The organism is Luteibacter sp. OK325, from assembly GCF_003050935.1.
Taxonomy (GTDB): Bacteria; Pseudomonadota; Gammaproteobacteria; order Xanthomonadales; family Rhodanobacteraceae; genus Luteibacter.
In genome coordinates, this window is sequence record NZ_QAOX01000001.1 from 345317 (window position 1) to 576002 (window position 230686).

General features: G+C 64.3%; 205 protein-coding genes, 1 tRNA gene, 1 pseudogene and 1 riboswitch (2 of these 208 cut by a window edge). Of the genes and pseudogenes, 75 read left to right on the forward strand and 132 right to left on the reverse strand.

What is annotated here, in order from left to right:
- Together C8J98_RS01480 and C8J98_RS01485 are read left to right on the forward strand one after the other, a co-directional pair.
- Nucleotides 1-588 carry the 3' portion of a LysR family transcriptional regulator gene (locus tag C8J98_RS01480; protein WP_233260068.1) on the forward strand. 291 nt of this gene lie to the left of the window's left edge, so the window shows 588 of its 879 coding nt (coding positions 292-879); the start codon falls outside the window, past its left edge; its stop codon occupies nt 586-588.
- A 44-nt stretch (nt 589-632) separates the two neighbouring features.
- Nucleotides 633-1331 carry a glutathione S-transferase gene (locus C8J98_RS01485; protein WP_107910229.1) on the forward strand — a complete coding sequence of 233 codons (699 nt, stop codon included), beginning with the start codon at nt 633-635 and terminating at the stop codon, nt 1329-1331.
- A gap of 17 nt (nt 1332-1348) precedes the next feature.
- On the opposite strand, the gene C8J98_RS01490 is transcribed toward C8J98_RS01485, so the two are convergent.
- The gene (locus tag C8J98_RS01490; protein ID WP_107910231.1) at nt 1349-1879 is read right to left on the reverse strand and encodes a DUF2782 domain-containing protein; all 531 of its coding nucleotides are present in this window, start codon (nt 1877-1879) and stop codon (nt 1349-1351) included.
- A 95-nt stretch (nt 1880-1974) separates the two neighbouring features.
- Between C8J98_RS01490 and polA the strand changes: the two genes are divergently transcribed.
- The 5 genes from polA (at nt 1975) to C8J98_RS01515 (ending at nt 10791) form a co-directional block, all read left to right on the forward strand.
- Entirely contained in the window at nt 1975-4698 is a 2724-nt protein-coding gene (gene polA / locus C8J98_RS01495; RefSeq protein WP_107910233.1) for a DNA polymerase I, read from the forward strand.
- Nucleotides 4699-5059: 361 nt separating this feature from the next.
- Complete coding sequence (locus C8J98_RS01500; protein ID WP_107910235.1) at nt 5060-5278, forward strand: hypothetical protein; 219 nt, start codon at nt 5060-5062, stop codon at nt 5276-5278.
- A 23-nt stretch (nt 5279-5301) separates the two neighbouring features.
- Nucleotides 5302-7518 carry a DNA helicase II gene (gene uvrD / locus C8J98_RS01505; protein WP_107910236.1) on the forward strand — a complete coding sequence of 739 codons (2217 nt, stop codon included), beginning with the start codon at nt 5302-5304 and terminating at the stop codon, nt 7516-7518.
- 90 nt (nt 7519-7608) lie between these two features.
- Nucleotides 7609-9324: an Hsp70 family protein gene (locus C8J98_RS01510; RefSeq protein ID WP_107910238.1), complete on the forward strand. Its 1716-nt coding sequence runs from the start codon at nt 7609-7611 to the stop codon at nt 9322-9324.
- Nucleotides 9325-9336: 12 nt separating this feature from the next.
- On the forward strand, nt 9337-10791 hold the full coding sequence (locus C8J98_RS01515) for a hypothetical protein (protein ID WP_107910240.1): 1455 nt from the start codon (nt 9337-9339) through the stop codon (nt 10789-10791).
- Here C8J98_RS01515 and C8J98_RS01520 read toward each other — a convergent pair.
- Genes C8J98_RS01520 through C8J98_RS01530 form a run of 3 tightly spaced genes read right to left on the reverse strand, consistent with a single transcriptional unit; the run spans nt 10739 to nt 13984 of the window.
- Nucleotides 10739-11992 (reverse strand): heme biosynthesis HemY N-terminal domain-containing protein, encoded by a 1254-nt coding sequence (locus C8J98_RS01520; protein WP_107910241.1) that lies wholly within the window; start codon nt 11990-11992, stop codon nt 10739-10741. The genes C8J98_RS01515 and C8J98_RS01520 overlap by 53 nt on opposite strands.
- The gene (locus C8J98_RS01525) at nt 11989-13167 is read right to left on the reverse strand and encodes a uroporphyrinogen-III C-methyltransferase (RefSeq protein ID WP_158272561.1); all 1179 of its coding nucleotides are present in this window, start codon (nt 13165-13167) and stop codon (nt 11989-11991) included. Before C8J98_RS01525 ends, C8J98_RS01520 begins: the two co-directional genes overlap by 4 nt.
- A gap of 46 nt (nt 13168-13213) precedes the next feature.
- On the reverse strand, nt 13214-13984 hold the full coding sequence (locus C8J98_RS01530) for a uroporphyrinogen-III synthase (RefSeq protein ID WP_107910245.1): 771 nt from the start codon (nt 13982-13984) through the stop codon (nt 13214-13216).
- A gap of 122 nt (nt 13985-14106) precedes the next feature.
- On the opposite strand from C8J98_RS01530, the gene C8J98_RS01535 reads away from it, so the two are divergent.
- From C8J98_RS01535 to C8J98_RS01545, 3 genes are read left to right on the forward strand one after another with little or no spacing between them, the layout of a single operon-like run.
- Entirely contained in the window at nt 14107-14571 is a 465-nt protein-coding gene (locus C8J98_RS01535) for a YiiD C-terminal domain-containing protein (protein WP_107910247.1), read from the forward strand.
- A gap of 29 nt (nt 14572-14600) precedes the next feature.
- Complete coding sequence (locus C8J98_RS01540) at nt 14601-15014, forward strand: hypothetical protein (protein WP_107911103.1); 414 nt, start codon at nt 14601-14603, stop codon at nt 15012-15014.
- Nucleotides 15015-15062: 48 nt separating this feature from the next.
- Nucleotides 15063-15509: a rhodanese-like domain-containing protein gene (locus C8J98_RS01545; RefSeq protein ID WP_107910249.1), complete on the forward strand. Its 447-nt coding sequence runs from the start codon at nt 15063-15065 to the stop codon at nt 15507-15509.
- 579 nt (nt 15510-16088) lie between these two features.
- On the opposite strand, the gene C8J98_RS01550 is transcribed toward C8J98_RS01545, so the two are convergent.
- The gene (locus C8J98_RS01550) at nt 16089-17144 is read right to left on the reverse strand and encodes a 2Fe-2S iron-sulfur cluster-binding protein (RefSeq protein ID WP_107911105.1); all 1056 of its coding nucleotides are present in this window, start codon (nt 17142-17144) and stop codon (nt 16089-16091) included.
- A gap of 48 nt (nt 17145-17192) precedes the next feature.
- Here C8J98_RS01550 and C8J98_RS01555 point away from each other — a divergent pair, with 48 nt between their 5' ends.
- The 6 genes from C8J98_RS01555 to C8J98_RS01580 all read left to right on the forward strand — a co-directional run bounded on the left by C8J98_RS01555 (nt 17193) and on the right by C8J98_RS01580 (nt 22350).
- Nucleotides 17193-17645, forward strand: a complete 453-nt coding sequence (locus C8J98_RS01555; RefSeq protein ID WP_107910251.1) for a hotdog fold thioesterase — start codon at nt 17193-17195, stop codon at nt 17643-17645.
- A complete protein-coding gene (locus C8J98_RS01560; RefSeq protein WP_107910253.1) occupies nt 17642-18586 on the forward strand; it encodes a serine/threonine protein kinase in 945 nt (314 codons plus the stop codon). The genes C8J98_RS01555 and C8J98_RS01560 overlap by 4 nt, the downstream gene beginning before the upstream one ends.
- Before the next feature lie 14 nt (nt 18587-18600).
- Complete coding sequence (locus C8J98_RS01565; protein WP_107910255.1) at nt 18601-19044, forward strand: hypothetical protein; 444 nt, start codon at nt 18601-18603, stop codon at nt 19042-19044.
- Between the two features lie 19 nt (nt 19045-19063).
- Entirely contained in the window at nt 19064-20233 is a 1170-nt protein-coding gene (locus C8J98_RS01570; RefSeq protein ID WP_107910257.1) for a class I SAM-dependent rRNA methyltransferase, read from the forward strand.
- 48 nt (nt 20234-20281) lie between these two features.
- Complete coding sequence (locus C8J98_RS01575) at nt 20282-21364, forward strand: DNA topoisomerase IB (protein WP_107911106.1); 1083 nt, start codon at nt 20282-20284, stop codon at nt 21362-21364.
- A gap of 65 nt (nt 21365-21429) precedes the next feature.
- The gene (locus C8J98_RS01580; RefSeq protein ID WP_107910259.1) at nt 21430-22350 is read left to right on the forward strand and encodes a hypothetical protein; all 921 of its coding nucleotides are present in this window, start codon (nt 21430-21432) and stop codon (nt 22348-22350) included.
- 125 nt (nt 22351-22475) lie between these two features.
- Here the strand turns inward: C8J98_RS01580 and C8J98_RS01585 are convergent, their stop codons facing one another.
- The gene (locus tag C8J98_RS01585; RefSeq protein ID WP_158272562.1) at nt 22476-24251 is read right to left on the reverse strand and encodes an aspartyl protease family protein; all 1776 of its coding nucleotides are present in this window, start codon (nt 24249-24251) and stop codon (nt 22476-22478) included.
- 335 nt (nt 24252-24586) lie between these two features.
- Here C8J98_RS01585 and C8J98_RS01590 point away from each other — a divergent pair, with 335 nt between their 5' ends.
- Nucleotides 24587-25342: a hypothetical protein gene (locus C8J98_RS01590; protein ID WP_107910263.1), complete on the forward strand. Its 756-nt coding sequence runs from the start codon at nt 24587-24589 to the stop codon at nt 25340-25342.
- A 176-nt stretch (nt 25343-25518) separates the two neighbouring features.
- Here C8J98_RS01590 and C8J98_RS01595 read toward each other — a convergent pair whose 3' ends face one another.
- Nucleotides 25519-26574, reverse strand: coding sequence for an aldo/keto reductase (locus C8J98_RS01595; RefSeq protein WP_107910265.1), 1056 nt, complete (start codon nt 26572-26574; stop codon nt 25519-25521).
- A 106-nt stretch (nt 26575-26680) separates the two neighbouring features.
- On the opposite strand from C8J98_RS01595, the gene C8J98_RS01600 reads away from it, so the two are divergent.
- Entirely contained in the window at nt 26681-27595 is a 915-nt protein-coding gene (locus C8J98_RS01600; protein WP_107910267.1) for a LysR family transcriptional regulator, read from the forward strand.
- On the opposite strand, the gene C8J98_RS01605 is transcribed toward C8J98_RS01600, so the two are convergent.
- Nucleotides 27592-28095 (reverse strand): cupin domain-containing protein, encoded by a 504-nt coding sequence (locus C8J98_RS01605; protein ID WP_107910269.1) that lies wholly within the window; start codon nt 28093-28095, stop codon nt 27592-27594. The genes C8J98_RS01600 and C8J98_RS01605 overlap by 4 nt on opposite strands.
- Before the next feature lie 64 nt (nt 28096-28159).
- On the opposite strand from C8J98_RS01605, the gene C8J98_RS01610 reads away from it, so the two are divergent.
- A complete protein-coding gene (locus tag C8J98_RS01610; protein WP_107910271.1) occupies nt 28160-28780 on the forward strand; it encodes a CDP-alcohol phosphatidyltransferase family protein in 621 nt (206 codons plus the stop codon).
- 6 nt (nt 28781-28786) lie between these two features.
- On the opposite strand, the gene pnuC is transcribed toward C8J98_RS01610, so the two are convergent.
- The 11 genes from pnuC to C8J98_RS01665 form a co-directional block, all read right to left on the reverse strand.
- Nucleotides 28787-29368, reverse strand: a complete 582-nt coding sequence (gene pnuC / locus C8J98_RS01615) for a nicotinamide riboside transporter PnuC (RefSeq protein WP_107910273.1) — start codon at nt 29366-29368, stop codon at nt 28787-28789.
- Complete coding sequence (locus C8J98_RS01620) at nt 29358-31535, reverse strand: TonB-dependent siderophore receptor (protein WP_107911108.1); 2178 nt, start codon at nt 31533-31535, stop codon at nt 29358-29360. The genes pnuC and C8J98_RS01620 overlap by 11 nt, the downstream gene beginning before the upstream one ends.
- A gap of 54 nt (nt 31536-31589) precedes the next feature.
- A riboswitch (TPP riboswitch) is annotated at nt 31590-31685 on the reverse strand.
- 3 nt (nt 31686-31688) lie between these two features.
- Nucleotides 31689-32840: a phosphotransferase gene (locus C8J98_RS01625; RefSeq protein WP_107910275.1), complete on the reverse strand. Its 1152-nt coding sequence runs from the start codon at nt 32838-32840 to the stop codon at nt 31689-31691.
- A gap of 22 nt (nt 32841-32862) precedes the next feature.
- A complete protein-coding gene (locus C8J98_RS01630) occupies nt 32863-33537 on the reverse strand; it encodes a hypothetical protein (protein WP_107910277.1) in 675 nt (224 codons plus the stop codon).
- A gap of 114 nt (nt 33538-33651) precedes the next feature.
- A complete protein-coding gene (locus C8J98_RS01635; protein ID WP_107910279.1) occupies nt 33652-34389 on the reverse strand; it encodes a DNA-binding domain-containing protein in 738 nt (245 codons plus the stop codon).
- Complete coding sequence (locus C8J98_RS01640; protein ID WP_107910281.1) at nt 34386-35228, reverse strand: DUF692 domain-containing protein; 843 nt, start codon at nt 35226-35228, stop codon at nt 34386-34388. The genes C8J98_RS01635 and C8J98_RS01640 overlap by 4 nt, the downstream gene beginning before the upstream one ends.
- A gap of 49 nt (nt 35229-35277) precedes the next feature.
- Nucleotides 35278-35547, reverse strand: coding sequence for a hypothetical protein (locus tag C8J98_RS01645; protein ID WP_159892425.1), 270 nt, complete (start codon nt 35545-35547; stop codon nt 35278-35280).
- A gap of 89 nt (nt 35548-35636) precedes the next feature.
- The gene (locus tag C8J98_RS01650) at nt 35637-36077 is read right to left on the reverse strand and encodes a DoxX family protein (RefSeq protein WP_107910285.1); all 441 of its coding nucleotides are present in this window, start codon (nt 36075-36077) and stop codon (nt 35637-35639) included.
- 10 nt (nt 36078-36087) lie between these two features.
- On the reverse strand, nt 36088-36819 hold the full coding sequence (locus C8J98_RS01655; protein ID WP_107910287.1) for a DNA-binding domain-containing protein: 732 nt from the start codon (nt 36817-36819) through the stop codon (nt 36088-36090).
- Nucleotides 36816-37643: a DUF692 domain-containing protein gene (locus C8J98_RS01660; protein WP_107911110.1), complete on the reverse strand. Its 828-nt coding sequence runs from the start codon at nt 37641-37643 to the stop codon at nt 36816-36818. The genes C8J98_RS01655 and C8J98_RS01660 overlap by 4 nt, the downstream gene beginning before the upstream one ends.
- Before the next feature lie 15 nt (nt 37644-37658).
- Nucleotides 37659-37940, reverse strand: coding sequence for a DUF2282 domain-containing protein (locus C8J98_RS01665; RefSeq protein WP_107910289.1), 282 nt, complete (start codon nt 37938-37940; stop codon nt 37659-37661).
- Nucleotides 37941-38146: 206 nt separating this feature from the next.
- On the opposite strand from C8J98_RS01665, the gene C8J98_RS01670 reads away from it, so the two are divergent.
- The 3 genes from C8J98_RS01670 (at nt 38147) to C8J98_RS01680 (ending at nt 40465) form a co-directional block, all read left to right on the forward strand.
- A complete protein-coding gene (locus C8J98_RS01670) occupies nt 38147-38764 on the forward strand; it encodes a sigma-70 family RNA polymerase sigma factor (protein ID WP_199229775.1) in 618 nt (205 codons plus the stop codon).
- Nucleotides 38761-39402 carry a DUF1109 domain-containing protein gene (locus C8J98_RS01675; RefSeq protein WP_107910293.1) on the forward strand — a complete coding sequence of 214 codons (642 nt, stop codon included), beginning with the start codon at nt 38761-38763 and terminating at the stop codon, nt 39400-39402. The genes C8J98_RS01670 and C8J98_RS01675 overlap by 4 nt, the downstream gene beginning before the upstream one ends.
- Nucleotides 39403-39523: 121 nt before the next feature.
- The gene (locus C8J98_RS01680; protein ID WP_107910295.1) at nt 39524-40465 is read left to right on the forward strand and encodes an MASE1 domain-containing protein; all 942 of its coding nucleotides are present in this window, start codon (nt 39524-39526) and stop codon (nt 40463-40465) included.
- Between the two features lie 49 nt (nt 40466-40514).
- Here C8J98_RS01680 and C8J98_RS01685 read toward each other — a convergent pair whose 3' ends face one another.
- From C8J98_RS01685 to C8J98_RS01730, 10 genes are all read right to left on the reverse strand, one after another.
- Nucleotides 40515-40964, reverse strand: coding sequence for a hypothetical protein (locus C8J98_RS01685; RefSeq protein WP_107910297.1), 450 nt, complete (start codon nt 40962-40964; stop codon nt 40515-40517).
- A gap of 152 nt (nt 40965-41116) precedes the next feature.
- A complete protein-coding gene (locus C8J98_RS01690) occupies nt 41117-41428 on the reverse strand; it encodes a hypothetical protein (RefSeq protein ID WP_107910299.1) in 312 nt (103 codons plus the stop codon).
- Nucleotides 41425-41748 carry a hypothetical protein gene (locus tag C8J98_RS01695; RefSeq protein ID WP_107910301.1) on the reverse strand — a complete coding sequence of 108 codons (324 nt, stop codon included), beginning with the start codon at nt 41746-41748 and terminating at the stop codon, nt 41425-41427. The genes C8J98_RS01690 and C8J98_RS01695 overlap by 4 nt, the downstream gene beginning before the upstream one ends.
- Before the next feature lie 4 nt (nt 41749-41752).
- A complete protein-coding gene (locus tag C8J98_RS01700) occupies nt 41753-42166 on the reverse strand; it encodes a hypothetical protein (RefSeq protein WP_107910303.1) in 414 nt (137 codons plus the stop codon).
- Between the two features lie 197 nt (nt 42167-42363).
- Nucleotides 42364-42678, reverse strand: a complete 315-nt coding sequence (locus C8J98_RS01705; protein WP_107910305.1) for a hypothetical protein — start codon at nt 42676-42678, stop codon at nt 42364-42366.
- Between the two features lie 9 nt (nt 42679-42687).
- Nucleotides 42688-42948 (reverse strand): hypothetical protein, encoded by a 261-nt coding sequence (locus C8J98_RS01710; RefSeq protein ID WP_107910307.1) that lies wholly within the window; start codon nt 42946-42948, stop codon nt 42688-42690.
- Between the two features lie 64 nt (nt 42949-43012).
- Nucleotides 43013-43627, reverse strand: a complete 615-nt coding sequence (locus C8J98_RS01715) for a DUF2589 domain-containing protein (protein WP_107910309.1) — start codon at nt 43625-43627, stop codon at nt 43013-43015.
- Between the two features lie 69 nt (nt 43628-43696).
- Nucleotides 43697-44227 carry a DUF2589 domain-containing protein gene (locus tag C8J98_RS01720; RefSeq protein WP_107910311.1) on the reverse strand — a complete coding sequence of 177 codons (531 nt, stop codon included), beginning with the start codon at nt 44225-44227 and terminating at the stop codon, nt 43697-43699.
- Nucleotides 44228-44242: 15 nt separating this feature from the next.
- Entirely contained in the window at nt 44243-44785 is a 543-nt protein-coding gene (locus C8J98_RS01725) for an N-acetylmuramidase (RefSeq protein WP_107910313.1), read from the reverse strand.
- 118 nt (nt 44786-44903) lie between these two features.
- Complete coding sequence (locus tag C8J98_RS01730; RefSeq protein WP_158272563.1) at nt 44904-45542, reverse strand: response regulator transcription factor; 639 nt, start codon at nt 45540-45542, stop codon at nt 44904-44906.
- A gap of 317 nt (nt 45543-45859) precedes the next feature.
- Here C8J98_RS01730 and C8J98_RS01735 point away from each other — a divergent pair, with 317 nt between their 5' ends.
- Entirely contained in the window at nt 45860-47182 is a 1323-nt protein-coding gene (locus C8J98_RS01735) for a winged helix-turn-helix domain-containing protein (RefSeq protein WP_158272564.1), read from the forward strand.
- Between the two features lie 86 nt (nt 47183-47268).
- Here the strand turns inward: C8J98_RS01735 and C8J98_RS01740 are convergent.
- The 3 genes from C8J98_RS01740 to rplM form a co-directional block, all read right to left on the reverse strand.
- A tRNA-Gln gene (locus tag C8J98_RS01740) sits at nt 47269-47342 on the reverse strand.
- A gap of 57 nt (nt 47343-47399) precedes the next feature.
- Entirely contained in the window at nt 47400-47792 is a 393-nt protein-coding gene (gene rpsI, locus C8J98_RS01745; RefSeq protein WP_036138010.1) for a 30S ribosomal protein S9, read from the reverse strand.
- 9 nt (nt 47793-47801) lie between these two features.
- Nucleotides 47802-48230, reverse strand: coding sequence for a 50S ribosomal protein L13 (rplM, locus tag C8J98_RS01750; protein WP_046966859.1), 429 nt, complete (start codon nt 48228-48230; stop codon nt 47802-47804).
- A 265-nt stretch (nt 48231-48495) separates the two neighbouring features.
- Between rplM and coq7 the strand changes: the two genes are divergently transcribed.
- Nucleotides 48496-49137: a 2-polyprenyl-3-methyl-6-methoxy-1,4-benzoquinone monooxygenase gene (gene coq7 / locus C8J98_RS01755; protein WP_107910319.1), complete on the forward strand. Its 642-nt coding sequence runs from the start codon at nt 48496-48498 to the stop codon at nt 49135-49137.
- Nucleotides 49138-49185: 48 nt separating this feature from the next.
- Here coq7 and C8J98_RS01760 read toward each other — a convergent pair whose 3' ends face one another.
- Nucleotides 49186-50064 carry an aldo/keto reductase family oxidoreductase gene (locus C8J98_RS01760; protein ID WP_107910321.1) on the reverse strand — a complete coding sequence of 293 codons (879 nt, stop codon included), beginning with the start codon at nt 50062-50064 and terminating at the stop codon, nt 49186-49188.
- Nucleotides 50065-50195: 131 nt separating this feature from the next.
- Between C8J98_RS01760 and C8J98_RS01765 the strand changes: the two genes are divergently transcribed.
- Nucleotides 50196-51080: a LysR family transcriptional regulator gene (locus C8J98_RS01765; RefSeq protein ID WP_199229797.1), complete on the forward strand. Its 885-nt coding sequence runs from the start codon at nt 50196-50198 to the stop codon at nt 51078-51080.
- A 29-nt stretch (nt 51081-51109) separates the two neighbouring features.
- Here C8J98_RS01765 and speD read toward each other — a convergent pair whose 3' ends face one another.
- Nucleotides 51110-51895 carry an adenosylmethionine decarboxylase gene (gene speD / locus C8J98_RS01770; RefSeq protein ID WP_036109987.1) on the reverse strand — a complete coding sequence of 262 codons (786 nt, stop codon included), beginning with the start codon at nt 51893-51895 and terminating at the stop codon, nt 51110-51112.
- Between the two features lie 337 nt (nt 51896-52232).
- Here speD and crp point away from each other — a divergent pair, with 337 nt between their 5' ends.
- Nucleotides 52233-52928 (forward strand): cAMP-activated global transcriptional regulator CRP, encoded by a 696-nt coding sequence (gene crp / locus C8J98_RS01775; protein WP_107910325.1) that lies wholly within the window; start codon nt 52233-52235, stop codon nt 52926-52928.
- Between the two features lie 4 nt (nt 52929-52932).
- Here the strand turns inward: crp and C8J98_RS01780 are convergent, their stop codons facing one another.
- From C8J98_RS01780 to C8J98_RS01810, 7 genes are all read right to left on the reverse strand, one after another.
- Nucleotides 52933-53883, reverse strand: a complete 951-nt coding sequence (locus C8J98_RS01780) for a bifunctional helix-turn-helix transcriptional regulator/GNAT family N-acetyltransferase (protein WP_107910327.1) — start codon at nt 53881-53883, stop codon at nt 52933-52935.
- 73 nt (nt 53884-53956) lie between these two features.
- Nucleotides 53957-54664, reverse strand: coding sequence for a haloacid dehalogenase-like hydrolase (locus C8J98_RS01785; RefSeq protein ID WP_107910329.1), 708 nt, complete (start codon nt 54662-54664; stop codon nt 53957-53959).
- Between the two features lie 7 nt (nt 54665-54671).
- Nucleotides 54672-55517: an indole-3-glycerol phosphate synthase TrpC gene (gene trpC, locus C8J98_RS01790; protein ID WP_107910330.1), complete on the reverse strand. Its 846-nt coding sequence runs from the start codon at nt 55515-55517 to the stop codon at nt 54672-54674.
- Between the two features lie 46 nt (nt 55518-55563).
- The gene (gene trpD / locus C8J98_RS01795) at nt 55564-56595 is read right to left on the reverse strand and encodes an anthranilate phosphoribosyltransferase (RefSeq protein ID WP_107910332.1); all 1032 of its coding nucleotides are present in this window, start codon (nt 56593-56595) and stop codon (nt 55564-55566) included.
- 17 nt (nt 56596-56612) lie between these two features.
- On the reverse strand, nt 56613-57209 hold the full coding sequence (locus tag C8J98_RS01800; RefSeq protein ID WP_107911111.1) for an aminodeoxychorismate/anthranilate synthase component II: 597 nt from the start codon (nt 57207-57209) through the stop codon (nt 56613-56615).
- 87 nt (nt 57210-57296) lie between these two features.
- Entirely contained in the window at nt 57297-57779 is a 483-nt protein-coding gene (locus C8J98_RS01805) for a type II toxin-antitoxin system YhaV family toxin (protein ID WP_107910334.1), read from the reverse strand.
- Complete coding sequence (locus C8J98_RS01810; RefSeq protein ID WP_107910336.1) at nt 57779-58096, reverse strand: type II toxin-antitoxin system PrlF family antitoxin; 318 nt, start codon at nt 58094-58096, stop codon at nt 57779-57781. Before C8J98_RS01810 ends, C8J98_RS01805 begins: the two co-directional genes overlap by 1 nt.
- A gap of 105 nt (nt 58097-58201) precedes the next feature.
- Between C8J98_RS01810 and C8J98_RS01815 the strand changes: the two genes are divergently transcribed.
- Nucleotides 58202-58918: a hypothetical protein gene (locus C8J98_RS01815; protein ID WP_107910337.1), complete on the forward strand. Its 717-nt coding sequence runs from the start codon at nt 58202-58204 to the stop codon at nt 58916-58918.
- 72 nt (nt 58919-58990) lie between these two features.
- On the opposite strand, the gene C8J98_RS01820 is transcribed toward C8J98_RS01815, so the two are convergent.
- From C8J98_RS01820 to C8J98_RS01830, 3 genes are read right to left on the reverse strand one after another with little or no spacing between them, the layout of a single operon-like run.
- Nucleotides 58991-59542: an isochorismatase family protein gene (locus C8J98_RS01820; RefSeq protein WP_107910339.1), complete on the reverse strand. Its 552-nt coding sequence runs from the start codon at nt 59540-59542 to the stop codon at nt 58991-58993.
- A 10-nt stretch (nt 59543-59552) separates the two neighbouring features.
- Nucleotides 59553-60965, reverse strand: a complete 1413-nt coding sequence (locus C8J98_RS01825) for an MFS transporter (protein WP_107910341.1) — start codon at nt 60963-60965, stop codon at nt 59553-59555.
- Nucleotides 60962-61423 (reverse strand): MarR family transcriptional regulator, encoded by a 462-nt coding sequence (locus tag C8J98_RS01830; RefSeq protein WP_107910343.1) that lies wholly within the window; start codon nt 61421-61423, stop codon nt 60962-60964. The genes C8J98_RS01825 and C8J98_RS01830 overlap by 4 nt, the downstream gene beginning before the upstream one ends.
- A 296-nt stretch (nt 61424-61719) precedes the next feature.
- Here C8J98_RS01830 and C8J98_RS01835 point away from each other — a divergent pair, with 296 nt between their 5' ends.
- Nucleotides 61720-62427, forward strand: coding sequence for an SDR family oxidoreductase (locus C8J98_RS01835; protein ID WP_107910345.1), 708 nt, complete (start codon nt 61720-61722; stop codon nt 62425-62427).
- 62 nt (nt 62428-62489) lie between these two features.
- Complete coding sequence (locus C8J98_RS01840) at nt 62490-63893, forward strand: MFS transporter (protein ID WP_107910347.1); 1404 nt, start codon at nt 62490-62492, stop codon at nt 63891-63893.
- 3 nt (nt 63894-63896) lie between these two features.
- Here C8J98_RS01840 and C8J98_RS01845 read toward each other — a convergent pair whose 3' ends face one another.
- Nucleotides 63897-64820 carry a LysR family transcriptional regulator gene (locus C8J98_RS01845; protein WP_107910349.1) on the reverse strand — a complete coding sequence of 308 codons (924 nt, stop codon included), beginning with the start codon at nt 64818-64820 and terminating at the stop codon, nt 63897-63899.
- A gap of 250 nt (nt 64821-65070) precedes the next feature.
- Between C8J98_RS01845 and C8J98_RS01850 the strand changes: the two genes are divergently transcribed.
- A complete protein-coding gene (locus C8J98_RS01850; protein WP_199229776.1) occupies nt 65071-65565 on the forward strand; it encodes a RidA family protein in 495 nt (164 codons plus the stop codon).
- Between the two features lie 127 nt (nt 65566-65692).
- Here the strand turns inward: C8J98_RS01850 and C8J98_RS22445 are convergent, their stop codons facing one another.
- The 4 genes from C8J98_RS22445 to C8J98_RS01865 all read right to left on the reverse strand — a co-directional run bounded on the left by C8J98_RS22445 (nt 65693) and on the right by C8J98_RS01865 (nt 68088).
- Nucleotides 65693-65824, reverse strand: a complete 132-nt coding sequence (locus C8J98_RS22445) for a hypothetical protein (RefSeq protein WP_255417711.1) — start codon at nt 65822-65824, stop codon at nt 65693-65695.
- A 244-nt stretch (nt 65825-66068) separates the two neighbouring features.
- Entirely contained in the window at nt 66069-66461 is a 393-nt protein-coding gene (locus C8J98_RS01855; RefSeq protein ID WP_107910353.1) for a hypothetical protein, read from the reverse strand.
- A 121-nt stretch (nt 66462-66582) separates the two neighbouring features.
- Complete coding sequence (locus C8J98_RS21875; protein WP_146171486.1) at nt 66583-66852, reverse strand: hypothetical protein; 270 nt, start codon at nt 66850-66852, stop codon at nt 66583-66585.
- 216 nt (nt 66853-67068) lie between these two features.
- On the reverse strand, nt 67069-68088 hold the full coding sequence (locus C8J98_RS01865) for a substrate-binding domain-containing protein (protein WP_107910357.1): 1020 nt from the start codon (nt 68086-68088) through the stop codon (nt 67069-67071).
- Nucleotides 68089-68440: 352 nt separating this feature from the next.
- On the opposite strand from C8J98_RS01865, the gene C8J98_RS01870 reads away from it, so the two are divergent.
- Together C8J98_RS01870 and C8J98_RS01875 are read left to right on the forward strand one after the other, a co-directional pair.
- Entirely contained in the window at nt 68441-69814 is a 1374-nt protein-coding gene (locus tag C8J98_RS01870) for an NAD-dependent succinate-semialdehyde dehydrogenase (protein WP_107910358.1), read from the forward strand.
- 49 nt (nt 69815-69863) lie between these two features.
- Nucleotides 69864-70223, forward strand: coding sequence for a GFA family protein (locus C8J98_RS01875; protein WP_199229777.1), 360 nt, complete (start codon nt 69864-69866; stop codon nt 70221-70223).
- A gap of 218 nt (nt 70224-70441) precedes the next feature.
- Here the strand turns inward: C8J98_RS01875 and C8J98_RS01880 are convergent, their stop codons facing one another.
- The 7 genes from C8J98_RS01880 to C8J98_RS01910 form a co-directional block, all read right to left on the reverse strand.
- Nucleotides 70442-70990: a hypothetical protein gene (locus C8J98_RS01880; RefSeq protein ID WP_107910362.1), complete on the reverse strand. Its 549-nt coding sequence runs from the start codon at nt 70988-70990 to the stop codon at nt 70442-70444.
- 108 nt (nt 70991-71098) lie between these two features.
- A complete protein-coding gene (locus C8J98_RS01885) occupies nt 71099-71479 on the reverse strand; it encodes a hypothetical protein (protein WP_107910364.1) in 381 nt (126 codons plus the stop codon).
- An 11-nt stretch (nt 71480-71490) separates the two neighbouring features.
- A complete protein-coding gene (locus tag C8J98_RS01890) occupies nt 71491-72555 on the reverse strand; it encodes an RHS repeat-associated core domain-containing protein (protein WP_107910366.1) in 1065 nt (354 codons plus the stop codon).
- 448 nt (nt 72556-73003) lie between these two features.
- Nucleotides 73004-73363, reverse strand: a complete 360-nt coding sequence (locus tag C8J98_RS01895; protein WP_107910367.1) for a hypothetical protein — start codon at nt 73361-73363, stop codon at nt 73004-73006.
- Between the two features lie 231 nt (nt 73364-73594).
- Nucleotides 73595-74377, reverse strand: coding sequence for an RHS repeat-associated core domain-containing protein (locus tag C8J98_RS01900; protein WP_199229778.1), 783 nt, complete (start codon nt 74375-74377; stop codon nt 73595-73597).
- Between the two features lie 52 nt (nt 74378-74429).
- The gene (locus tag C8J98_RS01905; protein ID WP_107910369.1) at nt 74430-74822 is read right to left on the reverse strand and encodes a hypothetical protein; all 393 of its coding nucleotides are present in this window, start codon (nt 74820-74822) and stop codon (nt 74430-74432) included.
- A 50-nt stretch (nt 74823-74872) separates the two neighbouring features.
- Nucleotides 74873-79771, reverse strand: a complete 4899-nt coding sequence (locus C8J98_RS01910; RefSeq protein ID WP_107910371.1) for an RHS repeat-associated core domain-containing protein — start codon at nt 79769-79771, stop codon at nt 74873-74875.
- 241 nt (nt 79772-80012) lie between these two features.
- Between C8J98_RS01910 and C8J98_RS01915 the strand changes: the two genes are divergently transcribed.
- From C8J98_RS01915 to C8J98_RS01925, 3 genes are read left to right on the forward strand one after another with little or no spacing between them, the layout of a single operon-like run.
- A complete protein-coding gene (locus C8J98_RS01915) occupies nt 80013-80684 on the forward strand; it encodes a hypothetical protein (RefSeq protein ID WP_107910373.1) in 672 nt (223 codons plus the stop codon).
- A gap of 10 nt (nt 80685-80694) precedes the next feature.
- Nucleotides 80695-81081, forward strand: coding sequence for a VOC family protein (locus tag C8J98_RS01920; RefSeq protein ID WP_107910374.1), 387 nt, complete (start codon nt 80695-80697; stop codon nt 81079-81081).
- Between the two features lie 13 nt (nt 81082-81094).
- A complete protein-coding gene (locus tag C8J98_RS01925) occupies nt 81095-82048 on the forward strand; it encodes a D-2-hydroxyacid dehydrogenase family protein (protein ID WP_107910376.1) in 954 nt (317 codons plus the stop codon).
- On the opposite strand, the gene C8J98_RS01930 is transcribed toward C8J98_RS01925, so the two are convergent.
- Both C8J98_RS01930 and C8J98_RS01935 read right to left on the reverse strand, forming a co-directional pair.
- On the reverse strand, nt 82038-82874 hold the full coding sequence (locus C8J98_RS01930) for a DUF2884 family protein (protein ID WP_107910378.1): 837 nt from the start codon (nt 82872-82874) through the stop codon (nt 82038-82040). The genes C8J98_RS01925 and C8J98_RS01930 overlap by 11 nt on opposite strands.
- Nucleotides 82875-82995: 121 nt before the next feature.
- Nucleotides 82996-83634, reverse strand: coding sequence for a response regulator transcription factor (locus C8J98_RS01935; protein WP_233260069.1), 639 nt, complete (start codon nt 83632-83634; stop codon nt 82996-82998).
- A 173-nt stretch (nt 83635-83807) separates the two neighbouring features.
- On the opposite strand from C8J98_RS01935, the gene C8J98_RS01940 reads away from it, so the two are divergent.
- On the forward strand, nt 83808-86645 hold the full coding sequence (locus C8J98_RS01940) for a transporter substrate-binding domain-containing protein (RefSeq protein WP_158272565.1): 2838 nt from the start codon (nt 83808-83810) through the stop codon (nt 86643-86645).
- Nucleotides 86646-86759: 114 nt separating this feature from the next.
- Entirely contained in the window at nt 86760-86981 is a 222-nt protein-coding gene (locus C8J98_RS01945) for a hypothetical protein (RefSeq protein WP_107910382.1), read from the forward strand.
- Nucleotides 86982-86993: 12 nt separating this feature from the next.
- Here C8J98_RS01945 and C8J98_RS01950 read toward each other — a convergent pair whose 3' ends face one another.
- The 5 genes from C8J98_RS01950 to C8J98_RS01970 all read right to left on the reverse strand — a co-directional run bounded on the left by C8J98_RS01950 (nt 86994) and on the right by C8J98_RS01970 (nt 89929).
- Entirely contained in the window at nt 86994-87428 is a 435-nt protein-coding gene (locus tag C8J98_RS01950; RefSeq protein ID WP_107910384.1) for a PA2169 family four-helix-bundle protein, read from the reverse strand.
- Between the two features lie 66 nt (nt 87429-87494).
- Nucleotides 87495-88250 (reverse strand): DUF2884 family protein, encoded by a 756-nt coding sequence (locus tag C8J98_RS01955; protein WP_107910386.1) that lies wholly within the window; start codon nt 88248-88250, stop codon nt 87495-87497.
- A 5-nt stretch (nt 88251-88255) separates the two neighbouring features.
- Nucleotides 88256-88798, reverse strand: coding sequence for a hypothetical protein (locus tag C8J98_RS01960; RefSeq protein ID WP_107910388.1), 543 nt, complete (start codon nt 88796-88798; stop codon nt 88256-88258).
- Nucleotides 88799-88800: 2 nt separating this feature from the next.
- Complete coding sequence (locus C8J98_RS01965) at nt 88801-89334, reverse strand: peroxiredoxin (RefSeq protein WP_107910397.1); 534 nt, start codon at nt 89332-89334, stop codon at nt 88801-88803.
- A gap of 145 nt (nt 89335-89479) precedes the next feature.
- A complete protein-coding gene (locus tag C8J98_RS01970; RefSeq protein ID WP_107910399.1) occupies nt 89480-89929 on the reverse strand; it encodes a hypothetical protein in 450 nt (149 codons plus the stop codon).
- 190 nt (nt 89930-90119) lie between these two features.
- Between C8J98_RS01970 and C8J98_RS01975 the strand changes: the two genes are divergently transcribed.
- Both C8J98_RS01975 and C8J98_RS01980 read left to right on the forward strand, forming a co-directional pair.
- Complete coding sequence (locus C8J98_RS01975; RefSeq protein WP_107910401.1) at nt 90120-90533, forward strand: universal stress protein; 414 nt, start codon at nt 90120-90122, stop codon at nt 90531-90533.
- Nucleotides 90534-90627: 94 nt separating this feature from the next.
- Entirely contained in the window at nt 90628-91449 is an 822-nt protein-coding gene (locus C8J98_RS01980) for a ferritin-like domain-containing protein (RefSeq protein ID WP_107910403.1), read from the forward strand.
- 99 nt (nt 91450-91548) lie between these two features.
- Here the strand turns inward: C8J98_RS01980 and C8J98_RS01985 are convergent, their stop codons facing one another.
- The gene (locus tag C8J98_RS01985; protein ID WP_107910405.1) at nt 91549-92262 is read right to left on the reverse strand and encodes a hypothetical protein; all 714 of its coding nucleotides are present in this window, start codon (nt 92260-92262) and stop codon (nt 91549-91551) included.
- Nucleotides 92263-92358: 96 nt separating this feature from the next.
- Here C8J98_RS01985 and C8J98_RS01990 point away from each other — a divergent pair, with 96 nt between their 5' ends.
- Both C8J98_RS01990 and C8J98_RS01995 read left to right on the forward strand, forming a co-directional pair.
- A complete protein-coding gene (locus tag C8J98_RS01990) occupies nt 92359-93618 on the forward strand; it encodes an MFS transporter (protein ID WP_107910407.1) in 1260 nt (419 codons plus the stop codon).
- Nucleotides 93619-93678: 60 nt separating this feature from the next.
- Nucleotides 93679-94986 (forward strand): thioredoxin family protein, encoded by a 1308-nt coding sequence (locus C8J98_RS01995; RefSeq protein WP_158272566.1) that lies wholly within the window; start codon nt 93679-93681, stop codon nt 94984-94986.
- A gap of 94 nt (nt 94987-95080) precedes the next feature.
- Here C8J98_RS01995 and C8J98_RS02000 read toward each other — a convergent pair whose 3' ends face one another.
- Entirely contained in the window at nt 95081-95389 is a 309-nt protein-coding gene (locus C8J98_RS02000) for a DUF3247 family protein (protein WP_107911118.1), read from the reverse strand.
- A gap of 107 nt (nt 95390-95496) precedes the next feature.
- Here C8J98_RS02000 and C8J98_RS02005 point away from each other — a divergent pair, with 107 nt between their 5' ends.
- Nucleotides 95497-96165 carry a glutathione S-transferase gene (locus C8J98_RS02005; protein ID WP_107910411.1) on the forward strand — a complete coding sequence of 223 codons (669 nt, stop codon included), beginning with the start codon at nt 95497-95499 and terminating at the stop codon, nt 96163-96165.
- Nucleotides 96166-96277: 112 nt separating this feature from the next.
- The gene (locus C8J98_RS02010; RefSeq protein ID WP_107910413.1) at nt 96278-96607 is read left to right on the forward strand and encodes a hypothetical protein; all 330 of its coding nucleotides are present in this window, start codon (nt 96278-96280) and stop codon (nt 96605-96607) included.
- A gap of 157 nt (nt 96608-96764) precedes the next feature.
- Here C8J98_RS02010 and C8J98_RS02015 read toward each other — a convergent pair whose 3' ends face one another.
- From C8J98_RS02015 to C8J98_RS02050, 8 genes are all read right to left on the reverse strand, one after another.
- Nucleotides 96765-97934, reverse strand: a complete 1170-nt coding sequence (locus C8J98_RS02015; RefSeq protein ID WP_107910415.1) for a hypothetical protein — start codon at nt 97932-97934, stop codon at nt 96765-96767.
- 53 nt (nt 97935-97987) lie between these two features.
- Complete coding sequence (locus C8J98_RS02020) at nt 97988-100354, reverse strand: DUF2235 domain-containing protein (protein WP_107910416.1); 2367 nt, start codon at nt 100352-100354, stop codon at nt 97988-97990.
- Nucleotides 100355-100363: 9 nt separating this feature from the next.
- Nucleotides 100364-100930, reverse strand: a complete 567-nt coding sequence (locus tag C8J98_RS02025) for a hypothetical protein (protein WP_107910418.1) — start codon at nt 100928-100930, stop codon at nt 100364-100366.
- Between the two features lie 278 nt (nt 100931-101208).
- On the reverse strand, nt 101209-103056 hold the full coding sequence (locus C8J98_RS02030) for a type IV secretory system conjugative DNA transfer family protein (protein ID WP_107910420.1): 1848 nt from the start codon (nt 103054-103056) through the stop codon (nt 101209-101211).
- Nucleotides 103057-103158: 102 nt separating this feature from the next.
- The gene (locus C8J98_RS02035; protein ID WP_146171487.1) at nt 103159-103446 is read right to left on the reverse strand and encodes a hypothetical protein; all 288 of its coding nucleotides are present in this window, start codon (nt 103444-103446) and stop codon (nt 103159-103161) included.
- Between the two features lie 606 nt (nt 103447-104052).
- Nucleotides 104053-104385 carry a DUF4377 domain-containing protein gene (locus C8J98_RS02040; protein WP_107910424.1) on the reverse strand — a complete coding sequence of 111 codons (333 nt, stop codon included), beginning with the start codon at nt 104383-104385 and terminating at the stop codon, nt 104053-104055.
- 260 nt (nt 104386-104645) lie between these two features.
- Entirely contained in the window at nt 104646-107339 is a 2694-nt protein-coding gene (aceE, locus tag C8J98_RS02045; RefSeq protein ID WP_107910431.1) for a pyruvate dehydrogenase (acetyl-transferring), homodimeric type, read from the reverse strand.
- 163 nt (nt 107340-107502) lie between these two features.
- Nucleotides 107503-109803, reverse strand: a complete 2301-nt coding sequence (locus C8J98_RS02050; protein ID WP_107910433.1) for an NADP-dependent malic enzyme — start codon at nt 109801-109803, stop codon at nt 107503-107505.
- 225 nt (nt 109804-110028) lie between these two features.
- Here C8J98_RS02050 and C8J98_RS02055 point away from each other — a divergent pair, with 225 nt between their 5' ends.
- Nucleotides 110029-111891: a reprolysin-like metallopeptidase gene (locus C8J98_RS02055; RefSeq protein ID WP_107910435.1), complete on the forward strand. Its 1863-nt coding sequence runs from the start codon at nt 110029-110031 to the stop codon at nt 111889-111891.
- A 10-nt stretch (nt 111892-111901) separates the two neighbouring features.
- Here C8J98_RS02055 and C8J98_RS02060 read toward each other — a convergent pair whose 3' ends face one another.
- Together C8J98_RS02060 and C8J98_RS02065 are read right to left on the reverse strand one after the other, a co-directional pair.
- Nucleotides 111902-113182, reverse strand: a complete 1281-nt coding sequence (locus C8J98_RS02060; RefSeq protein ID WP_063572881.1) for a flavohemoglobin expression-modulating QEGLA motif protein — start codon at nt 113180-113182, stop codon at nt 111902-111904.
- Between the two features lie 29 nt (nt 113183-113211).
- On the reverse strand, nt 113212-113958 hold the full coding sequence (locus C8J98_RS02065) for an FAD-binding oxidoreductase (protein ID WP_107910437.1): 747 nt from the start codon (nt 113956-113958) through the stop codon (nt 113212-113214).
- An 82-nt stretch (nt 113959-114040) separates the two neighbouring features.
- Between C8J98_RS02065 and C8J98_RS02070 the strand changes: the two genes are divergently transcribed.
- The 8 genes from C8J98_RS02070 (at nt 114041) to dbpA (ending at nt 122374) form a co-directional block, all read left to right on the forward strand.
- The gene (locus C8J98_RS02070; RefSeq protein WP_107910438.1) at nt 114041-114973 is read left to right on the forward strand and encodes an ABC transporter ATP-binding protein; all 933 of its coding nucleotides are present in this window, start codon (nt 114041-114043) and stop codon (nt 114971-114973) included.
- A complete protein-coding gene (locus tag C8J98_RS02075) occupies nt 114970-115743 on the forward strand; it encodes an ABC transporter permease (protein WP_107910440.1) in 774 nt (257 codons plus the stop codon). The genes C8J98_RS02070 and C8J98_RS02075 overlap by 4 nt, the downstream gene beginning before the upstream one ends.
- A 4-nt stretch (nt 115744-115747) precedes the next feature.
- Nucleotides 115748-116467, forward strand: a complete 720-nt coding sequence (locus C8J98_RS02080) for a pseudouridine synthase (RefSeq protein WP_107910442.1) — start codon at nt 115748-115750, stop codon at nt 116465-116467.
- Between the two features lie 179 nt (nt 116468-116646).
- A complete protein-coding gene (locus tag C8J98_RS02085) occupies nt 116647-117780 on the forward strand; it encodes a hypothetical protein (RefSeq protein WP_107910444.1) in 1134 nt (377 codons plus the stop codon).
- 62 nt (nt 117781-117842) lie between these two features.
- Nucleotides 117843-118763: a hypothetical protein gene (locus C8J98_RS02090; RefSeq protein WP_146171488.1), complete on the forward strand. Its 921-nt coding sequence runs from the start codon at nt 117843-117845 to the stop codon at nt 118761-118763.
- Between the two features lies 1 nt (nt 118764).
- The gene (locus tag C8J98_RS02095) at nt 118765-119880 is read left to right on the forward strand and encodes a hypothetical protein (RefSeq protein ID WP_107910448.1); all 1116 of its coding nucleotides are present in this window, start codon (nt 118765-118767) and stop codon (nt 119878-119880) included.
- Between the two features lie 5 nt (nt 119881-119885).
- Nucleotides 119886-120953, forward strand: a complete 1068-nt coding sequence (locus tag C8J98_RS02100; protein WP_107910450.1) for a hypothetical protein — start codon at nt 119886-119888, stop codon at nt 120951-120953.
- A 44-nt stretch (nt 120954-120997) separates the two neighbouring features.
- On the forward strand, nt 120998-122374 hold the full coding sequence (gene dbpA / locus C8J98_RS02105; RefSeq protein ID WP_107910452.1) for an ATP-dependent RNA helicase DbpA: 1377 nt from the start codon (nt 120998-121000) through the stop codon (nt 122372-122374).
- A gap of 14 nt (nt 122375-122388) precedes the next feature.
- Here dbpA and C8J98_RS02110 read toward each other — a convergent pair whose 3' ends face one another.
- The 19 genes from C8J98_RS02110 to C8J98_RS02200 all read right to left on the reverse strand — a co-directional run bounded on the left by C8J98_RS02110 (nt 122389) and on the right by C8J98_RS02200 (nt 149480).
- The gene (locus C8J98_RS02110) at nt 122389-123180 is read right to left on the reverse strand and encodes a hypothetical protein (protein ID WP_146171489.1); all 792 of its coding nucleotides are present in this window, start codon (nt 123178-123180) and stop codon (nt 122389-122391) included.
- A 38-nt stretch (nt 123181-123218) separates the two neighbouring features.
- The gene (locus C8J98_RS02115) at nt 123219-124442 is read right to left on the reverse strand and encodes a hypothetical protein (protein WP_158272567.1); all 1224 of its coding nucleotides are present in this window, start codon (nt 124440-124442) and stop codon (nt 123219-123221) included.
- 36 nt (nt 124443-124478) lie between these two features.
- Entirely contained in the window at nt 124479-125357 is an 879-nt protein-coding gene (locus tag C8J98_RS02120) for a hypothetical protein (protein WP_107910457.1), read from the reverse strand.
- Nucleotides 125358-125359: 2 nt separating this feature from the next.
- Nucleotides 125360-126568 carry a hypothetical protein gene (locus C8J98_RS02125; protein WP_107910459.1) on the reverse strand — a complete coding sequence of 403 codons (1209 nt, stop codon included), beginning with the start codon at nt 126566-126568 and terminating at the stop codon, nt 125360-125362.
- A 147-nt stretch (nt 126569-126715) separates the two neighbouring features.
- On the reverse strand, nt 126716-129226 hold the full coding sequence (hrpB, locus tag C8J98_RS02130; RefSeq protein WP_107910460.1) for an ATP-dependent helicase HrpB: 2511 nt from the start codon (nt 129224-129226) through the stop codon (nt 126716-126718).
- A gap of 42 nt (nt 129227-129268) precedes the next feature.
- The gene (gene gspD, locus C8J98_RS02135; protein WP_107910462.1) at nt 129269-131476 is read right to left on the reverse strand and encodes a type II secretion system secretin GspD; all 2208 of its coding nucleotides are present in this window, start codon (nt 131474-131476) and stop codon (nt 129269-129271) included.
- A gap of 38 nt (nt 131477-131514) precedes the next feature.
- On the reverse strand, nt 131515-132279 hold the full coding sequence (locus tag C8J98_RS02140) for a general secretion pathway protein GspN (protein WP_107910464.1): 765 nt from the start codon (nt 132277-132279) through the stop codon (nt 131515-131517).
- Nucleotides 132276-132872 (reverse strand): type II secretion system protein GspM, encoded by a 597-nt coding sequence (gspM, locus tag C8J98_RS02145; RefSeq protein ID WP_107911120.1) that lies wholly within the window; start codon nt 132870-132872, stop codon nt 132276-132278. The genes C8J98_RS02140 and gspM overlap by 4 nt, the downstream gene beginning before the upstream one ends.
- Entirely contained in the window at nt 132859-134097 is a 1239-nt protein-coding gene (locus C8J98_RS02150) for a type II secretion system protein GspL (protein WP_107910466.1), read from the reverse strand. The genes gspM and C8J98_RS02150 overlap by 14 nt, the downstream gene beginning before the upstream one ends.
- Entirely contained in the window at nt 134094-134948 is an 855-nt protein-coding gene (locus C8J98_RS02155) for a type II secretion system protein GspK (RefSeq protein ID WP_107910467.1), read from the reverse strand. The genes C8J98_RS02150 and C8J98_RS02155 overlap by 4 nt, the downstream gene beginning before the upstream one ends.
- A complete protein-coding gene (locus tag C8J98_RS02160) occupies nt 134945-135610 on the reverse strand; it encodes a prepilin-type N-terminal cleavage/methylation domain-containing protein (RefSeq protein WP_107910469.1) in 666 nt (221 codons plus the stop codon). The genes C8J98_RS02155 and C8J98_RS02160 overlap by 4 nt, the downstream gene beginning before the upstream one ends.
- Complete coding sequence (locus tag C8J98_RS02165; RefSeq protein ID WP_233260070.1) at nt 135607-136026, reverse strand: prepilin-type N-terminal cleavage/methylation domain-containing protein; 420 nt, start codon at nt 136024-136026, stop codon at nt 135607-135609. The genes C8J98_RS02160 and C8J98_RS02165 overlap by 4 nt, the downstream gene beginning before the upstream one ends.
- Nucleotides 136023-136463 (reverse strand): GspH/FimT family protein, encoded by a 441-nt coding sequence (locus C8J98_RS02170; RefSeq protein ID WP_107910472.1) that lies wholly within the window; start codon nt 136461-136463, stop codon nt 136023-136025. The genes C8J98_RS02165 and C8J98_RS02170 overlap by 4 nt, the downstream gene beginning before the upstream one ends.
- Before the next feature lie 16 nt (nt 136464-136479).
- Nucleotides 136480-136905, reverse strand: coding sequence for a type II secretion system major pseudopilin GspG (gene gspG / locus C8J98_RS02175; protein WP_107910474.1), 426 nt, complete (start codon nt 136903-136905; stop codon nt 136480-136482).
- A gap of 26 nt (nt 136906-136931) precedes the next feature.
- Nucleotides 136932-138149 (reverse strand): type II secretion system inner membrane protein GspF, encoded by a 1218-nt coding sequence (gene gspF / locus C8J98_RS02180; protein ID WP_107910476.1) that lies wholly within the window; start codon nt 138147-138149, stop codon nt 136932-136934.
- A gap of 8 nt (nt 138150-138157) precedes the next feature.
- Nucleotides 138158-139873 (reverse strand): type II secretion system ATPase GspE, encoded by a 1716-nt coding sequence (gene gspE, locus C8J98_RS02185; protein ID WP_233260071.1) that lies wholly within the window; start codon nt 139871-139873, stop codon nt 138158-138160.
- Between the two features lie 205 nt (nt 139874-140078).
- Complete coding sequence (locus C8J98_RS02190) at nt 140079-146849, reverse strand: ESPR-type extended signal peptide-containing protein (RefSeq protein WP_233260072.1); 6771 nt, start codon at nt 146847-146849, stop codon at nt 140079-140081.
- A gap of 223 nt (nt 146850-147072) precedes the next feature.
- Entirely contained in the window at nt 147073-149037 is a 1965-nt protein-coding gene (locus C8J98_RS02195; protein WP_107910482.1) for a PA domain-containing protein, read from the reverse strand.
- Nucleotides 149034-149480: a hypothetical protein gene (locus tag C8J98_RS02200; RefSeq protein ID WP_107910484.1), complete on the reverse strand. Its 447-nt coding sequence runs from the start codon at nt 149478-149480 to the stop codon at nt 149034-149036. Before C8J98_RS02200 ends, C8J98_RS02195 begins: the two co-directional genes overlap by 4 nt.
- Before the next feature lie 522 nt (nt 149481-150002).
- On the opposite strand from C8J98_RS02200, the gene C8J98_RS02205 reads away from it, so the two are divergent.
- Nucleotides 150003-150788: a TatD family hydrolase gene (locus C8J98_RS02205; protein WP_107910486.1), complete on the forward strand. Its 786-nt coding sequence runs from the start codon at nt 150003-150005 to the stop codon at nt 150786-150788.
- 127 nt (nt 150789-150915) lie between these two features.
- Here the strand turns inward: C8J98_RS02205 and C8J98_RS02210 are convergent, their stop codons facing one another.
- Nucleotides 150916-152574 (reverse strand): Na+/H+ antiporter, encoded by a 1659-nt coding sequence (locus C8J98_RS02210; RefSeq protein WP_107910488.1) that lies wholly within the window; start codon nt 152572-152574, stop codon nt 150916-150918.
- A gap of 449 nt (nt 152575-153023) precedes the next feature.
- Here C8J98_RS02210 and C8J98_RS02215 point away from each other — a divergent pair, with 449 nt between their 5' ends.
- Complete coding sequence (locus C8J98_RS02215; protein ID WP_107910490.1) at nt 153024-156083, forward strand: TonB-dependent receptor; 3060 nt, start codon at nt 153024-153026, stop codon at nt 156081-156083.
- Between the two features lie 540 nt (nt 156084-156623).
- Complete coding sequence (locus tag C8J98_RS02220) at nt 156624-159683, forward strand: TonB-dependent receptor (protein ID WP_107910492.1); 3060 nt, start codon at nt 156624-156626, stop codon at nt 159681-159683.
- 174 nt (nt 159684-159857) lie between these two features.
- Here the strand turns inward: C8J98_RS02220 and C8J98_RS02225 are convergent, their stop codons facing one another.
- Together C8J98_RS02225 and C8J98_RS02230 are read right to left on the reverse strand one after the other, a co-directional pair.
- Complete coding sequence (locus tag C8J98_RS02225) at nt 159858-160745, reverse strand: EamA family transporter (protein WP_107910494.1); 888 nt, start codon at nt 160743-160745, stop codon at nt 159858-159860.
- Between the two features lie 80 nt (nt 160746-160825).
- Nucleotides 160826-161614 carry an AMP nucleosidase gene (locus tag C8J98_RS02230; protein ID WP_107910496.1) on the reverse strand — a complete coding sequence of 263 codons (789 nt, stop codon included), beginning with the start codon at nt 161612-161614 and terminating at the stop codon, nt 160826-160828.
- Nucleotides 161615-161812: 198 nt separating this feature from the next.
- Here C8J98_RS02230 and C8J98_RS02235 point away from each other — a divergent pair, with 198 nt between their 5' ends.
- The gene (locus C8J98_RS02235) at nt 161813-162757 is read left to right on the forward strand and encodes a DegV family protein (protein ID WP_199229779.1); all 945 of its coding nucleotides are present in this window, start codon (nt 161813-161815) and stop codon (nt 162755-162757) included.
- A 2-nt stretch (nt 162758-162759) separates the two neighbouring features.
- A complete protein-coding gene (locus C8J98_RS02240; protein WP_107910498.1) occupies nt 162760-163404 on the forward strand; it encodes a DUF4124 domain-containing protein in 645 nt (214 codons plus the stop codon).
- A 17-nt stretch (nt 163405-163421) separates the two neighbouring features.
- Here C8J98_RS02240 and C8J98_RS02245 read toward each other — a convergent pair whose 3' ends face one another.
- The 3 genes from C8J98_RS02245 to C8J98_RS02255 form a co-directional block, all read right to left on the reverse strand.
- On the reverse strand, nt 163422-163763 hold the full coding sequence (locus C8J98_RS02245; RefSeq protein ID WP_158272569.1) for a GNAT family N-acetyltransferase: 342 nt from the start codon (nt 163761-163763) through the stop codon (nt 163422-163424).
- Nucleotides 163764-163949: 186 nt separating this feature from the next.
- Nucleotides 163950-164498 (reverse strand): hypothetical protein, encoded by a 549-nt coding sequence (locus C8J98_RS02250; protein WP_107910501.1) that lies wholly within the window; start codon nt 164496-164498, stop codon nt 163950-163952.
- A 13-nt stretch (nt 164499-164511) separates the two neighbouring features.
- Complete coding sequence (locus C8J98_RS02255) at nt 164512-165294, reverse strand: SDR family oxidoreductase (protein WP_107910503.1); 783 nt, start codon at nt 165292-165294, stop codon at nt 164512-164514.
- Between the two features lie 90 nt (nt 165295-165384).
- Between C8J98_RS02255 and C8J98_RS02260 the strand changes: the two genes are divergently transcribed.
- Nucleotides 165385-166185: an ATP-binding cassette domain-containing protein gene (locus tag C8J98_RS02260; protein WP_107910506.1), complete on the forward strand. Its 801-nt coding sequence runs from the start codon at nt 165385-165387 to the stop codon at nt 166183-166185.
- Nucleotides 166186-166229: 44 nt separating this feature from the next.
- On the forward strand, nt 166230-166448 hold the full coding sequence (locus C8J98_RS02265) for a hypothetical protein (RefSeq protein ID WP_107910508.1): 219 nt from the start codon (nt 166230-166232) through the stop codon (nt 166446-166448).
- A gap of 27 nt (nt 166449-166475) precedes the next feature.
- Here the strand turns inward: C8J98_RS02265 and C8J98_RS02270 are convergent, their stop codons facing one another.
- Together C8J98_RS02270 and C8J98_RS02275 are read right to left on the reverse strand one after the other, a co-directional pair.
- Nucleotides 166476-168437 carry a S8 family serine peptidase gene (locus C8J98_RS02270; protein ID WP_107910509.1) on the reverse strand — a complete coding sequence of 654 codons (1962 nt, stop codon included), beginning with the start codon at nt 168435-168437 and terminating at the stop codon, nt 166476-166478.
- A 31-nt stretch (nt 168438-168468) separates the two neighbouring features.
- Nucleotides 168469-171408, reverse strand: coding sequence for an ESPR-type extended signal peptide-containing protein (locus tag C8J98_RS02275; protein WP_343125713.1), 2940 nt, complete (start codon nt 171406-171408; stop codon nt 168469-168471).
- Between the two features lie 183 nt (nt 171409-171591).
- Between C8J98_RS02275 and C8J98_RS02280 the strand changes: the two genes are divergently transcribed.
- The gene (locus C8J98_RS02280) at nt 171592-172887 is read left to right on the forward strand and encodes a HAMP domain-containing sensor histidine kinase (protein ID WP_158272571.1); all 1296 of its coding nucleotides are present in this window, start codon (nt 171592-171594) and stop codon (nt 172885-172887) included.
- On the opposite strand, the gene C8J98_RS02285 is transcribed toward C8J98_RS02280, so the two are convergent.
- Genes C8J98_RS02285 through C8J98_RS02295 form a run of 3 tightly spaced genes read right to left on the reverse strand, consistent with a single transcriptional unit; the run spans nt 172874 to nt 176974 of the window.
- Nucleotides 172874-173602: a response regulator transcription factor gene (locus C8J98_RS02285; protein WP_107910512.1), complete on the reverse strand. Its 729-nt coding sequence runs from the start codon at nt 173600-173602 to the stop codon at nt 172874-172876. The two genes, C8J98_RS02280 and C8J98_RS02285, sit on opposite strands and share 14 nt — an antisense overlap.
- A gap of 13 nt (nt 173603-173615) precedes the next feature.
- Nucleotides 173616-175535 carry a signal peptide peptidase SppA gene (gene sppA, locus C8J98_RS02290; protein ID WP_107910513.1) on the reverse strand — a complete coding sequence of 640 codons (1920 nt, stop codon included), beginning with the start codon at nt 175533-175535 and terminating at the stop codon, nt 173616-173618.
- A gap of 53 nt (nt 175536-175588) precedes the next feature.
- On the reverse strand, nt 175589-176974 hold the full coding sequence (locus C8J98_RS02295) for an MATE family efflux transporter (RefSeq protein ID WP_107910514.1): 1386 nt from the start codon (nt 176972-176974) through the stop codon (nt 175589-175591).
- Nucleotides 176975-177060: 86 nt separating this feature from the next.
- On the opposite strand from C8J98_RS02295, the gene C8J98_RS02300 reads away from it, so the two are divergent.
- The 3 genes from C8J98_RS02300 (at nt 177061) to tal (ending at nt 181830) form a co-directional block, all read left to right on the forward strand.
- The gene (locus C8J98_RS02300; protein ID WP_158272572.1) at nt 177061-178233 is read left to right on the forward strand and encodes a DUF3667 domain-containing protein; all 1173 of its coding nucleotides are present in this window, start codon (nt 177061-177063) and stop codon (nt 178231-178233) included.
- 371 nt (nt 178234-178604) lie between these two features.
- Nucleotides 178605-180779 (forward strand): primosomal protein N', encoded by a 2175-nt coding sequence (locus C8J98_RS02305; RefSeq protein WP_107910516.1) that lies wholly within the window; start codon nt 178605-178607, stop codon nt 180777-180779.
- Between the two features lie 97 nt (nt 180780-180876).
- On the forward strand, nt 180877-181830 hold the full coding sequence (gene tal / locus C8J98_RS02310; protein WP_107910518.1) for a transaldolase: 954 nt from the start codon (nt 180877-180879) through the stop codon (nt 181828-181830).
- 129 nt (nt 181831-181959) lie between these two features.
- On the opposite strand, the gene C8J98_RS02315 is transcribed toward tal, so the two are convergent.
- From C8J98_RS02315 to rpoH, 7 genes are all read right to left on the reverse strand, one after another.
- Complete coding sequence (locus tag C8J98_RS02315) at nt 181960-183357, reverse strand: coniferyl aldehyde dehydrogenase (protein ID WP_107910520.1); 1398 nt, start codon at nt 183355-183357, stop codon at nt 181960-181962.
- Nucleotides 183358-183481: 124 nt separating this feature from the next.
- Nucleotides 183482-184927: an efflux transporter outer membrane subunit gene (locus tag C8J98_RS02320; RefSeq protein WP_107910522.1), complete on the reverse strand. Its 1446-nt coding sequence runs from the start codon at nt 184925-184927 to the stop codon at nt 183482-183484.
- Nucleotides 184911-186092, reverse strand: a complete 1182-nt coding sequence (locus C8J98_RS02325) for an efflux RND transporter periplasmic adaptor subunit (protein WP_107910524.1) — start codon at nt 186090-186092, stop codon at nt 184911-184913. Before C8J98_RS02325 ends, C8J98_RS02320 begins: the two co-directional genes overlap by 17 nt.
- Nucleotides 186082-189282, reverse strand: coding sequence for an efflux RND transporter permease subunit (locus C8J98_RS02330; RefSeq protein WP_107910526.1), 3201 nt, complete (start codon nt 189280-189282; stop codon nt 186082-186084). Before C8J98_RS02330 ends, C8J98_RS02325 begins: the two co-directional genes overlap by 11 nt.
- Nucleotides 189283-189361: 79 nt before the next feature.
- On the reverse strand, nt 189362-190732 hold the full coding sequence (locus C8J98_RS02335) for a HAMP domain-containing sensor histidine kinase (protein WP_107910528.1): 1371 nt from the start codon (nt 190730-190732) through the stop codon (nt 189362-189364).
- Complete coding sequence (locus C8J98_RS02340) at nt 190710-191390, reverse strand: response regulator transcription factor (RefSeq protein ID WP_107910530.1); 681 nt, start codon at nt 191388-191390, stop codon at nt 190710-190712. Before C8J98_RS02340 ends, C8J98_RS02335 begins: the two co-directional genes overlap by 23 nt.
- 78 nt (nt 191391-191468) lie before the next feature.
- Nucleotides 191469-192329, reverse strand: coding sequence for an RNA polymerase sigma factor RpoH (gene rpoH, locus C8J98_RS02345; RefSeq protein ID WP_046968926.1), 861 nt, complete (start codon nt 192327-192329; stop codon nt 191469-191471).
- A 276-nt stretch (nt 192330-192605) separates the two neighbouring features.
- Between rpoH and C8J98_RS02350 the strand changes: the two genes are divergently transcribed.
- Complete coding sequence (locus C8J98_RS02350; protein ID WP_107910532.1) at nt 192606-193019, forward strand: type II toxin-antitoxin system PemK/MazF family toxin; 414 nt, start codon at nt 192606-192608, stop codon at nt 193017-193019.
- Between the two features lie 211 nt (nt 193020-193230).
- On the opposite strand, the gene ung is transcribed toward C8J98_RS02350, so the two are convergent.
- The 5 genes from ung to C8J98_RS02375 form a co-directional block, all read right to left on the reverse strand.
- Nucleotides 193231-193926 carry a uracil-DNA glycosylase gene (gene ung, locus C8J98_RS02355; protein WP_107910534.1) on the reverse strand — a complete coding sequence of 232 codons (696 nt, stop codon included), beginning with the start codon at nt 193924-193926 and terminating at the stop codon, nt 193231-193233.
- Nucleotides 193923-194762, reverse strand: a complete 840-nt coding sequence (locus C8J98_RS02360; RefSeq protein WP_233260073.1) for a response regulator — start codon at nt 194760-194762, stop codon at nt 193923-193925. Before C8J98_RS02360 ends, ung begins: the two co-directional genes overlap by 4 nt.
- 13 nt (nt 194763-194775) lie before the next feature.
- Entirely contained in the window at nt 194776-195756 is a 981-nt protein-coding gene (ftsX, locus tag C8J98_RS02365; RefSeq protein ID WP_107910536.1) for a permease-like cell division protein FtsX, read from the reverse strand.
- Nucleotides 195753-196430 carry a cell division ATP-binding protein FtsE gene (ftsE, locus tag C8J98_RS02370; protein ID WP_107910538.1) on the reverse strand — a complete coding sequence of 226 codons (678 nt, stop codon included), beginning with the start codon at nt 196428-196430 and terminating at the stop codon, nt 195753-195755. Before ftsE ends, ftsX begins: the two co-directional genes overlap by 4 nt.
- 199 nt (nt 196431-196629) lie before the next feature.
- Nucleotides 196630-198414, reverse strand: a complete 1785-nt coding sequence (locus tag C8J98_RS02375; RefSeq protein WP_107910540.1) for a DEAD/DEAH box helicase — start codon at nt 198412-198414, stop codon at nt 196630-196632.
- A 429-nt stretch (nt 198415-198843) separates the two neighbouring features.
- On the opposite strand from C8J98_RS02375, the gene trxA reads away from it, so the two are divergent.
- The 4 genes from trxA (at nt 198844) to C8J98_RS02395 (ending at nt 203486) form a co-directional block, all read left to right on the forward strand.
- Nucleotides 198844-199170, forward strand: a complete 327-nt coding sequence (trxA, locus tag C8J98_RS02380) for a thioredoxin TrxA (RefSeq protein ID WP_107910542.1) — start codon at nt 198844-198846, stop codon at nt 199168-199170.
- 159 nt (nt 199171-199329) lie between these two features.
- Nucleotides 199330-201237: a transcription termination factor Rho gene (gene rho, locus C8J98_RS02385; protein ID WP_107910544.1), complete on the forward strand. Its 1908-nt coding sequence runs from the start codon at nt 199330-199332 to the stop codon at nt 201235-201237.
- Nucleotides 201238-201409: 172 nt separating this feature from the next.
- Complete coding sequence (locus C8J98_RS02390; RefSeq protein WP_107910546.1) at nt 201410-202780, forward strand: glutamate--cysteine ligase; 1371 nt, start codon at nt 201410-201412, stop codon at nt 202778-202780.
- A gap of 10 nt (nt 202781-202790) precedes the next feature.
- Nucleotides 202791-203486: a UPF0149 family protein gene (locus tag C8J98_RS02395; RefSeq protein ID WP_158272573.1), complete on the forward strand. Its 696-nt coding sequence runs from the start codon at nt 202791-202793 to the stop codon at nt 203484-203486.
- A gap of 615 nt (nt 203487-204101) precedes the next feature.
- Here C8J98_RS02395 and C8J98_RS02400 read toward each other — a convergent pair.
- A complete protein-coding gene (locus C8J98_RS02400) occupies nt 204102-205529 on the reverse strand; it encodes an outer membrane protein transport protein (RefSeq protein ID WP_107910550.1) in 1428 nt (475 codons plus the stop codon).
- Between the two features lie 234 nt (nt 205530-205763).
- Here C8J98_RS02400 and C8J98_RS02405 point away from each other — a divergent pair, with 234 nt between their 5' ends.
- Together C8J98_RS02405 and C8J98_RS02410 are read left to right on the forward strand one after the other, a co-directional pair.
- A complete protein-coding gene (locus C8J98_RS02405) occupies nt 205764-206066 on the forward strand; it encodes a YcgL domain-containing protein (protein WP_107910552.1) in 303 nt (100 codons plus the stop codon).
- Nucleotides 206067-206156: 90 nt separating this feature from the next.
- Nucleotides 206157-209591, forward strand: a complete 3435-nt coding sequence (locus C8J98_RS02410) for an ankyrin repeat domain-containing protein (RefSeq protein WP_107910554.1) — start codon at nt 206157-206159, stop codon at nt 209589-209591.
- Nucleotides 209592-209625: 34 nt separating this feature from the next.
- Here C8J98_RS02410 and C8J98_RS02415 read toward each other — a convergent pair whose 3' ends face one another.
- The 8 genes from C8J98_RS02415 to ugpC form a co-directional block, all read right to left on the reverse strand.
- Nucleotides 209626-211434 (reverse strand): monovalent cation:proton antiporter-2 (CPA2) family protein, encoded by a 1809-nt coding sequence (locus C8J98_RS02415; protein WP_107910556.1) that lies wholly within the window; start codon nt 211432-211434, stop codon nt 209626-209628.
- Between the two features lie 134 nt (nt 211435-211568).
- On the reverse strand, nt 211569-212558 hold the full coding sequence (hemB, locus tag C8J98_RS02420) for a porphobilinogen synthase (RefSeq protein ID WP_107910558.1): 990 nt from the start codon (nt 212556-212558) through the stop codon (nt 211569-211571).
- 102 nt (nt 212559-212660) lie between these two features.
- Nucleotides 212661-213431 carry a heme ABC transporter ATP-binding protein gene (locus tag C8J98_RS02425; protein WP_107910559.1) on the reverse strand — a complete coding sequence of 257 codons (771 nt, stop codon included), beginning with the start codon at nt 213429-213431 and terminating at the stop codon, nt 212661-212663.
- Nucleotides 213428-214465 carry an iron ABC transporter permease gene (locus C8J98_RS02430; protein WP_107910561.1) on the reverse strand — a complete coding sequence of 346 codons (1038 nt, stop codon included), beginning with the start codon at nt 214463-214465 and terminating at the stop codon, nt 213428-213430. Before C8J98_RS02430 ends, C8J98_RS02425 begins: the two co-directional genes overlap by 4 nt.
- On the reverse strand, nt 214462-215442 hold the full coding sequence (locus C8J98_RS02435) for a hemin ABC transporter substrate-binding protein (protein WP_107910563.1): 981 nt from the start codon (nt 215440-215442) through the stop codon (nt 214462-214464). The genes C8J98_RS02430 and C8J98_RS02435 overlap by 4 nt, the downstream gene beginning before the upstream one ends.
- The gene (locus C8J98_RS02440) at nt 215439-216512 is read right to left on the reverse strand and encodes a ChuX/HutX family heme-like substrate-binding protein (RefSeq protein ID WP_199229780.1); all 1074 of its coding nucleotides are present in this window, start codon (nt 216510-216512) and stop codon (nt 215439-215441) included. The genes C8J98_RS02435 and C8J98_RS02440 overlap by 4 nt, the downstream gene beginning before the upstream one ends.
- A gap of 13 nt (nt 216513-216525) precedes the next feature.
- Nucleotides 216526-218832, reverse strand: a complete 2307-nt coding sequence (locus C8J98_RS02445; protein ID WP_158272574.1) for a TonB-dependent hemoglobin/transferrin/lactoferrin family receptor — start codon at nt 218830-218832, stop codon at nt 216526-216528.
- Between the two features lie 163 nt (nt 218833-218995).
- Complete coding sequence (gene ugpC / locus C8J98_RS02450; protein ID WP_107910566.1) at nt 218996-220093, reverse strand: sn-glycerol-3-phosphate ABC transporter ATP-binding protein UgpC; 1098 nt, start codon at nt 220091-220093, stop codon at nt 218996-218998.
- A gap of 225 nt (nt 220094-220318) precedes the next feature.
- Between ugpC and glk the strand changes: the two genes are divergently transcribed.
- Nucleotides 220319-221359 carry a glucokinase gene (gene glk / locus C8J98_RS02455; protein WP_107910568.1) on the forward strand — a complete coding sequence of 347 codons (1041 nt, stop codon included), beginning with the start codon at nt 220319-220321 and terminating at the stop codon, nt 221357-221359.
- 9 nt (nt 221360-221368) lie between these two features.
- Here glk and C8J98_RS02460 read toward each other — a convergent pair whose 3' ends face one another.
- The 5 genes and pseudogenes from C8J98_RS02460 to secB form a co-directional block, all read right to left on the reverse strand.
- Complete coding sequence (locus C8J98_RS02460) at nt 221369-221653, reverse strand: addiction module antidote protein (protein WP_046966539.1); 285 nt, start codon at nt 221651-221653, stop codon at nt 221369-221371.
- 71 nt (nt 221654-221724) lie between these two features.
- Nucleotides 221725-221970, reverse strand: a pseudogene (locus C8J98_RS22450) (type II toxin-antitoxin system RelE/ParE family toxin); the annotation flags it as partial.
- A gap of 70 nt (nt 221971-222040) precedes the next feature.
- Complete coding sequence (locus C8J98_RS02470; protein ID WP_107910569.1) at nt 222041-225049, reverse strand: DEAD/DEAH box helicase; 3009 nt, start codon at nt 225047-225049, stop codon at nt 222041-222043.
- Between the two features lie 121 nt (nt 225050-225170).
- Nucleotides 225171-226208 carry an NAD(P)H-dependent glycerol-3-phosphate dehydrogenase gene (locus C8J98_RS02475; protein WP_107910570.1) on the reverse strand — a complete coding sequence of 346 codons (1038 nt, stop codon included), beginning with the start codon at nt 226206-226208 and terminating at the stop codon, nt 225171-225173.
- Between the two features lie 3 nt (nt 226209-226211).
- Nucleotides 226212-226703, reverse strand: coding sequence for a protein-export chaperone SecB (gene secB / locus C8J98_RS02480; protein WP_046966536.1), 492 nt, complete (start codon nt 226701-226703; stop codon nt 226212-226214).
- Between the two features lie 304 nt (nt 226704-227007).
- Here secB and rpmB point away from each other — a divergent pair, with 304 nt between their 5' ends.
- Both rpmB and rpmG read left to right on the forward strand, forming a co-directional pair.
- Entirely contained in the window at nt 227008-227244 is a 237-nt protein-coding gene (rpmB, locus tag C8J98_RS02485) for a 50S ribosomal protein L28 (protein ID WP_046966535.1), read from the forward strand.
- Nucleotides 227245-227255: 11 nt separating this feature from the next.
- On the forward strand, nt 227256-227420 hold the full coding sequence (gene rpmG / locus C8J98_RS02490) for a 50S ribosomal protein L33 (RefSeq protein WP_046966534.1): 165 nt from the start codon (nt 227256-227258) through the stop codon (nt 227418-227420).
- A 493-nt stretch (nt 227421-227913) separates the two neighbouring features.
- Here rpmG and C8J98_RS02495 read toward each other — a convergent pair whose 3' ends face one another.
- Nucleotides 227914-229107: a fatty acid desaturase gene (locus tag C8J98_RS02495; protein ID WP_107910571.1), complete on the reverse strand. Its 1194-nt coding sequence runs from the start codon at nt 229105-229107 to the stop codon at nt 227914-227916.
- Between the two features lie 243 nt (nt 229108-229350).
- Between C8J98_RS02495 and C8J98_RS02500 the strand changes: the two genes are divergently transcribed.
- Both C8J98_RS02500 and C8J98_RS02505 read left to right on the forward strand, forming a co-directional pair.
- Nucleotides 229351-230082: an ABC transporter ATP-binding protein gene (locus tag C8J98_RS02500; RefSeq protein WP_107910572.1), complete on the forward strand. Its 732-nt coding sequence runs from the start codon at nt 229351-229353 to the stop codon at nt 230080-230082.
- Nucleotides 230079-230686: the 5' portion of an ABC transporter permease subunit gene (locus tag C8J98_RS02505; protein ID WP_107910573.1), read on the forward strand. The gene runs 148 nt beyond the window's last position; 608 of the gene's 756 nt are visible here — the first part of the coding sequence; the start codon lies at nt 230079-230081; the stop codon falls past the right edge of the window. The genes C8J98_RS02500 and C8J98_RS02505 overlap by 4 nt, the downstream gene beginning before the upstream one ends.

Sequence of the window (230686 nt, forward strand, 5' to 3'; positions counted from 1 at the left end):
ACGCTCTCCGCCGGCCTCGTGCCTGCATGCATAGCCCATTGCGCGACCGCGCATCCGGCGATCGAGATCCTCCTTCGCGACCAGAGCCAGGCCCAGGTATTGGACGCCGTGCGCGGAGGTGAGGTGGACTTCGGGCTCACCGTGGAACCGGCCACACCGGAAGAGTTCGACGTGGAAACCATCCTGCGCGACCCGTTCAGTGTTGTCTGCCGGGCGGACCATCGGTTCGCGACGAAGCGCCACGTCACCTGGAAGGCCCTCGAGCATGAGTCGCTCATCCTTCTCGACCACGCCTCCGGCTCCCGACGGCTGATCGACACGGCGTTCACCACGCGAAACATCCCGGTGCGCGTGACGCTGGAGGTCGGACATCCCCATACCGCTTTTCGCATGGTGGAGGCCGGGCTCGGCGTGACAGTCACGCCAGCGCTATCGCTCGATGCCCTGCGCCCCGGGCTGGTTGCCGTGAATCTTTCCCCCGAGCTGTACCGTGAGGTCACGCTCATTCGCCGGCGCGCCCGTTCGTTATCGCCGCCTGCGCAGACGGTATGGAACGCCTTTCGCGACATGGCGCTCACGCTGGCTTGAGCGACGTCGACGGATGATGCCCGCCTTCCGACAGGAGGCATGCGATGAGCTATCAGCTGTATTACTGGACAGGCTTGCAGGGACGCGGTGAGTTCGTGCGGTTATGCCTGGAGGACGCAGGCGCTGAGTACACCGATGTCGCGCGCATCGAGGGCGACGAGGTAATGACACCGTTCCTCGATGGCGAACACGAAGGCGCCTTGCCCTTCGCGCCACCGTTCCTCAAGTCCGGCCGACTGATCATCGCGCAAGTGGCCAATATTCTTCACTACCTCGGGCCTCGCCACGGGCTGGTGCCGGAAAGCGAAGCCAGGCGCCTGCATGCGCATCAGCTCGAGCTGACCATCACCGATCTTGTCGCCGAGGTACACGACACGCACCACCCGGTGGCATCGGAGCTTTACTACGAGGATCAGAAAGCGGAGGCAAAGAAGCGCTCGAAGGATTTCCGCGAGAACCGCATTCCCAAGTTCCTCGATTACTTCGAGAAGGCGGTGGAACGCGGTGGCGGCAAGTTCCCGCTGCGCGAGCATTCGTATGTCGACCTCTCGCTTTTCCAGATCATGGCCGGCCTGGAGTACGCCTTTCCCAGGGCCATGGCGAAGCAGAAAGTGCCGCTGCTCCGCGACCTGAAACAGCGTGTCGAGGACCGACCGAAGGTCGCTGCCTATCTGGCGTCGGAGCGACGCATCCCGTTCAACACCTCAGGCATCTTCCGGCATTACCCCGAACTCGATGACTGAGGCTGGATGGCCGCGACTCAGTTCGAGTTGACCGGCTTGGGCGCCGCACCCCACTCGTACACCTTGTAGTACACCGGATCGACCGGCCCGTTCTTGGGGTCATGCAGCTTGCCGTCGGGATCGGCCATGTAGGTCTGCGGGACGCCGTTCTTCGGCGTCACCACGATCATGGTCAGCTTGCCGCCCGAGCGGAATTCCTGGACCTGGTCGTCGCCCTGCTGGCGGATCGTTACCTGGGGCGGCTCCTGGCCGCGCGCGTCGGTGCCACCGTTGTCCTGCATGGAAGGCAACCGGATGGACGACCCCGTCGAGCCCTGGGCGTCGGAGGTGGCTGGCGTGGTGCGGCCGTCCTGAGCCTCGTCGTACGGCACCGGCCGCTCGATCGGCTTCTGCCCCGAGCGGTCCGGCTCGCCTGCCTTGACGCCCGGATCGTTGAGGGCCGGCGGCGGCGGCAACGGCGTCAGCTTCGGATCCGTGGCGGTCTGGGCGGCCACGGGAAGTGCCAGGGCCAGGGCGAGCGCGGCAACGAGGGCGTGCGAGCGGTTCATGGGGAATCTCCGTGCGGGGTGACGAGGATAGCAAGCCGCATGCCGCTTTCCACGTGAACGGACGGTCCGCGTTCGGCCATGAGAGAATCGGAGGTATGCCTACGCTCACGCTCATCGACGGGTCCTCGTACCTGTATCGCGCCTTCCATGCGCTGCCTCCCCTGACCAACGCCTTCGGCGAGCCCACCGGCGCGTTGTTCGGCATCGTCAACATGCTGCGCACGACGACGAAGGCCGGTTCGGACTATGTGGCCTTCGTCTGCGATGCGCCGGGCCGCACCTTCCGCGACGACCTTTACCCCGAGTACAAGGCCAACCGTCCGTCGATGCCGGATGACCTGCGGGCCCAGGTCGACCCGATGATGAAGATTGTCGGTGCGCTCGGCTTTCCTATCCTGTGCGTCCCCGGCGTGGAAGCGGACGACGTCATCGGCACCCTCGCCCGCCAGGCGGCCGAGGAAGGCATTCATACGATCATCTCGACCGGCGACAAGGATTTCGCACAGATGGTTGGCCCGCATACGCTGCTGGTCAACACGATGACCAACACCACGATGGACGTGGATGGCGTCTTCGCCAAGTTCGGCGTGCGGCCCGACCAGATCGTCGATTACCTCACCCTCATGGGTGACAGCATCGACAACGTGCCCGGCGTGGAGAAATGCGGCCCGAAGACCGCAGCCAAATGGCTGGGCGAATACCACAACCTCGAGAACCTCTTCGCCAACGCGGACAGCATCGGTGGCAAGATCGGCGAGAACCTGCGCGCGGCGATACCGCGCCTGCCGCTGTCGCGCGAGCTGGTGACCATCCGTACCGACGTGCCGTTGGAGTACCGTCCCACTGGGCTGGCCATGCGTGAGCGTGATACCGACGCGTTGCGCGAGCTTTACGCGCGGTATGACTTCAAGGCCGCACTGAAGGACCTGGACAACGCGGCGACGACCGCCGCGCCGGTCCCTGTCGCGGCGCCCGCCGCCACGCACACACCGCCGGACGCGTCGCTGTCGGTCGAAGGCGATTACGAACTCATCGTCACCGAAGACCGATTCGCCGCGTGGCTGGAGAAGCTCGAAACCGCACCGCTGATCGCCTTCGATACCGAGACCACCAGCATCGACGCGATGCTCGCCGATATCGTCGGCGTGTCGCTTGCCGTCGAACCGGGCAAGGCAGCCTATATCCCGCTGGGTCACGACTATCCCGGCGCTCCGCTGCAGCTACCGCGCGACCACGTGCTTGGCGCGTTGAAGCCGATCTTCGAGGATGCCTCGCGCCCGAAGGTAGGCCAGCACGGCAAGTACGACATCAACATCCTGTCGCATTACGGCATCGACGTGAAAGGCCTTCTGCACGACACCATGCTCGAGTCGTATATCTACAACGCGACCGCGACGCGCCATGACATGGATTCCCTTGCCACGCGATACCTCGGTTACACCACCATCAAGTACGAACAGGTCGCTGGCAAGGGCGCGAAGCAGATCTCGTTCTCGCAGGTGGACATCGACACGGCATGCCGTTACGCCGCGGAAGACGCCGACGTAACGTTGCGCCTGCACCACGCCCTGTGGCCGAAGCTCGAAGCGGAACCGTCGTTACGCGCGGTCTATACGGACATCGAAATACCGCTGGTTCCCGTGCTGGCAAAGATGGAGCGCACGGGCGTGCTCATCGACGCCCATGTGCTTCGCCTGCAGAGCCAGCAGCTGGGCAAGCGCATGGTGGAGCTGCAACAGCTGGCCCACGCCTCCGCCGGCCATGAGTTCAACCTGGACTCTCCGAAGCAGTTGCAGGCCGTACTGTTCGACGAACTCGGTCTCGCTGCGAAGATCAAGACGCCCACCGGCCAGCCTTCGACCAACGAAGAAGCGCTCGAAGCCATCGCCGAAACCCACGAACTGCCGCGCCTGATCCTCGAGTACCGCGGCCTGGCCAAGCTGCGCTCGACGTATACCGACAAGCTCGCCGGCATCGTCAATCCGCGCACGGGTCGCGTCCATACCAGCTACCACCAGGGCGCCGTCGCGACAGGCCGCATCAGTTCATCGGACCCGAACCTGCAGAACATTCCGGTGCGCACCGAAGAGGGCCGACGCATCCGCCAGGCGTTCATCGCTCCGGAGGGCTGGCGCATCGTCGCCGCCGACTATTCGCAGATCGAACTGCGCATCATGGCCCACCTCTCCAACGACGAAGGCCTGGTGCGGGCGTTCCAGGAAGGTGGCGACGTGCATCGCGCGACGGCCGCGGAAGTCTTCGGCGTGCCTGCCGACGAGGTCACGACCAATCAGCGTCGCGCGGCGAAGGCGATCAACTTCGGCCTGATGTACGGCATGAGCGCGTTCGGCCTGGCCAAGCAGCTCAATGTGGACCGTGGCGAAGCATCCGACTACATGGGCCGCTATTTCTCACGCTACCCGGGCGTGCGTGCCTTCATGGACGCCACGCGTGAGCAGGCCCACCGCGACGGTTATGTCCAGACACTGTTCGGCCGCCGCCTTTACCTCGAGAACCTCAACTCGCGTAACCAGGCCTTTCGCGCTGGTGCCGAGCGCGCGGCCATCAACGCGCCCATGCAGGGCACGGCAGCCGACATCATCAAGCGGGCCATGATCGCCGTCTCGGCGTGGATCGAACCGCGCGACGACGTTCGCATGCTGATGCAGGTGCACGATGAACTGGTCTTCGAAGTCCGCGCCGATGCCGTCGACGAGATACGCGCCGGCATCGAGAAACACATGACGGGGGCGGCCTCGCTCAGCGTGCCCCTTCAGGTCGATATCGGCGTGGGCGCCAACTGGGACGAGGCGCACTAAGCGTGCGCTAAGCGTTTCCGGCCGCACCTGGCCGTCCATACGTAAGTTTTCCGTTTAGTCGACCATGTCGCCTTGCGCCAAGTGATTGAAAAATCGGCCCATGAACGCGGGCTGATTTTTTTTGCGTCGGCGATGCAACTTTGCCGGCTTTTGTCCGTCTATATATTCGGACGCACGCAACGGCGTCCCATCGGTGGGTCTCACCTCCCTGAGGCCCCCTCAAGGTGGACCGGTTCTTCCCCTGGTTCCGGTCTTCCACCCGGCCCCGAGAGCTCCCCTGGCTCTCGGGGTTTTTTTTGCCTACACAACCTGCACATTCACACCCGCATCCTCGGCGCCACTTGGAACGGGAGGAATCACCATGCGCGCAGGTCTCATCGTCGTCGGCGTCATCCTTATCGGCCTTGGCCTGTGGGTCACCCTGGGCAACGGCAGCTACCAGAAGACCGACACGATCGCCTCGATCGGTTCGGCCAAACTCGAGGCCACGCACGACAAGTCGATCCCGCAGTGGGTGGGCATCGCGGGGATCGTCATCGGCGGCATCGTCGCTGTCGCCGGCATCTCCCGGAAGAACTGAGTCCCAGCCGGTACAATGGGGGGATGGATGTTTCCCATCTCCTCGATTCCCTCAACGACGCCCAGCGCGAGGCCGTCAGCGCCCCGCCCGGGCACTATCTGATCCTCGCCGGTGCCGGCTCCGGCAAGACCCGTGTCCTGATCAACCGCATCGGTTGGCTGACCCAGGTCGAGCGGGTACCGCCGTGGGCGATTCTCGCCGTGACCTTTACCAATAAGGCCGCAGGCGAGATGCGCACGCGCCTGGATGGAATCATCCCGGGCGGTACGCAAGGGCTCACCGTCGGCACTTTCCATGGCATCGCCCATCGTCTCCTCCGGCGCCACTGGCGCGAGGCGGGGCTGGTCGAAGGTTTCCAGATCCTCGACTCGGACGACCAGCAGCGGCTGATCAAGCGCATCATCGCCGGCCTTGGCCTGGACGAAGCGCGTTTTCCACCGCGTCAGGCCAGCTGGCAGATCAACAACTGGAAGGACGAAGGCAAGCGCCCGGACGCGATCGAGCATCGCGACCATCCGGTCACGCGCACCTTCGTGGAGATTTACAAGGCCTACGAGCAACAGTGCCAGCGCGCCGGCCTGGTCGACTTCGCCGAGCTGCTGCTGCGTGCGCACGAGCTCTGGCTGAAAGACCCGCAAGTACTCAAGCACTACCAGGATCGCTGGCGCTACCTGCTGATCGACGAGTTCCAGGACACCAACACACTGCAATACGCGTGGATCCGCGTGCTCGCCGGCAGCACCGGCCAGGTCTTCGTGGTCGGTGACGACGACCAGGCCATCTATGGCTGGCGCGGCGCGAAGGTCGAGAACGTGCAGCAGTTCCTCAACGACTTCGCTGGCGCGAAAACCATTCGCCTGGAGCAGAACTATCGCTCCACCTCGACCATCCTCAATGCCGCCAACGCGGTCATCTCGCGCAATGGTGGCCGCCTCGGCAAGCAGCTGTGGACCGATGGCGGCGAAGGCGAGCGCATTGCGCTGTACGCCGCGTATAACGAACAGGACGAAGCACGCTTCGTCATCGAGCGCATTCGCGAGCACATTGCCGAAACCGGTAATGCGCGCGACTGCGCCATCCTTTATCGTTCCAACGCGCAGTCGCGCAACTTCGAAGAACAGCTGATCCAGCGCGACCTGCCTTATCGCGTCTACGGCGGCCTGCGCTTCTTCGAGCGTGCCGAGATCAAGGATGCCCTGGCCTACCTGCGCCTGGCATCGAACCGCCATGACGATGCCGCCTTCGAGCGCGCCGTGAATACGCCACCGCGTGGCATCGGCGATCGCACCCTCGACGAGCTGCGTCGACGCGCGCGTGCCGACAGCAGTTCCATGTGGGAGGCCATGCTGACGGAAGCGTCCATCGGCGGCCTCGCCGGGCGCGCGAAGAATGCGCTCAAGGCTTTCATCGGCCTCGTCGACAACCTTGCACGCACCTTTGGCGGCCACGACCGGCTCGACGGCGACGAATCGCCCACGGCGCTGAGTCTTGCCGAGCAGATCGAGCACGCGATCCTCCACACCGGGCTGCGTGATTTCTACGAAAATGACAAGCGTGGCAATGGCGAGGCACGCGTCGAGAACCTGGACGAACTGGTCAACGTCGCCAGTCGCTTCGAGATGACCCCTGAAGACGTCGACGCCGGCCTCAACGAGCTCTCGGCTTTTCTTTCCCACGCCTCGCTGGAAGCCGGTGAAGGCCAGGGCGAAGCGTGGGACGACTGCGTGCAGCTGATGACGCTGCATTCGGCGAAGGGGCTGGAGTTTCCCATCGTATTCCTCGTCGGCATGGAAGAAGGCCTGTTCCCGAGCCAGCGTTCCACCGAGGAAGACAACCGTCTGGAGGAAGAGCGCCGTCTCGCGTACGTCGGCATCACGCGAGCGCGCGAGCGCCTGTACGTTTCGCACGCCGAGTCGCGACGCATGCACGGCACGGAGATGCTGGCCCGGCCCTCGCGCTTCCTGGGCGAGATCCCGCCGGAGCTGATCGACGAACTGCGCCCCCGCGTGCAGGTATCGCGCCCGGCCTACGCCGACCGTTATTCAGGCGGTGGCGGCGGCAGTTCCCTGGTGGAAGCCTCGCCCATCGCGCTCGGCCAGCGGGTCAGCCACCCCAAGTTCGGCGAAGGCACGGTCGTCAGCGCCGAGGGCGCCGGGGCCCACATGCGCCTGCAGGTGAACTTCGAGGATGCCGGAAGCAAGTGGTTGGTTTACGCTTACGCGAATCTGACCGCGTTGTAAGGGGCTCCAACGCGCCACGCTCCCATCCACGGGAGTGTCGTGGCGTGCCCTGAGAGCGGCGGCGCGAACCGCACCAGGGAACAGACAGACATGATCGTGGGGATCGACCTAGGCACCACCAACAGCCTCGTCGCGGCATGGATCGATGGCGCGCCGCAGCTCATCCCGAATGCCCTGGGAGCGATGCTCACGCCCTCCTGTGTCGGCATCGACCAGGACGGCAGCGTGCTGGTGGGCGAGGCGGCACGCGAGCGCCTGCAGACGCACCCCGAGCAAACCGCTTCCCTGTTCAAGCGCTACATGGGCAGCGCGCGCACGGTTCGCCTTGGCGACCGCGACTATCGGGCGGAAGAGCTTTCCGCCCTCGTCCTGCGTTCACTGAAGGCCGATGCCGAGGCCGCGCTCGGTGTCCCGGTGACCGAAGCGATTATCACTGTTCCCGCTTACTTCTCTGATGCCCAGCGCAAGGCCACGCGTGCAGCAGGCGAGTTGGCGGGGCTACGGGTGGAACGTCTGCTCAACGAGCCGACAGCCGCTGCGTTGGCCTATGGCCTGCATGATGCCCGGGGCGAGACGCAGTTCCTTGTCTTCGACCTGGGCGGTGGCACCTTCGACGTTTCGATCCTGGAGATGTTCGACGGCGTGATGGAAGTGCGCGCCAGCGCCGGCGACAACATGCTCGGTGGTGAGGATTTTGTCACGTTGATCGCGGATCTCGCTTTCCACAACGGGATTCCGGAAGCCGCGCGCGAAGACGCGGTGTTCATGCAACGGCTCGTCGCGCGGGCCGAAAAGGCGAAGCGCCTGCTCGGCACCCAGCCGAACGCCAGCTTCGATATCTCCTGGCGCGGCAGCGATGCGCGAGTGGAACTCGATCCGGATTCATTCGAGAAACTGTCGCAGCCGCTGCTCACCCGCCTATGGCGCCCCATCGAACGAGCGCTTCGCGATGCACGCATCCGTGCCGCGGACCTCGACAACGTCGTTCTCGCAGGTGGCGCGACGCGCATGCCCATGATCCGCGCACTGGCCACGCGCATGTTCGGTCGTTTTCCCGCCATGGGACAAAACCCCGACGAAGTCGTTGCCCTCGGCGCCGCTGTCCAGGCAGGTCTGAAGATGAAGGACAAGGCGCTGGACGAGATGGTGATGACGGACGTCTGTCCTTACACGCTCGGCACCGCCATCTCACGACGCATGGATGGAGGGGCACGAGCGGATGGCCTCTATTCCCCCATCATCCAGCGCAACAACGTGGTCCCGGTAAGTCGCGCGCAACGCTACGTGCCTATCGATCCCAGTCAGTCGTCGATTCGTATCGAGGTCTACCAGGGCGAGTCGCGCCTGGTCCGCGACAACATCCTGCTCGGCGAGGTGACCGTGCCCCTCAAAGCCGGCCCCGGCCATGCAGAGGGTGTCGACGTGCGCTTCACGTACGATGTCAACGGCCTGCTCGAAGTCGAAGTGAGGGTTGTCGCGACATCGGAAACGCGCCGTCTTGTCATCGAAGGCAGCGAAGGGGGCCTCGGGGCCGATGAGATCGCGCGGCGGCTCGAAGCGCTGGCGGCACTGAAGGTTCATCCCCGCGACACGCTCGAGAATCGCACCCTGCTCGCCCGGGCGGAAAGGCTCTACGAACAGCTGCTCGGTCAGGTCCGGGACCATCTCGGACAGATGATCCTGAGCTTCGAGCAGGTCCTGGCCACGCAGGACCCGCGTCTTGTCGCACGCGACGCCGCCTTGTTCCGCGAAGCGCTGCACAGCATCGAGGCGAACGATCACTTTGCTCCCGACCTGACGGACTGAGGAACAGCCTGCATGGCCCTGCCCTGGTTCCTGGAGCTGTTGGAGCTTCCGCCGCACGCCGACGAGCGCGCAGTACGCCGCGCGTATGCCGTACGCGTCAAGATAATCGACCCGGCGACAGATCCGGCGGCGTTCGCCCGGCTGCGCGAAGCCTATGAAGCTGCGCGCGCCTGGGTCGCCGAAGACGATCACGACGTCGCGGTGGAACTGTCACCGTCGGCGGTGGAGCCGACCGTCGAGACGGACGCAGTCGAAGCGGAGGCGGCCGGCGATTCCACCGCAGCGCCAGCCGTTGTCGCGGTCAACCCGCAAGAAGAGGCCCTGCGACTCATCGATTGGCTGGCCACTCGAATTGCGTACGGCGAAACGTCGGAAATCCAGCGGGAACTGGAAGCCTGTACCGCCCGACTTCGGTTGCAATACATCGACGCGCCGGGAATATTCGAGGAAGTCCTTATCGATCGTCTCGCAAGGGGCTTGCTCCGGAAGCGCGCATACGTGTTCGATCTCGCCACGCAACACTTCCACTGGCAGGAGATCGGTCACCTCGCAGCGCTCGGCCCCAGGGGCATGTGGATCGAAGCGGTCGAGTCGCAACGCATGGTGTGGAACGGCATCGCGCCGATCTTCCGCGCGAATCGGCTGTCCCTGATCGAAGGAGCCGAAGCGTCGAAGGGCGCATTGCCGGAGCAGATCGTCAGGCGGTGGTCAGAAGTTCGCGACGATTTCCGACGTTTTCCTTCGTACCTGGGCCTTTATCTCGAGCCGACACGCCAACAGGAATGGGCCTCCCGTTACGACGCGTTACCCGCCCCGGAACGGCAAGCCATCGAGGCGCACCCGAAGCAGCGTCGCCAGGGATTTTTCAGCCTCGAATGGACGCCTCGCGTGCGGGGCTTCCTCGTCGTCACGATAACCGGCCTCGTCGTTTACCTGGCTGTGTCGACGGCCGAGCTGCCGCAGACCGCGCCGACCGCGTCCAGGACGCACGCGACGTCATCCGCGGTTGTGCGTGCCGCAAGCGACCTCGATGTCACCATCAGTGAGTCCCCCGCTCCCGGCCACGACAAGCGCTGGATCGTCGTCACGCTGGCCAATCGCGGCCCGGTGACGCTTTACCTGGACAAGGCACTCACACCGCCGATGACGCCAGGGACCCACCTCGCCCGGCCCTTGTTCAACATCTTCGATCCGCACGGCGTTTCGGTCGCATTCGCGCACCGGGCGATTCCCGATCCGCCAAGGGATCCAACAACGGCCTTTGTCCGGCTCGAGCCCGGGCAGACGTTATCCAAGAGTTTCGACCTCGATTTCGACTATAAGCTGATTCCAGGCGTGACCTATCGCATCAGCTATCGGCAGCCGGTCACGCGAACCATCCTTGACAAGGGAACTTACGTGGACAGCAACGTGCTCACGGCGAAAGCCGCGGCACACCATGCTGATCGCGCTCTTCCACCGCGGTGACGCGCGTGTCGATGCGATGGTTGCGTGACTCGGGCAGTACTTCGGTGGATTCGCCGCGAGCGAGCGCCAGCGCATTGCGATAGCAACGCTGCGCGAGCTCTGGATGCGCTTCGCCGACGTAGACGTCGCCAAGGGCTTCCCATGCATCCGCATTCGGCTCGATAGCCAACGCACGTTCGAGGAAGGGCTTGGCCTTGCCCCAAAGACGCGCACGCACGCACATGCGGCCGACGGCAGTAAGCAGGGCCGCATCGTTCGGATGGGTATCGACCCAGCCTTCCGCGCGACGGAGGCGCTGCTCGAGATCTTCCGCTCCCATGCTGCCGTACGTGGCGATGAGGGAGGGCGACCATTCGCGGCGCAAGGCCGTCTCGATCTCGTCCATCGCAGCCATGCTCTGGCCGAACGCCGAAGCGCGACGTGCGTAGGCGTCGACCGCTGCCGGCAATCGGCGCTGGCCCTTCGGAAGCTGCGACCATAGCGTGGAAAGCGAGGCGCCGTCGGGCGCGCTGGTGATGTACGCCGCGACCGTCCGACTCTCGAGGTCGGCGAACGCACGCGCACCAAGTTCACCACTCTTCTGCAGTGGCTCCAGTGCGCGCACGGCGCCGCGGGCATCGCCGGATTCCAGCGACGCCTCGGCGTATTCGATCCAGCCCGATGGCGTGAGCGATGCGCTGTTCGCCTCCGGCGCCAGCAGTGCCGCCGCTTCGGTGGATCGGCCCGCTCGACGTACAAGACGAGCGCGCAGTACACGCGCCGCACGCGGGGTTTCCTGTGCGGCGAGGTCGAGGGTTTCCAGCGCACGCGTGGATTCGCCGTGGCGTTCGGCCGCTTCAGCGGCTGCCAGCAGCGCGGGGCCGCGCACCGACGGATAACGTGCTGCGCGATTGAGGTCGCGCTCGGCTTCGCCGTGGCGACCTTCGATCAGTGCGACCAGGCCATCGGCGAGGCGACGACGACTGAGCCGGCGATGACGGCTATTCAACGCGCCGAACGGCCAGCGAATCAGGGTGACCAGCGCGGCGATCACCGCCCACGCGAGCAGCAGGATCACCACGGCACTGACCACGGTCAGCTGCAAGGTAGTGCCGCGCAGGTGGATCAGCACATAGCCCGGGTCGTCCGCGACCCAATGCCAGGCAAACGCCGCGATGACTGCGACGAGGATGAGACCGACGATCCAGCGCCAGAGTTTCATGGCGTGGCCTTCGAAACGGCCGTCGAAGAGGAGGCCGGCGCAGTCGATGCGGAAGACGCGGGATGCACAACCGAACCGGCATGCGCCGGCGCGGCATAGGAACCGGCCTGCAGCGCGTGCACCGAACGCAGGTTACGCAACTCGGCGAGCGCGGCGCCCAGTTTCGGCTCCGTCCCCTTGGCCTGGCTGGCGAGCAGTGAGGCGATACGCGTCCGTGCGGCCTGCACGGCGGGTGAGTTCGGATTGAAACGCGCGGCGAGCGTGGCATCGACACGCTTCAGCGCGGCGGCACGACCCAGATCGTCATACGCCAACACGGCGGCCTCCGCATGGGCGACATCCAGGGCGGCAAGTTCCCGCGCGATGCGATCGTCAGCGAGGCCCATCGGCGTGCCGTCGTCATGACTGACCTTGACGATGTTGCCGAGCGCATCACCGGCGCGCTGCCAGAAACCGCGCGTCTCGTTCTCGCCCAAGGGTGCGTCCAGGTCCTTCAGTGGCAGCGTGGGCAACTGGGCCCGCAGGTCGGCGAGCGTATCGAGGTCGCTTGCACGCGCCGAGGGCGCAACCGCGGCGAGTGCTTCGCGCTCGGCCGTCAGGCTCTGGCGAACGGCGGCGAAGGCACTGTCGTTGACGCCGGCCAGCGTCTTGTCGGCGAGATCGTAGGCGGACAACGCGCCACTGGCGTCGCCGAACAGGGCGAAGCGCTCCTTGGCCATGCGCAGCAGGGATTCCGCTTCGTCGAGCAACATCGCGTCGTGACCGCTGAGGCTTCGCTCGGACAGATTGGCGACGGCGTCTTCAAGATTTTTCGTACGTTCGGACATGCCGAGCATCTCTTCGCGCGCCGACCGGTTCACACCATCGGCATCGCTGACCCGACGGCGCAGGTTGGCGTTGTCGTCACGCAAACCATCCACCGTGCCTTGCAGCGTGTCGACCTGTCCGCGAAGGCCATTGGCGGCACCGAGGTCCTGGCGCATGGTCCAGACGGTGTAAGCGGTGTAGCCAGCGGCGCCAAGGGCAGCCAGCGAGATCAGGATGGCCACGGCGAGGGCGCCACCACCGCGGCGGGGCGCGGGGTCTGCCGGCCGACGTGGGCTGGCCGAGGCAGGCGCGGCGGCCGGGGCCGGCGTCGCCGGAATGGGTGCGGTCGGTGGGGTCTCGGTCGTCATGCGAGGCATGCTAGCAGGCCATACGGCAACGCATGGAATACATCCCTCAACGGCCCGTGAACGAAACCCCTGCGGCGGCCGCGAGCAGGTCGCCCGGGAGGGCCGAGCGCGCCACGACCACCCGCTCGAAACCGGTGGCCAGGGCGATGTCCCGAAGCCGTTCACTGCTGACCACGGCGACCGCCTGGACCAGCCGGCGCCAGGCAGGCGCGATCAGCGCCCGATGCAGGTGATCCAGGGCTTCGGCGCTGGACAACAGGACCGCCGAGCGGCGGCCCAGCTTCAGCAGCGGGTCGATATGACGGCGATCGATGCGCGGAGCTACGCGGTGGTAGACGTGGACCTCGTCCAGCAGGGCGCCGCGCGCGGCGAGTTGCTCGCGCAGCAGGCCCCGGCCGCCGGGGGCGCCGATGAGGGCGACCCGCTTACCCTCGACCGCCGCCAACTCGGGCAAGCCCAGGACGCCCTCGCTGTCCTGCGAGGTGTCCGGGAAACGCACATCGGAGAGGTTGGCGCTTCGCAGCGCGCGGGCGGTGCCGCGACCCACCGCGATCACCGTGGCCCGGGTCGCCAACGGCAGCACATCGGCAGCGAAGCGCACGGCGGCCGGGCTGGTGAAGACGAGCACGTCCCCCTGGAGTGCGGCGCGCAGCGCGGCATCCACGGCCGAGGCGTCCTCCGTCGCGCGAAGCGAAAGGCCCGGCACGCTGACCGGAATGCCGCCCAGCTTGCGTACCCGCCGCGAAAGCGGCCCGGCGGTACCCGCGGGACGGGTGATGACGACAGTCACATTGCGAAGGGGGTGGCTACGGCTCACGGAAGCATCCTGCTACTGAGCGCTCAGGATAGGAAGCTGGCGCCTTCCGGACCAATGCCGAAGGTCGTGGTCCGGCCATACGGGTGCGAACGGTTTGCCTTGCCTCGTAGACTTCACGGCTTATGACTCCCAACGACATCTCCCTCGCCGATCTCGAGCGCTTCATCCTCGATGGCATTCCCCTCGCGCGGGCCATGGCGGTGAGCATCGACAGCTTCGATGGCATGCGTCTGGTCATGACGGCACCGCTGCTGCCCAACATTAACGACAAGGCTTGCGCCTTCGGTGGGAGCATCGTCGCCCTGATGACCCTGACCTGCTGGGCCCTGGTCGAGGCCGTGCTGCGCCAGCGCGGGGAGGACTGCGACGTCTTCGTCGCCGACTCAACGGTGCGCTACCTGGATCCCATCTGGGCCGATCTCCGCGCCGAGGCCACGCTCGCCCCGGGAGCCAACTGGAAGGGCTTCTTCAGCATGCTGAAGGCCCGTGGACGGGCCCGCGGCGACTTCACCTGCGTGGTACCCGGCGCCGACGGAAAGCCGCTGGCCAGCCTGGATGCGCGTTTCGTCGCCAAACGCCGGGCATAATGCCGGCCGACGCCACGATGGAACCCGCCATGCGCCGTATCGCCCTGCTTGTCCTCGCCCTTGCCGTATCCCTGCTGACCGGATGTGCCACGGACGTCCGTAATGAAGCGCTCACCCGTATCACGAACTCCTATGCTTCGGCCGTCCGCTGGGGCGATTGGGAAGGTGCGCAGAGCTTTATCGACAAGGACTTCGCCAAGGACCACCCGCTGAGCTCGATCGAAAGCGGTCGGCTCGACCAGCTCCGCGTCACCGGCTACGACGAGGGCAGCGGTCCGCGGCCCGATGGTGACAACGAAGTGGTCCAGGTCGTCCAGATCAACGTCGTCAACATCAATACCCAGTCCGAACGGACCGTGATCGACCACCAGCGCTGGCGCTACGACTCCGAAAAGAAGAAGTGGTGGCTGATGACCGGCCTGCCTGACTTCTCGCCGAAGTAAAGCCTATATAATCGGCCGTTTATCCCCACTGGGACGCGCAAGAACCCGATGAACGACGTACTGCACAAGTTGCCCGAATTCGCGAGCAACCACCTGGCGCTGGTCGCGCTGTTCGTGGCGATCCTGCTCGCCCTGCTCGGTGGCGAAGTGATGACCCTCTTCCGCAAGTGGAAGACCCTCACCCCGGCTGGCCTGACCCAGCTGATCAACCGCGATACGCCGCTGATCATCGACCTCTCGGCCAGCGCCGACTTCGAGAAGGCCCACGTTCCGGGTGCCAAGAACGTGGCCATGAGCCAGTTCGATCCGGAAACGCAGAAGGACCTCAGCAAGGCCAAGGAACTTCCGGTGGTGCTGATCGACAAGGACGGCCGCGGCGTCGGCAAGGCGGCCAACCGTCTGATCAAGGCCGGCTTCCAGAAGGTCTTCGTCCTCGACGGCGGCACCTACGCCTGGCAGACCGCACAGCTGCCGGTCGCGAAGGGCAAAAAATAGGCCTCGCGGGCTCGGCTGCGCCATCGCGCTCTACACTTGGGCGTCTCGCGGGGGAGACCTTGGTGTCCACCCTCGCTGCTCAGACAGTCCTCCGCGCTCGACAAGGAAAGGCCGCTCACGCGTCCCATGTATCTATCTGGCCTACGGCCGCTCCACTTGTGCGGAACTCGCCTCGAGGGTGGATACCAAGGCCTCTCACGACGATACGGTCGAATGAAAGGAGAGCCGTTGCGTGGTGCCGTCGTCGGCCCCGGTCGCTCGCGGAACTCCTGGCCCATGCGAAAGCGATGGCTGGTACCCGTGCCGATCACGTTCCCCCGCGCCTTTGCCTGCGTGCCTGCGGACGATGCTGCCACACGCTTTGGCTCGACCCACGCGAACCTCAGGGTCCGGGAGAGCCTTCGGTGCCCACCCTCGAGGCGAGTTCCGCACAAGTGGAGCGGCCGTAGGCCAATAAGAACACGGGCCGCGCAGCGGCCTTTCCGGTACGAAACGCGGAGGACTGTCTGAGCAGCGAGGGTGGGCACCGAAGGCTCTGCGCCGCTACGTCCGCGCCCGCCGCGGCGTGAGCTCAACGCCTCAGAGCCCGTGAATCCCCGCCCGACCGCGCAGGATCGCATCCAGCACGTCCGGCGCCACGTCGAACGAATCGAAATACAGCCGGTCCTCCGGCAGGTTCGCATCGATGAACAGCTGGCGTCCCGCCGCGATCATTGCCGGCGGCCCGCCCATATAGAGGTCGAAAGCGCTCAGGTCCGGATGGTCTTCGAGCACGGCCTCATGAATGAGGCCGGCGCGCAGGCCGCTGTCGCGGGCGGCTTCCGGATCGGACAGTACCGGCGTGAAGGTGATCGTCGGTATGTCCGCCGCCCATCCGCGTGCGAGGTCGGCGAGATACAGATCCGCCGCGATGCGCGCGCCCCAGTAAAGGTGGATGGGCCGGCGCGTGCCCAGCGCGATGAAGTGCTCGACGATCGCCTTCACCGGAGCGAAGCCCGTGCCGCCGGCCATGAACAGCATGGGCCGTTCGGAGTCCTCGCGCGGCACGAAGGTACCCAGCGGCGCCTCGATAGTCAGCCGGTCGCCAACCTGTAGCGACTCATACACCCATGAGGTGAAGCCGCCACCGGGCACGTGCCGTACGTGAAGCTCGATCGCCCCATCGGCGCGCGGTCCGCTGGCGATCGAGAACGGCCGGTGCTTGCCGTTGTCGAGGATCACGTCGAGGTACTGGCCGGGCAGCCAGTTGAGCCGGTCGTCGCCGAGCGGCTTCAGCCAGATGCCGACCACGTCCGGCGCCAGCAGGCGGCGCTCGATCACCTCGGTTTCGGCGCGACGGTGCGGAATGTCTTCCACCGAAGCTATCTCACGCGCCTGAATCGCGATGTCGCCACAGGGCACGGCCTGGCAGAGCAGGATCGCATGGCGCATGCGCGCCGGCCCTGAGAGGGCCGTCGGCGGATTGCGCGGGTAGGAGCATTCACCTTCGACGAGGGTGGCTTTGCAGCTTCCGCACACGCCGCCCCGGCACGAATACGGGAGGGCGATTCCCGCGCGCTGAGCGGCTTCGAGCACGGTTTCGTCGGCAGCGGCGTCGAATCGCTTGCCGGACGATGTCAGGGTTACGGTGGGCACCGGCGCATTGTAGGACAATGACGGCTTGCCCAATCACTGACGATGTCTATGGCCATCTGGAAGCAACCCGTCGACCTTGCCCGGATCAACGGCTGGAGCCGCGGCACGATGATGGAAACGCTCGATATCCGCTTCACGGAGGCTGGCGACGACTGGCTTCGCGCCACGATGCCCGTGGACCACCGCACGCAGCAGCCTTTCGGTCTGCTTCATGGCGGCGCCTCCGTGGTCCTGGCCGAGACGCTCGGCAGCACGGCCGCCCTGCTCACGCTCGATGTAGAGAAGGAAATCGCCGTGGGCCTGGACATCAACGCGAACCATATCCGTGGCGTGCGCGGTGGCCTGGTCACCGGCACGGCGAAAGCCATTCACCTGGGACGTACCACCCAGGTGTGGGAAATCCGCATCGAGGAGGAAGCCGGCAAGCTGGTCTGTCTTTCGCGCCTGACCATGGCCGTGATTCCTTCGCCGGGCGGCGCGCCGGGGAATCTCCGCTCGTGAGCGACGCTGCGCCGTATGCGGCGCTGTCGCCCGAGGTCGTGCTCGCCGCGGTGGATGCGGCCGGCTCGTGGAGCGACGGCCGCCTGTTGACGCTCAACAGCTACGAGAATCGCGTCTTCCAGGTCGGCCTCGAGGACGGCGGCTTCGTCGTGGCCAAGTTCTACCGGCCCGGCCGGTGGACGGACGCCGCGATAGCGGAAGAACACGACTTCGCCCTCGAGCTGGCGGCCGCCGAACTGCCTATGGTGGCGCCACTGATTTTCGACGGGCAGACACTGCTGCGCCATGCCGGTTATCGCTATGCACTCTATCCGCGGCGCGGTGGACGAGCGCCCTCGCTCGAATCCGCCGATCAGCTGGAATGGCTCGGCCGCCTGCTCGCACGCATGCATGCGGTGGGCGCGCGTGACCGTTTCCAGGCCCGTGGCACTCTCGACCGCGCAACCATGATCGAAGCGCCGATGCGCGCGACGCTCGGCTCCGCCCTGTTGCCTGCACACCTCTTCGACCCCTACCGATTCGCAGCCAGCCGCGTCGATGCTGCCGTCGCCGACCGGATCGATGCGGTCGGACCGGTGCAACGTATTCGCCTTCATGGTGACTGCCACCCCGGCAACGTGTTGTGGACCGACGCCGGTCCCCACTTCGTCGACCTCGACGACGCACGCACCGGCCCGGCCGTGCAGGACCTGTGGATGCTTGCCGGCGACGACGCCATGATGAAGGCGCTGCTCGAAGGTTACGGGCAGTTCCGCGATTTCGACCCCACCGAACTGGCCCTGATTCCCGTGCTGCGTGCGATGCGCCAGGTGCATTACGCAGGATGGATCGCTGAGCGCTGGCACGATCCGGCCTTCCCCGCCGCCTTCCCCTTCGCCGCCGAAGCGCGCTGGTGGGAACAGCACATCGCCGATCTCCACGAGATCGCCGACGACCTCTAACCCACGGAGAACCCATGCATTCTTTTTTCACCCGCGTCATTGCCGTGTTTGAAATCGCCGGCGGCCTGTTCGGCCTCGTCCACCAGTTCGATCGCCTCCTCGGCGGCCGCTTCAGTGGCGTCGATGCCATCGTCGCCGTACTCGGCGTGCTGCTGTTCGCCTTCATCCTGGTCGCCGGCATCCTGCTGGCCAGCAACGACGGCCGCGGCACGCAGATGTCCATCTGGGCGCAGTTCCTCCAGGCACCCCTGATCGCGACACCGGTCTTCAGCTACGCGCTGACCAGCGGTGCCTTTGCCAATCTTTTCATCACCCTGCAGCACGCCCCGCGGCTGGGTTTCGATTGGTCCATCGCGACGCACGGCTGGCTGCTCGCCCTCGGTGGACCGTCGCCGGCGCACCTGGGCATCAACCTGCTGGCCCTGGTTTCCTGGCTGATCCTGCGCTTCGGTCGCTGAGCCCCGGTATCATTCCCGGATGAATACCCCTGCCCTGCCCAGCATCCGCCTGAAAACCGACCGCGTCCCCGGCCACCCCTGGGTCTGGTCGGCCCAGATCGTCAAACCCGAAGAACGCCTGCCGCCCGGGAGCGTCGTCGACGTGCTCGATGCCAAGGGTCGTTTCGTCGGGCGTGGATTCTGGAACGGCCATGCGCGCGTCGCGCTGCGCCTGCTCACCACGGACGCCGACCAGGCGATCGACCAGGGCTGGATCGCTTCGCGCATCGCCAAGGCCGTGGAGCTGCGCCGCGAACTGCTCCGGCTGGACGAGGTGAGTGACGCCTGGCGCGTGGTCCATAGTGAAGGTGACGGTCTCTCCGGGCTGGTCGTCGACCGCTACGCCAACCATCTCGTGGTCGAGTACTTCGCCGCCGGCATGTGGCGGTTCCGTGAGGCCATCCACGCCGAGCTGCAGCGCCACTTTCCCGGTGCGTCGCTCTACTGGTTCGCCGAGGAGCACGTTCAACGGCAGGAATCGTTCGACGTTCGCTCCAACGATGCACCCGCCGCGGTGGACGTGCACGAGCACGGCCTGGCATTCCATGCCGCGCCGGGCCTCGGCCACAAGACCGGCTTCTTCGCCGACCAGCGCGACAACCGCCGCCGGTTCGCCCAGCTTGCCCGTGGGCGTCGCGTGCTCGACCTGTGTTGCAATGCCGGCGGCTTCGCCGTGCATGCGATGAAGGCCGGCGCAAGCGAAGCCATGGGTGTCGACGCCGACGCGGCCATTCTCGAAGTCGCTCGCGACAATGCCCGGCTGAACCATGTCGAGGCAACGTTCGAACAGGGTGACGTCTTCGAGTGGCTGCGCGCGGCGATCGCACGCGGCGACACCTGGGACGCCGTCGTCCTCGATCCGCCCAAGCTCACGCGCGACCGCAACCAGGTGGTCAACGCGCTGAAGAAGTACTTCGCCATGAACCGCACGGCACTCGACGTGATCGCGCCGGGCGGTATCCTCCTGACCTGCTCGTGCACGGGCCTGGTCAGCGAGGACGACTTCCTCGAGATGATCCGCCGCGTCGCCCTCAATGCGGGCCGCAACATCCAGGTCCTCCATGTGGACGGAGCCGGCGCGGACCACCCGGTGGCGAGCAATGTCCCGGAGAACCGATATCTCAAGGCCGTGTACTGCCGCGTCGACTGACGCCGCGTTCACCGTGCCTTGATCGCCGGCCGGCTCACACTGCCGGCCATGTCCAGGAAGCCGCCCGACGTCGCCCTCGTGGTGCCCGATGTAGAACGCGCCCACGCGAAAGCGGCGGGCCTGGTCTACGTGTGCGACACCGACAACGGCATCACCCGCTGCAAGCGCGGGCGTTCGTTTCAGTACATGGATGTCGACGGCAAGCGGATCACCGACGAGGACGTGCTTGCGCGCATCCGCGCCCTGGCCATCCCGCCGGCGTATACGAAGGTATGGATCTGCTCGAACGAACGTGGGCACCTGCAGGCCACCGGACGCGATGCGCGGCTGCGCAAGCAGTACCGCTATCACGCGAAATGGCGGAGCGTGCGCGACCGTGACAAGTTCGAACGGATCATCGAGTTCGGCGAGGCGCTGCCGCGGTTGCGCCGACGCCTGCGCAAGGACCTCGCCCTGCCCGGACTCCCCCGCGAGAAGGTATTGGCGCTCGTGGTGAGCCTGCTCGAAGAGACCATGATCCGCGTGGGTAACGACGAATACACGAAGCAGAACAACTCCTTCGGCCTGACCACCCTGCGCTCCCGCCACGTTGCCGCGCGCCACGGTCGCATCGAGTTCCACTTCCGCGGCAAGAGCGGCCAGTGGCGCGACGTGACACTCGACGACCGCCGGCTCGTGAAGGCCGTACGCAAGGTCCAGGACCTGCCCGGCCAAAGGCTTTTCCAGTACCTCGACGATGAGGGGCAGCGTCAGCCGGTCGACTCAGGCATGGTCAACGACTACCTGCGGGAGGTGACCGGCAGCGAGTGCACGGCGAAGGACTTCCGCACCTGGGGCGGCACGGTCAACGCCGTCGCCATCCTGGCGGTCACGGCACTGCCCCAGGAGGGTGGCGAACGCGCCGTGAAGGCCGTCCTGGCCGCCGCGGTCAAGGAGGTTGCCAGCGTGCTCGGCAACACGCCGGCGGTGTGTCGTGCTTCGTATATCCATCCTGAGGTATTCGCGGGGTGGCTCGATGGGGAACTGCACCGCCGCGTGCCGGAAACCGGTGTCGTTTTTCCACGAAAATTGGAAACGCTGACCCTGGCTTTTCTGCGTCGACGGCTCCATGTATCCCGACGCTCCCGTTAAGGCAAACGGATGGCTATAGTGCTCACACGGGGTTCGCGTTCGATTTTCCAGGGGTTGTGTTGACGATGTTGCGGTGGAAGGTGATTCCCGTCCTGTTCGGCCTGACGGCAGGCCTGGGTGTGCATGCGCAGGAAGCGCCGGCAGCGCCGCCGTTCGCCCTGCCCGACGCGAGCAGCCATCGCGGCGTGGTGGACGACACCTGGATCATTGCGCCCAAGCGACTGTCCGACGCCACGCTTACTGGCGTGAAGAACTACGCCGACGAAGGAGACATCGCTGCCGGCGTGTCGCTGCGTTATCGCATCGACCATGCCGAATGGATCATCGCGGACGTGTTCATCTACCCCGCGGGTGAAGGCGACAGCGCGAAGATGCTGCACCAGGCAGCGGAGGATTTTCGCGAATCGGTGGCCTATGCCGAACGCCAGGAGATCTATCGCAACGTCTGGTGGGGCGACGAATCCGCGTATACCGCCTCGTTGGCCGGGGGGAAGAAGATCGAGGGCCGCTTCCTGCCGATCGTGTTCGACGCCCAGCAGGACATGCTGACCTCACGAACCTACCTGTTCTACCGCAAGCTGTATTACGTGAAGATACGGCTGACCACGACCGTGGATGCCGTCGACTCGCTTGCCGAGAACGCCGACGCCTTCGTCAAGGGCCTTCTCGACGGCGTCGAGGTCGTTAGTGCGGGCACGTGTGGTCGCAAGATGGACATCGTGGCACTTCAACCGGGCGAATCGGCGCCAGGCGATCTTCCCGATGGTGTCAGCGCCGACGGTTTCCGCATGGCTCTCAAGCTCACTCGGTCGGGTACGCCGGCATATGGCGCACAGATGGCGAAGGCGATGTCCCTGGCGGCAAAGCGCCAGCTGGCCGGTGGTTGCACCACACTCGATTACCATCCGCCACTGGAGGACGGCACGCGCACCGTGCTGCACCTGTCATTCACCCCCGAAGACTGGGGTTCGTCACCGAAGCCCTGAACGTAGAACGGCCGGAGCGCGTCCCACGCCCCGGCCGTTGCCACCCGGTGACTTGCGGCGACCCGTGAATAATGCGGGAGTCCACCGCTTCCGCCCATGGAAGAATTCTGAAAAAGTCGCGAAGTTCAGCCGGGCGCGAAGTCGACCAGGTGGAGCGTCACCTTTCGCCCGTTCACCATGCCCAGCACCACCGCCTGGCCATCGCTCGCCCGGTCGAAGACATCACGCAGCCCCCAACCGCCAAGGCGCGCTGCCGACACCCCGTTTACCGTAAGGATGGCATCGCCGACACGGATGCCTGCCTTCGCCGCCGGGCCGCCCGCCACCACGGCGGAAACGATGAAGCGATCGGGCTGGTCGGGTTTGCGTCCGGCGCGCAGGCCGGGGTCGGCATTGCCGGGTTTCGCCGCAACCGCACGAGGCGCCAGCGTCATGGCGGCGCGCCGGTAGTCCACATAGACGGTGAATCGGGAGAGGACGTCCTGGCCGATATTCCCCGCTTCACTGACATTGGCTGTGGCACCGGCATCGGGTGGCGTGAGCTGGGCGATGTGGCCGTGCACGATCAGACTGCCCATGCCAAGCGACTCGACATGCGAGAGTCGTGATACGAAAGGGCCGCCGACACCACCGCCACCCACCAGGGCATAACCCTTGCGGTAGCGATCGATCAGGCCATTGCGTTGCAGCCATTGCGGGAAAATGAGCAGGCGTCCGCTATTGCCGGTGTCGATGCCGAAGACGCCCGGCTTGCCGTCCAGCGTGCCGTCGATCACCGGCATGTCGAACGTGAAACGCAGCGGGACGCTGGTGCCTGTCATGGCCGTCGGCGCCGCTCCGATATCGAACGGCGACAGCAACAGGCGACGATGGTCGTAGTCGAAGGTGACCGCGAAACGTTCGAATACCTCCAGCCCGAGGATGCCAGCGATGGGTTCACGCTCCCCGCGATCCGAAAAGCCGAAGCCGAAAGGCATGACAAGGAACGTCTGGTCGCGCACGTTCGCTTCGCCCAGTCCGAGGTTGTCGACATGCGCATACGAGGTTGGCATCGAGCCGGGGCCTGATCCCGTGCTGACGCCCTTGCCCTGGCCACGCACGCCGAGCTTCTTTGCCGCCGCTTCGGTGAGGATGGCGTGGCCACCGGTGTCGAGGATGAACGGCAACGGTGCTGCCCCATTGATCGAGACATCGACCAGCAGCGCGCCGCCTTCAAGCGTCATCGGCACGCTGGCCACTCGCGTATCGCCGCGCATCGTGACGTCGCCGGGAAGCCGGGGCGGACGGGCGAGCGCTGTGGCGAGGGCTGCTTCGTCCAGACGGCGGTAGCGGTCGACCTGCACGGTTTCGCTGCCGTCTTCGGTGCCGCTGTCCGTTTTCGCGACCGTCATAAAGCGATAGGGCAGCGATATACCCGCCGTATCCCGGTAGTCGGAAAAGTCGCGTGTAAAGGTAAGGAACGAGGAACGCCATTGCGCGCGCCGCAAGTGTTTCGTGGCCTGGTCAAACCAGAGCGTGACGTCCCGCCCATCCCGTGGCGTTGCCACGACCCGACGCAAGCTCGTTCCGTTCTCGCCCACTTGCACGTCATCGCGATACGCGGTGCCGTCGTTCTCCAGCCACCCGTAGCGCAGCAACCAGGCTTCCGTCACGGCAACGATTTTCGCCTCGTCCGAATCGAAGGGATGCACGGCACCGGAGATGTCCTGATGCCAGCGCCCATCGGCGTCCAGGCCATCGGCGGTGGAGCGCACGGGATGCGTCGCACGGGTCGCGTACGCCCCCGAACGGCGGTCGACGATCTCCCGCCAACGTGCGTCGAGTCCCTCGCTGGATTGCGTTCCCGTGGCCTCGAAGGCGGGGAAAGCCGCCAACCCGGACGACGCCTCCGCGCGGGTCACGACCCCTACCCCGCAAAACAGAGTAAGCAAAAACGGCAAAATTCTCGACGTCATTCGTGGCTCCCGGGTCCGAGGTGCACCTCCGATTCTAGGCAGGTCGCGCATGGAGAACACGGTGCCTTCCGGCAGGGTCACGGGCGGCCGCGACACCCGTGACAAAGACCTACGAAATATCTCAAACTCCGCCCACGGAACCGTCAGGGGGCTGGTTTCCGCCGGAGCCGCTCGTGTCGGGGGACACGCGGACCGCCACTTCTCGCTTCCAGGTTGCCTGTATCCGGCCCGACTCGGTGTCGGTGTGGGACGCACGCGACTGCCAGACGAAGGAAAGCACTATGCATACGTTATGGAAGAACGGCCTTGTCGTTGCCTGTATTGCCAGCGTCACCGCTTGCGCATCGATCACCGGCGGCACGCACCAGAAGGTCAGCGTCCAGCCGCAAACGGCATCCGGCCAGGTCATTACCGGTGCCAGCTGCCGCCTGACCAATGACCGCGGGTCGGTGAACGTCACCGCTCCCGGTGTCGCCACGGTGCACCGCTCCGGCCAGCCGCTCGAGGTGAACTGCCGCAAGGATGGTGCGACCGTCGCCCAGCAGTCGTTCCCGGCCTCCACGCGCGGCATGGTCTGGGGCAACATCGTTTTTGGCGGCATCATCGGCGTCGTCATCGATTACTCGAACGGCGCCGCGCACCACTACGCCAGCCAGTTGCGCCTGATGGGCACCGACGTGGGCGGCGTGGCTTCATCTGCAGGCCTGCCCGGAGCGCCTGTCGCCTCGGCCGCCTCGGTGGACACGAAAGCCGTGGCCGACGCGCCCACAAGCAACGGTGCTCAGCCGCATGAACAGGAGATCGCCACGGCCTTCCAGCCGGGCGGCCCGGCAAGCCTCGATCCGCGCGTGGGGACTTCCATGTTCAATGCCGCCCAGAACGTCGCTGCCATCCAGCAGTGCGACCGCATGATCCGCGTGGTCGAGGTCGACGGACAGCACGCGTTGTTCTTTACCCAGTGCCAGGGCCGTCAGCAGAAGCTGCACATCGAGTGCACCGCCGACAGCTGCGTACCGCTGCTGCCGCCGGAAACCTGATCTGGCGTCGAGCCCCTTCGGCGGCGAACCCTCAAGCTGTCGTGTACGCGAATGAGGCCTTATGGTGATCGTGCGAGCGGTTGAACCGCCCGCACAATGCAATGCAAAGCCTCGTTCGCGACATCACCGCTGAGGGTTCGCCGGCGTAGCCGGTTCGTACAACGACAATAAGCACCTTATTTGAGGTGCGGCGCCAGCAGGGGCATGTCGGCCGGACCCAGGCGATCCGATGCGGTCATCAACTGGTGCCAGTACGGATAGAGCACCGGCGGCGCGCTGACTTCATCCAGACGCTGACGCTCTTCGGCCGTGAGCTTCAGTTCGGCGGCCGCCAGGTTGTCCTTGAACTGTGCCTCGGTACGACCACCGATCACCAGCGAGGTGACCGCAGGACGCTCGAGCAACCAGGCCAGCGCGACCTGCGCTCCCGACACGCCACGCGATTGGGCGATTGAAACCAGTACGTCGACGACGCGCCACAGGCGCTCTTCGTCGCGGATCGGCGGTTCGGTCCAGCCGGCCAGCTGGCGCGAGCCTTCCGGGGCCTTGGTATCGCGACGGTGCTTGCCCGAAAGCAGCCCGCCGGCGAGCGGACTCCACACCAGCACGCCGAGGCCCTGGTCGATCGAAATCGGCAGCAGTTCGTATTCGGCTTCGCGCGCTTCCAGCGTGTAATGGATCTGCTGGCTGATGAAACGCTGGCGGTGCTCACGCTCGCTCACGCCGAGCGCCTTCATCAGGTGCCAGGCGGAATAGTTGGAGCAACCCAGGTAACGCACCTTGCCGTCGCGAACGAGGGTGTCGAGCGCTTCCAGGGTTTCCTCCAGAGGCGTCAGGCCATCCCACTGGTGAACCTGGTAGAGATCGATCACGTCCGTGCGCAGCCGCTTCAGGCTGGCTTCGCATTCGCGAATCAGGTGATAGCGCGACAGGCCACCATGGTTCGGGCCATCACCCATGGGAAAGCGCGCCTTGGTCGCGATCAGGACGTCCTTCGGACGCTTGCCGCCGAGCACTTCACCGATAATCTCTTCCGAACGACCGTCGGAATAGACGTTCGCCGTGTCGATGAGATTCACGCCGGCGTCGATGCACATGTCGATCAGCCGGCGCGCTTCGTCGACGCCGGAGCTACCGACCGAGGCGAATTTGCCCTGGCCGCCGAAGGTCATCGTGCCCATCGTGAGGGTGGAGACTTTGAGGCCGGAGCGGCCAAGCAGTCGGTATTCCATGGGGAGTCCTTGTGGGGAGTGAACCTGCTCACGTTAGCCTTCCCGCCATTGATCTGTAAAATGGAAAATTCTGATCGAATTAAGCATCCCTGAGACTCAATACGCCGTGGACCTCAAGCAGCTCGAATACTTCATCGCCGTCGCCGAGGAGCGCCATTTCACGCGAGCCGCCCAGCGCCTCAACGTGGTCCAGTCCGGCCTTTCCCAGACCATCCGCAGCCTGGAGGAAGAACTCGGTGGTCCGTTGTTCGTCCGCACCACGCGCAGCGTGGCGCTCACCGCCGCCGGCGGCGTCCTGCTGGAAGAAGCCCATCGGGTGCTCGACGCCGCGCGCACCGCGCGCATGGCGGTCACCCAGGTGCACGGCCTGGCACGCGGGCGGTTACGCATCGGCGCCATCCAGAGCCTCGCCCCCTTCATCGACCTGCCGACCACGCTGGGACGGTTCCGCGAAGCCTTTGGCGGCATCGACATCGAACTCCGCTTCGACGGTTCGGCCAACCTGCTCGAAGAAGTGCGCGATGGCCACCTGGACATTGCCTTCACCCAGCCGCCCACCACACCCGTGGCGGACGTGGTCACGAAATTACTGGTCTGCGAAGGCCTGGTGGCCGTGTGCCCGCCCAAGCATCGACTGGCCGGTGCCCACGACGTCACGTTGAGCGATCTCGCACAGGAGAGCTATGTCGACCTCCGCGCCGACTGGGGCATGCGCCAACTCATCGACGAGGCTTTCACCGAGGCGGGGCTCACCCGGCGCATCCGCTTCGAGGTGAACGACATGGGCATGTTGATCGAACTCGCGGCGCAAGGCCTGGGCATCGCCTTGGTTCCGGAGTCGATCGCGAAGATCCGCCGCGATGACCGCCATGCGAGACCGATCGCCTTCGCCGACATCGCGGAGAACGAGGAACCATGCTGGGAAATCGTCGTGGGTTATCGCGCACGAAGTGGTGAAGCGCCGGGTCGCCTAGCGCAGGCCTTTCTCGATGTGCTGGTGCAGCCGGCCGGTGCGCTCTAGGGCTCGCCATCCCAGTAATCCAGGCCGTTCTCCATCCGCTGCACATAGCTGAAACGTGAGCCGTCGGGCCTGCTGACGATGGACGAGTGCTTTCCCGAGTCCGGATACTCGACGAACTCCGGCGATTCACGCGTGCTGATGGACAGATACTTCAGGGGCGCATCGGACGTATTGATGAACTGGTGCGGATACTCCGGACCCGGCGGAATAAAGACGACATCGCCGGCACGCACAGGCAGCCGTTCACCGGCAACGCGTAACGTGCCCTCGCCTTCCAGCACCACGAACATCTCTTCCTGCGCATAGTGGAAATGGTAAGGGCAGGACATCTTGCCGGGCGCGACGATGTCGAAAGAGGCACCGAGTTTCTCCGCGGCCGTCCCGGTGCCGAGGCGAATGCCGACGGCGTCGTAAAGGGGCTCGCGGACAAAGCGTTCGGCGGGGGCATCATGGAAGTTGCGGATGAGCTGCGCGGCGAGCTGGGTGGCACGTGAAGTCATGGGCCTGCCATCGTGCGATGTGAGTCCTTGTAAGCTTGCACGTCCCGTCTAACCGAGCAAGCCGATGACCACGAAACCGCGACCGTTTTCCATGATCCGCGACTTCGCCCTGGCCGACTGGTTCACGCTAGGCAATGCCGCCAGCGGCGTGGGTGCACTCTTTTCGACCATGACCTACCTGCAGGAAGGCGGAATCTGGCACCTGTACGCGGCTTCCGGACTGGTTTTGCTGGCGCTGGTCTTCGACATCCTCGACGGACGCATCGCCCGTTGGCGCCAGCGGGCGTCGCTGCTCGGCCGCGAACTGGACTCCCTCGCCGACGTGATCTCCTTCGGTGTCGCGCCGGCCGTCATCGGTTACGGTTGCGGCATGCAGGGTGGCCTGGACCGCGCGATCCTGCTGATCTTCGTCTGTTGCGGGGTCTCGCGCCTTGCTCGCTATAACGTCACTGCCGAAGTGAATTCGAACGCCGAGGGCAAGGTCACCTATTTCGAAGGCACGCCCATCCCGACGTCGATCCTGCTGGTTGCCGTCCTCTGCGTCGCCGCCTCCATGGGGGCGCTGCATGAGAACCTATGGTTCGGTAGCGTCCACATCGCCTCGCTAGGCCTGCATCCTCTGTCGCTGATGTTCGCCTTGTCCGGTGCGCTGATGGTCAGCCGCATCCGCATCCCGAAGCTCTGACGGCGCTCAGGCTGCTGCGGGCACCGTCGATTCCCGACGCCACGCGCGCAAGCCGAACGCGGCCAGCACGACAAAGCCCGCATAAAGCACCGCCGTGATCGGCAGCGACTTGTAGGCATATTCACCCACGTAGATTACGTCGACGGCGATCCATAGCCACCACGCGGCCGCGTGGCGGCGAGCCTGCCACCATTGGGCGACGAGGCTGAACGCGGTGAGCGCCGCGTCGAGCCACGGCAACGACGCGTCCGTGTAGCGGTGCATCGCATAGCCGAGCGCCAGCGCAGCCGCCGTGCCGACGGCGAGGTGGAGGGTCGCGCTTCGCGTGTCCAGCTCCGCCACGCGGACGTGCCCGCTACCGTCGAGATTCCGCGACCAGCGCTGCCACCCGTAAAGGATCAGCACCGCGAAGATCACCTGCAGGACCGTATCGGAATACAGCTTGGCATCGACGAAGATCCACGCGTAAGCGATCACCGAAACCAGTCCCACGGGCCAGCACCACGGGCTTCGCCGCGCGGTCAGCCACACGCCCGCCGCGCTGACCAGCGCGGCGGAAAGTTCAAACAGCGAGAGCTCAAAAGTCATAAGTCATCGAAAGCCGGGCCAGTCGCGGCATGCCGGGAAAGAGATAGCTGTCGCCGCCCGAGGTACCGGTGTCACGCCAGTAGAAATGATTGAACACGTTGTCCACGTTGAGGCGCCAGGTCATCGCATGGCCGCCGACGGCGGTGACGAAACGCAGGCCCGCGTCGAACACATGGTATGCGGGAACGCGCGTGTCGCCGTTCGGCGTCGCCACGTTGGTCCCGGCATAACGCCAACCGCCAAGTACCGCCAACTGCGGGGCGAACGGAAGCGAGTAGTCGGCGTAAACAGCCGTCCGCCAACGGGGCACATTGACGACCTGATGGTCTTCGTAGTCTGGCGTACCGGTGTTCTCGGCGCGTGCGCGAATCACATTGGCGCTGGCGGTGAGACGAAGGTTGTCGGTGACACGGCCGGCCAGGTTGAGTTCGAGGCCGGTGTGTACCTCCTGTCCCTGCTGTACGAAGGTGAAGCCTTCCGCCGTATCGTCAGGGCGGGCGAACTGATAAGCCTGGCGAATGCGGTAGACCGCAGCTTGCAGGTCGAGCGCGTCGCTGACCGCGTACTTCACACCGGCTTCGACCTGGCGCGACTGCAACGGTGCCAGCGTGGTGCCGCCGTTCGAGGTCCAGTACGGTGCCTCGCGACCCAGCGAAAGGCCTTCGCCATAGCTGATATAGGTGGTCAGGGGCGCGATCGGCTGCCACAACACGGCGGCCTGCGGCAGCGTCTTGGTCATGCGCGTATCGCGTTCGAGCGCACCGGTGTCGTCGTATGCGCGTTCGTCGAGCTTGACCAGGCGCGCACCGGCAAGCACCTGCCAGGTCTCACCGAGATGGACGCGATCGATCGCGAACAACGTCCGCTGCCAGCTGGTGAGGCGCCGTTCCGAAGGGCCCGGCTCGTTCGGTGACGGATCGAAATACGGCGGCACACGGTCGTCGATGTTCGCCGTGCCGACGTAGTCGTACACATAGGCACGCTGGTCGACGGTGCGACGGAACGCGCTGGCGCCCACGTTCAGTTCGTGGTCGATCGAACCCGTCGCGAACGTCCCGGTGAGTACCGCGCGCAGCTCGTCGTTCTGTCGCGTGTCGTCCGGACTCCGGAAGTCGTAGACATCGTAGTCGCCGTTAGGTGCGAAGAAGTAACCCGGCGTCGCACCGGACGCGCACGAGGCGGCATAGAAGCAGCCATAGGCGAAGGCGACGTTGTCGTCGATCACCGTATGACTGTGCCCTGCGGACACCTGCGCATTCCAGCTGTCGTTGAAGCGGTAGTTGAAACGCAGTGAGGTGTTGCTCGAATGGATGCCGACCGGCCGCTGCCAGGGCTCGTAGCCAAGCAGCCGCGTGCGACTGGGATGCTCGGGAATCTGCGTGCCGCCAAGCAACTGATAGCCCGACGCCGACCGCTGACCGCTGGTCTGGTAGTCGGTGTCCAGCAACAAGGTCGCCTGGTCGGTGATCTTCCAGTCCGCGCCGATGGACACGAAGCTGCGCCGGCCATCGGTATGTTCGATGGCGGCGTGCGTCTTCTCGTTGGCGGCATTCACGCGTACGCCAAACGACGGAGTGAACCACGTGCCCAGGTCCACGGCCTCGTAGCTGGAACCGTGCGAGTCCGTTCCGATCGTCAGCGTGTGCACTTCCGCCGGACGCTTGCTGACGTAGTTGATGAGCCCACCGGGCTCGACGACGCCGGCTTCCAGGCCACCGAGGCCCTTCAGCACCTCCACCCGTTCCTTGCCTTCGAGCGCGAGCAATTGCTCGGCCGACATGATCATGCCGTTGAAGCGGAAGCCCGTCGCCAGATCCAGTGGGAAACCACGAATCGACACGTCCTGGTAATAGCCCGCCGGCGCATAGTTGTCGTTGATTGCCGAGTCACCGCGCACCAGCTCACTGAGCGTCCGCGGCTGGCGGTCGTCGATCTGCGCGCGGGTGATCACCGTGATCGCCGCCGGCGTGTCGTGCAGCGGCGCGCTGCCGAAGCTGCCGAAGGTGTCGAGCTGGGAATCGGCCGCCTGGTACCCGGTGGACGTGGTGGCATGGACGTCCACGGTCGACAGGGTACGAGCCTTCTGCGGCGCGGTGTCATCGGTGGCATGCGCCACGCCGAGCATCGAAAGCAAGGCCAGGGCGAGCGGGGTACGGGAAAAAGTCATCGTCGTCTTCAGGTTCACGGACGAAGCGACGGCGAGCCACGTCGTCCTGGGACGTCCGTGGCTCTGCAAGCTCCCTACGCCGGTACTAACCGGGTCAGGTTCCAAGGGACTCTCTCAGCCTGGCAACGCCAGGCACCCCCGCTTCTAGAACCGCTATTGAACCACGAATTGCCGGCCCGCGTGGCGGATCGCGTCCTGCAGGGCCTGTCCATGCGGGCCGGTAAACCAGGCGGCGTGGCCGAGCAGGAAGGTGTGGTAAGCCACATCGGCGTGGTCGCGACGCCGCGTCACGCCTTCGAAGTACTCGATCTCGGACAAGGCAAAATCAAGATGAACGATCGGCAGGAGGTCGGCCAACAGGGCCAGGTCATCCGTCGCCAGCGGGCAGATACCTCGGTAACCGTCGATCAGCGCGAGCGCGAGGTCGGCACGACCGATATCACCTCGCGTGATATCGAGCCACGCGATCGCGTTGCGCTCGATCGCCGTGGCCAGGTCGAAAAGCGCGAACGTCTCCGCGGAGAGGCCCAGGTCGAGGACATCGGTAATTCGCGCGTCGTCACTCGCGTCGCTCCAGCACAGGTTCGACACATGCCAGTCGCCGTGGGTCCACAACCGCGACTGCCGGGAAATGCCTTCGACGGCACGTCCGTGCCACGGTGCCAGGGCCCCGGCGATGTCCGTGCGCCAGTCACGCTCACGCAGATAGGCTTCCAGCGCGGGACGGGACGGAAGTCCCGCGTCGATGGCGCCAATCGGGTCCGGCGATGACAATATCTCGGCGCGCGCAACCAGGATGTGCGTGGAACGTTGTGGCGCCCGGTAATCCCGCGCCGCCATGTGCGACCGCGCCAGCATCGCACCCGCGGCGCGCGCATGGGCGACGCCACCGATCGGCGACCACGAAAACGCATCGCGATACACGTCGGCACCGAGTGCCGGCTTGTGCACTTCATACACCCACTCGCCGATCGCGACCGCCGACTCGCCGTCGATGTCCTGAAACACATGCGGTACCGGTATTCCGCGTTTCCGCAGATGGGCAGCGAAGCGGTGCTCCTCGGCAAGTGTCGAGGCGGAGCGCACGCTCCGATGGTGACGCTTCACGAATACGTCGCCCGTCGCCGTTTGTACGAGTGCGGCAGCCGATAACGGCCTGGGGCTACGCCAGCGCAACGCCTCAACGGTGCCACGGACGGGATAACGGCGCAGGAGCACGTCTACCTCGGTCAGGGTAAGCGGCGGCCAGTCGGGCGGCAGTTCGTCTCCCGCGAGACCGTGGGTGAGGTGGGCGTCGTCGTTCATCGGCTCAGTCTACCGGGTGCATTCAGAAGGCGAGGTTCAGACCGATCGTGGCCCAGTGAGATGCCGGCAAGGCATGCTCACGCTCGCGACCCGCGACGAGGTCGACGCTATTACCCTCGTCCTTGCCGAAGTAGAAACGTACGCCTGCCTGTGTCGCCTGGGAGAGGCGCGCCGTCCATAGCCGTTCGGCGAGCAGGGCGACCTGTTTGGTCACGGCGAATTCGAAGCCGACACCGGCCAGGCGTCGCCATGCGCCCTGCTCCGCGCGGGTCATGCCGAGGTTCACGTTCGCGATCAGGCGACGCTCGTCGTCGATACCGAAGTTGCTCGCGGCGTAGACGTTGCTATTGACCCGATGACCGTTCTGCAGCGTCGTATCCGTGGCGACAGCAAGGCCGATGCCGGCATCGTCACCGTCTCGGAGCTGCCATTTGATCGAAGGGTTCTGCAGGTTGTGTCCCGGATGGGACTGACCACCGAGGCCAAGGCCGAACTCCACCGGGCCAACGCCACAGGCAGGCACCGACCACGCGGCGTGAGTGCCACCACGAAACACCTGCAGCCAGCTTTCCAGCTGGCAACGACCGGGTGTCGCGGTGGATGCATCGTCGACCAGGTAGCTGCCGCCGGACGCCATCGATGGCGACACGAAAACAACGAGGATCGCGCCAAGGGCGAGGATGAAAACGTTGCGCATATGGCTTACCTCCCTGCCGGACGGTGCGGCTGGGATCACGGGAGGGGATGAGTTGTGCGGATTGTCGGCGTGCGCGCCCGTGGGGTCAACCTTTAGAGGCGCCGCCAGCGTGCTCTATCCCTGGCGCAGCCGCAGAAGCAGACCATCGCCCACCCACGCGCGGAGCAACGTCCCTGCCTCGGCTGCTACCGAGCCGGGGCCGTGCCACCGACCGAGCAGTTGGCAGATCTCGCCGAACGTGGCGCCCGTCAGTGCCAGGTCGAGGCAATCACACTCATGGGCCTCCATGCTGGCGAATTGCGGCGAGAGCCCCCTGCGCCAGACGCGGACGCCGCCCATGGCCTTGAGCTCCACGGAAGCCGGCGGCATGGTCTCTTCCGCAAGCGCCTTCCAGATAGCCACGGCATTGCTGCGCATACGGCGGAACCGGACGCTCGGAACGAAAACGAACTCGATACGTTCCCAATCGTCGGCGACCAGCGCGGTCGCATCGATCGCCTGGGCATCAGCGCCGCCGAACACCTGGTGCAGCGCGCCGTCCAGCCATGCGAGCTCGCTGACGTCGGGGTCCTTCGGGTAGGCCGCCTCGAGCATGTCCGGAAAGGCGTGACCGTAAGCATCTATCGTCCACGAAGATGGCGCGTGCGCGTCGACATAGCGTTCCGCCTGGATGTCGAACGTTTCGTCACCGAGCCAGAGCCGGGTCTTCGCATGGATGTCGCGCAACGTGGTGACGAGCTGGCCGCGGTAATTGTTCGCATAAACACGCATGCCACGCGTGTCGAAGTCCCCGGGTTCACGGGTGCCGCACACCGAGGCGGCGAAACGGCGCTGCAGCTCGTCGAGGTTCATGCGGCCCGGCGTGTCGCGGACGTGGCGATCTCACGGGCCCGCTGCAATTCGGCGAGGAGCTCGCCCAGCGGCGGAATGTGATCGTCGCGCTCGATCATGGTGGCGACGTGGCCGAGTCGCGAAGCGAATCGCGCATAGAGCTGCCAGACCGGATCCGGCACCGGCGCGTCGTGCGTGTCGATCAACATGTCGCGGCCCTGGCTGTGTCCGGCCAGGTGCACCTGGCGAACACGTTCCAGTGGCAAGCCGTCCAGCCAGTCGTCGGGACTGAGGCCGTGATTCGTCGCGCTCACGTAGATATTGTTGACATCCAGAAGCAGGTAGCACCCCGTGCGCTCGCACAACGCCGACAGGAAGGCCGCCTCGGTCATCATCGAGTCCGCGAAGGCAAGGTACGTGGAGGGGTTTTCGAGCACCAGCGCGCGACCGAGAACGTCCTGAGCTATCGCTACATTCGCTGCCAGGGTATCGAGCGCTTCTTCCGTATAGGGCAGCGGAAGCAGGTCGTGCGAGTTGAAGCCGTCGACGCCCGTCCAGCTGACGTGGTCGGAGATCCACAGCGGATCGACCCGACGCGCCAGTGCACGCAGACGGCGGAGATAGTCGATATCGACCTCGTCCACCGAGCCAAGGTTCATCGACACGCCGTGCAAGGCGACGCGGTAACGCTCGCGAACGCGATCGATGATGTCGAGCGGACGCCCGCCGTCGACCATGAAGTTCTCGGAAATCACTTCGACGAAGTCGACCGGCTGCTGCGTCGCGATGAAGTCGGCGTAGTGCGGGACGCGCAGTCCCAGACCGAAGCCGTGGAACGCTGGCAGCGACTGGGAAGGCATGACGTACTCCGGCAGGAGCCCGGTCGCCATGGCGACCGGGCGAGGTAAATTACTGCGCCGGCGGGGTGGTGCTGCCACCCTGGGCCGAGCATTCCTTCATCGAAACCGCCTTGAAACCCTGGCCCTTGCAGTCGTTCTGGCCCTTGCACGCGTGGTTACCGGACTTGCAGTCCGAGGTGCCTTTACAGCTGTTGATGCCGTAGCAATGCACGGTCTTGCCGGCGGCCGGCTCGGCGGCCTGGGCCGGGGCGGAGATCGCCGCGGCGGACACGGCGAAGATGGCGGCGGCAGCGGCGATGCTATGAGTGGCGGTATGCATGTTCATTCTCCGGGAGGGAAAGTTTGCCGGTGTGGCATGAACTGATTCGTCCTGCCCACGGCGTTGGTTACACGAGAGGCAAAACTATTTCAACGCAGGCCGATCACGTGATCGGCCGACACCCGGCCACCGCCTCGTGCGATGAGATACAGCAGGATAGCCGCCCATGACAGGTGAGTGGGCCACGCATCGGGATAGACGAAGATCTCGATGATCGTGGTCATGCCAAGCAGGACGAAGGCGGAGAGTCGTGTCGCCAGGCCGAGCACGAGCAACATCGGCACGAAGGTCTCGACATACGCCGACATGTGCGCGGCAATCTCCGGCGGAATGAGCGGAAGCTTGTACTCGGTCTCGAACAGCTGATACGTACCGTCGGTGATCGTGAGGAAACCTTCGACCTTGGTTCGACCCGACTGAAAGAAGATCGCGGCGATGGAGAGCCGCGCGACCAGGGCGAGGAACGAATGGCCAAGGAGTGCACCGATGCGATCGGCAAGGGCATTCCATCGGGAGGTGAGCGATTCCATGGTGGATCCTTCAGGTAGCGAATGCGCCAGCCTGTAGCAGGCTGGCCAGGAGGAGGTCGATGCGTGTGTCGGGGTGCGTTTCCAGGGTCGAAAGCGCGGCGTCGGCCAACGAAGCGCCCTCGGTGCTGGCCTGGAAAAGGCGCCATGCCGCTGCGTCCACCGGTGTGACGCTCACCTCGTGATCGATGCGTGTGACGATGGCGAACTCCGCTCGCCAGACCAGATCGGCACTGACTGCCATTCCGTTCCGGCTTGCTTGCCAGATCGATACGGCGGGCAGCGACGAGGCGAACGTGCGCGCCGCCGGATGACGATGCAGCCTGAGCGCGCCGAGGGCGTCGGGTCCCAGCGAGGCGATCATCGACGCGTCCAGAACGTCGGCATCGGCAGCGACGAAGCCCTCCGTCCACAGGCGGTCAAGACGTGCGACGTCGGCCAGGTACGGCAGCTCGGACGCTGGCGGAAATGCGCCGAGGAATCCCGCGAAATCATCGCCATAGGTGGTCAGGCGTGGGTCGCGCGGTGGGGACTCGGTGACGTGGATGGCGGCGGCAGCGCGGAACCACTCACGCCCGACCAGGCAAACGACGGCGGGATAGTTCGCCTCCAGGGCATCGAGGCAGGCGCGCATGGCCGTGTTGCGATAGATCGCGAAGGCGGCTTGGTGTGCAGGCTTGAAGTCAGCCGCGTCTCCGTAGAGCGCATTCGTGAAGTCGTTCTGGAAACATGCGAGGCGGTTCATGCGGTCAAGCCTTCGCTATTGAGCAAGGCGTGGGCGCGCTCCCTCTCGGCAAGCAGGGTTGTGAAGGACGGTACATCACCATCGCGTTCGATCAACGTCGGTCGGACGCCAGCACGCGACAGCACGTGACGGTAGAGCGACCACACCGGGTCGGCGACGGGTGCATCGTGCGAGTCGATGAGCAGCGCGGTGCCGGTGTCATCGGGGGCGTGACCGGCGAGGTGGATCTCCGTGACCGCATGAAGCGGAAAGGTATCCAGGTAGACGAGAGGATCCTCACCGAGGTTATGCGTACTGACGTACACGTTGTTGACGTCCAGCAGCAATCCACAACCGCTGCGACGGACGAGCTCGCCGAGGAAATCCGTCTCGCTCCACTCGTGCCCTTCCAGCACCAGGTAGTGAGAGGGGTTCTCCAGCGATATCCGCCGCCCAAGGCGCTCCTGGGCATGGACGACATTGCGTACAAGCTGAGCGAGCGCCTCGTGCGTCCGCGGAAACGGCAGGAGGTCAGGCACATAGCGTCCCGCCCAGCTCGACCAGGCCATGTGCTCGGACACGAGCACCGGATCGACCCGGTCGATGAGGCGGCGCAGACGCTGTAACTGTGCGGCGTTCGGCAGCGCCGCGGCGGCCAGTGACAGCGATACGCCATGCAGGGAGAGTGGAAAGCGTCCCGCCAACGCATCGAGCATCGCCAGCCGCGGGCCACCATCCACCATGTAGTTCTCGGGGTGCACTTCCAGCCACAACGCATCCGACGTGCCGCTCATGGCTGCGTCGAAGTGCTGCGGCTTGAAGCCGATGCCAGCGGCGGGCGACATGCTCATCACGCCTGTTCAGCCGACCTTGGTCAACGAGCCGTTGCCCTTGGGCGTCTGGATCGCGGTGCAGGTGCCGGCCGGGACGTTCTTCCACGCGTTCTTCTGGTAATCGGCCTTGGCCGTACCGGCGCAGGTCGTGCCCGGGCCAGCGGCGCAATCGTTCTGGCCTGCCTTGGCGACGCCCCAGCATTTCTCGACGGCGGGCTTCTTCGCATCTTTCTGCGCATCGGCATGGGCGACACCAGCGACCAGGGCGGCAACGGTGAACGCGAGGGAGGCAACGTGACGATGGTTCATGGGAACTCCTTTCGGGGAGGGACGGACACGATGTCCGGCTTCACGAATGAATTCGCCACCGTGGGCGGATGGGTTACAACGCTTGTCGGCTTTTCTTTCTTTCGCGCGTTGTAACCAAACCTCCCGCACGAACGAACTAGGCGTACATGGCCCCCATGACGGCATCGCAAGGCTCGACTCAAGGCTCTTGCGATAGCGAGCCGGGCATGGCTATATCCCTGTCCATGGACAGCTCAGCAACGACAGCAACATTCCCCACGGATCGGGTGACTGACGGACTTTCGGCCACGGAGATCGAACTTCGCGGCTGCTTTGTCCTCGGCCTGGGCGGCAATGCCGCCCAGTACCGGCTTTTTCTCGACGGTCTCGGTTCCCACCTGCGCGCTTACCTGCGCCGTCGCCTGCCCCGCGCGCAGGCCGACGTCGAAGACATACTCCAGGAGACACTGCTCGCCGTGCACAATGCGCGACACACTTACCGCGACGACCAGCCGCTTACTGCATGGGTGCATGCGATCGCGCGCTATAAGCTCATGGACTTCTTTCGCGCCCATTCACGGCGCGAAGCACTACACGAGCCCTTCGAGGACGACGGCAGCCTTTTCGTCGACTCCGATGTCGAACCCGCCGATGCGCGCCGCGATGTCGGTCGCCTGCTCGAAGCACTCCCCGACCGCCACCGTCTGCCGATCGTCTTCGTGAAATTGCAGGGCCTTTCCGTGGCCGAGGCCGCGCAGCGCTGCGGCATTTCGGAGTCGGCCGTGAAAGTGGGCGTGCATCGCGGCCTCAAGGCGCTGGCTGCGCGTATACGGGGCGGCGTATGAAGACAAACGATTTCATCGGCATGTTGGCGAACCAGACGCCGTCGGTAGACCGCCGTGCGCCGGCCCGTCGTTTCGCCCTGGCGCTCCTGCTCGGTCTCGTCGCGGCGATGCTGTTGATGGCAGCGGGCCTGGGGCTGCGCCCGGATCTCACCCAGGTGGTCCATCTGCCGATGTTCTGGCTGCGCCTGACCCTTCCCGTAGGTATCGCTTCGGCGGCGATGTGGCTCACCTTGCGGCTGTCCCGCCCGGGTGTTCGCATCGGCGCCCGCTGGGCGGGCCTGGCCGCACCTGTCGTGGTCGCCTGGGCCGGTATGGCCGTCGTGCTGGCGCGGGCGTCCACCGACTCGCGCGTGGCACTGGTGCTGGGCCATACGTGGCGTGTCTGCCCCATCCTCATCGCGCTGCTGTCCATGCCCGCCTTCGCGGCCATGCTCTGGGCCGTTCGCGGCATGGCACCGGTGCGGCCGCGCGTTACCGGTGCGGCCGTGGGCTTGCTCGCGGGCGCCACCGCTACCGTGGCTTACTGCCTGCATTGCCCGGAGATGTCGCCGGCGTTCTGGTCCACGTGGTATCTGCTCGGCATGACTATCCCGGCAACCGTGGGTGCCCTGATCGGCCCTCGCGTGCTTCGCTGGTAGGCCGCAGCCTCACCCTCGCGATTCGCGTGCGGAATCGGCAAATCTCGTTTGCAGCCCTGTATTTGATGGCGGTGCGGCCGCTAACCCTTCAAACTAGGTGTATCGGCGCAGAGGGGCGACCATGGGCTCAATCAGCAGGGATCCGGCAATCTGGGGACGCTATCTAGCTGTCGCCGGGGCTTATGCCGCCTGCTATGAGCTCACGCGCAACGTATCCTTCTCGCATTGGATGCTCCCCGCCGGCCTGCGCCTGGCCTGCCTCTTTCTCGTCCCGCGACGCTACTGGCTCGCCCTGGCCGTCGGTGAAACGCTCCCCATCGCCGAGATGGCCGCCCTGCATGCCTCGGCATTCGGCGTGCTCTGGGCCGTTATCGTGTCGTTCCCGCCGATCGCACTGATGATGCCGGCCGTGGCCTGGATGCGTAAGCACTTTGGCCTGTTCCGTGAAGACGGCCAGATCCACATGGGCATGATCATGGTGGCAACCATCGTCTGCGCCGTGATCAACGGTATCGCCAACGGCGCCGCTCTGGCCAATGTGTCCATGGGCGATGGCTCGGAAGCGCCCGGGGTCACCATTCCCCTGTTCCTCGCGTGGTTCCTGGGTGCCTATCTCGGTGCCCTGACCCTCACCCCGATGATCCTCGCCTTGCGCGAGCGCCTGGCCCTGCAGCCCGGCGGCGTGGTGACACTGAAGGCCGTGTGGCATAGCCGTCTCACGCGCGACGCACTGTTCATCGCTATCCCGACCCTCGCCTTGCTGATGGTCGCCGCTTCACAGCTGGATGGCACGGCACTGCAATGCGTGCGGGTGGCCATGGCCCTTCCTGTCGTCGTGCTTACCCTGCGTCAAGGCTGGCACGGCAGCGCCATCGGCGGCATGCTGGCTAGCATCGCCCTGGCTTCGACCTCCTTCGAGCTCCGCGACCCGGCCATGATCCAGGCACAGGTCGTCCTGGCCTTCGCCATCTCCACGTCCCTGTTGTTCGGGGTCAGGGTGGCGCGTCGCCTCGCAGCGAGCCATCCGCTGGTCGCGCACGCCGGCTCGCACCACCACGGTTGAGGCTGCGCCGCGGGGAGAGCGCCGGGCAATGCCCGGCGCCCGGTGTCCCTCAGGGCCCGTGCGAACTGCATTCCGCCGGGTTCTTGCAGTCGCCGATCATCAGGTTGATCTGCATCGTGCCATCGGGCTGCGGGGCGACGAACACGTGTGTCGAGGTATCCGAATACACCGTCTCACCGGTGGTCACGGCCGGCGGGGGCAGTGGCTCGTCCGGCGTGGCCAGCCGGCTCGCGTCGGAACCGATGGGCAGGCCGACCGCCTTGTAGGCGGTGATGGCGAACGCGCCACGCACGGCACCACTGGCGTCGTTCACCTGGATGTAGCGCGTGCCGCCACGGGTAAATACGTAGACGTGATAGTTCAAACTGGAGCTGACGTCACCCACGGCGCTGGTAGATGCTTGTCCCAGACCGGAGAAGGCGCTCTGTGCATGCACGGCGGTCACGCCCAGCGGCAACGCCAGGAGGGATGAGAGCAGGAAACGGGTCGAAGTACGCATGTCGGAATTCCCATGGCAGGTTGGCTAGCCCGCGCGAGGATCGCGCCGGACCGGTAGCTCGACCCTGGGCCGTCCAGGGCCGGGCTGCCCATGGTCGATACCTGCACTTTCCCTCATCGGTCGGGGTGCGGCGGGCACCCTGCCGAATCCGCTCATTCCTGGGGTCGCCGACCCGTGGTCCCCGGGTTTTTGCGGGCGGCATAGCTCCAGCGCATGAGCATGGCGGCGGCACCGAGGTTCAGGGCCGCCTCACTGGGCCAGACAAAGGCATGCGAGAGAAGGCCCGTGCTGGTGCCTGCCACCGCTTCCGACACACCGACCACATTGACTACCGCTCCGCATGCCAAAAGCGTCATGCAGAGCCGCTCCAGGCGCGGCTGCGTCGCATCGGTCACCTGCCACAGCGCGGTAGCTGCGATCAGGGACGAACAGACGAGATTGAACCAGGTCATCATCACGATCATTTACCGATACCTCGAAGAAAGCGTCCTACGACGCGCTTGGTTGCCTTTTCGACATGGGTTTCGATCACACCCTGCACGATCATCGTGAGGTTCAGCCCGAAACAGCCGATAAGGATCGCCACGGCCGCCTGGATCTCGGGGTCGGAATCGCTCACGTAACGCTTGCCGATCGCGGGCGCCAGGAATACGGCGAGTACCGTGCCGCATATGACCCTGACGACAGCGCGGCCTCGCGAACTATCCGATAACGCGACGGGAATCACCGCTCCACCGACAGCGGCCAGGAGCAGCCATAGGCGATCGATCAGGGTGGGATCCATGGCGCTACTCCTTCGTGCTGTCGGCCCGCTTGAGCACACCGGCCCAGCGTGACTCCGCACGCTGGAACGCCATAGCGATCGATCGCGGAGCAGGCGTATTGACCATCAGTTCACCCGGGTACAGGCGCGCACAAAAGCCGCCGCCGTTAGTCGATGGATGGAAGCGGTAGAAGCTGCTGCCATCGGCATCGCGCAGATGGTCCGCGACGATCTTGCAGTTGGCTGGTTCGCCAAAGTGTAGTGACGCTCGTTGTCGATCGATGGTTGCATCGAGACGGACAGTATTCTGGATCGACGCGGTGACGACCCCACGCCAATGGCCGTCGTGCGAAGGCGCATCTTCTGCGGCGCACGGTGTGGCCAACACACCCAGCGTCAACGCAGGCACGAAGGATCCCAGCAAGACAGTACGTAACATGGAAATCTCCGGTCAGGAAACAACAAGAAGCAAGACGAACGTCGCAATGCGTACTGACGTGAACACCACGGCGCCGCGCGCCGGTAACAACCATCGACTCGACCCGCGGGGCGGGAGTTCGAGGTAAGTCAGCAGAATCGCCTCCCACTCGGCGGAAACGTGAAGCTCGCTGAGTGAGCGGGGATAACGGGCGACGCTCACGCACACCCTCGAAGGTCGATAAAACGGCCGTCGATTTCCAGGCAGGGTTGCCAGTTCGAGGCGGCGAGGCAGACGAGTCTCAACTGATGCACGGGCCGGCGATCCAGCCAGGCAAAGCGCGGCCGCCCGAGAAGCATGACCAGTTCGCGCCGGCGACGCGCGACACGGCGATACCGCAGGCGGAAGTCGAAGGCCATGGATAGTTCGGCAAGGCGAGGCCCGGCGTGGTCCCGGCGTCTGAGGGAATGGTCGGCGTCACGCAGCGCACGGGTGACGGCATCCAGAAGCTGGTCGAGCGAGGTATGAACCATGACCTGCTCCTACGCTGCCGGCAGCCAGGCGGGCTTTCGCGGAAAGCCTACGTGATAGCAGATCCATTGCAGGACCACCTGATGCTCGCCGATCTGGAGAACCTTGAAGCTCTTCTCCATGCCGATGATGGAGCCCTTGGGGGACTCGGTGAAGCAACGATTGAGCATGTCGCTGGCTTCCTCGACCTGTTGCTCGGAACGCATCTGGTTCGGATCGTCCGTGCCGACGACGATGCGCTTGACGAACTTGACTTCCGTAAGATCGAACATGAGTTCACTCCTTTGAAAAAGCCGCGGCACCCGGGGGAGGGGAATGGGGTGCCGCGACCATCCGTTACGCCGCTGCGGCGGTCGGCACGGCCGTGACCTTACGCGGGGCGCACGCGGACTGCATGATGTCCATGACGCGGGCAAGGCCTTCCGGCATACCCTTGTCTTCCGCGTGAATAGCGACGTGGTACCTCGCGGAGTTATCGGACTGGCGGGTGTTCTCCTTGGCCGAAGCCACCGAGCCGGCCACCTTGACGTTTGCCCTGAACAAACCGAACTTCATCGACATGTTCGCGTCGTAAGCATGCGAGCTGTTGCTAGATTCCTTCTCGGTGACCGTCGATTTCACTTCCATGTCGAAGGTGATATCAACCGTACTGATCGCCAGGTTCGGCACCTTTACGATCGAAAGCAGCGGTACGTCGATCTCGACTTCTTCGTCGGAGATGCTCCCGTCCGGATTTTCGACGGGACGCTTGAACTTGAACGATGCCGTGCGGGTGTCACCGATACCGTCCGCGCTTTCGGCGTCGGGCAGGAAGCCGACGACCTTGATGAAGTCGGCGGTGGCCTGGGCCAGTTTGATCTGTCCATCGCATGCCGCGCTGAGCGGTGCACCGATGAGGTCACCCATCGGAAGACCCTGGAACTGGCTGGACATACTCACGAGTTCTGCCATGTCGTAACTCCTTTACTGTTGGCAAGACACGACGCACGGGATGCGCGGCGTGGTTCGACCGGTATCGCCTCAGCTCTCCGGCCTGAACGTCTGGAAGACCCCTTGGGTCTGCGCTAAATGGGCCATGAGACGGGCCATCCCGTCACTGGGCTCGCTACCTTCCACGCGCATCACGACGCGAACCGAGCCCGCCTTGCGGCCGCCGCTGGCCGCGGTCGTGTCCAGCTGAAGCACCGGACGTGTTGCCTCGCGAGGCAACTCCCAGCCAGGCCGCGCGTCCATCGATGCGGTCACAGCGGGAGCCGCCGCTGGCTCGACGAGATGTCCCAGGTCGGCGTCGAAACTGATCTCGACGTCCTTGATCCGCAGAAGGTTCGTCGAGACCAGGGGCAGCAGCGGCGCCCTGTACAGGTCTTCGTCCTCGACCTTCGCATCCGGCTGCATGGACGGCATGCGGATGACGACACTTTTCGGGCGGTTGTCCTCGTCGAAGTACTCGCTGAGGTAAGCCATCTGTCGTCGCTCGATGCGATCCTGCGCATCGATCACGGCACCGGCCATTGCCTCGATGAGACCGGGAAGCGGTGTATCTGCAGCCACGTATCATGTCCTTCTTCAAGGCGAAATGTAGGCAAAGGATTCGGTGCGCCGCAGCCATCCGGCAAGGAAGCACTGCAACGAAGGGCGCCGTTTCGCCAGGCCGCGGTAGTAGTCGACGCGTCGCGTCTTGAACATGGCGTGTATCCGGGCGGCGTCGCAGGCGTTGACCACGCGCAGGGTGCGCGATCCGATCACTCCGTCGATGGCCAGTGCTGGCCGGGTGCCATGCTCGTTGAGCACCATCTGCAGCAACCGCGACGACGTGGCGCCCGCGTTGACCTGGAAGTCGCACACCAGGCTGGCCAGGGATTGTGAGGCGATGTCGTCACCGCGAATGGCGTCCCAATAAAGCGCCTTGTAGATAATGCCGACCTGTTCGTCGGTCAGATCGCGCAGAAGGCCCATGCTGGGGGGGAGCCCGAGCAACGCACGCGAACACTGTGACAGCGTGCCGAGCGTGATTCCTTTGTTGGTAGCGCCACCCGGGTCGGCAGGGTGGTTGACGTATCCACCCTCGTGCTTGAGGAGGATAGGAAAGAACCGGGAGAAGTCAGCCATCCGTGTGTGCTCTGCATCGGCGAACTCCGCGCCGTTGGGTGAAACTATCCGCTCATGCGGGCGCGTGCGGTATCGGTCGCGCACTGATTCGTTTCGGGTTGCGAACCTATTCGCTCGCTTAGTCGTCCACATCGACGAGCCCCTCGCGGACCGCGTAGCGTGTCAGCTGGGCAATGCCACGGATGCCGAGCTTGGCCATCACGTGATCGCGATGGGTACCGACCGTCTTCATGCTGAGGTGAAGGCGGTCGGCGATTTCGCGCGTCGCGAGCCCTTCGGCATACAGCCGCGCCACCTCCCTCTCGCGATTGCTCAGTTCATCGCCGCTGGCGCCCGGGTGGACGGGACGACCGCGAAAGCTGTTGACCAGGACATGCGCGACGTCGGGACTGACGTAGGACCCCGAATGCATCACGCCGTCGATGGCACGTGCAAGTACGTCGAACGTATTTCGCTTGGCGACATAGCCGTGGGCACCGGCGTCGAAGGCGGCCCTGACCCAATGAGCCTGCTCCCGCGCGGACAGGCAAAGCATCCGCGTACCCGGCGAGTCCCTGGCGATGCGTCGCGCGACTTCGAGCCCCGACATGCCGGCGACGGCCGTGTCGAAGATCAGCAGATCGGGGCGCTCGTCCTGACCCATACGCACGCATTCCTGCCCGTCACCCGTGCTCCCGACGATATCCACGCCCTCGTGTGTCTGCAGCACGGCCGCCACCGCATCGCGCAGGACGGCCTGCTGATCGGCGAGAACCACGGTAGTGCGGGCACCGGCGCCTCTGTCACTGGCCCGGAAGGCCTGTGACAAAATGTGCCCGGCCTCAGGGCCAGGGAAAGGATGTCCATTCATGTGTGCTGTCCAGGTGGAAGATGCCGTAGAGCCTTGTCGGAAAGGCGCCCGGGTGTCCTTCCGGAAACCTTACGGCGGGCCTTCTTCCCACAGACCAAGGACTTAGCGCGGCACAGTCCGGCCTGGCCGCGGCATGCATCATCGCCATGAGGCCCCCCTTCTTCACGTTCGGCGACTGGACGGTGCGTCCCGGACAGCGCGTCATCGAGCGCCCGGAAGAGCGCATGTCGCTCGAACCGAAACTGATGGATGTCCTGGTCGCACTGGCGTTGCGGGCACCCGAAGTGCTCTCGACCGATGAGTTACTCACCACCTGCTGGGCCGGCCATTTCTACGGGGATAATCCGGTGCACAAAGCCATTGCCCAGTTGCGTCGCGCGCTGGGCGATGACGCACGCGCGCCCCGCTACATTGCGACAATTCGCAAACGCGGTTACCAGGTAACGGCGTCGGTCGCTTTTCCGGACGGCCGTTCCGCGGTCAAACTGCCACTTCTTGCGGCATCCGCGCCGCCCTATCCAGGCGGCCCGGCCTTCGATTTCCTGGAGGCGCCGTTGTTCTTCGGACGCAGGCGATGCGCTTCGGAAGGTCTTAAGCGCCTCAAGGGAGCGCATAGCCAAGGCTACGCGTTCCTCCTCGTATACGGTCCACCGGTGAGCGGCAAGACATCGCTCGTATGTGCCGGCGTTGCCCCACCGCTCCTTAGCCCTGCGGGATACGACGGGTTGCGCGCCCTGGCATTCGCCATGCTCCGCGGCGATCGTGCCGACGGACGTCCCTGGGACGCGCTCGCCACCGCCCTGTGTGCGTGGCATATCGACGGAGAACCGATTTTCGTCGAAAGCGAACACGCGTCTTTGACACGGTCGCTACTCGAAGACCTTAACCTCGTTCTCGGGCGCATCGCTCACCGACTTCACGGGCACGGTGCCGTCCTGATGCTGTTCGTTGACGACCTCGATGTCCTGTTGCGCGAAAGTACGGATGCCACGATGGCGCGTGCCTTTCTCGAGGCAATGTCGACGATGGCGGCGACCGGACAGATCGCGATCGTCGCGACCTGTCAGGATCCCTCCCTGGACGGCCACGTTGCGAACAGTACGGCAATTCCACCTGTCATCTGCCAGGTGATGGCTCCCACACCGGGAGAACTTGCCCTGATGATCCGCCTGCCTGCGCGAATGGCGTGCTTGCGGTTCGAGCAGGACGCCGGCACGGAACAGCTACTGGACGATGTTCTGCTTGAACATGTCCGAATCATGCAGCATCCCCTGCGTGTGCTGCCCTCCCTGCTACGACGGCTATATGACGCAAGGAGCGACGACGGGGTCCTGACTTTCGAGGCCTACCGTCAGGCTTGCACGGACCACGCCCGACAGGATCGAACGCTCGTCGAACAAAGAGCGCGACACCGCACGCTGCGTCGGACATTCGCTGTTCGACTGCATCGTCAATGGAGGGAGCGTTTGCTGAGGACGTTAGCGATACTGGCTGTCAGTGCCTGCTGCCTCGGAGCGGTCTCGGTGGCTTGGGTTACCGCCTGGTAGAAGGCCGGTCGATTCAGCAACGGAATCACCCATTCGTCGTATGCGGGCAAAAAAAAGCCCCTGATTTCTCAGAGGCTTTTTTCGTTTGGCTGGGAGACTAGGATTCGAACCTAGATAGACAGCGTCAGAGGCTGTCGTCCTACCGTTAGACGATCTCCCAATAAACCTTGGCTCGACGCGCTCTGACCTTAGTGCGTCGAACTTTGAAGCGCGATGATTAGCGCTTCGAGAACTGCGTTGCGCGGCGGGCCTTGTGCAGACCGACCTTCTTACGCTCGACTTCGCGGGCGTCGCGGGTCATGAAACCAGCCTTGCGCAGCGGCGACTTCAGCGCTTCGTCGTATTCGACGAGGGCGCGGGAGATACCGAGGCGAATGGCGCCGGCCTGACCCGTGATGCCGCCACCGGCGACGGTGACCATGATATCAAACTTGTCGACGTTCTCGGTCAGTTCGAGCGGCTGGCGCACGATCATGCGCGAGGTCTCGCGACCGAAGAACTGGTCGAGCGGCTTGCCGTTGACCACGATGCCACCGGTGCCCTTGCGAAGGAACACGCGGGCGGCGGAGGTCTTGCGGCGGCCGGTACCGTAATTCTGCTGGGTAGCCATGTAAATTCCTTAGATTTCCAGCGCCTGAGGCATCTGCGCGGTGTGCGGGTGCTCGGCGCCGCCGTACACCTTGAGCTTGCGGTACATGGCGCGACCCAGCGGGTTCTTCGGCAGCATGCCCTTGACGGCGATCTCGATCACGCGCTCCGGGTGGGTAGCCAGCAGATCCTTGAGACTCGTGGTCTTCAGGTTGCCGACGTAGCCGGTGAAGCGGTGGTACATCTTGTCGTCCAGCTTGGCACCGGTCACGGCCACCTTCTCAGCGTTGATCACGACGATGTAGTCGCCGGTGTCGACGTGCGGGGTGAACTCGGGCTTGTGCTTGCCGCGGAGGCGACGCGCGACCTCGGTCGAAAGACGACCCAGGGTCTTGTTCGTGGCATCAACCACGAACCAATCGCGCTTGACGCTTTCCGGCTTGGCGGTGAACGTTTTCATTTCAAATACCTGGTTTGCCGCCGTTGAGACGGAACACGGAATCGGTGAAAGCAAAGGCGCGAGAGAATAGCGGACTTTTCCCTCGTCGCGCAAGCCCACCGTGCAGGTGAGCTTCGGGCCGACAATCATAATGGATGACGGGGCCCGTTCACAAGCGGTCCCGGTTCCTGAGCGGCTACCGCGACAAGCGGCCGCAGCGTCTTCATCTGGATTCGGGAGTCGCCCATTATAACCTGCGTCGTATCCGTTCGTAAGGAGTTCCTTCATGACCGTTCGCACCCTGAGCCCTCTCGACCGCCTGCTGAGCGGCCTGGAACGCGCCATGGAAGCCGTGGCAGGCTCGCCCGAGCCCGCGCGCCGCTCTCCCGGTGATGCCGTGCCCGACGCGCCCCTGGACGACGCCGAGCGGCGCCACGCCGCCGGCCTGATGCGGATCAACCACGTCGGCGAGGTCTGTGCGCAGGCCCTCTATGTCGGTCAGGCCGCCCTCGCCCGCACCGACGAAACCCGCGAACACCTGATGCACGCCGCCCAGGAAGAAACCGACCACCTGGCCTGGTGCGCGGAGCGCCTCAGGCAGCTCGACAGCCGCCCCAGCCTGCTCAACCCACTCTGGTACGCCGGCAGTTACGCCATCGGCGTGGCCGCCGCCGCCGTGGGCGACCCGATCAGCCTGGGTTTCGTTGTGGAAACCGAGCGCCAGGTGGAAGCCCATCTTGCCGAGCACCTCGAGCACCTGCCCGCGCAGGATGACCGTAGCCGCGCCATCCTGCGCCAGATGCAGGCCGACGAGATCCGCCATGCCGACGCAGCACAGGCGCGCGGCGGCATCGACCTTCCGTGGCCGCTCCCACAGCTGATGCATGCCGCGTCGGCCGTGATGAAAGCGGTTGCCTACCGGATCTAACGGCAGCCGCCGAAGCCGCCGTGAATGGCGGGCGTACCCAAGGGTCGATCAGGTGGTGCTGTCACTTCCGATGCCATCCAGTTCGGCGAGGGCATCACCGGGCAGCTTCAGGGCGGCAGACGCAAGATTCTCCCGAAGGTGCCCGATCGACGAGGTTCCCGGGATAAGCATGATGTTCGGCGAGCGGTGCAGCAGCCACGCCAGTGCGACTTGCATGGGCGTGGCCTCGAGACGCTCGGCGACACGCGACAAGGTCGAGGACTGCAACGGCGTGAAGCCACCCAAGGGAAAGAAGGGCACGTAGGCCGTACCTTCGCCAGCCAGGTCGTCGATAAGCGTATCGTCGTCGCGGTGCGCCAGGTTGTACTGGTTCTGCACGCACACGACGGCGGCGATCTTCCGGCCCTCCGCAATCTGCGTCGGCGTGACGTTGCTCAGTCCGAGGTGACGGATCAGCCCCTGCTGTTGCAGCTTCGCCAGCACCGAAAATGTCTCCTCGATCGAACCTTCCGCAGGACCGTGCACGTCGAACATGGCGCGCAGGTTCACCACATCGAGCACGTCCTTGCCGAGGTTACGCAGGTTGTCGTGCACCGCACGGGTCAGGTCTTCGGCTGAAAACGCCGGATGCCATTCGCCCTTCGGTCCGCGCACCGCGCCAACCTTGGTCACGATGACGAGGTCGTCCCGATACGGATGCAGCGCCTCGCGGATCAGCTGATTGGTGATGTGCGGACCATAGAAGTCGCTGGTGTCGATGTGGTCGACGCCACTTTCCACCGCTTCGCGCAGGACGGCGAGCGCCGCGTTGCGGTCGCTTGGCGGCCCGAAAACCCCCTTGCCGGCGAGCTGCATGGCGCCGTAGCCAAGCCTTTTGACTGTGTGGTCGCCGAGGGCGAACGTGCCGGATGCGTTGATCTGGGACATGACGGGTCTCCGTGGGTAGACGTGCATCCTAGGCGCTGTGTGCTGCCACGATAACCGTGCACAATCGGGACAGGTCGTGCGCCTTTTCGCACAGTAAAGCCCTTGAGGATCCCATGGCCGACCTCGCAGACCTGAGTGCCTTCGTCGCCGTAGCGCGCGCCCGCGGCTTCCGCGAGGCCGCCCGCCTGAGCGGCGGCAGCGCCTCGGCGCTGAGCGAAGCGGTTCGTCGACTGGAAGCCCAGCTCGGCGTAAGACTGCTCAACCGGACGACCCGTACCGTGGTGCCCACCGAGGTGGGCGAAGGACTGCTCCTGCGACTCGGCCCCGCCCTGACCGAGGTCGATTCGGCCATCGACGTGGTGAACGGCTTCCGCGACCGGCCCGCGGGGACGCTGCGTCTCAATGTGCCGGTCAGCGCGGCCCGCCTGGTCCTGCCGACCATCGTGCCGCCGTTCCTGGCCGCCTACCCCGACATCCGGCTGGACGTGACGACCGAGGAAAGCTTCGTCGACGTCCTTGCGGCCGGCTGCGACGCCGGCATCCGCTACGACGAGCGCCTGGAACAGGACATGATCGCGGTACCCATCGGGCCGCGCGTGCAGCGCTTCGCCGCTGCCGCCTCGCCGGCCTACCTCGCCCGTCATGGACACCCCGAACACCCTCGCGACTTGCTCCACCATGCCTGCCTGCGCGGTCGTTTCCCGAGCGGCAGCATGCCGGCCTGGGAATTCGAGCGGGACGGCGAGGTCGTGGTCGTCGACCCCACCGGCCCGATGATCGTACGTATCGGCGGGGGCACCGATCTGGCGGTCGATGTCGCAGTGGCCGGCACCGGGATCGTCTGCCTGTTCGAAGACTGGCTCCGTCCGTTTTTCGAACGCGGCGACCTCGAGCCCGTGCTCGAATCCTGGTGGCCGAGCTTTTCGGGGCCGCTCCTTTACTACCCCGGCCGGCGACTCGTGCCCGCCCCGCTGCGCGCCTTCATCGACTTCATCAAGGTCAACGCATCGGCATAAAAAAAGCCCCGCTTTCGCGGGGCTTCTCGTCACATCAGGTTGCGGCCGTGGAAGAGTTCCTCGATCTCGCGGCGGAGCAGCGACTCGATGCGCTGGCGCTCCTTGAACGAGAGGTCGTCGGCCTGGGCCTCGAAGAGGTACGTATCGAGGTCGAAGTCCTTGATGTGCATCTTCGTGTGGAAGATGTTTTCCTGGTACACGTTCACGTCGAACATCTCGTACTTCTGACGGATGTGCTTGGCCAGGTAGTCCTGCACCGAGTTGATCTTGTGATCGATGAAGTGCTTCTTGCCCTTGACGTCGCGCGTGAAGCCGCGCACGCGGTAGTCGGCAATGACAATGTCCGACTCGAAGCTGTCGATCAGGTAGTTCAGGGCCTTCAGCGGCGAGATGACGCCGCAGGTGGCGACGTCGATATCGGCACGGAACGTCGCGATGCCATTGTGCGGATGCGTTTCCGGGTAGGTATGGACGGTGATGTGGCTCTTGTCCATGTGCGCCACGACGGCACCGGAGATCGTGTCCCGGCCCAGCTTTTCGACCACCGGCTCCTCGGAAATGAGGATGGTGACCGAAGCGCCCTGCGGATCGTAATCCTGGCGCGCGATGTTCAGGATGTTCGCGCCGATGATCTCGGCCACGTCCGTCAGGATCTGGGTCAGGCGGTCGGCGTCGTACTGCTCATCGATGTACTCGATGTAGTTCTGGCGCTGCTGCTCCGAAACGGCATAGCAGATATCGTAGATATTGAAACTCAGCGCCTTGGTGAGGTTGTTGAAACCTTGCAGGCGAAGGCGGGGAAGCGGTTTGACCACAGCGACTCTCCGAGGCCGGGGGATGATCGGCCAGCAGTAGACGCGGGTTAGCAGCTAGGGTCCCCGCAAAGATGAATGAGAACAGGCAGACCCGAAGTCTGCCTTCCCCTTATGTACGGCGTGAGACAAGGGGTCTGGCGCCGAGGGGGTGAAATTATGAGGCAAGATGGCGAAAATTTGAACAAGCCCGTCACCTTTCACGTGGAAGTGTGGATTTTGACGACCGGATGTCTGCAATAATCTGCCGGGGACATGGCGAGTCATCGACACCTGACGGAATTCCGTCGGCCAGCCGCTGAAGGGGACGCTATGCCAGTGAGACTCAACGGAATCTGCTGTGGCTCAACTTAAATATCTGTTGCAACAGGCATTCGAACGATCCCAGGCACCGTTGGGCTTCGCGCCCGATCCGGCGTCGATGGGCCGTTTTCTGGATGCTTGCCACCGCCGCCGTTACCCGGGGAAAACCGCGATCATCCGACCGGGTGATCCAGCCAACACGCTCTATTACGTGGTCGAAGGCTCGCTCGCCGTCTGCACGGAGGACGAGGAAGGCCGTGAGCTGATCCTGGCCTACATCAACCGTGGCCAGTTTATTGGCGAGATGGGCTTGTTCGTCGAACAGGCCCAGCGCGAGTCGCTCGTGCGTACCCGCACGCCCGTGGAAATGGCCGAGATCAGCTACGAGCGCCTGTTCCAGCTGCTCGAGGGCTCGCTCTCGGCCGAATGCCCCAAGCTGCTCTTCGCGATCGGCTCCCAGCTGACCCAGCGTTTGCTGCGAACCTCGCGACAGGTCAGCCGCATGGCCTTCATGGATGTGACCAACCGTGTGTCGCGCACCCTCCTGGACCTGTGCCAGGAGCCGGACGCCATGACCCACCCGGACGGTACGCAGATCCGCATATCGCGACAGGAAGTCAGCCGGATCGTCGGCTGTTCGCGGGAAATGGTCGGCCGCGTGCTCAAGCAGCTCGAGGAAGAGCGGATGATCGACGTGGCCGGCAAGACGATCGTGGTACGCGGCACCCGCTGAGCCCTCAGGGGCCCTGGTAGATCATGTAGACATCCGCCCGCTCGTAATGCGAGCCCGGGCGGATGGCTGGCTGGCGCACGAAGCCGGCCCGCTCGTACATGCCCATCGCCCGCGCCAGCTTGCTGTTCGACTCCAGGAACAGGTGGGAGCCACCGCGCTGGCGGTATTCACCGATCGCCGCGTCGAGCAGCTTGCGACCGGCACCGAGCCCGCGATAGTTCTCGTCCACGCCCATCTTGGACAACTCGTAAACACCCTCCCCTTCGCTGAGCAGGGCGCAGGTGCCGACCACCTCGCCGGCATACAGCGCGAAGAAGATCGCCCCGCCCTTCGCGATCACCAGGCCCTCGGGATCGGCGAACAGCGTCCGATCCAGATCCTCGACGTGGAAATAGCGCTCCAGCCACGCCTGGTTGAGGCGACGGAAGTGCTCGCGCAAGGCCGGTTCGAACGGAACCACCTCGACCTGCTCCTGCGATAGCGCGGCCCGCTGGACAAGGATCGCGTCGACCAGGGGCCGTTCGCCGAGCGCCTGCTCGCAACCATCGATGGCATCCAGCAGGGCCAGGCCGCGAGGACCCATGGACTCGGCCATACCCCGCCGGATCGCCAGCCACACCGGTCCAAGCGCACCCAGCGCTCGCTCGCCCGCATCGGTCAGCGCCAGCACACTGCGCCGACCGTCCTGCGGGTCGCGCTGTCGTACCACCATGCCTGCCTCGACCAACCGGTCGGCGAGCTGACTCACGGCGGAGTGCGTCTGTCCGATCGCGGTGGCCATGTCCGTCACCGTGGTCGGGCCGACATCGCGCAGGAAGCGAAGCACAGGAAACCAGCGCGACTCGATGTCCGCGCCGCAGGCCCGATAGACCTCGTCGACGGCCTGGTAGAAGTGATCGCTCAGCGCCTTGAGGCGACTGCCGAGGGCGAGCTCACGCAGGGAAGACAGGTACATCGTTAATCCGGGGACGGGGACGGATAGCGAGGCTAGCGGCGGCAGGAGGGCCCACGCAAGCGGCGGCGCGGCACTAGTACCAGTACAGCACTTCGAGCTTGTCGCCGAGGACGCGTCCGGCCTTCTTCCCGACCTTAACGCTCGGGTTGATCAGCTTCGCCTCGTCGGCGGCGCGCAACATGGGCAGATCGGACAGGGAGTCGCTGTAGGCCACGGCCCAGGGTCTGGCGATACCGGCACGGTCGAGCGTGGTGACCTTTACGCCGTCCACGTTGTGCCGGGTGAAATGCACGCCGAAAAGGCCACCCCGGGTCTGCGAAGCGATCAGCTCGTAGCCCGTGAGGCTCACCTCGTCGAGGATCGCCTCGACCATGGTGAGGTCGTTACCACTGATGATGATCACCCGGTCGCCGGCATCCACGTGACGACGCAGGGTGGCCACGGCATCGCGCAGAAACACCCCGGGCCGCCGCGCATACGTGCGCGCATACGCCGCCACCTGGCGCCGATAGGTCGCTTCGCGACGACCGAACGTCACCACGCGGAGGAAAACGCGCCCAAGCAGCCGATTGCCGGCGACCGTGCCGATCAGCAACGGGATGAACGGCAACAGGGGGAGCGCCAGCAGCACACGCCAGCGGCCGACGCCGGAAAGACGCTCACGGAAAAACAGTTCGAGTGTCTGGTGACGGACAATGACACCGTCGAAGTCGAACAAGACGACGCGTCGTGCGTCACCGGCAGTGTCATCGACGACTGCCGTTTCGATCCCCTGATTCATTCGGTTTCTAGTGCTTGTGCGGATGGCTGTGCGGGGGCGTGCCGAACAGCTTGCGCAGCTCGGCGCCAGGATCGGCGGCACGCATGAACGCCTCGCCGACGAGGAAGCAGTCGATGCCCTTGTCGCGCAGAACCTTCACGTCTTCGGGGGTGTGGATGCCGGATTCGGCCACGAGGGTGCCGTCGCCGACGCGATCCTTCAGGCGCAGAGACGTACCGAGCGAGGTTTCGAAGGTGCGCAGGTTGCGATTGTTCGCGCCGATCAGCGGCACCGGAAGGTCCAGTGCGATTTCCAGCTCGTCTTCATTGTGTACTTCGACGAGCACGTCGAGATCGAGCTCCGCCGCCAGCATGGAGAGTTCCAGCAGCGCCTTGTCGTCATAGATGACGTCGCCACCTTCCTTGCTGGCAAAGGCCGCCACGATCAGCAGGATGCAGTCGGCACCGATCACACGGGCCTCGTACACCTGGTATTCGTCGACGATGAAATCCTTGCGCAGGATCGGCAGTGAACAGGCCTCGCGCGCCTCGCGCACGTAGTCTTCATGGCCCTGGAAGAAGTCGGCATCGGTCAGCACGGAGAGGCATGTCGCGCCGCCCCGCTCGTAGCTGCGCGCGATCTCAGCCGGATTGAAGTCGGCACGGATCAGGCCCTTGCTGGGGCTGGCCTTCTTGATCTCGGCGATGACCGCCGGGTTGCCGTCATGCAGCTTGGCGTCGATCGCCGCGACGAAGCCCCGCGTGGCTTCCAGGTCCGCCACGCGAGCAGCAAGGTCGTCCAACGACACCTTGCGCTTACGCTCGGCAACTTCTTCTGCCTTGCGGTGGAGGATGCGATGGAGAATGTCGGGCATCGAAGCGCTTCCTAGGGTAAGGACGGGGTGGGGAGCCCCGACGATATCAGGCGCCGAGCCGCTGCGTAGCGGCCACGAACGCGTTCATTTTTACACGAGCGGCGCCACTTGCGATGGTTGACCGCGCCAGATCGATGCCTGCCTGGATGGAAGGCGCTACATCGGCGGCATAAAGTGCCGCGCCCGCATTCAGGCAGACGATGTCGTGCGGCACACCCGGGACACCGGAAATCGCGTCCAGAAGCATGGCTTTCGACTCATTCGCGTCTTCCACGCGAAGGTTGCGGCTGGAGGCCATGGAAAGTCCGAAATCCTCAGGCTCCACCTCATATTCACGCACGATGCCGTCGCGCAGTTCGCCCACCAGGGTGGCAGCACCCAGCGAAATCTCGTCCATGCCGTCACGTCCCCACACGACCAGGGCGTGTTTGGCCCCCAGCGCCTGCAGGGCGCGCACCTGGATGCCGACGAGATCGGGATGGAACACGCCCATGAGGATGTTCGGCGCGCCGGCCGGATTGGTCAGCGGGCCGAGGATATTGAAAAGGGTACGCACACCCATTTCCTTGCGCACCGGTGCGACAACCTTCATGGCCGGGTGATGGTTGGGGGCGAACATGAAGCCGATGTCGGTTTCGTCCATGCACACGGCCACCTGGGCCGGCAGCAGGTCGATACGCGCACCGAGTGCTTCCAGCACGTCCGCGCTGCCCGACTTCGACGACACGCTGCGCCCGCCGTGCTTGGCGACGCGGGCGCCCGCGGCCGCGGCGACGAACATCGACGCCGTGGAGATATTGAACGAAGACGCGCCATCACCACCGGTACCCACGATATCGATGAAGTGGGGATGCGGACCGGCATCCACCCTGGCGGAAAGATCGCGCATGACACGCGCGGCGCCGGTGATCTCGCCGACGGTTTCCTTCTTTACGCGCAGGCCGGTGAGGATCGCCGCCGTCATCAGCGGGCTCACATCGCCACGCATGATCTGGTGCATCAGCTCGATCATCTCGTCGTGGAAGATCTCGCGGTGCTCGATCGTGCGCTGCAGCGCCTCGGAGGGAGTCATCGGCATGGAGCGGGGATCCTTTCTTACGCGGCGAGCGGCAACGGCATGCCGAGGAAGTTACGCAGCAGGTCATGACCGTGCTGGGTCAGGATCGATTCCGGATGGAACTGCACGCCTTCGATATCCAGGGTGCGATGGCGCAGACCCATGATCTCGTCGAGCGAGCCGTCTTCGCGTTCCGTCCAGGCGGTGACTTCGAGACAGTCCGGCACCGAGTGCTTCTCCACCACCAGCGAGTGGTAGCGCGTGGCTTCGAACGGGTTCGGCAGGCCGGCAAATACGCCCTGCCCGCGATGCTTCACCGGGGAGGTCTTCCCGTGCATGATCTCGCGCGCCCGGATCACGTTGCCGCCGAACACCTGGCCGATGGCCTGGTGCCCGAGGCAGACGCCGAAGATCGGCAGCTCGCCCGCCATCTCGCGGAGGATGTCGATGGACACACCCGAATCGTCCGGCGTGCCCGGTCCCGGCGAAATCATGATGCGTGAAGGTGCCATGGCGCGGATATCCGCGACGGTGAGGGCGTCGTTACGCACCACCTTGACCTCCTGACCCAGCTCGCCCAGGTACTGGACGAGGTTGAAGGTGAAGCTGTCGTAGTTGTCGATCATCAGAAGCAAGGTGATACCCATGCTTTGGAATAGGGGGAGACCGCCATTATCCACGAAGCCGGGTGGGGCGGCACAGGACAGGCGCCTGCTTCAGCCTTATCCCTCAGGGCGGTCGTTTACGCGGTGCGGCCCCTTCCAGCCTGTGGCGCTCTCGGAAACGAGGGCATCCCAGTCCGTCGGTGGGTTACCCCGACCCAGCATCTTCGTAAAAACTGCGTACGCATCCGACCGAGATCCGGAAGATCGCAAGGTTCCCTCATCATTGACCCACGCGTAGACGATGACCCGGGAGCGCGAATCGAAGCGGAAGAACACGCGGAACCTTCGTCCAAGCTTCGCCCGACGCCAGTGGCGATGTGCCGTGCCAAGCGTGTTTCCCTGGCGGTACTCCTCTCGAGACGGATCGCCTGGAACCGCATGCAGAAGAAGGTGACTCAGTGCGCGAAAGAGCCGCACGTTCGCATTACCCTCGAACCCCGCTGGATCCTGTCGCTCCGCTCTCAGGGCCGCGGAATGAAGCCGCGAAAGCTGCTCGACGATGCACTCGTGGAACAGCAACGTCCAGCCATCGACCTGCATCAGAGCTCCACGTCGCCTTCAAATTCATCAGGGATATCCGCAACGCGTCCTGCGCTTTCGAGCATGGCGCGAGCGAGATCATCCGGAAGGCTACCGACGTGGCGTCCGTGACGTATGTCGGCCTCCAACACATCGAGGAAGGAGCCGATGGCAGGGTCATCGTGAGCCAATGCCGCAGAAGTGACGATGACTTCGCCGTCGCGAACTTCGAACACCACTCTCCCACCCGTTTCGACGCCCAGGATCTGGCGCACCGCCTTGGGCAAGGTGATCTGCCCCTTGGACGTGAGGGTGGCGATTTCCTGGATGCTCGGCATGACCACTCTCCTCGGTACGGATACCCAAAGTAAGGAATATTCCTTACAATTGCAAGCGGACGGTATTTCACGCCACGCTCTCTGGCGCTTCCCAAGGATGCCCTCATGCGCAACCTCGACTTCAGCTCCTGGCAAGGCCTCCTTTCCACCCTCTTCGGATTGGCGGTCATCACCCTCATCGGCGTAGGCATTCGGCTGCTCGCCATGCAGACGATCCAGCAGCGGCGCGAGCGGGAGAACCGGCAGATCAACGAGCGACTGCGCACATTGATTGCGGCTTACAAGACGCTCGGCGGCTCCTTCACTGGCAACCTGTCAGTCGATCCCACGCATCTGCGAGACCTGCACCGAATGGACACTGGGCAGACTGCCGTCGATGTCGCAGCGTCATCAGGCAACGAACGAGCGCGGCGCGTGCGTGACGCGGTAGAGGCCGCGCTGTCGGACATCATCCTGCTGGGCACTGAGAAGCAGGTGGAGTTGGCGGCAAGGGCCGCGACCGAGCTGGCCGAAGGCAGGCCCACGCATACCGCCGAGCTCGTGGTCGCGCTACGCGACTTCATTCGTAGCGTGCTGGACCTCGACGCGATCCCGGCAAGCGTGGCGATTCCCAAGCAGGGCCCGACCCGCCCCTCCAGTGGTTCAGGCGGAAAGTCGCGCGCCGAAGGTGGCAAGGGCGATGGCCGTGAGGGTGGTGGCGGAAAGGCCGGCGGTGGAGGCGGCATGGGCGGCGGAGGCATGGGCGCCGGCATGGCCGGCGGCGCTGCAGCCGGCGCGGGCGTCGGCCTCACGGCCGATGACGAGCACGGTCACCACACCTAGGAACGACACCCCGTCGCCCTGTCGAGACGGGCTCAGCGCCAATCTCGACAGGGCGGCGGAGGAAGGCTGGTCTCAGCCGATGGCCTTGAGCAACTCGGCCGTGGTCGTCGTCTCAGCCAGACGCGGGAAGATCGTGTTGACGCTGTTGTCGTGGGCGCTAGCGACCATGTCCGTCATCGCGTCAGGCACGATCACGACGTTATACCCAAGCTCACTGGCGAAGCGCGCCGTGGATTCGACACCAATGCTGGTGGCGATACCGACGATCACCACCTGCTCGATGCCCTTGCCGCGCAGCCAGCTGTCGAGATCCGTCCCGTGGAAGGCACCCCAGCGCTTCTTCTCGATGATGTGATCGGACGGCGCCCGCTCGATCTCGGGAATGAATTCCGCGAAGGACGGGTCAGACGGGAAGGCGCGCGCGCCCGCATCCGTGCGGCCCGGCGCGGCACCCGTGACATGAACGAGCACGACCGGGCGACCCGATGCGCGGAACGCGCGGGCGAGTGAAGCGGAACGCGCGACGATATCCGCGGCGTTGTGCGCGGTCGGCAGCGCAACGATACCCTTCTGAAGGTCGACAACGATCAGGGCGGCATTGGCGTCGAGTTGGCTAAGCGGCATGGAGAATTCCTCAGGGACGTGGGTGGGAAGAAGGGATCGCGACCGGCAAGGTGCGATCGAAAACAGTGGCGATAAGCAGGAAGGCGCAGGCACAGCCCATGACGATGGCGAGGGTGTGCAGGCCGTGGTCAGTCGCGTGGTGGCCGTACGCCATGCCGAGCAGACTCGTCGCCGCGATCGCACCGATGTAGCTCGCCGTGCGTTGCAGCCCTGAAGCCGCGCCTAGCTGCTCCGCCGGCGCCTGCATGTAGACGGCAGCCTGCGTCGCGGTGGACATCAAACCTTGCGGAAGGCCGAACAAAGTGACCGCGGCCGCCATGATCCAAAGCGGCGAACTTGCGTGCAGGAAGAACAATGCGACGCAACCAGCAAGCGCCGCAGCGAAGCCGAGCAGGAAGGGGCCGCGCAAACCCTGCGTGCGCGCTCCCGCCAGCGAAGCCACGCCGGCAACGATCGACATCGGTAGCGTGGCGAGCCCGGCTTCCGCCGCTGAATAGCCGCCCGCACCTTCCACCCATTGCGCGAAACCGTAGAAAACACAGTAGATAACGGTGAAGATCGCCGCCGCACGCAGATAAGTCACGGTGAGCGGCACGTGCCGCGCTAACATCCGCAGGTCGATGAATGGCTCGCGGCGACGCAGCGAATGCCACGTCAATGCACCACCCAGCGCAGCGGCAACAGGCAGCGCCAGCCAGCGCGGATGCTCCATGTCCATCAGGAACACCATCGTCGCCAGCAGCACCCCCGCGAAAAGAGCGATGCCGGCGACATCCAGCTCGGCGAACAACGAACGGCGCGCATGGTCGCGCGGAGGATCAGCCGGAACCCAGGCAAGCACGGTGACCAGCGTAAACAGTGCAAGCGGAATATTCACCGTGAAAATCGCGTGCCAACCGAATGCCCCGGTCAGCAAGCCGCCAAGCAAAGGGCCAATAGCGGTGGTCGCAATGCCTGTCAACGAAAGCACACCCATCGCAACGCGCGGTGGCGCGGCGCCGGTGAGGTCTGCGCGTTCTCGAAACAGACGCATCGCCGAGGGATAGGCCCCCGAGGTGCCTACGCCGAGTAACACGCGTACGGCGACCAACCAGTTGAGCGAAGGCGCCCAACGACCTGCTACGCCAGCGACCATCACCAGCAACAGCGACACCAGATACACGCGGCGCGCACCGAGCAGATCCGCCAGACGTCCCATGGTCGGTTGCGCCACCGCACTGGTGAGGTACAGCCCGGCGATCAGCCAACCCGTCTCGGCTACCGTGGCGTGGAAGTCGTTGGCGATCGGCAGCAGCGCCGTCGCGATCATGGTCGAGTTGACGGGGTTCAGGCACGAGCCCATCGCCAGCGGCAACACGAAGCGCCATCCGAAGGGGTGGTCGATGGACGCGGCCGACGCAGTACGGTCGGCGAGGGATCTCACGCAGGATCCCGAGACGTCGAATCGGCGAGGCGGCGAATCACCGCGGCGGCGACGAGCAGGTCGCGTTGCTCGTCGTCGGTCAGGGTGGCGACGGCACCGGCCAGCCACGTCCGCTTCGCGGCACGGACACGGCGACGTGCCTCAACGCCGGCGGCCGTTAGTGCAAAGAGGAACTGACGCCCGTCGGTCGGATGAGGCCGGCGCTCGACGAGGCCCTCTTCCTCCAGGACGGACAAGGTCACACCCATGGACTGCGGCTTCACCAACTCGGCGCGGGCCATGTCGGCAATGGAACTGGGTCCACCCTCTTCCAGGCGGATCAGCACGGCCATCTGCGACCAGCTCAGCTCCTGGTTGTTGGACTCGGCACGCAGGCGACGTACGAGCTGCCCGCAAGCGGCAAGAAGGTCGGAAGCGGCGGCGTCGACGCCGGGGAACACAGAGGATTGCTTGGCCATCCCTTTACGCTATGGCCGCACACCGTAACTTACAAGGCAAACTTGCAAGTTTTCCTTCGAACGTTCCTACGACACCCGAAGGCCCAGCAGGGAGCTGACTATTTTCGTGCGCGTAGTTCCGGCATGGCCTCACCGTAGGCTTTCTGGAAGCCTGTCCGACGAGGAAAATTGTCGATTCGACAACACTGAAATGCAAACCGACCTGATTGTCGGCGGCACCCGCTCGACCCATCTTGAACGCCATCCAGCCGTTCATTTCTCTCTTCTACGTCTCACGACCCAACTCGGAGAACATCATGGGTGCATTACAGAAAGTTGTCGTTGTTACCGGTGCATCGCAGGGCATCGGCGCTGAAATCGTCAAGGCCTTTCGCAAGCTCGACTACCGCGTCGTCGCGACCTCGCGCTCGATCACACCGTCCGCGGACCCGAACATCCTGACGGTCGCTGGCGACATCGGTGACCCGGCCACCGCGCAGCGCGTTATCTCGGAAGCCGTCGCGCATTTTGGGCGCGTCGATACCCTGGTGAACAATGCTGGCATCTACATCGGCAAGCCTTTCACCGAGAACACGCTCGAAGACTACAACTCAGTCATGAACGTCAATATGGCGGGCTTCTTTCATATCACCAAGCTCGCCGTCGCAGAGATGGAGAAGCATGCGAGTGGCCACGTCGTGACCGTTACCGCCAGCATTGAGAACGGCATCAGCGGTGCGAGCATGGCGCTGGCGGCGCTGACCAAAGGTGGATTGAACGCTGCCACGCGCGCACTGGCGATCGAATACGCCGGAAAAGGCATCCGCGTGAATGCCGTCGCACCGGGCGTCACCAAGACACCCATGCATGCCGAGGAATACCACGAGATGCTCGGCGGCTTCCATCCGCTGGGTCGCATGGGTGAGGCAAGCGAGGTCGCCGATGCCATCGTGTTCCTGGACTCGGCCGGATTCGTCACTGGCGAGATCCTGCACGTCGACGGCGGACAGAGCGCCGGCCGATGAAAAACGCCTGTGAAGCCCTTCGCCTGAATGGCGACGGGCTTCCACGCTTCCGGTGAAACATCATGTACATCTCATCAGACCCTGCAACACCGCGGGCCTCGCTGGCTGTCCTGCTTGCCACCAGCTTCGCTTTCGTCATCGTCCAGCTGGACGTCACCATCGTCAACGTCGCGCTACCGCGCGTAGGTGCGGAGTTGGGCGCCCCGGTAAGCACGCTGGAGTGGGTCATCGACGCCTATACGGTGGGCTTCGCCGCCTTTCTGCTCTCGGCAGGCGTGATTGGCGACAAGTTCGGCTCCAAAAGGGCGTTCATGAGCGGCTTTTCGCTGTTCGCGCTCGCCTCCATCGCCTGCGCAGCAGCCCCTTCGGCGATGGCGCTCAACATAGCGCGGGCGGTACAAGGCGTGGGTGCGGCGTTGCTCGTGCCCAGTTCACTGGCCATTCTCAACGCCACCTACGCACATGATAAGAACCTCCTGGCCAAAGCGGTCGGGTGGTGGACTGCAGCCGGTGGTATCTCCATCGCGGCCGGCCCGGTGATCGGCGGCATGCTGTTGTCGCTCGCCGGTTGGCGCAGCATCTTCTGGGTCAACGTGCCGATCTGCGTGCTCGGCTTCGCACTGACGTACTACGTTGTGCCACCCATGGTGCGCACGGCACGGCCGCGCCACTTCGACATTCCGGGCCAGTTACTGTCCGTGCTCGCGCTGATCGGTTTCGTCGCTGCGGTGATCGAGGTGCACGCACTGGGCTTTTCCAGCCCGGCGGTTCGGGGCGGATTTGCTCTTGCGCTCGTCGCCGGCACCGCCTTCCTGATCGTCGAAGGCCGCGTTCGGGCGCCGATGCTGCCGCTGACCCTGTTCCGCAGCATGCGCTTTTCGGGTGCCGTGATGTTCGGCGTATTGGCCAACTTCACCTATTACGGCGTGATCTTCATACTCAGCTTCTACCTGCAGATCGTGCGCGGCTTTAGCGTAGTCGAGACCGGACTGATCTTCCTGCCCCTCACCGGCACGGCTTTCTTCTCGAACATCGCCGTCGGCCGCCTGTCGGCGCGCTTTGGCTTGCGCGCGCTCATGGTGGGCGGCGGCCTGGTTGGCTGCTCCGGCTACACACTGCTCGGCCTGTTCGGCATCTCGGGTCATGCGACCTTCCTCGACATGCTACCGGGCCTGGCGCTGGTCCCGCTCGGCATGGGTTTTGCGGTGCCTGCCATGACGACGTCGATCCTTTCCGGTGTCGAACGCCAGCAGGCGGGTACGGCGTCGGCCGTGCTGAACACCGCTCGCCAAGTGGGCGGCGCGACTGGCGTGGCTATCTTTGGCGCCGTTGTGGCCAGCGGTGCCGGCGCATCTGTCATGAGTGGCGTGCGAGGCGCCATGCTCATGTCTGCCGCGCTCTTGCTGGTCGCCGTCGCCATCGCGCTCTGGAGTCGGGCTGGGACGGCGACACAGCCCGGTCAGTAGATGTCACACGTTGTCCCAGTACGGAGGCGATCCAATCGCGTTGACGAGGAAAGCGGATACCTCGCGCACCCTTTGCGATCGAAGCCGGTTCTCCGGCGAGAGAATCTGAATGTAGAGCTCGTCGGCATACGCGGAGATATTCCAGTCCGGCAATAAGCTGATGAGCTTCCCCTGTTTAAAGCTCGCTGGATCGAAGAGCCAGGTCGGAAAAAGCACGATGCCGCGGCCGGCCATGGCGGCGGCAATCAGCACCTCGGAGTTATTGCTACGCAGGGAGCCACTTACATCCACCGGCTGGAAGGCATCCTTGGCCGAACGCCGAAAATTCCAACGCTGTGATTCCTGAGGACCCTTGAGCACGAGGCAATTGTGTTGCAACAGATCGTCCGGTACCTGTGGCGCTCCACGCAACGCGAGGTATTCAGGACTCGCCGCGAGGACGTATCGATGCGTACTCACCACCTTCCCTATCAAGCCCGAATCCACCAGCCGCCCTACCCGAACGGTGATATCCGCTGCTTCCTGCACCGGGTCGATGAAGGTGTTCGTCAGAGTAAGCTCTACCAAAAGTTCGGGATATCGTTCCTGCAGTTTGTTGACGAGGTTGGCTATATGCAACCGGCCAAGCGTTATCGGCGCATTGATCCGTACCAATCCCCGGACGCCGCCGCCGTTATCGGCAAGCTGACCTGCTGCGTCATCGAGGAGTGCAATGGCCTCCCGCACCTGTAGGGCGTAACGCTCCCCCTGTTCGGTAAGCCGGACAGCACGTGTACTCCGGTAAAAGAGCTGTTGACCCAGTTCCTCTTCAAGGGAAGCGATCGCGCGAGACACCGACGACGCAGGGACTTCAAAGCGCCGGGCAGTCGCGAGAAAGCTACCCGTCGCTGAGACCATTAGAAAGTAACGTAAGGCCTGGACGTTCATGGTTGCCTTATGGCGCTATTGATCGATAGCCCTGCCTCGGCTTTAGAAAATATAACAGATCGCCTTGGTACGGCCTTTGCCCCCTCTCGCCTGTCAACGCGAGGGGATCACGCGTCTCACGCCCGGTGCCGCCACCACGGCAAGTCGCTCCAAGCCGAAAGCAAGGCCGCATTGGTATGCTCGGAAAAGGGCGACTCGAAGACCGTTCGTCGCGAGGTGCCTGCCACGAATAAAGCGGGATAAAATGAAAATGAGCATCAACACCGACCTGATGACTGCGGAACAAAGGCTCTCGGCGTCGGGCGTCGAACTCCCGCCCCCTCCCTCGCCGTTCGGCTCCTATGTAGAGGCCGTGCGTAGCAATAGCCTTGTGTACTTCAGCGGCATGGTTCCCGTGTGGGGACATGAGCCGCGGGTTCGCGGTCGTATCGGTGCGGACCTGACGACGGAACAGGGTAAGGAAGCCGCAGAGCAGGCCATGCTTAGTGGCTTAGCCGCCGCTCGCGAATTCTTGGGATCGCTCGATCATGTCACCCGCGTCGTCAAACTGTGCGTTTACATGTTGGCTACCCCGGACTTCGTTGATCACCCAAAAGTGGCTGACGGAGCATCGGACCTTCTGCAGAGAATATTCGGCAAGGAGATGCTTCCGGTCCGACTGGTTGCCGGGCTCGCCAGTTCGCCTCTCGGTATGCCGGTTGTGGTTGAGTTTGTACTTGAAGCGCCTCAGCCCGGCGACTCTTAGCGAAACGAGGCGCGACACCACGCCGTGTCGGCTGTAAGGGTCGTTTGCGTGGCCGATCTGAGGCCATTGCAACAAGTCGAATACACTGTCCGACAAATTATTTGCGAATTCGGCGTCAAACTATCGGTCACTGGATACCGGCCCAGGAAACCCTGGAGACGTCAAGTACGGTGGTGCCCTGAGATTGCGTCACCGAAGTGTGGAATTCGACGGGTAGCTGCGGCAGCTTCAGGCCAAGCGTCATATGCAGGCCATCCATGCTTATCGTCATTCGAAATAGACCTCGTCTACCTCAACCTCAAGCAGCTCGAATCCATCGGGGTGGTCGCGGAATCGCCCAAGCAGAACCGCTCTATCGATCGCGGCCTGAGCCTTCTCAGCCGTCGAATACCAGCCGATCCACTTTGTATCGAACACATCGTCGAAGAGGAACCGCCGATGGCGAGCCCGACATCGCCATACTCCGGACCGAGAATCCGGAGAACTCAGCGGCGCCGCATCACTCACGCGCCCATACGGTCGGCGGCTTCCACGAACTTGCCGAGCACTTCCTCATCAACGGTAAAGGGTGAAAGCAGGTTCGTTGCGACCTCACATTTCTCCGAATAGTCGAGCTTTTGCCAACGTGAAGAGTTTGCGGCCCGGTCCAGAGCAACGCGCCACTCTCTGCGATCCTCATCTATTGCGAGCCATTTGTCCCAGCTGTCAGGACTAAGTCCTGCAGGCAAATTCGCCGAACGTATAGCTGCTACAACATTGCGATGGATATCGGCCAACCGCGGACTACCGGAGACGTAGGAGTCGTACGGAGTCGTGCAGTAACGTGATTCCATCAACCCCTTGTGCAGAGCAAGAAGGTCATCGATGTCCGAAAGGGTAATCGCCTTAGTGGTCATTTTCTCTTACCGTGAGATCTGCTTGTCTACCATCTCCAATGGCGCCTTGATGGACCAATTCATTTGCCTGAGTATCTGGTCTGAACCCGGCTCCCGTCTTCATCTCGACTTCGACGACGTGCTAGCCCTTCGATCCACCTTGACCCATGAACAGGGCATTATTCGCGTCTTTCGCCGCAATTTTATCAGTAGTGAGAAAGACCCGTCCGGCCGCATCAGGCTTGATTACTCCGGATGCCTGGATCTCAGCAGCTCCTGCTGCATCTGTATAGTGGAGCAGGGTTCCCGAGCTTTGGACGACGTCCTCGGCTACCTCAGCAACACCGTTCGCTGCATTGCCCGCTTCCTCACCTTTTCCCAGGGTTGCGATGCTTACGGCAGCCATGGCCATGTTGCCAGCACCTGCGCTTGCACCCTTGTCAGCCACCTGACTGACTGACTCGGCCCCAGGTATTTCCAAGCGACTCCGGCGAATGCCCACCCCGGCGATCCGTTCGTCGGATGGCGGAACAAGACCTGGTGATGCTCGACATCGCGAACGTAACGGCTCGCGAGAAATTCAGATCGCACACATGAGCGCAACGTCGATCACTTGCGGCGCTGGAATTTACATCCCTGAGCGGTGCGGACCGTCCGATGCACGTACGATCAGCTGCGGGAGCCAAACTTCCTGGAGTTCGCGGGAGGACTTGCCTGACAGTCGTTCGAGTAGCATTTCGGCCATGCGTTTGCCTGCATGCTGTGTATCGGCTGAGAACGTCGTAAGCGCTGGCTGTACATAGCTGCCGAAGGGATGGTTGTCCGCGCCGATGACGCCGACATCCAGACCCGGCGTCCTGCCCGTTTCCGCGATGGCGCGCATGGCGCCCATCGCGATGAAGTCGTGGCCACACACGATGGCCGTCGGCGGATCGGGAAGCTCGAGCAAGCGGCGGGCGGCGCGGGCACCGTCTTCTTCTGCCATGGCTGCCTCGACGCAGAGCGTTTCGTCGTAGGCGATGCCGGCGGCGTGTAACGCTTCCTTATATCCCTCATGTTCGAAGTGGCTGAGCATCAGATACTCGGGCGTATGGATGAGCGCGATCCGGCGGTGCCCGAGGGTGATGAAGCGCGCGCAACCTGCACGTCCCACGACGAAGCGGTCGATATCGACATAGGGATAGTCGTCCGAGGTCTGGCTTCTGCCGAAGGTGACGAAGGGGACGTCGTGTTCCAGCAGGTATGCGATCCGCTCATCGTGCCGCCGCGTGCGCCCGAACAGAAGCCCGTCGATACGCTGTTTACTGATAAGTCGCTTGAAGACGTCGAGTTCCGTTTCGACGCTCCGCGCCGACGCGATGATGACCTGGTAGCCGCCGGCGTCCATCGCATCGTTCACGCCGACCAGCATGTCCAGGAAAAAGGGGTGCGCGAACGACAGCTGGGGCGATGAAATGACGAAGGCCACGGTGTCGCTGGATTGCCGACGAAGGCGTCGGGCCGTGGGGTCCGGCGAGAAGCTGTGCTGTTCCGCTGCCTTCAGGACCCGCTGGCGAGTTGCTGGGCTGACGTCTTCCCGGCCGTTGAGCGCCTTCGAGACCGTGCTCACGGATAACCCGAGGGTGGCGGCAAATTCCTGAATATTCATTCCGGTTCTTTAGTCCGTGGAGAGCGTCGAAAACGATTGCGGCGGCAAGTATCCCCTAGCGCTGGAAGACATTCTAAGGGTGCTTCTGATGATACCGAAAGCGATATCGATCAATTCGTGATCAGCCCTTGAATCTTAGCCATACACCTAGATATATTGACCGAAATCGATTTCGGTCCATCCTTCAGAGGCCACGATGAAGACCATGTCTGTTGTTCAGGTTTCCAGGACTGGCGGCCCGGCACGGCGGCGGCCTGTGACCGGATGAAGAGTGGTGGTGCCCGCTTCCGCGGTGTCCTGAGGCCCGGTGGATAAACGATTCGCTTCAACTTTCAAGACTGAGGAGAAAACCATGAGCTTTCGTACGACCAATCCAACCACAGGTGAATTCGTCAAGGATTTCCCGTTCCAGACCAATGAAGAGATCTTCGCCGCCCTGACCACTGCCGATAAGCGCTATCGCGAGGACTGGCGGCATCGTCCCGTGGCCGAACGCGCCAGGGTGTTGAGCCGTGCCGCGAAGATACTGCGCGAGAAACGCGACGAGTACCAGAAGCTCCTCACGCTCGAGATGGGCAAGGTAACTCGCTTCGGTTATTTCGAAGTCGACCTGACAGCGGACATCCTCGATTACTACGCCAATAACGCCGAGAAATTCCTGGCCGCACAGGCGTTGCCCGATGTGCCGGGCGCGACCGTGGTCGCTGAACCCATCGGCGTCATCCTCGCCATCGAACCGTGGAACTTCCCCTACTACCAACTGGTCCGCGTCGCCGCACCGCAGATCGTTGCCGGCAACGTCGTGATGCTGAAGCAAGCCGAGAACGTACCGCAGTGCGCGCTCGCCTTTGCCAGCTTGTTCGAAGAGGCGGGTGCACCGGAAGGCGTCTACACCAACCTCTTTTGCAGCGTGGAACAGATCGGTGGCCTGATCGACGATTTCCGCGTGCGTGGCGTGACGCTGACCGGCAGCGAACGGGCAGGTACGTCCGTCGGCGAGCGCGCCGGCCGCAACCTCAAGAAGGCGATCCTCGAGCTCGGCAGCAGTGACCCGGCGCTGATCCTGGAAGGCGCGCCGCTCGAGCACGCCATCGAGCAGGTCGTCATGGGCCGTACGTACAACTCGGGCCAGGGCTGCGTGAACATCAAGCGTGTCATCGTCGTCGGCAAGGCGCGTGGCGCCACGATGCTGGCTGCCCTGAACGAGCGCTTCGCCGCCATCAAGGTAGGCGATCCTACCGATCCGGATACCGTGCTCGGCCCCATCGTCAGCGAGCGCGCGCTGGAAGGTCTACTCAAGCAGATCGACGACGCCAGGGCGGCCGGCGCGCGCGTGGTCCAGGGCGGTTCGAGGGTCAACCGGCCGGGATTTTTCCTCGAGCCAACGATCATCACGGATATTTCTCCCGAGAACCCACTCTTCCAGCAAGAAGCGTTCGGCCCCGTGCTGTCGTTCTATGTCGTCGATACCGAGGAAGAGGCCATCGAGCTGGCCAACGCCACGAAATTCGGCCTGAGCGGCTACGTCTTCGACGCCGATATCAAGCATGCCAAGGAGGTGGCTGCGCGTATCGAATCCGGCATGGTCTACATCAACACCTGCTTCATCGACGCTCCGGAGACGCCGTTTGGTGGCGTCAAGAATTCCGGGTTCGGCCGTGAACTGTCGGAGCTCGGCATCGGCGAGTTCATCAACCGCAAGCTAATCAAGGTTACAGAGGTCTAACATGACGCATGAACGAAAAGGCCGTTGCCTGTGTGGCGCGGTGTCATATGTGGTGAAAGGCGAGCCGCAGGCCGTTGCCGTATGCCACTGCACGCACTGCCAGAAGCAGAGCGGAAGCACGTTCTCGGTCAACCTGTTCTTCAGGGAACAGGATTACGAGCAGCACGGCGAAACGATGGCCTATCCGGATACGGGCGATAGCGGGCAGCTTTCCTATCGCCATTTTTGCGGCAATTGTGGCTCCCCTATCATCACGAAGGTATCGATGATGCCGGGCGTGGTCTTGGTCAAAGCGGGTACGCTCGAGAACATGGAAGGGCTTCATCCGATTATCGAGATCTATACCGATCGCGCCGTGACGTGGCTTCCGCCCGTCGCCGGCGCGGAGCGCTTCGCGCGCAGCCCGTGATGTCAATAACAGACGAGATTCGAATCGTGTCAGATACGTAAGGACGTACGGTTTTACTAAATCCGCCGGGCGTTCGACCAAGCTAAGGTGCACCGATTGCCAGCCCGTCGCTGTGTCGCGGCGATAGGACCGACTGGCCGCAATGAACTTGAAGCCGTGGGGCGCGAGCAGATCGCCGAGCCCCGCCAACAGGTGTTTGCGCCACGCCGCTTCTTCGCTCACGGTGATGGGTTCACACCATCCGCAGCTCTCACGAACTTAACGAGCACTTCCTCCTCAACGTGAAAGGGCGAAAGCAGGCTAGATGCGAGCTGGCACTTCTCGGAGTAGTCGAGCTTCAGCCAGCGCGACGAACTGGCAGCCCTGTCCAACGCTATGCCCCATTCTCCTCGGTCTTCATCTATAGCGAGCCAATCATCCCAACTCCCGGGACTAAGGCCCGCCGGTAAGTTCGCCGAACGTATAGCTGCTACAACGTTTCGGTCGCCGATGTCCGGCAGGGTGATCGCCTTGGTCGTCATTACCTCGCCTTCCGCTATCCGCTTCACCTTTGGCATATCTACTTTATAAAGCTGCACAGCACCGCATACCGCCAGAAATTGCTCCGGCGTCATCTTGCAGTCTTTCTCAGAACAGCTCACTACTTCGTTGTAGGTCTCTAGCGGCTTGAAACCAGTCAATGGTTGGACCTGTGCCAAAACCGTATGGCACGCGCACCAAGTCATGGCTATCAAAGCGAACAACACGTGTCGCATGGCGATGGGCATATCTAACCGCCTCGATCTAGGGACGTCGCCACTGCAGTCGGCCGCCTCACAGGTCTCGAAAGTTGGTGACGTCGGGGCTACTTTTGGAGAAGTCCGTATATTCGCTCACTACGTTTCGGCATTGCTTACGTTAGTCAGCTTCAGCCCGACATCGCCGTACTCCGGATCGAAAATTCTCGAAATGAAAAACTTCACCTGAGGAAACCTGGCCTCAATCTGATAGCCCCAGGCTTTCTCGATCGACGACAGGATCTGTTTGACCGCAGGGTCATCCAGGCTCCAATCGTCCCCTACAATCTGACTCAGTGATTGGTCAATAAGTACAATGTTCAGCCAGCTTTGCGCTTCTTCGGTGGTCGCATGAGTCAGGACTTTTTCGCGCAGTCGTGCCGGGCCCTCATTGAACCTGTCTAGAAAAAGGTAACCGTCTAACTCCTCAATGGTTGCGACCATCTCGTTTGTGAGGCAGACCAGCTGTTCCAGATTCATCGTGTGCCCGCTTACGGTTGCGTTGGAGGCGGAGTAGGAGGCGGCGGCGCGGGAGGAACCTCGTCGGGCCTGGGCTTTCTGACAACATCGGACCCTTTTCCGCCATTGGGATTGTTCGGATTCGGTTCCCACTCCTTGACGTTTGACCGAGTTATCCCGTCATGGGGCTTTCCACTAGGCCGATATTGCTTCCCTTCATTGGCATTTCCGGTGGGGTATGTAGTGTAGCCGCCCTTCCCATCCGGTATCGAATGAGGCGCCCCCCCGGCCTCAGGTAAAGGAGCAGGCGGTTTTGAGCGGATGTCTTGCGTGACGGGCGCCTGCTGATCTATGTACGAGATCGTGTATTCAACAGCACGCACGGTATAGAGAGATACCAACGCAGCGCCTGCCGCCACTGCCGGCCCACAGGGTGTCGCGGCACAAGCAACAATGGCTTCGCCGATGCAGAGGTCCTCGACACACCTTCCATCGGGATCCACGTTCTTTATAGGGTTATTGTTGGCATAGGCATATCGATTGAAGGTAAACACGTTACCCGGCGTTGGCTTGACGGGATCCGGGCTGAGAAAGTGCGAGTTGGGGTCGTAGTAACGAGCCTGCATGTACACGAGGTCGACGTCACTATCATTGACGTGGCCCGTATACCCAGGGCCAGTGACAGGTGCACCAAGAGCACTTTGGCCGTAAGGGCGATAGTCGTCGGACGATCGGAAGTTGCCGAGCGCATCTGTCGTAGCTAGTACCGATCCTTGCAGATTCGTGTAGTAGTAAGAGATTCCGCCCGCCGACGCGGGCCGGTGAGCGGCTATTAGTTTCCCGGCGAGATAGATGTAGTCAGTGCCGTTGCCCGTTGCCGCGTCGAAGTCCCACAACAGGCTACCGGCGCCGTTGTACGCGTAATACGTCGTGCCAGCCGGCGTCACCTTTTTCACGCGACGACCCGCGGCGTCGTAGGTATACGTACCCTTTCCGTCGATCGATGTCAGGCGGTTGGCCTGGTCGAAGTTGAAGTTCTGCGCGTCCTTGGCAACGGCATTGCCGCGCGCGTCGTAGCGGAACGTGTGCTGCGGCACGCCGTTGTTGCTGATCGAGTAATGATTGCGGTCAGACCAGCCGCCATGAGCAGCATCAAGACTTCGTGGAAAAGAATGACCTTGAGTATTTTTTCATCACCAGTTACTTCGCATGCGCGTTAGTTCCGGGCCCGCCCCATTGCCAACCTGTCGCTGTGTCCCGTCGATAGGACCGACGGGCTGCAACGAACTTGAAACGGTGCGGTGCGAGCAGCTCGCCGAGTTCCACCAACAAGTGCTTGCGCCACGCCGCCTTTTCGCTCGTTGGTTGGGATACATCCGTTCTATGGTGTACAGCACTATCGTCTCGCCGCGCTCGGCCTCGGGTGCGTTCTTTCCTGCCAGCGTGACGTCTCGTTCGACATCAGCCCGTCCTTCAAGAACTGGCCTTCCAAACGCGCTAGGTTGCCAGATCCCGTTTCACCAGATCCCCTGCCGCTCGCCTCCGCTACGGCTGCCTCAAGAAATACTCATTAGAAGCGACAGCTAAGAACATACCAAGCGGAATTCCGACGGTCGTCAAGATCATGGCGATCCATATTCGTTTCCACGTCTTATCCCGGACAGAGAGCAGCAAATTCTTTCCGCTTCGCGCACCGGGACCGTCGGTCGGCTTGATAAATTTCTGTGGATTGAGCAAGAAATCATACGATTGATTTTCCGAAGAATCGAAATCCAGAAACTCGCCCTGTTGCCTGGCCAGTTCTACCGCTTCGATCTTTACTTTCCGAAGACGGAACAGCGTGATCAAGAAGTAAGTAGATCCGGGGGCGGCGCCGCCGAAAAAGCCATATGAGACTATATCCACGTGTCGCTCCTAAGTGGTGCCCGCTGCGTTACATGATGGGAATGGTCCAGATCGATGGTACCAAGGGCGTCCACGGAGGCGGTGGCCGTCGCGGTGCTTTCATCGGTTACTCCGGGCGTGCTCTAGGGCGGTGCCGGCCTTGACCGCCTCCCATGCCACTGTCGATTGCCCCAGCACTTGCCGTTGGATCGATTTCAGTCTTCCCAAGATTGCAGATCTCCCTCAGCCACCTCATGCGACGACCATACTGTTAGTTCTTGCAGGGCCGCTGTCGATGTGGCCATGAATTAGCGCGACCTCACCCTGAGGTATCTTCGCACTCGCGGTCTTCGCTGTGTTAGTTGATCCCGTCTTTGTGTCGGAGGAGTTCTGCACAGTGAGCTTGCCGTCTTCGCCCTTCACGATGAAGCCTACCTTTTCTTCCGGGCCGTTGTGAACGGCCACCGTGCTTTTGCCGGTTTCACCGGCCGCCCTTATTTTAGGACTTTCCAGCGTGGTTTGGCCATTCGATGTCGCCACGTTGTAGGTATCGGCCGTGATCACGCATTGACCGTTCGTGCATGTCGTCGTCCGACCATCTGGATCGATGCGCATGATCGGGTTGTCGTTGACGTACGCATAGCGATTGAAATTTGCCTGATTTCCGGCAGAAGGGGTTACCGGATCGATACTCAAAAACCGTCCCACACCCGGATCGTAATAGCGCGCCTGCGTGTACACGAGGTCAACGTCACTATCATTGTTGATTGCAGGCTGTTGGGCATTCGCAGATCTCTCAAGCGCTGTTGCCTCGCGCTCCGTCATGGAGCCTTTCACCATTGTAATTTGACTGCGGCCATCGACCACTTCGTATTTTTCGATACGGCGGTCATTGACCGCGTAATTAATGATGCCATGGCCAAGCGGCTGCGCGTCGCCTGGGCTGATCAGGCCGTCGGACGAAACGCCTTCCGCTACGTTCGCTAGGAGCGGCGACAAGTTCGGCTCCAAAAGGGCGCTCATGACCAGCTTCACGCTGGCCTCCCTTGGCCCCCGTCAACACGTGAGGATCGGTCGTCGGGATCCCCTACCGGTTATAGATTTTTTTCTCCAAATGGGATCCCGACGAATCAAAAATATAAGTGACAGCCGTTGTTCCTCCCGGCGCACCGAATTCCTGGGCTGCCGAACCCGTATCGGGGAAAATCGTTACGTTGATCAAATCATCTTTACTGCCGACCTGCAGGCTTATCCGTTTCACCTTCGGCATATCTACTTTATAAAGTTGCACCGCTTTACCTAATGCCAGTACTTGCTCAGGTGTCACTCTGCAGTCCTTCTCGGTGCAGCTCACTGCTTCCTTGTAAGTCTCCAGCGGCTCGAAATCAGTCAAGGGTTGCATCTGTGCCAACACCGGGTGGCATGCGCACCCCATCATGGCTATCAAAGCGAAAACCCGTTGTCGTTTGACGATACTCATATCTGACTGCCTCGATCGAAGGACGCTGCTACCCATCTTCACTGCGTGATCTATCGCTGCTCTTCCTCTGCTTCTTGTTGTTGTTGCTGCTGTTCCTGTTGTTGCTGCTGTTCCTGTTGCTGCTGTTGTTGCTGTTGCTGCTGTTGTTGCTGGACGATCTTCGCCAGGTCGCCCTTGGCACCATTGTAGAATATGTAATAGTTGCCGCCTGGCGTGCCTAAATATCCACGATACTGACCAAGATCACCTGCAAAGTCGGTGTACCTCTTCATATCGTCCGGCGAGAAATTGTCACTATTCAGATTGTCTTTGTTGGGATCGCCCGTCGCCACTACGTTATTCGGGCCCAACCGCATGCTGTAATTTCCATGCGTGTGATAGTCACCGACCGAGCCCGCAGGCATCGGGGCGTTGCCCCCGGTTTCACTGATCTGCACCGGATTGGTGGCTACAAACTGCTTGCCCGAAACGACGATGTATCCAAGGTATTCGTGGTTAGTCAGTATGGATGTTCCATTGATGAAACGGAGTGCGTCCAGAGCCGCCATCTCGGGGGTTGCGAAGGGATCTCCGGGCTTTTGACCATCCTTGTCAACGAAGCGCGCAGGCGAGTTATCTGCATACGCGTATCGATTGAAATTGAATGAGTCTCCCGCGGCCGGTGTCTTGGGATCGACGCTCAGGAAGCGTCCCGTTCCAGGATCGTAATAGCGCGCCTGCATGTACACCAGGTCAACGTCACTATCGTTGACGTGGCCCGTGTATCCGGGACCGCTGCCGGGAGTGCCAAGAGCGTTCTCGCCATAAGGACGATAGTCATTGGACGAACGCGCATTGCCGGACGCGTCGGTTGTAGAGAGTACCGATCCTTGCGGATTCGTGTAGTAGTACGAGACTCCGCCCGCCGCCACCGGCCGGTGGCCAGCGATAAGATGCCCGGCAAGATAGATGTAATCGGTGCCGCTCCCCGTTGCGGCATCAGAATCCCACATCAGCTTTCCGGTACTGCTGTAGGCGTAATAGGTTGTTCCCGCTGGCGTGACCTTCTTCACGCGGCGTCCGGCGGCGTCGTAGGTGTACGTACCGCTACCGTCGATCGAGATCAGTCGATTCGCCAGGTCGAAGTTGAGGACTCGCGAGTCTTTGGCAACGGTATTGCCGCGTGCGTCATAGCGGAACGTGTGCTGCGGTACGCCGTTGTTACTGATCGACGCCAGCAGGTTGAAGGCATCGTAGTTGTATGTACTGGTACCTGAGCTGTTCGTCAGGCTGCGAATGTTGTTGAGCGTGTCGTAGGTATACGACTCGGTTCCCCACAGGTTGCCCGCCGTGGCCGCGGTGAGACGATCCAGGCCGTCGTACGTCATAGATCTGGTGCGCTGGTTGTTCGTCGCGATGTCGGTGAGCTGGGTGACGTTTCCGTTGGCGTCGTAGGTGATGTTCTCGGAGATGACGGGCGTTGTACCAGGCTGCCTGAAGGCAAAATTGCCGAACGTGTCCCGAAGGTTCTTGGTGCCGACATAGCTCGCACCACTACCCATCTGGTAGAACTGGATCGTTCCGTCCTTGAAGAGCGACAGATTCGACACATAACTTCCCACGATGGTCGGGCGACCGATGGCGTCCGGGTTGTACGGCACGAACTCGCCATCGGGATAGCTGGTCGAGCTTAAGGTGCCATTGGCATCGTAGCCGTATCCCAGCGTCCAGTTGTGGCCATCGATCGACAGGGTTTCGCTGGTAAGCAGGCTTCTCTTGTTGCGCCCGAAGGTCCAGCCGACCGTACCCGAGGTACTGGTCGCCATATCGCCCAGCGCATCGTAAGTGAAGGTGCTGGGCTGGGTGCCGGTCGGATAGACAATCGAGGTGACACGGTTCATGGCGTCGTAGGCACGCACGGTCTTGGTGCTTTCCACCACCTGGTCCTGCCCACAGCCTGTGCCGTTGAACGACGCGCCGGACACGCTCCAGGCGAAGTTGTCGGCGTTGTCGTAGGCCATGATCTCGCTGCCGGATTCCGGCTCCCACGTGCGGCACAGGCGGTGCTCGCTGTCGTAGCTCAGCTTCTTGCTGACTAATTGGCCAGCGCCATCCTGGGTGATGATCAGCGGATTGCCGTACGTGTCGCGGAGAATCGCCTGGTCGACGCTCTCGGGCGCCTGCACGTGGATGACCTGGTCATAGGCCGGCTCGTCGAACATCTGGAAGGTGTTCGTGGTGATATTGCCCTTCGCATCCTTCGCCTGAGTGCGGCCGCCGCCAAGATACGTGGTGATCGTTATCAGGTCACCAAGCTCGGACGTATGCCGCGTCCCGTTCGGGCGATTAAGCACGTCGCGGAAAGTAGCAAGGCCATTACCCATGTTGGATGGGAACGGAGCACCGGTATACCAGTACGATTGAAAAGACTGATTTCCCCTCCAGTCATAGTCCGTGCGCATGCTGTAGTAGATGCTGTTATCGGCGGGGTGCGAATCGTGAATGATTGGCCTGAGCATCGCGTCGTAGTAGAGCTGGTCAACGCTGTTGCCCTGAGTGGTCGTCTTCCGCCAGTGCACACCGCCAATGTTGCGGTCGGCCGCGGGCATGAGTTCGTACACGATGTGCTGCGCATTCCATGCGACCGAGTCGCCGCCCGGATAGGCGATGGTGGAGAGACGTCCGATCACGTCGTAGCCGTAGCTGGTGACATCGCCCTTCTGGTTCGCGATGGCGGTGATCTGACCCAGGTCGTCGACCGCGAGCGACTGCCCGGTGCCGTCCGGGTACAGAATGGTGCGCGGAATACCGCGGTAGTAGTTCTGTAGCGAAGTCGTATGGCTGTTGCCATCGGTGAACGTTGCAAGCTGACCTTGCGGATTGAAGGTATAGCTCATCACCGTGCGACCAAAATGGTGGCGCTCGAGCAAGGTGAAGTCGGTCGGGTTGTAGACGTTCTCGCTAACGGTCTCGCCCGCGGTTAGATTTTCGCTTGTCGTGGGCAGTCCGATCATCCAGTGAGGGAAGTCGTTCAGGTACGACGTCCGCTCCTGCACGAGGAACCCAAGATTGTTGACTCGCTCCACGGAAGTGGGTTGAGCCATGGCGTCGTAAGCACTGGCGAACCACTCCAGCTGATCGCCATCCTGGAATACGTCGCGGATGGCCATCGGGATGTGTTCGCCGATATGCGCGCTGTTGACGCGGCCTTGCGGGGCGAACCCCCAGGGGTGGGCATAAGAGGCAGCACGCCCGTCGACTGCCGGATTCGGGTTCACATACCCGTACTCGATGTTTCTTCGAAGGGCGGTGACATCCGCATCCCCGTTGAATATCTCCTCACCCAGCAGAAGACCCTCGCTGTAGTCGTACCGATTGCTGAAGGTGCTGCGTTCGGCATGGCCATCCGGATAGATCACCTTCGTCCAGACCGTCCCCTGGCATCCGGCGGTGCAGTTCTTCGACCAGCTTTCGAACGATGGCGAGTATGCGTAGCTCCAGGTCTGCGTGCCGATGCCTGTGCCGGTGAACTGGCGCTGGATAACCGACATGTTGTACCAGGCGTCCGGAATGGACGCATAGGTACCGGGAAGCGTCGACGTGTTCGGCTGGTTGACTCCGCCTGAGAAGCAGGACTGCGGAACATTCGAGCGCCCGCGCTTGACGCCCGCAACCGTGAACGACCCGCTCAGGCCCGACGGATGCGTGATGTGTGCCGTGTACGTCGTGCCCAGGTTTCCGGGCGTGCCAATCGCCTCGCAGGTGCCTGGTGCCGAGCTCATGTTGATGAATGCGTTATTGAGCGCGGTCATGTCGAACGACCATGTCGACCCATCCGGCTGGACAATCGAGGTCAACTGGGTCAGCAGGCCGATCTTCGTGTAGCCGTAGGTCCAGGTGCGCGAGCCAGCGGCATTACCCACCACGGTGACGGTCGATATCCGTGGCGTACCGGGTACGTAGGCGATGGAGACGTGGCGACCATCACTGCCGTCGATGGCGACGACCTGGTCGCCGCTATAGGTATAGGTGATGAAGTTACCGAAGCGGTCCTGCACGCGATCGACCAGCATACGGCCCTCACGTCGCACGAGCAGATCGTCACTCGAAAGGGCCGGCGACAGAGCGATATCGGTATGCGCCGCGAAGCCCGAAGGTGACGAGAAGAGCGGCCGGTGAATCGTCGGCATATTGCGGTAGGTCAGTTGACTCAGCCAGTACCTGGTACCGTCCGGCGCGATCGCCATGAAGCTCTGGGTCGCCGCGTCGGGGGCCGCGTGCTGCACGCAGCCCACGGTCCAGTTTTGCGTCGTGACGATGGGGAAGTCCGGATAGCTGACCTGGTAGAACGTAGCGCTTGGCGATGCCGTGTTCTGGGCGGAACGCTGAAGGAGATCCTGATTCCCCTGGCCCGGGATATGCAGCTGATAGCCCTGCCACCAGGCATCGGGCTCCCAATCGGTACGGGCGGAATCGCCCGCTGGCGCGGCCACGCTCGGTGGACGGCTGAATCCGGTGCAGATGTCTTTCTGGTTGATCGCCCCTTCCACCAGCCAGCCCTGAACATTATTTTGGTTGGCCGTCGTGGTGACAATTTCGGGCAGGTCAAGGTCCCAGTCACCGAAGGCGCGGTTCTGCAGGTCGGGCCGGTCGTCGGCCGCATGCAAGGTGAACTCGCGACCGATCGTAATGGTCGGTCCGGTACCCGGCACGGACACATCGACCTGTTCGAATGAGAGGCTGCCGTCGTAAAGACCGATGCGTTCGCCGAAGGGGTTCTCACCCAGGGGCTGAAGATCTTCGTTGACCTTGACGAGTTTCTTGTACTCGTCTTCGGGGGTCACCATGGTCTGCGCGCAGGCTACCGATATAGGTAGCAGGAGCGAGGCTGCGATCACGAAGTGTCGCAGTGAGAACCCTTGACGGAAAGTCGAGCGAACGACGTTCGCTCCCTGAACATTGCTGATCATTCCCTGCCCCTGTGCACCGAACGGTGATCCGTGGCGGCGAATCTATTCGCTTGCCAGATCGCCCGTCAACGAACTTGCGATGACAGCTAATTAATTGTTTCTTCATGTGTTTTCCATGCAACCTTAGGCCCGTGAAACGGCACCAACTCTTGTCATTTTGCCCGTTGGGTCATGGCGACTAACCATGCCGGACAGCAGTAGAATTCTGACCCTGGTGCTTTCGCGCCGAGGAGGTCCACCCATGCCACCTGTACGGATACTCGTTGCCCTTTCGATCGCCACCGCGATGGCCCTGCCCGCCTCCGGCCAGCAGATCGCGCCGGCACGCGACGTCAACCTGCCGGGCGTGACCGTCACCGCGGACGCCTATACCGAGAGTCGCGGTGGCTACCTGATCTCCGGCGACTTCAAGGTCGATCCGCGCATGCCTAGCGTGGTCTTCCCCGCCACGGCGCTGGTCGAAGGTGACGTGCTCAGCGTGGAACCGCAGCACCTCAACGACAACGATTACGTAGTGCTCCAGGAATGCGCCTCGGCGGACTGCAGCGACTCGCGCATCGTCCGCGTTTGGTCGTCCGTTGCCGGGCGTCCGATCGGCGGTGGCAACGACCGCCGTATCATCATTCCCCATGAGAACAAATACTGGATCTGGGCCAAGCGGCTTCCCGAGATCAGCCGTCCGGATTGCGAGACCTGCTCCACCCGCTTCACCAGCTTCGAACGCATGGGGCCGCCGATGACGATCAATCCAACCGGCGAGGAAGCCCGGTATCACCGCACCGAGCTGGACGCGGTCGCAAAGACTGATCCCCTCCCGGTAACGAAACAGCAGCACGAGGGCTCGACCTTCGTGATCACCTTTGCCGGCGGCTCTACGGTCCGGATACGGCGAATGCACGCCGCAGCACCTTAAGGATTCTGTTATGCCGTCCCTTGGCGCCATCGCCTTCCTGGTCCACGACTATGACGAGGCCATCACCTTCTTCACGCGCGCACTGGGTTTCACGCTGATCGAAGACACCCCCCAGGGCGAAGGCAAGCGCTGGGTAACCGTGGCTCCCCGCGGTTCGGACGGCACTCGCCTGCTGCTTGCACGTGCGGTCACCGACGAACAACGTGCGCACGTGGGCAAGCAGGGTGGCGGTCGCGTCTTCCTGTTTCTGCACACCGACGACTTCGCAGGCGACCACGCGCGAATGCGCGAGCATGGCGTCCACTTTCGCGAGGAACCACGACACGAAGCCTATGGCAGCGTCGTGGTCTTCGAAGATCTTTACGGTAACGGCTGGGACCTCATCCAGCCGGCCTGACCAGGAACACAACATGACCGACAAGACGATCCGACTGGCCGTGCTGGACGACTACCAGCGCGTGGCGATGCAGAGCGCGGATTGGTCCGCGCTGAAGGGCCGGGCGGACATCACCGCTTTCCACGACCACGTGTTTGACCATGACACTCTCGTGGAACGGCTGTCACCCTTCGATGCGGTCTGCGTCATGCGCGAACGCACGCCCATGACAGCGGCGCTGATCGCGGCCCTGCCAGGGCTAAAGCTGATTGCTTCCACCGGACGAGGCAACGCGTCCATCGATCTCGATGCCGCGGCAAAGCACGGCGTCGACGTCATGCACACGGGTTACGCCTCGACGCCGACCATCGAGTTCACCTGGGCGGCCATTCTAGGTCTGGCCCGTAACATCGCGGGCGAAGCCGCGTCGGTGCGTGCCGGGGAATGGCAGGTCGGCCTCGGTACTGAGCTGAGCGGCAAGACGCTTGGCATTCTTGGCCTGGGCCGGATCGGTTCAGCCGTCGCGCGGATCGCCCAGGCCTTCGGCATGCAGGTGATCGCCTGGAGCGAAAACCTGACCGTAGAAGCTGCCAGCGCCATCGGTGTGCGCCGCGTTACAAAGAGCGAGCTGCTCGCACAGTCGGACTTCCTCACCATCCACACACGCTTGAGCGAGCGGACGCTCGGCCTCATCGGTGCCGCCGAACTGGCCGCTATGAAGCCCACCGCGCGCCTGATCAACAGCTCGCGCGGCCCCATCGTCGATGAGAAGGCGCTGATCGACGCGTTGTCGCATGGCCGTCTTGCCGGCGCAGCCGTGGACGTTTTCGACATCGAGCCGCTACCGGCGGATCATCCGTTCCGCACGCTGCCCAACGTACTTGCCACGCCGCACATCGGCTACGTCACCGAGGAAATGTACCGGACGTTCTACGGCGACAGCGTCAATAACATCGTGGCATGGCTCGACAAACGCCTCAGAAGCTGACGACCTTCCTGTCGTGGTCGTCGTCATGGTCGTCGTCGTGATGCTCGCCCTTCGGCTTCATCGTCATCAGTTCCAGGGGCTTGCCGTTGACCAGGCGCACGCTCCAGCCCTTCTGCAGGCTGGCAAGATCGTTGAGCTGCGGGCAAATGGCGTTCGCTTTGGCTTCAAGCGCTTTCGAGCGCTTGTCCATTTCGCGATTCATCGCCTTGTCCAGCGATTCAGCCCGCGCCTGTAACGCGGCCACCTTGCTCGCATCGCCCGAAAGTGCCGCAGTTACCGCGCTCGACGTGACCGAACCCACCAGTTCACCGACCGAATCGGATACCGACCCGGCGACGGTCTCGGTCATGCGGTCCGCCGACCAGTGGCCGGCACCGACACCTTCGTCGATCTCACGCAGCGCTTCGGCCTGCTTCCGCTTGAGCTTCTCCAGCATCCTTCCCCGCTGGTCGCCGTCGGCGAAGGACAGCGTCACCGTGGTCATCGCCGTGAAACCGAGCTCCACGCCCTCCCGCGCGATCGTCGCGATCTGCGGCATCAAGGCACGGACGCCGGCTTCGTAACGACGCAGGGCATCGGCGTCGGCGCGCGACACGGCGACGGCCTTGCCGTCGACCCGGAGGTCACCATCGCGAAGGAAAACCTCAGCTGGTTTGCCATCGGTACGGTGGAAGGAGAGGCCAGCCGCGGTGACGTCGACATCGTAAGGCGTCGAATAGTCCTGCTTGCAGGTATCGGTGCTGAAGTTCAACCCGGTCGCCTGGCCGGCCGTTGCGGCAAGCGTGAAGGCGATGGCGGCGGTGCCGGCGATGATCGGATGGCGCATGACCCTTCTCCCCAGGGAACGGATGTTCACCGGGTTCGATGCATCCGGCTGGCCTAAGGTTTAGGCCCTTCCGCGCCGGGACGCATGGGCGGTTGGTCACGCCCTGACTTCCGGCAGGGGGTCAGGAGGCGATCCCGCGCTCGCGCGCGTACTCGGAGAGACGGCTGTCGTGGTCGATGCCGAGTTTGCGCATGGCGTCGCGCTTCTGGCGGCTGACCGTCTTCACGCTGCGGCTCAGCCGCTCGGCGATCTGTGAGATCGACATGCCGCCGACGTAGAGCCGGACCACCTCGATTTCCCGTGCGGACAGACGGACCGCATCGACCGTGCTCTGCACGCCACCGGCGTCGAACTGGCGCCGGATCGTATCGCTCATGTACGCCCGACCGGAGGCGGCGTAGCGTACGGCGACAGCCACTTCCTTGAGGGGCGCACGTTTGTCGCACAGACCCAGCGCGCCGCGGCTGCGCATGGTCTGCAGCACGGCCGGATTGTTCACCATGGTTAGCACGACCACCGGCAGGCGCGGATAGCGCCGGCGAATGAGGTCGATCAGCGACAATCCATCACCATGACGACCACCGGGCATCGAGAAATCCGTTACCACCACATCGCACGGACGAGACGCCAGCAGGTCGACGAGCTGGTCGCCGTTGGCAGCTTCGCCGACCACTTCGATATCACCGGCCGCCTCCAGGGCGGCACGGGCCCCCATCAGGACCACGGGGTGATCGTCGGCAATGATCGTTCGCAGAACCATGTCTTCCCTCGTAAGCGGATGTGTGCAGCCGCTCTCCATGAGATGTGCTACTCGTCTTACCATCGTGGAGATTACAGTAATCGTCCGCTCGTGGTCGAAGGAACACCATGAAGCAATTGAGAATATTGGCCATTTTTTGCGGCGTTTTGTTCGCTCCATGCCTGCAGGCGAGCTTGGCCGACACGCGGAGTGAGCACACCGGACAGAGTGACCAGGTCACGATCTTTCAAGCGGACGCGGACTCGCCCTCGGCGATTGCCGCCAGGCACGCCGACGCGCATGCATCGACGATCGCCGCACGCCCTGAGGTAGCGCTCAGCGCGGCCGAGCGGGCATGGCTGGCCCGGCTCCCGGTGCTCCGAATCGGGATCGATCCGACCGCGGCCCCTGTCTCCCAGATCGGCAGGGATGGCGATGCCGAGGGGCTGGCGATCGACTACCTGCGCGAAGCCGCCCGGGTGCTCGGACTGCGCACCGAGACAGTGACCACGGCGGACTGGAACGACACCGTGCAGCGCGCGGTCGCCGGCGACATCGACCTGCTCCCCGCGGCATCCGCGAGCAACCTCGAGCTGGGCCGGCACTTCGACTTCACCGCGCCCTACCTCGAGCTGCCGGTCATGATCGTGACCCGCGAGAACGCCTTCCTCGTCACGGGGCCCGACGATCTGCGCGGGCGCAGGATCGCGGCGAATCTCGCCCAGGGTGCCGTGGCGGCGGCGGTCGCACCGATGTCGTCCGTGGAAGTCACGCCGGTTTCCACTACCGCCGAAGGACTATCGGCCGTGGCCTCCGGCAAGGTGGACGCCTATGTGGGCGACATCGCCACCGCCGAGGTACTCATTCGTCACGACTACCCCGCGCAGCTCAAGGTGGCCGCCCCCTCCGGCGAGCGCGCTGGCATATCGATGGCGCTGAACCGACGCTTCGCCCCGTTGCTTCCGTTGCTCAACCGCGTCATCGCGCAGATGCCCGAGCGCCGGAGCCAGACGATTCGCAATACCTGGCTTCGTTCGGACTACACCTGGGGCGGATCGTGGAGGGATATCGCGCGGAAGGTCGGCCCCGCAGGCGCCGTCGTGCTGGCGTTGTTGCTCCTGATCAGCCATGCCTATCTCCGCCTGCGGCGCGAGACCCGGCGGCGCGAGCGCACCGAAGCGCAGCTGGCCGACGTGACACGAAACATACCTGCGGTGGTTTATCGCTTCCTCTACCGCGACGATGGCCGCATCGACTTCGTCTATGTCGGCGGCAATCCGGAACCCATCTTTGGCATCTCGTCCGACACGTTTCTCCACGATGAGCGCAGCGCCTTCGCGCGGATCGACATGCGCGACCAGGCGGGCCTGATGGATGAGGTCGCTCGCGCGGCGACGTCGCTCACACCGATCCATGCGGAGATGCGCATTCGTGACGCATCGCCGGAGCGCTGGGTGGCCTCGCATGCCGTGCCCCGACGCCTCGACGATGCCGTCGAGTTCACCGGCTACTGGATAGACATCTCCGAAGGTCGCCTGCAATCAGCGCAGCTGGCGACAGCCAAGGAAGCCGCCGAATCCGCCACGCGGGCGAAGAGCGAGTTCCTGGCAACCATGAGCCATGAGATACGGACGCCGATGCACGGCGTCATCGGCATGCTGGAGATGCTTGGCTCGACGTCGCTCCAGCCAGCGCAACGACGCCTGCTTGGCACCGCGGAAACATCGGCCGGAGCATTGCTGCAGATTCTCGACGACGTGCTCGACTTCTCACGGATCGAGGCCGGGCAGCTCGCTGTCGAGCACAGGCCGGTCGACCTGCGCGAGTTGACCACGGCGGTGGTCGAACTGTTCGCCTGGCAAGCCAATGAAAAGGGAATTTTGATCGAGCGGCGGATCGACGAACGTCTGGCCCGCTACGTCCTCACCGATGGCGCTCGCTTGCGCCAGATCCTCCTCAACCTGGTCAGCAATGCGATCAAGTTCACGGCGCGCGGCAAAGTCACCCTTATGGTCGATGTGGTGGGCAATCACACTGGCCGCCAGCAGTTGCACATCACCGTGGCGGACACGGGCATGGGTATCGCGCCTGACGACATCGTCCGGTTGTTCGCCCCGTTTACCCAGGCCGAATCCTCGACAACGCGTCGCTTCGGTGGCAGCGGCCTCGGCCTCGCCATCAGTCGACGCCTGGTCGGACTGCTCGGCGGTGATATCGGCATGACAAGTGAGCCCGGTACGAGCACCCGGGTCACGATTACCCTGGATTTGCCGGTGGTCGTCGGCGAAGCGCCGGATGCACTACTGACGCCCGCCCGCCTGGTGTGCGCCGACGTGTCGCTGGATGTGCTCGTCGCCGAGGACAATCCCACCAATCGCGAACTGATTGCTGCGCAGTTGGAGCGACTCGGTCACCGGCACACGATCGTCGATGACGGCGAACAGGCGCTGCTGGCAGCGACCGGCCATGCCTTCGACGTGCTCCTGACCGACCTGCAAATGCCTCGACGCGATGGTTACGCGCTGGTGCGTGCCCTTCGGGCGAACGACGCCACGCTGCACATCATCGCCATGACGGCCAACGCCATGCCCGAGGAGGAGGAACGCTGCCTCACCAGCGGATTGGATGGGTTCGTCACCAAGCCTGTACGGCTCGATGCACTACGTGGCGCTTTGGCGGCTGTCACCGTCGCGGACACGGTCTGGAACCTCGAGGCTTTGCGTGAGGACTTCGGCAGCCTCGTGATGCTCCCCGCCATGGTGACCCGGTTTGCTGCGGCGATGCAGGACGACCTCGCCGGCTCGGCGAGTCTGCGCAACCCGGGCGAGGCCGCCGCGTGGAGTCACCGCCTCAGTGGCGGCTTGAGCGTATTCGGGCCTTCCCGCGCCGCAACGATGCTCGAGCGCTTCGAAAGGGAGCTTCGAGGCGATGACGCCGAGGCCGCGCTGCGACAGCTTCCCGACATGGTCGCGGCATTACGGGCGCACGTGGCGAAGCTGGTTCAGGCCGCTCAAAACCTGACTGAGAATTGAGCTCATTCTCAAAAGAAAGTCGGATTTTTCAGACTAATCTGATTTCTTACGCAGATCAGACCCTCGATTCTTGTTGACGTACGCCGACAGGCGCATCGAAACCGAGGGTTGCACATGAATCAATACGTCATCGAGTACCACATCGCCGATGTCGGCCACGCGTGGGGCATCTTTCGCGAAGGCGTGCAGATGGCGGTGCGGAAAGATCCCGGCGACGCCATCGCGTTCGCGAATTTTTTCGCGGACCGCGAAACGCGCATGGCGGCGCGTCATGTGCGCGTATCCGCCGATCGCCACATGCACCAGACCCTCAGCGAACTCAGGCGCGCCGCCTGAGGGCCGGAGTCTTCAGCGGCCCGTCGCGCCGCCCATATGAACCATGTCCAGGTGCAGCAGGCGCAGACGCGCTATATGCCGGCCGACGATTGCCCGGTCGCCCGATGAGGATTCCAGGCGCAGGAAGGCATCGAGCAAACGACGCTCCATGAGTTCCAGCGTGCGGATGTAAGTCACATCAGGATCGTGGGAGAGCTTGGCCGAGGCCTCCATCACGCTGCGTCGGACGCCGCTCATGGGGCCGCCGGCCGTGGCGGGTCGACCGCCTGTCGCGGTCACCTCGCCCTGCAACTCAGCGGCGATCGTGGTCAGGGAATCCGCGGATTCCTGGAGAATCGCCTTGAGGCCCGGCTCTCGCACGCCACGTGCCGCCTGACCATAAAGATCCCGATCCGCGATAACGCGGCGAATCAGCCCATTCACGACACGGATCGAGTTGCGTTCCATGGGTGAAACGTTAGACCTGTCGGACTTAGCCGGTGATAAACGTCCCGGGATCCGGTCAGCCGGCGGTCATCCGCCTGTCTCGATCAACATGAGGGGCTGACCCGCTGCATCGCGTAACCCCGACTGCAGGTCGACCAATTGCCGGACAGACGGGCAGAGGGCCTGGACCCTCGGTCTGAGCGCCGCCTCCAGCTTTGCCAGGACGCGTGCCTGCCCACCCGTGGAGACATCCGCCACACGGTCGCGCAGCGCCGCCGCGCCCTGCAGGTCGCCGTTCATGGCCAGCTGCATCGCCTCACCCCCCACATCCTGGGTCAGCAGGGGTGCAATGTCCGACACGATTTCCTGCGCGTAAGCGCGCATGGCGTCCGCCTGCCAGTCGCGGGTGCTCTGGCTCGCGGCGATCCGCCGCTTGATATCGGCGACCCGACTGGCGAGAGCCCGGTCGAGTTCACCGCTGCTCAGCGAATTCGGCGAAGCCCTGCTCGCCTCTTCGCGGACGGCACGCGCGGCAATGTCCACGCCATCGCTGGCGATCGCCTTGGCCTTGGGCACCAGGCTGCGGACATTTCGCTCGAACAGGGCCACACGGTCCTGTTCGTCGGGCCGCAGGCTCACCGCACGACCGTCTGTCGCAAGGCTGCCGTCGTGCATCCGCACGCTGCGCGGAGCCACCTCGGGTCGTTCGAACAGGAGGGCATCCGTACGGACCGTGAGGTCGTAGCTACTGGCCACGCCGCAGGAAACGGCGGGCGCGTCCTGCGCCGCGACGCCGCCCGCAAGGCAGACGGCGACGACGAAGGAAATCGAGCGGAAGGGCATGCGGGTCACAGCACCGGCTGGGCGAACTGTTGCCGCACCGACACGCTACCGAGCACCCAGGCCAGCCAGGCCAGCACCGGCACGGAGATGGCCTTGAGTACGACGCCCATCATGAGGATGGAGCGTGTCTTCATGCCGCGGGCCAGCAACTCGGGCGGCAGACCCGCCTGGCTGAGGACGACACCGATCTCCTGCGCCTGGTGAAAGGCGACCACGGCCGTGTAGACGGCCCACACGGCCAGCACGCCGGCCACGACGCGCATGGCGCTACGGCCCCACTCGCGCCAGCGCAGCGTTCCCAGCGCCAGCACCATCACGGCGAAAGCGGCTAAGGCGTAGCCCAGCGACCAGGCCGTGAGGATGCGCGGATCGGGTCCACCTGCCGCAATCGCCTCGGCGCTCAACGCGCCGATCGCATTGGCGGCCAGGATCGCGCCGTAGGTATTGATCACAAAGCCTAAGGCAGCCAGCAGCATTACCAGCCAGACCACGATGCGCCAGGGCGCGAACGGACGGGCGTGACGGGCGCCTTTCAGAGCCTTGAACATGCTCAGGCGCCCGACGCCTTCAGCTGCGCGAGGTCGGAAAGCACCTGCCCGGAGTTCTTTTCCGGATCCACGTCCTTGTAGACCTTGACGATCTTGCCGGCCGGGTCGATCAGGAAGGTCTCGCGACGGGCGTACTTGCTGCCCTTCTCATCGCTGAGCACGTCGTATTTCGTCGCCATGGCGCCATCGGCGTCCGAGAGCAGCGGGAACGGGACGTGGTATTTCGCGGCGAATTCGGCATGCGACTTCACGTCGTCCAGGCTGACGCCGTAGACCACGGCACCGGCCTTGTGAAGCTTGACGATGTCGTCGCGGAAGGTGCAGACCTCGGTGGTGCAGCCGCCGGTGAAGTCCTTCGGATAGAAGTAGACCACCAGCCACTTGCCCTTCTCGGTGTCGAGGCTGTGCCACTCGCCCTTCTGGTCCTGCAGCTTGAAGTCGGGCGCCTTGTCGCCGACGGCGGGGCCGGTCGGGGTGGCGGCCCAGGCGGAGACGGTAACCAGGCTAAGAGCGAGAAGCGTAAAGAGGCGACGCATGGGGAAACCTCGGTGGGTGGGAATGAAGGGAAGTGTACTCGTCCGCGTGAATGCGGGTTCCGCCCCTTTCGGTTGCATGGTGCCTGCGACTCGCAAAAAAAAGAGGCACCCCGGAGGGCGCCCCATGGATCGACGAAGTACAGGCTTACTTGATCTTCTCGATCTCGAACTTGCTCAGGTCGACGCCCAGGTTGAAGCCACGGCCCGTGCCGGTAATGGCCAGGGAGACTTCGCCCTTGGTCATCGCCGCGCTCTCGGCACTCTTCACGACACCGGCGTTGGCGCCGCCGCTGGCGTATTCGCCGTAGATCTCGCTGATGCCATGGACGTGGGTGAACTCGCCCTTGCCACCTTCGATGCTGAACTTGCCGGCAGTGAGACCGCCGCCACGCACATGGATCATCACCTCGGCGCTCTGCCCGTTATCGCAGCGGACATGGCCCCGGCCATCGGCCTTCTTGTAGATCGCAGCCCAACCCGTGGTGCTGAACGTCATGTGGCATTTGACCTCGGCGTCAGCCTTGGCGGGCTGCACGGAGAAGGTACCTGCAGCGGCGAGGGCCAGGACAGCCAGACCGGTAATGCGCTTGATCATGTTCGTTTCTCCGTGGGTAGGTGGCAGGAAGCTGCGAGACGGATTCTGTACTCACGAATGTGAAGAAACCCGGAGGCCCCTGACACCCGTTCAGGAAAGCGGAGGATTCGTCGGTTGCCCGTGAACCGACTCCCCGTGCACAGCAGGCCGCTTTACTATCGATCCAACGCCGCATCTTGAGGGGAATCCCATGCCCAAGCACATCCTGGTTGGCTATGACGGCTCCGAAACCGCCCGCCGCGCTTACCTTTTCGCCCTGGAACTGGCCGCCTGCGCCGGCGCCAGGGTTCAGGTGCTCTCGGTGCTCCAGATCGACAACGGGGCCGATACGGCGGCGCTGATGATGACGGACAACGGCAGGGAGCGGCTCGAGTCGCTGGACGCCGAGGTCAAGGCCCTGAAGCCCGAAGCGGGCGTACCGGTGGCCGTCGACCTCATCCACGGCAGCCCCGGGGACGCCCTGCTCTCTTACGTGGCCCAGCACGGGGTGGATCACATCGTCATCGGGCACACCGAGCGCGGCGCCCTGGCCCGCTGGCTGGTCGGCTCGACATCGACCGACGTACTGGCCAAGGCCCACGTGCCGGTGACGGTGGTCCGGTAGCCGCAAGGATGCTGCGTAGCCATGCCCGCCCGGCTTTGTCACAATTCGGTCAGATGCCCGCTGGGCGATAAGACAAAGCGATCGGGGAAAACGAGTGAGCTACGCCGCCACTTTGCCATGGACGCTCGAAAAACTGGACCTCTCGCGGATCGACATCGAGAAGGTCAGGCATAACGAAGACCTGTTCCTGCTGCTGTGCAGCTCCTCGTTCGTCGAGAGCGGCTCGGACCTCTACACCCACCTCCTGGTCGACCACTTCGCCGGCGACGAGACGCTGCAAGCCTGGCTTCGCGATCATTGGGAGCACGAGGAGATGCAGCACGGCCGTGCGCTCGCGGCTTATGTGCGCCACGTCTGGCCGGAGTTCGACTGGGAAACCGGTTTCAAGAACTTTTTCGCTCATTACGGTTCGGTTTGCACGCCCGACGAGCTCGAACCGAACCGAGGCCTGGAGCTTGCCGCACGCTGCGTCGTCGAAACGGGAACGGCGAGCCTCTATCGCGCCCTCAACGACGTGACTGACGAGCCGGTATTGCGCGAACTGACGAACTACATCAAGAGCGATGAAGTCCGTCATTACAAGAATTTCTACCAGCACTTCCGTATCTATCGCGAGCGCGACAAGATCGGTCGCTTCAGCACCTTGCGCACCTTGCTCAAGCGTCTGAGCGAGATCAAGAACGAAGACAGCGACATTGCGCTGCGTCACGTGTTCAACATTCGCCATCCCGATAAGGCGAACGATGACGCGGAGTTCCGTCGCATCGCAGGTCGCGCGGAGAGCCTGCTCAAGAAGCACCTCCCCGCCGAGATGACGGTGAAGATGCTGCTGCGCCCACTCGACCTCCCGGCCCGACTCAACACCATGCTCGAGTGGCCGCTAACGCGCATCACCGAAAAGCTGTTCCTGCACTAAAACCAGCGCGCCGATCCAAAATGCAGGAGCCGATTCATCGGCGATCCGACCGCTTGATGTAGGAGCCGATTCATCGGCGATAGGGTGCTCGCGAACGCATCACTTCTTCTTAGAAAGCGGCGCCCACTTATCCGCATCAAAACCACCTGTCTCGAAAGTCAGCGTGGTTTCGCCCCGGCTGACCGTGACCACGTCAATGGTGATCCGCTTGGTCTTCGCCATATCCTTAATGAACTGGGGATCGTTACGGAAGATCAACGCAGGCTCGCCGGTCGGCGGACGGAAGGCTTTCAGCGTTTTCGGCTTGCCGTCGAAGGTGGCCTTTAGCGTGCAGTCGCCCTTGCAGACGAATCCCTTCCCCGCCGTGGCGTAGAGAAAGACGGTCTGGCCCCAGGCAGTGTGGCGGCGGAGGATCAGCCGCACCGTCTCCTCGCCCGTCGGGCGGGTGGACTGGATCGTCGCCGTGCTCTGCGTGCCGCCCTGCATGGGCGAGGTCTGGTAGAGCCACAGAGCCGTCAGGCGCGCCTTCTCGCTGGAGGCCTTGTAGTTGGTCTCGAGGTTGTCGAGCGTTTGCTTCACCTCGGCCGCGGCCGGGGTGTCCGGATACTTGTCGACGATCTCGTGACCCAGCTGCACCGCAGGACCATCGTTGTGCAGCTTCAGCAGCTGCTGATAGGTCTCGAGTTTCTTCGCCGCTTCATCGGCCTGGTTGTTCGCCGGTGCCTGCTGCGCAGCCTGGGGCTCGGACGGCTGTGAACAGGCGCCCATCGTGGCGGTGGCAAGGAGAACGGCGAGCTGAGAGTAACGGCGCATGGCGAAGGCATCCCGGAAACGAAGCCCTAGCTTCGCCCTTCGGCGCGGCCGCTGGCAAGGCGAGCGTAGAATCGCCCGACTCCCCAAGGATCGCCCATGACTTCGTCGTCCCCGGAAGCCGTATCCCTCCTTCGCCATCGCGCCTTCCTGCATTTCTGGTTCGCCAAGAACGCCTCCAGTTTCGGTTTCCAGATGATGTCCGTCGCGGTCGGCTGGCAGATCTACGAGATCACCCATCGTGCGCTGGACCTCGGCCTCATCGGCCTGGTCCAGTTCGTGCCCTCGGTGTTGCTGGCCCTGCCGGCCGGCCACCTGGCCGACCAGTTCGACCGGCGCCGCATCGTCACCCTTTGCCAGTCCATCGAGTGGCTGGCGATCGCGCTTCTCGCTGTTTTCAGCCTCACCGGGCACATCAACGAGGTCGGCATTCTCGCCCTGGTGTTCGTGGTCGGTGTTGGCAAGGCCTTTGAATTCCCCGCCCTGCAATCGATGCTCCCGGCGCTGGTCCCAGCCGCCGTGCTACCACGTGCCATGGCGTCAACGGCCTCGGCCGGCCAGGCGGCGATGATCGCCGGCCCCGCCCTCGGCGGCCTGCTCTACGTCGCCGGCCCCGGCGTGGTCTATTCGGTCTCCGGGGCGCTCTACCTCATCGCACTGACCCTGATGTCGCGACTGTCGTACGACCACCAGCCGCCGCGCCGTGAGCCGGCCACGCTGAAGACCCTGTTCGCTGGCGTGCACTTCATCCGCCATCGTCCCGCCGTCTTCGGCGTGATCTCCCTGGATCTCTTCGCGGTGCTGCTGGGTGGCGCCACCGCGCTATTGCCGATCTTCGCCAGGGACATCCTGCACACCGGCCCCTGGGGCCTTGGCCTGCTCCGTGCAGCACCCGCGGTCGGTGCGCTGCTGATGTCCGTGTGGCTTGCCCATAACAGCCTGACGCGACGCGTGGGGCCGATCATGTTCGCGTCCGTGGCGGGCTTCGGCGTGGCCACCATCGTTTTCGCGCTCTCGTCCACGCTCTGGCTATCACTGGTCGCGCTGTTCGCCCTGGGCGCGTTCGACATGGTCAGCATGGTCATCCGCGGGGCCCTGGTGCAGCTGGAGACGCCAGACGACATGCGTGGGCGGGTCAGCGCGGTCAACGCCATCTTCATCAACACATCCAACCAGCTGGGCGAGTTCGAGTCCGGCATCCTCGCCGCGGCCCTGGGCGCGGTGAATGCCACCCTGATCGGGGGTATCGGCACCCTGGTCGTGGTCGGCCTGTGGACCTGGTGGTTCCCCTCCCTGCGACGCCGCCAGGGCCTGGTATCGGACCCCGAGCCCATCGAAGGCGCCAGCGATACCCTCTGACACAGCGCCGGAAACGTGCTAATAAAGTGGACGTCTATACCGCCAAAGGGGATGTCCACGATGAAGCGCCTGCTCGCCGCCGCCCTTCTCACCCTTGTCGCGCCGGCCTATGCCGCGCACGAGGGTCCCGCCAGTCTCGATGCCGCGCTCGCCCAGGGCAAGCGTGAGCACAAGCCGGTGCTGGTCGATTTCCAGGCGGTATGGTGTTACTCGTGTTATTACATGGCCAGCCATGTCCTCAACGGCAAGGAATGGGACGATCTCGGGAAGAAGATCGTGTTTTATGAGGCCGACGCGGACAAACCCGCGGACAAGGCGTGGATGAACAAGCTCAATGTTCACTTCCTGCCCACCTATGTCGCCATCGGTCCGGATGGCGAAGAGCTGGGACGCATCCTTGCCGAGCAGCCTCGCGAGAAGTTCTATCCCGAGGTTGCGTCGCTTCTTTCCGGCGACTCCCGGCTTTCGCATCAGAAAGACGAAGCGGTGAAGGGTTCGCTCGCCTCGGTGGCCGACGTGCTTGACACCTACCAGCTGCGTTACCAGGGCAAGGAAGGCATGGCCTGGTTCGATACGCTGCCGGCCATGGTTCGTAATGTGTCGGACAAGGACAAGCGCGTTGCCCTGGTTAAGCAGAAGCTGCTTCTGCTCGAGGCGAAGGCGGACAAGAATGACAAAGGCATCGCGGATGCCGCGACGAAGGTGCTGGCCGGGAACATCGGCTGCGACCGTCCTTATGTGCTCGACGACCTGATCGAATCGACCTCTGCACAGCCACCAGCGACGCGACAGCCCTCGCTGTCGTTGCAAAAGCCCGCATACGACGACTACCTGGCGACGCAGATCTTCACCGCCTTGCCCGCGTGTGCCGACCAGCGCAGCGCCGTACTTACCGCCGCCGATCTGGATGCCGCGCTCGGCGACTCCGCCGGCGAACAAGCGGTACTGCGCAAGGCGATCAACCTCAGTCGTGAAAAGCTCCACGGCGATCTGAAGAGCGACCGCAATCTCGCCGACAACCTGCGTGTCTACCTCGTTCGGGCCAAGGCGGGCGATGAGCTCGACACGCTGGAGAAGCAGCTGATCGCCGCGTATCCGGACGACTACGTTTACAACTATCGCTACGGGCGTCGACTCGTCGAAAGCGGCAAGTTCGAGCAAGGCCTGCCTTATCTCGAGACCGCCGCGAAGAAAGCCTACGGCGCCAACACGATCAGCGTTGCGACCTATCGGGTGAAGGCACTGCATGCGCTAAACCGCGATGCAGAAGCGCGCAAGCTCGTCACGGCCACGGTGGCGGCGCAAGGCAGCGCGTTCCCCGAGCAGGCAAAGAAGCTCCAGGAAACTCTGCCGACGAGTTCCAGCTAACCGCGCTCCTTGTGGGAGCCGCTTCAGCGGCGATTTAGGCATCGCTACGTAGCCAGCCTTGATCGCCGCTGAAGCGGCTCCCACATGGCACACGTCAGGTCTGCGACGTACCGTAGACCACAGAATCCAGATGCTCAACCCGCGCAATGGTGTCCAACGACACCGTCGCCGACCACGCCGGCCGGTCGTTATCAATCAGCTTCACCACACCGTTGATGCCTTCGGTCCCGCTGGCATCGACGAACGCCTGCACCGTGGGTACCACAACCACAACACCCTGAATCGTCGAGCCATCCTGCAGATGAAGGACGACCTTCGCGTTATCGGGCAGCTCGTGAACCAGCGCCTGCAGACGCCCGATCGTGCCCTTGTCGGTGTGAATCGTGTCGGCTTCGCGGCCCATGGCGGTGTCCTCGTAGTGGCAGACCACCGACGCTACTCTCCGCCCGTCGATGGAATGTCTACGGGGCGCGCTGCTACGCTGCGCCCTCTTCCAGATGCGGGCCAGCCATGATCATCGTCCACCACCTGAATAACTCGCGCTCCCAGCGCGTCCTCTGGCTGCTGGAGGAACTTGGTCTGCCCTATGAGATCGTGCGTTACCAGCGAGACCCCAAGACCATGCTGGCACCCAGGGAGCTGCGCGCCATTCACCCGCTCGGCAAGTCGCCCATCCTCCAGGACGGCGACGTGACGCTGGCCGAGTCGGGGGCCATCGTCGAGTACCTGCTTGAACGCTATGGCCAGGGCCGCCTTAAGCCTCCCGTCGGTAGTCCCGACTGGCTGCGCTTCATCTATTTCCTGCACTACGCCGAAGGTTCGGCGATGCCGCCCCTGCTATTGAAGCTGGTCTTCGTGCGCATGGAGACGGCGCCGGTACCGTTCTTTGCCAAGCCGGTCGCCCGGATGCTCGCGAAAGGCGCTCAGAAGGCCTTCGTCGACCCCCAGCTGAAGCTGCACCTGGACTACCTCGAGGGCGAAATCGGCAAGTCGGAGTGGTTCGCCGGCAATGAGTTCACGGCGGCCGATATCCAGATGAGCTTCCCCTTGGAGGCCGCGGCCAGCCGGGGCGGGCTCGACGCATCGCGGCCGAAGCTGCACGCCTTCCTCGAGCGCATCCACGCACGCCCGGCCTACCAGGCGGCGCTCAGCAAGGGTGGCAGATACGACTTCGCGTGATAACGACGAGCCTGAATCCCTGTTCAATCCGGCACTTGCCTGTTTACACGACCCTCACGACCCGGGCCGCAAAGTCGGTTCCCGTCAGCAACGCTTGAGAGGGAGCCATCCAATGAGCAGAAATCGTGAGTTCGCGCAGCAGGTCGAAAGCGCCGTCAACGGCGTATCCGGCCGCGTTCGCCACTACGCGGATGAGGCGACCGGCGCAGGCAACGACCTGCTCGAGCGCACCCGTCGCGTCACCAACAAGTTCGCCAAGCGCAACAGCGGCAGCAGCCAGAAGGTTCGTTACCTGGCGGAAGATCTCGCCGATGAGGCGACCTATCAGTATCGCCGTCTGCGTAAGCAGGTGCGTCGCAACCCGGGCGTGACCATCGGTATCGCCGCTGCGGCTATCGGAACGTTTCTTCTGATTCGTCATGCGTTGCGTAGCGACGACTGAGCAGGCACGTCTGAATATCAAAGGCCGGGAGTGATCCCGGCCTTTTTCTTTGCCGTAAAGAACATAGCCGCATGGTGCCGAATTTCTCCCCGTGAGCGAGCTCCGCCGCGTGCCGACTCGAAGGGGCATGTACGTGCCTTCCAAGTAGGACGCCACCTCAATCAGACATGAGAATCGGTTCGAGTTCAGGGAACTTCTCCGCAAACGACTCTATAGCGGCGTCACCAGCTATGTGGGCTGCAAGGTAGGCACACCCGTCTGCTACCGTAGTCTTGTTATTCGAAGCCGCAAGATCAGCTAAAAATCGCCGAGCTACGGTGGCGCCTTGCTCCCGCACGGCGAGCAAGTCTGAACTCACTTGCTCAAGTGCAAAGATGGAGCCCTCCGTGAGCTCTACCGATCGAGCGAACTCCACCTTGTACATAGAGCGAAATGCACGTACGTACGCCGTAAGGTCGACGCCTTCCGCTTGACACACGGCCGGCTCCGTCTGAGTCCTCGCGATGTAGAAGGCGAAAAAGTGCGCTGCGGCGTACTTCTTGGCGCCGTCGTGGTTGAGCACCTTCAAGTCAGCTTCTACCGGATCCGTCGCACTATCGATGCCCGCCTGGACGCGTGTTTCGCTGCTTGACGCAGCAGCTACCTTCTCCGATCTAGGCGAGCCATTGTCCGTTGCGCGCTTGATTGTTAGCACCGCCGCGAGTTCAGGAAACTCAGTCGCAAATGACTGAACAGAGGAAGCATCGGCTTCGTTGGTGGCCAGGTGCACGCAACCATCGACAATCCCCGAACCTTGAAGCCCGATCGCAATATTGGACAGCATCCTCCGAGCGCCTGCGGCGCCCTCTGCACGATCCAAGTATTCGGATGAGATCATTCCACCAGCCGGTGGCCTATATCCATTCGTAAAGTCACTCGCTCGACGGAACATCGCTGCGTGCTTCAGTTGGAAGGCATATGAGTACGCCGACATGTCGACTCCCTCCGCTCGGCAAACGTCGGGAACGCTACGGGCCCTGAGCATGTAGAACCTCAGGAAGCTCGTCGCCGCATATTTCTTAACGCCATTCTCAGAGAGAAGCTTCATATAGGCCGATATCCCACGGTTCATCCGTTCGCGTGGCGACAGGGAGGCCTGCTTGATGCCCAGCTCAACAGCCGTATCTAGCGATTTCTCGGGACCGCCCTTGGTCGCGTGCTCCGCGAGAGCTCCCCGGGCTTCAAGGGTCGCGGGCCTGGTGGACTGCAAGGCCGAACATTGGACCTCCACCGCGAACAATGCGAGCACCGGGCATACGACAGATGCTGCCGCAATCTTGCGAATCATGGATATCTTCCCCGACGGTAGGTGCCGATTCAACGGTGATACGTTTGCGGCAATCACATCACTGGCCCTTGCTGACCCATCTGCGCACTCCGCTCCTGACTCTGCTGAGCGATCTGATCCATCTGTTGGTCGAACTGCTGGATCTGCTTGATCGATTGCTCGGACTCAGGTGGGGGCGTGCTCATGTCGACCACAGCGGGTGTCGCCATCAGGCCATGCGAGTTGATGGTCAACGTCATGCTGTCGTAGTCCGTGTGCAGACCGCTGAGGTTGCCAGCGTTGATCCGGTGCCGGTGGCACGCGGCGGTGAACTGCATCAAGCGCTCTTCCGTTGCTTCCGGGAGACAATTCTGCAGCTTGCTGTAAAGGGCGTGATCTGTGCTGTCCGGATTGCGAGGGTCGCTGCGGGACTGCTGCGCCAGCATCGGTGGCGCGGGTGCCCGCGCCATGGGGGCTTGAATAGGCGATTCGTACGCGGCCGTGGCGGGCGAAGGCGTCGAGATCTGCGATACGCGAGCCTCGGTAGGCATTCTGACCTGACCCGGCTGCTGCAACTCTGCAATAAAAGCTTGCCCCTCAATCCTGTTGCGGGTCGCGTCGTCGGCCTGCCCCGTCACCGGCAATGCATGACTCGATTGGAACCTTGCCACAGCCGTCTGTGTCGCCACATCGTAGGCGCCGTGGGTGTTCAGCGGCTCGCCTGCCATGTCGCGGATACCGAGTGTATTGAGGTTCTTTTGGAGCGTGCGGATGGCGTTCTCGTCAGCCTGTCCGAGGGCAGCGTCCTGCGAGGGGCTTACGACGGGCACCGGCTGTGACAGCGCGGAAGCCGAAGGCTCTAGCGCGAACGGGTTGTCTCTCGAAAGGGGCATTTCCTGCTCTCGACCGGCAACCGCCTCCCTCTCGAGGTTGAGCATGTGCAACTGCTGGTTTGAAACCCCTGGCGGAACATCGAGAGCTTTCAGCGCATCGATGCTCGCCGTCCTGGATCGAGGATTGGCGATCTCGTCACCGAACACCTCAAACGCCTGGAGCGTCGGTCGCTCCGGACTGAAGTCCTTACCGAATCGGACATCCTCGATGGCCGTCATGTCGCCGCGCTTGGCCTCGATAACGAGGCCCGCGGTCAGCTGATCGACCTGACCCCGGTTGAGGTCAATGCCTGCGCGAGCGTGCAACTCCGCAAGCTGCACGCTGGCGGAGCGATACATGTCGTGATCTGGATGCATCGGGTCGCTGAGTTCACGGATGGCATCGGGACCATGGATCCCCACGGGATAGCGTGGACCCACCTGATCCTCCAGGCGTGGATCGAACCGATCGGGCGGCGCACAGAGAATTAATTTGCGTTTGTCGTTGCAGTGCGGCGGCGAGGCCTGGGAGCCCATGATGTCGCGGTAACCGTCGTGCCGGAATTCCGACGTGCTGTAGATACGGAGGTGATCCTCGGAGTGATGGATCACAAACATGTCCGGATCGGTCGGCACCATTAACCTGTGAGCGACTGTCTTACCGGCGAGCGCATTAATGTAGTCGGCAAAGATGTTAAAGGTAAGGATCGAAAGGCCATTCTGGTGATAGCTTCCACCGATATCTGAATGAGCGCCGGGCAAGGTCATGCCGACGAACCGACCGTCGGCCGAACGCCCGGGCGGGATGATCTGAGTGGACGGAAACGCATTACGACGTTCGTCTTCGGCCGTGATCTGTATCCCTGACGTCATCGCGCTCGTGGGCTGTCGATCATGGTTGTTAGGCGCGCCTGTTCCGACAGGGTCGAAGAGGGCCTCACTCATCAGAGTCTTTCCTGGCTCCCTCAGGGGTGGAAGGTGCCATTCGTAAGTGTCGGGACCGAACGCATGGTGGATCACTTCTCGCCCCAACGGATTCTGAATTCCCCGCTCGTGGACCAAGCGAAGAAATCCAGCAGCTTGCTCCGCTCCGCGGCTGAAGCCCGTAGCCAGGATTCGGATGTCGGCATCGGGGTCAGCGTCGAGCCACTTCTTCGCTTGCGTGATGAACTCAAAGTACATCCACTCAATACGCTCGTCGTAAGACCCACCGGTTCCGCTGTCGATTGTCCTGGCAATCACACCGTCTTGGGTTCCTGCTCCCTTGATGTAATTCGAATGAATCCGAGACTCGCTATCACCTGCTTCGACAAGCTGAAGATGAAGCTTGCCGACATTCGTCGCGTGCTCGGGGTCCTTCCATAGGTCGTTCCCCGTGCCGTCGAAGTTCGCGATGTAGAATCGAGAGTGCGGATCCGACGAATTGAACATGCGCGGGACAGACAGGTCGCCAACTTCATGGGCCGCCTTGGTATAGGCCTTCCGATCGGCCGCCGTCACCGGATCTGTTCGCACGTCGTCGCGCAGGCGGCCCTTGCTGTCACGCTTGTGTTTCTCTACCACGTCCATGTACTCCGGTTAGAACGTCTGCGAATACGCTATGACGGGATCGTGTCTAAAGTCTGAGTGCTCTCTGCCGGGGAATCGCGGCCGAAGTAACGGGATCCAGGCCCTCATGTAGACGCGTATCGCACGATCCTCGACTACGAGAATGATGTTCGGTGCGCTCGGAGGCACGCTGGTCTTTACGTCATTAACATCGAGGTCGGCTGGATAGCGAACCATCCCAGAGCGGAAGATCTCGCCAAGATTGATCTTCTCGTCGTGGTTAGTACCGTCCTTCGATGTCCAGGAAACACGAACGACAGAAGGGAACTCGAGGTTCCCCCAACCCGCGTTGAGGTTGTCTCGATCGCGCTGAGTAAATGGCCCACTCGGCGATCCGCTATTCACAATGTACGCGTTGTCGTAGAGCACGCGACACCTCAGCGTGTCGAAGCACCTGGCGCCGAAACTGTGGTCATAGAACGGGATTTTCAGCACCCCGTTTTCGACCTTCGACTTCATGTGCCAGGACTTGATTCCCGAATGACAGCCGCTTGTCACCGTCATGGCAGCCGCCATGGCCAGATATTTCAAATCCATTGTTTCCTCCTTCCTTGAATCGTCAGCTTGCGTTTCGGCATTCGATGGCGCGCTTGGTAGTTCGGGCCTCCGTTTGATCGCCACCGGGAGCCCACCAGACGGCAACGGACCGAGTTCACGACGCGTCCGCGCGTTGGCTATCTCGAGATCGCGCAATAGCTGGAGGTCGTAGTGACGATCGGGGACGGTTAGCCGATATACGGGCTGTAGCGACGAAGGCCGTACGCCTTCGTCCTTATCGAACCCGTCAGTTACCACGGTCGCTCGTGTCGGTCCGATCATGCGGCGCGAGCTCGTTTCGGCGACTCAGTGAACGGATCCGTCGACTTCGGCCCGCCCGATGTCGTCAGAGCCATCGACTGCGGTTGCGGTTGCGGTTGCGCCTGCGCCTGCGCCTGCGTTTTACGTCGAACGGCCACGGGCGGAACACCCGCGCGCTCCTTGAACATCTTGTCCTTGAAGAACCAGTTCTTCCTGGCGCGAATCGGTTTGCAGCCTTCGTAGAAGATCAACTCTTCGTCAGCCGGTAACTCTTTGATCTCCTGCGGCAACAGCAAGGCGCGGCGCTCTTCGCTGTGGCTGGTCGACACCTGGTGAGAGCCGTTGCCTCGACTGGTGTTCCTATGTTCCTTGCGCACCGTCTTGAAGCCGAGCATCTCGCTGTACTGGTTGGCATCGCTCTGCTCACGCGGCGCGAAGACGATCTGCGCACCGTGGTTGGTGATGAAGTTCTCGGCATCGTGGTCGCCGTAGGCGGCACGCAGCTGGGCACGGCTCTGCACGATGCATAGGTCGCGCACGCCGTAACTGGCGGAGATGGAGATGCGCTTGGCCCAGACATCCACCCGGCCCATGGCGGTGAACTCGTCCATGAGCATCAGCATCTGGTACTTCAGGTCGGGCTCTTCGCCGAGCTGCTTGCCGAGGTTGTTGCCGATCACCGTACTGAAGAAGATGTTCAGTAACTTGGCGCTCTCGTCCAACTTGTTCGTTGGGATGATGACGTAGAGCGTGGTCAGTTTTTTGCGGAGGCTGGTGACGTCGATGTCGCTAGCGTTGGTGGCCGCCGCCAGGATCGGACTGAGGAACTGCTGCAACGGCGCCTGCATGGAGGCGATGACCGACGAGAACGTCTGCTCGGCCAGGCCTGCAAGGTTGCCGAACACCGTTCGGGTCTGCGGGGTGATGAAGGCGTACGTCGAGTCTTTGAGGAGAGCGTCGAGCAACTCCTTCGTTCCGTCCATGTCTTCCCCGCTGGAGAAGCGAAGTACGCGTTCGAAGCTCGGGAAGTCCGGAGACGCGTTGATGTCCGGAATGTCCTGCGCGCTCGCGATGCAGCACGCCACCTTCTGGTCCCATCGTTCGAACAGGAAAGAGGCGAAGGCAGTAAATGCGGCACGGCTCTGCGACGTCCAGAAGGGATCCCCACCCGGCTGGTCGGGATACAGGATGGCCGAGATGGTCTGGATCTCGCCGATACGCTTATCTGGCTTCATGCCGGCCAGCGTTGTCATCGGATTGAACCGGTGCGTGTTGCCGTTCTCGTCGTACGGTGCCCAAACCCGGATGTCGTGGCCTAGCGCCTCGCGCCAGCCACTCGTCGCCTTGTGCAGCTCGCCCTTGAGGTCGAGCACCACCATCGACTCTTCGTAGGACAGCAGCACCGGGATGGCGACGCTGGTGGTCTTGCCCGAACGGGTCGGGCTGATGGTGATGACGTGCTGCGCACCGCCGAGCCACAAGTAGCGCCCCTTGTACTTGCCCATGAGGATGCTTTGCGATGTCTGCTTGAGCAGGCCGGCCTTCTTCAGGTCGGACAGCGTCGCGAAGCGTGCTTCGCCGTGCGTGGACTCGGGCCTGGCCCGTAGCGCCGGAATCAGGAGACATAACCACGCCAGCAACGGCGCACCGAAACCGAAGGCGCCGCACAGTTGTATCTTCATGACGTACGGCGCGACCTGCGGCAGATCCAGCGCACGGAAGTACTGCCAGTACGTCGCCGCCTCCAGCGGCACTTGCTTGAGACCCAGTATCCAAAGCGTCAGAAAGCCCGCCAGATACTCGCCACCCACCAGACCGAACAGTCCGAGGACCAGCAGGATAATTGCCTTGATCTTGCCGCTCATGCGTTTCCGTTCCGCCACTGTAACGTTGATTTACAAGCATGCTTTAAGTGACAAACGAATAAGAGAGCCTTGGACGTATTGGGCGCACTTTTCCGATTTCTTCTATTCGCACCGCCTTCCGTTCTCACGCAGAGCCGCTCGCTCCCACGACATCCGCGCATGCGCATCCGCCGTGCATTGCAGGCCCTTTCGCGTCAGCGCACCGATGGCTTCGAGGCCGAGCGCCATGCGCTGGCAGTCGACGGCGTCCGATTCATGGACGAGTTCCGCGAGCAACTGCGTGAGACCTCGCGCGTATTGCAGCCACTCGGTGGCCTCGTTCAGGAGATCGTGAGGATTGACGTAGGCATCGGCCCGACAGTTCGGACAGCCTGAGGTGGATGCGTTCATGGTGTGCTTCCTCTGCGAAGCCACACGCGAGCCCAGGTGCGGCACGTCACGCATAGCGCAACGTGCCGCGGTTAAAACACGGACTCGCGGTTTCATCGGCGGCCCGTGACCGGGCGCCGGGTGGCTTGATTGATGAAGTGGGTTGCGGCGTCAGGCCTGGTCGTTGAAGCACACGGCTACGCGCCGGGTGGGACGGCCAAGAAAAAACTCATGAAAGCGACTGCCGCCGCGGTTCTTCAACCGTGTCTGCGACGTAAGCAGACGTCCCGGTAACCGGTGGGTGTGTCGCCGAGGGGATTCGGCGGGCGAGCGAGTGCCGTATGATGTGACGTAGTCAAATCAGCTCCAGAACAGTTGGTTTGATCAGCGGTCCGGGGGTGTTCAAGCACCCTCGGGCCGCGCTTCTCACCGCATCAAGCGATGGTTGCCTGCGACGTGCTTTCGAATCGACAACGCAGGCAACGGTGTGACCGTATCAAATCAACTTACGGTTGTCTGTAGGCGTCGTTTAAAAGGCGGCACGACCAGGCGAGTGGGTCGCTGGAAGAGCATCGCCGCTGAAGCGGCTCCTACAGAAAGCGATACCCCATCTGTTGCTGCCCAGCCTCACTGCACCGGATGCTGCTCGACGATCTTGTCGACATGCCAGGTCACCGGCGATGCATCCGCCGGCACATCTTTCGCATGCACCTCGGTGATCTTCACCAGGTACTCATTGCCCGCCTTCCAGTCCAGCCCTTCGATCGGCGCATAGTTGATCTGCCAGGCCTGCGTCGGTGTTTCGCGGTACTGCAGGCATTCGGTCTTCATGACGCCGTTCGTGCACGGCACCTTGCTGCCGGCGATGTACAGCAGGCGAGACCGCGAGCCGTGGTCGGAAGGCGTGGTGGCGCAGGCGGTGAGCGCGAGGACGGCGGTGGCGAGAAGAACGTAGCGCATGGCAGGAATCCCAAGTCGTATGCCATGAAAGAAATACCAGCTTCACGGTGGCAAAGCCATGGACACGATGTGACGGGTGGGAGCCGATTTATCGGCGATGGGGTGCTTGCCTTGGTCTGGCCCGCTGGCGCGGGATCGCCGATGAATCGGCTCCCACCATCGCCGATGAATCGGCTCCCACCATCGCCGATGAATTGGCTCCCACACGAGACCAAGAAAAAAGGGGCCGGATTGCTCCGGCCCCTCTCGTTTGCTTGCTATCAGGCGTAAAGCGGGTTCGGCTTGTCGACGTCCAGCTTGTATTCCTTGATGGCGCGGCTCACGTCCTTCGCGTTGACCTTGCCGTCCTTCGCGAGCGCGGCCAGGGCCGCGTGGGCGATCCAGTAGCGGTCGACCTCGAAGTGGCTGCGCAGGTTCGCACGCGTGTCGCTGCGACCGAAGCCGTCCGTACCCAGCACCGTGTAACGCATGCCGTCCGGCATGAACGCACGGACCTGGTCGGCAAACTCGCGAACGTAGTCGGTCGCGGCGATGGCCGGGCCCTGACGCTCACCGAGCAGGCCGGTGATGTACGGCACGCGCTGCGTGGCTTCCGGATGCAGGCGGTTCCAGCGCTCGGCATCGAAGCCTTCGCGACGGACTTCCGAGAAGCTCGGCACCGACCAGATGTCCGAGGTGACACCGAAGTCCTTCTCCAGCAACTCGGCCGCGGCGATGACTTCGCGCAGGATCGTGCCCGAACCGAGCAGCTGCACGCGCGGCTCGTTCTTCTTCGCCTTGCCACCGTCCTTGAACAGGTACATGCCCTTGACGATACCTTCCTCGCTACCCTTCGGCAGGTCGGGGTGGGCATAGTTCTCGTTCATCACGGTGATGTAGTAGTAGACGTCTTCCTGCTCCTGCATCATCCGGCGCGTACCGTCCTGCAGGATCACCGCCAGCTCGTAGGAGAAGGTCGGGTCGTAGGAGATGACGTTCGGGATCGCGCCGGAAAGAAGGTGCGAATGGCCGTCTTCGTGCTGCAGGCCTTCGCCGTTGAGCGTGGTGCGGCCCGAGGTGCCACCGATGAGGAAGCCGCGCGCGCGCATGTCGCCCGCCGCCCAGCAAAGGTCGCCGATGCGCTGGAAACCGAACATCGAGTAGTAGATGAAGAACGGCAGCATCGCCACGTTGCTGATGCTGTAGCTCGTCGCCGCCGCCAGCCATGCGCTCATGCCGCCGGCTTCGCTGATGCCTTCCTGGAGGACCTGGCCCTTCTGGTCTTCGCGGTAGTACAGCAGCTGGTCGGCGTCCTGCGGACGGTACTTCTGACCGAACGGCGCGTAGATGCCGATCTGGCGGAACATGCCTTCCATGCCGAAGGTACGGGCTTCGTCGGCGACGATCGGGACCAGGCGCGGGCCGAGTTCCTTGTCACGCAGCATGAGGTTCATGCCACGGACGAGAGCCATCGTGGTCGAGATCTCGCGCTCGCCGGTGCCCTTGGTGATCTGCTCGAAAGCTTCGAGCGTGGGCGCGGTGAACGACTTGTCCGACTTACGGCGACGCTGCGGCAGCGAACCGCCGAGCACACGACGGCGCTCGAGCATGTACTGCACTTCCTCGGAGTCCTTGCCCGGATGGTAGTACGGTACTTCGTCGAGCTTGTCGTCGGGAATGGGAATGTTGAAGCGGTCGCGGAAGGCGCGGATCGAATCCGTGTCCATCTTCTTCTGGTTGTGCGCCGGGTTCTGCGACTCACCGGCGGCGCCCATGCCGTAACCCTTCACCGTCTTGGCAAGGACCACGGTCGGCATGCCCTTGGTGTTCACGGCCGCGTGGTAGGCCGCGTAGACCTTGTGCGGATCGTGACCGCCACGGTTGAGGCGCCAGATGTCGTCGTCGGACATGTTGGCGACCAGCGCCGCGGTTTCCGGGTACTTGCCGAAGAAATGCTCGCGCGTATACGCGCCGCCGAAGGCCTTGCAGGCCTGGTACTCACCGTCGACGGTTTCCATCATCAGCTGGCGCAGCTTGCCCGTGGTGTCGCGGGCGAGGAGCGGATCCCAGTAGCTGCCCCACGCAACCTTGATCGCGTTCCAGCCGGCACCACGGAACACACCTTCCAGTTCCTGGATGATCTTGCCGTTGCCACGTACCGGGCCGTCGAGGCGCTGCAGGTTGCAGTTGATGACGAAGATGAGGTTGTCGAGACCTTCACGGCCGGCCAGCGAGATCGCGCCCAGCGACTCCGGCTCGTCCGACTCGCCGTCACCCATGAAGCACCAGATCTTGCGATCGGACTTCGGAATGAGGCCACGGTGCTCGAGGTACTTCCAGAACTGCGCCTGGTAGATCGCCTGGATGGGGCCGAGGCCCATGGACACGGTCGGCACCTGCCAGTAGTCCGGCATCAGGTACGGATGCGGATACGAGGAGAGACCCTTGCCCTTGCCTTCCACTTCCATGCGGAAGAGGTCGAGCTGTTCTTCGCTGATGCGGCCTTCGAGGAACGAACGTGCGTACACGCCCGGCGCCGAATGACCCTGGTGGAACACGAGATCGCCCGGATGGTCTTCGCTCGGAGCGCGCCAGAAATGGTTGAAGCCGACGTCGTACAGGGTCGCCGAGGAGGCGAAGCTGGAGATGTGGCCACCGAGGTCGCCCGGCTTGCGATTGGCGCGCACGACGGTCGCCAGCGCATTCCAGCGGATCAGCGAGCGAATGCGCCATTCGATGGCGGCATTCCCGGGGCTGCGCGCTTCCATGTGCGGCGGGATGGTGTTCACGTACTCGGTGGTCGGGTCGAACGGCAGGTAGCCGCCCGAACGACGGGTGGAGTCGACCATGCGCTCCAGCAGGAAGTGCGCGCGCTCGGTGCCGTCGTGATTGATGACGGCGTTGAGCGACTCGACCCATTCACGGGTTTCGGTGGGGTCGAGGTCCTGGTTCAGGATATCGTCGATCTGGTCCATGGATGCTCCGCTCGCGCGTGGCGCGCGCTTCATGAGGTATGTAGAGCCCGCTGGGGTGGCGGGAAAACCTTTCCATGATACCGCGAAGTTTTCACATACGCGGCGGTATGGGGGTTTGTGTGGGAGCCGATTCATCGGCGAAGCGGCGCAAAGCGCCGCTCAATCAGTCGTTTACAACGGTACGCGGCTTCCCCGCCCGAATCTGCGCCTCAACGCAGGCCACCGAGGTCATATTGACCACCCGGCGCACCGTGGCCTGAGGGGTCAGGATGTGGGCCGGCTTGGCCACGCCCATCAGGATCGGGCCGATGACCACGCCGTCGCAGAGCACGCGGATCATGTTGTAGGCCGTGTTGGCAGCGTCCAGGTTCGGGAAGACGAAGACGTTGGCCTTACCTTCCAGGCGCGAGTTCGGGAAGATCTTCTCGCGCAATTCCGGAGTGAGCGCCACGTCGGCCTGCATTTCGCCCTCGACCTCGAGGCGCGGCGCTTTCTCGCGGATCAGGCGCAGCGCCTCGCGCATCTTCTTCGAACTGCGGGTCTCGCGGCCGCCGAAATTGGAGTTGGACAGCAGCGCGATCTTCGGCTGGATGCCGAACAGCTTCAGGCGGAGCGATGCCTGCAGGGTGGCTTCGGCGATCTGCTCGGCCGTCGGGTCGTCCTGCACGTAGGTGTCGAGGAAGAAGAAGGTGCCCTTCTCCGTCGATACCGCCGCCATGGCGGACGCCTCGGCAATGCCCTCGTCCAGGCCAATGATGTCGGTGATGTAGTCGAGCTTGCTGTGATACGTGCCGACCAGCCCGCAGATCATCGCGTCGGCCTCGCCCCGCTCCACCATCAGCGCGGCAATGACGGTCGGCCGCGAGCGGACCACGGCCTTGGCGGAGGCCGGCGTGACGCCACGGCGCTCCATGATCGAGTGGTAGAGGCGCCAGTAATCCTCGAAGCGCGGATCCGAATGGATGTTGCACATCTCGAAGTCCACGCCCGGCTTCAGGCGCAGGCCGGCGCGTGCGATACGGCGCTCGATCACGTCGGGGCGACCGACCAGGATCGGTCGGGCCAGGCCCTCGTCGACCACCGTCTGCACCGCGCGCAGCGTGGTTTCTTCTTCGCCTTCGGCGTAGACCACGCGCTTGGGATCGGCCTTGGCGCGGTCGAACACCGGTTTCATCAGCAGGCCCGTGCGGAACACGAAACTGGTGAGCTGGTCGATGTAGGCCGGGAAGTCCTGGATGGGACGCTCCGCCACACCGGAATCCATCGCGGCTTTGGCGATCGCCGGCGGCAGCTGGATGAGCAGGCGCGGATCGAACGGCTGCGGAATGAGGTACTCGGGACCGAAGCTCGGCGGCTTGCCGCCATAGGCGCGGGCACTGACGTCGGACGCTTCGCGTCGCGCCAGCTCGGCGATGGCATTCACGCAGGCGACTTTCATCTGCTCATTGATGACCGACGCGCCCACGTCGAGCGCACCGCGGAACAGATAGGGGAAACACAGGGCGTTGTTGACCTGGTTCGGGTAATCCGAACGACCGGTGGCCATGATGCAATCCGGCCGCACGGCTTTGGCGTCTTCCGGGAGGATCTCGGGATTCGGGTTGGCCAGCGCGAAGATGATCGGGCGCTCGGCCATGGTCGCGACCATTTCCGGCTTGAGGATGCCACCGGCCGAAAGGCCCAGGAAGATATCCGCGCCGACGACGATCTCGGCCAGCGTGCGCTTGTCCGTATCGCGCGCGTAGCGCTGCTTGTCCGGGTCCAGGTCGGTGCGGCCGGTGTGCAGGACACCGTCGCGATCGAAGGCGAGGATGTTTTCGCGCTTCATGCCCAGCGTCACCAGCATGTCGACGCAGGAGATGCCTGCGGCGCCCATGCCCGTGGTGGCGAGCTTCACGTCTTCGATCTTCTTGCCGGTGACCAGCAACGCGTTGATGACCGCGGCACCGACGATGATCGCCGTGCCATGCTGGTCGTCATGGAACACGGGGATCTTCATGCGTTCGCGCAGCTTGCGCTCGACGATGAAGCACTCCGGCGCCTTGATGTCTTCGAGGTTGATGCCACCGAAGGTCGGCTCGAGGCTGGCGATGATGTCGACCAGCTTGTCCGGATCGTTCTCGTTGATCTCGATGTCGAACACATCGATACCGGCGAACTTCTGGAACAGTACGCCCTTGCCTTCCATCACCGGCTTGCTCGCCAGCGCGCCGATGTTACCCAGGCCGAGCACGGCCGTGCCGTTGGTGATCACCGCGACCAGGTTGGAGCGCGCGGTGAGTTCAGCGGCCTCGCGAGGATCGGCGACGATCGCATCGCACGCCGCGGCGACGCCCGGCGAATAGGCCAGGGAAAGATCGCGCTGGGTCAGCAGCGACGTGGTCGGCGTGACCTTGATCTTGCCCGGACGGGGAAGGCGGTGGTACTCGAGCGCGGCTTGCCGCAGTTCCTCGGAGATGGCCATGGAGTCCTGTGGGGAGCTAGATGAAAGGGGACGAACGGCGGACCCGAAGCCGCGCCGTGAAGCGTCGATGTTAGCACCGCCATGGCGATTCGCCCGACCCGGGCTGTGTTGCATTGCGACATCCTGTGATATGAAAACGCTACATGTCAGCCATGCGGAATCCGGCAGATTACCGACGCTGGCGCGCCTACCGTCGACGGTCCTTCTTGCTCGTCGAGGATCGTCATGTCGCGTTTCGCCATCGTTACCGCCCTGGTCGGCGGCCTTTTCCCCCTCGTGTCACAGGCGAATGTCGTTGCCGACGAGCCGGCGCTGCGCCGGAGCTTGCTACGACTGCCTCAGGAGTCGGGTCGTAGCGTCGAGGTGACCCTCCCGACGGGCGCCACCACATCGTCGCGCTTCCGCGTGCGCGACTCGGGCACCCTCCCACCCGTCCTCGCGAAGAAGTTCCCCGGCATGCGCAGCTTTCGCGGCAGCGACGCGCAAGGGCGAACCGTGCGGCTGGACCTGTCGAAGTCAGGCATGCGAGCCAGCGTTCGCGACGGGAATGCCGAGTGGATGCTTCGACCGGGTGAGGTGGCGTCGACATCGAACGTAGCGCCAGGCGACGCGTCGGCTGCCCCGGCGGACGCGTTGGCCACCGCTCACGCGCAGGGGCTTCCCGCAAGGATGACCATGGCACGAGGGGGTGGCGGCATTCGCTACGACTTCCGCCTTGCAGTCGCCGCCGACAGCCGTTACGCCGCAAAATTCGGCGGCACGGTGGAAGGCGCGCTCGGCGAGATCGTCCACGCGGTGAACCGCGCGAATGAAGTCTTCGAAACCGATGTCGGCGTGCATTTCACCCTGGTCGACGACAACGACAGGATCATCCGCGCCGACCCGAGACGCGATCCCTACCGTCGCATGGACCCAGGCCCCGCCACCGTACAGCTGATCGACCGCGAGATCGGCAAGCGCAACTACGACATCGGCCACGCCGTGACGACGCTGTTCGGTGGCGAGAGTCATATCGGCACCTCGTGCAGTGACGATCGGCGCGCCGACTTTTTTGCCACGCACAAGGCCGCGGCATGGAGTGGCCATGCGCATCCCGAGAGCGAGCCCTACGCGATTGGCTTCATGATTCACGTTCTCGGGCGCCAGCTCGGCGCATGGCCCACAGCCAACGGATGTAGTCGTCCGACCCTGCCTGATCGTGCCGTGGAACCCGGTAGTGGCAGCACAGCCATGGGCTATGCACCCTCCGGTTGTGGCGGCGACGCGCAAGCGTTGCAGGCGCGCTCTGACCTGTACTTTCACGCCACGAACATCGAGCAGATGCAGGCCTGGCTGGGTTCACGCGGTGGGCGTTGCGCCAGCAAGCGCATCAATCCGGTATCCGCGCCATGGTTCGACCCTGAGCCGTTCGCTGAGGAAAAGGTCATCCCGGCGCGCACACCCTTCGTGCTCGAAGGCTCGGCGGAGCAGGAGGCGGGTGGGCGTCACCTGACCTATACCTGGGAGCAGATGGATGTCGGCGACGAGCAACGGGGCGCACTGACCGATAAAGGCTACGGCCCCCTGTTCCGTTCGTTCGCACCGACACTATCGGGCAGCCGCAGCTTTCCAAGGATGGCCGCCGTGCTTGGCCATGAAACCGCCGAGCCCGGCGAAACCCTGCCGACCACCTCGCGCCTGCTCGACTTCCGCCTCACCGTGAGGGACAACGGCGGCGAGCACGCGACCGTCGCCAGCGCCGATACCCGGCTGCGCGTCGTCGACAACGGGCGCCCCTTCGCCGTGCTATCGCCGGACGCGGCCGTGCGAGGCGTCGGTGGGCATGCGTTGCACGTGCGCTGGGACGTCGCCGGCACCACCGAAAAACCGATCTCCTGTCACTTCCTGGAGATCGATCTTTCCATCGATGGCGGCAACACGTGGCTCGCCACTCCCCTGGCGACCGACGTGCGCAACAGCGGCGAAGCCGAGGTGATGCTACCCACCCTCGCGACACCGACCGACCATGCACGCATGCGCCTGCGCTGCGACTGGCGCCCCTTCTTCGCGGTGTCGCCAGGCGATTTCACCATCGTGCCCGACCCGTAACCCCTACGGGCTACAGGCCGAGGGAGATTTCCTCGGCCTCTACGCCCGCCATGTGGATATGGTTGACGAAGAGAGAGAAGGCCAGCTTCCCGGCCAGGCCATGGACGTGCTGCATCCACGGTGGGAGATAGCGCGGCGCGACGATATCGCCGCTGGCGAAATGAGCCTCGAGGCTCATCACGTCGTGCAGGGCGAGCTTGCCGGCAAACAGGTTGCGCAACAGGTCGAGACGGCGCTGGCGTAGCGCCCAGCGGAAGAACGTATGCACCGCCAGCAGGCCGGAAAGGTAAACGTTGTCCTTGGCGAAGGCCGAGCCGCCGGTCAGCGGTACACCGCGAAACACGCGTTGGGCGGAATGGAAGCTGTCGCCGACGTTCTGCCCGCATTCGCGGAAATAGCGGAACACGTCGACGAAGTCCGCACCGTTCAGCGCCATGTCGATCGCGAGGATGCGCAGGCTGATGCGCTTCAGCCGCGAAATGTCGATCGCGCCCGACATCAGCTCGGCGAATACGGCCAGGCCTTCCTGCGTGGCCGTGACGCGCGGCGATGTACGTGCCAGCGAGGCGAGCACGGGCTGTTCACGACCGTTGAGCGCCGTGAGCGAATGGACGAATGCCTCATGCGCGAGCAACTGGTGCCGGTCGTATTCGGTAAAGTGAATGCCACCGCGCAGGCGGATGCGGGTCGCGCCGGCCGCCGCCTTGGCGGTGAGCTCGGGATCGACTTCGACCGATATCGTGCCCGGCGAGAAGAAGGCATCGAGCATCTCGGACATATCGCGACGCAGCTCTTCGGCCGGAATCGTGCCCGTGGCGTCCTCGGTTTCCAGATCGGCGCCCAATTCGTCCGCGAGGTCGACGAAATAGCGGGCGGCATCGAGGTTGCTGCGATTGCTTCCGGGGATGGCGTCGCCCGGCTTGCCGTAAAGCGCTACCGAGGCGACGGTGACACCGTCGGTGCCCGCGGCATCGAGCATCTCGGTGGCCACACGCCAGGATTCGGCCGTACGGCGCAGATACTCGGCGATCGGATGGTCTTCACAGACCTCCCGCTCGATGGCTTCCAGCTCGGCCCGGGTGCCGCCCAGGTCGGGTGGCCGGTAACGGATATCCGGCAGCGAAAGCCGCCCGGCCCCGAATTCTTCGATCAGGCGCTCTTCGACCGACGCCGGCCAGGACACGGTCGGCAGGATGCGGATGGCACGGACAGCGGCCAGCAATCGCTGGTCCAGCGCCGCGTAGCGCCGCATTTCCGGGGTGAGATGGGGCGGGAGGACGTGGGCGTGCATGGGGCGGAAGTATAGGCCGGGGCGCCGTTTCAGCGCGAAGAGATGTATTTCTCGCGGCGAATGTGCTGCACCGAGAGCCCCTGTTCCTTCAGCGAGGCGAAGGCGGCGTCGACCATGTTCGGGTTGCCGCACAGGTAAGCGATGTCCCGCTCGCCGTTGGGCTCCAGCTCCGCCAGCATGTCCTGGACATAGCCGAGGCGGTCATGGGGCCGCGGGTTTGGCCGGGCGCCCCGGCTCAGGCAGGGGTGGAAATCGAACCCTTCGTGAGTACGGGCGAATGCCTCGAACTCCTCGCCGTAAAGCAGCTCTCCCTCGTTGCGGGCGCCGTAAAGGAGCACGAAGCGGCAGCCACGGCTGGCGATGAGGCTGGCGATCTGCGGCAACATGGCGCGGTAAGGAGTCACGCCGGTACCCGTGGCGATCAGGATGTAACGCTGGTTCTGGTCGGCGTCCATCAGGCAGAAACGGCCATACGGGCCGCTCGCCTCGATCGTCTCACCCGCCTTCAGGCCGCCCAGCAGCCTGGTCGCCGCCCCGCCGTCCACGTAGCTCACGGCGATCTCGACCCGATCGACCGGCCCGGTTCCGTCACCGATGGTCCCTACCGAATAGCTGCGCTTGGTCGGCTTGCCGTCGTCGTAATGGAAGTGGACCTGGAGGAACTGCCCCGGCACGAAGGCCAGCGGCTGGCCGTCGGCGCGCTCGAACGACAAATGCCGTACCGAGGGGGCGAGCATGAAGCTGTCGGCGAGTCGGAGCTGGAATTGTTCGGCCATGGAAAGTCTCTGTTGACGTGCGGGAACAAGGCGGACGGACAAAGCCCGGTATAATAAGCGGCTTGGCATCCCGGCGCAGCCCATGACCACTCCTGCTTTAAACGTCAATAATTTACGGAAGACCTACGGCAACGGCGTGGAGGCCCTCAAAGGCATCTCCCTGACCGTCGAGCCGGGCGACTTCTACGCCCTGCTCGGTCCCAATGGTGCCGGCAAGTCGACCCTCATCGGCATCCTCTCCTCCCTGGTCAACTCGACCTCGGGCGATGCCGAGATCTTCGGGGTATCGATCCACAAGCACCGCAGCGAGGCGATGCGCCTGATCGGCCTGGTGCCCCAGGAACTCAACTTCAACCAGTTCGAGAAGCCGTTCGACATCTGCGTGAACCAGGCCGGTTTCTACGGCATCGGTCGCGCCGAGGCTTCCCTGCGTGCCGAGAAGTACCTGAAGGAGCTGCGCCTGTGGGACAAGGCGCACCTCCAGGCACGCACCCTGTCGGGCGGCATGAAGCGCCGCCTGATGATCGCCCGCGCGATGATGAACGAGCCGAAGCTGCTGATCCTCGACGAACCCACCGCGGGCGTCGACATCGAGATCCGCCGCTCCATGTGGCAGTTCGTCAGTGGCATCAACGCGGCGGGCACCACGGTGATCCTCACCACGCACTATCTCGAGGAAGCCGAGCAGCTCTGTCGCAACATCGCGATCATCGACCAGGGTCGCATCGTGCAGAACACCTCGATGAAGAGCCTGCTCGCCACGCTCGACGTGGAAACCTTCGTGCTGGACGTTCCCAGCGCACCGGGTGTCCTCCCCGTGCTGCCGGGCGTGGTCCTGCGCACCCTGGACGATCACACCATCGAAGCCGAGATGTCCCGCTCCCACGACCTGAACTCCCTGTTCGCCGCACTCTCGTCGCACGGCGTCACCGTGACCTCCATGCGCAACAAGTCCAACCGCCTGGAAGAGCTCTTCGTCCGACTGGTCGAGCACGGCCGGGAGAACGCGGCATGAGCGCTGCCACCAACCTCGTCGCACTGAACACCATCGTTCGTCGCGAGATCGCGCGCATCCTGCGCATCTGGACGCAGACCCTGATCCCGCCGGCAATCACGATGACGCTGTACTTTGTCATCTTTGGCAAGCTCATCGGCAGCCGTATCGGCCAGATGCACGGCTTCACGTACATGCAGTACATCGTCCCAGGCCTGGTCATGATGAGCATCATCACGAACAGCTACGGCAACATCTCCTCGTCGTTCTTCGGCGCGAAGTTCGGTCGCTTCGTCGAGGAAATGCTGGTCTCGCCGATGTCGAACTGGGTGATCCTTCTCGGGTATGTCACGGGTGCGGTAACCCGCGGCGTGATCGTCGGTGCCCTTGTGCTGGTGATCGCCCTGTTCTTCACCGACCTGCACGTGGCCCACCCGATCATCACCTTCCTCTCCGTGGTGCTCGGCGCGACCGTGTTCTCACTGGCCGGCTTCGTCAATGCCGTGTTCGCCAAGAAGTTCGACGACATCGCCCTGGTGCCAACCTTCGTGCTCACGCCACTGACGTACCTCGGCGGCGTGTTCTATTCGGTCGACCTGCTCGGCGAGCCGTGGCACACCATTTCGCTGGCCAATCCGATCCTGTACATGGTCAACGCTTTCCGCTTCGGCGTGCTCGGCGTGAGCGACGTGCCCATCGTGACGGCCTTCATCGTGATGCTGGTCTTCGTCGTCGGCCTGAGCTTCGTCGCCTTGCGCCTGCTGTCGCGCGGCGTGGGTCTGCGCTCGTAACGCCATGCGGGTCAACAAGTACATCAGCGAGGCGGGCCTGTGTTCGCGACGCGAAGCCGACGAGCTACTCCTCGCCGGCCGGGTAACGATCAACGACGAACTGGTCAGCGCCGGTGCAAAGGCGCTCGACGGCGACGTGGTGCGTGTGGACGGCGAGGTCGTCGTCGCGCGCACGATGGCGCCGGAATCGGCAAAGACCCGGGGTGTCTATATCGCGCTGTACAAACCGGTCGGGATCACCTGCACCACGGACCAGACTGTCGACGGCAATATCGTCGACTTCGTCGACCATCCGCAGAGGATCTTCCCTATCGGGCGGCTGGACAAGGATTCCGAAGGCCTGATCCTGCTGACCAGCAATGGCGACATCGTCAACGAGATCCTGCGTTCGGAGAACCACCACGAGAAGGAATACCTCGTGGCGGTGAACAAGGCGGTGACCGACGAGTTCATCCGCGGCATGGCCAAGGGCGTGCGCGTGCACAACCAGATGACCGACCCGTGCCGCGTGCGCAAGATCGCGAAGTTCGGCTTCTCCATCGTGCTCACCCAGGGTCTCAACCGGCAGATCCGCCTGATGGCGGCGGCGTTCGGCTATCGCGTGACCCAGCTCCGCCGCGTGCGGATCATCAATGTGAAGCTGGGCCACCTCAAGCCCGGTCAGTGGCGCAACCTGACCGAGGCCGAGCTGCAGGGCCTGCTCCCCGAACGTACGCGCTGGTAACGGCAGCGCGGGGTTCAATACGACGGCCTACAGCCGCTGCGAATCCGCTGACACACACAAGTGGTACGTGACCGCAACCGTCTGGGGTAACCCCGACGGAACATTGTCATGCCTTGTCAGAGACTACGCGGGCCGACACGAAGACGGCACCCGGATTCACACAAGGATGTTTCCCAGACATGAAGTCTCTACTCCGGCTGGCGTGCCTCGCCGCCCCGCTCCCCCTACCCGCGTTCGCTGCGGAGCCCACGTCGGTCAACGTCTACCGCGAACTCGTTCGCCATCGTGTCGCCGACGTTGGTGTCGACCGTGCACTCGACTACAACACGCGCGCCTTCGCCTCCAGGCTCCTCAAAGATCCCGACTCCCCCTACAGCGACCTGCGTGAGGATCCACCGCTGACCAACGAGGTCTGGTGGCTGGATTTCGTCGGCAGCTTGCCGCTCGATACCGCCGACAAAAGTGCGACTGTGCTCAACATGCTGCAATGGCAGGGCGGATTCACAAAGGCACGAGTCAATGTTGAAGCCCACGTCGACGACGCCTCACTGATTGTTTTCAAAGGCCCCTACGTCGCAGCCAACGCGGTGAAGGCAGGTATCGACGCCGACATCTTCTGGAAGGCCAGAGACTTCAACGGAGCGATGTCCACCGTCGCCGCTGGTTACGCCGTGGCGTTGCAGTTGCTCCGCGACGAGATCCGTAACCATCCTCCCGAGGAATATGAGGCGCGCGGAATCAAACCGGATGTCCTGAAGCGTTACCTCGCGCAGAAGTATGTGGACCAGCTGGGTGAAGACGATGACAGGTATATCGCCGACATCATGCGATATGCCATATCAAAGCGTGACTTCAGTATTGACGCCGAGGGGCGCAGGCAGCTGCCCACCGCCTATCGCATCGCTCGCGTCGCAGCGGCGTACAGCGACGCGCGGGGCTACCTCAATACGAGTGGCTACTGCCAGGGAAACGAGCCAAGGTCACGCGAGCCGCGCAGCGCGGAGGACATCGAGAAGAATCGCCCGCTCTGTTTTGTCGCGGCTACCGATCGCGCCGTGCACTCGTGGTACCGGCGTCAGATGCGAGAGGAAGCCAAGGGGGTACGCCGCGCCCACCAACCAACGGACTGGGCCTCCGTGCGCCTTTCCTTCCTGATCAACACCGTCCTCTTCCTCGGCGATCTCGCTCCGTTCTTCGAGTTCGGTGAGGCGGCTGCCATTGAAGAACTAGTTGGCGAGGGTGCTCTCGCCGAAGACGAAGCCGCGCTCGCCGAAGAACGCGTCAATCAGCTCACCTGCAGGATCCGCCCATGATGACTCGACCCATCCTTCATCGTCTCCGCCTTAGCGTCCTGGCGCTCGGCCTTTCAGCCTCGATGGCCCACGCAGGCAAGATCGAAATCGAGGTCTCCCCGGGTGGCCCGGGCATCGAGGGCACCCTCTTCAGTGATTCGAAACTTTTCGCCGACGCCTTTCGCACGATCATCGTTGAGAAGAAGCTTGCCGCCGGCGGAAACTCAGGCCGCTGGGGTAAGCTGCGGAGCGACGTGCATTCTGCAACCGTGTCGCGGATGACGTATTCGTATTCCAGGAACGGCAGAACGTTTACACGCACTTACCATGCGCGAAGTGGCCCCGCGATGGAAGTCGTTCTCGCCCGCAACAAGCTGATCGGGGTCGACGGCAATGCCGTGAGCGGCACAAGTGGAACGAGCGGGACGAGCGGCTCGGAATCCGAGGGGTCCCGGCCCTACTCCATGTCAGAGGAGGACATCGCGAAGGATTTCAGCGAACGGAAGTATTACCCCGCCGACACGCCTACCGACATCCGCGTACGCAATCTTGCGCCGGTCGACGACGGCATCGTCCGGTCCAGCGGAAAGGAGGCCGCCATACACTCGGCGGACGCCGAACTGAAGATTTTCCGCCAGATCGAGAAGGATGTGGCCGAGGGCGCCGTCGAGGCGGGAGGAACGCTGACCGGCTACGTAAGTAAGGCGGTTTGCCCGTCCTGTACTGCCGCTGCCGAGAATCTGGCCGAAGAATACGGCATCGACGGAACGATCCATCAGTTGGTAGAGCCAGGCGCCGAGGTGGGGTTAGCCGACGACACCCTGTTACAGAGCAAGGAGGCTTCCACCCAGTTGAAGCTGGCTCGCAAGGATTACGCGAGGACCAACCTGCAACGCAATGCCGTTACAGCTCCCGAAGAAGGCGGCTGGCTCGAGACCAAGGCCGTCCAGAGCATCGAGGCCGAAGAGGCGGCGAGATCACTTGCGCAGCCCTGCGGCGAATGACATGAACCGATGTTCGCGAACGATCGCCGCAGGCGTCGCCGTATTTGTAAGCCAAGGCGCACATGCGACGACCGCCATCGGCGTCGATGTCCTTTCGCACCTCCAACGCGAGCGCGTCGCTCGCGTTGGAGGTGCGACCGCCTTCTCACCTCCGGAAAGCGAACTCCTGACCCAGCTACTGGCCAACCCGATGTCGCCCTATTCGGAAACCGTCGAAGAACCCGATTTCACGAACGACGTCGATTGGCCGGAGGTACTCGCGCGCCTGCCGGGCAACCTCTCGTCTGCATCGGCCGTGGCCGTGCTCAACTGGGACCTGGGCCTGACCCGCGCACGACCAGGCCGGGAGGTGGGGCCACGCAACGGCTATCGTGATCCCTTCGTCGCCGCCGGAGCGACAAAGGGCGATGTCGACGCTGACATCTTCTGGCATATGGTCGACCTCACCGGCTTCCGTCATTCGGCGCGCGCGGCGACCTACGCGGTCGCCATGCAGGTGTTGCGTGAGCAGGTTCGCGCGACGGCACCGGAGCGCCGGGCACTGCTGGGCATCGACGAGAAGGTATTCGGTCGCGTCATGGCGGCTCGCTATCTCGACCAGGTTTCCAGCTATGACATGCAATACCTCTCCATTCTTGTTCAGCACAGACTGATCCACTGGCAGCCCGGAGGGCGCTCTTCCAACGGCATCAGGGCGTTGCCGACCGCCTTCCGCGTCGCCCGTGTGGCCGCTGCCTACCGGGACGCACAGGGCTACATCAGCAGCTATCCATGCAAGCCAGACGCTACGCCGCGCGAGGGCCATGCCGGGACCGGGACGGAAGGAGACGATCGCCCGCTCTGCTTCGTCGCGGCGACCGATCGCGCCGTCCATCGTTGGTACGTCGACGAAGCCCGACGGCAAGCCGCCTGGGTCCCCGAGCGCGAGCACAGCGGCATGCAGCGCCTCGCCGAGCTCGCCGGAGTGCTGCTGGCCCTGCTCGATCTAGCAAGCCTCGCCGAAGTGGTCGAAGCCGTCGTGGCCGACGATCTCGTCACAGCGGAAGCGCTCACGCCCGTCGAAGCCGACATGGCCGCTGAACGTGCCGATCGCCTTTTCTGCCCTATTCCGGAGTGAGCACTATGCGTCCCGCTTTCGTTGCCGCCCTCTCGGCCGGCATTCTCGCGTCCGTCGTCTGCCCGACAAGCAGGGCAGGTGTCGTCGAGCTAGGGCGAGTTACGCTGGACGAGGGCAACGTCACCGCGTTGCTCGAAACGACCAGTCAGTACTACGTCGACGCCATGCGGGCACTGATCGACGAGCGCTACCGCGACGACTATCGGGCCATTCGATGGGAAGCTTTGGAGGATGCCATGCGCGATGCCCCCGTTGCCCGATTCGAGTATCGATTCGAGATCAACGGCGTGCCAAATGTTCGGATCTACCACGCCATGGGTGGCCGCTCCTTGGGCTCGGTGGCCAAGTCAGTATTCGAGGGTCCGACACGGCCGGGCACGCCGGACACACCCACCAGTCCCATGAGCTCCGAGGACGAGGAAGGGCTGTTCAGTCGCCGGCTATCTTCGACTGACGAAGTCGCCGCCGACCTTGCTGACGATCGCTTCTATGCCGACTTCGACGAGATCAACGTGCGGGCATCGGTGGTCGCTGGCGATGAGTCCGCGCTCGGCTCCTTTGTCGTCGACGGGAGGGATCGCGCGCTCGACCCCGAGTTCAAGGCGCTGCGGGCTATCGAAAGGGACTTACGAAGTGGAACCCTCCCCCGTGGTGGGAGTATCTACGGGAGTGTCAGCGAGGTCACCTGCGCGTCCTGCCAATACAGCATGAAACGCTTCGCCGATACCTATGCCGTCGACCTGCGGGTATCCCAGGTCTATCCAGCGTTGCCCCGCGCGGCAGAGCGAGAACTCCTCGCTTCAGGCAGCGCACGTGTGCGAGGCGGCCAGCTCATCGACGCCGTGAGCGAACGGCCTCTACTGGCAACGGATCTTCTGAATGGCGCCCGCGAAGGCCAGGTAAGGCGGTCACTGAGCCCGCGAGCCATGGGACGAAACTTCAAAGGCACTCCATGGGCGCGGCGCTCCTTCCAACTCGGTCCGATCCGGCTCCCTCGCGTCTCGGAAAGCTCGATGGAGGCATCGCCGCCGCCCAGACCCCGCGGCTCGAAGAACCCGACGACCGGCTGCTAAGCCCCTCAGGGGCGGCCCAAGGCCCGACATGCGATCATAGGCGCATGAATGCCTTCGCCCAGACCACGCTCTCCCCCGCCCTCCTCGCCGCCGTGGAATCCATCGGCTACACGGAGATGACACCGATCCAGCGGGAAAGCCTTCCTTCGATCCTCGAAGGCCGCGACGTGATCGCCCAGGCAAAAACGGGTAGCGGCAAGACGGCGGCGTTCGGCCTTGGGCTGCTACAGCAGCTTGATCTGACGCAGATCAAACTACAGGCATTGGTGCTCTGCCCCACCCGGGAGCTTGCCGACCAGGTGAGCAAGGCGATCCGCCGCCTGGCCGTGAACCTGCCCAACGTGAAGCTGCTGACCCTCTGCGGCGGCATGCCGCTCGGCCCGCAGCTCGCCTCGCTTGAGCACGATCCCCACATCGTCGTCGGCACGCCGGGCCGCGTGCAGGAGCACCTCAAGCGCGAGAGCCTGCACGGCGGCGGCATCAAGGTCCTCGTGCTCGACGAAGCCGACCGCATGCTCGACATGGGCTTCGAGGAAGCCATCGACGATATCGTCAAGCGCATCTCGAAGCATCACCAGACGCTGTTGTTCTCCGCGACCTATCCCGATGCCATCCGCGCCGTCAGTGGTCGCGTGCAGCGCAATCCGGTGACGGTAACGGTGGAAGAGAAGCACGACGAAAACACCATCGAGCAGCGCATGATCGAGGTGGAACCTGCGAACAAGCCCGACGTGCTGTCGCGTATCCTCACCCATGAGAAGCCAGAAGCGACGCTGGTCTTCTGCAACATGCGCAAGGATACGGAGACGCTGGCCGCCGAACTGGATCGCCGCGGCTTCTCGCCGCTGGCCCTGCATGGCGATCTCGAACAGCGCGACCGCGATGAAGTACTCGTTCGCTTCGCCAACCGCAGCTGCAACATTCTCGTCGCTACCGATGTCGCCGCGCGTGGCCTGGACATCATCGACCTGCCACTGGTGATCAGCTACGACGTGGCGCACGACGCCGATACGCACACGCATCGCGTGGGTCGCACGGGCCGTGCCGGTGCGAAGGGCCTGGCCATCACGCTGGTAGGTTCGCGCGAACAACCGAAAATCCGCGCGATCGAAGAACGTCTCGGCGGCCCGATGCTGCGCTATCCCGCCAAACCCGTAGGTGACGGCCGCAAGGTGCTCAACCTCGCGGCGATGAAAACCCTGGTGATCGACGCCGGCCGCCAGGACAAGCTGCGACCCGGCGACATTCTCGGCGCTCTCACCGGTGACGCGGGACTCGAGGCCAAGGACATCGGCAAGATCGACGTCTTCGCCACACGTGCCTACGTGGCTATCCGCAGGGATCTCGCCAACAAGGCTCTGGAGCGTCTGCGTGCCGGCAAGATCAAGGGCCGCAACTTTCGTGTCCGGCCACTGGGCTGATTCTCGCGACCGCCTCAGTACGAGAGCGGCGCGGTGCAATAGCCGGCCACATCCCCGGAAGGGGGAGGCGTCGGCGGCCTGAAGCCTGATCCGGACCTCGTCACCGATCCGAGCGCCGAGGTGAAGAAGGCAACCCGCTTGCGCATGAATCGCTGGGAGGCCCATCCACCATCGCCCGAAAGCGCATTGACGTTCACGTCGATGTCGTACTGCAGGGCGAACATCCGCACGGCCATCTCGCAGGAAGGACACATCGGCTGGCTGACGAAGGCCGTGACTTCGCCACCCGAAGGGACACGCCCGTTGATCAGATCGCGTTCGATCGAACGCACAGCTTTCAACTCGGCGTCGTTGCGTCGCGCGTCCGCGGGACGGCCATCCTTTAGGGCAGTCCACGTGATCGCCGATTCATCCGAAGACAGCAACGTGGCATGGACTTCAGTAGGCTGTACCTGCAGATAGTTGCTGTATAGCGGCGGCGTCGGTCCGCGCACGCCGAGCCTGGGTGGGTCCTCGCCGGAACGCGCGTAGTAGGTTCGCGTGTGTTCCATGCCGTTCAAGGTGTAGGTGTACTGAAAGCTCGCGAAGGTGGATGAGAAGAACTGCCGTCCGAATTCACGAAAGGCGTGGCGATTCCCTTTCATGTGCGACGTGGCACTGAGGAACCACTCCACGGAAGGAATAGCGTGGTGAAGAAAACTCAGGTGCAGATGCCACAGGACGATGTCGTCGTAGTCGTAGGTCCATTCGTATTTCTTCACCTCGCCCGCGGTCGCGGGCATGCCCGCAACAGCAAGCAGAATCATCAGAACTGCCGTCAGGCACTGGCGCCGTTGCCGGCGCATCATCGACCACGCTCCTTGCACATGTGCGCCGCGATGTGGCTGTCAAGCACCTCCGCCGCATCCTCGTCCGAGAAGGCGCCACGCATGCGATCTTCGATCAGCAGGCGGTCAGCGGTTTCCGTGTGCCCCGCATGGCGGGCGAAGAGTTCACCATGCGGCATCGTTTCGCGACCGGATCGGGCGTAGGTCAGGGATACGAGCGCCGGCGCGAGCTCGATCGGCCATAGACCGTGATGCGATTCGTCCTGCGCCACCTGTGCCTCCAGTACGCGCCGATACCATGCGTGCACCGCGCGATCGGTGGCGTGCGGCAGGCAGAGTTCACGCGTGGCATCGTAAGGCCTCGATGCCGCTACCGCCCGATCGCCTGTGCCGTTTGCATTGCAGGGCGGATGACCCTCGTAGGGCAGTGACTGGCGATACGCCGCCGCCACGCGAGCCACACGAAAGGCGACGGGAATCTCCCGGTGACCATGGATCGTCACCCGTCCGGCGTGCCAGCCCGACATCTCCGATTCGAGCATGTGCGAGAGGTATGACCAATCCGATCCGACGATATCCATAAGCCCGTCAGCAAGGAGGAAGCGGAAGACCGCCATCTCTCGCACCCCGGAAGCGCGGCGTCTTGCTGCTGGAAGCGCAGGGATACGATCGCGAAGCACCTGCACCGCGACCGCATAGTAAGCGGCGACCGCGTAGTGCCGCTTGCCGAACAGGCTAAGGGACTGGAGAAAGATATCCACCGAGACACCGGCCTTGATGAGGCTGGCCTGGACCAGGGTATCGCCGGCAAAGGCGACGGGCTGGTCCCCCGCCGAAAGGCCCGGCAACGCATTGGTCAGGCCCAGATCCCACGCAACGGCTCGTTTCGCCTCGTCGTCGGTCATCGGTGCATCGAATTCATCTTTCATTTGCCGCAGCGCCTTCCCCCAGGGAGCACCACCAAGGCGACGCTTTGGCAAATCGGCGACGGCGCTATAGGGCGAGGATGGATCGACAAGCAGACTCGACACGACGCTGTCGTCGTCGCGCATGGCCGCGGCCAGACCATTCGCCTTGATTCGCTCTTCCATCCAGATCGCCGTGAAATCACCTGGCGGCGGAGCGTGCACGGTAAGCCCTCCCGCAAGGCCAAGGGTCTCGCCTGGCGCAACGCCTAATGCGCAGGCGAGCACGATGGTGGCTCCAGGTCGACAGGGCCCGTCCCGAAACTTATCGAACACGAAGACATCCTTGTGCGCGTGAGGAGTCGACGCCCTTCACGGCTGCCCGCAGACCGAGGTCGAAGGTACGTCGTCGTCCACAGGGTGGTCCGGTGCCCGCGGCAAGGCGGCCGCCGGTTGGGTCAGCATCGTTGTCAGGTCATTGACCAGCGAATCGCGGGCCTGTCGCAACGCCGTCCACGCCGGGGTTCGCAAGCCATCTTCATTGGCACCATGGACGTAGTTGACGTGGACCTCAGCGTTGGTCTCGAGCGCAAACTGGCGCAGTGCCGCGCTGCAGGAGTCGCAGGGCTGTTTGCTCACGAAGCCGGTCAGACGTCCGTTCCGTTCGACGAATCCCGCGTCGATATCCCGCATGATCGACTGCAGGACCTTGATCTCGGCGTCATTGCCCCGGTTCGGGATGCCAGGACGATTCGTCCTCGGGGTGACATCCGAACCCTCACCCACGCCAGCGGACGCATGGCGAACGACGTCATCGGACGCAAAGTAGGCGGCATCCGGCCGTTCGGGCGCAACCAGGCCCGGCGCACGCGGATCGATGTACGTTGCGAAAGGGCGCCCGGATGCCGCCAGATAGATTCGGCTATAAGGCACGCCGTCGATCTCGTAGGTGTACTCGAAGTAGGCGAACGTAGCCCGACGTAGCTGTTGCTGGAAGCGAACCAGCGCCCGTTCTGTGACTAAGCCGCCGTTTGCGTGTGCCGCGTCCAGGAGCCATTGCGTCATGGCGTTCGCATAGTCGTTCAACGCAACGCCGAGCCACGTCTGCACCATGTGGTCGTCGTCGTGCTCCACGGCGAGTTCGGTAACTCCGGCCGGAGGAGACGTCTGTGCGAACGATGGCGCGGTAATGCCGAGCCATAGCGCGACGATGGCGGCAAGCGCGCCGTTGATCCGTGATCTGTTTCGCATGATCAGTGCTTCCTTGCACAGGCCAGGCGCAGGGCGCGCTGGGAAACATCGAAGGCGTCGCGGTAGGACAGTAGCCCATCGGCGAGGAGCCGGTCGGCGATCTTCGCTTCGACGACCTCAAGGCGGATCGTGTCCTCGATGAGGCCGTTACGGCGAATGCCGATCCAGCCCTGCCGACTCATGTTCAGCGGCACGGCCATCCGTTCCTCGGCCGTTGTACCGCTACGCGGCAAGCGAATGGATGACAGTTCGGCACGGAACTGCATCGCATACCAGGCGTGGACGGCGCGGTCGGTCGCATCGTCGAAGCATAGTGGCCGCTTGTCGACGCCGCCCATGCCTGCGTAGCGGGAGTCGTAGGTACGATCATCGCGGCATGGCTCGTGCTCGTAGGGCATGCGCTCACGATAGGCGGCGGCAATGCGGGCGACGCGGAGATTCGTCGGCAGTTCGCGTAGCCCGTAGCTGCTCTGCGAGCCGGACGACCACGTCGACATCGCACCGTCCAGGACATGGATGAGATAGTGGAGGTCGTAGTCGTACACGCCGCGCACCGTCGGTGCATGAAGGAAGCGGTCGAGGACATCGTGCCGAAGCCCGTGCTGCGCCCACAGGGCTTTGGGCGTCGATGTCAGTTTGGCGCGCAGGATCTGTGCCGCGAGCGCGTAGTTCGCCGCGATAATGGGATAGTCCACGCCGGACAGATAAATCGCCTGCATGTATATATCCGGGTCGACTCCCGCTTTGACGAGGCTCGACGCTCCGGGGATCGCCCCGAGGTCGGTGGGCAGTCTGGGAATCTCCCGGCCGACCCGGCTCTTGGTGTAGCCCAGGTCCCACACTTTCATGTCGTGGAAATCGCGATGATTCAAAGGATATTCGGGCGTGGAAAGCGACGCGATGGCCCGACGCGTCGGCGCGTCAGGCTCCGGCATCGAGACCTGCAGGACATCGGCGTAGGGAAAGCCGGGCCGATTGAGGACATAGCGCTCGTACCCCCGGTCGTCGATACGATTGAGGTACTCGGCGCTGTTACCTTCCCGCGAGTACTCCTGGATCAGCGCCGAGATGACGTCGACCGTCTGCCTCGTCGCGTGGGAAGATGTGGGTGCGGCGCCGGCCACGATAGCGACGACGGGTAGCGCGAAACGGATGACCGCACGCAAGTGGTACGGGCCTGAGTCGTTCGCAGGCCGAAATGAAGTGCTCATGAAATTCCTTCTCAGAGGCCGCGAAAAGAACGAAAGCGGCCTCGCTATTGAAGCAGGCACGGATATGCCAGACCATCGGCGCGCACGGACGTTTCTGGCCCGGCACTCAGCTATCCACGTAGGCGATGAACGAGTAACTAAGTGCGGCTACGTCCCGCGGGGCTTCGCCCGGTGCGTCGCTGTCGCCGTCCAGGGATCCTCGGGCCAGGGATGCTTCGGATAGCGCCCCTTCAGTTCTTTCTTCACTTCGGGATAGGTGCGGTTCCAGAAGCCGGCGAGATCCTGGGTGACCTGGATCGGACGTCCTGCGGGCGACAACAAATGCAGCATGACCGGCACGCGGCCGTCGCCCACGCGCGGCGTATCGGCCAGGCCGAACAGCTCCTGCAGTTTCACAGCAAGCACAGGTGGCGCACCGGCATCGTCGTCGCGCGTGCCGTATTCCAGCCGGCGCGTCATGCCGCTGGGCACTCTCAATTCTTCAGGCGCATGCGCGTCGAGTGCGCGACGCTGATCGTAGTCGAGCATGGCCGAGAGTGCTTCGGACAGCTCCGCGGCCTGCAAGGCTTCGAGGCGACGTTTGCCCGAGAGATAAGGCGACAACCACGACTCCAGGGTGCGCAACAGCATCGCGTCGGCAACGTCCGGCAGGTTCAGCTCGGGGCGCCACGCCTGCAAGGCACCGATGCGCGCGCGAAGGCGCCGCGCGTTATCGCTCCACGGAAGGCTGCCGATGCCGCGCGCACGAATGGCCGCGAGCAGCGCCGGCATGGCATCGTCGCCGCTGACCGGAATGGCTTTACGCGAGATCACCAATGCATCGAAACGCCGTTCCTCGAAGGCTTCAGCGATCTGCCGTTCGTCGTCCCATCGCAGGACACGCTCGGTGACGAAGCGGTCCGCGTGATCGCGCTCGAGTACATCGGGATCGAAGGGCGCTGCAGCGAACACGAGGCTGTCGCGTGCATCCAGGCGCAGGTCGAGGATGACCAGCCATGGCTCACCGTGCAGCGCGCTCGCTTCATGCAGCCGCGCACCACGACCATTCGCCAGCTGGTAGCGCATGGGCTGGCTATCGTCGCGACGCGCGACACGGTCGGGAAAGGCGTGAACGAGGAGATCGCCGACCGCATGCGAATCGGGTACGCCGCTGGCAGCGGAACGGACCTCGAGTCGCCGGCGCCAGCCGGATGAGGCCTTCTCGATGGCGGCGAGTGCGCCGATGTCGGCCGAGCCCGCACGTGCACCACGGGCGCCAGCGTCACGCCAGAGATGCAGCGCGGAGACCCGCTGACGGAAGTCGTCGGTTCGGCCCTGCTCGCCTCGCAGCGGCGAGCGGGCTTCGGTCAAGGCGAGCAGGTCGGCGACCAGCGCGCGTCGCTCAGGCGGCGCGCGCAAGGCCGCCGCGGCCAGGCGCGGGGTGGCGCCCAGCCCAAGCATGTCGCGACCAAGGCGGGTTATCGCGGAAGCCTCGTCGAGGGCCCCAAGGCGTCGCAGCAGATCGCGTGCCTGGCTCATGGCACCTGCCGGTGGCGCGTCGAGCCACGGCAGGTCATCGCTGCCCCAGCCCGCCAGTTCCAGTGCAAGACCGGACAACTCAGCCTGCTCGATCTCCGCCGTGCGCGACGGCTCGAGACGGCGGCTTTGTGGCCATAGGCGATACGCCATGCCCTCGGCGACGCGACCTGCCCGGCCCGCCCGCTGGTCCGCCGAGGCCTGGGAAATATTGACGGTTTCCAGCCGCGTGAAGCCGGACTGGGGATCGAACCGCGGCTCACGCGCAAGACCGGCGTCGACGACGGCACGGATGCCCGGCAGGGTCACGCTCGATTCGGCGACATTGGTCGCAAGGACAACGCGGCGCACGCCGGCGTCTGCCGGCGCCAGCGCGAGCTGCTGTTCGGCCAGCGACAGCTCGCCATGCAGTGCCACGACTTCAAGATCGTCACCCTGCTTCTCCAGCATGCCGCGTGCGCGTTCGATCTCGCGCCGGCCAGGCAAGAAGGCGAGTACATCGCCAGGATTCTCGCGCAATGCCTGGAGCACGGTACGGGCAAGATGCTGCTCCGTCGTCTCCTGCGGTCGCGCGGGCGAATACACAACCGACACCGGGAAACTTCGGCCAGGACTGCTCAGGCGGGGGGCGTCGAGCCAGCGCGCGATACGTTCACCATCCAGCGTTGCCGACATCACCAGTAGGCGCAGGTCTGGCCGCAGACTGGCCTGCACATCGAGGGCGAGCGCGGCGCCGAGGTCGCCGGCAAGATGCCGCTCATGGAACTCGTCGAACAGGATCGCACCAACGCCTTCGAGCGCCGGATCGTCCTGAATCATCCGTCCGAGGATGCCTTCGGTCACGACTTCGATACGGGTACGAGGCCCCACGCGCGATTCAAAGCGAATGCGGTAGCCGACCGTCTCGCCCACCTGCTCGCCCAGCTGCGCGGCCATGAAGGTCGCCGCGGCGCGAGCCGCGATGCGACGTGGCTCAAGCACGACGATGCGCGCGCCCGCCAGCCATGGCGCCGCAAGCAAGGCGAGCGGCACCTGGGTCGTCTTGCCGGCACCGGGAGGCGCTTCGAGCACCAGGCGCGGACGCTCCGCCAGTGAGGCGACGATGTCGGGAAGGAGCGGAGTGATCGGGAAGACAGGAGTCATGCGCCGGCTATGTTACGCAAGCCGGCGCAGGATCGCCCGGATTCATCCCGCGCTGGCTGGCCCGGCCGGCACGGTCCCGGCCTTCGGCGTCGCCGCTTCGAGCGGTTGCAAAGAACGAAAGCGCTTTCGGTACTCATCGGAAACACGCTTCGCATCGTCTCCGTTGGCGATCACCTTCGGTGTGATCAGTACGATCAGCTCGGTCCGCATGAGGTCTTCGCTGCGACTACGGAACAGGGCGCCCAACACCGGAATACGCGACAGGTAGGGCACCCCTGAATGGCCGCGGCTATCACGCTGTCGGATGAGTCCACCCAGCAACACGGTCTGCCCGCTGCGTACCGCGACCTGGGTGTCCAGCTTGCGCTTGGCGATGGAGACGTTCTGGCCAGCGACCACGGCGTCGTCCGCCCGACTGACCTCCTGGGTCACGTCCAGGTAGACCAGGCCGCCCGGGTTCACTCGCGGACGTACCTCGAGGATCACGCCGGTGTCTTTGTAGCTCACCTGGCCCACTTCCTTGCCACTACCCAGCGTGGGGTTGACGAAGGTCTGGGTGACGGGAATCTGGTCGCCGACCTGGATACGCGCCTTGCGGTTGTTGACCACCACCAGCGACGGTGCGGAAAGCGTCGTCGTGTTGCCGTTGGTTTCCATCGCGCGCAAGGCGACCTGTACGTTCTTGTTGACGAAGGAGTAGAAGAGCGTGTCGCCAGTCAGCGGCGTGCCGCCTCCACTGCCCAATGCCCATTGCTGTTTGTTGCCCGGCTGACTGACTGCGCCGTTACCGCCGGCGAGTCCCTCGAGGTACCACTGCACGCCGAAGCGGAAGTTGTCGCGGAGCACCACTTCCAGGATACGTGTTTCGATCTGCACCTGTAGAGGAACGGCGTCGAGTCGGTCGATGGCCTGACGAATGTCTGCCCACTGCGAGGGCCGGGCATAGACCATCAACTGGTTGTTCGCGTCGACCGCCGTGATACGAATGCCGGACTTCTCACTGCCCGATGATGCTGCGGACGGCGCCTGGAAGAATGAGGCATCGCTGTCCGCGGCGGGAGTGTCTGAAAGCCCGCCGCCCTCACCGAACCCGCTGTCGCCGGCGCCCGCGGCTCCACTCAGTGTGATGCCAGTGAGGCCGGGCGCGATCTGCGCCGCCGGTGTGTCCTGGCTGACGGCACCGCCGAAGATGTTGCCAACATAACGTGCGATATCCGAGGCGAGAAGATTTCGGACGTCGTACACGAAGAGCCGTGGCTCGTTGCCACCACCACGATCGATGCGCTCGATCCACTCGCCCACCTGCTCGATGTGACCGGCCTGCGTAGCGATCACGACGATCGCGTTGGTGCGCTCGATCGGGATGAAGCGGATCAGTCCCGCGACGGGCGCACCGCTTTTCTGTCCAAAGACGGAGTCGAGTGCAGGCATCAGTTCGGAGACTCCCGCATTGCGCAGACCGAAGACACCTACCGACATGCCACTCACCCAATCGACATCGAAGGTGTCGATGGTCTGTGCGACGTTGTCCAGTTCCTCGCGCGTGCCGGCCACCACCAGGACATTTCTTGCCGGATCGGACAGGAGGATCGAATCCGTCGCTGCGAACGGTGTAAGAAGCTTGACCATTTCGGGCGCGGCGACGAAACGCAACGGGAACAGCCGTGCACCGAGGCCCTCGCGGGGAGCCGTCGCGCCGAGGCTTGGCGAGAGCCGCCCGGCGACGGCCTGCGCCGTCGGCACCACCGTGTATCGGCCGTGCTCACGAACAAGCGCGTTTCCCGTCCAAGACAGCAGGTTCTCGAGGATCGGCAGGGCTTCCTCGCGTTTGACCGGTTTCGATGTCGAGAACGAAACCGTGCCGCGCACTCCCGGTGCCAGCGAGTAGTTCGCATCGAGGAGATCGCCGAGGATAGCCTTGACCACGGCTTCGATCGGCTGGTCTTCGAAGTTGAGCGTGACCGATCCTTCACCGGCCACCGACTGGCGTGGCTCTTTCAGCGCGTGCGGCCGGATGAAGGTGCCAGTGCCGTGCCTGATTTCCCTCTGCGCCCCGGGGCCTTCCGCCGTCGGCGGATACGGTTCATTTCCCTGCGCCGAAGGTAACGGGAGCGGCTCCGGTACGGGATTATCGACACCGGTAAGGGCTTCACGCGCGATATCGTTATTGGCTAACCGCGCGTTGTGGGGGGCGCAGCCCGTCGCAAGCAGGGCCGCCGCGACGGCCATGCCGAGTTTGAGTCGCTTCATGATGTCCTTCCTTCCGTGGTGAGCGCCTCATGCGCCCGCTACTGCGTGTCCTGCGCTTGCTGCCGCTGTTGTTGTTGCTCCATGCGGCGTTTCTGTACGGCTTGTTTGAGGGCTTCGATCCTGGCTTGCTGGAGCGCGCTGTCGTCCTGTCGGGGCGGCGCATCTCGCGCCGGTGCGGCGGGTGGACGGGGCAAGGTGGGGCCGGTCATGCCGGATGCCTGCTCCACGTGCACGCCGTTGCCTGAGGGGGCCGGGCTGTTGCGCGGGGGCTGTCCCGGTATCGGCACGGCACCCGGCCGGCCAGCGTCCTTGGTCAGCGCCTCGGGAGCAGCAACCTTCAGCGTCAATTCGCGGCGCTGGCCGCCGTTGTCGAACAGGGCGCTGCGAGGTGTCAGCGAGGCGAGTGTCCAGTGACCGTCAGCCAGCGCGGCGCCTTCCTTGACACGCACTGTCATGTCCTTGCCGCGATCGCGCAGCAACGCCATGTGCAGGTCCGAAGTCATGATGATGCCGGTAAGTTCGAGATCGCCGATGTTGCTCGATGCATCATCGGTGTCCGCTGCCGCCACGGGCTTACGGTCGGCCATGAACAGCGGTCGCTGCCAGACTTCCGCGTAGCGATTCAATGGCGAGGTGGCTGGCATCGCCGCGGCGCGCAGCGGTGGCAAGGCTTCCGGTGCGGCCGGATCGTCCCAACGCACCCCTCGCCCTACACCCATGGCAAAGGCGACGGCGGTGCAGCCAAAGGCGAGCGCAATGATGGCGAGCACCGGCGTCAGCCGACGTTGACCGGCCGCGTTCATGTGGCCGCCTTCGCCGCGCGGGCGGCATGGATATAACCGGACACGGTGAACTGCACTTCCATCGGCGCAGCGCCCCCGGCTCGCGCAGCAACGGGATTGCGATAGATGCTGAAGTCCTCGATGAAGAGGTACGGTGTTTCTTCCTCGATATCGTGAAGCACGGCGGTCATCGGCTGCATCTGGCAGCGCAGGCTGATATTCACGGTGACTTTCCGGTACGGATCGCCGGCTTTTTCCTGGCTCGGCACGGGCATTTTCTGCACGACGTCGCAGGCGCCATCTTCCTTATGGGCCGCCGCGACATCCACGATGCGCTGCATGAGGCCCGCCGCGGCGGCGTTCGTGTCGTCGCCGGCGAGGAAGGCGTCGCTCCGTGTCTGGCCCTGCTCGAGCGTGGCCAGTCGTTTCTCCAGCTGCGGACGCTCGGCGATCGCAGCGGCATATCGACGTTGTGTGTCGCGCAGATCGTCCATGTCGGCGGCGATCGCCAGCTGTGGTGATACGAACCACCAGTGTATTAATACGAAGTAGCCGATCGCCACGGCGACGACCAGAAGCAGGATCGCTGCAACGCGGGACTCAGCGGGCTTCATGCGCACGGGCGTCCTCCTTGATCGCGGAAGTCGCCGCCGCCTTCGTCAACGCAGGTGCCGGCGCGGGCGCGGCTGCGGAGGTGGCCCTTGCAGGTGTTGCAACCCCGGGCTTCGGCATCAGTGCCTTCGCCTGCATATAGAAGCGTTCCTTGCCGGAGGTGGGATCGGTCTGGATGGTGCCCTGGAAGCTGGGTTCGCCAATACTGCGTGCACCCTTCAACGCGTCGATGAGCCGCGCGGCCTGTGGGCTCTGGCCCTGGAAGCCGATCTGGCCCGTGGCGTTGAGCGTGAAGCGCTCCAGCCAGGTGTCGTCGGGCAGGCGATGGGTGAGTTCATCGAGCACTGGAAGGATCGACGGAGACTCACTCTTGCGACGCACGAGGAAGCCGGAGGCTCCCGCACTGTCCATAAGACGTTGACGCAGGGCCTTCACCCGCTGTGCGTCGGACTGCATGGCATCGACGTCGGCACGCATGGTCTCGAGCGCGACGTTCCGATTGTGCAGCCATGCGGCCATGGCGCCAAACAGAAGAAGCACGATGGCCGCGACCAGGGCGAGGTTCAATCGGCGGCGACGATCCACGCGGCGCGGCGCACGCGCAGGCGGCAACAGATCGACACCGGCCAGTCCGTAGCCCAGGGGCACGTCGACGCGATCGGGGGCAACCCGAAGGGCAGCGAGTTCGTCGAGCAACGGGTCGAGTGAGGCGCGCGGCGTGGCGGCGAGTTCGGCGACGAAACGCCCTTCCGGGCCGCCTTCTCCGAGCTCGCGCACACCGAAGTGGATGTCTTCCGCGCGGAACGGCGTTTGCCGGTCGATGTCGTAGCCAACCACCTGGCGCAGGTTGTCGCGCGCGGCGACCGGCAGCACCAGACGACGCCGAAGCACCTGAGCCGCAGGCATGAGCAAGGCGATGCGGCGGTCTGCGGGGTCGCACTCGCCCAGGGCACGCGCCAGCAGCGCAGCGCGGTGTTCGACGGTGTCGGTGTCGAGGGCTTCCACGATGGACAGACTCTCGCCGGCGCGGCGAAGCTGCCAGACGCCCTCGCCACGTTCGAGCGCGTACCAGCGCTCGCCACCGGCGAAGGCCTGACGCCAGCGTACTGGCAACAGCGCCGACAACTCGCCACCCCACCAGCGCAGAAAGCCCGGCAGCGCGCTGCCGCGCCAGGCACGGCGCAGGCGGTCGAGCTGAAGCTGGGAGGCATCCTGCAAAGCGGTCATTCAACATCTCCTTCGCGCCAACGCAGTATCGCGTAGGGCTGGTTACCGGATCTTATCCCACGTAGTCGGACGGTCGATGTAAGGGAACTTCGGGTTCCGTCGTCAAGGATGGCCTCCGCACGTATCGTGTGCGTGACACCATTGCCGCCGGCAACCGACGCGCCGTTGACCTGCCCGCGGGTGGCCAGGATGGCCTGGGCGCCCGCTTCGCCAAGTCCGGGAATGGATGCCAGCGCAAGTGGCTGCGCATGCTCGGTGTTCGGTCGTTCGCGGCCGGACCAGATCGTCAGGACGGGCGCGACGGCGGTCCAGATCGCCGGGTCCATGCCGAGCACCATCCGTGCCTCCTCGACCGTGGCAAACGGCCCGTTGCGCGGACCGTAACCGAGGCCTGCGGCGTCGTACTGGGGCTTTTTGGCGCCATTGGGCGAGGCGGCATCCCCGGGACGGCGCCAGTCCTGGACGGCGGCGGAGAGGCTCTTCGCCTTGTCGTCGTTGGCGCCGGCCGCCTTGAATAAGCCCGTCAGCACCTGGTCGGAGGCGGCGTTGAGGTCCACCTTGCCATCTTCATCCACCACGGTGATGTTGACCTTGGCGTCGTCGAACTCGAAGACGTAGGCGCGTCCGTCGGCAATCCAGCGCGCATCGGGATCGGTCGTCTGTAGACCCTCGATGGCGCGGACCATGCCAGCCTCCGCAGCGTAGTGGGCACGCGTCTGGGCGAACTGGTAGCGCGCCTGCAATCCCTCGGTTCGTGCCAGCGCGGCGAATCCGCCAAGCATGATGGCCAACAACGTGCAGCCCCACAGGACGATAAGCAGCGCGACACCGCGGTTGCGTTCACGATTCATCGAATCACCGGCCCGCGCGCACCACGCGTCAGCGAAAGGCCATTGCGCGATGCCGACGCATCGATGCGGATAGGTGCGACCAGTGTCGGGAAGGCCACGTTGCCGCCGACGTCGAGCTCGATACGGACCAGCGAGGGCGTACGCCGCCCATCGTCCCAGCTTTCCTGCCAGTCGCCAGGGCGGTTCTGGTCGTCCATGCCGCGATAGGAGATCGAGCCCTTGCGAATGCCGCGAAGAAGGACCTCGGGCTCGCCGATCGGCTGCGGCGCGCCGCCATCCGGGGGCAGCATCGCAAGCGTCACTTCGAGGCGATAGCCCTGACGGCCATCGTCGACCAGCGAGACTGTCTGCAATTGCGGGCCGAGTTTCGACAGGTAACCCGGCATCGGGGCGACATAACGCAGCGTGCGCGAGGTACCGGAGAACACGATGGGATCGCCGTCATCGGTCTGGTCGAAAGGGACGGCCAGCGCCTGCGCAAGCTCGCTGCGAAGGAAGCTCTGTGCGGAACGGATCTCGTCCATGCGCTCGATAGCCTGGTCGCCGCTACGCACGATACGCGAAGCCGTACTGATGCCCGAGTAGACCCCGAGCAACACGATGGTCAGCAACGCCAGCGCCGCGAGCACTTCCAACAGGCTGAAGCCACGCGTGCGTCTCATGGCGAGCCGTCCGTGTTCGCGCCACCCATGCGAAGGGTAGAGAACCGCGCGTGCCGCTCGTTATCGGCCACACCCCATGTCACGTCCAGATCCAGTCGATACACGCGGCTGGCGGTGGCGCCATCTGCCGCCGGCTTCACATCGGGGGTGACATAGCGGGTAACGTTCATGTGCCAGCGGTACGTGTCGTCGAAGCGACCTTCGCTGTCGCCTTCGCGCAATGGCTCCATGACGAACGCGCCGTCGAGCAGCGTACGTGCGCGCAGCGCCGCCTGGGTGCGTTCGTTGGCCCGCGCCGTGAGGCTCATCGAACTACCCGCAACCTGCATGAGCGCCGCGAAGGCGATCGCCAGGATGGCGATGGCGGCGATGATCTCGAGCAGGCTGAAACCGCGCTGGCGACCGGGATACCTCACTTCGAATCCACCACGCTGACCGCGCCGGTGAGCCACGCGACGTTGACGTGCCATTCGCGCTGCCCGCGCGTCAGCGTGACGCGGCCGCCTGTCGAGCTGCCGTCGGGGAAGAAACGGATGCGCCCGGTGGTCGCGTTCGCCTGGTCCTCGCGGGCACTGGTGATCGAGACACGCATATCCTTGGGCAGGGTGACCAGGGATTTTCCCGGCGGCTTATACGTCGACGCCGACGTGTCCACCTCGAGTGCCAGGCTTTCGCCCTTCACGATGGCTTGCGCGCGCGTCCAGCGTAACGCGGCAGCGAGCTCGCCACTGGCCGCATTCACGCGTGCGCTGGCGAGCCCCTGGGTGATGGGAATCGAGACCGCCGCCGCGGCGATCGCAATGAGCAGGATCACGGCCAGCATTTCAAACAGCGTAAATCCGCGCGTATGCATGGCCGTGCCGGGTCGCTTACTGCCAGTTGCCGTAGTCGGCGGAATAACCGTCACCGCCGGACTTGCCATCCTGCCCGTAGAACACGAGGTCGAAGCTGCCGTGTTCGCCCGGGTAGCGATAGCCGAACGGATGGCCCCACGGATCCTTAAGGTCAGACTCCTTCGCGTACGGGCCCTGCCAGTTCTGCGCATCGGCGGGCTTGGCAACCAGGTCGCCGAGGTCGTGCGGCGGCGCACCGTTATCGAGCGCGTAGTTTTCGACCTTCTGGCCCAGGGTGACGACCTGGGCCTTGCCCGCGCCGTACTTACCCTTGTCGACGTTCTTGCCGACCTGGGTCACCACGATGGCGCCGATGATGCCGATCAGGACGATGACGGCGAGCATTTCGAGCAGCGTGAAGCCGCGGGAGAGGCGGGGTCGAAGCGTACGTGTCGCGCGCATGGCAGAGCTCCTTGGAACGAATACGGTCAGTTGATGTTGCTGGTGAGACTGAGCAGGGGTAGCAGGATAGCCGCCATGATGAAGGCGACCATCACGGTCATGACAATGGTCAGAGCCGGCACGAGCGCCGCCAGCAGGCGGTCGATGGCGCGCTTGGCTTCGATGTCGAAGGTATCGGCCACCTTGAGCAGCATGCTGTCGAGGGCGCCGGCTTCCTCGCCGACCTGGATCATTTGCAGCGCGAGACGCGGAAAGCGTTCCGTCTGGGCAAGGGAACTACCGAGGCCGGCGCCACCTTTGACGCGTTCGGCAGCCTGCTCCAGCGCAAGGTCGAGCGCGCGGTTGCCGGTGACCTGACGGGCAATGGCCAGTGATGAAAGCAGGGGCACGCCGTTCTTCAACAACGTGCCCAGCGTCCGCGCGATGCGCGCCGTCTCCACCTTGAGCAACAGCGGCCCCGAGACCCGCATCGTGAGCAGGCGCGCGTGGAAGGCAAGCTTCGCTTCGGGATCGCGAAGTCGAAGACGCACGAAAACACCAAGAATGAAGATCACCAGGCCAAGCGCCCACCACCAGTCGCTGATCACCGTACCCAGGGCGAGCACCACCTTGGTAATGAGCGGGATCGGCACCTGCATGTCGGCGAAGATCGGCACGAACTGCGGCACTACATAGGCCAGCAAGAGCACCAGCGAACCAAGCACGCCGACCATCAGGAAGGCGGGATAGATCAGCGCATTGATGATGCTGCCGCGCAGGGCCTGCGCACGCTCGAGATAATCCGCCAGGCGGCGCAGCGTCTCGTCGAGCGAACCACCGGCTTCGCCAGCGCGCACGAGGCTGACGTAGAGGCGCGGAAAGACACCGTTCTCTTCATCGAGCGCCGTAGAAAGTGTGGTGCCGCCACGGACACGGTCGCGCACACGTTCGACGAGGTTCTTCGCCTTCTCGCCCTCCGGGAGGTCGAGAAGGATGCCGAGGGCGCGGTCCAGCGGCTGGCCCGCGCTGAGCAGGGTAGCCAGCTGGTGCGTGAACTGGGCGAGCTGATCGCCGGTGAAGACACCCTTGCGAAACAACGCGGCGAAACCGCCACCGCTGGCCGCACCCTCGGCGGGCGCAGCCTCCAGTGGCGTGTGGCCCTGGTCCTGCAGGCGCGCGACCACGTCTTCCACCGACGCGGCTTCCATCCTGCCGGTGAGCGCTTCGCCCGCGGCGCTGATAGCTCGATAACGGAACTGGCTCATGGGAGGGCCTACGATTCCTGGGTGACGCGAAGGACTTCTTCGATCGTGGTGACGCCGGCCACGGCCTTGGCCAGGCCGTCTTCATACATCGTGCGCATGCCCTCGGCCCGCGCCTGGCGTTCGATTTCGCCGGCATCGGAACGCTGCATGACCAGACGACGCAGCGGATCGCTCATCACCAGGAACTCCATGATGGCGCGACGGCCGCGGTAGCCGGTCGGGTTGGTCGCGCTGGTCCCGGGCTTCCACAGGCGGATCGGCCGCTCGTCGGTGTACTTATGCAGATCGAACTGCTCGATGACCTCGGGCAGGGCTTCGTACGGGATCGCCGTTTCCGGATCCAGCCGGCGCACGAGTCGCTGCGCGAGGATGCCGTTCACCGTCGAGCCGAGCAGGTAGTCTTCCACGCCCATGTCCAACAGGCGCGTGATGCCGCCGGATGCACTATTGGTGTGCAGCGTGGACAGGACCAGATGTCCCGTAAGCGCGGATTGAATGGCAATGCGGCAGGTTTCGAGATCGCGCATTTCGCCGATCATGATGACGTCCGGATCCTGGCGGACGATGGAACGAAGCGCCCCCGTGAAGTCCAGGCCGATCTGTGGCTTGACCTGGATCTGGTTGATGCCTTCGATCTGGTATTCGACCGGATCTTCCACCGTGATGATCTTCACGTCGGGCGTGTTGATCTGCGCCAGTGCGGTATACAGCGTCGTCGTCTTGCCCGAGCCAGTCGGTCCGGTCACCAGCAGGATGCCGTGCGGCCGGTCGAGCACCTCGACGAAGCGGTCGCGGAAGTTATCAGTAAAGCCCAGCGAGGCGAAATCGAAGATGATCGATTCGCGGTCGAGGATACGCATGACCACCGACTCGCCGAAGCTCGTCGGCACGGTGGACACGCGCAGGTCCAGCTCCTTGCCTTGAACGCGCAACTGAATGCGGCCGTCCTGGGGCAGGCGCCGCTCCGCGATGTTGAGCCGCGCCATGATCTTCACGCGCGAGATGACCGCCGCGGTGGAACTCGACGGTGGCGCTTCCACTTCATGCAGCACGCCATCGATGCGATAGCGCACCTTGAGGTGGTTCTCAAACGGTTCGATGTGAACGTCCGACGCACGCTGTTCCACGGCACGCTGGAGAATGAGGTTGACCAGGCGGATGACCGGCGCCTCGGAAGCGAGATCACGCAGGTGCTCGACGTCATCCTCTTCGGTGGCATTGCCGTCCAGGCTTTCAACGATGCTGCCCATGGCGGAACGGCCCTGGCCATAGTAGCGCTCGATGAGCCCGTCGATTTCCGACCGCAACCCTACGCGCAGGGGCAGGTCGCGACCGGTGGCGAGCCGGACCGCTTGCAACGGGTAGGGATCGGCCGGGTCGGCGACGAGGAGCGCCAGGCCGTCTTCGCCTTCGCGCACGGGAATGACGTGGTACTGCTTGAGGAAACGAACCGACAGCTCGATATCGGCCGGGGGCAGGTCGGGGGCGTCTTTGGCGGACAGCAGGTTGAGGCCGAGCAGTTCGGCCCAGGCATCGGCCAGGTCGCGCTCGGAAACCAGGCCAAGGCGGGCCATCAGCGAGGTAAGGGTACCCTCCGGCGTCTCGTCATGCAGGCGCCGGGCCCGAACGAGGTCAGTGTCCTTAAGGCGGCCATGCGCCACCAGGTGCGCACAGACCTGAGCTTCTCCCGGTTCCCCGGTCAGCATATCCCTATGCTCAGTCATCGCAGACATGCCTTCCTCACGGTCCGTTAAAGCGGTCTATCCACGCGATCGTTCCTGACCGCGCGGGCCGCTATTGGTAGCACATACCGTGCGTCGACGGCGACCGTGAATCCCATGTTCCGCGACGTGGCGCAACAAGCGGAAGCCGGCGTCACCGCCGGCTTCCGCGCCCTCCGGGCTTACTCGTAGGATTTCGCCGGGCTGATTACCAGCCTATGCCTACGCCTACACCTCCGGAAGTCTCACCGCCGCTGATCGCGGCACCGAAAGTGAGAGTGGCCTTGGGACTGAGGCTGCGCGAGTAGCCAACCGACATCGCTCCTTGCCCCTTATACCCGCCGACGCCCACGCCAAGCCGGTTGTCGCCGTTGACGCCCTGGGTACTGAAGGCCATCTGCGACATCGCCGCGCCCATGGCGCCTACCTTGTTCAGGCGGTCGTTGAGGTCGTTGAAGCGATGGTCGACCTGGCTCTTGTACTGATCGAAGGCCCCGCCGCTCACCACGTCGCCGAACTTCTGGTCGGTGTACTGCTTGGCGCTGTTCAGGGTCGCTGCATCGCCCTGATCCGCGTAGGACTTCGCGGTAGCCACGGCCTGATCCACCTGGCCGACATTGGCCCCATCCGTGGCCGCCGTGCCAGCGGCAACGTTGGTAATACGCCGTTCGGCGCCCACCGCACCCACCGAGACCGTGTTGGCCTGGTCGGCGACCGAACCGGCGCCGAGGGCGACGCTGTTGGTCGCCGCCGCCGTCACCGTCGCTCCGTTACCAACTGCCGTACCGTTGTCGGCCCCCACGCTGGCGTTGTTGCCCACCGCGATGTCTGTCGGGTCTTTGGCGTAACTCCCCGTGCCTATGGCGATGCCATTGCCCGTCCCCGGGACGACGGCCTGCGCCGCCACTGGCGCCGCTGCCGCGACCGGCGCGGCAGGTGCCGCGGCAGCCTGTGTGACAGGCGGTGTGACCGCTGCCGCCATCACGCCCTGTGTGGTCACCGACTCAGGAGCCGCGGCGACCGCATTGCGGCGGATCGGCGTCGTCCCCGTTCCGGTCCCACCGGCCGACTTAGATTCCAGGGTGCCGACGCGGCTGTTCAGCGAGGTCAGGGCGCCATCCAGCGCACCGACCGCGTCACCGACCGTACCGTACGAGCCGCCTTGCACCCGGTAGACCGGGCCAACGAAGCCGTTGGCGCCCATCGTCGCGCCACCGCCCAGGGCCATCGCCATGGCGTTTCCTGCCACGTTCGAGGTACCCGAGAACGCACTGGAGAGTGCGGTGTTCAACTGGCCGAGGTTTACCGCGTCGTTGGTCTGTGTGCCGGATGCCACGTTGGTGATCTGACGGTTGTTGCCCGCGCTGCCCACCGACACCGTGTTAGCACGCGTCGCCAGCGAGCCGTTGCCGAGCGCGACCGAATTGACGCCCAGGGCCCTGGCGCTGTCGCCGATGGCCGTGGCTCCCGCCGCGCCGGCGTTGGCCGAGGCGCCGATCGCTGTCGACGAGGTCTTGCTCGCCGTGGCGAAGGCACCGTTGGCGGTGGACAGGTCTCCACTGGCGCTACTTCCCGCCCCGGTCGCGATGGCCAGGTCGCCCGTGGCACTCGCATCGTCCGAGCCGTCGGCAGCCCCGGTTGCCGACACGTAGTGCCTCGCGCTGCTCACGCTATCGGAGAGGTCGTTCAACTGCTGGACGTTGGTAGCGTCGGTGCCCTGTACGCCTGCCGCGACATTGGTGATCTGCCGTTCGCTGCCGCGGTCGCCCACCGACACCGTATTGGCGCGGGTGGCAAGCGAGTTCGAACCCAGCGCGACGCTGTTCGCGGCATCGCGTTGCACGGTGCTGTTGGCGCCGACGGCGACCCCGCCCGCGCCGATCGCGGTCGAGAAATCGCCCACTGCAACGCTGCTGGCACCGGATGCCCAGCTGTTGATTCCCAGCGCGGTAGCGTTTCCACCCTGCGCATAGGCGAAGTAACCCAGCGCCGTGCTACCGACACCTTCGGCAGCGGCGACGCCACCGAGCGCCGTGGCGTAATCCGCCGTGGCCTGCGCACCCGCACCGAACGCGGCGGCACTGTCGCCGGTCGCACCGGTATAGATGAGGCCCACGCCCGGCAGGTTGCTCGGCCCACCGACGGCCACCGAGCCCGCGCCCGATGCCGTTGTCGACGTGCCTACCGCCGTGGAGTAGTCGCCGGTCGCATTGGCGACGGCACCCAATGCCGTGGACTGTGCACCACTGGCGAAGGAGCCCACGCCGACCGACGTCGCCGCGAAGCCGCCCGCCTGGGAGCTCGCGCCGACCGCCGTACCACCGACGCCCGCGCTGGTCGCGCCGGTGTCGACGGGGTTGCCGCTGCCGTCCGAGATAAGAGGATTGCCGTCCTCATCGACGGCGTTGCCACCAACCGCGACACTGCCGGCACCCGTCGCCTGTGCACCTGCACCAAAGGCGGCGCTGTTCTGTCCACTGGCGGTGCTGCCGTACCCATTCGCCGTGGCGAATTGGTTCACCGCATTCGCGCCCGCACCCGTCGCCGTCGCACCCGTGCCCGACGCGAAAGCACCCGAGCCTGCGGCCGTGGCCAAATCACCCACCGCCTGCGCATCGTCGCTACCGTCGCTGAGGCCATTCGCCTTGAAATAGTGACTGGCATCGCTGACGCCACCGGCGACCGCATCGAGCTGGCCCTTGTTCACCGCATCGGTGGTTTCGGTACCCGCGGCAACGTTGGTGATCTGGCGCTCGCTCCCCGCGCTGCCTACTGAGACGGTGTTCGCACGGTCAGCCAACGAACTGGCACCGAGCGCGACCGAATTGGCTGCCGCCGCGTAGGACGACTCGCCGATGGCCGTGCTACTCGCGCCGTCGGCCCAGCTGTTCCAGCCCAGCGCCGTGGCGTAGTCGTTCGTCGCCCAGGCTCCCGCACCGAATGCAGACGCACCGACGCCGGTCGCCTGGGCGGGAATGAAGCCGAAGAAGGTGCTGCCACCCACCGCGACACTTTCATCACCCGTCGCTTGCGCGCTTTCGCCAACCGAGACACTACTCGCTCCCGTCGCTGCGCTTTGCGTACCGACAGCCGTCGAAAGATCTCCCGTGGCATTCGCCACCGCACCGAGCGCCGTCGCCTGCGCACCGCTTGCGTACGCACCCACGCCGAACGACGAGGCGGCAAAACCACTCGCCTGCGAGCTCGCACCGGCCGCCGTGCCGCCGACACCCGCGCTGGTCGCACCGGTGTCGACCGGCACGCCGCCATTCGTTATGAGCGGATTGCCTGCAGCATCTACCGCGACACCGCCGACCGCGACGCTGCCCGGGCCATTAGCCTGTGCACCGGCACCGTAGGCGGCGCTGTTCTGGCCCGTGGCGACGCTACCGTAGCCGCTTGCCGTGGCGTTCACCCCCGTGGCCACCGCGCCGCTGCCATTCGCCGTCGCGCCATCGGCGCCCGCGTAAGCACCCGAGCCGGATGCCGTCGCGTACTGACCGCTCGCCTGCGCATCGTCACTGCCGTCATTGTTGCCCGTCGCCTTGAAGTAACGCGTGGCGCCATTCACCGACGTATCAAGCTGGCCCTTGTTCACCGCGTCGGTGTCTTCCGTACCGGCGGCGACGTTCGCGATCTGCCGTTCATGACCCGCCGTGCCGACCGATACTGTGTTGTCACGGTCAGCCTGCGAATCCGCACCCAGCGCCACCGAATTTTCACCCAGCGCCCAGGCGTTCGCGCCGAGAGCCGTGGCGTTGTTGCCCAGCGCCCAGCTGTTCGTGCCGATGGCAACGGAATTGGCGGCTTCCAGACCGAACAGCCCGAAGCCCGTCTCGGCGTAGTTGCCGATGGCCACGCTGCCTTCGCCCGATGCGCTAGCGCCACCGCCGATAGCCGTCGATCCATTGCTATATGCCGACGCGCCGTAGCCCGAAGCCACCGAGAGGTCACCTGCCGCATAGGCCTGTGCACCATTCGCGGTCGCGCCAACACCCGAGGCCTCCGAAAGGAAACCAGTGGCCGTGGACTGCTCACCCTGCGCGAATGCCGCCGTGCCGAGGGCGGTGCCGAACTGGCCCTCCGCCTGAGCACTCGCACCCACCGCCGTTGAGGCAAGGCCGGACGCATTGGCCGGTCCCACTGCTTCACCGGTGGCGCTGTAGGTGATCAACGGATTGCCGTTCGCGTCCAGCGCCTGGCCACCGATGGCCGTGGCGCTGTTGGCCGAGGCCTGTGCACCGGCGCCGTACGCCGCGCTGTTTTGTCCCGCGGCGACGCTGCCATAGCCGTTCGCCGTCGCATTCGTTGCGGCGGCAACCGCACCGCTGCCGTACGCGCTCGCACCATCGGCACCCGCATAGGCACCCGAACCGGACGCCGTCGCGTACTGGCCATTGGCCAGTGCATCGTCGCTGCCATCTCCATTGCCAGACGCCTTGAAGTAGCGCGTCGCATCGTTCACCGAGGCATCGAGCTGGCCCTTGTTCACCGCGTCGGTGGTTTCGGTGCCCGCGGCAACGTTGGTGATCTGGCGCTCACTGCCGACGTCGCCCACCGACACAGTGTTCGCCCGGTCGGTATAAGAACTGGCACCGAGCGCGACGGAGTTCGCCGCACCCGCGATGGCCGATTCACCGATGGCCGTGCTGCTCACGCCGTCGGCCCAGCTGTTCCAGCCCAGGGCCGTCGCGTAGTCGTTGGTCGCCCATGCACCCGCACCGAACGCGGAGGCACCGGTACCCGTTGCCTGGGCGGGAATAAAGCCGAAGAAAGTGCTGCCACCGACCGCGACACTTTCATCACCCGTCGCTTGCGCGCTTTCGCCAACCGAGACACTACTCGCTCCCGTCGCTGCGCTCTGCGTACCGACTGCCGTCGAGAGGTCGCCTGTGGCGTTCGCCACCGCACCGACTGCCGTCGCCTGCGCACCGCTCGCATACGCGCCCACGCCGAACGACGAGGCAGCAAAGCCGCCCGCCTGTGAGCTCGCACCCACGGCCGTGCCGCCGACGCCTGCACTGGTAGCGCCAGTGTCGACTGGCAAGCCGCCATTCGTTATGAGCGGATTGCCTGCAGCATCTACCGCGACACCGCCGACCGCGACGCTGCCCGGGCCATTAGCCTGTGCACCGGCACCGTAGGCGGCGCTGTTCTGTCCGGTAGCGACGCTGCCATAACCATTCGCTGTGGCGTTGACGCCTGTGGCAACGGCGCCGCTGCCGGTCGCCGTGGCACCATCGGCACCGGCGAATGCGCCCGAGCCCGAAGCCGTCGCGTACTGACCGGTTGCAAGTGCATCGTCGCTGCCGTCGTTGTTGCCCGTCGCCTTGAAGTAGCGCGTCGCGCCATTCACCGACGTATCGAGCTGACCCTTGTTCACCGCGTCGGTGTCTTCCGTACCGGCGGCGACGTTCGCGATCTGTCGCTCGTGTCCTGCGGTACCGACCGACACTGTGTTGTCACGATCGGCCTGCGAATCCGCACCCAGCGCAACGGAGTTCTCACCCAGTGCCCAGGCATTCGCACCGAGCGCCGTGGCGTTGTTGCCCAGCGCCCAGCTGTTCGTGCCGACGGCGACGGCGTTGGCACTCTCGAGACCGAACAGACCGAAGCCCGTCTCGGCGAAGTTGCCGATCGCGATGCTGCCTGCGCCAGAGGCACTGGCACCGGCACCGACTGCCGTCGATCCCGCGCTGTAGGCGGTCGAACCGAAGCCATTGGCGACGGACTGGTCACCTGCCGCCGTCGCCTGCGAACCACTGGCCGTGGAGAAATCACCGAGCGCATTCGCCACCGCACCCACTGCGGTCGACTGCACGCCACTCGCATATGCACCGACACCAAGTGACGCGGCGGCAAAACCGCTCGCCTGCGCACTGGCGCCGACGGCCGTGCCGCCAACACCTGCGCTGGTCGCGCCGGTATCCACCGGGACGCCACCGTTGGTGATCAGCGGGTTGCCATCCGCGTCGACAGCGACGCCGCCGACCGCGACACTACCGGGGCCATTGGCCTGTGCGCCCGCACCATACGCGGCACTGTTCTGACCCGTGGCGATGCTGCCATAGCCATTCGCTGTGGCGTTGACGCCTGTGGCTACGGCACCGCTACCGGTCGCCGTTGCACCATCAGCGCCGGCGAAAGCTCCGGAGCCGGATGCCGTCGCGTACTGACCGGTTGCAAGCGCATCGTCGCTGCCGTCACCGTTGCCATTCGCCTTGAAGTAATGCGCAGCGTCACTGGTGCCTTCTGCGAGCTGGTCTACCCGCGTCGATACGCCGTCGACCTTCGTGGACAACGTGTCCACCCGCGTCGATACGCCATTTACCGAGGTCGAGACCTTGTCCAGCTGCCGCTTGTTGACCGCATCGGTGGATTGCGTGCCATCGGCGACGTTCACCAGCTGGCGCTCTTCGTTGACCTTGCCTATCGACACCGTGTTGGCGCGATTGGCGACTGATCCATCGCCGAGGGCGACGGAGTTCTTCGCCGTGGCGCTCGCGTCCGTACCGAAGGCGGAGCTGGCCGATCCACTGGCAAACGACGATTCGCCGAGCGCGACGCTGTCCGTGCCGGTGGCGCGGGCGTTCTGACCCAGTGCCGTCGACCAGGCACCGGAGGACTGTGCATTCTGGCCCAGTGCGACGCTGTAGTCGCCGCTGCTGATCGCTGCCGTGCCGACCGCCGTGCTGTAGTTGCCGGCGGCCTTGCTCGAGGTGCCGCAGGCGAAGGCATCGTCGCCCTTGGCGACCGGCGCCTTGCCCTGGATGCCAAGCAGATAACCACCGCACACGTTGCCTGCCTGCGCAGGCGCACTACCCAGCGCCAGCATCACGCCGGCGGCCAGTGGCAGCGCGGCCATCGCGGCGCGCAGACGTCGGGAGGCACCGCCCTTGCCGTTGGCTCTCGCCAGCTCCGATGCCACGACCAGGATGCCGAGCGATTTGTTCCAGACCTTGCTGTAGATGGTATTCACGTGAACCTTCCTCCCAGATGTCCGCTTATTAGCGATCGATGCGCGGGCGCGCGGCGCGCGGCCCATCGCCAGTCCGTCGCGACCGCGGCGGACGAGGTGTCCCGAAGACCGGCGGCCCGAAAGCCGTCCAGCCATCCAAACGTCGTGTCTTTTCCCCTGCCCGCGATGCGGGCCCCACGAAGGTCGAGGCCCCGGCAAACCGGGGCCTCTTCCAGGTCATGCGTCAGAGCGTGTACGCACCCAGCACACTCACACCGGAGTACGCCTTTTCACCCTTCACGGTCAGCGTCCACACGCCGGCAGCGGGCTTGGTCGCCGTGAACGGTTCACTGTTGCCCGGACGATTGGGCTGCGCTTTCACCACACCCTTCGGATCGGTCACCGAGATCGACACATCGCCCGAGCCACCGTAGGTGCGCAGGGTGAGCGTCTTCGCGTTGGCCGGTACCGTGAGCTGGTAGGCAGTGGTCGAGGCGGCGGCACCCTTCTGGTTGTTAAGGGCGGCGTTGTTGACGAGCACGATGGCCGGCGGTGCTGCCGGAGGACCCCACGCGTCGTACTGCTTTTGCGTCTCCGCATCGGACAGGCAGGCGTTGAGGCTTGTGGCCTGGCCGGCGGTAATCAGGCCGGCCGCGGCAAGCTGCCCTTCGTAGGCCCTGACACCCGCGCGGTAGGTGCCCACGTTGGCGGCATTGCCAGCGAGGATCTTCGCGTTGGCGATCACGTTGGCACCGATGATCATGCCGCCCGGCACGAGTTTCGGAATGCCCGTGTTGCAGGTGAGCAGCAACTGGTTGCTGCGGTCGATGCCCCAGCCGATGTCCTGGAACAGCGCCGGACCCAGGTCGAGGTCGATCTCACCACGAAGATCCTGGTTGATGGCGTATTCCATGATCGCGTTCGGCGTCAGGCGCGTGTCGTAATGCGAGAACGACGATCCTTCCGCGAGCACCGCCGGCGCATAGATCTGCACGCCGTCGGCATTCGTGCCGGCCAGACCGGTGCCCTTGCCCACGGCGCCGGTGAGGCCGGCGAGGTTCGCCTTCAGCGTATTGCCGTCGACCTGGCTCACCAGGATCACCGGGATGTTCACCGGCGAGACAGGCGTGCCACCCGGCGTCACTGCGGCGGGCTGGTTGTTGGCGAGAAGGACGGCTTTGGCGCCGGCGGTCTGGGCGTTGAGCGACTTCGTCGCGAAGTCGCAGGTGCCGCGATCGATCAGCGCGACCTTGCCGGCGACGGCAGAGGCGTCGGTGATGGCGGCGCAGCCATCGTTCGGCACAGCCTGCACCACGGCGCCGGAGAAGTTCGTCGCGGTGGCGGTCGGACCGAAGCTCGCCTGGGCGTACTGGTAATCGCCAGCCGCAGCGGCCGGCGCGGTTACGCGGTACACATCGGGCAGGCCGAGCGCGAGCGGCGCCTCGGCGATCACCGTCGCACCGGAGAACGCGAGATGGCCGTCGTCAACGGCGGCAGCCACACGCTGGGCCGGCGTCAGATTGTCCCAGAGCGTGCCGTCATGCTTGACGAAGAAACCATAGATGTTCGGATGCGAGTCGGCACCGCCGGGGAAGTCCTCGCCGGTCGTGAGGTCCGTGAGGTCCAGGAACCCGAGGCCATGCGACATTTCGTGCAGCACGACGTTGAGGAAGTCGATCTGCCCGGCGGGCACCTGGTGATCGAGACCCATGTACCACTTCGACCCTTCGATACAGCCGGGCTGGCCCAGTGCACCGTTGAACTGGCTCTGGATGTCGGCATTGCCCGGATCCAGGTCTTCGCCAGCCAGTGCGTCGGCCTCCGGCCCGGCATACCAGATGTTGGCCTTGGCCCCTGCCGGAAGATTGGCGGCATCAAAAGTGAAAACGGACAAGGGTCCGGATGATCCAAGCACACCGCCGGTGGCGTCACATTCCAGCGGTTCGAAGGTGGCGTTGTTGACGATCGTAACGTTGCTCTTCAGGTAAGCGCCGTGGATGTCCGCCGCGAACTGGAAGACGTTGAGCGCCTGTTGACCGAAGGTCGTGCCCGGATTGCCTCCCACGGGCGTGGCGGGCGTGTGGTCGTCGAGACCCTGGCCGGTACCTACGTCCTGGTTGACGATTTTGATCTCGGCGGCGCTGGCGCTCATGGCGCCAAACAGACCGGCCGTGAGAAGGGCTGAGTAGAGAAGGCCGCGGCGGATCATCGGGTAACCTCCGGTGCCTTGGGCGCAACCTGGGCGCCGTGGTCGTCATGGTGAATGCTGATGGAGCCGTCCGCCGCGCGTGTGGCGACGACGCTACTCATCCGCTCCTGTGGCAGGCGCATCCCCGTGGCTTTCCCGCCGCTTTGAAGGGTGACCTTGCGGATCGTCGTCTTCGCGTCGGCGTTGGTGCGCGGTTGCGTGGAGAGCGACGTAACCCGGCTCTGTCGAGCCTGGAATGCCTTGGAATAGGCGGCCCGCTCGGCATCGGTCGGTGCGCGGATCGCTCCGGTCACCGGATCGATGGCGACCTGCTGCCCGGCCTGGACCGCGCGGACCTTTGGCGTGGCCTGGGTCGAAGGTGTGTCGGCGGCCTGAGCGGCTCCCGCCATAAGCATGCCCGTCAGCACGAGGCCGATAGCCTGTGCCAGTGTTCGTGAAGTCATTACCTGTACCTCCCTAGTGCGGCGCCGGGACCCCTCCCTGCACGCCAGCCGACGAAGGCCCCCTCGCCGGCGCAAACACCTGAAGGATTCAACGTTCCCCTCAACGCAAAATCCGAAGACGACTTATGGCGCGGTACAACCCCGGATCGGCGGGTCGACGAGCGTCCCCGCGGTGCTGCGGTTTACCATCTGCATGTCCCCTTGCCCGTGGTACTGCTGGTGGACGACCGCTTGCCGGCCGCCTCACTTTGACGCCCCTTGGGACGCCCCCTGCTACTGGTTTCGAGATCCGTCTGCGCTCTCCTCGGTGTCGTCTTCTTGACGTCCGTTCTTGGAACCTAGCAGCAGGAAAATACGAACGTCAATCTTTTGACGGCAAGTTTCAGATAGGCCGAATGGCGGATGCAGGAAACCCCGTCACAGCACGTTTGTGCTGGCGTTACACCTTCCAATTCATGACCTTGCGTGGTGATAACGCTCTGGTCTTCACGTTCAAACCCTTGTCTCAAAGCGAAAGAAATCATGGACTTGATCGATATCGGAGCCAACCTGACCCACGAATCCTTTCGTCAAGACTTTGACGAAATGCTGGCTCGTGCCAGTGCGCACGGCGTGGGCCGCATGATCGTGACGGGCGCCTCGCGCGAGGGAAGCGAGCACGCATTGGCCCTGGCACAAGCCAGTGGCGGTCGCCTGTTTGCCACGGCGGGCGTGCACCCCCACCACGCCGTGGACTACGACGAAGCGACCGACGACGTGCTTCGGCGGTTAGCCCATGAGCCGGAAGTCCGTGCTGTCGGCGAAACCGGGCTCGACTACAACCGGAATTACTCGCCGCGCGACGTGCAGAGGGTGGTCTTTGAACGGCAGCTGGAAATTGCCGTCGAGGTGGGCAAGCCGCTGTTTCTGCATCAGCGCGATGCGCACCACGACTTCCTGGCCATCCTCAAGCGCTATCGCGACCGCGTTCCTGCCGTGGTTGTGCATTGCTTCACGGATACGGAGGAGGCCTTGCGCGACTACCTCGACCTGGACTGCCACATCGGCATCACCGGGTGGATATGCGACGAGCGGCGCGGCGCGCACCTGCGCGAGCTGGTGAAGCTCATTCCTGCCGACAGGCTGATGCTCGAGACCGACTCGCCTTACCTGCTGCCGAGGACGGTCCGACCCATGCCCAGGCACCGACGCAACGAGCCGATGTACCTCGCGCATATTCGTGATGAAGTGGCGCGCGATCGGGGGGAGTCGAAGGAAGCGCTGACCGAGGCTAGCGTGCGTACTACTGAGGCATTTTTTGGGCTTTGAGGCCAGCACCTTTCGCCGATGAATCGGCTCCCACACAGAGCGGAATTCTGCCTCTTGTAGGAGCCGATTCGTCGGCGATGCTCTTGGCCGGCGACACTCATGACTGAGCGCCTATCCGGCAATGCTCTTACCCGGAATGCAAACTCGTCAACGAAGCCTCGGCAAGATCAATCTCCCGCATCAACGTACGCAACGTATCGTCATTGATCTCATGGCTGCGACGCAGGTTGTATAACTCGCGTCGTTCCGCACGCAACGCCGCCAGGCGCATGACGCGCTCCGTGCCCGCTTCGGCGCGCGCCTTCTCGGGTACGTCGCCTTCATCGCCCGCCGCTTCGAGACGTTGCTGGTAGTCGGCCATCACACGTGAGGCAACACGTGAGGCCAGCGCAATGGCGTTCACGTCGCCACTTTCGTCCACACGCTGCTGTTCATCGGCGATGCCGCGCAACGCCGCTTCGGCGGACAGTGCGCGCGCCTTGCGCTCCTCGCGCACGCGCGGGTCCTCGCCGGGAAACTTCAGCCCCTTCACGGCCAGTGGCAAACCGATCGTGCCGATGACCAACGTGCAGAGAATGACGCCGCTGGCCAGCAGGATCATCAGGTGTCGCACGGGGAAAGGAACGCCCTCGCTTTTCATTAACGGCAGGGAGAGCACACCCGCCATCGTGATCGCTCCGCGCACGCCGGCAAGGGCCGTAGTCCAGACCATGCGCGTGCCTACCCTGGGACGCTTTTCGCCCCGATGCAGGGCGCGCATCAGCACGAATCTCAACGATACCCAGACCCAGATGAAGCGAAGAATGACCAGGGCAAGCGTGATCGCGAACACATAGGCAAGCAGGTACCAGAGTTCGCCACCACCCGCTTGCGCGAGATCCCCTTTCGCGCCGCCGATAATGCCCGGCAGCTGCAGGCCGAGCAGCAGGAAGATCAGGCCATTGAAGGTGAACTCGACCATGGACCAGACCGCACCGTTCTGCATGCGGGTGGCCACGTAACCGCCTTTTAGCACGTCGGTGTAGTTCATCGTCATGCCCGCGGCAACGGCCGCGAGAATGCCCGAGACCCCGAAATGCTCGGCAAGCAGGTAAGCGGCGAACGGAAGCAGCAGGAGCAGGGCCACCTGGCTGGCCGGATCCACCTCGCCACTCCAGCGAACCAGGCGTCGCCGGACGATTCCGAACGTATAGCTCACCAGCACCCCGGCAAGGACACCGCCCAGGGCCATCACCACGAAGTCCATCGATGCCCTGGCCAGGGAGAACGTGCCAGTGACTTCCGCAACCACGGCGAACTGGAGCACGACCAGCCCCGATGCGTCGTTGAGGAGCGCCTCCCCTGACAGCACGTGCATCAACCTGGAGGGAATCGGCGTCTCGCCGGTGATCGAGGTGACCGCGACGGCATCGGTCGGCGAGAGCACGGCGGCCAGGGCGAACGCGACCGCCAGGGGCACTGTCGGGATCATCCAATGGACGAAATAGCCAACGCCCAGGATCGTGAAGAAGACCAGCCCTATGGCCAGCGCCAGGATGGGACCGCGCAGAAGGAACAGTTCGCGCTTCGGGATACGCCATCCGTCGGCGAAAAGCAGCGGCGGAATGAACAGGAGAAAAAAGAGTTCGTGATCGAATTCGACATCCATGCCGAACGGCCGGGCCAGGAGAGCGCCGAAAGCGATCTGCAAAATCGGCAAGGGCAGCCGAACGGGAAGAATGCGGACGATGGCGCCGGAGACGGCGACGACGAGAAGAAGAACGAGAATCGTGATGACTAGGGCCATCCGACGACGTTAAACGGCGGGCGCCGCGGGAGGCAAGACAACTGGCACTTGCTTCGTATCTTTTTGCGATTTAGACCGCAAATACCTGCTTAGGACTTATTCCTATTGTTACGAACCGCCGTAGTACTTTACGTTGTTTTCACGCGCCGTTTCGGCGCTGTCGTCAGCTCGCCTCAGGGGACATGATGAGCGGGTGCGACTTTCGCCATGGATGACGTCTTGCACGATCTTTTTGGGGAGCAAAAGAAATGCCATACCACGCCATCGCGTGCACCCCTTTCGATTGACGACGTGACGCCGCCCGCCCGGTAAGAGGCGTTCGGCCGAACGAAATTTTTTAAGTTGGTTCTCTGCGCCGCCGGTCTTCCGGCGGAACGTCCGCGTGCCGCGCGGATGCGGACGAACTCATCCCGTTTATTCGTCACGCGTTTTTTCAGGAGGGACGTTACATGCAGTACGCAACCCGTTCAGTCGCGCCGCCGCGTCGCAAGCTCGCGCTTGCCGTGGCTTTCGCCGTATCCATCGGCGGTGCCGGCGCGGCCTTGGCGCAGAGCAACGCCACCGGTGCCATCTTCGGCTCCGCCACGCCTGGTGACGTTGTCCATATCGAGAGCTCGGACACCGGTCTGCGCCGCGATATCACTGTCGACACCGGCGGCCGTTACCGCGCCAACTCGCTGCCGATCGGCAGCTACACCGTTACCTTGATGCACAACGGCACGGCCGTCGATTCGCACAAGGGCGTGCAGACCCAGATCAGCCAGGGTACCGACGTCTCCTTCGCCGCGGCCGCCGCCGGCGCCGGCGACGCCACCAACCTCGGCAGTGTCCAGGTCACCGCCAACACCCTGCCCAGCATCGACGTCAGCTCAGTCGACTCGCGCACGGTGCTGACCGCCGACCAGTTGTCCAAGCTGCCCATCGCCCGCACCTCGATCAGCTCGATCGCCCTGCTCGCCCCGGGTACCACCCCCGCGGTCCGCGGCTACGGCAACGCGCTGTCCTTCGGTGGTTCCTCGGCTTCCGAGAACGGCTACTACATCAACGGCTTCCAGGCCACGAACCCGCTGACCGGCGTGAGCTCGCGCCAGCTGCCGTATGACGCGATCGACCAGGAACAGGTGCTGATCGGCGGCTACGGCGCCGAGTACGGCCGTTCCACCGGCGGCGTGATCAACGTCGTCTCCAAGCGCGGTACCAACGAGTGGAAGGGCGACGTCCAGGTGTTCTGGTCGCCCGACAGCCTCAACCAGCAGCCGCGCGACATCGACCTGCGCGACGGCACCAAGTACCAGCGTGGCAACCCGTACGTCCTGCGCAACCAGGAAAACCTGCAGTACTCCGGATCCATCGGCGGCGCGCTGATCAAGGACAAGTTGTTCATCTTCGCTGCGGCGGACTGGATCAGGAACTCAGGCGACTACACCGGTCCCAACACGGCCAGCGACGACGAGCATGACGTCGCCAAGACCAAGCGCTGGTTGACCAAGATCGACTGGAACATCACCGACAACAACATCCTCGAGTTCACCGGCATCGGCGACACCGAGACGAACGACCAGTCCATCAACGCCTACAACTACCAGACTGGCCGCGGCGATTATCTCGGCCACGTCTACACGAAGAACTACAACGGCACGCAGACCAATGCGACGCCGGGCGGCAACACGTATATCGGTCACTACACGGGTTACATCACCGATGACCTGACCGTCAACGCGATGTACGGCCGTTCGCACTCCGACCATAGCCAGAACATCACCTCGGCGACCGGCCAGAACTGCCCGACCATCACTGATAACCGCACCGAATTCAAGGCCAACCCGCAGACCGGTTGCACGGTCGGTGGTTCGACGTTCCTCCTGCCCGGCGCGGAAGACAGCAGCCATGGCTGGAGCGCCAACATCGAATACCGCCTGGGTGATCATGACCTGCGCGGAGGTGTCGATAACTACGTCCTGCGTGCTACCTCGGGCGCACTTCCGACCGGCGGCACCGGCTGGACCTATGCCGACGTCGGCACAGGCGCTTCCATCAAGAGCCGCCTGACCAACCTCGGCCTCGATCCGGCGCTCTACAACCCGGCTGACTTCGCCAACGGCTACTACGCCGAATCCACGGCGCTGAGCACCGGCACATCCGCCCGTACCAACCAGCGTTCGCAGTTCATCGAAGACAACTGGCAGATCACGGATCGCTGGCATGGCTACCTCGGCCTGCGTAACGAGCAGTTCACCAACTTCAACGGCTCTGGCGAGGCGTATGCGAGCGCGCGTCACCAGCTCGATCCGCGCCTGGGCGCGTCGTGGGATGTTCACGGTGACAGCTCGCTGAAGATCTACGCCAATGCCGGTCGTTACCACCTCGGTCTGCCGACCTCGGTCGCTATCCGCGGCGCCGGCCCGTCGACCTTCCCGTCGCAGTACTACGGTTTCACCGGTATCGATCCGACCACCGGCGTGCCGACCGGCCTCGTTTCGGGCCCGTACTCCGCTAACTACAACAAGAATGGCGCCAACGGCATTCCGCCGGACGCGAAGACCGTTTCCGCGCAGGGCCTGCACTCGTACTACCAGGATGAGTACATCTTCGGTTTCGATCAGCAGCTCGACAACAACTGGGTGGTCGGCGCCAAGGCCATGTACCGTCGCCTGCGCAGCCTGATCGACGATACCTGCGACTCCGCACCGCTGCAGGCATGGGGTGACCGTAACGGCCTCGGCGACGAAGTCGAAGCCGGTATCGGTCGAAGCACCGGTTGCTGGCTGTACAACCCGGGTCGCGCGAACACGTTCACCGTGTCGCCGGCTGAGGGCCAGTACCTGAGCGTGCCGCTCACCGCCGACGACATCGGCGAGCCGCGGGCCAAGCGTGCTTACTACATGCTTGACCTGTACGCCGAACATCAGTTCAGCGACCACTGGTACGCGAAGATCGACTACACCTACTCGCGTAGCTACGGCAACTCCGAAGGCCAGCTCGATTCCAACATCGTCCAGGCCGACGTGTCGACCACCGAGACCTGGGATTTCCCGGCGATCATGGAGAACACCAACGGCAACCTGCCGAACGACCAGAAGCATCAGCTGCGCATCTACGGCACCTACGCGCCGACGGATGAGTGGGCGTTCTCGACGGTCACCCGTATCGCTTCGGGCTACCCGGTCAGCTGCATCGGCACCCGTCCGGAAGCCTATGGTGGCGACCCGTACGAGTACGGCAACAGCTACTTCTACTGCAATGGCCAGCCCGCCCCGCGCGGCACCTTCGGCCGCACGCCGTGGACGTACAACGTGGACGTGAGCGCCGCCTGGAAGCCGGCCTTTGCGGACCACAAGCTGACGCTGTCGGCCGACGTGTTCAACATCCTTGGCAAGCAGCGCGTGACCCAGTACTACGAAGTCGGCGAGACCGCAGCCGGCGATCCGAACCCGCAGTACAAGCGCGCCCGTTCGTTCTCCGATCCGCGCACCGTACGGCTGGGAGCCCGCTACGACTTCACGCTGTAACGAAAACGCTTAGCTATATCGCATAACAACAACAGCAAAGCATTTCCCCGGATATTGGCCGCTCTAGATAGAGCGGCCTTTTTTTTGTGTCATCGCAAGAATCCATCGCCGATGAATCGGCTCCTACGAACCGGGGCACCCTGGATGGATTCTCTCGTAATTACTTGCCGCGCAAATAATTGCTTAGGACTTATTCCTATTGTTCCTAGGAACGCGGGTGCTTTACGTTGTTTTCACGCGCCGTTTCGGCGCTGTCGTCAACTCGCCTCAGGGGATATGAAGCGGGTGCGACTTTCGCCATGGATGACGTCTTGCACGATCTTTTTGGGGAGCAAAAGAAATGCCACACCACGCCATCGCGCGCACCCCTTTCGATTGACGACGTGACGCCGCCCGCCCGGTAAGAGGCGCACGGCCGAACGACAGTTTCCACTTGGTTCTCCGCCCGCCGGTCTTTCCGGCGGAACGTCCGCGTGCCGCGCGGATGCGGACGAACTCATCCCGTTTATTCGTCACGCGTTTTTTCAGGAGGGACGTTACATGCAGTACGCAACCCGTTCAGTCGCGCCGCCGCGTCGCAAGCTCGCGCTTGCCGTGGCTTTCGCCGTATCCATCGGCGGTGCCGGCGCGGCCTTGGCGCAGAGCAACGCCACCGGCGCCATCTTCGGCTCCGCCTCGCCCGGCGACGTTATCCATATCGAGAACACGGACAACGGCCTTCGCCGCGACATCACCGTCGATTCCGGTGGCCGTTACCGCGCCAACTCGCTGCCGATCGGCACCTACACCGTTACCTTGATGCACAACGGCACAGCCGTCGATTCGCATAAGGGCGTGCAGACCCAGATCAGCCAGGGTACCGATGTCTCCTTCGCCGCGGCCGCCGCCGCGGCCGGTGACGCCACCAACCTCGGTAGCGTCCAGGTCACCGCCAACACCCTGCCCAGCATCGACGTCAGCTCGGTCGACTCGCGCACTGTGCTCACCGCCGACCAGCTGTCCAAGCTGCCCATCGCCCGCACATCGATCAGCTCGATCGCCCTGCTCGCCCCGGGCACCACACCCGCGGTCCGCGGCTACGGTAACGCGCTGTCCTTCGGTGGTTCGTCCGCCTCCGAGAACGCGTACTACATCAACGGCTTCCAGGCCACGAACCCGCTGACCGGCGTGAGCTCACGCCAGCTGCCGTACGACGCGATCGACCAGGAACAGGTGCTGGTCGGCGGCTACGGCGCCGAGTACGGCCGTTCCACCGGCGGCGTGATCAACGTCGTCTCCAAGCGCGGTACCAACGAGTGGAAGGGCGACGTCCAGATGTTCTGGTCGCCGGAAGGCCTGAACCAGCAGCCGCGTGACATCGACCTGCGCGACGGCACCAAGTACCAGAGAGGCAATACGTACGCCCTGCGCAACAACGAAAACCTGCAGTACTCCGGCTCCATCGGCGGCGCCCTGATCAAGGACAAGTTGTTCATCTTCGCCGCGGCGGACTGGATCAAGAATACTGGCGACTACACCGGTCCCAACACCACCAGCGACGACGAACACGACGTCGCCAAGACCAAGCGCTGGTTGACCAAGATCGACTGGAACATCACCGACAACAACATCCTCGAGTTCACCGGCATCGGCGACACCGAGACCGAAGACCAATCCATCAGCGCATACAGCTACGATACCGGTCGCGGCGACTACCTCGGCCACGTCTACACGAAGAACTACAACGGCACGCAGACCAACGCCACACCCGGCGGCAACACGTATATCGGTCACTACACCGGCTACATCACCGATGACCTGACCGTCAACGCGATGTACGGCCGTTCGCACTCCGACCATAGCCAGGACATCACCTCGGCCACTGGCCAGGCATGCCCGACCATCCTTGATCACCGCGCGGCATTCGCTAACAGCCCGCAGACCGGTTGCACCGTCGGTGGCTCGACCTTCCTCCTGCCCGGCGCGGAAGACAGCAGCCATGGCTGGAGCGCCAATATCGAGTACCGCCTTGGCGATCACGACCTGCGTGGAGGCGTGGATAACTACGTCCTGCGCGCCACGTCGGGCGCTCTTCCGACTGGCGGTACGGGTTACACCTACAACGACCTTGGCACCGGCGCGGCAATCAAGAGCCGCCTGTCGGCACTCGGTCTCGACCCCGGCGTGTACAACGCGGCTAACTTCGCCAACGGCTATTACGTCGAACAGACGGCACTCAGCACGGGTACGTCGGCGCGCACCAACCAGCGTTCGCAGTTCATCGAAGACAACTGGCAGATCACGGATCGCTGGCATGGTTACCTCGGCCTGCGCAACGAGCAGTTCACCAACTACAACGGCTCTGGCGAGGCGTATGCCAGTGCACGTCACCAGCTCGATCCGCGCCTGGGTGCGTCCTGGGACGTCTACGGTGACAGCTCGCTGAAGATCTACGCCAACGCCGGCCGTTACCATCTCGGCCTGCCGACCTCGGTGGCCATCCGCGGTGCCGGTCCGTCCACCTATCCGTCGCAGTTGTTCGGCTTCACCGGTATCGACCCGACCACCGGCGTGCCGACCGGCCTGGTCGCGGGCCCGTACTCGGGCAATTTCAACAAAAACGGCGCTAATGGCGTACCGCCGGATGCGAAGACCGTTTCCGCGCAGGGCCTGCACTCGTACTACCAGGACGAGTACATCTTCGGTGCCGACAAGCAGCTGGACGACAACTGGGTGGTCGGCGCCAAGGCCATGTACCGTCGCCTGCGCAGCCTGATCGACGATACCTGCGACTCTTCGCCCATCCAGAACTGGGGCGATCAGAACGGCCTGAGCGACGAGGTCGCGGCCGGTATCGCCCGAAGCACGGGCTGCTGGTTGTACAACCCGGGCCGTGCGAACACGTTCACCGTGTCCCCCGCTCCCGGCGAGTACCTGAGCGTTCCGCTCACCGCTGCCGATATCGGCGAGCCGCGTGCGAAGCGCGCCTACTACATGCTCGACCTGTACGCCGAACACCAGTTCAGCGACCACTGGTACGCGAAGATCGACTACACCTACTCGCGTAGCTACGGCAACTCCGAAGGCCAGCTCGATTCCAACATCGTCCAGGCCGACGTGTCGACCACCGAGAGCTGGGATTTCCCGGCCATCATGGAGAACACCAACGGCGACCTGCCGAGCGACCAGAAGCACCAGCTGCGCATCTACGGCACGTATGCGCCGAACGATGAGTGGGCGTTCTCGACGGTCACCCGTATCGCTTCGGGTTACCCGGTCAGCTGCATCGGCACCCGCCCGGACTCCGTCGGCGGTGACCCGAACCAGTACGGCGCTGCTTACTTCTACTGCAATGGCGAGCCTGCCCAGCGCGGCACCTTCGGCCGCACGCCGTGGACGTACAACGTGGACCTGAGCGTCGCCTGGAAGCCGGCCTTCGCCGACCACAAGCTCACGCTCTCGGCCGACGCATTCAACGCCCTCGGCAAGCAGCGTGTTACGCAGTACTACGAGTACGGCGAGACCGACAGTGGCACCCCGGACCCGCAGTACAAGCGTGCTCGTTCGTTCTCCGATCCGCGCACCATTCGCCTGGGAGCCCGCTACGACTTCACGCTGTAACGAAAACGCTTAGCTATATCGCATAACAACAACAGCAAGCATTTCCCCGGATATTGGCCGCTCTAGATAGAGCGGCCTTTTTTTTGTCAACCTTAATGCAGGAGCCGATTCATCGGCGATCGGGTGCTTGCCAAATCCTGGCCCGCTGACGCGGGATCGCCGATGAATCGGCTCCTACAAGGCTGCCGCGCCTTGTTGCTTTCGCATGTAAGGCGCGCAGACGAAGATCGCTACGCCAGCAAGCATCACCGCGGTGCCGACCCACACGCCGGTCGCGAAGTGCTCATCGAACGCCAGATACGAAGTGACGATGCCCGACACCGGCACGATCAGCGACAGCGGCGCGACGCTCGCCGCCGGATACTTCTTCATCAGGTTGTTCCAGACCATGTAACCGAACACGGTCGTGACGTATGCCTGGAACAGGACTGATCCCGCCGCGGCCCAGGAAACGCCATGCGATAGCGCGACGAAGGGCGCTGCGCCTTCGTTCACGTATGTCAGTACGAACAACACCGGGGCAGAGAACACACTCGACCAGGCGATGAAGGCCATCATGTCCTTCGGCTTGTGCCGCTTCACGATCAGGTTGCAGAAGCTCCAGCTGATGGCTGCGAGCAACACCAGAACGACGCCCAGTGCCGTCGATGTTCCGGTCGTGGCGTGAATCACCACCAATAGCCCGGCTGCGGCGACGAGCATGCCCGCGAGCTGCGGCGCACGCACGCCCTCACGCATTACGACGGCACTAAGTATCACGGTAAAGAACGCGCTGAACTGCAGCACCAGCGATGAAAGTCCGGGCGACATGCCCTTGGACATCGCCAGGTTCACCACCCACCATAGGCCGACGCCGAAGAGCAGGCCGTACACCACGAGGGAAACGACCGGCACGTCACGCGGACGCGGCAGGAACAGGATCAGCGGGAATGCCGTGAACGTGAAACGAAGTCCGGTCAGCAGGAAGGGATCGAGGTCGCGCAGGCCCACCTCGATGACTGAAAAGTTGCTGCCCCAGATCAGGGTGACGAGGATGCCTAGAATGAGATCGCGGGGCTTCATTTGCTTCCTTGTCGGGTGGGTGCGGCGAGCACCCTTCGCCGCTGAAGCGGCTCCTGCAACAGCACGCGTCGCGCTGTGGGTCAGTCGCTTGAGTCGTCTTCGAAGCGTAGGTGCTTCACGCTGCGGCCGTGCCGGCGGACCAGCTTGAGCGCCTCGATGCCCACCTTGATGTGACGCTCGACATAGTTGGCGGTAACGACAGCATCGCTGCTTTCGGTCTTCACGCCTTCGGGGATCATGGGCTGGTCGGATACCAGAAGCAGCGCACCGCAGGGAATGTGGTTGGCGAAGCCGGCGGCGAAGATCGTCGCCGTTTCCATGTCGATGGCCATGCTGCGCGTACGGCGCAGGTAGTCCTTGAAGGCTTCGTCGTGTTCCCACACGCGGCGATTGGTCGTGTAGACCGTGCCCGTCCAGTAGTCGTGACCGAGGTCGCGAATCATGGTCGAGACCGCGCGCTGGAGCTGGAAGGCCGGCAGGGCCGGAACTTCGGGAAGCAGGTAGTCGTTCGAGGTGCCCTCGCCGCGGATCGCGGCGATCGGCAGGATCAGGTCGCCGATTGAGTTTTTTCTCTTCAGGCCGCCGCATTTGCCGAGGAACAGGACCGCCTCCGGCGCGATGACGCTGAGCAGGTCCATCACCGTGGCGGCATTGGGGCTACCCATGCCGAAGTTGATCAGGGTGATGCCGTCGGCCGTGGCGTTGGGCATGGGCCGGTCGCGGCCGCGCACTTCCACGCCGTGGTCGAGGGCGAAGCGCTCGACGTAATGGCCGAAGTTGGTCAGCAGGATGTGCTGGCCGAAGGCCTCCAGAGGGGTGCCCGTATAGCGCGGCAGCCAGTTGGAGACGATGTCGTTCTTGGTTTTCATGGGGAATCCGGTTGCGCAGGCGCCGGCGGCAGGGAGCTGCCTTCACGGACCGACGACGCGGTTACCGGCGACGCCACGCCGGCGGAGTGCCAAATTCATTCGGGCAAGTGTAGCATCCGGCCCAAGCGGGGCGAGGTGGAACGCAGCGGGCGTTTCGGGTTGCCGCTGGGCCATGGGCCTTCGACGGGGGAGTGCCCGATGCGAATCGGTGTAGCGATTGATGCAGCCTGCGACGTGCCGCAGGATTTCCTGGAGCGCAATGGCATCGCCGTGATGCCGATCACTGTCAAGGTCGACGGCCAGAAGTTCAAGGACGACCGCGATCCGGTCGAGATCCAGCGTTTCCGTGACCAGAAGCTCGGCAGCAAGAGCCACTCGGGCGAAACCGAACCCAGTTCGGTGGAAGACGTACAGAACCTGTTCCTCGACCGCCTGGTCAAGGAGTACGACTGCATCGTCTGCCTGACCATCATGGCCACGCGCAGCCCCATTCACGACAACGTGATAAAAGCCAGCTTCGCCATCCTGAAGAACTACCGCCCCATTCGCGAAGCGGCAGGGATCACCGGGCCCTTCCTGATGCGCGTGGTAGATACGCGCAATATCTTCGCCGGCTCCGGCCCCGTGGTCGCCGAAGCCGTACGGATGATCCAGGCCGGCAAATCGCCGGCCGAGGTGCGCGAGCGCGTAGCGCACATCGCCGACTGCTCCTACGGCTACATGTTGCCGCGCGACCTCAACTACCTGCGTTCGCGTGCCCGCAGCAAGGGTGACCGCAGCGTCAGTTTCATGAGTTCGATGCTGGGCACCGCACTGGATATCAAGCCGATCCTGCGCGCCCATCGCGGCGAGACCGGGCCGGTCGGCAAGGTGCGCGGGTTCGACCACGGCGCCCAGGTGCTGTTCGACTATGCGGCAAAGCGCGTCCAGGCCGGACTTCTCGTGCCCTCGCTCTCGCTTAGCTACGGCGGCGACCTCGAGGAAATGCGTGCCCTGACGGGTTACCACGCCCTCACCCGCGTCTGTGGCGACGCCGGCGTGGAGATCCTGGAAAGCCCGATGAGCATCACCGGGATGGTCAATGTCGGCGAAGGCGCCATGACCCTCGGCTTCGCCTCCGAAGATCACGTCGCGGACTTCTGAGCATGCGCCGCATGGTGCTCGCGCTTGCCGTGCCGGTCCTCGCCGCCGGCGGCGGCGCGAGCGCGGAAACCGTGTACAAGTGCGTGGCTGGCGGACAGACCATCTACCAGCAGACGCCGTGCGCGAAGAGCCAGCGGCAGGAGACCCTCCAGTTGCAGGACTCCGCGCCAGCCAATGGTCTGGTCGCGCCGATGCCCGGCGCGTCCCAACGGGAGGATGCGAAGGCCGAAGCGCCGCCGCCTCCTCAACCATTGAACCCCCTGCCCCGCATGTTCGGCTGCATCCGTGCGACAGACGGCAAGTCTTACACCAGCGCCGACGGCAATCCGCAGCCTTACCTGGCACCACTCGGCGTACTCGGCGCCGCCAGCGGATCGCTATCCGATACGTACGGCAACCCCAACTCCGCCGTGGCTTCGGCCCCGGAGCTCAATCGAGGCAGGGGCAACGTCGGGGCGATCGCGACACGCAACTACGTATGGGTGCAGGACCAGTGTCGCGAACTGAGTCCTGCGGAGACCTGCCAGGCATTGCAAGCCGATGCGGATGCGACGCAGCGGCAGATTCGTAACGCCTTCAAGAGCGATCGCGCACCGCTCGATGCGAAAGACGCACAGCTGCGCGAGCAGCTCCAGTCTTGCCGCTGACAGCCAGTCGCTCGACCTTAGGCGGGGCGATTCTTCACGAAGCGGCGTGAGTCCGTGCCATACCCCAGTGACTCGTAGAACCGGTGAGCTTCGCGACGGTGATTGCCACTGGTCAAGTCGATGCGCGCTGCGCCGGTCGCCCAGCTCCATTGCTCGGCCACGGCCATGAGTGCTTTCCCGACGCCTCGCCGCTGATGACCGTCGCGAATGGACAGCGCCGTGACGCGTGCAAGATGTCCGGGCGCATGGAAGAGTGGCGTGATGTGGATACTCACGACGCCGACAATAAGTACACCTTCACACGCAATGAAGACGGCGTCGGTGTCTTCGCCAAGCGCAGCCAGTTTCCCTTCAACCATGTGGGGGTCGGCGCCGTACCCAAGCGATCGCAGACAGGTCGCAATCTGGTGCGCGTCTCCCGCAACCGCGCGGCGAATGCGCAAAGGCGTCGTCATCGTTCACTGCTCCCTCTCCATAGGCAGCCCTAAAGATGCTCGCAACCCATGGCGGCAGTCGGACCGAATCGTGGCAACCGAGCCAAAAGCTTAAGGTGTGGCTCCGCCCTGCTGCGGCGCGCCGCCTGCCGGAACCGGCTTGCTCGGAGGTGACGCGGAAAACGTCGGGACCAGATACATGAAGTCGTAGCCGTTCTCATGGCCGTCGATCAGCGTTCCCGGCTTCCCGTACCCTGCACGCTTGGCTGTCAGCTTATGCATTCCCGTACCCTCAGCCGTCGAGAACCAGGCCGTGCCTCCGTTCACGTCGACGATGGCGATATGCGTGAACGTGGGCCCAACGTACGCGCCTGCAGGGACGACATTGAGTCCTGGCGGCGCGACTTTCATGTTGTGGAAATTGCCGCTATAGGCGATCACGTGGCCTTTGGTCGCGAGCCCACGAAGAGCGTCCCCGACGCGGTGATCGAAATCGTCGTTTGAGTCGACCTTGCCGCGCTGAAAATGCAGGCTGAGGTGACCACGTGCCTCTTCGGCCATGAGCCATTGCCGTTGAAGCATCGCGTCGGCGGGACACGCCTTGGCATGGACCACGGGGGATGCGGCGATGAGAAGCAGCAAGCCGAGGGTCGACTTCATCGCAATCTTCCTTTCAGAACCCGTAGCGAAGGAACCCGCCGTCCACCGCGACGATCTCGCCGGTGACATAACTCGAAGCGGGCATGCAGAGAAACGCGACGGCACCGGCTACTTCTTCCGGCTCGCCGATGCGCCCCATCGGCGTGCGGTCGAGTACCTCTTCCAGGTACTCCGCGTTCGCCAGTGCCGGCTCGCTGCGTTGCGTGCGGATGTACCACGGAGCCACCGCATTGACGCGGATACCGTCTTCCGCCCATTCGACGGCGAGATTGCGCGTGAGCTGGTGCAAGGCGGCCTTGGTCATGCCGTACGGCGAACCGGTGCGCACGTGCGTGATACCGGAGACCGAGCCGATGTTCACGATCGCGGCGTTGGCGTGTTGCACGAGATGCGGATACGCGGAACGGCACATCTCGTACGCCGAGAAGACATTCAGCTCGAAGAGCTGGCGGTATTCCTCGGGCTCGTAGTCGAGCGTGGCACGTGGTGTATTGCCGCCGACATTGTTCACCAGGATCGACAGGTTCACCTCGAGGTCGGCCACCCAGTCGAATACCGCGAGGCGATCTTCCTCATCAGAGAGGTCGGCGGCCATGGCTAGTATCTCCACGTCCGGGCACTCCTCGGCGAGTTCGTCGCGCACTTCCTCGAGTTGGAGCTCGTCACGGGCCACGAGCAATACATCGGCACCCAGGACGGCGAGTTCGCGCGCACAGGCGTAACCGATGCCTTTGCTGGCCCCGGTAACGAGGGCGGTGCGCCCATCGAGGCGCCAGCTGCTGAGTCGTGGATGCATGAGTGGTCTCCGTCGTTGGTCGAATCGTACAGCGTGCCAGCGTTACGACGAAGGGTTGAGCGTATCGGCCTCTTGCGACAGGATGGAGCGATGACCGACCACGACGCCCTGCTTTCGATCGACCGCGCCACGGTGCTGCGCGAGGACCGGACACTGCTCGACGCGCTGTCCCTGTCGATCGCACCCGGCCAGCACACGGCCATTCTCGGCCCCAACGGCTCGGGAAAGTCCACACTGGTGAAGCTGATCGAGCGACGGCTGTATCCCCTCGTCCACGAGGACGGCTCACCGGTGGTGCGCATCTTCGGGCGGGATCGCTGGAACGTAGCGGAACTGCGCTCCCTGCTCGGCGTCGTGTCGTCCGACCTGCGCCGCGAGTTCGAGGGTAGCAACGAGCTGGCCCTGAATGCGGTGCTCTCGGGCTTCTTCGCATCGATGACGCTTGGGCCCGACCACGTCGTGGACGTCTCCATGCGCGACCGTGCCATGGAGGCGCTCCTGCGCGTCGGCGCGGACCACCTGGCCGATCGTGACGTATCGACACTGTCGACCGGTGAAGCACGCAGGGTGCTGATCGCAAGGGCGCTGGTGCACCGGCCTCGCGCGCTGCTCCTGGACGAACCTTGCGGCGGGCTCGACCCCGGCACTCGGCGACGCTTCCTGGACCTGCTCAGCGAACTGGCGCGCGAGGGCACCACCCTGGTACTGGTCACGCATCACGTGGAGGAGATCGTGCCGGAGATCGATCATGTGGTGATGCTTCGGGACGGTCGCCTGCTCGATCAGGGCCCTAAACAGCGCCTGCTCGCCGATGACCACCTCTCGGAGCTGTTCGGCTGGCCCATGGAAGTGGAACGGGGCAACGGTTTCTACGGCGCGCGATTGCGCTGACCGGCCTTGCGAGCGAGACTCGACGGGACCGTCGAGGAACCATCATGATCCGCACCGCCCTTCCGCTCGCGCTCGTCATCCTCTGTGCCGCCTGCTCGAAGCCGGCTCCGCCGACACCGCACGAACCGCCGACACCGCAGGCGCGGGTGTCTACGCCCTGGGATTCGATGGAGGCGCAGAAGAAGAAAGCGCAGGACGTGCAGAAAACCGTGGACGACCAGGCGAAACACCAACGCGAGGCGGTCGAGGCGCAGACGCAGTAACGTCCGCGCCTCGGCCCTTCCGATGCGTTAGTTGGCCGTGAAGCTGCCCGAGACGCTGACGCCGGCATAGTCCTTCACGCCGGCCACGCGTACATACCATGTGCCGCCAGCGGGCAGCGTCTGGATCACGGACTCGTTGTTACCCGGCTTCACGGACTGGAAATCCGCGTTGTTGCCGCTCTCGGTCGGCGGCACGCCGCGCTTGACGTAGATCGACACGTCACCGGTTCCACCGAGCGTGCGGAACACCAGGTTGCGCGCACCCGCCGGTACGTCCAGGCGATACAGTGCCGACGTACCGGCCTTGCCAACCTGCCCGGTCACCATCACGCCGTTGCTCAATACCACCGACGCGATCGGCGTGTCCGAGGCAATGGCCGCCTGCACGGCGGCGCTCGCATCGACGATGCCCATGCCGATCGGGTGATCAGGCGCGATGGGGAACGCGCGCGCCGAGTTGATCAGTGCGAGGCGGATCTGGTCCGGCGTGAGCGGTGCATGGCCCACATCCTTCACCGCACCCACCATCAGCGCAACGGTGCCGGCCACATGGGGCGTCGCCTGCGACGTGCCGGCCATGCCGCCGTAGACGGCCTGGTCTTCCACCGTCGTGCCGCTGTTGAGCGTGGACCAGACGAAGCCCGCGTTCACGCTCCCGCTGCCCGACGCGGCGTCGTTCGCATAGATGCCACCACCCGGCGCCGCTACGGTCACGGTCGAACCGAAGTTCGAATAGAAGGCGCGCCTGCCGGTGATCCCGACAGATGCGACGGCGATGGCGCCCGGACAGCTCGCCGGTGAGTAGCCCGCCGCATCGTCGTTGCTGTTGCCCGCAGCGACCACGACGGCCGTACCGCGCGCGATCGCGCCGGCGATCGCCGTGCTCGTCACGTCACTGGCGTCGCACACGCCCGAACCGCCCAGGCTCATGCTGATCACCTGTGCGGGATACGTGTTGTCGGGCACGCCGTCGACGTGGCCACCCGACGCCCAGGTGATCGCATCGGCGATGTCGGAGGTGTAGCCGCCACAGTGGCCAAGGACGCGAACGGGAAGGATCTTCGCCCCGGGCGCGACACCCGCCATGCCCACGGCGTTGTTGCTGCGCTCGGCGATCGTGCCGCTCACGTGCGTGCCGTGCCAGCTGCTGGCCTCGGGAGGGTTGGAGGCATCCGTGCATTGAGACAGCCATGGGTCTGTGGTCGTCCAGTCACCCGTGTCCCAACCACCCGGTACACGACCATCGGTTGCGCGCCCCGAGACGAGCGCGTCGTCGATGAAATCGTAACCGTCACCCGCCAGCTCGAGATTGAGATCCGCATGGTGGGTGATGCCCGTATCCAGGACGGCAACGACGACGCCCGACCCATCGGCCATCGCCCAGGCCGCCGATGCATCGCTGCCACCCTTGTTCGCGTAGGCCGCGGTGTCCGCACCGACTGTCGTGGCGCTGCCGTCGCCCGGATGCATATGCCACTGGTACTGCGCATACATGGGGTCATCCGGCGTACTCGTGGCAACACCGGCGGGAAGTGTCCCCGGTGCCTTCACGTCGGCCACCGCATGCAGCAACACGTCGGGTTCAACGTGGACGACCGACGCGTCGGACGCGATCTGCTGCATCAGGGCCAGCGATTCGTCGCGTGAGAGCTTGCGCGGCGTGCGCACCAGATCGGCGCCGATGGCGAGCTTGCGCTGCCATCTGGCTGCGGGCGGGGAAGCCAGGGAACCCGACTGCGCCGAGCGCATGTCGAGATGTGCACGGGAAATGGCTGTCGCGACGCCCTGCTCGACGAGTGTGTGATTGGCACGCGGGGTGCTGCCCGGCGCATAGGTGACGATGAAGCGGTCGTACTTGCCATCGCTTTCCATGCCGGCACTGCGGATCTTGACAGCGACGGTGGGCAGCACCTGGGTGTCGGCCGCGTGGACCGGAAGAATCATCGCCGCGGCAAGCGCGCCCAGGCGAAGGGTAGTCAGAGGATGCATGTGTCGAAATCCTTGAAGAAAAAGGGTGGGATTACCAGCTGAAGCCGCCGCCGATACCGACAGACGATTCGGAGCCCGACGCAGATGCACCGATGGAGATCGTCGCGCGGTTGTTGTTGAAGGCGCGCTGGTAACCCACCGACACCGCCGACTGGCCGCTATAGCTGCCCGCACCGGCGCCGATACGGTTCTCGCCCGAAAGGCCGGATGTATTCATTGCCATCTGCGACATGGCCGTGCCCATGGCGCCGACACGGTCGAGCCGGCGATTGACCTTGCTGAACTGATCAGTGACCTGGTTGCGGAAGCTGTCGAGTGCCGCACCGCCTCCCGCCTGCTGGTCCGTATACGCTTTGGCGGCCTGCAGCGTTGCCTGGTCGCCGGCATCCGAATGCGACTTCGCCGTGGCGAGAGCGTCGTCCACCTGTCCCGTGTTCGCTGCGTCGGTGCGTGCGGTACCCGCTGCCACGCTGGTGATGCGACGCTGGTTGGTTGCTGTACCTACCGACACCGTATTGGCCTGGTCGGCGACCGAACCGGCACCGAGGGCGACCGCATTGGATGCCGTCACCTGCGCGCCCTGGCCAAGCGCGGTACCCGAGGGCGCCGTCACGTTCGTGTCCGCTCCGATCGCGACCGCGTTCGTCGCCGCGGCACCGATCGTCGCATTGCTGCCGAGCGCCGTGCTGCCATCCGCGCCGATCGTCGCGTTGTTGCCCACAGCCGTGTCACGTCCATCGGTGGCGACGCTACCTCCGCCGATTGCCATGCCGTTGCCCGATCCCATGGACATGCCGCCACCGCCGCCCGCCACGCCCATCTGGTCCAGCCGCAGACCCATCTGCGACAGTACGCTGTCGAGCGCACTGACTGCGCCGCCGACGCCGAAGTACGACGTACCCTGGACCGAGTACGCCGGACCCTCGAACCCGGCCGGCGTCATCGCCGCGCCGCCGCCCAGTGCCACACCCAGGGCACTGCCGAGTGCGTCGATCGCCTGTGCATTGGCGGCTGTGCCGGTGCCGGTCTGCGCAAGCGCGATGTTGAGCTGCTGCATGTTGACCGCATCGGTCTGGTTCGTACCCGCCGCCACGTTGGTGAGCTGTCGCTCCGCACCCGCACTACCGATGGAAACGCTGTTGTCACGGTCGGCGACCGAGCCCGCGCCAAGTGCGACGGAGTGGGTGTTCAGCGCCTGGCTTGCAGCGCCGATCGCTACGGCGTCGTCCGCCATAGCCCCGCTCCCATATCCCACGGCCGTGGAGAAATCGTTGGTGGCGACGGCGCCGCTGCCCAAAGCGCTTGCGCCAACGCCAGAGGCGTAACTTCCGGCACCGATCGCCGCGGAGTAGTCGCCCTCCGCATCGGATCCGGCGCCCAGCGACGCGCTCTGCTCACCTGCGGCGATGGCGTTCATGCCGATCGCGATGGATTGCGTCTTGCTCGCATGCGCTGCCGTACCGATTGCCATCGAGTCGTTAACGTTCTGGCTCGCGTCGGCCGGATCGGCGTCCGGATTGCCGGCCGTGGCGCCCAGGCCGATAGCCAGGTTCTCTACGCCACTGCCGCCTCGCGCCTGCGCATTGGTACCGATCGCGATATCGCTGGTCCAGCCGGCGATCGCGCTATGGCCCAGGGCGACGCTGTCCGTTCCATAGCCCACGCTCGCGTTGCCCACGGCGGTTGCGTTGTCGTTGGGCGCCTGGCTTTTCATGCCGACGGATACGCTGCCCGCACCCTTCGCGAAGGCAAGATAGCCAACGCCGACTGCGCCAGAGGTAACCCCTTCCGTACCACCCGCATAGGCGAGCGTGCCGATTGCGGTGGTGTAGTCACCGAACGAAATGGCCGCGGCGCCGACCGCGTTGCTTGCGTATCCGTACGCCCAGGTCTTCTCGCCGCCCGGACCATTGGCGCCGGGAAGCTTCCCGTCGCCATTGGCATCGATCCAGCCGCCCATTGCAAGCGACGCACCACCGATGGAGTACGTGCCGTCGCCGACGGCAACCGAGCCGTTTCCATAAGTAACGGCACTCATTCCGATAGCGACGCCACCGAGCGTGTTCTGCGCCGACGCGGCGTTGTAACCGATCGCGATCGAGCTCGTTGACTTGTAGCCCAGCGCATTGGTACCGATGACGATGCTGTTGGTGTTTCCGGTTGTTGCCGTCGGATCGATGGTTTCCGCACCGTTGCCGATCACGATGCTTCCCGCAGAAAGTGCATCGGCATAACCGGTACCGATGACCATCGTGTTGTTGCCCTTTGCGTTGGCACCGTAGCCGATCGCCATGGCGGCGTTACCCGCTGCCGTGGTTCCCGCACCGAGGGCGATCGCACCATCGGTGAGCGCCTGCGAGTTCATGCCCACGGCCACGCCGTTCGAACCGGCGACGTTCGCGCCCACGCCGAGCGCGACATCCGCATAGCCGCCGACGTTCGCGGCGGGCAACGTGCCGAACTTGGCGTCGGAGAGCTTCAGGTAGGGCGTATTGTCGGCAACGGCCGTATTCGTTCCCGTGGTCACCGACGAGGCCTGGACGTCCTGCATGCTGGCAAAGGCCGCCGCGCAAAGGGCCACGTCGCTGGCATCCGTGGCCGGGCCGCCAGCCCACAGCGAGCTGCCGCAGGCACTGGCGGCGAACGGCGCGCAAGCCAGGCCACCTACCATGATGATGGTCATGGACCGGCGAACGGTGCGGCTTCGTCCCTTACCCCTGGCGCGCGCACGTTCGGATGCGACAACGACTGCGCCGAGCGCGCAGCTCCAGACCTTGCTGAAAATCGTGTTCACCTGCGTTTTCTCCCCGAGACCGTCCGGGTGCGCTCCGCGCCCCTCAGCGCCCCGGAATCGAACCGACCCAAGACGCGCACCCCTTCGGCAACCATTGAATGAAGGGACGTCTATCCGTCCCACTGATCGAACCGGAGCCGAGCGTCGTTCACTGTCACGGGAAAAACACGCACGCATACCCACGGGACTCACGAATCTCCCGAACCTCACGCTTGCTCACGGAGCTGCCGCGGGCAAGAATGGGTGCGCAGTCTTTATCTCAGGTGGTTCTGGAAGCGTATGCGGGCTTTCCGTTCAATGCGGGAGTGGCTTGCCCGGGCCCCCACAGACGATCCGGTCGAGCAGCTCAGCGCGCCGTTCATGCAGTGGCTTCTGGTCGCGGTCGGTGTCGCTGTGCCTCTCATTCGCATTTACGCGACGTGGCTGGACGGCTGGAAACCCGTGGCCTCGTGGCGGGCCGCCGACTGGGTCGATTTCGCCAGCGATGCCGCGATCGTTTCTGCCGCCTGGACCGGCGTCGTCCTGATCCGTCGCGGATACTTCGCGCGCGCCGTCTGGATGTTCGTTGGCGTATTGCTGGCCTCCGCCGCCGCCGCCTATGCCGAAACCGGCTACCGGCTTTCGCCTCCCGACCCGCTTCCCATCCTGATCATGGCCGCCGGCGGCATCGTGCTCGGCAGGCGCGCGCTATGGGTCAGCTACAGCTCACTGGTCGGCATCTTCGCGCTCGGCCAGCTCGCCGATGCGACCTGGCTGGGTGGCCCGCAACACGGTCAGTGGGCTGCGTTCCGGACGTTACCCATGCTCGCCCTCGCTTATGGTGTGGTCGCACTGATTCTCGACCGTGCCATTGCCGCGCTACGCACGGCCTTGCGGCAGGCCGAAGAGCGCGCACACGCGTTGGCGGAGGGCAACCGCCGGTTGGAGCGGGAGATGGAAGAGCGCGCGCGTACGCAAAGCCAACTGATTCACTCGCAGAAGATGGATGCCGTGGGCCGGCTCGCGAGCGGCGTGGCTCACGACTTCGACAATGTGCTGAACGTAGTGCTCGGTTACGCGGCACAGCGTGAAGAACTCGCCGACAGGGGCACGCCTGCCTTGCTCACCGCACTCGAGGGCATCGAACTGGCGGCTCTGCGGGCGCTGTCGATCAGCCGAAAGCTGCTCAATTTCAGCCGTCATGACGCTGAAGAGCTACACGTGTTCGATGCCGACGAAGCCCTGGGTGAACTGGAGCCGATGCTTCACCAGTTGCTCGGTCGCTATGCGAAGCTACATATTGCGCGCCCGCGGCATGCTATTCCGTTACGGCTCAACCGTGGCCAGTTCGAACTGATGATCCTGAATATCGCAGCGAACGCGCGCGATGCGATGCCCGATGGCGGCAGCTTCGATGTGAGGCTATCGGTGGACGAAGATCGCAATGAGGTAACGCTTCGCCTGTCCGACAATGGCGTCGGCATGACTGACGCCATCAGGCAGAAGATGTTCGAGCCGTTCTACACGACCAAGCCGACGGGAAGCGGTACCGGCCTCGGGCTGTCGATCGTGGCGAGCATGATCGAAGCGGCGGGCGGCTCGGTGGAGGTCATCAGTGCGCCGGGCGAGGGCACCGAGTTCGTACTGAGGCTGCCCCGCGCCCCTACGGCTCACTGACGAAAAGGTAGCCTTTGCCGCGCGAGGTGAGCAAGGGCAACGGTTCTCCCGTGGCGTCCTGCGCCTTGCGCCGCAGGCGGTGCACCATCATCTCGAGCCGGTGCGGATCGAAGTCATAGACATCGCTCGCCAACGCGGCGATAAGCGTCTCGCGAGACACGGCCTCGCCGTTCGCATCGACCAGATGGCGCAGCGTGCAGCGTTCCGGGGCGGTAAGCGCGATCGCCTTGCCTCCCGGGCCGACCAGGCACCAGTCATTCGTGTCCAGCTGCCAGCCCGGCCTTGCGGCTACGGGCGGGGACGTCGGCGGCGCGCGCGTCAGGCGCCGTGCAAGGCTGTTCAACGTGGCGGCCAACGTCTCGACATCGACAGGCTTGGCGAGGAAGGCATCCGCGCCATTGCCCAACGCCTCGAGATAGTCCTGCCTGCTGCTGTTACCGGTCAGCATCACGATGCCGACCGACGATACCTCACGCAGGTGTGTCACGACGCTCAGCCCGTCTTCGTCGGGCAGACCGATATCGAGCACGACCATGTCGAAGGCCTGGCCAATCATGAGCCGGTAAAGTTCCGCCGCCGTGCCCGCACCGGTCACGGCGAAACCGTAATAGCGAAGGCCCGGAATGATGATGCCCTCGCGTAGCTGCGCATCGTCCTCCAGACATGCCACGCGCCATGAACGGGCGGTGGCAGCTGCGCCAGGTGCGTGCTTCATCCGTGGCGCGACCTCAGCGCGGCGTGCAGAAGCAATAAGCGTATACGTGCGGCTTACCGGCTTCGGCCGTGCGGAACAGCGCGAACTCCGGCGCGAGACGTGGCAACTCGGCCACCCAGCTCGGCAGGCGCAAACCCCACGACAGTGCCACGTGCGTCTCCGAACTACCGCCGACACTGGTCAGGAAGCGCTCGAAGGCGCCCATCGGCTTTTCGGCATAACGCACGTTGAAGTCCTTGCCGAGATTCGCTTGCTGAGCGGCATCGCGGATGGCGTCGTCGAGGTTGCCGATCTTGTCGACCAGGCCACGGTCGAGCGCTTGCTGGCCGGTCCATACGCGGCCCTGGGCAATCGCGTTGATGGAAGCGAAATCCTTGCCGCGTGCCTTGGCCACGTTGCCGACGAAATCGCGGTAGCCCTTGTCGATGATGCTCTGGATCAGGACGCTCACCTTCGGGTCGAGCGGTCGCGTGATATCGAAGGCACCGGCGAGCGGACTCGTGGCGACGCCGTCGCTTTTCACGCCGATCTTGGCCAGCGTATCCGGCACGGTGTAGAACATGCCGAAGATGCCGATCGAACCGGTGATGGTGTTCGGCTCCGCGTAAATGCGATTGGCATTCATCGAGATCCAATAACCACCGCTCGCAGCGACATCACCCATCGAGACGATCACCGGGATACCGGCGGCGCGTGTCAGTTCCACTTCGCGACGAATCTGTTCGGCGGCGTAGACCTCACCGCCCGGCGAATTGACGCGCAGCACCAGCGCACGGGTACGGCGATCGGCGCGCACAGTGCGGATCAGCGCCGCGGTGGAATCGCCACCGATGCTTCCCTGAGCCTGCTTGCCACCGGTGATCTCGCCTTCGGCAACCACCACGGTGACACCCGGGCCGGTCTGCAGCATGTCGGTGGTTGAGAGACCGCGGTCGGCGAGGTAACCGTCGAGCTCGACCTGTCGGAAACCCTGGTCCTTCTTGCCAACGGGTACGCCACTCTCGCGCAGCATGCGCACGAATTGCTGTTCGGTGGCGATGCCGTCGGCGAGTTTCTCCTGCACGGCCAGGTCAGCGAGACTGCCGTTGGCATCGCGCACGCGTTCGGCGAGGTTGTCCACGTCCGCACGCAGCGTCGCCGGAGCGATGTGGCGCATCTTCGCCACTTCTTCGATCCAGGACGTCCACAAGCCGCCGAGCCAATAGGCATCGGCTTCCTTCGACTCCGGCGAGGCGTGATCGAGGATGAATGGCTCGGCCGCGCTCTTGAACTGGCCGACGCGGAACAGGTGCACTTCCACGCCGAGCTTGTCGAGGAGGTCCTTGTAGAACAGGCGGTAATTGGCCAGACCCGTGGCCATCACGCCACCCTGCGGATCGATGTAAAGCTTGTCGGCGTGGGCGGCGAGGTAGTACTGGCCCTGTTCCAGGCTGACGCCCCAGGCGAGTACCGGTTTCCCCGCGGCGCGGAACCGGTCCAGAGCCGCGCCCACTTCGCGCAGCGCGGCGAAACCGCCTGCCTGCAGCTTGTCGGCGCGCAATACGATCTGGCTGATCCGGTTGTCTTTTGCGGCGGTGTCGATCGCACGCACGAGGTCACGCACCTGCACTTGCTTCACGCCGTCGCCGGACATCCGGGAGATAGCCCGCGAGAAGGCGTCGGCGCTGTATTGCTCGACCAGGGCACCCTCGGGCGCCAGCACCAGGACCGTCTTGTCTTCGATCGCGCCGGTATGGCCACTGACCATCAGCGCGATCAGGAACACCGCGAGGATCCCGAAGAAGATCACGTTGATGATGACCAGCCGGGTGATGTTGATGCCCCGGCCAAGGCCGCGCAGGAACCGGCCGAAACCGCCTCCGCGCCGGGGCGGCGGAAGGGGTTGCGGGCGACCTGGCAGGGGCGGCGGCGTGACGTCGTGACGGTCCGGCATCTAAGCGGGTTCCTCGAAGGTTGTGTCGAGCGTAACGCGTCGGCGCGACGGCATCACGTGTGGATTGGCAGGGGCGTCGATCCGGCATCTTCCGGCCAGCGGCCGGTGGCGCTGCTCCGCCAGAAGCGCAGGAAAAGGAGGATCGCCGCCATGCTCAGCCCGGCGATCAGACCCATCCACATGCCGCGCGCGCCCATGTCGTGGGGGAAAGCCAGCCACCAGCCCACCGGCACCCCCACCCCCCAGTACGCGAACATGGTGATGCCCATCGGCACCCGCGTGTCCTTCAGGCCACGCAAGGCGCCGTTGGAGGCGACCTGGATGCCATCGGAAAACTGGAAGAACCCGGCCAGGATCAACAGCTGCGAAGCCATGGCGATCACCGCCGGGTCGTTGGTGTAGAGACTGGCGATCGGGCCGGGCAGGAGCAGCATGGTTCCGGAAGAGACGAACTGGGTGACCAGCACCAGCGCTATGCCGGACATGCCGGCATAGCGCACGCCCTTGATATCGCGCCGTCCCGCAGCATTGCCGACGCGCACGGTGATAGCCATGGACAGGCCCAGCGGAATCATGAAGGCGACCGACGCGACGTTGAGCGCCACGTGATGGCTGGCTGTGACCGTTTCGCCGAGGCGGCCGATCATCAGGGCCACGGCGACGAACATACCCGCTTCCATCAACAGGGTGACTGCCATCGGCAGGCCGATGTTGAGCAACTGGCCGATCTTCGCCAGGTCAGGTTTCGCCATGCGCTGGCGCAGGTTGAGATCGCGGTAGTTGCGATGGTTGAAGACATAGATGGCGAAGCCGATCGTCTCCAGCCACAGCACGATCGCCGTGGCGATGCCGCTGCCGCGCGCACCCATGACCGGGAAACCCAGCTTGCCGTACATCAGCACGTAGCCCAGCGGCGCCAGGATGAGCAGGCCACCGAAGCTGAAGTACATCGACGGGCGTGGCATGGACAGGCCCTCGGACAGACCGCGCAAAGCGAAATAGGTGGTGAGCGCCGGCGCCGCGAAGCAGATCGCATGCAGGAAGGCCGTGACATCCGCGCGCATGGATTCCACCACGCCGAACAGCGCCATCAGCGGCGAGGCATGCCAGACGGCGAACGTCATGATCGCACCGAGAACCCAGGCGATATAGAGAGCCTGGTGGAAGATCACACCAACCTCGCCACGCCGACCTGCGCCGTCCAGCTGCGCCACGGTCGGCGGCACGGACATCATCGTGCCGAGCCCGAAGACGAGGGCGAGCACCCAGATATTCACACCGGTGACCACCGAGGCCTGCGTGTGTGCGCCCTGATGCCCGGCGAGCACCGCGTCGACGACGTTGGGCGCCATGGCGGAGAGCTGCGCGAAGATCATCGGGAGGGCCAGCCGGACGGTGGCGCCGATCTCGCGACGCGCGCGGGCACGGTCGAATGACATGGGGGAAAGCACGCAGGGAGGGCCGCCCATTGTAGCCGCCTGTCATGCCATCATCCGAATTCGTAAGGGGAAAACACGGGGTTATGATGAACGAACTGAAGCCGTCGCCCGTCCTGCTGTGTGCGAATTGCACCGCGGAGCTCCAGGGCGCCTTCTGTCACGACTGCGGCCAGTCCGTGAAAAGCGTGATCCAGCCGGTTTCGCACATGCTCGAGGACGCGGGAGACCTGTTCTTCCATCTCGACGAACGCATCGTGCACACCCTGCCGCCGCTTTACACGAAGCCGGGTTTCCTCACCCTGGAATACTTCTCCGGGCGGCGCGTGCGCTACATCGCACCCTTCCGCCTCATGTTCGTCTTCTGCCTGCTCGCCTTCTTCTTCATGCACCTGGCCATCGGCGATATGAAGGTCGGCGGCGTCGAGGGAACGGCGCCGCGCGATTCGATCGACGCGTTCGCCAGCGCGAAGACCGCCGGCGAAGTCCATACGCTCTACGAGGACCAGGTCCGCGAGGTGCGCACGGCACGCAACGATCCCAACTTGCCGGGCGCGGCCAAGGCAGGCCTCGGGGCCGCCGCAGCCTTGATCCGTGAGGCCGCGAACGCGCGGCTGGTGCAACTAAAGGCGCCCCCGATAACGGCCGAAGAGGGCGAGATCGCTCCAGCGGACGTGGCGAGCCGTGGCGAGGCCAAGGTCACCAAGATGTTCGGGAACAACCCCCAGATCGACGTCAGCTGGTTCCCTGACGCGTTGAACCGGCGACTCAACGTCGCTTTCGGCCACTTCCGGGCCAACTTCATCCCGATCCTGAACAAGGGGCCGGGCAAGGAGGAGGCCATTCACCGCATCCTCGATGGCTTCTTCTCGGTGCTGCCACAGACCATGTTCTTCATGATCCCGGTGTTCGCCCTGGTGCTGAAGCTGTTCTATGTGTTCCGGCGGCGGCTCTACATGGAACACCTCATCGTCAGCCTGCACAGCCACGCCTTTATCTTTATTTCCTTGCTCTTCCTGATGCTGCTCAGCTTCGCCAGGGAGGCTATCGGTCCCCGACTCGCCCTGGCAGGGACCGCCATCGGTTTTGTTCAGTTCGCCATGTGGGTCTGGATACCGATCTACCTGCTGATGATGCAGAAGCGCGTGTACCGGCAGGGATGGCCGATGACTATCCTGAAGTACTGGCTGATAGGCAGCGTCTATTTCTGGCTGCTATTGAGCGCCGTGATCATGGCCGCCGTCATCGGCATGACCCACTAGGATTTTTTCCTAGCCGACAAGTGGTTGTACACAGGCCCGGAGACGGCTTCGCTTTTGTCAAGGATTTATAGACGGCAGATGAACGGACCCGGCGACGCATTTTTAAGTCTTTGAAATATTGTCATATTTCAGTCTGGTTAAAATCTACCCAAGCTAACCCCAAGGGCCCAACCATGCGCCTTGGATGCCCTCCATCCGGAGCTCATCCACAGACTTATCCACAGGTCTTGTGGATAACACGGAAACCCCCTTCGGGGCGGGCACTTACCTCCGATTCCTCTTTTGGGGGATCTCAAATCAGTCCAAGCCTATGGCGCACTGGTCAATCATTGACCAGCGAAATCGGCATAGGTCGTTAAACTAGGGGTCGCATGACCGCCGTCTTCCGTGTCGCCTTACCGGTGCCCCTCCTTACCTTGTTCGATTACTTGCCTCCCGAGACAGGAATCGCGCAGGCGGGGTCGCGCGTGCGCGTACCGTTCGGGCGGGGCGAGATGGTCGGCGTGGTGATCGATCCGGCGGCCGAGGCGGCCGTGGGCGTGAAACGCCTCAAGCGGGTGAGCGAGGTCCTCGACGACGCGCCACTGCTCGACGCCGAACTCCTGGCCACCCTGGCCTGGGCGGCGGACTACTGGGCCGGCGCGCCCGGCGAGGCATTCGCCAACGCGCTGCCCCTGGCCTTGCGCGAGCCGCGGCCCTTGCCGGCGACCGGCCGGGAGGTCTGGGCGCTCACCACCCAGGGCCGCAGCGCCCGCGATGCGCGCAGCCGTAAGGGTGGCTCGGCCGCCTTGCTCGAGGCGCTCGTCGATGGCCCGCGTGCCGCCGACGAACTCGGCTTCGCCCTGCCGGGGTGGCGCGCCGCGGCACGTCGCCTGGTCGATGCAGGTCTGGTCGAAAAAATGGAGCTGGAAGAGACCTCCCTTCCCGCCACCCCCGCCCCCGGCCCGGCGCTGAGCGAGGAGCAAGCGGCTGCCGTCGCCGCGATGGGCGAAGGATTCGGCCGCTTCCAGCCTTATGTGCTCGACGGTGTCACCGGTAGCGGCAAGACCGAGGTCTACCTCGCGCTGATCGAGCGGGCGCTGGCCGATGGCAAGCAGACCCTGCTGCTGGTGCCGGAGATCGGCCTGGCACCACAGACGGTGCGTCGCCTGCGCGAGCGGCTCGGCGTCACGATCGAGGTACTGCATTCCAATCTCGCCGAAGGTGACCGCGCACGCGCATGGCTCCGGGCACGAAACGGTAGTGCCAAGGTCGTGCTCGGTACGCGCTCGGCGGTGTTCACGCCACTGCCTCATGCCGGCCTGATCATCGTCGACGAGGAACACGACGCTTCCTATAAGCAGCAGGAAGGCTTCCGTTACCACGCACGCGACCTGGCCCTCGTTCGTGCCCGCGCCCATGGTGTGCCGGTGGTGCTGGGCTCGGCCACGCCATCGCTGGAGACGCTGGGCAACGTCGAGGCGGGACGCTACCAGCGACTGGTCTTGCGCGGACGGCCCGGCGCCACCCAGTCGACCCGTGTGCAGATCGTCGACATGCGGGCCCAGCGTCTCGATCACGGCATGTCGCCCACCCTCATGAATGCCGTGGCCGCCTGTGTCGGGCGCGGCGAACAGGCGTTGGTCTTCCGTAACCGACGTGGTTACGCACCCGTGCTTCTTTGCTACGACTGCGGCTGGCACGCGGATTGTCCGCGCTGCGACCGGCCCATGACCCTCCACGCCGGTCGACGTCGGCTGATCTGTCACCACTGCGATAACACCATGGCGGTGCCGACCGCCTGCCCATCCTGCAAGTCGGCCAACATCAGTCCACAAGGCCAGGGAACCGAGCGCCTTGAAGAGGCGCTCACCGCGCGTTTTCCCGACGTGCCGGTGGTTCGCATCGACCGCGAGACAACCCGTCGGCGAGATGCCTTCGGTGAGATCCTCGACGGCCTGCGCGAAGACAAGCCGGCGATCCTTGTTGGCACGCAGATGCTGGCGAAGGGACACGACCTGCCCAACCTCACCCTGGTGGCCATCGTCGGCGTCGACGAAGGCCTCCACAGCGTGGACTTCCGCGCCGGCGAGCGCCTCGCACAGCTCGTGGTGCAGGTGGCCGGACGCGCCGGGCGGGCGAGCAAGCCGGGCAGCGTCCTGTTGCAGACGCACCATCCGGATCACCCCATGCTGCATTCGCTGCTGCGTGGTGGCTACGCCGCCGTGGCGACCGAATTGCTCGAGGAACGCCGGTTGCTGGAACTGCCGCCCTTCGCCCATCAGGTACTGCTTCGCGCCGACGCACTGGGTCGTACCGAGGTCGACGCCTTCCTGGCCCAGGCCCACGCCGCCATCGGACCGCCGGGCGATTTGCGTATCGCAGGGCCTATGCCCGCGCCGATGCCCCTGCGTGCCGGTCGCCACCGGGGCCAACTGCTGGTCGAGGCCGGCTCGCGCGCGCGCCTCCACACGTTCCTGCGGCCGTGGCAGCACGCTCTCATCGGCCTGCCCGAGGCACGCAAAGTGCGCTGGTCGCTCGACGTCGATCCGATCGACCTGTACTGACAGAACGCCGCGTTGCTGAACCGAAACCTTTGGATGCCTACACGCCGGGGGCAATCGGCGCGACAATAGGGGTCTCCCAGGTAACGGAAACCCCAACGTGACCACTCAGCTCGAACAACTGCGCAAGATCACCACCGTCGTAGCCGATACCGGCGACATCTCGGCCATTGCCAAGTACAAGCCGGAAGACGCGACCACCAACCCGTCACTGCTGCTGAAGGCGGCCGGTATCCCGACGTACTCGGGCTACATCGACGAGGCCGTGCAGTGGGCCAAGGGTCAGGGCAACAACCGCGAGCAGCAGCTCGTCGACGCCAGCGACCGTCTCGCCGTGCTCGTCGGCCGCGAAATCCTGAAGATCGTCCCGGGCAAGGTCTCCACCGAAGTGGATGCGCGCCTCTCGTTCGACACCAGCGCCTCGATCGACAAAGCCAAGCGCCTGATCGGCTTCTACGACGAACTGGGCATCAAGAAAGAGCGCATCCTGATCAAGCTCGCCTCCACGTGGGAAGGCATCCGCGCCGCGGAAAAGCTGCAGAAGGAAGGCATCAACTGCAACCTCACGCTGCTCTTCAGCTTCGAACAGGCCGTGGCCTGCGCCGAAGCCGGCGTGTTCCTCATCTCGCCGTTCGTCGGTCGCATCTACGACTGGTATGTCGCCAACACGGACAAGAAGACCTACGCACCGGCTGAAGATCCGGGCGTACAGTCGGTCCGTCGCATCTACGACTGGTACAAGCTGCACGGCTTCGAAACCGTCGTCATGGGCGCGAGCTTCCGCAACATCGGCCAGATCCAGGCCCTCGCCGGCTGCGACCGCCTGACGATCGCCCCGGACCTGCTGAAGGAACTGGACGAGAACACCGGCGACCTGCCGATTGCCCTGAAGGACACCGGTGCGAAGGAAGCCAAGCCGGCCAAGCTCGACGAGGCAAAGTTCCGCTGGGGCCACAATGAAAACGCGATGGCTACCGACAAGCTCGGCGAAGGCATTCGCAAGTTCGCGGCCGACCAGCGCAAGCTGGAAGAACTGCTGGGTGCGAAGCTCTAAGTCTCGCTTCAAGGTGTCACGAAAAAGGGGCCTCACGGCCCCTTTTTTTGTTTGTTGTAGGAGCCGCTTCAGCGGCGATGGCGCTGCGGCAACCTGGATATCGCCGCTGAAGCGGCTCCTACAGAAGTCTCATCGACGGATCTTAAAGCTCAGTAATCGGTCTACCACCTTTCCATACGGCGGTCGCAGCATTGCCGAGATGTCGAAGCGCGCCTGCCGATAGACCGAGCGCGCATGGCTGAAGGTACGAAAGCCATCGACGCCGTGATACGCGCCCATACCCGACGGACCGATGCCGCCGAAAGGCAGCTCGTCCATGGTCAGGTGCAGGATGGTGTCGTTGATGGTCACGCCACCGACTACCGTGCGTGCAAGCACGCGCTCCTGCTCGGCCCGGTCGTTGCCGAAGTAGTACAGGCTCAGCGGACGCGCGTGCGCGTTGATGTGCGCGATGGCGGCGTCGACACCGTCGTACGGGATGAAAGGAAGAAGAGGCCCGAAGATTTCCTCGCGCATCACGTCCATGGTGGCATTCGCGTCCAATACGACGGTCGGCGCGATGCGGCGGTCGTCGAACGCTTCGTCCGTTCGCCCGAGCACGCGCAGCGTCGCTCCCTTGGTCCTCGCATCGTCGAGATAACCGAGCAGCCGTGCGTGATGGCGCTCGTTGACGATGGAGGTGTAATCGGGGTTGTCGCGTAGCGTGGGAAACATGCCGGCCACGGCGCGCTGCAGGGCATCGACGAATGCCTCCACGCGATCCCGCGGCACCAGTGCATAGTCTGGTGCGACGCACACCTGTCCTGCGTTGAGCGTCTTGCCGAACATCAATCGTTTCGCGGCGAGATCGAAGTCCGCGTCGCGTCCGACAATGGCTGGTGACTTGCCGCCAAGCTCCAGCGTCACCGGCACCAGGTGGTCCGCGGCGGCACGCATGACGTGCCGCGCCACCGATGTTGCACCGGTAAAGATCAGGTGATCGAACGGCAACGCGGAGAACTGCTCGCCGACATCGCTACCGCCGGTGATCACCGTGAGCTCGGTCTCATCGAAGGCCTCCGCGACCATGCGTTGCATCAGCACGGACGAGCGTGGCGTGAACTCCGAGGGCTTGATCATCGCGCGGTTGCCCGCGGCAAGGATGCCAGCGAGTGGACCGAAGGTGAGATTGAACGGGAAATTCCACGGCGAGATCAGGCCAATGACCCCCTTGGGCTGGTAGTCGACCCAGGCGCGTGCACCAAGCAGCGCGAGCACAGCCGGCGACACCTTGCGTGGGTCGCGACGCATCCAGCGGCGCACGTGTTTCTTCGCGTGCTTGAGCGGCTCGATGGACCCTGCGACGTCGGTGATCAGCGAGCCCTGTATGGAGCGATGGCCAAAGTCGTCGCGTAGCGCTTCGGCGATCTCGGTCGCATGATCGACCAGGAGGCCGATGGCACGATCGAGGCGATCGATGCGGACAGCCGCCGACGGCGAGCCGTCGGTCAGCTGAGCGAGCTTCTGGCGTTCGAGGATGGCCTGCATGGCGCCGAGTGTACGGCGCCACAGGTGGCTTTGTGTGGGAGCCGATTCATCGGCGATAGGCGCTACGGCGTCTCCGCTCCGTTGGCTTTCGCCGATGAATCGGCTCCTACAACAGCATCACGCCTTATGCCTGGGACCAGCCGCCGCCGAGGGCGCGGATCAGCTGGACGCTGGCGCGCAACTGGCGGGTTTCGAGGTCGATCACGCTGCGGCGGGCATCGAGGGCTGCCGTCTGTGCCTGTACTACGTCGAGATAGCCGACGGCGCCGTTGCGATAGCGATCCAGGGAGAGATCGACGGACCGTTGTGCCGCATCGGCGGCAGCACGCTGGTCGGTGAGTGCCGCACCGAGATCACGCAGCAGGACGAGGTTGTCCTCGACCTGGGCGAAGGCATTGAGCACCACGTCGCGATACTTCGCGCCGGCCTCGTCCGTCGCCGCCTTGGCGGCATCGACAACGGCCTTGCGACGGCCGCCGTCAAACACGCTCAGAAGCAGCGTCGGTCCGATCGCCCAGAAACGGTTCGGCGCGGTCGCGATGCTGCCCCACACGTCGCTCTGCCAACCACCCTGCGCATCGAGCGTCAGCTGCGGGAAGTATGCCGATCGTGCGACACCCACACGGGCGTTCGCTTCGGCTGTGCGCCGTTCGGCTGCCGCGATGTCAGGACGACGCTGGAGGATCACCGAGGGCACATCGAGCGGAATCGTCGGCACCTTGACCTGCGCATCGTTGGTCGCGAGGTTGAACGTCGACGCGGAATCACCGACGAGCACCGCGATCGCATGCTGGATCAGCGCGCGTTGCGCCTGCGCCTGGGTAAGCTGCGAGCGCGCGTTGGAAAGCTGTGTCTGCGCGCGAGCTACGTCGAGACCGGACGAAATACCGCCGTCGTGACGCGACTGCGTGAGCTCGAGCGCACGACTGAACGCAACGATGGTCTCGTTGAGCACCTTGACCTGACGATCCAGCCCGTTGAGCTGCAGGTAGTTGTCGGCCAGCTGGGCCTGCAGGCTCAGGCGCACCGAGGCAAGGTCAGCCGCGGAGGCGGCCTGTTCGGCGGTGCCGGCGGCCACGGAGTCGCGCACGCGCCCCCACAGGTCGACTTCATAGTCTGCCTGCGCACCGATGGTGTATGAGCTATACGTCGCCGGCGAGGTGGTACCGCGAAGCGGACGCGTGTCCGATTCGCGATCGCGCTGGCCATTGGCATTCAACCCCAGGGTCGGGAAGAGCCCCGAGCGCACCTGCCGGGTGAAGGCTTCGGACTGCTCGTAGTGGGCAAGCGCGACAGCGAGGCTGGCATTGTTTGCGATCAGCTTCGTCTGCAGGCCATCCAGACGCGGGTCACCATACAGTTTCCACCATGCATCGCGGTCGAGATGGTCTGCCGGCTTCGCTTCCGCCCACGGAGAATTCGCGTTGGCGTACTGGTCGGCCACCGGTACGTCGGGGACCTTATAGGTCGGCGCGAGCGAGCACGCCGAAAGTCCGAGCGAAACCAGGGTGGCGAGCGCACCTGCCCGGTACGAGCGGGAGCCGCTTGCGGAATCAGGCCTTCGGAGCATGGTCGCCTTCCGCCGTCTTCTTCGGCGCGCTGATGCGCACGGTATCGCCATCGGCCAGGCCATCGGGCGGGCTTTCGATCAGGCGGTCGCCAGCGGCGATGCCCGAGCCCAGCTGGATCGTCTTGCCGAAGTCGCGCGTGATGGTCACGTCCTTGAACTTCACCTTGTTCTGCGCATCGACCAAGGCCACACGCAGACCCTTCTCGTCATAGACGAGGGCACTCGCAGGGACGCTGAGCAGGGCGGCGTTCGCCGGAAGATCGAAGGTCACGCTGGCGTAGCTACCCGGGAGCAGCTTGCCGTCCTTGTTGTCGACGGCAACCTGGACCAGGGTGGTACCGGAGGCCGCGTTGATTGCCGCGGACGAGGTTTCGATGTTGCCAGTGAAGGTCTGTCCCGGGTACTCAGGCACGGTGAGCCTGACTGCTTCACCCGCCTTGATCGCCGGCGCGTAGTTCTGCGGCACGTTGACATACATGCGCAGCTTGCGCGTATCCGACACCACGAAGAGCTCCTGCCCACCGCCACCGGCGTTGATCAGGGCGCCGACATCGGTCTCACGTGCGGTCACGGTACCGTCGAACGGGGCCGTCAGTTTGGCGAATCCCTTCAGTGCCTGGATGCGTTCGAGGTTCGCCTGTGCAGCGGCGGCAAGGGCGTGCTTGGCGTCGTAGTCGCCGGTCTTCTCGTCGACTTCCTGCTTGGAAACCGAGTCGGAGTCGCGCATGTCTTGCCAGCGCTTTGCCGTGGTCTGTGCCAGCGCTTCGTTGGCGCGTGCGCTGGCGAGGTCCGCCTTGGCCTGGAGCAGTTGCTGGTCGAGGTCGGGCGTCTCGATCTCACCGAGGATCTCGCCGGCCTTCACTTTCTGGCCGATGTCCGCCTTCCAGTACTTCAGGTAACCACTGGTGCGCGCAAAGATCGGCGCGCGGGCATAGGCCTGGAGCCGACCCGGGAGGTTCAGGTCACCACCGCCCTGGCCGCCAAGCGGCGCAACCACGTTGACGGTCGGCGTGGCCTGCTCGTCGGTCCAGTCACGGAGTTTGCGCGAGTCATTGGCGCGGGTGGCGACACCGGCCACGACGATCGCGAGGAGCACGATGCCGGCGATGATGCCGGCCAGGCGGAGTCGGCGCGGCGGCGGAGTGTGCAGGGATTCAGGAGACATGGACGGGCTCCCCGGGACGGGCCGGGCTGTGGGACGGGTGACCACGACGGGCGTGGATCATGCTGAAGACAATGGGGACGAAGAACAGCGTGGCGACCGTTGCAAAGACCAGGCCACCGATCACGGCGCGACCGAGCGGCGCGTTCTGCTCGCCGCCTTCGCCGAGGCCGAGTGCCATCGGCGCCATGCCAATGATCATCGCCAGCGCGGTCATGAGCACGGGACGGAAGCGCACGAAACCACCTTCGAGCGCAGCGGCCGTCGCATCGCCGAGTTCATCGAGGCGCTCGCGACAGAAGCTCACCACCAGGATCGAGTTCGCCGTCGCCACGCCCATGCACATGATGGCGCCGGTCAATGCGGGGACGGACAACGTGGTGTGCGTCGCGAACAGCATCCAGATGATGCCGGCGATAGCGGCCGGCAGCGCCGTCACGATCACGAACGGATCGCTCCACGACTGGAAGTTCACCACGATGAGCAGGTAGATCAGCACGATCGCGCCGAGCAGGCCGAAGATCAGGCCGGAGAACGCGCTGTTCATCGTCTGCACCTGGCCGAGCAGCGCAGTAGTGGACGCCTTCGGCAGGAACTTCTTGTTCGCCTCGATGATCTTCTGGATATCCGTGGCCACGGCACCAAGATCGCGATCCTGCGTGGTCGCGTAGATCTCGACCATGGACTGGATGTTGTACTGGCTCACCACGGCATTGGTCGCGGTGCGTGACACGTGTGCAATGCCACCGAGGATCTGCGACCCCGCCTGGCCCGCACTCGCGCTGATCGGCACATTCTCCAGGTCGGGCAGGCTATCGAGGCTGTACTGCGGCGTCTGGATCACGATCGGATACGACACACCATTCTGCGGATTCAGCCAGAAGGTCGGCGCGATCTGACTGGAGCCGGCAAGGTTCACACCCAGGCTGTTGGTCACGTCACGCTCGGTGATACCCACTTGCTGCGCGCGGCTGCGATCCACGTCGATATTCAAGCCAGGGCTGGCCTGCGACTGCTGGATACGTGCATCGGCCACACCGGGCACGCGACGAATCTCGCGCAGCAGTCGATCCGCGTAAGTGAAGTTGCCGGCGAGGTTCGGGCCACGCACCTGCAAATCGATGGGCGCGGGCGAGCCGAAGTTGAGGATCTGGCTGATGATGTCTGCCGGCGGGAAGGAGAAGGTGGTGCCGGGGAACTCACGCGGCAGCTTCTCGCGCAAGGTTCGCACGTAATCCGCCGTCGGCGCATGGCCTTCGTTCAGCGCAATCTGGATATCGCCATCCTGCGAACCGATGGTGCCGGTGTTGTTGTACGTGTTGTTGATGCCCGAAGACGACAGGCCCATGTTGTCGACCACGGTGCCCAACTCATTCTTCGGAATGATCCGCCGGACCGAGTCGGTCACTTCGGCGAAGAGGCGCGCGCTTTCTTCGACGCGCGTACCGACCGGAGAACGCACGTGCATCAGGATCTGGCCGGAATCGACCGCCGGGAAGAAGTTCCGACCCAGCATCGGCACCAGTGCGAAGGTGAGCACCACGAACACCATGAAGCCGATCGTGAACACCTTGCGGTGATGCAGCGCCAGTTCGAGCAGGCCATGATAGCTGGCACGGATTTTCTCGAAGCGTGCCTCGAAGCCCCGCTGGAAGCGTACCAGTGGATTGCGCGACGGCTTCTTGCCTTCGCCGTGGGGATCGTCGTGCGAATGCGGATGAAGCAGGTACTTCGCCATCGTCGGCACCAGGGTGCGCGAGAGGATGAACGAAGCAATCATGGCGAACATCACCGCTTCGGCCATGGGCACGAAGAGGAATCGCGCGACACCGTTGAGAAAGAACATCGGCACGAACACGATGCAGATACACAGCAGCGAGACGAAAGCCGGCGTGACGATCTGCGCGGCACCGTCGAGGATCGCGGTTTCGACGTCCTTGCCCTGCTCGAGATGCCAGTTGATGTTCTCGATGGTCACCGTGGCATCGTCGACGAGGATGCCGACGGCGAGCGCCAGGCCGCCGAGCGTCATGATGTTCATCGTCTCGCCGAACGCCGACAGCGCAGCGATCGAGCCGAGAATCGCGAGCGGGATCGACGTGGCGATGATCACGGTCGAGCGCCAGCTACCGAGGAACAGCAGGATCATCAGGCTGGTGAGCGCAGCAGCGATGATGCCCTCGCGCGCCACGCCTTCAATGGCAGCGCTGACGAAGAGTGACTGGTCACCGATGGGCGCGATCTTCAGGTTGGGCGGCAGCGCGTCCTTCATCGCCGCGACGCGCTCCTTGATGCCGGCGATGATCGCCAGCGTCGAGGCGGAGCCATTCTTGAGCACCGTCATCAGCACCGAGCGGTCGCCGTTGACGTGCACGATATTGGTCTGCGGCGGCGCGCCGTCGCGCACGTGGGCCACGTCGCGAATGAATACGGTAGCGCCGTTGACACTCTTGATCGGCAGGTTGCCGAGCTCATCGATATCCGACGGCGAGTTGTTGAGCTGCAGCGTGTACTCGTACTGGCCGATCTTCTGCGTACCGACCGGCGTAATCAGGTTCTGCGCTGCCAGTGCGTTTGCCACGTCCTGCGCCGATAGCCCACGCGCCTGGAGCGCCGGCGGGTCGATGTCGATCTGCACCTGGCGCGTCTTGCCGCCAAAGGGGAACGGAATGGCCGCACCGGCCACCGAGGTCAGCTGCGGGCGAATGATATTGAGGCCAAGATCGCCCAGGTTCTGCTCGGTCAGCCCCTCACCCGACAAGGCCAGCTGGATGATCGGCACCGTCGACGCGTTGTAGTTGAGGATCAGTGGTGGTGTCGTACCAGCGGGCAACTGACGCAACAGCGTCTGCGCCACGGCGGTCACCTGCGCGTTGGCCGTACGGATGTCGACGGTGGGCTGGAAGAAGATCTTGATGATACCGAAGCCGTTGATCGAGCTGGCTTCGATATGCTCCACGTCGTTCACCGTCGTGGTGAGCACGCGCTCGAACGGCGAGGACACCCGACCTGCCATCTGATCCGGCGGCAGGCCGTTGTACTGCCACACCACGGCGATCACGGGGATCTTGATGTCGGGGAAAATGTCGGTCGGCGTACGCAAGGCCGCAAGCGGCCCGACGATAAGGATCAGCAGAGCGAGAACGACAAATGTATACGGTCGCGAAAGTGCGATCCGGACGATGCCAATCATGAGGGACGGATTCCGAGCGCGATGTTGCGTCGCGGCGAATTCTGCGCCCGTACCTTCCGTCGGCGTAGTTAAGAATTATTTAGGTGGCCGGACACACCACGGAGAAGACTGCGCCCTTCTCGGTTCCACCCACCGACAGCGAGTAGCCGTGCAGGCGCACGATAGCGCTGACGATCGCCAGGCCCAGGCCACAGCCGGGCTTCGTCCGCGTCTCATCGCTGCGATAGAACCGGCGGAACACAGCCTCGCGTTCGTTCGGCGGAATGCCCGGGCCCGTGTCGGCGACGTCGATCCGCGCGTCGCCGGTCGGATCGGTGCTCGCGACCAGACGTACGGAACCACCGTCAGGGGTGAACTTGATGGCGTTGCCGACGAGGTTCGCGAAGGCTTCGAACATCAGTTGCGGATCGCCGCGCAACGGCGGCAACCGACCGACTTCCAGCTCGAAGACCTGGCCGCGATCTTCCGCCAACGGCGCGTAAAACTCGTGCACGTTGCGTAATACGCCACCAAGGTCGAGGGTTTCGAAGCACGCGCTGCGCTGGCGATCCTCGAGCTCGGACACCCTCAGCAACGCGCGGAAGCGCGACAGCACGGTGTCGATCTCGGCCACGCACGCGTCCAGCTGATCGCCTTCGGGCTTGCCGTCGAACTGCTGTTGCAGACGGTACAGCCGCGTGCGCATGCGCGTGAGCGGCGTACGCAGGTCATGGGCGATGTTGTCGGTCACGCCCTTGACCTCGCCCAGCAGCCGCTCGATTTCGCCCAATGTCGTGTTCACCGTGGACGCAAGTAGATCGACTTCGTCGCCGCCGCGCGTCACGGGCAACCGCACGCTGAGATCACCTTCGCGAATCGGCTCCATCGCCTGCTGGATCGCACGAATGCGGCGCGCGGGCCCACGTGCGATGAGGATGCCGCCGAGGACACCCGGGATGAGGGTCAGTGAAAGGCCCCATAGCAGACCACGGCGGATGATTGCGCCGACGCCATCGATCGTCGCGCTTTCCTTGGCAACGACCAACCGGTCGCCGTCGGGCAGCAAGCGCGTCACGCCACGCACGCGCGTCGGCGTATTGCGTTTCGGATCGACAAGGCTCGCTTGTATCGAGCGGACGACGCCGTCTTCGGTCAGATCCTGGGGCACGGCGTCGATATTGCCGGCGATACGCTTGCCCTGCGGGTCGAACAGGCCGACCCACATGAAACCCTGCACGTCGATCTGGCTGGCTGCTTCCACGGTATCGGGAAGGCGGCGCGGATCGGTGCCTTCCAGGTAATGGATGCGCGCGGCGAGCATGCCATCGACGACCCTGGACAGGTAACGCGAAGACTCCCACTGGACGACGCCCAGCAGCACCACGCACCAGATGGCGAAAAGCGCGCCGTAGATGAGAATCAGGCGCGACGTGGAGGAACGCCAGGCGTCAATCAGCGGGCGCAATGACATACCCCGAGCCGCGCACCGTACGGATGAGCGGCACCTGGCCGGCGCCGTCGATCTTTCGACGGAGGCGGCCGATATGGACATCGATCACGTTGGTACCCGGATCGAAATGGAAACCCCACACATGCTCGAAGATCATCTGGCGCGTCACCACCTGGCCGGCGTTGCGCATGAGGAACTCAAGAAGGCGGAATTCGGTAGGCAACAGGGTCAGCGGCTGACCGTTGCGCAAAGCGTTATGGCGAACCAGGTCGAGTTCGAGATCGGAAACACGCAGCCGGTTGCTGTTGGCGCTGGGTTGCCGACGGCGCAGCAGGACTTCCGCGCGTGCGGCCAGTTCATCCGGCGAGAACGGCTTGGTCAGGTAGTCGTCGCCCCCGGCGCGCAAGCCGCGGACGCGTTCGTCCACATCGGACAAGGCGCTGATCATCAGCACCGGCGTATCCACCGAGCGCTCGCGCAGGGCGAGCACCACATCGATCCCGTCCATGCCCGGGAGCATGCGGTCGAGGGTGATGATGTCGAAGCCGTCTTCAAGGGCACGCGCAAGACCGTCGCGCCCATTGGCCACCCACTCGGCTGTAAGGCCGTGCGCACCCAGCTCCGCGACGATGTCGCGGGCGGTGACTTCATCATCTTCGATGACCAGTGCCCTGGGCATCCTCTGTACTCCGTAGGGAAACAACGGAAAACGGCCCCACCAGGGGGGCCGTTCCGGATCTTACGCCCAACGACCCACTCAGGCGGCGATGGCGACGCGCATCTTCTTCATGGCGTTCGCTTCGATCTGGCGGATGCGTTCGGCGGAAACACCGTATTCATCGGCAAGATCCTGCAGCGTGGCCTTGTTGTCTTCGGCCAGCCAGCGGCGCTGGATGATGTCACGCGAGCGGGCGTCCAGGTTGCCGAGCGCCGACGACAGCGCGCCCATCTGGTTCTTGCTCGCGTCTTCTTCGGCGAGGTTGTCATACGGATCCGCACCTTCGTCGACGAGGAAGGCAGCCGGTGCCGGCTTGTCGTCGTCATCGGCGTCGGCCGGAGCCTCGAAGCCGACGTCACGACCGGACAGACGCGATTCCATCTCGCGGACGGTCGCCTCGGGCACGCCCAGGTCCTGGGCGACCACGCGGACTTCCTCGGCATTCATCCAACCCAGGCGCTTCTTGCTCTTGCGCAGGTTGAAGAACAGCTTGCGCTGGGCCTTGGTGGTGGCCACTTTCACGATGCGCCAGTTGCGCAGGATGAACTCGTGCATTTCGGCACGGATCCAGTGAACCGCGAAACTGACCAGACGAACGCCCTGATCCGGGTCGAAGCGCTTCACGGCTTTCATCAGGCCGATGTTGCCTTCCTGGATGAGGTCCGAGAGCTGCAGGCCGTAGCCGTTGTAGCCACGGGCCACGTGGACCACGAAACGCAGGTGGGACATAACGAGCTGCTTGGCGGCGTCGAGATCGGCGTCGTCACGGAAGCGGCGCGCCAGCGACTGCTCCTCGTCAAGGCTGAGCACCGGGATGCGATGGACCGCCGAGATGTAGGAATCCAGACTGCCAACGACGCTCGGGAGCCCGTAGTTACGGGTGGCGAGGACCTGAGACATGTGTGGAACCTCCTGAAAACTGGTGTGCAGATTAGCAGTCCCGAAGTGAGAGTGCTAAGCCATGCCGAAGTTCATATCGGTTAACTGTACGCTATGGTACAGAAATTGATCCGGCATGTCCAGAGGGGGTACCCGGGTGTTCAGGAGGCAGACGGCTCCCCGGCCGCGGAGTGAGCGGCGACAGGGGTGTCGACGAGGCTATGTGGCCGTCGTGCCTACAGTTATTGGGGCTGGGGGCTGGCTTTAAAGGGAAAGCGGGCAACCTAACGTAGACCAATGGCCCTCGCCTTTCCGCCCGATCCAGGCACCGTCGTCATCTGCCGCTTCCCGGCGGCGGGGACGGTCGTCGGTGCTGAAATGGTCAAAATCCGTCCCGCCGTGGTTGTGGGGCGGGCCCTGCAAGGCAGACGAGGGCTAGTCAACATCGTTCCCATAAGCATGACGGCTCCGGCCAGGCGTCGTCTCTGGCATGTCCCCGTTTCGGTGGCGGCAATGCCTCCCGGCTGGCGGGAGAAGCCAGGCGCCCGATGGGCGAAGTGCGACATGCTCACGGTGGTCAGTCTCGAACGGCTAAGCCTCTCCGCTTCAGCGCGCCACGGCGGCCACCGTCGGTTTGGCGAGGATCGAGTGGATGCGGCCACCATGGACGGCATTCGTCGCGCCATCGCTTATATGTTCGAACTTTTCTGAAAAATAGGGTTTGCGCGCTGATTATGTTGCTTGTTAGGCGTCCAGCAATTAACTTGCACTCGTCCGTCGGCAATAGCCGATCTCAAGACCTCGGTGAGACCTTCGGGTGGCAGCCGCGGCAGGCCGAATGTGCGATGACAAGCACCTCGGATCCTAAACTGGCCCGCGAGCTTCGGCTCGCGGGCTTTGTCACTTCTGCAGGACGCTTTCTTCAGAGCTCGGTGCGCGGCGGCAACGACCAGTCGATCGGCGCCTCACCGCGTGACTCGAGATACCCGTTCGCCTTGGCGAAGTGGCCACAACCGAGGAAGCCGCGGTGTGCGGACAGCGGCGAGGGGTGCACGCTGCGCAGAATCAAATGGCGCTTGCCGTCGATCAGCTGCCCCTTCTTCTGCGCGTGGCTTCCCCATAGCAAGAACACCAGGCCCTCGCGCTCGCGATTCAGGGCCTCGATAGCAGCGTCGGTGAAGCCTTCCCAACCGTTGCCCTGATGCGAAGCGGCCTGTCCCGCTTCCACGGTGAGCACGGCATTGAGCAGGAGCACCCCGCGATCGGCCCACGGCGTCAGGCACCCATGATCGGGACGAGGAATGCCGAGGCAGCCCTCGATCTCCTTGAACATGTTCTGCAGCGACGGCGGCACGCGTACACCGGGGCGTACCGAGAAGCTGAGTCCGTGCGCCTGCCCGGGACCGTGGTACGGATCCTGGCCGAGAATGACCACGCGCACTTTGTCGAAGGGCGTGTGCTCGAAGGCGTTGAAGATGTCCGGACCGGGCGGATAGATTTCCTTGCCATGCGCCTTCTCGTCACGAAGGAACGTGGAGAGCGCCAGCATGTCGGGTCGATCGAGGTAATCGCCGATCCGCTGCTTCCAGGAGGCTTCCAGTCGTACGCGCTCGTTCAACCGGTCGCCCTTTCGCGAAGGTGCAGGGCAACGCGCAGCTGGAACAGCAGCTTCGTGATGAGCAACTTCTCCTCGACAGGCTTCTCGACGAGATCGTTGGCGCCGGCGCGCAGCAGCGCGGCCTGGTTCGCCGGATTCTCGTCACCGGTCATGATCAGCGTAGGCAGCAGGCCCTTGCCGTAGCCGAACTCGTTGCGGATGCACTCGACGAGGTCGCCGCCGGTGAGCTCACCCTTCAGGCTGACGTCGGTCAGCACGACATCCGCGCCGACTTCACCACGCGATTTCGCTTCGTGGAGGTAGGCGATGGCATCTTCGGCGCTGATCACGTGACGAACGGTGAGTCCGTACTTTTCCATCATGCGGCGCGTGGCCAGTGCAACCACGCGGCTGTCTTCCACGTAGAGCACTTCGCCTTCGGCGCCGCCTTCGGGTCGAACATAGCCGCGGATGAATTCCGCGAGCGCGCCGAAGCCGAGCGACTTGTCGAAGTAGTCGGTGACGTACTCACCCAGTTCGCGCCGATGCAGGCGCGACTCGACATCGCCGGAGACGACGACGATGGGCATGTAGATCTGCGGGGCCGACTCGCGGACGAAGCGGGCCACATCCAGGCCGTCCATATCGGGAAGGCGCAAGGCCACGGTGACGAAATCGAAGACGCCGCGCTGCAGTTCGGACTGCGCCTCGGCGCCGGTGGACACACCGATGATCTCGACACCTGGCACCTCGGCCGCGACCACGCGCGAAATCAGCTGGCGGACGACTTTGGAGCCGTCAACCAACAGGATTCGCGGCGCAGCGCCGGCGACACCCGAACCGATGTGAGATCCCACCCCTGTCTCCCCTTCAGGCCGCTGCCGCGCGGCGAATCTGCCGCGCGCTGACGAGCCGCGCGCCCAGCCACCCGAGCAACGCCGAGGCGAAGGGTACCGAAAGCAGCAGCCATGCGGGGAGTCCGCCGAAACTGACGCTGCCGTCGTAGGCCGCGGTCAGCCGTCCCACCGGGCCGGCCATGGCGAGTTCGAGGGCGGCGGCCAGGACCACGGCGAGAATGCCGGCGAGCAAGCCGAGCCAGATCCCCGCGTACAGGTAAGGCCGGCGAACGAAAGGACGACTGGCGCCGATCAACAACAGCACGCCGATCTCGGCACTGCGGCTCTGGATGTCCACGCGAATGGTGTTGCCGACCACCAGCAACGCGGCGACGCCGAGCAGCAGGGCCAGCAGCGATACGGCGCGGCTTCCCACGCCAAGGAGCGCGTCGAGGCGCTGACGCCACGCGCCGGTGTCCTGGACCATATCGACACCCGGGGTCGCCTTCATCGACTCGACCAGCCGGTCGACCTGTTCGATCGCCAGGCCCGCCTTTGGCTGCACCGACAACACGTACGGCAACGGATTCACGTCGAGCGATTGCAGCGATCCGGAGAAGCCCTGTACCTCGGCCAGCTCGGCCAGGCCGTCTTTCGGGGTCCGCACGACGATCTCGGCGACCTCGGGACGACCACGGAGGGCGGATGCGGCGGTTTCCGCCATCGCGCCGTTCTGGCCAGGCTTCATGAAGGCACTGATGGACTGGTTGCGACCGAGGGCATCGCCCATCCGCTGCACGTTGCCGAGCAGCAGGTAGAAAGCCAGCGGCAGCGCCAGCGCGACACCCATGACGGCCACCGTGAGCAACGTTCCCAATGGCCGGGCACCCAGGCGGCGCAGGCTGATCGACAGGCTCCACACATGGTGTTCGCGCCAGGCGCTCACGTGGCGAGGACCGCTACGCCGGGTCTTCTCCGGCTCGGGCTGGCGGCGTTGTTCGCGGACGGCGTTCATACCACCTCCATGGCGGGGACATCGGCGACCAGCTTGCCGTGATCGAGCACGACGACGCGTTTCTTCATCCGCTTGATCAGCATGAGGTCATGGCTGGCGACGAGGACGGCGGTGCCGACCTGCTGGAACTCGGCGAACAGGCCCATGATCTCCATCGCCAGCTGAGGATCGAGATTGCCGGTGGGTTCGTCGGCGATAAGCACCGCGGGCTTGGCGACGATGGCGCGGGCGATACCGACACGCTGCTGCTCGCCCGTGGAGAGGAACTCGGGTAGCTGCTTCTCGTAGCTGAGCAGGCCCACTTTTTCCAGGGCGGCGCGCACACGGCGCCCGCGGTCAGCCGGAGCCACGCCAGCGATCACCAGCGGCAGTTCCACATTGGCGAACACGGTGCGGTCCATCAGCAGCCGGTGGTCCTGGAAAACCATGCCGAGCTTGCGACGGATACGCGGGATATCGGAGGGACGGACGGTGTTGAGCTTTTGGCCGTCGAGGGTGACGACACCGTTGGTCGGGCGCTCGATCATGGCCAGCAGCTTGAGCAGGGTGCTCTTGCCGGCACCGGAGTGACCGGTGACAAACGCCATCTCGCCGGCTTCGACGCTGAACGACACATCGGTAAGGGCCTGGTGATCGCCCTCGTACCGTTTACTCACCAGATCGAAACCGATCACCGCGTTACCCGTTGGCCCGTTGAACCCCAGAGGATAAGGGAAGTGGTGTGGGTTTTGCGGTGGGTGGATCGCGCTTCGCGCTGATCGCCGATAAATCGGCTCCTACAGGGGCATCGCCGCTGAAGCGGCTCCCACAGACAGCACAGCCCGACCGATGCCGGGCCGTGCTGTCCGTGGGAGCCGATTTATCGGCGATTCCTTAGCTACCGCCGAACAAACGACCGATGCGACGGAAAAAGCCCACCTTCTCCTGACCACTCGAGGCAACCGGGGCCGGCGCACCGACCGAAGGACGGTTAGCCGCCACCTGGCGCGACGGACGGCGGTTCGGATTGCCCTGCCCCTCGGCCGCTTGCCGCGGCGCGCCGGGGGCCTTCGGCTTTTCGCCCTGGACGTTCGTCGTGGTGCTGCCCGCACCGTTGCCATTCTCGGCACCCTCGCGAGCACCGCGACCACGGCCACCGCGGCGGCGGCGCTTCTTCGGCGCGCCATCGGCGGCCATGGCCTCGGCGGCGGCCGGGAGGTCGGCAACCGTCTCGGCGACAACCACGGTCTTCATCGGCACTTCGACCGGCGCAGCGACGCCTGCGGCGGCTGCATCCGGACGCGGCGTACGCGGACGACGCTCGGCACTGCCCGTACGTTCGCGACTACCGGAGCGCTCACCGGAGCGGGGACCGCCACGGCCATCACGGCTGCCGCCGCGGCCACCCTTCTCCGGCGGCGCACCGCGGGTCGGGATGTGGCCGTCGTTGTCGTTCGGGTCGTCGATTTCGTCCTGGACACCGTCGGCACGCGGGCGCGGGGCCGGCATCACCAGCATCCGGGCCTCGATGGAGGCGGTCGGAATCTTCTGGTTGATGTAGGTCTCGATGTCCGGCAGGCCCATGGCGTAGAGGTCGCAGGCGAAGCTGACCGCGTCACCCTCGGCGCCCAGGCGAGCGGTACGGCCGATCCGGTGGACATAGTCCTCGGCATCCTGCGGCAGGTCGTAGTTGAACACATGGCTCACGGCCGGGATGTGCAGGCCGCGGGCGGCGACATCGGTCGCGACGAGCAGGTCGATCTGGCCGTCCTGGAAGCGCTGCAGCAGCTTCTGGCGCTTCACCTGCGGCACGTCTCCGGAGATAGCGCCGACGCGGAAGTTGTGGCGCTTGAGGCGATCCGTGATGCGCTCGGCCGCGGCCTTGGTATTGACGAAGATGATGCTGCGCTCGGTCTTGCTCTCCTCGAGCAGGTTGAGCAGCAACGGCATCTTCTCTTCCTTGGAGGGGAAGTAGACCACCTGGCGCACACGGTCGGCAGTGACGTTCTCGGTCTCGACGACCATCTTCTCGGCCTCGTGCATGTGCTCGTAGGCGAGCTCCAGTACACGGTGGCTCAGGGTGGCTGAGAACAGCAGCACCTGGCGCTTCTCGCGCGCCGGCAGGCGACGGAAGATGAAGCGTACGTCCTTGATGAAACCGAGATCGAACATGCGATCGGCTTCGTCGATGACCATGACCTCGACGCTGCCGAAGCCGAAGACGTCCTGCTTGTAGTAGTCGAGCAGGCGGCCCGGCGTGGCGATGATGATGTCGCAGCCGTCGCGCAGCTGCTGGCGCTGCTTGTCGTAGTCCACGCCGCCGTAGATCAGGGCGCTGCGCAGGCCGGTGGCCTTGCCGATGACCTGGAAGTCCTTTTCGATCTGGATCGCCAGCTCGCGCGTCGGCGCGATGATCAGGGCGCGCGGGTCGGCGTCCTTGCGATCCGGCGCTGCCGGGTTGTTGAGCAGGCGGTTCATCAGCGCGACGAGGAAGGCGAAGGTCTTGCCCGTGCCCGTCTGCGCCTGGCCGGCCACGTCGCGGCCAAGCAGGGCGACCGGGAGGGTCAGCGCCTGGATCGGGGTGGTACGGGTGATGCCGGCGGCGGCAAGGCCCTGCTGAAGAAGCGGATGAAGGTCGAAGTTTTCGTAGAAGACGTCGGTGAGAACGGTTTGGGACATGGTGGGTGGGTGACCTGGAGTCTCGTGCCGCAAATACGCGGCAGCGGCCCGGCAGCTGAAAGAGCTGCGGGACGGTGGGGGATCCGGCCGGCGTCACGGGAGAGTCGGGGGCGGCCGGTGCCATGCCGGCGGCCGTACGACGCGCCCGGCGCACGATGGCCGGAGGCGGCGGCGCGCGACCCGACGGCTCCCGCTGGCATAGGTGAAGGGGCTCTGGACGGAGCCTGTTCACCTATGTCAACGGAAGCCATCCCGTCGGCGCCCTTGAATCGCTTGTATCGCGCCCCTAGTTGCGTTGGAATGAGGGCAACCGGCTGCAATAGCCAAGACCTTCGGTTCCGGTTGGACCCGCGACATGGGGCTCCTTAGTGTAGCCGATGCTGGCGTCACGGTCGTCAACCCCCTTTCACCCCCTTTTTGGAGATCACGGTGAGCGACAACATCACCCATACGAGCGACGCCAAGTTCCAGCAGGAAGTCCTCGATTCCGACACCCCCGTCCTGCTCGACTTCTGGGCGGAATGGTGTGGCCCCTGCAAATCCATCGCCCCGGTGCTCGATGAACTGGCCGGCGAGTACGAAGGCAAGCTGAAGATCGTCAAGATCAACATCGACGAGAACCAGCAGACCCCGCGCCAGTTCGGCGTTCGCGGCATCCCCACCCTCATGATCTTCAAGGACGGCAAGGTTGCCGGCACGCAGATCGGCGCCGTGGGCAAGGGCCAGCTGACCAAGTTCATCGAGACCTCGATCTGATCGCTTTAGCTGTACGTTTCACTTAAGCCGCCGCGTGAGGCGCTTTACGCCGCGCCTCACGCGATGCTAGGCTTCAGGAGTTCGCCGGGACATGCCTTGTCCCCCATGCTGCGAACCCTCTCCCATTCTTTCTTCAACGGCGCCCCGTGAGGTTTGCCCGTGTCTGATATCGAAACTAAAAATCCCAGCGACGCCAAGGGCGCCGGCGACCAGCCTGCGACCGAACCGCGTCCCCGTACTCGCCGAAAGGCACCCGCCGCTCAAGCACCTGCGGTAGAGACGAGCGCGCCCGCCCCGGCTCCCACACCCGCCGCGGCCCGCCCGCCGGCGTCCGTGCCGGCACTTCCTCCCTTGCCTACTCCGGCACTGGCCCCCTCTCCTTCGCCGGCACCGCAGGCTGAGCTCCAGCTCAACAACCAGCCGCCAGCCAGCCAGCAGGGCAGCCCGCAACAGGGCAACGAGGCGCGTCCGGCGCAGAACGAAGCCCGCGACGGAAACGGCAACGGCCAGTCGCAGGGCGCGCAGAATCAGCAGATGGGCCGGGTCGAAAACCCGAACCAGCCGCAGAACCGCCATAGCAATCCGAATAACCCGAACAACCCCAACAACGCCGAACGCGAAGGTCGTGGCCGACGCCGGCGCAACGAGCGCAATCAGCAGCGCCAGGGTGGCGGCGGCGGCGGTGGCAATCCGGGCAATAGTGGCGGCGGCAACGGCGGCGGTAATAACTACCAGAGCCAGCGCAGCAACAACGGCTATCCGGTCGACGACGACGAGAACGCCGACGCCGGCAGCAATGATCGCCTGATCAACCTGACCGAGCTCAAGCGCAAGAACGCCATCCAGCTGCTCGAGTTCGCCGAATCGCTTGGTGTGCGCGAGGGTGTCGCCCGCCAGCGCAAGCAGGACGTCGTCTTCAATATCCTGAAGGCCCACGCCCGATCCGGCGGCGGCATCTGGGCGGAAGGCGTGCTCGAGATCCTGCAGGACGGCTTCGGCTTCCTGCGCTCGGCCGACGAGTCGTACCTGGCCGGTCCGGACGACATCTACGTCTCGCCCAGCCAGATCCGCCGTTTCAACCTGCGCACCGGCGACTACATCACCGGTCGCGTCCGCCATCCGAAGGAAGGCGAGCGCTACTTCGCGATGCTCAAGGTCGACGACATCAACGGCGATCCGCCGGAGGCGTCGAAGAACAAGCTGCTGTTCGAGAACCTCACCCCGCTGTTCCCGCGCAAGTCGTTCAAGCTCGAGCGTGGCAACGGGTCGACCGAGGACATCACCGGCCGCATCCTCGACCTCGTCGCGCCGATCGGTCGCGGCCAGCGTGGCCTCATCGTGTCCCAGCCGAAATCCGGCAAGACGATGATGCTGCAGAACATCGCCCAGGCGATCCAGTACAACCATCCGGACGTCCATCTGATCATGCTGTTGATCGATGAACGTCCCGAGGAAGTCACGGAGATCGCCCGCACCGTTCGCGGCGAAGTCATCAGCTCCACCTTCGACGAGCCCGCCGTGCGCCACGTGCAGGTCGCCGAAATGGTGATCGAGCGCGCGAAGCGCCTGGTCGAGCACAAGAGGGACGTGGTGATCCTGCTCGACTCCATCACCCGCCTGGCCCGTGCCTACAACACCGTGGTTCCGAGCTCCGGCAAGGTCCTTACCGGTGGTGTCGACGCCAACGCCCTGCAGCGCCCCAAGCGCTTCTTCGGCGCGGCGCGTAACGTCGAGGAAGGCGGTAGCCTGACGATCATCGCCACGGCGCTGACCGACACCGGCTCGAAGATGGACGAAGTGATCTACGAAGAGTTCAAGGGCACCGGCAACATGGAAGTGCACCTGTCCCGTCGTATTTCCGAGAAGCGCGTCTACCCGGCTATCGACATCAACCGATCGGGCACGCGTCGCGAAGACCTGCTCATCGAGCCGGACCTGCTCGCCAAGATCTGGATCCTGCGCAAGCTGCTCCACCCGATGGACGAACTCAGCGCAATGGAGTTCATGCTCGACAAGATGAAGAACACCAAGTCCAACGACGAGTTCTTCAATTCGATGAAGCGCTGAGCGCGCCTCGTAGAATCCAGCGAAAGGCCGCCTCCGGGCGGCCTTTTCGTTTCTCACGCCCATCCGCGGCATTTGCTACGCTGCGCCGCCGGGCATAACACCTTTTCCCGGCAGGCATGCGCCCCCATGTGTCCCGGCAACCGGCCCCGCCGCACTCGTCCAAGGAAAGTCCGTGTCCATACCCAGCGCCGCCAAGAGCACGCCCATCGGCGACCGTAACGATCTGGTCGCCTACCTCGCCGCTGGCGAGAAGCCGCGTGAAGCCTGGCGCATCGGTACCGAACACGAGAAGTTCGGTTTCTATACGGACGACCTCACCCCACCCCCTTTCGACGGCGACCGCCCGGGCATCCGCCAGCTCCTTGAGACGCTGGCCACGCGCTTCGGCTGGGACGTCGCCCGTGAAGGCGACACGCCGGTCGCGCTGACCAAGGGCATGGCCAACATCACCCTGGAGCCGGCCGGCCAGCTGGAGCTCTCCGGTGCACCGCTGCTCTCGGTCCACGAGACCTGTGACGAGGTGACCGAGCACCTCCGCGAAGTCCGCTCGGTGGCGGAGGAACTCGGCATCGGCTTCCTCGGCATGGGCTTCCAGCCGAAATGGCGCCGCGACCAGATGCCGTGGATGCCCAAGGGCCGCTACAAGATCATGCGTGAGTACATGCCCAAGGTCGGTTCACTCGGCCTGGACATGATGACCCGCACCTGCACCGTGCAGGTCAACCTCGATTTCGCCACCGAGGCGGACATGGTGAAGAAGTTCCGCGTGGGGCTGGCACTGCAGCCGATCGCGACGGCGCTGTTCGCCAATTCGCCTTTCACCGAAGGCAAGCCGAACGGCTACAAGTCGTTCCGCTCGCACGTGTGGACCGACACCGACGCCGATCGTACCGGCATGCTCGACTTCGTCTTCGAAGACGGCTTCGGTTACGAACGTTACGTCGACTACATCCTCGATGTGCCGATGTATTTCAGCTACCGCGACGGCAAGTACGTCGACCTGTCCGGCCAGGACTTCAAGAAGTTCATGCGTGGCGAACTCGCCGCGCTACCGGGTGAGAAAGCCAACATGAAGGACTGGGCCGACCACTTGACCACGGCATTCCCGGAAGTGCGCCTCAAGCAGTATCTGGAAATGCGCGGCGCCGACACCAGCACATGGAACTCGCTGTGCGCGTTGCCTGCTTTCTGGGTTGGCCTGCTGTACGACGACGTGGCACTCGACGCCGCATGGGATCTTGTGAAGGACTTCACCAGGGCCGAGCGCCACGCGCTGCGTGACGGCGTGCCGAAGGATGCCCTGGCCTTGCGCTTCCGCAACCACAGCGTGCGTGAGCTCGCGCTCGAAGCCGTGAAGATCGCTTCGCATGGCCTGAAGCGTCGCAACGTGCAGGGACACCGCGGTACCGACGAGTCGATCTATCTCGAGCCGCTGGAAGAGATCGCGCTGTCGGGTAAGACCCAGGCCGATACCAAGCTGGAACTGTTCCACGGTCGCTGGAATGGCAGCGTGGATCCGATCTTCCGCGAATACGCGTACTGAGGCCGCCCACATGCAGATGAGTGAAACCAAGCTCGGCCGCCTCGACGACCTGCTGTCGTCGACCAACCGCTATTCGCTCGAGACCCTCGACGGCCTCTTCTCGGCTGCCCTGGTGGGACCGATCGAAGTGGACGTCGATGCCTGCATGGCCGTCCTGGAACTAGGCGGCGCGACGCCCTGGTCCTCGGACGCCGAACGCAACGAGGCCGACGCGCTGCTACGGGAGTTCTGGCAGGTCATCGCCGATCGTGTGGCAGCGGACCCGGCAGTACTGGGCGAAGAATCCCTGCCCTTCATCGATTCGCCGGAAGAATTCGACGACATCGACGACGTCAGCACCTATACCGGCGACTTCCCGATCGCCAGCGACTGGGCCGTCGGCTTTCGCTTTGCTCTGAACGAATGGGGTGAGGAATGGGCGGACTGGACGGACGAGAGTCTCTACCCTTTCATCGGCATGCTCATGACTCTATCGGCGGATCAGACCGAGCCGACGCCGGATATGCCAGCACTTCCGCTTCCTTCGTTCAACGAGCGGATGGGCCTGCTCAACGAAATCCCGTTTCAGCTGGCGGCGCTTTATCGTCGGCGCCATCCGGGACATGGACAGACTGTGCGACGTGACTCATCGAAGGTCGGTCGTAACGATGCGTGTTCGTGCGGGAGTGGGAAGAAGTTCAAGAAGTGCTGCGGTAGCGGGACGTAAAGAAGGGTTCATCGCGGAGTTCCGGGACGCCGAAGGCGTCGCCTCACTCGCTGCAACCCGCGCACGCCGCGGCGGGCGCGGACGTAGCGGAGCAGAGCCCTGAGGCTCGCGTGGGTCGAGCCAAAGCGCGTGGCAGCATCGTCGGCCGGCACGCCGGCACAGGCGCGACGGACGTGATCGGCAACTGCGTACCAGCAACTGCTTCCACATCGCCCTGGTGTTGCGGGAGCGGCCACGCAACGGCTCTCCTTCCACTCATCCGTATCGTCGTGAGAGACCTTGGTGTCCACCCTCGAGGCGAGTTCCGCACAAGTGGAGCGGCCGTAGGCCAGATAGATACATGGGCCGCGAAGCGGCCTTCCGCACCGAACGCGGAGGACTGTCTGAGCAGCGAGGGTGGGCACCAAGGTCTCCCCCGCGACACGCCCAAGTGTAGAGAGCGATGGCAAAGCCGAGCCCGCGAGGCCAAAGGCGAGCCATGCGCGAGGCGCGAGGTGCGAAAGAATGCCCGGCCTGAAAGCCGGGCGACCGGGCCCCGGCAATGCGTGAAGAGCCATAAAAAAACCTCCCCGTTGCCGGGGAGGTTTTTGTTTTCAGGCCTTGCTGATCAGACGATCAGAATGCGTACTTGGCCGACACGCTCAGCAGGTTGCCCTTGTCGTCGCTCTCGCCAGCGATGCGATCGAGCGTGGAGCTCTCGCCGCCGGCGATGTGTGCCTTGTTGACGAAGATGTGGGCATAGCCCGCATTGATCTCGAGGCGGTCGGTGGCCTTGTAGCCCATACCGAAAGAGAGCCACTTGCGGGTCGAGTCCGGCACGCGGACGTCGCGGTTCTGGTCCTCGGTCGGCGTGGTGTCGATGGCGACACCGGTACGCAGCGTGAACTTGTCCGTCATGTAGTACTCGCCACCCACGGACACGAACCAGCTGTTATGCCAGCCGAAGTGCTCGGTGGACTGCGGCTGGTTCGGGTTCTCGAAGTTGACGGTGAGATCCTGGAAGGAGTCCCACTTGGTCCACGATGCGTCGATACCCCAACCGAACTTCGATGCCTGGTGCCAGTAGCTGGCGGTCGCGACGGCCGGCGTGGTGAAACCTGCCGAGCCATTGGTGTGGGTGAACGGCGGCTGGCCGCTACCGAGCAACGCACCAACCGTCGGGTTCGACAGGACGGCCGTGACATTCGACGGCATGGTGAAGTTACCGGTGCCTTCGAGCGTGTGCTTGATCTTGCTGCGGTAGTTCAGCGCAAGGCGATCGGAGTCCGTCAGACGCCACAGACCACCAAGCTGCCAACCGTAGGCCCAGTCGTCACCCTTGATGCGGGCGACACCGTCGCTGCCCGGCGGGACAACGGTGGCGTACTGCTGCGCAAGCGCGCGGGCGGCGGCCGGCGGGAGCTGGCCGGCAGCGGCTGCCTGCTGAATCAGGCCGAGGCCGACGGTGTTGTAGTTGATCGCGCTGGTCAGCTCGGCGCTGGTCTTCTGCGCGATGAAGCTGGCACCGACGGCGAACGTGTCGGTGACGTCGAACGAGGCGGACAGCGTGGCGTCGAACGACTTGAAGTCGGACTTCACGCCGTTGTAGCGGCCCTTCCAGTCGGAGTCGTATTCGGTCTTGAAGCCGAACGGCGCGGTCAGGCCGAGGCCGATGTGAACGCGGTCGCTGACCTGGGTGGCGAAGTACATTGCCGGGACCGGGATGGTCGTGCCAGCGTCGCCGCCGTTGCCACCGGAGATCGGGCGGCCCTGCGCGTCCGTCGCGGTACCGTGGAACTTGGTGCTGAAGTTGATGCCTGTGACGTCAGCCTGGACGACATTGCCCTTGAGCAGGGACATGGCGGCCGGGTTGTTCACGATCACCGAGGCGTCGTCACCTGCGGCGGCGGAGCCGGCGAAGGCGCGACCGAGGGCGGCGGCGCTGTTTTCCTTAAGCTGGAAAGCGCTGGCGTGCACGGCCTGGGGAGCCACCAGCGCGCCGGCGATGGCCAGCGAAAGGGCGGCAATGGCCAGCGGGCGGGTATGGAGGTTCAGCTTCGACATTCGGTGGGGCTCCTGCTTTTTTGTTCTGCTCTGGGTCGACGTTACGTCGCGGAAAACCTAAAATTTATCCGTTTTCATACGCGCGTTTAACAATCTGGGGTGGAACTCTGGACGACTTGACGAGAAATTTGCAAGTGCTAATGCAACAAAGGTGTAACGACAAGGGTTTACAGCCTGCAACCGAGCGCTCGTTTTGGTAGGGTGGTAAGCCGAATCGCAAGCGAGACTGCCGTCATGCACTGCTATGTCTACGCAAGCCTGCGCAAGCCCGACACCTACGTCTGGATGACCCGCCGCGACGGATTCGACATGCTTCCCGAGCCGCTCGTCCTCCTGCTGGGCGAACTCCGCTTCGTCCTCGAGGTGGAATTGACGCCCCAGCGGAAGCTGCCGCACGACGATTCGGACCGCATCCTGACCAATCTCAGCGGATGCGGCTGGCACTTGCAGACGCCGTCCAACGAAACCCTCACCGTCTGCAATCAGCCCAACTTCAACCGGCAGATCGACCCCGACCAGACGCTCGTCCGCGCCTGACCCAGCCGAATACGCACACGGGCGCCTCGTGTAACACGGGTTAACGCGGGGTTACCGCGTCACCGCTGTGGCGTCCGTATACTGCCGCGCATGGCCAATCCCAAACGTCGACGACCACCGCTGATCAAGGCACTGCCCTGGTTCCTCCCTGCCCTCGCCGCTGTCGCGTGCGCCGGGCTGACCGCTTCGCCGCTCGCGCTGATACCACTGCTGCTCGCCAACGCCCTGGCCATGGGTGCGGTGTGCCATGCCATCGGCTTCGATCCGGAACAGAGTTACCTGCGCACGACACTGCGCCGGGGCTCCGCGCACGTGGTGATGTTTACCGCTTATACGTTCGTCGTCTTCGTGCTGGTCGCCTATCCCGTCCTGAAGCTGACCCAGGCACCCAGCCTCGGGTGGGCCCTGCTGCTCGCCGCCACCCTGGTCGTCGCGCTCGCCGCCCTGTGGCGCGTTTGGCCGGCCTTTGGCCTGCTTTTTCTCTGGGACGACGCCTACCCGGAAGACAGCAATAGCGGCTCGTGGATCTTCACCGCCGTCGCGCGATCCATCTCGTTCGGACGCCACCTCTCTGCTGAGGAACGGTTCTTCTCGCATTTCGTGCCGGCTGCCCTTGGCTTGCTGATACTCGCTTTCTGCGCCGTCGCGTTGGCCGGCCTCTATGGCGTCTTTCCGTCCGAGATGCGCTTCGCCGCACTCGGCATTTACGGCGTCGTGCTGCTGCCTGTCTGTGGCATGGTGATCGCCAACCGCACGCTGCGCGCGCTGCTCTGCGATCACCGTGGGCACATCCGCACGGCGCGCGCCGAGCCCCGCCGTGAACCCGTCGTCGAAGCCCCGGCCGCACCCACCCCGATTCCCGTGCTCTCCAGCGAAGAAAGCCAGCCGGGTGTTCGTGAGCGCGCCCTGCTCGCCGCTGCGCGCGAAGGCGATATCGCCCGCGCCGTGGCACTCGTCGAAGCCGGCGCCGATCCGAACACTGGCGCGGAACCGGGCGACCGCGACCAGCGCCCGGTGCTCACCCTTGCCGCACTCTCGCCCGATATGCGGCTGCTCCGCGCGCTCATTGCGCGCGGCGCGCAGGTCGACCGTTCGCAGAACGGCGTCACCGCGCTTATCGCGGCCACGCGTGACAGCTGGCATGGCCGTCCGGAAGCCGTCCTGACCCTGCTGACCAACGGCGCGAATGCTTCCGGCACCGACGCCGAGGGCAACACGCCCTTGCACGGGGCCGCGCTTGGCGCCGAACCGACGGTAGCCGCGATGCTGCTCGACGCTGGCGCCTCCGTCGACGCGGTGAACGCTGCCGGCGACACCTCGCTCGCTATCGCCTGTCGCGCGGCCAATTGGGCGCTTGCGCGCTTCCTGCTGGAGCATGGTGCCAAGCCGGCGCCGGTCGGTGGCGAGCCGGCCCTCGTGGCCGCGGCGGGTATCGCGGACGACGACGCCGAGGGCGTGAAGGTGCTGCTCCGTCACAAGGGCCCGGTAAACGCCGTCAATGCGTCGGGCCGCACGGCCCTCATCGCCGCCGCCGCCGAGGGACACGAACAAATCGCGCGTACCCTGCTGCAGGCGAACGCCAATCCCAATCTGGCCGACCGCCATGGAACCACCGCGCTGATGGAGGCCGCCCGCGCTGGCGCCCACGGCATCGTCCAGCTACTTGCCGAAGCCAATGCCGACGCTTCACCGCGTGACGGTCACGGTCGCGACGCCCTCACCCTCGCCAGCCAGTCTCCGCGTGCGCAGGCGACTACGGTACGCGCGCTGCTCGCCCTGGGCGCGCAACCGAAGGAACCGGGCGCGGACGGCCGTAGTGCGCTCGACCACGCGGCGGCAGCCGGCCGATGGGACTTCGTCGCCCTGCTCGATCCGGAAACGCCGCTGCCGACCTCGCTCAGTGAATCGGTCGTGCCCGAAGCGGGTGCCGACTCGCCGATGCACCTCTACGACGCCCTGCGCTTCGGCCACTGGGCCGTGGCTTCGACGTTCGCCGGCAAGGTGCGCGAATGGCCCCCGGAAGAACTCGCCGCGCTGTATGTCGACCTCGCCGGCACGGGCTTCGAGTCCGCGCGAGCATGGCTGCTGGATCATGGCCTGGGTGCCGAAACGCGCCTGGCCGTGCCGGCGGACGAACCGAACCTGCTTGGCCGACGCCTCTTCGACGCCTTGCTTCCGCAGCTGCCGCAGGCCGCCGATGCCCTCCTCCAGCTGATGCGCGCCGGTGCCACGCCGGCGGGCGCAGGCCTGCTCGGCCAGGCCATCTGCCGCCTCGACGGCGCCGACGGCGCCGACGAACGCCTTACCCTCGCCATGCTCGAGGCCGGCGCCGATCCCTATGGAGCGGACAGCCGGGGTCGCACTCCCATTCACATGGCAGCGGCTACCGGTCGCGTGGCCCTGCTCGATGCGCTGCTTGCGCGCGGCATGGATCCGAACGTGCGCGACGCGGGCGGACGTACGCCGTTGCATGCGGCGCTGGAACAGGGCGGCGAGAGCCTGCCCCTGGTACGCCGGCTGGTGGCGCATGGCGCCGACCCCGAGGCGGCTGATGTCAACGGCGAAACGCCTTACGGATTGGGTATCGGCCACGGCGACGTGGAGCGCTGGCTCAGCTGGGCGGCCTGGCCACTGCCGCGCCGCGCCCTGCGCGCCGACGACCTCCCCGCCGCGGCAGGTGCCGGCGACACGCAGGCGGTGGATCGCCTGCTCGAACTCGGTTTCGGTGTAGACACGCGCGACGCCCAGGGAGCCACCGCACTCCTGCGTGCCGCCGGTGCCGGCCAACGCGATGTCGTCGCGCATCTTCTGTCCGCTGGCGCCGATCCGACCGTCACTGCCGCTTCTGGCATCACGCCGCTCGCCGCCGCGGTCAATGCGCGTCGCGAGGGCATTGTCGAGCTTCTTCTTTCGCGCGGCGTCAGCGTCGACCAGCGCCTGCCCGGCGATGCCACGGCGCTGATGATCGCAGCAACGCTCGGTTATCCCGAGATCGCCGACATGCTGCTCGCCCATGGTGCCGATGCGAACGCCGAAGATGCGCATGGTCACACGGCCCTGCACGCGGCAGCCCAGTATTGCTTCGGTGGCAATGACAGCCTTCGTGCACGCCGCCTGCTCGACATCGTGATCGGCAAGGGCGCCGACGTGAACAAGGCAGACAAGGACGGTGCCACGCCCCTGCTGCTTCTGCTCGGCGCGCACATGCGTCCGGGCAGCGTGGCCGATGCGACTCACCTGGGCGCGCTGGTCCCGGTGCTGATCGACGCCGGCGCAAAGCTTGAACACGCCGATCACCGTGGCGTCAGCGCGCTGCACGCCAGCGCCATGCACGCCTTGCTGCCACCGGCGCGCGTCCTCCTGCACCGTGGTGCCAATCGCAACGCCGCCGACGCATTCGGCCGCACCGCGGGCGATGTGGCGCGTCATCTGGGCTTCGTGGATATCGCGCACGAACTGGGCACGCGCGTCGGCGCCATCCCCAGCGTGCGACAGACGCTGCGTCAGCCCGCCCAGCCGGACTGACGGGCCGCCTGGCGGGTGCGCTCGGAAGGCTGACTCAGTGATCTTCCTCGCGCACCCGCTCCTCGACCGCATCGGCTTCGAACAGCTGCTGGAGGTCGTGGAGCGCATCCTTCGTGCTCTGCATCAGTGCCGCGTCGTCGTCGTACACGAGGTACTGCGCGCGTAACACCTGGCTGTCGTGCTTGCGGAAACGCGCGATGCGCGCCTCGACAACTTCGGGCGGCATGTCGAGCGATTCGAGCACATGCCGGGTCATCTCCAGGCTGGAGTAGAAGGTCTCGCGCACGGGGTCCTCCACGCCGATATCCATCAGGCGGAACGCGTGCTGGCGGTTGCGCGCACGGGCAACGATTTTCAGGTTCGGGTACTGCCGGCGGACGAGACGGGCCGTGCGGATGTTCGCTTCCGGATCGTCGGTGGCGATGACGAATACCTCGGCCTTGTCAGCCTGCGCCGCGCGGAGCATTTCGGGGCGCCCCGGGTCACCGAAAAACAATGACGTGCCGCCGAAGCGGCGCGAGGTTTCGACCTGCTCCACCGAACTTTCCAGGGCAACGAACTGGATGCCCTGCGCACGAAGCACACGAGCGACGATCTGGCCCATGCGTCCGAACCCCGCGATGATGACCCGTGGGGTATCGGCTTCGATCGTATCGAAGGCGCGATCGGGCTTTCGCACCCGCTCGTGCACCAGGCGCGATGCCGCCAGCACGAGCAGTGGTGTCAGTGCCATCGACAGCGAAATAGCCATCACCATCAGGTTGCGCTGGCTGTCGTCGATCAGGCGGTTCTGCTGGGCAAGGTTGAGGATGACGAAGGCGAACTCGCCGCCGCTGGCCAGCACCGCGGCAAGGCGGACCGAATCGGCCGAGGTGAGCCCACCGACAAGCTTGCCCAGGGGCACGATAAGCAAGGCCTTCACGGTCAACAACAGGGCCACCATGCCGAGCACCATCAGCGGCTGCGCGACCAATAGCGCGAGATCCACCGACATGCCGACGCTCACGAAGAACAGACCCAGGAGCAGGCCCTTGAACGGCTCGATGTTCGATTCCAGTTCGTGGCGGTATTCGGAGTCGGCCAGCAGCAGGCCCGCGAGAAAGGCGCCCAGGGTGGTCGAAATGCCGGCCAGTTCCATCAGCCAGGCCGTGCCCATCACCACGAGCAGCGCGGTGGCGGTGAAGACCTCGGTGCTCTTTGCCCGCGCCACGAAACGAAACACGTGACGCAACAACAGCCGGCCACCGACGATTACGGCGAAGATCGTGCCCACCACGCGGATCACGCTCATGATGTCGGGCGCGTGCGTGTCGCGCGCCAGGGCGCCACCAAGCAGCGGCACGGCGGCAATCAGGGGGATCGCGGCCAGATCCTGGAACAGCAGGATGGCGAAGGCTTGTCGTCCGTAGACGGTGCCGGCTTCCTTACGCTCGGCGAGGATCTGCAGGCCGAACGCGGTCGACGAAAGTGCGAGGCTACCGCCGATGATGACGGCCGCTTTCCAGGTCAGGCCGAACAGGAAGTAGCCCATCGCGCCGATCGCCAGCCCGCAGGCGAGCACCTGGAGGCTGCCGCTGCCGAACACGGCACGACGCATCACCCACAGTCGCGAGGGTGAGAGCTCCAGGCCGATGACGAAGAGCATCAACACCACGCCGAAGTCGGAGATCGTGGCGACGCCTGCGGTATCGCTTACCAGCCCGAGAACCGAAGGGCCGATGACAACGCCGGCGAGCAGGTAGCCGAGGACGGCGCCGAGGCGGAATCGCTTTGTAAGTGGCACGGCGACCACCGTTGCCAGCAGAAAGACGACTGCCGTCTCGAGGAAATGATGTCCATCCATCCCGTGACTCCCGAAAGATCGCCTTCGATTATGTCACGGGCACGCCTGCGCGATTTGGACGAAAGCAGCTTCATCGAGGCGATGTGGGAGCCGATTCATCGGCGAAAAGCCAACGAAGCGGCGAGGCCTCGGACTTACCCCTTCAACCAGCGCGCCACGTCCACCGCAAAGTACGTAAGAATCGCATCGGCCCCGGCGCGCTTCATCGCCAGCAGCGACTCCATCACCACGGCTTTCTCGTCGAGCCATCCGTTCTGCGCGGCGGCCTTGATCATCGCGTACTCGCCGCTTACCTGATAGACGAAGGTAGGCGCGCCGAAGGTGTCTTTAACCCTGCGCACGATGTCGAGGTACGGCAAGCCAGGCTTGACCATGACCGCGTCGGCGCCTTCGGCCAGATCGAGCTCCACCTCGCGAATGGCTTCGTCGCTGTTGCCGACGTCCATCTGGTAGGTGTGCTTGTTGCCCTTGCCGAGATTCGCCGACGAGCCCACCGCGTCGCGGAAGGGGCCGTAGAAGCTGGAGGCGTACTTTGCCGAGTACGCCAGGATGCGTGTATGGATGTAGCCGGCATCTTCGAGTGCTTCGCGAATGGCGCCGATACGGCCGTCCATCATGTCCGAAGGCGCCACGAAGTCCATGCCCGCCTCGGCCTGGGCCAGCGACATCTTGATCAGGGCCTCGACGGTGGGCTCGTTCATCACGTAGCCGTCTTCGTCGATCAGGCCGTCCTGGCCGTGGGTAGTGTAGGGATCGAGGGCCACGTCGCCGATCAGGCCCATCTCGGGGAAGCGGTGCTTGAGTTCGCGCGTCGCGCGCTGAAACAGGGCATCGGGGTTCCAGGCCTCGCGCGCATCCTCGGTCTTCGCCGAACCGTCGACCGATGGGAACAAGGCCAGCGCTGGAATCCCCAGGGCGACGCATTCGGCCGCGAGCTTGACCAGCTCGTCGATGGAGAGGCGTTCGACGCCGGGCATCGAAGGCACCGGCTGGCGCACGCCTTCGCCCTCGACGATGAAGGCGACCATGATCAGGTCGGCAACGGTAAGGACGTTCTCGCGCATGAGGGCGCGGGAGAAGGCGTCGCGGCGCATGCGGCGCATACGTACGGCGGGAAAGGTCATGGGACGGCTGCCTGCTCGGTGGCGATCCGCCCATTTTACTCCCGGCAGGGCCCCTGTCAGGGCGCCAAACCGTCGCAGGCCCGGTCATGGCGGCTGCTACTCTTAAAGAGCGTCGATCGCGCCTCCGGCATGGCGCCGAAGCTGGATGCCATAGATGTCCGATAGCAAAGCGGGCTCCAGCGCCTCCTCCGGTTTCGCATGACGCAAAAGCGCCCCACCAGCCAGCACGGCGACCTCGTCGGCATAGCGAGCGGCCAGATTCAGGTCGTGCAGCACCGCGATCACCCCGAAGCCTGCCGCCGCGCAGGCGCGGGCCCGCCGCAGGATGAAATGCTGATGCGCGATATCGAGCCCCGCCTCTGGCTCGTCGAGCAACAGCCACGCGCCTGCCGCCGCCCCTTCCCATATCTGGGCAAGCACGCGGGCAAGCTGCACCCGCTGCTTCTCACCGCCGGACAACGCCGTGTAGCGCCTTCCGTGAAGACCCCACGCGTGCGCCGCGCGCAGCGCGGCATCGACGATGCGATCGTCACGCATGGAGTCGGGCAGATGCGGGCTACGACCGAGACCGACCACTTCCTCGACACTGAAGCCGAACTCCAGGTCCACGCGCTGGGAGAGCATCGCGCGACGCCGGGCCAGTTCGCGCGGCGGCCAGCTCCCCAGCGGCCGGCCATCGAGCACGACCTGCCCTTCATCGGCTTTGAGCAGCCCCGCCATCGTCGACAACAGCGTGCTCTTGCCGGCGCCATTCGGGCCGACGAGAACGAGCAGCCGGCCCGGGGTGGCCGTGAGCGACACGTCACGCAGAATCAGGCGGCCGCCGCGAAGCATCCGCAAGGCCTGCGCGCAAAGCGTAGACGTGGGGCTCATCGCATGCCCTCCCCGATCCGTCGGCGCAACAGCAGCCACAGGAAGAACGGACCGCCGACCAGCGCCGTGAGCACCCCGATAGGCAGCTCACCGGGCGCCACCACCGTGCGCGCCAGCGCATCGGCCACCACCAGCAGGAAGGCGCCGCCGACAGCCGATGCGGGCAGGAGAAAACGATGGTCCGGACCGAACAACATGCGCAACAGATGGGGCACCACCAGGCCAACGAAGCCGATCACGCCGCTGAACGCCACCGATGCGCCAACGGCGAGGGCAACCAGACCGACCAGCAAGGGTTGCAGGCGTTGGGGTCGAAAGCCGAGCAGCGTCGCTTCGCCCTCGCCCAGCAATAAGGCGTTCAGGGCGTGCGCGGCCTTGGGCAGGCACAGCAGGGGCAGGACGACCCATGGCGCCACCGTCGCCACGCGAGTCCAACTGGCGCCGCCAAGGCTACCCAACGACCAGAACGTCAGGTCGCGCAGCTGATTCTCGCTGGCCATGAAGGTCAGCAGGCCGACGCCGGCCATGGCGATGGCGTTGATTGCCACGCCAGCCAGCAGAAGGTTGGCAACGCCAGCACGTCGACGGCCAAGCACGTACACCAACGAGGTCGCCGTCAGGCCGCCGGCGAAGGCAAGCGCCGCGACCAGCCACGATCCATTCGAGCCGCCCAACACGATGGCGGCGACAGCTCCGAGGGCCGCACCCGCCGAAACACCGATCAGGCCGGGGTCCGCCAGCGGGTTACGGAAGAGGCCCTGCATGGCCGCCCCGCCGCTGGCCAGCGTCGAGCCGACCAGCATCGCCAGCAAGAGCCGCGGCAAGCGCAGCATGAGCACGACGTTATCGTCGCCGCTCGCCGCCGCTCCCTCCAACCACCGCACGATCGCGCCCGCCACCTGGCTCGCGGGAATGTCGATCGCCCCATGCGACAGGCTCCACAGTGCCGAGGCGACGAGCATCGCCACCAGCGCGACCAGCGCGGTACGGCGACGCGAGTGCGGTCTGTGCAGGGCGGTGGTGACGGCATTCATGGCGCCACGGTTGCCCAACGACGCTGTAGCTCACTCGCCGCGGCGGGTGTACGTGGCCCGAAGCCAAGCAAGGCCTGGCCTTCGACGAAATAGATGCGACGTGCCTTGCCCGCTGGCGTGTCGGCCACGCCCGGGAGCGTGAGCACCCCGTTGATGCCGCCGACGGCGTCCTCGCTCTCTTTCATCAGCAGGATCGCGTCGGGTTTCATCGCCACCAGGGCCTCAGGCGATACCGCTTTGTATCCCTCGATGCCCGTGGCCACATTGACCCCTCCAGCCAAAGCGATCGCGCGGTCGGCCGCTGTCTCGCGGCCTGCCGCCATCGGACTGCCCTGCCCGGTCGACATCAGGAACACCGTTCGCGGATGCGACCGCATCGCCGTCACGGCGGTAGCCAGCGACGCGAACTGCCGGGCGACATCGGATGCGAGCGCGTCGGCCTCCTTGTCGTGCCCGGTCAGCCGACCGATCGCGCGAATCTTGTTTTCGATATCGGTCGCGCTGCGCGAGGCTGGCAACGTCTCGATACGAATACCCGCGTCGTGCAGCTGTGTCATGACCGAAGCAGGGCCGGCATCGTGCGTGGCGAGGATCAGGTCGGGGCGCAAGGCGAGCACGCCCTCGGCGCTGAGCTGACGCACGTAGCCGACGTCCGGCAGTTTCGTGGCGGCTTCAGGCCACCTGCTCGTGCTGTCGACCGCGGCCAGTTCACCCTGCGCGTGGATGGCGTAGATGGTTTCCGTCACGTCGCCGCCAAGCGAAACGATGCGCGATGCGGCGAATGAGCCCGATGACGCCGCGAGACCGAGCAAAAGAACCACGACGGGGCGGGCACCGTGTGGGAGCCGCTTCAGCGGCGAAAGGCGCTGCGTCATCTCCGCTCCGTTGGCTTTTCGCCGATGAATCGGCTCCCACATGCCCTCGTTCGCCGCTGAAGCGGCTCCTACAGGAGCGCGGCCGCTTGCCTGCTTCTTCATGAGTGCCCCTCCAGCTTCGCCAGCAGCGCCCGCCAGTCGTCGCGCTCCGGTATGCCCGGCTTGCGCTTGCCGAACACCTGCACGATCTGCGTGCCGTCGTTCGCATAGAGCTCGAGTGAGGTCACCACACCTTCGGGCACCGGCTTGCGCACGATCCAGCTGCTGGCGATGGCGTCGCTACGCAGATGCAGGTTGAAACCGTCGTCGAGTACGTTGAGCCAGGGGCCGACCATCTTCACCGTGTGCACGGGACCGGTATGGATCTGCACGACACCCGGCGAACCGACAAAGATCATCAACGACTCACCGCCGACCGCGGCATTCTCGAGCACGTGGCGCATGGCGCCGTCATCGACACGCGTGGCGAACTCGCTACCGACCAGGCGCAGTGCCTGCGTGCGCGTTACCTTGTGCTTCTTGAGCAAGGCGAAGAAATCGTGTGGATCGCGAAGCGCGCGCCAGTGATTACGCAACGAGTCGATATCGACGGCGGCGTCATCGAGACGGGCCGGAAGGGGATCGTCCACGGCGACGCAGTCGATCAGTGGCGACTGCACCGCCGCCGTGTAGCGATGAACCAGCGAACGCCATGCCGGCTGGTTCGTGGCGTCGGTGGCGTACACCTTGTGCACCGCACGACCGTCACCGTCGAAGAACTGAAAGCTCTCCAGCTCGCGGCCGTGCGAGGTCTCGCGCACGGCGAAGCCATAGCGCCAATGCCGCAGGAACAAGCGCAGGTCGATGTCCTCATCGAGCACGATGCCCATGACGCCACCGATATCGATGTTGTCGTACCTGCCCTTCTTCTCGTGCACGCAGTACGCGTTGCGCGTGAGCGCCATCACCCGACCCAGGGTGGGTAGCTCACGAATGAGCTCCGGGAGCTCGCCTTCGAGGCGGGTCACGCCGTCGCCGACGCGGCTGGCCACGAGCGCGCCCTCGCTCACGCCGAGGCGTTCAGCCGCATCGCGCGCGCGAAGGCCGGGCTCGCTTTCGCGCAGGCGACGCCAGTCGCTGATCAATGCGGGGATATCGATACGCGGGGCCGTTGCGGTGTGCATGTCTTGCATGGCGGTCAACTCCTCAGAAGGTGTAACGGGCCGAAACGGTGATGGCACGACCGGGCATGGTCAGGCGTTCGATCTGGGCATTGCGGACCTGGGCATCGTCGACGCCACCGCCCATGGCGACGTTGGTCAGCACGCCGCCATGCAACGAGCCCCAGTCCCAGTACTTGCGGTCGGCGAGATTGGTGAAGCCACCCATCAGCTCCAGCGACTCGGTCGGTTTCCAGTGTGCATAGAGATCGATGGTGGCGTAGCCAGGGGCGCGGAAGATCGCCGACGTGTCGAGGCGAGACTTACGACGCACGCCCTTGCCGAGCAGCTCGACGCCCCAGGCCTTCGCGTCGTAGGAGATCCCGAGCACGGCACTCAGGGGGTCGACGCTGTTCAATGGCGACCAACCGGACTGGCCGACCACCTGCTTGTCACCCTTCGATGCAGCGAGGTTGCCCTCGATGCGCCAGCCCTGCAGCGCGTCGCTGAGCGTACCCAGGCGCAATCCACCGGATGCCTCCACCCCCTTGATCGTCGCCTTGGGGAAGTTCACCGCCTGCATCACGATCAGCAGGTTCTGGGTGAGCGCCCATTGCGGCCACTGGCTGCGATCCAGCGTGTAACCGCCATAGATGAAGTTGCGGTAACGGTTGTAGTACGCGCTTGCGGAGAAATAGCCGAGATCGCCGTTGCCGCGAACACCGAATTCCACGCCCTTGCTCGTTTCCGGCTTCAGCGACGGATTGGGCACGATGCCGTACAGACGCGGCGTACCCCAGGCCACGGCGAGCTCGTTATAGAGCGGCGGACGGAAGCCCTGCGCATACTGTCCGTAGACCTCGATCGCGTCGGTCGCCGAGTAAGACACGCCAAGCTTCGGCGAAAACCTGCTCTTCGTTACGTTGTCCAGGCCGTCCTGCACGAACGAGCTGTTGTAGTACGGATCGGACATATCGGGCTTGAACGCGTAATGGTCCCACCGCACGCCCGGAGTAATGCGCAATTTACCGTCCAGCAGGGCGATTTCGTCCTGCGCGAACAAGGCATAGCGATCGGTGTCGTTCTTCGGGAAAAAGCGCAGCGGATAGTTCTCCGGCATGTACGGTGTATTGCTGGAGACGATGCCCGTGCGAATGTCACGACCTTCACCACCGAGATCACCCGTTGGCGTGGTGCGCGAGACTTCCATGCCATAGGCGATGCGCTGCTCCACGCTGCCACCGGTGATCGACTTGAACAGATTCAGCCTGGCGCCGTAGAGACGTTCGTCGAGGTTGCTGAGATAGAGGCGGTCGTAAGTGGCATTGCGCGAGGGCACGTTGGCCAGCGTGCGCGTGGTCGATTCGGTCTCGGATTTCTGCCAGTACACGTCCCATTCGAGGCGATCGACGATACCCAGCTCGATGTTCGCGTACCGCTGGCCCACGGAGAAACGAGCGCGCGTCGCGCGATCGTCCGCCTGGTCGGTGAGAAGACGCGTAGTGCTGGCCTGACCGAGTGCGCTCAGTACATCGGTGCTGACGTTACTGCGGTACATGTCGACGGTGACGCGGTCCTCGCGGCCGGTCGGCGCGACGTGGACATACTTGCCGAGCACGCTGGTCGTATTCTGCGACAGGGGATCGGGTCGTGTGCGCAGGTAGTTCGTGCTGTCGATGTCGCCCTTGTTGTTCAGTGCGCCACCTTCGCGATGATCCGCGACGAACACGATGCCGTCGGTCGGCGTGCCACCGGCGAGGGTCAGCGAGGTACCTAGCGAGCGATCCGCACTGCTATAGCGCTCTTTCACCGAGACATAGACGTCCTTGCCTGCACGCAGGTAATCCGATGGATCCTTCGTGACATAGCGAACCGTGCCGCCGAGCGCGTCGGATGGATCGAGCGCGGAAGCCGGCCCCCGGGTGATCTCGACACTTTTCAACGTGTCCGGGTCGACGAAGCTGCGGCCCGCGCGCATGCCGGTCGTCGAAAAGCCGAACGAACTCGAGGCGGAAACGCCGTCGGTAAGGATGGCGACGCGATTTCCGTCGAGACCGCGGATGTTGAAACTGTCCAGGCCCCAGCGACCGGCCGTGCCGACGGCCGAGACGCCCGGCTCGTACTTCACGAGGTCGCGGATATCGGCGACGAGGTGGCGATCCATCTTCTGGCGGTCGATGACCGAGACGGTGGCTGGCACGTCGAACTTGAAGGCCGATCCAATGGCCGTGACGGTGATGCGCGGCAGGTCGTCGGCGTTGGCCGCGGGAGCGACGGCGTCGGCGGCCAGGGCGACGAGCGGGCAGGCGAGAGCCGCGCCGGTGAGCGCAGCGAGGACATTCTTTGGCAACACGTGGTGCTTCCTTCGCAAGGTCGTGCCGGTAACGGCACGGTTCGGGAGCTTGCGAAGGAGGCGTCGTGCCTCCGGCTGGCGGCCGGTTCGGGGGGAGAGTCTGCGCCGCCTTTCGTCGGGTGGCGTCAGCGCATCTTAATAAGAATGGTTCTTATTCACAAGATCATGCGACGTCGATACGCGCGGTAGATTCCGGATCGAAGAAATGCAGGCGCTCGGCATGGAAGCCCAGGGCGATTTCGCTGCCCGGCTGCACCGTGGAGTACGGCGGTACTCGCGACACGAGCTCGTCGCCCGCGTGACGCATGTTGAGAAAAACCTCGTTCCCTACCGGCTCTACCACATCGACGTGCGCCCTGAAGCGCTCATCCACCCCCGCGTGGTCTGCCACGGTAAGCAGGTCTTCCGGACGAATGCCGACGACCAGCGCCTTGTCGACATACGACGCCAGCGGAGTGGCGTCGGTGCCAAGGAGCACCGTGCCCTCCTTCATTTCCAGGCGCAGTCCATCAGCGCGACGCAACGTACCGTGGAACAGGTTCATTGCCGGACTACCGAGAAAGCCCGCCACGAAAAGATTCGCCGGCTTGTTGTACAGGTTCATCGGCGTGTCGAGTTGCTGGATCACGCCAGCGTTGAGCACGACGATGCGCTGGCCAAGGGTCATCGCCTCGATCTGGTCGTGGGTGACATAGACCATCGTGGCGCCGACGCGGCGATGGATGCGTGCGATTTCCACCCGCGTCGAAAGGCGCAGTTTCGCATCGAGGTTCGACAACGGCTCGTCGAGGAGGAAGACCGATGGATCACGCACGAGCGCGCGGCCGAGCGCGACACGCTGCCGCTGTCCGCCGGACAGTGCTGCCGGCCGATGGTCGAGGCGCTCGTCGAGACCGAGCATCTCCGATGCCGTGGCCACGCGGCTGTCGATATCCGCCTTCGATGCACCGCGCAGGCGCAGGCCGAAGCCGAGGTTTTCGCGCACGGTCATGTGCGGATACAAGGCGTAGTTCTGGAACACCATGGCGATATCGCGATCCTTCGGCGCGACATCGTTGATGACACGGTCGCCGATCATCATCGTGCCGCCGGAGATCGACTCGAGACCGGCAATCATGCGCAACAGCGTCGTCTTGCCGCAGCCTGACGGGCCGACGAGGACCATCAGCTCACCGTCAGCGATCTCGAAGCTCGCCTCCTTCAGCGCCACGTGGCCGTTCGGATAAACCTTGCGCACCTTGTCCAGGCGGACGGCTGCCATCACTCACTCTCCCGTTGGGTCCCGGTCTGTCAGGCAACTGCCTGCCATTGCCCCGGGCAATGCGGTATTCTGCCAACGTAATCGTTTACGTCAAACTGTCGGTTAGCCTGTCACATCCTGGAAGCGCTGTGCGTGTCAACGCAATACAGAGCAAACCGTCACTAGACGCCAGCCCCCTCGCGAGGCACCCTTGCGAGCTTCCGTGACATGACAGGTTTCCCAAACATGGCCAACGTGAGCGCCAAGGCGCCTACCCTGCTCGCCGATCTCGGCGGGACCAATGTGCGCTTCGGCATTGCGCATCCGGATGAAGATCAACCGCTTATCCAGGAAAGCGTGCGCAAGTACCACGTCAAGGACTACGCCTCGCTGGGCGACGCCGCCAAGCAGTACTTCAAGGATGCCGGCCACGAGGCGCAGCGTGCCATCATCGCGGCCGCCGGCCGCATCGATAACGGCGAGACCGTCAAGGTCACCAACAATCCCTGGGCCATCTCGGCCAAAAGCCTCGCCAAGGAGCTGGACCTCGAGTGGGTCCACCTGGTGAACGACTTCGCCGCCCAGTCCATGGCGGTGATGCTGATGACCGATCAGACGACCGCCGATGGCCACCAGGATCTCGTCCCGGTCGGCAAGTTGGCCGTACCGAAGATTGGCGCCAAAGATGAACAGACCTTCGTCGTCGTCGGCCCGGGCACCGGCCTAGGCGTGGGCGGCCTGCTTATCCGCGGCGACAAGGTCAGCGTGCTGCAGACCGAAGGCGGTCATGCCGGCTTCGCCGCGCACAGCGCCGAGGACATCGAGATCCTCAAGGTGCTCAACCTGCGCTACGGCCGTGTTTCCAACGAACGCCTGATCTGTGGCCAGGGCCTCGTGAACCTTTACGAAGCCATCTGCGAGATCTCCGGACAGAAGCCGCAGGAAGGCATCACGCCGGAAGAAATCACCAAGCGCGCCACCGACGAAACCTGCCCCATGTGTGCCCGCGCCGTCGAGACCTTTGCCGGCATCTTCGGCAGCGTCGCCGGCGACCTCGTGCTCACGCTAGGTGCGTGGGATGGCGTCTATCTCACCGGCGGCATGACCCCGATCCTCCTGCCGTGGATCCAGAAGGGCAATTTCCGCGAGCGCTTCGAAGCCAAGGGTCGCTTCCGCGACACCATGGAACAGGTGCCCACCCAGGCGATCATGAACCCGGAGCCGGGCCTGATCGGTGGCGCCGCGCTGGCGATCGTGGAAGCTGGCGGTACACCGCTTCGTCGGTGAATCAAGCCGTCATGTCGCGCGCAGGTGCAGACCTAGCGCGCGCATGACGCGCATGACCGTTGCGAACTCGGGATTGCCGTCCACGGAAAGTGCGCGGTAAAGCCCCTCCCTCGATATACCTGCCGCGCGCGAAACACGGCTCATGCCGCGTGCGCGTGCGATGTCGCCAAGCGCGGCACGAATGAGGCTGCCGTCGCCAGGATCCTCCTCGAGGCTCGCATTGAGGTAAGCCATTTGATCGGCTTCAGTGACAAGCCGTTCCACGGGATCCCATCGAGTGAACTTCTCTTGCATGCGTGCTTGTCCCATGCTTTCGCGAGCTTGGTAGCCCGCAGAATGTCGTCCTGCTGCGTTTTCTTATCGCCTCCGCAGAGAAGCACGATAAGTACCGTGGCCCGATGAATGAAGTAGATGCGGTAGCCGGGTCCGTAGTCGATGCGCATCTCGCGAACGCCCTCTCCAACGTGCTTCACGTCGCCCAGGTGACCGAGTGAGAGGCGACGAAGACGGACGTCCACCCGTCCTCGTGCGTCGCGATCGCGAAGGCCGTTAATCCAGCGGTGAAACGCTTCACTGTGAATGATCTCGTACATCGAGCGAACGTAACCCATAAGTTACGATATGTTACCCATGGATTACAAGACTCGCGTGCGATACCGACACGAATCGACGGCATGCTCATCAGGCGGATGGCGCCAGTAACGCGTCCAGGTCGCTTTCGTCGAAACTCAGCCGCTCACGACTGCCACCACCCTCGAGCACGGCGTCGGCAAGTTCGGCCTTCCGGGCCTTCAGCTCTTCGATGCGTTCTTCCACGGTGCCGGCGGTGATCAGTCGATAAACAAACACCGGCTTGTCCTGACCGATGCGGTGCGCACGATCGCTTGCCTGTGCTTCCGCAGCAGGATTCCACCACGGATCGTAGTGGATGACCGTATCGGCGCTGGTCAGGTTGAGACCCACGCCTCCCGCCTTCAGTGAAAGCAGGAAGAGCGGCACTTCGCCGTCCTGGAAACGCTGCACGGGTTCGGCGCGATCGCGCGTCTCGCCCGTGAGCGTGACGTAACTGAGGCGACGACGGTCGAGCTCTACCGCGATCAGTTTCAGCATCTCGGTGAATTGACTGAACAGCAGGACACGACGCCCCTCGGCAAGCAGCGCCGGGAGCATGTCCATCAGCAATTCGAACTTGGCCGATTCGCGCACGCCACGTGCGGCTTCGAGCTTGACCAGTCGCGGATCGCAGCAGACCTGGCGCAACTTCAGCAGGGCGTCGAGCACGATGATGCCGCTGTGCGCGATGCCACGCTGGGCAATAACCTCACGCAGTTCTTCGGCGAGTGACAGGCGCAGGCTCTCATAGAGGTCGCGCTGCTTCGGCTCCATCACGACGCGACGGGTGATCTCCGTCTTCGCCGGGAGTTCGGAAGCCACCTGCGCCTTTGTGCGGCGAAGGATAAACGGCGCGATGCGGCGATTGAGCCGCTCCTGGCATTCGACGTCCTGGTGCTTCTCGATAGGCCCGCGGTAATGGCGCCGGAACGCACCTTCGTCGCCCAGCAAGCCGGGCACGGCAAGGTCCACCTGCGACCAGAGTTCACCCAGATGATTCTCAAGCGGTGTGCCGGTGAGGCACAGGCAACGCGGGACTTTCATGGCGAGCAGTGCGCGACGTGCCTGCGTACGAGGATTCTTAACCTGCTGCGCTTCATCGAGGACAACCAGCGAGAACGGCTGCTTCTTCAGCGTTTCCACGTCGCGCGGCAGCAAGGCGTACGTTGTCAGGATGACGTCGTACTCACCCATGTGGGCAAAGGTTTCCGCACGCTGCGGACCGTGTAGCGCAAGCAGGCGAAGGCTCGGCGCGAAACGTGCCACTTCGGAAACCCAGTTGGGCACGAGGCTGGTCGGCACGACGATTAGGGCGGGCGCCAGCAGCGAGCCCGCCTCCTTCAAAGCGAGCAGATGGGTGATCAGCTGCAGCGTCTTGCCCAGGCCCATGTCATCGGCGAGAACGCCACCGGTGCCCGCCTCGGCAAGCGCATTCATCCAACGCAGGCCTTCGCGCTGGTAACCGCGCAGCTCGGCGTTGAGGCCTGCAGGCACGGCGTCGCTCGCGCGCTCGGCGGCTTCGCGCAGGCGCTTGGTGAAGCCGCGCAGTCGCTCGGGCGCTTCAAACGAGCCGCCGCTCGGTAACGCCTGGACAAGCTCCTCGAGACGACCGGCCTGCACCCGAGGCAGGTGCAGCTGCTGGCGCGGTTTTTCGAGGTACTCAGCCAGGGGCGCGAGCAATCCGCGCAACTCTTTCAGCCGCACGGGTACGCGGCGGCGTTCATCGACCGGCGCATACCAGACGGAGTCTTCCGCCTCACCGGGAGCGGGACTCAGGCTGAGCTGATGCTCGGCAAGCGCCTGCGCGACGGCCGGCAGCAGGTTGACCCGCTTGCCTTCGACATCGATACCGATTTCCAGATCGAACGCTTGGTCGGCATCGTCTTCGTTGGCCTTGCCGTACCAGCGTACCGGCCCCTCGAGAACTTCGAAGGGGAAGCTGGGCGCGTACTCGAGCAGGAAGCCATCGGCTTCGAGCTTCGGTCGCAGCGCCAGCCAGCGCGCAGGTGTGTTGACTTCGAGGGCGCCGGCGTAGCCCTTGCCCGGAAACAGCCAGGCATCGTCGGGCAAGGTGTCGGCCATGTCCCAGGGGAGACCCTCGGTATCCACGGCCGGATTGAGGCCCGCCGTTTCCAGCGTCTCCATGGTCGACAGCTCTTCGGCGCGGCGACGGCAGATCTCCAGCAGGACGCCGTTGCGCACACGCCGGACGAGGGGTTCGCCGCCGCGGCCAGGCAGGCGTTCGCCAGCGTAGTCGAAGGCGAGCCGCCCATAGGCCAACGGCGGCGTGCCAGCAGCCAGGCGCGCGTGGCGCGTGAGCGCGTGAAGGACGAGCACAGGGCGCGGCGAAACCTCGGCGCGGCGCATTTCGCCGAACACCTGCGGGGCGGGCACGCGCGGACCCATCGGCGTCGATGCCAGTTCGGCACGAAACACCGCGGTGTTCTCAGGTGCCAGCGGCGGCAGGTCGAGCCACGTCGTTTCAGCAGGATCGGCTTCGAGCGGACCGACTTCGGCGTGCTCGGCATCGAGGAACCAGAGCGAGCCGATGCGGAACAGTCGCTGGCTAGCCGGTACCGCCGGCACCAGCTTCTGGCCGCCGTCCTTTTCGAGGTTCCAGCGCCACTTCAGTGGATGCGGCTTGCCGCGCGAGAGCTGCAGGCCAGCCACCCCGCCGAAGAAGCACGGCGCGGCGTCGAGAATGTCGGCAAGCAGGTGATCACCTAACGAACCGGCGAATCGGGCGTAGCTGCGGCTCTTGCGCAGGGTCTGCGGCAGGCCGAGCAGGGTCGCCGCGAGACGCCGCTCGATATCGGTCAGTGGGGCATCGGGAAGGTGTCGGCTGTCGAGCGGTATGGGCCGCGAGTAACGGCCATCGGCTCCGAGCGTGAGCAGCACGGGTGCCACGTCGAGGCGCGCTGCCGGCTCGTGGTCGTCATTGATGGCCTCGAGGAAGAAGCCGAGCACGCTGCGCTCGCCCGCCACCGCCGGCTCGGCCTGGCCGAGCACACGCTGCCACGCCAGAGGCAGCGGCGGCGCCACCTCATTTCGTTTGCGCTTGTCGTCCGGTTGATGCATCCGTATCGATCCCGCCCGCACGATCAAAACAGGAAGCTTAGCAAAGGCAGCAGAACGTGCCCGTAAGACTTTTTTCCTGAGGATCGCCCCGGTTCAGCGAAGGGGGAGAAGCGCCGCGGTCTCAGCCGCGGCGGTTGGCGAACAAGTCGACCGGATACTCGGGCTTTTGCTCGCGTCCCATCAGGGCACGCAGGCCCTGGACGGGGGTCACCTCGCCGTGCAGGACGGAGCGGACGGCTGCCGCGATCGGTAGGTCGAGGCCATGGAATCCGGCCAGGCGGGCCACTTCATCCGCCGTGACCACGCTCTCGACCACCTGGCCGATCTCGCGTACAGCGTCCTCGAGCGAAATGCCGCGTCCAAGCGCAAGGCCCAGGCGGCGGTTGCGCGAGAGATCGCCGGTACAGGTGAGAACCAGATCGCCCAGGCCAGCCAGTCCCATCAGGGTTTCGGCACGGGCACCGAGTGCCACGCCCAGGCGGAGCATTTCGTTCATGCCACGGGTGATCAGGCCGGCGCGGGCATTGAGTCCGAGCTCCATGCCATCGGCCACGCCGGTGGCCACGGCCAGCACGTTCTTCATCGCACCGCCGAGCTCGGCGCCCAGGATGTCGTTCCCCGTATAGGCGCGGAAATCCGGCGCATGCAACAGCACGGCCAGCTCCTTGCCGAACGCGTCGTCGGTGGCGTGCACGGTCACGGCGCTCGGCAATCCCGCCGCCACTTCGCGCGCGAACGAGGGACCGGTGATGACCGCCGCCGGTCGCCCAGGCAGCTTTTCATTCACCAACTCATGCAGGAACCGACCGGTACCGGTCTCGAAGCCCTTGGTAGCCCACGAGATTTTCGCGCCCGGATCGAGCATGGGCACGATCTCGTCGAGCATCGACGCGAAGGCATGACTGGGCACGACGATGAGCACGATGCCTGCGCCACGCAGGATCGTCGCCAGGTCGGGCTCATAGCTGAGCTCGGTCGGGAGATCGAGGTCCGGCAGGTAGCGCAGGTTGCGACGCGACGCGGCCATGGCCGCGAGTGCGTCGGCATCGCGCCCCCACAACCTCGTGGGGACGTCGTTGCGCGCCAACAGCGCAGCCAGCGCGGTGCCCCAGGAACCGGCGCCGAGGACAGCGACGGTGGGTCGGGAGACGGGAGTCATCACTCAGCTGTTGAGCGTATGGGCCCCGGCGCCCTCGACCTGCTGGCGCTGCTGTTCGGCGTACAGGGCATCGAAATTGATCGGCTGGAGCAGGAACGGCGGGAAGCCGCCTTCCTGGATCATGGCGGAGACCATCTGGCGAGCGTACGGGAACAGCAGGTTCGGGCAGTACGAACCCAGGATGCCGTCACGATCCTCGCTGGTGAAGCCGCCGATGCCGAAGATACCGGCCTGGTGGACTTCGGCCAGATATGCGGTGCGCTCACCCAGGTTGCAGGTAAGGGTGAGGCTGAGGACCACTTCGAACTGCTCGTTGCCGAGGTCGACGGCCTTGTGGCCCAGGTTGAGCTGGACCTGCGGCTGGGCCTCGGTCTCGCCCATTTCCTGGAAGACCTGTGGCGCGTTCGGCGCTTCAAAGGAAGCGTCCTTGACGTAGATCTTCTGCAGGACGAGCTGCGGCTGGCCGGCCTGGCCGTTGGGGGTGATGTCTGCCATTGCGTGTTCCTCGGAAAGGCGTCTTATAGGCTGCTTCGTGCGGAGGCACGAAAGCGGGGATTGTTTCACACAACCCCGGGCGCCGCACAGTCCGGCTTGCGTGAACACGTGGAATTCTGAGAGAATGCCCGGCTTCCCTATGCCAACCCGATTCGTCGGGCAGGCCCGTCACGCGATGCGGGCCTCAAGCGGCGGGGATGCTCCACCCCCTCCAGCCATCGCGTGGCGCCCCCTTTTCATGGGTCGCGGCTGGGCCGATGCCGTCCTGGCCAAAGGGCGGTCAAATAATCTAAAGGAGGTCGCCATGGCCCGTAGATGCCAAGTCACCAACAAGGGTGTGCAGACCGGTAACAACGTCTCGCACGCAAACAACCGCACCCGTCGCCGCTGGCTGCCGAACCTGCACGAGCGTCGTTTCTGGGTTGCCAGCGAGAATCGCTGGATCAAGCTGCGCATCTCGAACCACGCGCTGCGCACGATCGACAAGAACGGCATCGACGCCGTGCTCGCCGACCTCCGTTCCCGTGGCGAAAAGATCTAAGGAGATCGAACATGGCTGGTAAGCGTGATAAGCATCGCCTGATTTCCACCGCGGGAACCGGGCACTTCTATACGACGGACAAGAACAAGAAGAACACGCCGGAAAAGATGGTGTTCATGAAGTACGACCCCGTCATCCGGAAGCACGTCGAATATAAGGAAGGCAAGATCAAGTAAGAGCGCCTCGCGCCTTGCAGATCTTCAGAAAACCCGCCGCAAGGTGGGTTTTTTGTTGTCTGCGCTCTACGATTGCCTGCTACCAGCTCACGCCGCGGCGGCCGCAAACGCAGCGGCGCAAAGACTTCGGTGACGTCGCGGCGCAGAGCCTTCGGTGCCCACCCTCGAGGCGAGTTCCGCACAAGTGGAGCGGCCGTAGGCCAGATAGATACATGGGCCGCGAAGCGGCCTTCCGCACCGAACGCGGAGGACTGTCTGAGCAGCGAGGGTGGGCACCAGGGTCTCCCCCGCGACACGCCCAAGTGTAGAGAGCGATGGCGAAGCCGAGCCCGCGAGGCCAAAGGCGAGCCATGCGCGAGGCGCGAGGTGCGAGGTGCGAGGTGCGAAAGAATGCCCGGCCTGAACGCCGGGCGCCCGGGCCCCGGCAATCCACGATGAACCAAAAAAAAGGCCCGCCAATGGCAGGCCTTTCGTCTACCAGTGAGCGAAATGCTTACGCACCCACCGCCGAATACCCCTTCAGCCTTTCAGCGAACTGCTGCAATGAGCGAATGCCGCTCTGCTCCGCCTCGACGATCCACTGCTGGAGCGACTTCAGCGCCTTGTCGGCGCCGCGCTCTTCCATCAGGGCAACCAGGCGCGCACGGAACTCGCAGACCGTGGTCAGCGCCGGGCGATTGGCCAGCGCGGCATGCATGCGCTCGCGGGCATCGTTATCCAGCCAACGGCCGCCATCGGCCAGCGCGCGGCGCACGCGACGCGGCACGGCTTTCACACTGTCCCCAGCCTGGCTGACCTCTTCGCGCATGGTCGGCAGGATGACGTTGCGGTAGTAGTCCGTAGTGGCCTGGAAGCGCAGCGCCAGCACACCCTTGAGCGTTTCGGCGTCCGGCAGGTGCACGTTGGGACGAAGGTTCAGGGTCGGCGCGACGCGCAGCACCTTGGCCAGGCCCAGCGCACGCAGCGTGCAGATCGCCGCCCAGCCGATATCGAACTCCCACTTGCGCAGGGCGAACTTGGCCGAGCTCGGGAAGGCGTGATGGTTGTTGTGCAGCTCTTCGCCGCCAATCCAGAAGCCCCAGGGCGAAATGTTCGTCGCGGTGTCCGAGCTTTCGAAGTTGCGGTAGCCCCACCAGTGCCCGATGCCATTGACGAAGCCAGCGGCCCAGAATGGAATCCAGATCATCTGGATGGCCCAGATGGCCAGACCGATGACGCCGAACAACGATACGTTGATGATCGCCATCAGGGTCGGGCCCCAGTACGGATGGCTGCCGAACAGCTTTCGCTCGAACCAGTCGTCCGGCGTGCCGCGGCCGTACTTCTCCATGTCGGCCTTGTTGTAGCTGGCCTCACGGTAGAGCGCGACACCGTCGAAGAAGACCTTCTTGATGCCGAAGACCTGCGGGCTGTGCGGATCCTCTTCGGTTTCGACCTTGGCGTGATGCTTGCGGTGAATGGCAACCCATTCGCGCACGACCATGCCCGTGGTCAGCCAGCCCCAGAAACGGAAGAAGCCGTTGAGGGTCCAGTGGAAATCCACGCCACGGTGGGTCGCGCTGCGGTGGTAATACAGGGTCACCGTGAAAATGGTGAGCTGTGTAACCACGAGCACATAGACCACCATTTCGCCCCAACTTGCGCGGGAGAGACCGTTGGCCAGGAAATCGAGCAGGGTGTCGAGCATTTAGTCGGTACCGCGCGGGAAGTGAAGGGAAAGTACAAGTGTATATCAGGAGTCTAACCACCCAATTCCATACCCACCAGCACGGTCTTTAGTGAAATGTGAAGCCGGCGGTTGTAGGAAGCGGAGCCCTTTGCGCACAATCGCCCCCATGAGCTTTCCCTTCGCCGTTCAGACACGCCCCGCCGAGGCCGCTTGTTGGCCACATGATCCCGCGAGAAGCCGGTTTTTCGGCGACGTAGGCGCATGACCGACCTCCCGCTCCTGAACGTCACCGGCCTTTTCCGGCGCCGGGCCGGCCGCGCGGCCGTGACCGACGTCTCTTTTTCCCTGAACCGCGGTGAAGTCCTCGGCCTGTTGGGCGTCAATGGGGCGGGCAAATCGACCACCTTATCCATGCTCTCCGGGGCGCTTCGGCCGGAATCCGGGGGTATCACCCTGGACGGTCGCGACTTCGTCGCCCATCCAGGAATCGCCCGCTCGCTGGTCGGCTGGCTGCCCGAGGCTGCACCGCTGTGGCCCGAACTGTCGGTGGACGAGCACCTGCTCGCCTTTGCGCGCCTTCGTGGCTCATCCCGATGGGCGGCACGAAGGGCCGCCGACGCCATTATCGGCCGGCTCCAGTTGGGGGACCTTCGTCGACGCCTGGCCGGCGTGCTCTCCCAGGGCCAGCGCCAGCGCCTCGGCCTGGCATGCGCACTGGTCCACGAGCCTGCCCTGGTCATCCTCGACGAGCCAGCGAACGCACTGGATCCGGTGCAAATCGGCGAACTGCGCAAGCTGATCCGCGAGCGGGCAGCGTCGGGTGCGGCGGTCATCCTTTCCACCCATGTGCTCGGCGAGGTCGTGGCCGTGTGCGATCGGGTGGCGATCCTGCACGAGGGGCGCCTTCGTCACGACGCCCCCCTCCATGACGAAGCGGGGGGCAAGACACTGGAAGCCACCTTCTTCGGCATTGCCACCGGAGCCGGCGCATGAGCCTCGGCGCCGTGACCCGCCTCGAGCTGCGTCGGCTAGCCGTGCGTCCGCTCGCCTGGGCGATCGCCGCCCTGACCATTGCCTGGCTGGCCTGGAGCTTCGTCCTCGGGCTCGGCCAGTTCCTCGGCGCCCAGGTGAAGCTCGCGGGCATGGCCGACGCGCCGGGTTTCACCGACCTGGTCGCCATACCTTTGCTGGCCGAGCTGGCCAAGCTGGCCTTCCTGGTCGTCCCGCTGATGACCATGTCGCTGCTTGCCGGCGAGCGGCGCACCGGCACGCTGGCGCTGCTCGCCTCAACGGGGCTCGCCCCCTGGCGGATCGTCATCGGCAAGTATCTTGCCGTCCTCCTCTGGCTCGCACTGTGGCTGTTGGCGACGCTGGCGATGCCCCTGATGGTCGGCGCCGAATCCACCGCCGACTGGGGCAAACTCGCCGCTGCCACGCTTGGTACCGCGTTACTCCTGGCCACCCTCGCCGCCATCGGGGTGGCCTGCTCCGCGGCGACGTCGTTCCCGGCGATCTCGGCGGCGATGGCGCTTATCGTGACCCTCGTGCTGTGGACGATCGACCGCGGTGCCCAGGCTGCCGGCGTGTCCGGTGGTTT

Excerpts from the sequence above, each read along its gene's own strand:
- C8J98_RS02265 (WP_107910508.1), top strand. The coding sequence starts at position 166,230 with ATGATCCGCACCGCCCTTCCGCTCGCGCTCGTCATCCTCTGTGCCGCC.
- C8J98_RS02415 (WP_107910556.1), bottom strand. The coding sequence starts at position 211,434 with ATGGATGGACATCATTTCCTCGAGACGGCAGTCGTCTTTCTGCTGGCA.
- C8J98_RS02120 (WP_107910457.1), bottom strand. The coding sequence starts at position 125,357 with ATGCGAAACAGATCACGGATCAACGGCGCGCTTGCCGCCATCGTCGCG.
- C8J98_RS02340 (WP_107910530.1), bottom strand. The coding sequence starts at position 191,390 with ATGCCCAGGGCACTGGTCATCGAAGATGATGAAGTCACCGCCCGCGAC.
- C8J98_RS01685 (WP_107910297.1), bottom strand. The coding sequence starts at position 40,964 with ATGCGTACTTCGACCCGTTTCCTGCTCTCATCCCTCCTGGCGTTGCCG.
- C8J98_RS01870 (WP_107910358.1), top strand. The coding sequence starts at position 68,441 with ATGAGCTTTCGTACGACCAATCCAACCACAGGTGAATTCGTCAAGGAT.
- gspD (WP_107910462.1), bottom strand. The coding sequence starts at position 131,476 with ATGAAGCGACTCAAACTCGGCATGGCCGTCGCGGCGGCCCTGCTTGCG.
- glk (WP_107910568.1), top strand. The coding sequence starts at position 220,319 with ATGGCCAACGTGAGCGCCAAGGCGCCTACCCTGCTCGCCGATCTCGGC.
- C8J98_RS02245 (WP_158272569.1), bottom strand. The coding sequence starts at position 163,763 with ATGGTTGAAGGGAAACTGGCTGCGCTTGGCGAAGACACCGACGCCGTC.
- C8J98_RS01700 (WP_107910303.1), bottom strand. The coding sequence starts at position 42,166 with ATGTTACGTACTGTCTTGCTGGGATCCTTCGTGCCTGCGTTGACGCTG.
- C8J98_RS01640 (WP_107910281.1), bottom strand. The coding sequence starts at position 35,228 with ATGCCTTCCCAGTCGCTGCCAGCGTTCCACGGCTTCGGTCTGGGACTG.
- C8J98_RS01605 (WP_107910269.1), bottom strand. The coding sequence starts at position 28,095 with ATGACTTCACGTGCCACCCAGCTCGCCGCGCAGCTCATCCGCAACTTC.
- hrpB (WP_107910460.1), bottom strand. The coding sequence starts at position 129,226 with ATGACTCCTGTCTTCCCGATCACTCCGCTCCTTCCCGACATCGTCGCC.
- C8J98_RS02020 (WP_107910416.1), bottom strand. The coding sequence starts at position 100,354 with ATGGACGTGGTAGAGAAACACAAGCGTGACAGCAAGGGCCGCCTGCGC.
- C8J98_RS02305 (WP_107910516.1), top strand. The coding sequence starts at position 178,605 with ATGACCGCCGTCTTCCGTGTCGCCTTACCGGTGCCCCTCCTTACCTTG.
- C8J98_RS02150 (WP_107910466.1), bottom strand. The coding sequence starts at position 134,097 with ATGACCGCTTTGCAGGATGCCTCCCAGCTTCAGCTCGACCGCCTGCGC.
- C8J98_RS01725 (WP_107910313.1), bottom strand. The coding sequence starts at position 44,785 with ATGGCTGACTTCTCCCGGTTCTTTCCTATCCTCCTCAAGCACGAGGGT.
- C8J98_RS02060 (WP_063572881.1), bottom strand. The coding sequence starts at position 113,182 with ATGCACGCCCACGTCCTCCCGCCCCATCTCACCCCGGAAATGCGGCGC.
- C8J98_RS02300 (WP_158272572.1), top strand. The coding sequence starts at position 177,061 with ATGAACGAACTGAAGCCGTCGCCCGTCCTGCTGTGTGCGAATTGCACC.
- C8J98_RS01735 (WP_158272564.1), top strand. The coding sequence starts at position 45,860 with ATGTCGCTCGAACCGAAACTGATGGATGTCCTGGTCGCACTGGCGTTG.
- C8J98_RS02270 (WP_107910509.1), bottom strand. The coding sequence starts at position 168,437 with ATGCATCCTCTGACTACCCTTCGCCTGGGCGCGCTTGCCGCGGCGATG.
- C8J98_RS02035 (WP_146171487.1), bottom strand. The coding sequence starts at position 103,446 with ATGAACGCATCCACCTCAGGCTGTCCGAACTGTCGGGCCGATGCCTAC.
- C8J98_RS01535 (WP_107910247.1), top strand. The coding sequence starts at position 14,107 with ATGACTCCCAACGACATCTCCCTCGCCGATCTCGAGCGCTTCATCCTC.
- C8J98_RS02025 (WP_107910418.1), bottom strand. The coding sequence starts at position 100,930 with ATGGATTTGAAATATCTGGCCATGGCGGCTGCCATGACGGTGACAAGC.
- C8J98_RS02430 (WP_107910561.1), bottom strand. The coding sequence starts at position 214,465 with ATGAATGCCGTCACCACCGCCCTGCACAGACCGCACTCGCGTCGCCGT.
- C8J98_RS01965 (WP_107910397.1), bottom strand. The coding sequence starts at position 89,334 with ATGCGTCGCCTCTTTACGCTTCTCGCTCTTAGCCTGGTTACCGTCTCC.
- C8J98_RS01990 (WP_107910407.1), top strand. The coding sequence starts at position 92,359 with ATGACTTCGTCGTCCCCGGAAGCCGTATCCCTCCTTCGCCATCGCGCC.
- C8J98_RS01975 (WP_107910401.1), top strand. The coding sequence starts at position 90,120 with ATGCCCAAGCACATCCTGGTTGGCTATGACGGCTCCGAAACCGCCCGC.
- C8J98_RS02320 (WP_107910522.1), bottom strand. The coding sequence starts at position 184,927 with ATGCTCCGAAGGCCTGATTCCGCAAGCGGCTCCCGCTCGTACCGGGCA.
- C8J98_RS01545 (WP_107910249.1), top strand. The coding sequence starts at position 15,063 with ATGAACGACGTACTGCACAAGTTGCCCGAATTCGCGAGCAACCACCTG.
- C8J98_RS01625 (WP_107910275.1), bottom strand. The coding sequence starts at position 32,840 with ATGAACGACGACGCCCACCTCACCCACGGTCTCGCGGGAGACGAACTG.
- C8J98_RS01500 (WP_107910235.1), top strand. The coding sequence starts at position 5,060 with ATGCGCGCAGGTCTCATCGTCGTCGGCGTCATCCTTATCGGCCTTGGC.
- C8J98_RS02140 (WP_107910464.1), bottom strand. The coding sequence starts at position 132,279 with ATGAACGCGGCCGGTCAACGTCGGCTGACGCCGGTGCTCGCCATCATT.
- C8J98_RS01655 (WP_107910287.1), bottom strand. The coding sequence starts at position 36,819 with ATGAACCGCCTCGCATGTTTCCAGAACGACTTCACGAATGCGCTCTAC.
- C8J98_RS02225 (WP_107910494.1), bottom strand. The coding sequence starts at position 160,745 with ATGAAGCCCCGCGATCTCATTCTAGGCATCCTCGTCACCCTGATCTGG.
- C8J98_RS02240 (WP_107910498.1), top strand. The coding sequence starts at position 162,760 with ATGCGCCGCATGGTGCTCGCGCTTGCCGTGCCGGTCCTCGCCGCCGGC.
- C8J98_RS01925 (WP_107910376.1), top strand. The coding sequence starts at position 81,095 with ATGACCGACAAGACGATCCGACTGGCCGTGCTGGACGACTACCAGCGC.
- C8J98_RS02195 (WP_107910482.1), bottom strand. The coding sequence starts at position 149,037 with ATGATCCGCCGCGGCCTTCTCTACTCAGCCCTTCTCACGGCCGGTCTG.
- C8J98_RS02055 (WP_107910435.1), top strand. The coding sequence starts at position 110,029 with ATGTCGCGTTTCGCCATCGTTACCGCCCTGGTCGGCGGCCTTTTCCCC.
- C8J98_RS02440 (WP_199229780.1), bottom strand. The coding sequence starts at position 216,512 with ATGCAAGACATGCACACCGCAACGGCCCCGCGTATCGATATCCCCGCA.
- aceE (WP_107910431.1), bottom strand. The coding sequence starts at position 107,339 with ATGGACCAGATCGACGATATCCTGAACCAGGACCTCGACCCCACCGAA.
- C8J98_RS02050 (WP_107910433.1), bottom strand. The coding sequence starts at position 109,803 with ATGGCCATCTCCGAGGAACTGCGGCAAGCCGCGCTCGAGTACCACCGC.
- C8J98_RS01645 (WP_159892425.1), bottom strand. The coding sequence starts at position 35,547 with ATGCATACCGCCACTCATAGCATCGCCGCTGCCGCCGCCATCTTCGCC.
- C8J98_RS02070 (WP_107910438.1), top strand. The coding sequence starts at position 114,041 with ATGACCACTCCTGCTTTAAACGTCAATAATTTACGGAAGACCTACGGC.
- ftsX (WP_107910536.1), bottom strand. The coding sequence starts at position 195,756 with ATGAACGCCGTCCGCGAACAACGCCGCCAGCCCGAGCCGGAGAAGACC.
- pnuC (WP_107910273.1), bottom strand. The coding sequence starts at position 29,368 with ATGACTTTTGAGCTCTCGCTGTTTGAACTTTCCGCCGCGCTGGTCAGC.
- C8J98_RS01610 (WP_107910271.1), top strand. The coding sequence starts at position 28,160 with ATGACCACGAAACCGCGACCGTTTTCCATGATCCGCGACTTCGCCCTG.
- C8J98_RS02260 (WP_107910506.1), top strand. The coding sequence starts at position 165,385 with ATGACCGACCACGACGCCCTGCTTTCGATCGACCGCGCCACGGTGCTG.
- C8J98_RS02200 (WP_107910484.1), bottom strand. The coding sequence starts at position 149,480 with ATGACTTCACGAACACTGGCACAGGCTATCGGCCTCGTGCTGACGGGC.
- C8J98_RS02315 (WP_107910520.1), bottom strand. The coding sequence starts at position 183,357 with ATGCAGGCCATCCTCGAACGCCAGAAGCTCGCTCAGCTGACCGACGGC.
- C8J98_RS01510 (WP_107910238.1), top strand. The coding sequence starts at position 7,609 with ATGATCGTGGGGATCGACCTAGGCACCACCAACAGCCTCGTCGCGGCA.
- gspF (WP_107910476.1), bottom strand. The coding sequence starts at position 138,149 with ATGAGCCAGTTCCGTTATCGAGCTATCAGCGCCGCGGGCGAAGCGCTC.
- C8J98_RS01830 (WP_107910343.1), bottom strand. The coding sequence starts at position 61,423 with ATGGCCAAGCAATCCTCTGTGTTCCCCGGCGTCGACGCCGCCGCTTCC.
- C8J98_RS02500 (WP_107910572.1), top strand. The coding sequence starts at position 229,351 with ATGACCGACCTCCCGCTCCTGAACGTCACCGGCCTTTTCCGGCGCCGG.
- C8J98_RS01930 (WP_107910378.1), bottom strand. The coding sequence starts at position 82,874 with ATGCGCCATCCGATCATCGCCGGCACCGCCGCCATCGCCTTCACGCTT.
- C8J98_RS01490 (WP_107910231.1), bottom strand. The coding sequence starts at position 1,879 with ATGAACCGCTCGCACGCCCTCGTTGCCGCGCTCGCCCTGGCCCTGGCA.
- C8J98_RS02295 (WP_107910514.1), bottom strand. The coding sequence starts at position 176,974 with ATGTCATTCGACCGTGCCCGCGCGCGTCGCGAGATCGGCGCCACCGTC.
- C8J98_RS01850 (WP_199229776.1), top strand. The coding sequence starts at position 65,071 with ATGAGCATCAACACCGACCTGATGACTGCGGAACAAAGGCTCTCGGCG.
- C8J98_RS02325 (WP_107910524.1), bottom strand. The coding sequence starts at position 186,092 with ATGTCTCCTGAATCCCTGCACACTCCGCCGCCGCGCCGACTCCGCCTG.
- C8J98_RS01780 (WP_107910327.1), bottom strand. The coding sequence starts at position 53,883 with ATGTACCTGTCTTCCCTGCGTGAGCTCGCCCTCGGCAGTCGCCTCAAG.
- C8J98_RS02460 (WP_046966539.1), bottom strand. The coding sequence starts at position 221,653 with ATGCAAGAGAAGTTCACTCGATGGGATCCCGTGGAACGGCTTGTCACT.
- C8J98_RS02110 (WP_146171489.1), bottom strand. The coding sequence starts at position 123,180 with ATGATTCTGCTTGCTGTTGCGGGCATGCCCGCGACCGCGGGCGAGGTG.
- C8J98_RS01555 (WP_107910251.1), top strand. The coding sequence starts at position 17,193 with ATGGCCATCTGGAAGCAACCCGTCGACCTTGCCCGGATCAACGGCTGG.
- C8J98_RS02100 (WP_107910450.1), top strand. The coding sequence starts at position 119,886 with ATGCGTCCCGCTTTCGTTGCCGCCCTCTCGGCCGGCATTCTCGCGTCC.
- C8J98_RS02435 (WP_107910563.1), bottom strand. The coding sequence starts at position 215,442 with ATGAAGAAGCAGGCAAGCGGCCGCGCTCCTGTAGGAGCCGCTTCAGCG.
- C8J98_RS02215 (WP_107910490.1), top strand. The coding sequence starts at position 153,024 with ATGCAGTACGCAACCCGTTCAGTCGCGCCGCCGCGTCGCAAGCTCGCG.
- C8J98_RS01970 (WP_107910399.1), bottom strand. The coding sequence starts at position 89,929 with ATGATCAAGCGCATTACCGGTCTGGCTGTCCTGGCCCTCGCCGCTGCA.
- C8J98_RS02080 (WP_107910442.1), top strand. The coding sequence starts at position 115,748 with ATGCGGGTCAACAAGTACATCAGCGAGGCGGGCCTGTGTTCGCGACGC.
- C8J98_RS02375 (WP_107910540.1), bottom strand. The coding sequence starts at position 198,414 with ATGTCCCAAACCGTTCTCACCGACGTCTTCTACGAAAACTTCGACCTT.
- C8J98_RS01785 (WP_107910329.1), bottom strand. The coding sequence starts at position 54,664 with ATGAATCAGGGGATCGAAACGGCAGTCGTCGATGACACTGCCGGTGAC.
- C8J98_RS22445 (WP_255417711.1), bottom strand. The coding sequence starts at position 65,824 with ATGGATGGCCTGCATATGACGCTTGGCCTGAAGCTGCCGCAGCTACCC.
- C8J98_RS01905 (WP_107910369.1), bottom strand. The coding sequence starts at position 74,822 with ATGAGTATCGTCAAACGACAACGGGTTTTCGCTTTGATAGCCATGATG.
- C8J98_RS01690 (WP_107910299.1), bottom strand. The coding sequence starts at position 41,428 with ATGATCGTGATGATGACCTGGTTCAATCTCGTCTGTTCGTCCCTGATC.
- gspM (WP_107911120.1), bottom strand. The coding sequence starts at position 132,872 with ATGAAGCCCGCTGAGTCCCGCGTTGCAGCGATCCTGCTTCTGGTCGTC.
- C8J98_RS01820 (WP_107910339.1), bottom strand. The coding sequence starts at position 59,542 with ATGCCGCTTAGCCAACTCGACGCCAATGCCGCCCTGATCGTTGTCGAC.
- C8J98_RS02170 (WP_107910472.1), bottom strand. The coding sequence starts at position 136,463 with ATGCATACGCGCGGATTTACGCTGTTTGAAATGCTGGCCGTGATCCTG.
- C8J98_RS02335 (WP_107910528.1), bottom strand. The coding sequence starts at position 190,732 with ATGTCATTGCGCCCGCTGATTGACGCCTGGCGTTCCTCCACGTCGCGC.
- C8J98_RS02405 (WP_107910552.1), top strand. The coding sequence starts at position 205,764 with ATGCACTGCTATGTCTACGCAAGCCTGCGCAAGCCCGACACCTACGTC.
- C8J98_RS01880 (WP_107910362.1), bottom strand. The coding sequence starts at position 70,990 with ATGCCCATCGCCATGCGACACGTGTTGTTCGCTTTGATAGCCATGACT.
- C8J98_RS01805 (WP_107910334.1), bottom strand. The coding sequence starts at position 57,779 with ATGCAGGTCGATGGCTGGACGTTGCTGTTCCACGAGTGCATCGTCGAG.
- C8J98_RS01835 (WP_107910345.1), top strand. The coding sequence starts at position 61,720 with ATGGGTGCATTACAGAAAGTTGTCGTTGTTACCGGTGCATCGCAGGGC.
- C8J98_RS02350 (WP_107910532.1), top strand. The coding sequence starts at position 192,606 with ATGGCCCTCGCCTTTCCGCCCGATCCAGGCACCGTCGTCATCTGCCGC.
- C8J98_RS01715 (WP_107910309.1), bottom strand. The coding sequence starts at position 43,627 with ATGGCAGAACTCGTGAGTATGTCCAGCCAGTTCCAGGGTCTTCCGATG.
- C8J98_RS02250 (WP_107910501.1), bottom strand. The coding sequence starts at position 164,498 with ATGAAGTCGACCCTCGGCTTGCTGCTTCTCATCGCCGCATCCCCCGTG.
- C8J98_RS02400 (WP_107910550.1), bottom strand. The coding sequence starts at position 205,529 with ATGTCGAAGCTGAACCTCCATACCCGCCCGCTGGCCATTGCCGCCCTT.
- C8J98_RS01515 (WP_107910240.1), top strand. The coding sequence starts at position 9,337 with ATGGCCCTGCCCTGGTTCCTGGAGCTGTTGGAGCTTCCGCCGCACGCC.
- C8J98_RS01950 (WP_107910384.1), bottom strand. The coding sequence starts at position 87,428 with ATGGAACGCAACTCGATCCGTGTCGTGAATGGGCTGATTCGCCGCGTT.
- C8J98_RS02230 (WP_107910496.1), bottom strand. The coding sequence starts at position 161,614 with ATGAAAACCAAGAACGACATCGTCTCCAACTGGCTGCCGCGCTATACG.
- C8J98_RS02065 (WP_107910437.1), bottom strand. The coding sequence starts at position 113,958 with ATGGCCGAACAATTCCAGCTCCGACTCGCCGACAGCTTCATGCTCGCC.
- C8J98_RS01670 (WP_199229775.1), top strand. The coding sequence starts at position 38,147 with ATGGCTATATCCCTGTCCATGGACAGCTCAGCAACGACAGCAACATTC.
- ugpC (WP_107910566.1), bottom strand. The coding sequence starts at position 220,093 with ATGGCAGCCGTCCGCCTGGACAAGGTGCGCAAGGTTTATCCGAACGGC.
- C8J98_RS01520 (WP_107910241.1), bottom strand. The coding sequence starts at position 11,992 with ATGAAACTCTGGCGCTGGATCGTCGGTCTCATCCTCGTCGCAGTCATC.
- C8J98_RS01525 (WP_158272561.1), bottom strand. The coding sequence starts at position 13,167 with ATGACGACCGAGACCCCACCGACCGCACCCATTCCGGCGACGCCGGCC.
- C8J98_RS02075 (WP_107910440.1), top strand. The coding sequence starts at position 114,970 with ATGAGCGCTGCCACCAACCTCGTCGCACTGAACACCATCGTTCGTCGC.
- C8J98_RS02220 (WP_107910492.1), top strand. The coding sequence starts at position 156,624 with ATGCAGTACGCAACCCGTTCAGTCGCGCCGCCGCGTCGCAAGCTCGCG.
- C8J98_RS02425 (WP_107910559.1), bottom strand. The coding sequence starts at position 213,431 with ATGAGCCCCACGTCTACGCTTTGCGCGCAGGCCTTGCGGATGCTTCGC.
- C8J98_RS01660 (WP_107911110.1), bottom strand. The coding sequence starts at position 37,643 with ATGTCGCCCGCCGCTGGCATCGGCTTCAAGCCGCAGCACTTCGACGCA.
- C8J98_RS01570 (WP_107910257.1), top strand. The coding sequence starts at position 19,064 with ATGAATACCCCTGCCCTGCCCAGCATCCGCCTGAAAACCGACCGCGTC.
- C8J98_RS01945 (WP_107910382.1), top strand. The coding sequence starts at position 86,760 with ATGAATCAATACGTCATCGAGTACCACATCGCCGATGTCGGCCACGCG.
- hemB (WP_107910558.1), bottom strand. The coding sequence starts at position 212,558 with ATGACCTTTCCCGCCGTACGTATGCGCCGCATGCGCCGCGACGCCTTC.
- C8J98_RS01590 (WP_107910263.1), top strand. The coding sequence starts at position 24,587 with ATGCATACGTTATGGAAGAACGGCCTTGTCGTTGCCTGTATTGCCAGC.
- C8J98_RS01630 (WP_107910277.1), bottom strand. The coding sequence starts at position 33,537 with ATGCGCAACGTTTTCATCCTCGCCCTTGGCGCGATCCTCGTTGTTTTC.
- C8J98_RS02410 (WP_107910554.1), top strand. The coding sequence starts at position 206,157 with ATGGCCAATCCCAAACGTCGACGACCACCGCTGATCAAGGCACTGCCC.
- C8J98_RS01995 (WP_158272566.1), top strand. The coding sequence starts at position 93,679 with ATGAAGCGCCTGCTCGCCGCCGCCCTTCTCACCCTTGTCGCGCCGGCC.
- C8J98_RS02275 (WP_343125713.1), bottom strand. The coding sequence starts at position 171,408 with ATGCGTGCGTGTTTTTCCCGTGACAGTGAACGACGCTCGGCTCCGGTT.
- coq7 (WP_107910319.1), top strand. The coding sequence starts at position 48,496 with ATGACCGTTCGCACCCTGAGCCCTCTCGACCGCCTGCTGAGCGGCCTG.
- C8J98_RS01540 (WP_107911103.1), top strand. The coding sequence starts at position 14,601 with ATGCGCCGTATCGCCCTGCTTGTCCTCGCCCTTGCCGTATCCCTGCTG.
- C8J98_RS01565 (WP_107910255.1), top strand. The coding sequence starts at position 18,601 with ATGCATTCTTTTTTCACCCGCGTCATTGCCGTGTTTGAAATCGCCGGC.
- C8J98_RS02285 (WP_107910512.1), bottom strand. The coding sequence starts at position 173,602 with ATGAAGCACGCACCTGGCGCAGCTGCCACCGCCCGTTCATGGCGCGTG.
- sppA (WP_107910513.1), bottom strand. The coding sequence starts at position 175,535 with ATGCCGGACCGTCACGACGTCACGCCGCCGCCCCTGCCAGGTCGCCCG.
- rpmB (WP_046966535.1), top strand. The coding sequence starts at position 227,008 with ATGGCCCGTAGATGCCAAGTCACCAACAAGGGTGTGCAGACCGGTAAC.
- C8J98_RS01810 (WP_107910336.1), bottom strand. The coding sequence starts at position 58,096 with ATGCCGAGCATCCAGGAAATCGCCACCCTCACGTCCAAGGGGCAGATC.
- C8J98_RS02005 (WP_107910411.1), top strand. The coding sequence starts at position 95,497 with ATGATCATCGTCCACCACCTGAATAACTCGCGCTCCCAGCGCGTCCTC.
- C8J98_RS02470 (WP_107910569.1), bottom strand. The coding sequence starts at position 225,049 with ATGCATCAACCGGACGACAAGCGCAAACGAAATGAGGTGGCGCCGCCG.
- C8J98_RS01705 (WP_107910305.1), bottom strand. The coding sequence starts at position 42,678 with ATGGTTCATACCTCGCTCGACCAGCTTCTGGATGCCGTCACCCGTGCG.
- C8J98_RS01985 (WP_107910405.1), bottom strand. The coding sequence starts at position 92,262 with ATGCGCCGTTACTCTCAGCTCGCCGTTCTCCTTGCCACCGCCACGATG.
- C8J98_RS01960 (WP_107910388.1), bottom strand. The coding sequence starts at position 88,798 with ATGTTCAAGGCTCTGAAAGGCGCCCGTCACGCCCGTCCGTTCGCGCCC.
- C8J98_RS02000 (WP_107911118.1), bottom strand. The coding sequence starts at position 95,389 with ATGGGCCGCGAAGCCGACACGATTCACACCGACAAGGGCACGATCGGG.
- C8J98_RS02155 (WP_107910467.1), bottom strand. The coding sequence starts at position 134,948 with ATGAATCGTGAACGCAACCGCGGTGTCGCGCTGCTTATCGTCCTGTGG.
- C8J98_RS02015 (WP_107910415.1), bottom strand. The coding sequence starts at position 97,934 with ATGATTCGCAAGATTGCGGCAGCATCTGTCGTATGCCCGGTGCTCGCA.
- C8J98_RS02125 (WP_107910459.1), bottom strand. The coding sequence starts at position 126,568 with ATGAGCACTTCATTTCGGCCTGCGAACGACTCAGGCCCGTACCACTTG.
- C8J98_RS01695 (WP_107910301.1), bottom strand. The coding sequence starts at position 41,748 with ATGGATCCCACCCTGATCGATCGCCTATGGCTGCTCCTGGCCGCTGTC.
- C8J98_RS02395 (WP_158272573.1), top strand. The coding sequence starts at position 202,791 with ATGCAGATGAGTGAAACCAAGCTCGGCCGCCTCGACGACCTGCTGTCG.
- C8J98_RS21875 (WP_146171486.1), bottom strand. The coding sequence starts at position 66,852 with ATGGCCATGGCTGCCGTAAGCATCGCAACCCTGGGAAAAGGTGAGGAA.
- C8J98_RS01840 (WP_107910347.1), top strand. The coding sequence starts at position 62,490 with ATGTACATCTCATCAGACCCTGCAACACCGCGGGCCTCGCTGGCTGTC.
- C8J98_RS01815 (WP_107910337.1), top strand. The coding sequence starts at position 58,202 with ATGCGCAACCTCGACTTCAGCTCCTGGCAAGGCCTCCTTTCCACCCTC.
- C8J98_RS01580 (WP_107910259.1), top strand. The coding sequence starts at position 21,430 with ATGTTGCGGTGGAAGGTGATTCCCGTCCTGTTCGGCCTGACGGCAGGC.
- C8J98_RS01665 (WP_107910289.1), bottom strand. The coding sequence starts at position 37,940 with ATGAACCATCGTCACGTTGCCTCCCTCGCGTTCACCGTTGCCGCCCTG.
- C8J98_RS01910 (WP_107910371.1), bottom strand. The coding sequence starts at position 79,771 with ATGATCAGCAATGTTCAGGGAGCGAACGTCGTTCGCTCGACTTTCCGT.
- C8J98_RS01955 (WP_107910386.1), bottom strand. The coding sequence starts at position 88,250 with ATGCCCTTCCGCTCGATTTCCTTCGTCGTCGCCGTCTGCCTTGCGGGC.
- C8J98_RS01575 (WP_107911106.1), top strand. The coding sequence starts at position 20,282 with ATGTCCAGGAAGCCGCCCGACGTCGCCCTCGTGGTGCCCGATGTAGAA.
- C8J98_RS02040 (WP_107910424.1), bottom strand. The coding sequence starts at position 104,385 with ATGCGCTACGTTCTTCTCGCCACCGCCGTCCTCGCGCTCACCGCCTGC.
- C8J98_RS02010 (WP_107910413.1), top strand. The coding sequence starts at position 96,278 with ATGAGCAGAAATCGTGAGTTCGCGCAGCAGGTCGAAAGCGCCGTCAAC.
- C8J98_RS02280 (WP_158272571.1), top strand. The coding sequence starts at position 171,592 with ATGCAGTGGCTTCTGGTCGCGGTCGGTGTCGCTGTGCCTCTCATTCGC.
- polA (WP_107910233.1), top strand. The coding sequence starts at position 1,975 with ATGCCTACGCTCACGCTCATCGACGGGTCCTCGTACCTGTATCGCGCC.
- C8J98_RS02330 (WP_107910526.1), bottom strand. The coding sequence starts at position 189,282 with ATGATTGGCATCGTCCGGATCGCACTTTCGCGACCGTATACATTTGTC.
- dbpA (WP_107910452.1), top strand. The coding sequence starts at position 120,998 with ATGAATGCCTTCGCCCAGACCACGCTCTCCCCCGCCCTCCTCGCCGCC.
- C8J98_RS02090 (WP_146171488.1), top strand. The coding sequence starts at position 117,843 with ATGGCCCACGCAGGCAAGATCGAAATCGAGGTCTCCCCGGGTGGCCCG.
- C8J98_RS02255 (WP_107910503.1), bottom strand. The coding sequence starts at position 165,294 with ATGCATCCACGACTCAGCAGCTGGCGCCTCGATGGGCGCACCGCCCTC.
- rpmG (WP_046966534.1), top strand. The coding sequence starts at position 227,256 with ATGGCTGGTAAGCGTGATAAGCATCGCCTGATTTCCACCGCGGGAACC.
- C8J98_RS01915 (WP_107910373.1), top strand. The coding sequence starts at position 80,013 with ATGCCACCTGTACGGATACTCGTTGCCCTTTCGATCGCCACCGCGATG.
- C8J98_RS02475 (WP_107910570.1), bottom strand. The coding sequence starts at position 226,208 with ATGACTCCCGTCTCCCGACCCACCGTCGCTGTCCTCGGCGCCGGTTCC.
- secB (WP_046966536.1), bottom strand. The coding sequence starts at position 226,703 with ATGGCAGACATCACCCCCAACGGCCAGGCCGGCCAGCCGCAGCTCGTC.
- C8J98_RS02495 (WP_107910571.1), bottom strand. The coding sequence starts at position 229,107 with ATGCTCGACACCCTGCTCGATTTCCTGGCCAACGGTCTCTCCCGCGCA.
- C8J98_RS02095 (WP_107910448.1), top strand. The coding sequence starts at position 118,765 with ATGAACCGATGTTCGCGAACGATCGCCGCAGGCGTCGCCGTATTTGTA.
- trpD (WP_107910332.1), bottom strand. The coding sequence starts at position 56,595 with ATGCCGATGACTCCCTCCGAGGCGCTGCAGCGCACGATCGAGCACCGC.
- C8J98_RS01855 (WP_107910353.1), bottom strand. The coding sequence starts at position 66,461 with ATGACCACTAAGGCGATTACCCTTTCGGACATCGATGACCTTCTTGCT.
- trpC (WP_107910330.1), bottom strand. The coding sequence starts at position 55,517 with ATGCCCGACATTCTCCATCGCATCCTCCACCGCAAGGCAGAAGAAGTT.
- C8J98_RS02235 (WP_199229779.1), top strand. The coding sequence starts at position 161,813 with ATGCGAATCGGTGTAGCGATTGATGCAGCCTGCGACGTGCCGCAGGAT.
- C8J98_RS01845 (WP_107910349.1), bottom strand. The coding sequence starts at position 64,820 with ATGAACGTCCAGGCCTTACGTTACTTTCTAATGGTCTCAGCGACGGGT.
- C8J98_RS01760 (WP_107910321.1), bottom strand. The coding sequence starts at position 50,064 with ATGTCCCAGATCAACGCATCCGGCACGTTCGCCCTCGGCGACCACACA.
- C8J98_RS01595 (WP_107910265.1), bottom strand. The coding sequence starts at position 26,574 with ATGGAATACCGACTGCTTGGCCGCTCCGGCCTCAAAGTCTCCACCCTC.
- C8J98_RS01635 (WP_107910279.1), bottom strand. The coding sequence starts at position 34,389 with ATGAACCTCGACGAGCTGCAGCGCCGTTTCGCCGCCTCGGTGTGCGGC.
- C8J98_RS01920 (WP_107910374.1), top strand. The coding sequence starts at position 80,695 with ATGCCGTCCCTTGGCGCCATCGCCTTCCTGGTCCACGACTATGACGAG.
- gspE (WP_233260071.1), bottom strand. The coding sequence starts at position 139,873 with ATGACTGAGCATAGGGATATGCTGACCGGGGAACCGGGAGAAGCTCAG.
- gspG (WP_107910474.1), bottom strand. The coding sequence starts at position 136,905 with ATGCGCGCGACACGTACGCTTCGACCCCGCCTCTCCCGCGGCTTCACG.
- uvrD (WP_107910236.1), top strand. The coding sequence starts at position 5,302 with ATGGATGTTTCCCATCTCCTCGATTCCCTCAACGACGCCCAGCGCGAG.
- C8J98_RS01650 (WP_107910285.1), bottom strand. The coding sequence starts at position 36,077 with ATGGAATCGCTCACCTCCCGATGGAATGCCCTTGCCGATCGCATCGGT.
- rplM (WP_046966859.1), bottom strand. The coding sequence starts at position 48,230 with ATGAAAACGTTCACCGCCAAGCCGGAAAGCGTCAAGCGCGATTGGTTC.
- C8J98_RS01885 (WP_107910364.1), bottom strand. The coding sequence starts at position 71,479 with ATGAATCTGGAACAGCTGGTCTGCCTCACAAACGAGATGGTCGCAACC.
- C8J98_RS01620 (WP_107911108.1), bottom strand. The coding sequence starts at position 31,535 with ATGACTTTTTCCCGTACCCCGCTCGCCCTGGCCTTGCTTTCGATGCTC.
- rpoH (WP_046968926.1), bottom strand. The coding sequence starts at position 192,329 with ATGTCTCAGGTCCTCGCCACCCGTAACTACGGGCTCCCGAGCGTCGTT.
- C8J98_RS02210 (WP_107910488.1), bottom strand. The coding sequence starts at position 152,574 with ATGGCCCTAGTCATCACGATTCTCGTTCTTCTTCTCGTCGTCGCCGTC.
- C8J98_RS01865 (WP_107910357.1), bottom strand. The coding sequence starts at position 68,088 with ATGAATATTCAGGAATTTGCCGCCACCCTCGGGTTATCCGTGAGCACG.
- C8J98_RS02205 (WP_107910486.1), top strand. The coding sequence starts at position 150,003 with ATGGACTTGATCGATATCGGAGCCAACCTGACCCACGAATCCTTTCGT.
- C8J98_RS01710 (WP_107910307.1), bottom strand. The coding sequence starts at position 42,948 with ATGTTCGATCTTACGGAAGTCAAGTTCGTCAAGCGCATCGTCGTCGGC.
- C8J98_RS01680 (WP_107910295.1), top strand. The coding sequence starts at position 39,524 with ATGGGCTCAATCAGCAGGGATCCGGCAATCTGGGGACGCTATCTAGCT.
- C8J98_RS02085 (WP_107910444.1), top strand. The coding sequence starts at position 116,647 with ATGAAGTCTCTACTCCGGCTGGCGTGCCTCGCCGCCCCGCTCCCCCTA.
- C8J98_RS01485 (WP_107910229.1), top strand. The coding sequence starts at position 633 with ATGAGCTATCAGCTGTATTACTGGACAGGCTTGCAGGGACGCGGTGAG.
- C8J98_RS01675 (WP_107910293.1), top strand. The coding sequence starts at position 38,761 with ATGAAGACAAACGATTTCATCGGCATGTTGGCGAACCAGACGCCGTCG.
- rpsI (WP_036138010.1), bottom strand. The coding sequence starts at position 47,792 with ATGGCTACCCAGCAGAATTACGGTACCGGCCGCCGCAAGACCTCCGCC.
- C8J98_RS02160 (WP_107910469.1), bottom strand. The coding sequence starts at position 135,610 with ATGAGACGCACGCGTGGCTTCAGCCTGTTGGAAGTGCTCGCGGCGCTG.
- C8J98_RS01935 (WP_233260069.1), bottom strand. The coding sequence starts at position 83,634 with ATGGTTCTGCGAACGATCATTGCCGACGATCACCCCGTGGTCCTGATG.
- C8J98_RS02030 (WP_107910420.1), bottom strand. The coding sequence starts at position 103,056 with ATGAGCGGCAAGATCAAGGCAATTATCCTGCTGGTCCTCGGACTGTTC.